The following is a 224,872-nucleotide window of genomic DNA, read 5'->3' as shown; positions in this document are numbered from 1 at the left end:
TCCGGTGTCACAGGCAGTACGCCGATATTCACCGCATGAGCGAGTTGGTTCAGATTGCTCGACAGGTGGGAGCGTCCGAGCAGAGCAAGGGCTTGCGCGAATGCCTCCTGATCCCGGATGGAGCCGCCTTTTGGCCGGTTTCGCTTTGCGGCCTTTCCGTCCAGCAGCTTGGCCTTGATGTATGACCCCAGCGGAGTGCCCGCAGCCTCAATAGCTAAGCGGGCACGGTCGGCCTCGCTCAGACGGATCGAGAAAGGGGCGGGCCGCTTTTGACGGGATGCCCTCGGGAGGCGGGGTGGTTTTTTAGACGGCAGAGCCTCGCCGGACGTTTTCGCGTCCAGGGCTTGCTGAATCAGGTTGGCGGATGTGTTGAAAACAGGCGTTACGGACATGGCGGCACCGGAGAATCCGAGGATTTCCGGTGCTCAAGGACGGCATTCCACTCTTCCAAAACTTCGAACAGCTGGTTCGAAGTTTCAGCGTCGAGGCGCGCCATTTTCATGCAAATGATCTGACATTCAAAGAGTGGTTCTATCCGCGCGTCGCTCCGCTCTCGTGGTGAGGTCGGCAATCCGGGGCCCGGGTTCCCGAACTGGGTGCGGCTTGGAAGAGCTGCATGAAGCGCCTTGACTCGTGGTGACAACTCCTTCACTTATGACACCGATGTCATGACATCGGTGTCATAAGAGCGCCGGCGGCATCTCGGTGGATCGATACGGCTGAACTGCAAGCGGATAGGTTTGGCCATCGATTCGACCGGAGGAGGAATGAAGTGGCTACGATATATGATGTCGCCAAGGCAGCGGGGGTCTCGCCCAAGACGGTGAGCCGGGTGATGAACGGCGATGCGCCGGTCAATCAGGCCACGCGCGAGGCGGTGGAAAAAGCCATGCTGGCGCTCAACTATGTGCCCTCGAGCGCGGCGCGCACAATGCGCTCGCAGCGCTCAGGCCTGATTGGCATGATCACCGGCGCCATCAGCACCACGCACCAGTTCGAAGATGCCGGCCTGCCTGAAATTTACCTGGTGCAAGGCGCCCAACGAATCATCGGCCAGTCGAACCGCACGCTGCTCATCGCCGATAGCGGCGGGCAGGCGGAACGCATCCCGACGCTGCTGCAGACGTTCCGCGAGCATCGCGTCGAAGGCATCCTCTATGTAGCCGAATATCACCGGGAAGTGACCTTGCCGGGCTCGATGCGCGACCTGCCGATTGTATTGGTCAACTGCTTCGACGCCGCCGACACACCCTGCGTCCTGCCCGATGACGAAGGCGGTCAATTTGCCCTGGTCGACGGGCTCATCCGGCGCGGCCATCAGCGCATCGCCTATCTGACCCTGCCCGAGCATCAGGCGGCCTGCGGCCTGCGGGTTTCCGGCTACCGACGGGCGCATGCCCAGAACGGTCTCGATGTCGATGAGCGGTTGATCCAGGTGGGCGCCTTGCCCAGCCCCACGCATGAATATGATCTGCTCTGGGACGCGCTCGACCGCATTCTCAAGGCCGATCCGACGGTCATTTGCTGCGCCAATGACAAGATGGCCATGCGGGTCTACGGCCTGCTGCGCGAACGCGGCGTCGCCATTCCCCAACAGATGTCGGTGGCCGGCTATGACGACTATCGCATGATCGCCGAACACCTGCATCCCGGCCTGACCAGTGCCGTCCTGCCCTATGCCGCCATGGGTGCGCGCGCTGCCGACAAGCTGCTGCGCCTCATCAGCGGCGCACCCAAACCCGGTGAGCCGAACCGCGAACTCGTCTCGGCTCCGGTGGCCTGGCGCGACAGCGTCCTGACCCGTGACGGCATTGTCACCCAACTGAACTCTAGGAGGAGAGAAACATGAAGTCCCTAAGCCTATTGGCCGCCAGCCTTGCCTTTGCCAGCGCCATGAGTAGCGCCGCCTTTGCGCAAACCACATTGACCATGTGGTATCACGGCGCCGGCAACGAGGTTGAATCCGACATCATCAACCAGATCATTTCCGATTTTAATGCCAGCCAGTCCGACTGGGTCGTGGAAATCGAGAGCTTTCCGCAGGCAGCTTACAATGACAGCGTCGTTGCTGGCGCCCTGGCGGGCAATCTTCCCGATATCCTGGATGTCGATGGTCCGGTGATGCCCAATTGGGCGTGGTCGGGCTATATGCAGCCGCTGCAGATCGACGAGGCCAAGATCGCCAATTACCTGCCCGGCACCAAGGGTGTGTGGAACGGCGAGCTCTATTCCATCGGCCTTTGGGATGCGGCGATCTCGCTGGTGACGCGTCAGTCCTATCTCGACGAACTGGGCCTGCGCACGCCCACGCTCGAGCAGCCCTGGACCGGCGAAGAATTCATGGATGCCCTCGCCAAGGCCAAGGCGTCCGGCAAGTTCGACTATGCGCTCGACCTGGGCACGGCTTGGACCGGCGAATGGTATCCCTATGCGTTCTCGCCATTCCTCCAGAGCTTCGGCGGTGACATTGTCGACCGCTCGACCTACACAACAGCCGAAGGCGTCCTGAACGGCGAGGCTGCCGTTGAGTTTGGTAACTGGTGGCAGGGCCTGTTTACCGATGGCTTTGCCCAGGCGACCCAGGACCCGGCCGACCGAGACAACGGCTTCAACAGTGGCAAATACGCTTTCTCCTGGAACGGCAACTGGGCCGCTCTGGGTACGCTGGATGCCTATGACGACGTGTTGTTCCTGCCGGCGCCCGATTTCGGCAACGGCCCCAAAATCGGCGCCGCTTCCTGGCAGTTCGGCGTTTCGGCCACCTCAGAGCACCCCGAAGGTGCTTCGGCCTTTATCGAATTTGCCCTCCAGGACAAATATCTGGCGGACTTCTCCAATGGCATCGGCTTGATCCCGGCAACCGCTTCGGCCGCGGCGCTCACCGAGAACTACAAGGATGGCGGGCCGCTTGCCGTGTTCTTCGATCTTTCCGAGGCCCAGGCGCTCGTCCGTCCGGTGACACCCGGTTATGTCGTTGCCGCCAAGGTCTTCGAAAAGGCCCTGGCTGACATTGCCAATGGCGCGGATGTCCAGGACACGCTGGACTCGGCGGTCGATGAGATCGACGCCGATATCGCCAAGAACGACAATTACGGCTTCTAGGATTCGCCCCCTAGAGACTCTGGATGGATCCCGGCGCAAGCCGGGGTCCCGCTCTGGAAAGGTTGATGGCTGATGGCTTCCAAATTCACACGCTCCAATTCGACCGGCTGGCTGATGGCCGGGCCGGCCACGGCGCTGATGGCACTGTTTATCGTGCTGCCCTTCATTTTCGCCATCGGCTTCAGCTTCACCAATCAGCGGCTGATTTCGCCCAATCCGACTCAGTTCGTCGGCTTTAGCAACTATTCGCAACTACTGGGCGTGGGCCTTTTGACCCTCGATCCCGAAAGGGACGATGCAGGCAATGTCGTGCGGGAGGCCGACGGCTCGCCCACCTATCCGGCCCTGCGCGGCTTCACTCGCAACAATGCCGACTATCCCCATCTCGACGGCATGCGGGAATGGTTCAGCGTGTCGCTGGGCGAAAGCCGCACCTATATACTGGCGCGCGACGTCGTCTTTATGAAGGCGGTGGTCAACACCGTCATCTTCGTCCTTGTCGTGGCCCCGCTTCAGGGTGGCCTAGCCTTGCTCCTGGCGCTGCTGATTAACCAGAAGCTGCGCGGCATCAATGTGTTCCGCGCCATTTATTTCATGCCGGTCGTGGTCTCGATCGTGGTGGTCTCGCTGCTCTGGCGCTTCATTTATGACGGGCAGAGCGGTCTTTTGAACAATTTGCTGGGCGCTCTCACGTTTGGCGCGTTCCCGCGCGTGGACTGGCTCGGCAATCCGAATACCGCGCTCGGCGCCATTATCGCCATGTCCATCTGGCAGGCCGTCGGCTTTCACATGGTCATCTGGCTTTCGGGCCTGCAGACCATCAGCCCCTCGCTCTACGAAGCTGCAGCTATCGAAGGCGCCAGCAAATGGCAGACCTTTCGATATGTGACCTGGCCCGGACTGCGCAATACGGCGGTACTCGTCCTGATCGTCATCACCATGCAGGCCTTTGCCCTGTTTGCGCAGATCGACGTGATGACCAGCGGCGGGCCGCTCGATTCGACGCAAACGATCGTGTTCCAGGCCGTGGAGCGCGGCTATGGCAAGCAGGATATCTCGGGCGGCTCGACCATCTCGGTGATCCTCTTTGTTTTCGTTCTCGCCATTTCGCTGCTGCAGCGCTGGCTCACCAGGGAGAAGAAGTGATGGCTCAGCTTTCCGCAGACAATCATGGGCTGCGCCTTGCGGTGCGCTACACGGTGCTTGGCCTGATCGCCCTGATCTTCGTGTTCCCGCTGGTGTTCATGCTGATGTCGAGCCTCAAGCCCGACGCGCAACTGCTCAGCGACACCCGCAGCCTGCGCGCCTTTTTGCCGGTGGGCGATATCTCGCTGGACAATTATTTCGACGCCTTCCGCCGCGCGCCCGTGGGGCTCTTCATTTTCAATTCGGTCATTGTCACCGGGGTTACGGTGGTCTTGACCCTATTCATCTGCTCGGCGGCTGCGTTCGCTTTCGTCTTTGTCGACTGGCGCGGACGAGATCTGGTGCTGACGCTGATCCTGGCGACCCTGATCGTGCCATTCGAGACGATCGCTATTCCGCTGCTGCTCATCGCTTCAAAGCTGCCCTGGCTGGGCTTTGACGGCCTGACCTTTGGATGGCTCAATTCCTATCAGGTCCAGATCATCCCCTTCGTGGCCGATGGGCTGACGATTTTCCTTTTCGTCCAATACTTCAAGGACTTGCCCGGCGAATTGATCGAGGCGGCGCGTGTCGAGGGCGCCAGCTGGTGGCAGGTATATCGACGTGTCGTCATGCCCCTGGCCGGGCCCGTTCTGGCGACGGCGGCGATCCTCAAATTCCTGGTCATGTACAATCAGTATCTCTGGCCGCTCATGGTGGTCCAGGAAGAGCGCTACCGGCCGGTCATGGTCGGCCTGCAATATTTCTTCCAGCTCAACCGCGCCTGGGGCGAGATCATGGCCTATCTGTCGCTGATCACCATCCCGGTGCTGGCCTTCTACCTTTTCCTGCAGCGCGCCTTCATCGCCTCGATCGCCTCCACCGGCGTCAAGGGCTGATGCGGCATCTCCTTTGAAAGACACGACAAGTGGTTATTGCCCTTAAAGACAAATGGATTTGGGACTTCTGGATTTATCGCGATGGCGATGACTACCACGCCTATTTCCTCCAGGCCGACAATACGCTCGCCCATCCGGACATGCGGCACCGCCATGTCACCCAGGGACACGCGGTCTCAAAAGACCTCGTCAACTGGACGCATCTGGGCACCACTTTTGCGCCGGCGGCGGCCCCAGCCTGGGACGACTGGACGACCTGGACCGGATCGACCCTGCGCGACGACACCGGGCTCTGGCACCTCTTCTATACCGGCACCGAACACGCCGAAGAGGGAATGAAGCAGCGCCTGGGTCATGCCACATCCACTGACGGACACAATTGGACGCGTGTGGGGAATGGGCTGGCGCTCGATCTTTCCAGCCCGGACTACGAGGAATATACGCCGGGCCACTGGCATGATCGGGCCTTCCGCGACCCATGGGTGATGAAAAACCCCAAAGGCGAAGGCTGGATCATGTATTTCGTCGCCCGTCGCCCGGGCGTGGCAGAACCCAATGCCGGCGGCACGATCGGCTTTGCTACTTCGCCTGACCTTTACACCTGGACCTTGCAGCCGCCCGTCTATGCGGGGGGCATGTTTGGCCAGATGGAAGTACCGCAGGTCTTCGAGGTCAGCGGCAAATGGTACATGCTGTTCTGCACCGATGGATCACACTGGTCGGAAGCCTATCAGCGCTTCAACACCGAGACACCTGTCCGGGGCACGCATTATCTGATGGCTGACGACCCCTTCGGTCCCTGGGAGGTCGTACCCGGCCCCTTCTTCGACGGCGCGCAGGGCAGCCGCTATGCCGGCAAGATCGTCGAGACCGACAAGGGCCTGGTTTTCATGGGCTTCCTCCATGACGCCCCGGACGGCGCGTTCATCGGCCAGGTCTCCGACCCGATTCCGGTCCGCATCGACGCGGATGGACTTCTGCACACCGAACTCGACAAGCTGCCCCCCGGCGCCAAGGTCTGATCTCAAACCCTCGCAAGGACACCAAAATGGCCAGCGTTTCCCTCAAGAATGTGCGCAAGAATTACGGCGCCGCCGATATTATCAAGGGCGTCGATATCGAGATCGCCGATGGTGAATTCTGCGTCTTTGTCGGCCCTTCGGGTTGTGGCAAATCGACCCTTTTGCGCATGATTGCCGGTCTGGAAGATATTTCCGGCGGCACGCTGAGTATTGGCGACCGGGTGGTCAACGACTTGCCGCCAAAGGATCGCAGCATCGCCATGGTGTTCCAGTCCTATGCCATTTTCCCGCATATGACCGTGCGGGAAAACCTGGCCTTCGGCCTGACCATCGCCAATGCACCAAAGGCGGAAAAAGACGCCAAGGTTTCTGAAGCAGCACGCATCCTGCAGATGGAACATCTGCTCGAACGCCGCCCCAGCCAGCTTTCGGGCGGGCAGCGTCAGCGCGTTGCCATAGGTCGCGCCATTGTGCGCAAGCCCGGCGTATTCCTATTCGACGAGCCGCTCTCCAATCTCGATGCCGCCCTGCGGGTGGACATGCGGATGGAACTGGCCAAGTTGCACAATGACCTCGGCGCGACCATGGTCTATGTGACCCATGATCAGGTCGAGGCCATGACCCTGGCCGACAAGATCGTGGTGCTCAATGCTGGCATTGTGCAGCAGGTCGGCTCGCCGCTCGAGCTCTATCACCGCCCGGCAAACAAGTTCGTTGCGGGGTTTATCGGCTCGCCGAAGATGAACTTCGTCGATGTCACAATCGAAGCGGTTGACGGCTCCTCCATGCGGCTTTCGGGACCTGCTTTTGAGGGGATGACCCTGCCCGCAACAGCGGCTCAGACCCGGATCGGTGAAAGCCTGACCCTGGGCGTACGCCCGCATGATCTGAGTGTGGCGGAGAACGGACCGCTGACCGGCAAGGTGACGCTGGTCGAGCATCTGGGTAACGAAACGCTGGTGAACCTGGCGCTTGGCAATGGACAGCCCCTTATCATCGCGCTGGGCGGCGATGCCGAATGCCAGGTCGGCCAGACCCTGACGGTTGGATTGCCCGCCAACAAGGCGCATCTGTTCAATGAGGCGGGCCTGCGCCTATTCGACTGACCATCCATTGCGGCGAGGCGTGTAGCCGCCTCAGGCGGGCTGGATCGTGCTCCTAGGACGCTCCCCGCCTTCGGAGAACTCTATTGATCATTGCCATTTGAGCGCTGTTGCCTATGGGCACTGCAACGGCCTGCTGGATATGGGCGAAGCTGTCTGCGAGGATGTGTGCGCCCGGAATTTTAGGGGCCTCCAGGGCCTCGCGGATGCCGGCCAGCGCTTGCCCCTCGCCACTCAAAAAGCGCTCTCGCGCTTCGTCCGGTGACGTAGCGAGCACAATTGGTCCCTTGGGGGCGAGCGCGGACAAGCGTGCCTGATAGGCCGCGCCTGTTGCGCATATGATCGTGTGATCGCCCTGCAGGACCTCGTCGCATGACCAGTGCTTGAGGCCGTCGCGCACCGCGAATGTCGCCTCGAGGCTGTGGTAGGGATCGCTGAAGGCAATTCGATCAGTGCGGGAGGGGTCTATTGCGAGAAAGGCGATATCCCAGCCGTTCGGCTCGGCCTGGAGGACGGATTGCGCATTGGGGTGCTCGATGAAGATCAGGGGCCTGTCCATCTCGGCGCCGATACGGTCTGCGATCTGGATAGAGGGCCCGGAATAGCCGTCGTCGGTCCGCTGCACGAGCGCGGTGTTGTTCATGTTCAGAGCCACCCGCAGGGCCGGCCGCGACGGTTCTCTCATGCCCTTCATGCCCAATCGGCACGTCGCGCGAGCGCGGATCGGCGCAAGAGACCCGTGTCGACGTCAACAGCGATGAACAGCGCGCCGGCCGCCCTGGCCTCGTGAAGAAAGGTCTGGTCCAGGGACAGAATGCCGGCCGGCATGCCCAGTTCACCCAGAAGGGCAATGCCATCGAGAATGGCCTTCCGCACCTCCGGGTGCGACGGCTGCCCGGGATAATCCAAACTGGCGGCCAGGTCGGCAGGGCCGAAAAACACCCCGTCTACGCCCGGCACCTGTGCGATCTCCTTGAGCCGTGACAAGGCTTCCCGGGTTTCGACCTGTACCAGAAGGCAGATTTCCTCGCTGGCGCGGGTGGCATAGTCGGCAACGGCACCATAGCGGGTGGCCCGGGTGATGCCGGCGACGCCCCGCATGCCATTGGGCGGATAGGTCACTGCCGCCACCGCGGCCCGGGCCTCTTCGGCGGACTGGATATAGGGAATGAGCAGGGTCTGCGCCCCGGCGTCGAGGAGTTTTTTGATCTCCACCGGGTCATTCCAACCTGGGCGCACCACAGGGCCGACCGGATAGGGGGCCACCGTGCGCAGGAAGCTGATGACCTCGTTGGGGCCAACAGTGGAATGTTCCGTGTCGAACACCATCCAGTCGTAGCCGCAACCGGCCAGAAGTTCGCTCACCGCCGGGTCCGACAGCGAATTCCAAATGCCAATCTGGACTTGTCCGGCGCGCAACGCGGCCTTGAAGGTGTTGCCAGGCAAATTCATTATCAAGTTCCAGGAGGTTGAGTTGAAGAGCGGGGGAAGGTCGCAGACGTCACTCGAACCGAACGCCCAAGGACCCCAGAGGACCATAGTCGGCGAAGATCACATCACCGGACGAAATATCGACCGGGCGGGTGAATGATCCTCCCAGCACGATGTCGCCCTTTTTCAGACCGCCGCCGAGCGGCGCCAGCTTATTCACCAACCAGGCCAGGCCCGCAGCGGGGTGGCCCATGACGGCAGCCGACACGCCCGATTCCTCGATCACCCCATTTTGCGACAGGGTTGCACCGACCCAGCGAATATCGACGTCGAAGGGACGAATGGTGCGCCCGCCCAATACGATAGCGCCGAAGGCGGCGTTGTCGGCAATGGTGTCCACGATCTGGCGCGGCACCTCGGTCCGGTAGTCGATGATCTCCAGAGCCGGTTGGACGAACTCGGTCGCCCGCAGCACGTCATGCACCTGGCATCCGGCCCCGGACAGGTCCTCGCCCATGATGAAGGCCAGTTCGACCTCCAGGCGTGGCTTGATGAACGTGCCGGCCTTGATCCGCGCGCCATCATGAAACAATGCGTCGTCCAGGATCACCCCATAGTCCGGCTCGGTGATCTTGGACGCCTGTTGCATGGCCCGGCTGGTCAGGCCGATCTTGCGCCCGATGATCTTGGCGCCCGCCGCGATGCGCGCATCGGCCCAGCGACGTTGTACGTCATAGGCGTCCTCGAGCGTCATGTCGGGCCAGGTTCTGGATGGCTGGGGGCAGACCTTGCGGGTCTGCTCGGCTTTCAGGATCGCATCGGCCGCATCCTGGCGCTGCTGTTCTGTCAACATCGTCTGCTCACTTGATCGGAGGAATGGGGAGGGTCGAAACGCCCGGCTCGAGTGTCAGCGTGTGCTCGAGTGTGTACCAATCCCCCACATCGCCATCGTCAGGATGGAGGCCGGTATGTTTTTCGAGCTTGCCAATCAGCGCCTGGGTAACCCCGAACTGGACATCGGAGGTCAGGTAGTCGGTCTCGTCGACATAGGTTTGGTTGACGAGCGTCTTGAACCCTTGTTTGTGCGCCAGGACATGGATGTGCGCCGGGCGGTAGGGATGGCGGTGCTGCGCAGCCAGAAGCATGCCGACGGTCGTCGTTGTCGGGATCGGGTAACCGATGGGCTTGACCGATTTGAACTGCACGATCCCGTCCGCGCCGGTGACGAATTTGCCACGCAGATTGTAGTCAGCCTGGCTCTCGTCCTGGTTCTCGTAAAGGCCGACGGGCGAAGCATGCCAGATGTCCACCTCCAGCCCTTCAATCGGGGTGCCTGACTGATCGAGGAAGGTGAAGGTGCCGTAGAGCCGGGGACCGGGCGTATCGGAGCGAAGAATGGAACCGCCATTTTCGGTCATAGGCTGGTTCATTCGCCAGAATGGCCCTAGCAGGGACTGGGTGGTTTCCGTCGTGCCGTTGTCCCCATTGTTGAGCAGGCAGACCAGGGACGACACACCGAGCGATCCGGCCATGAGCACGAATTCATTGTGCTTGTCGTTGCTCTGCTGCCCCATGGTGTTGAGGATCTTGGTGGCTTGCTGGAACTCGGTCTCGGTCAGACGGACCTCGCGGACGAAGCCGTGCAAATGCTTGACCAGGCTCACCATGATCTCGCGCAGGCGCGGATCGTCTGTCTGTTCCATGACCCTCAGCACGGCTGGCGTCAGTTCCTGCTGGTTGCGGATAATGGTCATCCTGGTCTTCCCTTTAAATCGCGGTGCGGGGGCCGGTGTTCTGGCGCTCTGTCATGGCGACCGGATAGAGGCGAGCTGGCAGATCCGGCGCACGCCGGCCACGTAGCCCTCAAGACCCAGGCCGGCGATGACGCCATCGGCGCGCAGCGACACATAGGAATGATGCCGAAAGGCCTCGCGCTTGTGCACCTGGCTGATATGGACCTCGATTACCGGAGGCTCATAGGTATTGAGCGCATCCAGAATCGCGATCGAGCTGTGTGTGTATCCGCCCGGGTTGAAGACGATCCCGGCGGTCGTCTCGCGCGCCTGGTGGATCCAGTCGATGAGCTGTCCCTCATGGTTGGACTGAAGCAGCCGCACGCCGAACCCTTCCGCACAGGCGGCGGAGCAGAGCCGTTCGACGTCTTCGAGCGTCTCATGCCCGTAAATCTGGGGCTGACGCTTGCCGAGCAGGTTCAGATTGGGGCCATTGAGGACAAGGATGGTCTTCATGCTCACTCCGGTGCCAACAGGGCCGAGGTTGCCGAAAAGATGGCCCGGGCCCGCTCGAGCGGCGGGCGTTTGTCGGTGGCCGAGGGCAGTTCGACGGAGATGACGGTCTCGGCCGGCAATGACTCAACAATGCCCGCAAGGTCCAACCCGCCTTCGCCCGGCACGAGACGCCCGCCACGGGCCTCGGCCAAAAAAGCCTCGATGCTGGAGGGGGCAGTGGCCGGTGCATCGCAGAGCTGGGCGGAAACGACGCGACCGGCCGGCATTTGCGCAATATCGGCGGGCGTTCCGCCGCAGCGCGAATGATGAAGCGTGTCGACCAGATAGGCGGCGCCGGAAACGCCCGATGCCTCGATCAGGTCGAGGCAGGCGCGCGGCGTATTGATCCCGCGCCAGGCCATGCATTCAAGGTCAAGACCGAGCCCGCGGTTGGCGGCCAGACCGCCTATCCTGGCGAAGGTCTCGGCAAGCCCGGGAAAGACATCTGCGCAGACGTTGACGCGCTTGCCGCCCAGCGCACTGGCGGCGTCCATTGCCGGAACCAGTGTCTCGGGCTCCAGCCCCTGGTCGATGACAACGGTTTCGATGTCGTAAAGTCCGATACCTTCGCCCTGCATGACGCGGGCAAGCTCGCGCAGGCCCGCCGCATCCGGCAGCCAGTGCAGCGCCCCGGCGGAGACCGGATGGAACCGCAGCCCGACGAAATCGAAGCCGGACCGGCGAGCGAGCCGAACCAACTCGGCCGGCGGCAGGTCCAGAAAGGTGAAATGCCCCAGACCCAGCGCGCGTTTCACAGTGGCGCTGCCGGCAGGTCAGCGGAGATAAGACGCCGCAGGTTGTTCGTAGAGCGCTCGATATGCTTGGCCAGCAGGGCCGCCGCATCGTCCGGGCGTCGTTCGACCGCGGCGTGGGCAATGGCGGTGTGCTCATCAATCACGTCTCGCTGGACCGCAACCGCCTTGAGGTAGATATGCCGATAGCGGTCGTTCATGCTGACGAGCGATTTGTACATCTTGATCAGGAGCGGCATGCCGCAGCGCTCGATCAGGGTGAAGTGGAAGGCATTATTGGCGGCCTCCCAATTGGCAAGACTAAGAGGATCGCCCGGGATCCGGTCGGTCTTGTTCAGGCGATAAAGGGCGCCCATGACGGCAGCTTCCCAATCCAGGCCGCCCTTCTCGATGGATTTGCGCAATGCATATGGCTCGAGCTCAAGACGCAAGGCGCAGACCTCGTCGAGATTGGCAACCGAGATCGGCGTCACCGTGTAGCCGCGTTGTGCCTCCGCTTCGATCAACCCTTCGGTGACCAGTCGCGTGACGGCCTCGCGCAGCGGAGATAGGCCCACATCCATCGAGGCCCGCAGCTTGTCCAGATTGAGCTTGCTGCCCGGGGCCAGGACGCCATGCAGGATGTCGTGGCGCAACTGCGCCTCGATCTGCCCCGCAATGGTGGGCTTGCCTGCTGATTTTGGGCCGAGAACCGGGATTGTCATAGCTGCGTCCTTATGGGGAGAAAATGCCCTGGGGGAAAAGCGATGTAAAGATGTAAAATCCACCATGCCAGAAAAAATCGATTTTTATTGATCTGGTCGATCGAGGGTGGTACCAAACCGATTGTCGGGTAGCCCATGCGGGAGCGAGGAGGGCGTGCCTGTAAAACTCGAGGGAGGAAAAGAATGTCTTTTACCATCACCCGCCGCGCGCTTCTGGCGGCGACCGCGGCACTTGCCATCTGCACCACCGGTACGCTTGCCCAGGACAAGATCCTGCTTCGGTTGTCCGGGGTGAACTCGGAAACCGATCAGCGCGCCATAGCAATGGTCAATGTGTTCGGTCCGGCCGTGGCCGACTTTGCGACTTTCGAACCGCACTGGAACGGCACCCTGTTCCAGCAAGGAACCGAGCTGGAGGCCATTGCGTCCGGCGACCTCGAGATGTCGATTACCTCGGCGCAGGAACTGGCCACCTTCTTTCCCGAATGGTCGGTTTTCGCCGCAGGCTATGTGCTGCAGAGTGCAGAGCATCAGGTCCGGGTTTTCAATGATCCGCTGATGGACCCCTTCAGGGAGAAGGTTGAAAACGAGCTTGGCGTTCGGCTGCTTGCGCCCATGTATCTGGGGCGTCGCCAGGTGAATCTGCGCCAACCCCGCTCGGAACTTGACGTGAAGACGCCCGCCGATCTGGCCGGTGTCAATCTGCGCATGCCTGGTACTGATGCCTGGCAGTTCCTTGGCCGTGCGCTGGGTGCGAACCCCACGCCAATGGCTTTCACGGAGGTCTATACCGCGCTGCAGACCGGCGCCGTTGACGGTCAGGACAACCCGCTGCCAACCGTGGTCGATGCCAAGTTCTATGAGGTCACCAAGCAGATTGCTCTGACCTCACATCTGGTGGACTGGAATTTCATCGCCATTTCGGCGGAAGTCTTTAACGGCATGACCGCCGAGCAGCAGGCCGCGGTCACCGCGGCCGCCATTGCCGCCGCCGACAGTGGCCGGGCGGCACAGCTTGCCAAGGAGGATGAGCTGGTGGCCTTCCTCGAAGACAAGGGCCTGGAGATCTATGAACCCGACGTCGCTGCGTTCCGCAGCGCGGTGCAATCGGCCTATCTGAACAGCGATTTTGCCGCTAGCTGGCCCGAAGGCGTCCTGGACGCAGTGAACGCGCTCGGCGACTGATCTGACGAAAAACGGTGCAGCGCGCTCGTGCGCTGCACCGCAGATTGGAGTTTCCAGCGCCCGCAGGTGCCTGGCGATGATCACCGTGTGACGCCGGCCGCGAAGTACAAAGCCTGACTCAGGAGGGCGCCGCAATGAAGGCCATGATCAGCACACTCCGCACTATGGCGGAGGGCGTCTCGGCACTGATGATGGCTGCCATTTTCTGCACCTTCATCCTGCAGATCATCGTGCGCTACGCCGTGGGCGCGCCATGGTTCGTTTCGACCTTCGGCAACGCCATCAATGCGTCCTATTTCGGCTGGACCCTCGAATTCATCCTGGTGCTCTGGCTCTGGACGATCTTCTGGGGAAACGCCTTCGTCGTCAGGGACCACGACCATGTCACTTTCGGCATCATATACGAGGCGGTCGGCCGCAAGACCCGCACCGCGCTGGCCATAATCGGTGCGTTGATCATCGCTGTGGCCCTTTGGTCTTCGATTGGACCGACATATGACAGGATGAAGCTGCTGTGGCTGAAGTCCTCGGCGACCCTGCCGGTCAAAATGATGCCGATCTACTCGATCTACTTCGTGTTTCTCGCCGCCGTCGGCCTTCGTTATCTCCTGCGCGCCTGGAACTGCGCCCGATACGGCGCCGACGGTGACCTCCAAGTGCGTCAATCCGAAGAGTCGATTCACGCGGAGAACAAGAAATGAGCCTCGAACTTGCCATCATGGTGGGATCGCTCTTCTTCCTGGCCGGAATTGGCGTGCCGATCGCCTATGCGATCATTGTGGCCTCCATGGCCTATATGCTGGCGACGGGCTCCTCCATAGGCATTGCTGGCAAGACCCTGACTGACGGCATCTATCAAAGCTTCCTGCTGCTGGCCGTGCCGCTCTTCATCGTGGCCGCGAACATCATGAATGCGGGGGCGATCTCGGATCGGCTGCTGAGCTTCTGCATTGCCACTGTCGGCCGTTTCAAGGGCGGTCTGGGCCATGTCAATGTGATGGCCTCGCTGATTTTTTCCGGCATGTCCGGATCGGCCGTGGCCGATGCGGCAGGGATCGGGAAGATCATCATCGACATGATGCGCAAGGAGGGCCGCTTTCCCCCGGGCTATGCTGCGGCGATCACCGCTGCCTCGGCCACAATCGGTCCGATCATTCCGCCCTCGATCCCGATGGTGCTCTACGCGCTCGTCTCCAATGCGTCTATCGGGGCGCTTTTCCTTGGCGGCATCCTGCCCGGACTGCTCATGGGCGCGGTGCTGATGGCCATGAATTTCTGGATCGCGCACCGCCGAGGTTTTGGCACGGAGGAGCCAGTGCCGCTGCGCGATCTGCCCAGGGCCACCGGTCGGGCCTTTCCTGCGCTATTGATGCCGGCCATCCTCCTTTACGGGATCTATGGCGGTGTCACGACGCCGACCGAGGCCGCGGCCGTCGCTGCGGCCTATGCGCTGGTGTTGTCGATTGTCTTCTATCGCTCGCTGAGCCTTAGGAGGTTGTATTCGATCCTGGTGGAAAGTTCGCGATCATCGGCGGCCGTCGGGATCGTCATCGGCGGCGCGTTGATCCTCAATTACATCGTGGCATCTGAAAATATTCCCGCAGCGCTGGCGGCCTATCTCGTCGAGGTCAACGTCTCGCCCCTGGCCTTCCTGCTGGCGGTGAATGTGCTGGTGCTGGTTCTGGGATGTCTGCTGGATGCCACGACGATCATTCTGGTTATCGTTCCACTGTTCATACCGACCTGTAACCTGCTCGGGATCGATCTGGTGCATTTCGGGGTGGTCATCGTCGTCAATTGCATGATCGGCCTGATCACACCGCCCTATGGCATCCTGCTATTCGTCATCAACGCGGTCACCGGCATTCCGCTGCGGGACATTATCCGCGAAGTGGTGCCGTTCCTGGTAGCTCTCGTGGCCGCTCTGTTGGCGATGATCCTGTTCCCCGACATCGTTCTCTTCCTTCCGCGCCTGGCGGGTTACGGGGGCTAGGTGCAAGGCAATGACAACAGGTGACACGTGATCTCGGGCAAGACCAAACTGATCGCTCATCTCGGGTACCCGACCGAATCTTTTCGGGCGCCCATGATCTACAACCCCTACTTCGAAAAGCACGGCATTGACGCGGTCGTGGTCCCGATGGGCTGCAAGTCCGAGGATTACGCCGCGTTCGTAAGGCTCGTCTTCCGGCTGTCGAATATTCACGGCGCCCTCGTGACGATGCCGCACAAGGTTACGACCATGGCGCTGCTGGACGAAGCATCCACGACTGCGCAAGTCGCGGGTGCCTGCAATGCCATTCGGCTTGGTCCCGATGGCAGGCTGGTTGGCGACATGTTCGACGGTGAGGGCTTTGTACGGGGCGTGCTGCGCAAAGGCAGGGCGTTGTCAGGAAAAAGGGCCCTGGTGGCCGGCTCGGGTGGCGTTGGATCGGCCATTGCGGCGTCTCTGGCCAGAGCCGGGGTCGCCGAACTGTCGCTGTTCGACGGCCACGAGCCTTCGATGCAGGGACTGGCCGCACGTCTGCGACGGGCCTATCCAGGCCTAATTGTGAGTACCGGCTCAAACGATCCGGCCGGCCATGACCTGGTGGTTAATGCGACACCTCTTGGCATGAAAGACGGAGATCCGCTGCCGATGGATGTGTCTCGCATCGATCCGTCGACCTTTGTCGGCGAGGTGGTGATGAAGACCGAGATCACTCCGTTTCTCGCCGCCGCGCGGGAGCGCGGGTGCAGTTTTCAGGTGGGAACCGACATGCTGTTCGAGCAAATTCCCGCCTATCTCGAATTTTTCGGCTTCCGCACGACGACGCCGGACGAACTGCGCGCCGTCGCCAAGATCGCCTACTGAAAGGTCAAGGCGAGCATCACCAGCCTTGCAATGCGCGTCCGCTCTTTTCGACCGTCGCCACGCAAAAGGACTTCCTGGCTGAGTGGAAAAGGCAGGGATATCAATCCTTTTCCGGCGCGGCATTGGAGGCCGTGTCGCCTCCGTGGGACCAGGTCAGTCCTCAAACGCAGCCCTCAACTGCACCAGGCCTTCGGCGATCTTTGGTGTCGCAATCGCGCCATAGCCGAGCACTAATCCGGCGCGGCAGCTTTGCCCGAGATGGAATGAGGATAGCCTATGTAGCTGCACACCGCGTTTGGCCGCCCTGGCGGCTATTTCGGACATCTGCTCGACGGTCGTGGATGGCGGTGCCAGGGCGGTCAGATGAAGGCCGGTGGTGGAGGGGATCAATTCGAGCAGACCGGCGAAATCCCGGGTGATCGCCGTTGCGATCATGCTGTGCCGTTCCCGGTAGACCGCGCTGACCTTGCGGATGTGAGCGGAAAAACCACCGCTTTCGATAAAGCGCGCCAGGGCAGCCTGCTCCAGTGTAGGCGAGTGCCAGTCGCTGACATATTTCGCGCGTTGAATGGCGTCTCGCAACGATGGCGGTGGCACGACGAAGCCGAGCCGCAGGGTGGGAAACATGGTCTTGGAGAACGATCCGACATAAATGACGCGCCCTGCCGTATCGAGCGTTTGCAAGGGTGGCAGGGGACGCCCCTCGAACCGGAACTCCCCGTCATAATCGTCCTCGATAATGGCGCTGCCATGCCGCTCGGCCCAACTGAGCAGCGCCTGTCTGCGGCCCAATGTCATGGTCACGGATAAAGGGTATTGGTGCGACGGCGTGACATAGACGGCCCTGGCATCGTCCGGCAGCGCCTCGACGACGATGCCATCCTGATCGACCGGCACGCCGATCACCTTGGCGCCATGGGCCTCTAATGCCCGTCGTGTCGCCTCATAGCCAGGGTCTTCGATGGCGATCTTGTCGCCGGGTGCCAGGAGTGTGCGCGCCAGGAGATCGATGGCTTGCTGGGTGCCGCCGGTTACGATGACATCGTCCTCAGAGGCGTCGACACCCCGCGAGACCCCGATATGCCGCGCGATAGCCGTCCTTAGCGCGAGATGCCCGGCGGGCTTCTCGTAGATGCCGGGAAGGGCGGATTCGTTCGATCGCAAAACTTTCGCGATCAGCCGCCGCCAGTTGAGGTGCGGAAAAAGCGAAACATCGGGAAGGCCGGTGCGGAAATCGTAGATCGCCGAGGCATCGAAGGCGGTGGGGAGGGGAATAGTCTCCCAGATCGGTCGGGGGCGAAGCGCGCCATGCGAGCGCTGACGCCTGGCGCCGGCGGCCTCCAGAGGGGCCCAGTCTTCGACAATGGTTCCCGCGCCCTGACGGGATTGAACGAATCCCTCGGCCGCCAGGTGCTCATAGGCCACGACCACGGTGGCTCTGGCCACCGCGAGTGTCCGGGCCAGTTCCCGCGTCGGAGGCAGCGTGTCGCCCGGGCGCAGCAGCCCTTCAAGAATGGCGCGCCGGATCTGCCGGTAGATTTCGCCGCTGAGATCGTCGCGCCCGACCAGGTCGATATGGAGCGTCATTGCCTTCAGACCTTAAATTGGACTGCTCTATTGCTGCATAATTGGTACTTTAGCCGATCCTCTGTCTCCAATAGCTATCGTCAGACAAATAGCCAATGAGGGAGGCGCACAATGGTCGCGGTTGAAAAGCTCAAAGCGCTGGAACCCTATGGCCTGGCGGCCCTGCGGATCATGTCGGGCCTGCTGTTCTTTCAGGGCGGAACGCAGAAGCTGTTCGGGTTCCCACCGCCACTTTACGACATGCCGATGGACGCGCTGATGATCGTGGCCGGCTTGCTGGAACTGATCGGCGGCGCCTTGATCACGGTCGGGCTGCTGACGCGGCCGGCGGCCTTTATCCTCTCGGGGATGATGGCGGTGGGCTATTTCATGGTGCATGCACCGCAGGGTTTTTTCCCGGCCAACAATATGGGCACACCCGCAATCCTGTTCTGCTTCGTCTTTCTCTATTTCGTCTTTTCGGGTCCCGGCACCTGGAGCCTAGACCGCTGGCGGGCCTTGTCCTGGCGCTGACTGAGCAAAATCGTGCCGCTCTGGCCCAATGCGCCGTTTTTCGTGTGTCTCAAACGACCGGCGGCAGCGCCTGGTTCGTATCAGCAGATCGGGGCGCGACAGGTCGAGATCCAATGACCCGACCGGCTTTTTATCTGGAGGTGAACCAGCAATGACCAAGGCGCTTTTCATATGGAGCGGCATTGCCGTTGTCGTGCTCGGCATGGCCGGCTTTGGCGGTTGGCTTTTCAGCCTTCCGCCGGCAAGTGCAGGCGCCGAGGCGCCAATGGTGCCGCAGGAGGAGGTGGAGGCCATGCTGTCGGCCCTGCGGCACGATGGCGACGAGCGCCCGCTGATTGCGATCATTGGGTTGAACGACGCCACCGAAACCACAGACTATTTGCTGCCAACAAGTATTCTTCGTCGTGCCGACATTGCCGAGGTGGTCATGCTCGCAACCGACGAGGGGGCGGTGCAGCTTTATCCCGCGCTTCGGGTTGAACCGGATCAGACCATTGCCGCGTTCGACGTCGAACATCCCGATGGCGCCGATTATGTCATCGTGCCGGCGATGAGCAGGGACGATGACCCAGCCGTACTCTCATGGCTGCAGGATCAATCCCACAAAGGCGCTCGGATCATTGGCGTGTGTGCCGGGGCCAAGGTGGTTGGCGCGGCCGGATTGCTCGATGGTCGCCGGGCAACCACGCACTGGTTTTATCTGCGCGATATGCTGAGGCGCAGCCCGAGCATTGATTATGTCGCCGATCGGCGCTTCGTTGCCGATGATGGCGTGGTGACCACGACGGGTATCACCGCTTCCATGCCGATGATGCTGACCCTGATTGAAGCCATTGCGGGGCGTGAACGGGCCGATGCGGTGGCTCGTGAGATCGGCGTGGAACGCTGGGATATGCGCCATTCGAGCGGCGCCTTCGGGCTGACCCGGCCGTTCGCGACCACCGTCCTTGCCAATTTGGCTGCGTTCTGGAATCGCGAGGTTCAGGGCATCGCCCTTGAGCCGGGCATGGACGAAGCTTCGCTCGCGCTGGTGGCGGATGCCTGGTCCCGGACCTATCGGTCGCATGCGGTCACATTTGCGCAATCATCATCCGCCATCACAACGGCGAATGGCGTGCGCGTTCTGCCGGACCGCGCGGAACGGGACTGGCCGGCGAACCACTTGGTATCGACGTTTCCCGAACAGCGCGTTGCCGACGCCCTGGACCGGACGCTCGCGGCCGTCGCCACCCGCTATGGCGAGCCCACGACGGATGTCGTCGCCATGCAGCTCGAATATCCCCGATGATCGCGCGTTTCAGGATCGGTCCCGAAACGGCAGGTGACTTTGCAGCATCATGGCTGCCGCATATGAGGCGCTCGCCGTTCAGATGGTCCGGCAATCCACTGAAAAAATTCCGCTCCGGATGTCGTAAGGCTGCGGCCCGGTTCGTCTTGGGAACAGAAGCAAAGGAAACCCAAATGAACAAGCATACGATTTTTTCCGTCATCGCCGCGGCGGCGTTGAGCCTTGCCGCATCAATCGTGACGCATGCCCAGGAGGCATCTGAGATGTTCCAGCTCCCGACTCCAACAGAATCCGGCTTCGCTGAGGTCAACGATGTCAAGGTCTGGTACCAGACCTATGGCGAAGGCGACCCGCTGATCCTGCTTCACGGCGGCCTTGGGACCGTCGAGATGTTCGGGCCCAATATCGCTTTGCTCGCCGAGAGCCGCAAAGTTATCGGCGTCGATCTCCAGGGCCATGGCGGCACCGGTCCTCTCGGCCGAGAAATGACCTTCGAGGCCATGGCGACCGATATAGCCGAGCTCATCAAGGCGCTCGGCTACGAGAAGGCCGACGTGTTTGGCTACTCCCTTGGCGGGGCCACCGCGATGCGGCTCGCCATCGATCATCCCGAGGTCGTCGACCACCTGGTCCTGCTCTCGGCCGCCTATGCTTTCGACAATTGGCACACCTACAATTTTGAGGGCATGCGCAGCATCAATGCCGATCCGGTGGCCACCGCCGAAAGCCTCATCGGGTCGCCGATGCACCAGGCCTATATCGCGAAAGCGCCGGGCGGTGCAGATAGCTGGGTCGACGCGGTCAAGGAAATCGCCACACTAGTCGGTGTCGACTACGACTTCTCGGCCGAGATCCCGGGCATCAAGGCGCCTACGCTGGTCATAGTCGCCGACTGGGATGCCGTCCGCATCAGCGCCGCGACCAAGCTCTACGAAATGCTCGGCGGCGGCGCGCAGGACGCCAACTGGGACCGCTCCGGGATGGGCCAAAACCATTTTGCGGTGATCCCCGACGCCACCCACTACGACATCATCAACACCACGGCGGCGAGCGAACTCGCCATTCCCTTCCTGGACAACTAGCGCAGGCAGAATAAGGCACGACTTCGGGCGGTTGCATGCTCTCGAGCATGCAACCGCCCGATCGCTGGAGTCCGCAACTGTTCGTGACGCACCCAGACCCCGGAGATATCAGATGGGCAAGGGAACGAATGCAGCGCATCATCCTCTGGTGACTTATGTGAACGATGTCGCCAGCGCGATGAAGCAGGCCAAGCTGGCCGCGAAGGGCAAGGGTGCATGGTGGCACCTTGGCGCAACAGGCGCTGCGCGCCGGCGTGCTGGATGAAATTCAGATCCACCAGATCCCGGTGCTGCGGGGAGCAGGGCGCAGGCTGTTCGACGGTCTGCCAGAGCGGATCGAGCTGGAGATCGTCCGAGTGATCGACACACCGGACGCCACACATATCCGCTATCGCGTGGTCAGGGACTAAGGAGGGAGGGGATTTTATGGGTTGTCCGGTGCCATTGCCGCAATAAACAGGGCCCGGTCTCGGGCAACGATCTCGGCCAGGAATTCGGAAACCAGCGCCACGCGGCGGATGGAGCGGAGGTCTTCGTGCAGCACGGTCCAATAGGAACGGGTCACTATGTGCTGCGGCAGGAGGGGGATGAGATCGCGATCGCGGCGGGCCATGAAGGCGTGCAGGATGCCGATGCCGGCACCGGCCCGAACGGCTTCAGTCTGACCCATGGCCGAGGACACCGCGATCCGTGAATGCCAGTCGCCGCTGAACAGGCCCGTATAGTCTAGCGATGCGGTATAGAGCAGGTCTTCGACATAGCCGACGAGGCGGTGGTGCTGCAGATCGTCGAGGCTTTTTGGCGCGCCATACCGGTCCAGATAGCTACGCGCGGCATAGAGCCCCAGGGAATAGTCGGTCAGCTTGCGCGCCACCAGCCGGCCTTCGCGGGGACGCTCCAGCGTCACGGCAATATCGGCTTCGCGCCGCGATAGCGAGAAGGCCCGTGGCACAGGCACCAGTTCGATGCGCATAGAGGGATGGCGCTCGGTCAGTTCGTGCAGGCGTGGCGCCAGAAAGGCCACGCCGAAGCCGTCCGGAGCGCCGATGCGGACCGTGCCTTCGATCCTGCTGTTTGCATCGGCCGATCCTGCCGCTGCAAGGCTGGCGCTTTCCATGGCCTCGGCGTGGACCAGAAACGTCTCGCCCTGCGCCGTCAGCTGGGTGCCGTTGGTGCGCCGCTGGAACAGCGTGCTCCCCAGCGCCTCTTCCAACGCCGTCAGCCGTCTCGCCACCGTCGCGTGGTTGAGGCCGAGGGCGCGGGAGGCCCCCAAGATCTGGCCGTTGCGGGCCACGGCGAGAAAGATACGAACATCGTCCCAGTTCAATGCGCTCTACTTTCTGCACAACAGATGCGCGACTGATCGCGTTGATGTGCGAAAAGCATAGTGACATTTTCCTTGCCGACCAAGGAGGAACTGCATGCGCACTATTGGACACTTCATCGACGGCGTCGAAACCACTGGCAGCTCGACCGAATTCCAGGATGTCTTCAACCCGGCGACCGGCGACGTCCAGGCGCGGGTGGCCCTGGCATCTTCGACAGATCTGGAGGCGGCCGTTGCCTCCGCCGCTGCCGCGCAGCCCAAATGGGCCGCGACCAATCCGCAGCGACGGGCGCGCGTGTTCTTCAACTTCGTAGCGCTCATCAACCAGAACATGCAGGAGCTGGCGGAACTGCTGAGCGCCGAACACGGCAAGACCATCGAGGATTCCAAGGGCGACATCCAGCGGGGGCTGGAAGTGTCGGAATTCGTCGCCGGTGCACCGCACCTGCTCAAAGGCGAGTTCACCGATGGGGCGGGGCCGGGGATCGACATGTATTCCATGCGTCAGCCTGTGGGTATTGGCGCCGGCATCACGCCGTTCAACTTTCCCGCCATGATCCCGCTCTGGATGCTGTCGCCGGCCATTGCCGCGGGCAATGCCTTCATCCTCAAGCCCTCCGAGCGCGATCCGTCCGTGCCGGTGCGCCTGGCCCAACTGGCCATCGAGGCCGGACTGCCCAGGGGCATCCTCAATGTCGTGCAAGGCGGCAAGCCTGTGGTGGATGGCATTCTGGCCCACGAAAAGATCGAGGCCATCAGCTTTGTCGGCTCCACCCCCATCGCCCGCTATGTCTATGGAACCGCCGCTGCCAACGGCAAGCGCGTGCAGGCCTTTGGTGGTGCCAAGAACCACATGATCATCATGCCCGATGCCGACATGGACAAGGCCGCCGATGCCTTGATGGGCGCCGGTTATGGTTCGGCCGGGGAACGCTGTATGGCCATTTCCGTGGCCGTCCCCGTTGGCGATGGTACAGCCGACCGCATCGTTGAGGCGCTCAAGCCCCGCATCGAAAAGCTCAAGCTTGGTCCGGCCAGCGACGCCGCATCAGAAATGGGACCGGTCATCACCAAAGCCAGCCAGGACCGCATCAAGCAGCTCATCTCCAAGGGCGTGGAGCAGGGCGCCGACCTTGTGGTCGATGGCCGCGGTTTCAGTCTGCAGGGTTATGAGAATGGCTATTTCGTCGGCCCGACCCTGTTCGATCGCGTGACGCCGGAAATGGACATCTACAAGGAAGAAATCTTCGGGCCGGTGCTGAGCGTGGTTCGCGCCGGCACCTATGATGACGCGATTGATCTGGTGATGGACAATCCCTACGGCAATGGCACGGCAATCTTCACCCGCGATGGCGACGCGGCGCGCGACTTTGCCGCGCGCATCAATGTCGGCATGGTCGGGGTCAATGTCCCGGTGCCGGTGCCGCTGGCCTATCACAGCTTCGGCGGCTGGAAGGCAAGCGCCTTTGGCGATCTCAACCAGCATGGTACGGATTCGATCAAGTTCTGGACCCGCACCAAGACCGTAACCGCACGCTGGCCCAGCGGCATCAAGGACGGCGCCGAATTCCAGATGCCGACGATGAAATAGAGCAATCGAAATCGGGGCCGCAGATGTGCGACCCCGATGTTTGCTTTCGGCACAAGCGGCCGTTTGCCAAGGTTTAGGCGGCGGACAGCCTGGCTTCCCTTTTGATCATGTCGGCGGCCTTTTCGGCAATCATCACCGTCGGGCTGGCAGTATTGCCTGAAACGATGGTCGGCATGATCGAAGCATCGACGATGCGCAGGCCATCCATGCCTCTGAGACGCAAATCGGGTGTCACCACGGCGCGGTCATCCACGCCCATTCTGCAGGTCCCGACCGGGTGGAAGATGGTGGTGGCGATATCGCCAATGCCCTGCAAAAGTTCAGCTTCGGTGTTCACCACTGGCCCGGGCAGGATTTCCTCTGGACGATAAGATTGCAGTGCCTTGGCGGTCATGATCTGCCGGGCCTGCTGCACCGAACGAACGGCAATGTCGCGATCGGCGGCGGTGGAAAGGTAGTTCGGCTGGATCAGCGGCTGGCGGGAGAGGTCCGTGCTCTCGATATGAACGCTGCCACGGCTCTGGGGACGAAGGTTGCACACCGAAATGGTGATCGCGGGGAAGGTGTGCAGCGGTTCGCCCAGCCGGTTCGTCGAGAGGGGCTGAACATGGTATTCCAGGTCCGGCGTGGCCATCGAAGGGTCGGATTTGGTGAACATGCCGAACTGGCTGGGCGCCATCGACAGCGGGCCGCTCTGGGTGAGGGCATATTGCAGCCCCATGCGCAGTTTGCCGAGGGGACTATGGAACAATGTGTTGAGCGTCTGCGCGCCGCTGACCCGGTAAACCATGCGGATCTGCAAATGGTCCTGCAGGTTTTCACCGACTCCCTGGCTTTCGAGGCGAACGCTGATGCCGTTCTTCTGCAGGATTTCGGGCCGGCCGATGCCGGAGAGTTCGAGCAGTTTGGGTGAGTTGATGGTGCCCGCGGCGAGCAACACTTCGCGACCCGCTCGCGCTTGAACGCTATCGCCGTCGTGACGATAGGTTACGCCGGCGACCCGGCCGTTTTTAACGATCAGCCGCTCTACTTCTGCTTGCGTGACAAGCCGTAGATTGGGGCGGCGGAGGGCGGGCCGGAGGAAGCCCTTGGCGGTGTTCCAGCGGCGGCCACCGGATTGATTGACCTCGAACAGGCCTGAGCCTTCATTGTCGCCATCGTTGAAGTCGGATCGCGGTTCGATGCCGAACTCGCTGGCGCCACGCTGCACCGCTTCCAGGATATCCCAGGAAAGGCGTTGCTGCGCCACCCGCCATTCGCCCCCGACCCCATGCATAGCGTTGGCCCCGGCATGGTGGTCCTCGGACTTGATGAAATAGGGAAGCACATCGTCCCAGCCCCAACCAGTATTTCCGGCCTGTCGCCAACCATCATAATCAGCGGCCTGGCCGCGCATATAGATCATGCCATTGACCGAGGTGCAGCCGCCAAGCACCTTGCCGCGTGGATAGACCAGGGACCGCCCGTTAAGGCCCGGTTCGGGCGCTGTCTTCATCATCCAGTCGGTGCGCGGATTGCCGATGCAATAGAGGTAGCCGACGGGGATGGTGACCCAGTGATAGTTGTCCTTGCCGCCTGCCTCGATCAGCAGGACGCGATTTCGTGGGTCCTCGGTGAGGCGGTTGGCGAGCACGCATCCGGCCGTGCCCGCTCCCACGACCACATAGTCATAGTCACCCTCAACCCGCATGCGGCCGCTCCGACAACAGGTCCTGCCAGATCTGGTCGCTTGCGGCGTTGAGTTTGCTCCAGATGGCATAGCGGCGGTCATAATGGGCAGCCATTGCAGGGTCGGGAACATAGGTCCGGACGGCGCGCGTCATGGCGGCAGCCGCCGCGATCTCATCCTGATAGAGGCCAATTCCCACGGCGGCCATCATGGCCGCACCCAAGGCGCCGGTCTCGCGGGCCTCGGCCACGGTCACCGGCACGCCCAGTCCGTCAGCGAAGATCTGTGGCCAATGTGCTGACCTCGAGCCACCGCCCGACAGCACTGCCTGGTCCATGCCCACGCCTGCATCTGCCAGCACCGAGACATGGCGCCGATGCTCGAACATCACGCCCTCATAAAGCGCCCGCAGCAGGTGGCCTTCGCCGTGCCAGCCGGCAAGGCCAAAAAAGCTGGCCCTGTAGTGCGAACCGAGGCGTCCGCCATAGAGAAAGGGCTGGAACAGCGGATCGTCATGGCGCGGGGTGACCGCGCCGACAAGGTCATTGACCACGCCGAAGGGATCAACGTGGTGTGCCCCGCGCTCGATCAGGGCCCGCACATACCATTCCAGGTTTGCCGCCGAGGTCGCGCTGTTCTCCATATTGGCAAAGCGGTTGGGGCCGTAGCCGGCGACCATGAAGACCCGTTCGTCCTTCACCGGTTCGTTCGAGAACACCTGGTTGATCGACCAGCTACCAGCAACCACCGAGGCCGATCCGGGCAGGGCCGCACCCGATCCCATGGCAGAAGCCACGACGTCAAAGAGCCCTGCGACCACTGGCGCGCCCTCGGCAAGTCCGGTCCGTGCAGCCGTTTGCGCCGTTATAGTGCCGACCACATCGCTGGGCTGGTAGAGGGGTGGCAGCATCCCCAATGCGTCTTCGAGACCATAGAGCCTCATCAGTTCGTCATCGTAGACGGCACCCGGCATGCGCAGGAGGCCGGCGCCCGACATGTCGGAAATCTCGCTCGCCAATTCTCCGGTCAGGTACCAGGTCAGTACATCCTTGGCGAATAGCAGCGTTCCGGCGCGCCCGTAGAGGTCCGGTCGGTTCTGCTTGAGCCAGGCCAAGAGGACCGGTGTCTGCGAAGGCCAGGGGCGTTGCAGACAGATCGCATGAAGTTCCGCGCCCGCGCGATGGTCCAGAACATTGGCCAGTTGCGCCGCCCGGCTGTCGAGGGACTGAATGCCCAGGAGTGGCTGCCGCTCCCGATCGAGCAGATAAAGTCCATTGCCGTGCCCGGCCGTCCCGACCGCCGCGACCTGGCGCGCGTCGATCCCGGCCCTGGCGATGCACTGGCTGATCGCCACCATGGCATTGTCCCAAAGCTCGGGCACCGAGCGTTCGACGATGCCTGCCGCTGGCGTATGGGTGGCGCCGTCGATGCCATGCGCCGCAACCTGCTTGCCGTCCAGGGTAAAAAGAACGGCCTTGATGACCGTGTTGCCGGCATCCAGACCCAGGAGATAGCGTGGGGCGTCAACCATTGTTGTATGTCTCCCAAGCTGCCTCTCCATCGACGCCATCATGGATAATGGCTATCAGCGCCGCAACGACCGCCCGCGGATTGGCGTGCTGGTAGATATTGCGCCCATAGACCATGCCCTTGGCGCCCTGGCGCATCAGCCGGGCGGACTTTTCGAGGACAGCCCTTAGGTCCTCCTTGCCGCCGCCGCGCACCAGCACCGGCACCCGCGCCGCCTCGACGACTCGATGGAAATCATCGGGATCGTCGGTGGGATCGGCCTTGATGATGTCAGCGCCCATTTCCGAAGCGAGACGCACGAGCGGCACGATCTTCTCCACATCGCCATCGACCTGGTAGCCGCCGCGCATGTCATTGGGCAGCATGACCAGAGGCTCGATCATCAGCGGCATGCCGTATTTGTGGCAATCGGCCCGCACGCGGCTGATATTGTCCACGCATTGGCGAAACAGTTCGGGTTCATCAGGCAGCATGAAGAGGTTGACCACGACGCAGGCCGCGTCCATTTCCAGCGCCCCGATGATCGGCTCGTCGCGGTTCTGCAGCATCGACCACATCACCCGGTGCCGCTGGGCGTTATAGGGGTTGCCCATGTCAATGCGCATCACCAGCGCCGGCTTGTCCTGTTCCGGACGCGACTGCAGCAGGTCGGCCTGTCCATAGGCCATCTGGATCGCATCGGGCCTGGCGGCGATCAAGGCATTCACCACCCCGGCCATGTCCTCCAGGCCAACAAGAAAGCTCGGCTCGTTGCAGACCCCATGGTCGATGGCGACATCGAGGCACCCTCCGTTGGTGAAAAGCCGGTTCATCCGGGCTTTGGTGCTTATGCGCATATTTGTCTCCCCGCTCAATTGCGCTGCGTCAGCATGTCTGCCGAGACGCCGTGATAGGTGTGAAGTTGATGGGTCAGGTCCGCGACCTGCTTCTGCCGTTCCGCCGGCGTCCAGCCCAGTTCAGCGGCCAGGACCGCGGCGAGCGCTTCCAGCCGCCTGGACGAAATCAGGCCTGTGATGGCCAAAGGCAGGCGCCGCAGCGCCAGATCGGCAAGGTGCACGACATGTTCGTGCTGGGCGAGATAGGCGATTTCCGCCGCGGTAACGTCCAGCCCCGTATCAAGGGGCACATCGTCTTCCCGCGTGCGGCAGAAGGACAGGACGGCGTCGGCCCGCGTGCCATAGAGACCCACCAGCCAGGTCGCCCGGTTAGCACCGATGCCATGTCGGGCAATGAGCTGCCGCTCCAGTGCCTCGGGCTCCTCCGGAAACCCCGCACCGCCGCCGATGGGCAGATCATAAGTATCGCGAACCCGCGCCTTCCCGAGGAAATCGAGCACAGCATCAGTAGTCTGCTCGGCAAAGGCGCGGAATGTCGTCCACTTGCCCCCGATCATGCAGAATTGCGGCACTGCCCCGTTGATCCGGCGGATCATATGGCCGCGCGATATGCGGCCCGTGAAGGCGTGGTCGCTCCGGGGCAGGGGGCGGATGCCGCTATAGGTATAAATGATCTGCTCGGCGTTGAACGGGATGGACGGAAACACCCCCCTCAGCGCATCGAGGATGTAGTCCCGTTCTTCGTCAGTGCAGTAAACCCGCTCGGCCTTCTCGACCCTTATGTCGGTGGACCCTGCCAGAACCTTGCCGAGATAGGGAAAGACCACGCAGACGCGCCCATCGCCATTCTCGAAGAAGATCATGTGCCCCTTAAGGGCCGCATGGAGTTCGGGATGGTCGAGCACGATATGCGAGCCCTTGGTGCCCGAGACGTACCGCTCGCCATCGATGCCCTGGCTGGAAAGGGCCGCCAGCGACTCGTCGAGCCAAGCCCCGGTGGCATTGACCAGTGCCTTGGCGGCAATGGGAAACTCCCGCCCCGTCAGGTGGTCCCGCACGGCGTAGCCGGTGTCGCGCCGAACCAGTTCGGCATAGTTGAGAGCAATACTGCCCGGCGCTTCGCGACCGCTGTCGAGCAGCAGTTCGATGGCCAGGCGCTCGGGATAGCTGATCCAGGCGTCAAAGAAGGTGGCCGAACCGCGCAGTTTTGGCGTCAGGCGCGGCCATAGCCGCAGCGTTTTGGTGGCGGACCGGAACTGGTGCGGTGGCAGACGGCGGCGCTTGCGCGTAATCCAGTCATACATCGAGAGTCCGGCCTTGAGCGCCAAGGCGCCGCGCCTTGCGGGTGGTGTGGAGAGGCCCAGAAAGCTCGCGGCGCCGTTCAGCAGCCCGGAAAAGGTAGAGGTGATGGGAACTGTTGTCGGCAGCGGCCGCACCATATGGGCAGCATTGGCGAGCAGGGCATCCCGCTCGCGCAGTGATTCCTTCACAAGCGAGAATTCGCCATTCTCAAGATAGCGCAGGCCACCATGGATCATGCGGGACGGAGCGGCGCTGCAGCCCGAGGAGTAGTCGTTGCGCTCGACCAGCAGCACCCGCATCCCTTGCAACGCCAGCTCCCTGAAGACGCCGATGCCGTTAATGCCGCCGCCGATGACGACCACGTCGAAAGCGGGATCGGCGCTGATCCGGTCGAAGCTGTCCTGGCGTGTTACTGACAATAGAAATCCTTCCGCTGTCTCGCGACAGCGCTGCTTGTGGTCTCGGCGATGTGGTTCTGGCCCTAGGTGTCGAGTGTTGAGAGATGTCTGGTCACGGCATCATCCATGGTCCGAACGTCCTGCTCACTCAGTCGTATCCGCGCCGCGGCGGCATTCTCGCGCGCCTGTTCGGGGGTTCGGGCGCCGCATAGGGCGAAGGTGATCCCCGGCCTTCGCACCGTCCAGGCAATGACCAGCTGGGAGAGCGTGGCATCATGCGCCTTTGCGATCGGCGCGATCTCCTCCATCAGTGCGGCCACCTTGATCCTGTTGGCGGTCGAAAAATGCGGATCGGTCCGGCGCTGGTCGTCCCCCTCGAACTGGCGATCCGGCCCCACCTTGCCGGTCAGCAGGCCGCGCGACAGCGACGAATAGCTGAGGATTGAGACGCCGTTCTCCTGGCACAGCGGCAGCAGGGTCCGTTCGAGGCCACGCTTGGCCATCGAATACTCTTCCTGGATGGCGTCGATCTGGCCCGCCGCGAGATAGGCCTTGAGATCGTCCTCAGACACATTGCTGGCGCCAATCGAGCCGATCTTGCCCTGCCGCTTCAGGTCCTCGAGCGCATCCATGGTCTCGGCAATTGGCGTGGTCGGGTCCTGCCAGTGGGTGATGTAATGATCAATATGGTCCGTCCCCAGCCGCCTCAGGCTCTGCTCCACTTCGTAGAAGATCGCGTCGCGTCCGAGATAGCGATGGACGGGCTTGCCGCCATAGTCGAAGAAATGGCGACCTTTGTCGGTATGCCAGACCAGACCGCATTTGGTGGCGATCACGACCTCGTCGCGGCGCCCCTTGATGGCGCGGCCGACCAATTCCTCGGCAAGGCCCTGGCCATAGGCCGGGGCCGTGTCGATCAGGCTCACACCCTCGTCAATCGCGGCCCGGATGGCGGCGATGGATTGGGTTTCGTCGGTTCCACCCCACATCCAGCCGCCGATCGCCCAGGTGCCCAGCCCCACCGGAGAGGCCTTGATCGCAGAGGTGCCGATGCGGCGATTGCTCATGTCATGCAACATGCGTCTGACCCTCCATCGCTTGCAGGACCTGAGATGCGGTTTCCTCATCGACAACCAGCGAGTTGAGAAAGCCGCCATTGAGCACGGCGCGGATTGGCAGGACCTTGTCCGAGCCGGCGGCGACACCGATGACCTTGCGGCAGTTGGAGAGCTCCCCGGGCGCAAGCGCGACCAGCCGCGAATTGAGCGAATAGTCGGCTATGGCGCCGCTCTCGTTGATAAGGTGGGCGAGAAATTCCGCCACCACGCCGCCCCGGATCAGCTTTTCCCGGTCGGCGGTAGAATCGGGGTGCAGGTCGTAATAGCTCGAACCGGCCGTTTGAATGGAGCCTACGCCCACCAGGGCGATAGCGGCCTGCCGCGCCAGATGAAGGGTTTCCTTGACCGAGGGCAGGTCCATGAGCATGTCGCGTTGTTCGACGCTTTCGGCAAACAGCGGGGCGTGCATCAGATGCGTCTGTCCACCGAGGCGTTCCGCCAGGCGCGAGGCCAAGTGGTTGACGTCAGTATGATATTTGCCCTGAACGCCGCCGGTCAGGGGCACGACGGTGATATCGAAACTGCGCTCGGGCTCGAGATTGTCGACCACCGCGCTCATGGCCTTGCCGCCGGTGATGGCGATAACGTCGCCGTCGCGCAGCGATTCCAGCAGCTGGTTGGCTGCAGCACGACCGACCTGCTTCAGCGTGGTGTCGAGATTGCCGGAAATTGTCGGCGTGACCACGGCATTGGTGAGTTGGGTCGCCTGCACCAGCAGGCGCTCGATCTCCATCAGCCGCTGGAAGGGCGACTCGATTTCGATCCGCACCATGCCCTGCTTGCGACCCTGGGCAATCAGCCGGTTCACCTTGGACGTCGACAGGTTCAGCATTTCGGCAATGTCGGATTGCTTGAGGCCTTCCAGGAAGTGCATCACCAGCACGGTGTGGATCTGACGCGCGGATTCGAACTCGCTATTGTCCGTCATTTCTTCGCCCAATCGCTTCAACATGGCCTCAGCCCCGCCGCTTGCTCAGATAGTGATCGATGGTCACCGCAGCCAGCAGGATGGAGCCCCGGATTATGTCCTGCCAGTAGACCGATACGTCCAGCAGGGCCAGTGAGCTTGACACCACTGAAAGCAGGATCGTCCCCAGAATTGCGCCCAGAATGGTGCCCGATCCGCCCGAGAGGCTAGCGCCACCGATCACCGCCGCGGCGATGACGTTGAGTTCCATGCCGATGCCGAATGTGGGTTGCGCCGAGCCGAAGCGCGCCATGTAGATCACGCCGGCCACACCGCAGAGGGCCGAACAGAGTGTGGTGGTGAGGAAGATCACCTTCTTGGTGCGGATGCCCGAATAGGCGGCGGCCTTCTCGTTGCTGCCTGTATAGAACACTTTCCGGAACATTGTGGTGCGGCGGAGCATGAAGTCGAAGGCGACGACCACCAGGATGAAGATGATGATGACCACGGGTATGACCCCAATCGAACCCTGGCCGATGAACTTGAACTCGGGCGGCAGGGTGAAGAGGCCGAGCGGCCGCCCACCGGTTCCGAGCAGACAGGCCCCTCGGGCAATCACCATGGCCGCCAGCGAGACGATGAAGTGGTGCAGGCCCACCTTGGTGACGAAAAAGCCCATGATGGCGCCGATGGCCGCGCAGGCAAGGATGGCGATCAATGACGCGGTCCAGGGGTCGACGCCATTGAGAAACAACAGGCCGGCAATCACCATTGCAAGGGCGGTGACCGAACCGACCGACAGGTCGATGCCGCCGGAGATCAAGAGGATCGTCATGCCGACCACGACAATGCCTTCGACTGCGAAGGCCATGGCCATGGCGCGCATGTTTTCCCAGGTGAGGAAATAGGGCGAGGCGAAGGACATCGCGGCAAACAAAGCCAGGATGATCAGGATCAGGCCGATCTCACGCATACCAGCGAGGCGGCGCCAACCTGGGGTCGGCACAGGTTCTTCCATCTGTTCGTCTTTGGCAGCCATATTGGTCTCGACCGTACTCATGAAGCCATCTCCTGGGGCAGATCGGCGCTGATGGATGCCAGATGCATGATGCGTTGTTCCGTCATGGTTTCGCCCGCGACCTCGCCGTTGACCCGCCCTTCGCGCACCACCAGGATACGGTCGCAGCAGCCGATCAATTCCGGCAACTCAGAGGAAATCACCACGATACCGACACCACTATTGGCGAGGTCCCGCAGGATCCGATGAATTTCGAGCTTTGCCCCCACATCAACCCCGCGGGTCGGTTCGTCGAGGAAAATGACCTTGGGGTTGACCGAGAGCAGTTTGGCAATCGCCACCTTCTGCTGGTTTCCACCCGATAGCGACGAGACAGGGTGTGAGAGACTGCCGTATCTGAGGTTGAGGCGGCGGCCCAGTTCACGCGCCAGCGTTGCCTCACGGCGGCTGTCGATCAGTCCGGCCCTGCTGATCTGTTCCAGCTTCAGCGCCGAAACATTTGCCTGGATGGGCAGATCGAGGAACAGGCCGTCTCCCTTCCTGTCCTCAGAAAGATAGACCATGCCAGCGTCAATGCTTTGCTGGTAGCGGCGCAACGGCAGCACATTGCCATTCAGGCGCACGTCGCCGGTGGCATGAGGATCAATCCGGCAGATACCCTTGACGATTTCACTGCGGCCGGCCCCGATCAGCCCGCCCAGCCCCAGGATTTCTCCGTGGTGGAGGGTGAAGCTGACATCCTGGAAGCGGCCAGGGCTCGAGAGTCCGTCGACCTGAAGGATGACCTCCCCATCGGTGGGAGTACCGACGGCCTTGGCCGGATAACGCGCATCGATCTCACGACCCACCATGGCGTTGACGACCTGGGTGGGCGTGGTTTCGGCAACATGATGCGTGACGATATATTGGCCGTCGCGGAAGACGGACACACGATCGCAATGGTCGAAAATCTCCGCCATGCGGTGGGAAATGTAGATGATGGCAATGCCGCGCGCGGCCAGGCGATGCATGATGGCAAAGAGCGCCTGGGCCTCGCGCTCAGTCAGCGCGGCGGTCGGCTCGTCGAGAATGAGAATGCGGCAGTCCAAAGTCAGGGCCTTGGCGATCTCGACCAGTTGCTGCTGGGAGATGGACAGGCCGGCGACGAGCGCGGACGGATCGATGTCACCCAGCTCCGACAGGATATCCCTGGCGCGCCGCCTGAGGCTGGCATAGTCCACCAGTGGAGCCCGGCTGACATTGGTGGATGCCATGAAGATGTTTTCGGCTACCGACACGTCCGGACAAAGCGCGATTTCCTGATGCACCTGGCCAATGCCCAGCCGTTGTGCCGCCGCCGGCGAGGCGATCCGCACCGCCTGATCGTCAATGCGGATCTCTCCGCTGTCTGGCTGCAATATGCCGTTGATGATGTTCATCAGCGTGGATTTGCCGGCGCCGTTCTCTCCGGCAAGCGCGTGGATCTCGCCGCGTCGCAGCTCGAAACTGGCGTCGCGCAGGGCTTGAATCGCCCCAAACGCCTTACTCAGCTTGCTCACCCTCAGGATGACGTCGGACATGGTGTTTCTCGCCTGGTCTGGAGCCCACGCCGGAATCCTTGTCACGGCGCAGGTCGTTTGCCGGAAAGCCGGATCGTCAGTTGGGATCGCGGCCGTCCATGTAGACGTTGAGATCGAAGGAGTCGGCATTGTCCTTGGTGATGACGGCAAAGCCATTGTCCACGAAGGGGATTTGCATGGGATTGTAGCCCGAGACCTTATAGTCGTTGAACGGATCGAACATGTCCGAATGGGCGGCGAGGAAAGTGGCCAGGAAGCCAACAAAGCCCTGAATGCCCTGGTTGGGATTGAGCGCCATATGGATATTGCCGGCGCGGATATGTTCCAGCGTCGTTGGCGTGATGTCGGCATGCATGATCAGCACGTCCGACTTGGCTTCCAAGACGGCTGCGACAGCGCCTTCGGCCGAGCCGGCCTCGGGAATCCACATGGCGTCGAGCTCTGGATTGGCCTGCAGGATGGAAGCCGTGGCGCGATAGGCGGCATTGCTGTCCTGATTGGTAGCCTGGCGCCCGACCAGTTCCATATTCGGATAGTTCTCCGCCATATAGTCGATGAAGGCGGTAACGCGCAGGTCGTGATTGCTCTGGCCCGGGTTTTCCAGCACCGCATATTCCCCGGTATCGCCGACCTGTTTGACGATCTCCTCGGCGGCGAACTTGGCTTCGGCCACATTGTCGGAGGTGATGTAGGCGGTGCGGTTCGAATTCGGCGAGTCCGCCGCGAAAGTCACCACTTCCACCCCGGATTCGATGGCTCGGTTGATCGGCTCGATGAAGGGATCGGACTGCATCGGGTGGAGCAGGATCCCTGCCGGCTTTTTCACCAGGTCCTGCTCGAAAGAGGCAATCTGCTTGGTGATGTCGTAGTCAGGCGTGCCCGAGAAGACCGTCTCGCAGCCCATTGCTTCGGCTGCCTGCTTAAAGCCCTGGTACACTGGTACCCAATAGGGATGCGCCGAGACCATCACGTTCATGATGTAGGTCTCGCCGGGCTCGCATTGGAACTGGCTCTGCGCCTGGGCGGATGGGATGCCGGCGGATGCGAGCGCGCCGGTCAGGACGGCGACAGCGCCGACCTTGAAGAACTTCGTCATAATCTCTCCTCCGATGAAACGAGATAGCATCCGGCCCTCCCGGCCTTGGAAAAAATCTCGTGCTGCGGTTTTTATTGCAACGCGATGCGGTGTAGCCCGGGCTGCTCCGTGAGTCAACGGAATTGAGGAAAATTCTATGATGTGAAATTTATTGCAAGTGTCCATCTGGACCGTCGCGGTGGTCGCGCCTATCCGGTGCCCGGAAGGGCAATAGGTCCGTGGTGTCTGTGTTAGCGCCGTTGCAACCCGTCGTGCCGCCGGACGTGTTGGGTCGCCAGTCGGTCAAAAAGCCAGCGGCGGGCAGAATGATGGGGTGCGCATGGGCAGGCCGGCCCAGGCTAAGCTATTGCAATAGCAGGCCGCTATTCATGAAGTAGCGCTCGAAGAGCGGTGTCGTGGCTGCGCCGATGGCGCGGGCATTGAAGCCGACAGCCGCCGCCTCCACCTTTGGTGCGATCAGGCCCCGCATATCCTGATTGACCAGATAGCGCCGCGTGCGCTCGACCAGTTCGTGCCTGACCGAGGGCGGAAAGGCGCCATCGATGAGGATTGCCTCGAAATCGATGACCGCGCAAACCGACAGGCTGGCTCGGGCCAGCTCCTGTGCGGTGCGGCCAAGCCATGGCTCGACAAAGCGCGAGAAACGATCCCAGTCCTGTGGCTGCTCCCAGAGGGCTGCGGGGTCGTGGCCATTTTCGGCCAGGCGCGTTTCGAGCAGGTGGATCGAGGCGGTGTCGATCAATTGCTGGCTTTCGCCCTGTGGCCCAAAGCTGCGCAGCGAACCCAGAGCCCCAGCATTGCCGCGGTGTCCCTGATAGACCGAGTGATTGAGCACGATACCGCCGCCAACAAAGGCACCAATAAAAAAATAGGCGTAGTCGCGAAATTCTTTGCCGCGCCCATAGATGTGCTCGGCCTGGCATCCAGCCGTGGCATCGTTGACAACGTACACCGGCAGACTGGTGAACCTGGCCACTTCGGCGGCGATGTCGATATTCTGCCAGGAGGCGGTGAACTGGTCTGGTGGCGCGCCCACCAGTTCGCTCCATTTCCACAATTCGAACGGCATGCCGACGCCGATCCCGCATATGCGGGCCCGCTCCGCTGGCGTGCAGTGTTGCTGGATTTCGGCGATTCCCCGCTCGAGAAAGGCGAAGATCGGCCCGGGCAGGGGATAGGGATAGGTCATCTGCAATTGATGCCGCACCGTGCCGCGGAAATCGGTGAGCAATAGCACCGCGCTGCGGCGCCCAATCTTGCAGCCGAAGGAAAACACGCCGCCCTCGGCCAGGCTCATGGGTACCGAGGGCTTGCCCACCTTGCCCTTGACCGGCGTTCCGCGGGCCAGCAGCCCCTCGGCCTCCATCTCGCGCAGGATGATCGACACCGTCTGCGGCGATAGATTTGCCAGGCGCGCCAGATCGCTGCCGGCCATCGGGCCATGGCGCTGCAACAGCGTCAGCAGCAGGCGCTCGTTATGGTCGCGAACCCCACTCTGGTTCACGCCGCGGCTGACGGTTCTGATGATCGGCTCTCCCATGGCGGGCACCATAGAGACAGCTTTTGAGAAGCGGAAGATGGTCCGGGCATAATAAATAAATAAATTAGATTTATATATTGACGGGCCGCCGGAATGCCGCCACGATAATGGCGTCAATCGTGCAAGGCCGAGGTCGAGCGGGGCGGAGGAGCCCCGTCAAAGCCGGCCGAAAGGGAGAGAGAATCTTGAAAAAGCTGCTTGTTGGCACAGCACTGTGCCTCGCCGCCATGACCGGTACCGCCATGGCCCAGGACGTTTCCGCCTGCCTTATTACCAAGACGGACACCAATCCCTTCTTCGTCAAGATGAAGGAAGGCGCTGAAGCCAAGGCTGCCGAGCTTGGGGTGACGCTGAAGTCGTTCGCCGGCAAGATCGACGGCGATCACGAGACGCAGGTCGCGGCCATCGAAACCTGCATTGCGGACGGCGCCAGCGGCATTTTGCTGACGGCTTCAGACACCTCGGCCATTGTGCAGTCGGTACAGAAGGCACGCGATGCCGGACTGGTTGTGATCGCGTTGGACACGCCGCTCAACCCGATCGATGCGGCTGACGCGACCTTCGCAACCGACAACTTCCTGGCCGGTGAACTGATCGGCAAATGGGCCGCCGGTAAGCTTGGCGCCGATGGCGTAGCCAATGCCAAGATTGCCATGCTCGACCTGGCTGTCAGCCAGCCCAGCGTGGACGTGCTGCGCGATCAGGGCTTCCTGACCGGCTTCGGCATTGACGTTGCCGACGGCAACAAATGGGGCGACGAGACCGATCCCCGCATCGTGGGTCACGACGTCACCGCAGGCAATGAGGAGGGCGGCCGCAAGGCCATGGAAAACCTTCTGGCCAAGGACCCCATGATCAATGTGGTCTATACCATCAACGAGCCTTCTGCGGCTGGTGCCTATGAGGCGCTTAAGTCCTTTGGTCGTGAAAACGACGTGCTGATCGTCTCGGTCGACGGCGGCTGCCCCGGCGTAGCCAATGTCAAGGATGGCGTGATCGGCGCTACCTCCCAGCAATATCCGCTGCAGATGGCAGCGCTGGGCGTGGAGGCGATCAAGGCCTGGGCCGACAGCGGTGCCAAGCCTGAACCGACCCCTGGCAAGGACTTCTTCGACACCGGCGTGAGCCTGGTGACCGATGAACCCGTCGATGGCGTCGAATCCATCGATAGCACCGAGGGTGCAGCCCTCTGCTGGGGCTAAGCTGAAATCTGAGATATGATCTGGCAGGGGTGGCCGTGGCCGCCTCTGCCAGGCCAATGGGATCCGGGGAGGAAATCCATGTCCAACCAGTCGGGGGCCGATAGCGGCCTCGCGCCCGGCGGCGACGCCGTTGCCAGTTTTGCCTATCAGCACACCCTGTTGTCGCGCGTGCAGCATGCGCTGCATTCCAATCCGGCACTGGTGCCGCTGATCGTGCTGATCCTGTCGATCCTGGTCTTCGGCGCGTTGCTCGGCTCGAAGTTTTTTTCGTCCTTCGCGCTGACGCTGATCCTGCAGCAGGTGGCTATTGTCGGCATTGTGGGGGCGGCGCAATCGCTGGTGATCCTCACCGCCGGTATCGACCTCTCGGTGGGTGCTATCATGGTTTTGAGCTCGGTCATTATGGGCCAGTTCACCTTCCGCCTCGGTCTGCCGCCTGCATTGGCCGTGGTCTGTGGATTGGCTGTCGGGACCTTTATCGGCTTTATTAATGGCTGGCTGATTGCGCGCATCAAGCTGCCCCCCTTCATCGTCACCCTGGGCATGTGGCAAATCGCGCTTGCCACCAATTTCCTCTATTCGGGCAATGAGACGATCCGCGCCCAGGAAATCGAAGTCAGCGCACCGCTGCTGCAGTTCTTCGGCCAGTCCTTTTCGGTGGGTGGCGCAGTGTTCACCTATGGGGTGATCTTCTTCATCCTGCTGGTTCTGGTGTTGGCCTATATATTGCGGCACACCGCCTGGGGCCGCCATGTTTACGCCGTTGGTGACGACCCCGACGCGGCTGAGCTCTCCGGCGTCAATTCGCGCAAGGTGCTCATTTCCGTCTATGCGCTGTCCGGGCTCATCTGTGCCTTTGCCGGCTGGGTGCTCATCGGCCGCATCGGCTCGGTTTCGCCCACTTCCGGCCAGTCGGCCAATATCGAATCCATCACCGCCGTGGTGATCGGTGGCATTTCGCTCTTTGGCGGGCGCGGCTCGATCCTCGGGATGTTCTTCGGGGCGCTGATCGTCGGCGTCTTCTCGCTGGGTCTTCGCCTGCTCGGGGCGGACGCCCAATGGACCTACCTCCTTATCGGCGCGCTCATCATCGGCGCTGTCGCCGTGGACCAGTGGATCAGAAAGGTTTCTGCCTGATGCAACCCGTTCTTTCCGCCCGCGCCCTCAACAAGCGCTATGGCCGCGTCACCGCCCTGGACAATTGCGATTTCGACCTGATGCCGGGGGAGATCCTGGCCGTCATCGGCGATAATGGCGCCGGCAAATCCTCGCTGATCAAGGCGCTTTCCGGGGCCATTCAGCCCGATAGCGGCGAGATATTCCTTGAGGGGCAGCAGGTGCATTTCTCCTCCCCCATCGACGCTCGCAATGCCGGGGTTGAAACGGTCTATCAGACCCTTGCCATGTCGCCGGCGCTCTCGATTGCCGACAATATGTTCATGGGCCGGGAAATCCGTAAATCGGGCTTTATGGGCCAGGTACTACGCCAGCTCGACCGGCCGACCATGGAGCGCATTGCGCGGGAAAAGTTGTCCGAACTCGGATTGATGACCATCCAGAACATCAACCAGGCGGTGGAAACGCTGTCCGGCGGCCAGCGTCAGGGCGTGGCAGTGGCTCGTGCGGCAGCTTTCGGCTCCAAGGTCATTATTCTGGACGAACCGACGGCAGCGCTGGGCGTCAAGGAGTCGCGGCGGGTGCTGGACCTTATCCAGGATGTGCGGGCGCGTGGTATTCCGATCATCCTGATCAGCCACAACATGCCGCATGTGTTCGAAGTGGCGAACCGCATCCACGTGCATCGACTGGGGCGACGCCTGTGCGTCATCGATCCCAAGGACTATACCATGTCCGATGCCGTGGCTTTTATGACCGGTGCAAAGGCGGCTCCTGGAAGCACCGCCAACGCCGCCTAGTCGGTCGCGCGGTCTGATCGGGCGATCAGGTGATGCATAAAGGGCTGCCCGGCGTTGTCAGGGCGAAAGCCAATAGGCCGGCGCCGATCAGGATTGCGCCGGCCAGTTTGCGGCCGGGGCCGGTGCGCCAGCCAGCGGCGCGATGGAGCGAGAGTGCCGAGATCATGACCGGGACTGTCGTGACCAGGCCAAAGACCAGCATCATGAGCATGGCTTGCTCGACCGAGCCAAGCAGCATAGCATTGAAGATAGCAATATAGACCAGGGGGCAGGGCGTGAGCCCCCAGAGGAGCCCGGAGACGAGGTCCAGTTCGGGGCCCGATTGGGAAAGAAAGAAGCGCGCCCGCGCCACCTGGTTGGCCATTGGCGCAAGGGCCCGATCCAGGCCGGCCACCGAAGGCACGAGGCCGGCAGTCGACAGGCCTATCCAGAGAACGATCGTGGCGGCAAGCCATTGCAGCGCCACATGGACGGCGCTGAGATCGAGCGCGCGATAGAGGCCTGCGCCGAAGGCGCCAAAGACCAGCCCCAGCATAATATAGGCCAGGACGCGGCCGACCTGCATCATGGCCAACCTCTGCCAGGCGGGACGCGTGGTGGCGTCAGGCCCGGCCGCTGTCAGTAGGGCGCAGCCGATTGCCCCGCACATGCCGGCGCAATGGAGTGCCGCGCCCACACCCAGGGCGGCGCCCCAGACTACAGCATCAGAGATCATTGCAGACCCGAATTGGGGCGCGTCGCGGGCGTTATGGGCGCCACTTGCCGCGTCGGGTCCGGTGACGCATCCGCCGAAGTTGCCTGTTTGCGATATTGGGCGAGAACCTGACAGAAGCCGGGCCTGGCGGCTGCCTGGTTTGGCGCCGACTGATGGCCAGGTTTGGATGGTGCCGGTTTCATTGCAGTTCCTCCAATGCTTGCGGGGACAGCATCGCAGCGGCACTGAACCGGTCCTTGATCCAAATCAAAGTCTGCCCCTGTGGCTGCGCATACTTAGCCTGACGGCAGGTCTGTGCCGGCTAGGCTTGGGGAAACGATGTGAACAAGGGATGGATTATTGGCCTTGGTGGCGGAACACTGGCTGCGGCGCTGCTTTCCGGGCTGGCCGTAGACGCACCATTTCGCCTGCATATGGGTATATTGACCCTGGTGCTAGGCCTGGCAACGCTGGTGGCCTTGCGATTGCCCAATCGTGCGGAAAGTGTCGCAGGCGAGGCCAGCTATATGGATGGCCCGGTCAGGGTCGGCTCGCTGCTGACCGTATTCTGGGGCGTTGTCGGCTTTCTGGTCGGGGTGGTGGTTGCGACGCAACTGGCGTTCCCCGAACTCAATTTCGGCCCATGGCTTACCTTTAGCCGACTGCGGCCGCTGCATACATCAGCGGTGGTTTTTGCATTCGGCGGCACTGCACTTCTGACCACAAGCTTCTATGTGGTCCAGCGCACCAGCCGGGCCCGCCTGTTTGGGGGCGATCTGGCCTGGTTCGTGTTCTGGGGCTACCAGCTTTTCATCGTTATGGCGGCGACCGGCTATCTGCTGGGCATCACGCAAGGCCGCGAATATGCCGAGCCGGAATGGTATGTCGATCTGTGGCTGACCGTGGTCTGGGTCGCGTATCTAATCCTGTTCCTGGGCACGCTCCTTAAACGCAAGGAGCCCCATATCTATGTGGCGAACTGGTTCTACCTGGCCTTCATCGTCACGGTGGCGATGCTGCATGTGGTCAACAATCTGGCGGTGCCGGTCTCGGTCTTCGGATCGCGGAGCTATTCGCTGTTCTCGGGCGTGCAGGATGCGCTGACCCAGTGGTGGTACGGCCACAATGCTGTGGGCTTTTTCCTCACCGCCGGCTTTCTGGGGATGATGTATTACTACATGCCCAAGCAGGCTGAGCGCCCGGTCTATTCATACCGGCTCTCGATCATCCACTTCTGGTCGCTGATCTTCCTCTATATCTGGGCCGGCCCGCACCACCTGCATTATACCGCGCTGCCCGACTGGGCGCAGACGCTGGGCATGGTGTTTTCGGTCATGCTCTGGATGCCGAGCTGGGGCGGCATGATCAATGGCCTGATGACCCTGCGCGGCGCCTGGGACAAGCTCCGGACCGATCCGATCATCCGCATGATGGTCATTGCGGTCGCCTTCTACGGCATGTCCACCTTCGAAGGCCCGGTCATGTCGATCAAGTCGGTCAACGGGCTCAGCCACTATACCGACTGGACCATCGGCCACGTGCATTCGGGTGCCCTGGGTTGGGTCGGCATGATCTCGTTCGGCGCCGTCTATTTCATGGTGCCGCGCCTTTGGGGTCGCGAGCGGCTCTATTCGCTGCGCATGGTCAATTGGCACTTCTGGCTGGCGACGCTGGGCATCGTGGTCTACGCGGCTGCCATGTGGGTCGCCGGCATCATGCAGGGCCTGATGTGGCGCGAATACGATAGCCAGGGGTTCCTGGTCTATTCCTTCGCCGAAACCGTGGCGGCCATGCACCCCTACTATGTCATGCGCCTGGGTGGCGGCCTGCTCTACCTGATCGGTGGCCTGGTCATGGCCTACAACGTCTTGATGACCGTCGCCGGCAGGGTGCGCACCGAGCGCCCCATGCCGAGCCCGGCCAACCTGCAGCCCGCTGAGTAAGGAGCTCACAATGTCCATTCTTGCCAAGCACGGCATTATCGAACGCAATGCTTCGCTGCTCCTGGTCGGTTCGCTCATCGTGGTGGCCATTGGCGGCATCGTGGAAATCGCGCCGCTGTTTTACTTCCAGAACACCATCGAAAAGGTCGATGGCATGCGGCCCTATTCGCCGCTCGAGCTGGCGGGGCGCGACATCTATATCCGCGAAGGCTGCTATACCTGTCACAGCCAGATGATCCGTCCGTTCCGCGACGAGGTCGAGCGCTACGGCCATTACTCGCTGGCGGCGGAGTCGATGTATGACCACCCGTTCCAGTGGGGGTCCAAGCGTACCGGCCCGGACCTAGCCCGTGTCGGTGGCCGCTATTCCAACGAGTGGCAGGTTCAGCATCTGAGCGACCCGCGCTCGGTCGTGCCTGAGTCGGTCATGCCGAGCTATTCATTCCTGTCGCTCACCACGCTCGATTATGGGACCATTACGGGTAAGTTGCAGGCCAATGCCACGGTCGGCGTGCCCTATACGCCCGAGATGATTGAGGCAGCCACCGCGGACCTGCTCGCCCAGGCCACGCCTGATGCGGACACGTCTGATCTGACAGCCCGTTATCCCAAGGCAGTGGTGGGTGATTTTGACGGTGATCCGAGCAGGGTCACGGAAATGGATGCCCTGGTCGCCTATCTGCAGATGCTCGGCACGCTGGTCGAATTCGACAGCTACGACGCCGAGGCCAATTTCCGTTGAGGATGTGACGATGGATTATGACGCTTTGCGGCACTTCGCCGACTCCTGGGGACTTGTCTACATGTTCGGAATTTTCCTGGCGGTCATCCTCTTCCTGCTTCGTCCCAGCGCCCGCCAGCGGGCGGTAGACGCAGCCCAGATTCCTCTGCGTGAGGGCGCCATGGAGATCGGCCATGACTGACAAGCACAACGAAAAGGAAATCGACGCCCTGACCGGCACCGAAACGACCGGGCATGAATGGGACGGTATCAAGGAGCTCAATACGCCCATGCCGCGCTGGTGGCTGTGGACCTTCTACGCCACGATTGCATTTTCGGTGGCTTATACGGTCCTGTTTCCTGCCTGGCCTTTGATATCGAGCGCCACCGGCGGCGTACTTGGCTATTCAAGCCGCGCCGACCTGCATCAGGATCTGAACAATGTGCAGGCGGCCAATCAGGAGGTGATCGATCGTATCGCTGCTTTGCCGCTGGATGAAATCCTGGCGGATGCGGAGCTGGTGCGGTTTGCCAATGCGGCGGGCGCCTCGGCGTTCAAGGTCAATTGCTCGCAGTGTCATGGCACGGGAGCGGCGGGTGCGGCGGGCTATCCAAACCTGAATGACGATTCCTGGATTTGGGGTGGCACAATCGAGGATATCCATACCACGATCGCCCATGGTGTCCGCTCGGCCACAGATCCCGATACCCGCTATAACCTGATGCCCAATTTCGGCACCGATGGCATGCTGGATAGCGCCCAAATTCACGACATGGTGGCCTATGTGGCGAACCTGTCGGGGATCGAGAGCGAGCCGGCCAGCGCCGATGCGCATCAATTGTTCCTCGATAATTGTGCCGGTTGCCATGGCGAGGATGCCAAGGGCATTGCCGAACTCGGCGCACCCGACCTGACCGATGCGATCTGGCTCTATGAGGGCTCTGTCGCTTCGATCGAGGCGCAGCTGACCAAGGCGCGCCATGGCATGATGCCCGCCTGGTCGGAAAAGCTGGACGATGTGACTATCAAGGAGCTGGCGGTTTACGTGCACGGTCTGGGCGGCGGTCAATAAGCGTCCGGCAGCGTTCCGCCCAATATATCGAAGGCCGTGGCGACCAGCCGCGGCCTTCGTTGATTCAGGTCAAATGTGCGCGAGCCAATCCGTGACAAGGTCGGCGCGACAGGAGCTCCATACTATGACGACCAGCGCCACCGATCCGGCACCAACCCGCATTGATGTCGAGGCGGTCAATTCGGCCAAGACGCGGCAATCGCTTTATGCGGCCAGGCGCAAAATCTTTCCCAAAAGGGCGGACGGCTTCTTCCGGCGTCTCAAATGGATCGTCATGGCGATTACGCTGACGATCTACTACGTAACACCCTGGCTGCGCTGGGATCGAGGGGACTATGCACCGGATCAGGCGGTACTGCTCGATCTGGCCAACCGCCGGTTCTACTTCTTCTTCATCGAGATATGGCCGCAGGAATTCTACTATGTCGCCGGTCTTCTGGTTATGGCGGGAGTGGGCCTGTTTCTCGTCACCTCGACCGTTGGGCGGGCCTGGTGCGGCTATACCTGTCCGCAAACGGTGTGGGTCGATCTTTTCCTTGTGGTCGAGCGGGCTATCGAGGGTGACCGCAATGCCCGCATCAAGCTCGAGGCGGCGCCCTGGTCATTCGACAAACTGGTCAAGCGGGTGTCCAAGCATGGCATCTGGCTGGCCATCGGGGTTCTGACAGGGGGCGCCTGGGTCTTCTACTTTGCCGATGCGCCGACGCTACTTGTCGACCTGGTGACATTGCAGGCGCCATTGGTGGCCTATGCGACTATCGCGATCCTCACCGCGACCACATATACATTCGGTGGGCTGATGCGCGAGCAGGTCTGCACCTATATGTGCCCCTGGCCCCGCATCCAGGCGGCGATGCTCGACGAGCATTCGCTGACCGTGACCTATAATGACTGGCGCGGCGAACCGCGCGGCAAGCATGCCAAGAAGACCGCTGCGGCCGGCCAGGCCGTTGGCGATTGCGTGGATTGCAATGCCTGCGTGGCTGTCTGTCCAATGGGGATCGATATTCGCGACGGGCAGCAACTCGAGTGCATTACCTGCGCGTTGTGCATCGATGCCTGCGACGACATCATGACCCGCCTCGGTCGGGATCGCGGGCTGATATCCTATACGACATTGAGCGATTACAATGCCAATATGAATGCCGCGACCGGACCGCAGGGTATCGACCCGACACGGGTCCGCAAGCCCGGAGGCGGCTGGGTCGAGACATTGCGCCACACCAATTGGCGCTCGGTCATCCGTCCGCGCACGCTGATCTATTTCGGTGTGTGGGCACTTGTCGGTCTGGCGATGCTGGTGGCCCTGTCCATGCGCAGCGAGCTTGGCCTGAACGTCTTGCACGACCGCAATCCGCTCTATGTCCTGTTGTCCGATGGCTCGATACAAAACGGCTATGACGTCAAGATTCTCAATATGACCAATGCGCCGCGGGAGGTGAGTTTCTCCATCGAGGGGCTGCCGGGCGCGACCATTACCTCGCCCAATCTGGCCGATGAGCCGACCGATATGCTCGACCTGATCGTTGAGCCCGACCTGGTCCTGCCGCTGCGCATCTATGTTCGCGCGCCCAAGGGCCAAACGGCTGGACAGACCGATTTCACCATGCTGGCCAAGGCCGCCGACGGCTCGGCCATCGCCACCGAACATGTGCGCTTCGAGGCTCCAGGACCCCTTCAATGAACACGACCGCCAAGCCATTCACGGGATGGCATATGCTGGCCATTATCTGCACCTTTTTCGGCGTGGTGATTGCCGTCAATGTGACCATGGCCGTCTCCTCCATGCGCACCTGGACAGGGCTGGTGGTTGCCAATTCCTACGTGGAAAGCCAGCGCTTCAACGAAAAGCAGCACAGGATTGCCGCGCAACGGGAGGCTGGATGGTCGGTCCAGACCCAATATAGGGACGGGCAGATTGTCTTTGCAGCCCGCCAGGCGGATGGAGCCGCGCTGACCCTTGAGGCGGTCTCGGCCTTTGTGCGCCGTCCTGTCGGCGGGCATGACGATGCCACTATCGCCCTGGTGCGGGAGGGCGGCGCCTATATTGGCGCGCATGAACTGGCCGCGGGCGTGTGGGACGTGATCATTACCACCGCGCCGACAGCGCTGGGCGCTATCGAGTATGAGTCCAGGATTGTCGTGGAATGACAGTCGAGGCCGCAGGTCCGCCGGCCGCGCATGGGCCGGAGCTTCTCTCCGATCTGGTGCGCCATAATGGCGAGGGCGAGCGGGAAATCTGCTTTGCGGTGCCGGATGCCTATTGTGCGGCCTGCATCCAATCGATTGAATCGGGCTTGGCGGCGGTGCCGGGGGTCACGGGGGCACGGGTCAATCTGACACGCCGCCAGGTCACCATTCGTCACGACGCGTCGACCGATCTCGAGGCCCTAGCGCCTGCCATTCTGCGCAGCGGCTATCGTACCTTTGCCATCGACCCTGCCGATCTTGCCGAGAAGGACCCCGTGCTCTCCGAACTGGTGCGCAGTTTGGCCGTGGCGGGGTTTGCCGCGGGCAATATCATGTTGTTCTCCGTGTCCGTATGGGCCGGGGCCGATCAGGCGACGCGCGACATGTTCCATTGGCTCTCGGCCCTATTGGCATTACCCGCCGTGGCCTATGCGGGGCGTCCATTCTTCCGGTCGGCCTGGTCGGCAGTGCGGGTGGGACGCGCCAATATGGACGTGCCGATTGCCATCGGCGTCATCGTTACGACGGCCCTCAGCCTTTATGAAACCGCGACGGGCGGTGCGCATGCCTTTTTCGATGCATCGACCATGCTGCTGTTCTTCCTTTTGGTTGGGCGCACACTGGACCATGTGATGCGGATGCGGGCTCGGAGCGCGGTGGAGGGACTGTCCCGGCTGCAACCACGCGCTGCGACACGTCTGCTCGAAGACGGCAGCCTGCAGGTGGTGCGGTTGGCACAGATCGAACCGGGCATGACCCTATTGCTGCGAGCCGGCGAAAGGGTGCCGGTGGATGGCCGGTTGTTGTTCGGACCGGTGCAGGTTGACCTTGCCATGGTCAGCGGAGAGTCGCAGCCGGCTGTGCTGGATGCCGGTGCGGTGCTGGTGGCGGGTGCCGCGGTGCTCGACGCCGCTGCGCGACTCGAGGTCCTACGGCCAGCTGCCGAGTCCTTCCTCAGCCGCATGGCCGAGATGATGCAGGCCTCCGAGGATGTGCGCACGCACTATCGTCGATTGGCAGACCGGGTGGCCAGACTTTACGCCCCGGTGGTTCACCTCACCGCCGCTGTGACGCTGGCTGGTTGGCTTTTGGCCGGCGCGGGCTGGCATCTGGCGCTGCTCAACGCCGTGTCGGTGCTGATCATTACCTGTCCTTGCGCGCTTGCCCTGGCCGTCCCGATTGTTCATGTGGTCGCCGCCAGCCGGCTGTTTGGCGCCGGCGTCCTGGTGCGTGACGGCGCAGCATTGGAAAAATTGAGCCGGGTGCGCATCGCTGCTTTCGACAAAACGGGCACGCTCACCGAAGGGCAGTTGCGGCTGATCCCGGACATGGCAATCGAGCCGGCCCTGCTGCGCCGGGCCGCCTGGCTGGCACAGGGCAGCAACCACCCATTGTGCCAGGCTCTGCTGGCGGCCAGCCCGGCGGAACAGCCAGCGCCGCAACGAAGCCGGGAAATCGCCGGCGCGGGGGTCGAGGCCTTACAGGACGGCGTCGTCTGGCGCCTCGGCAATGCTGCTTTTTGCGGCGCCGCGGACAATGGTCTCCATCCCGGCAGCCAGGTCTGGCTCAGCCGGAGCGGCGAGACGCTGGCCTGTTTTCGGTTTTCTGACCGGCCCCGAGCCGAGGCCAAGCAGGCGCTGGCGGCGCTGGCCGAGCAGGGGGTGGAAACCACCATGTTGTCCGGGGACCGGCCTTCGGCGGTGGAGGCGGTCGGGGCGGCAGTCGGGTTGACCTCATTCAGAGGCGGTTTGCAGCCTGCCGACAAGGTCGCGGCCATTCAGGCACTTCGGTCGCCCGAAGCGGCGGTTCTGATGGTCGGCGACGGTATCAACGATGCGCCAGCCATGCGGGCGGCCGATGTGTCCATGGCGCCCGGTAGCGCGGCTGACATTGGGCGGGCGGCAGCGGACCTAGTGATGACACGCAACCGCCTGACCGATGTGCCCTTCGCAATTGCCGTGGCGCGCAAAGCCGACCGGCTGGTCCGGCAGAATCTTGTCTTTTCGCTGGCCTATAATGTGGTTGTTTTGCCGCTGGCCATCGCTGGCCAGGTGTCGCCGTTGATCGCTGCGATAGCCATGTCCTCGTCGTCGCTGGTGGTGGTTCTCAATGCCATGCGGCTCAGATTTGGAATTTCGGAACCTTAGGAGCGTGCGATGTCCGGCCTCGCCATTCTCATTCCATGCGCTCTCGGTCTCGGCGCGCTCGCCCTGGCGGCCTTCTACTGGTCGCTCAGTTCCGGTCAGTTCGACGATATTGAAGGGGCGGGGCAAAGAATATTGCTGGACTCGCCAGGCCCGGACGTCGTTCGCCCCAAGATTGCCGCGGACACGACGCCTACGCCGCCGCGCGACGGCCTAGTGAAGTGAAGGGCCGGCCGGCTTGGTATCCTCGACCAAGGCCAGTAAATCCCGCTGACGGCCAATATGCCGCCTGATGCCTTCGAAGAAGGCCCGCAGCAGATAGCCCGTGGCATCGGTGGACAGGATCGGCCGGCCATGGGCAAAGGCCTTGAGGACTTCCTCCACCTCCATTGCCGCTTCGCTATCGACCTTGTGGGTTTGGTCGATGTCTTTGGCAATCCTATTGAATTCCGGACGGCGCGAGGCGCGCAAGAGGGGCAAGAGCAATCGCGTTTCGCAATCATGCATATGGATCAGCGCTGCGACGGTTTCGTCGGCTGCCTTTTCGCACTCGCCTGCCGCCACGCGGTCCGGCAAGGAATCGGCGATGGATTCCAGCGCATCACACGCCACGGTGATCCGTTCGTAACATGCCAATAGCGGTTTCAGGGTCGGGCCTTGGGGCATTTTTGTCTTGTGACCAAAAAGCGAGACATCGACACTAGCGCTTTGCCGGCCTTTTCATTTGAGATGGATCAAAGATTGACGAGAAGCGCATTTCGGGGGCGCTTCGGGTGCGGGCATATAGGCCCGGCCCTGTCGCCGCGCCCTGTGGGCGGAGAGACTTTTGTTGCTCGCCGGGCCTTTGGCACGCGATCGAAACTGGGTAATCTGGCCGAACCAACAGCCCCAGCGAGCGAGCCGTGAGCGACCCACAGACAGACCATGCTGCCCTGATTGGCCAAGCGCGCAAATTGCAGGCCATGCTGGAATCGGCGGTGGACGCCATTATTACCATCGACGGGGCGGGGATCATCACAACGGTCAATCCGGCGGCGGCGCGCCTGTTCGGCTACCCGCAGGATGCCTTTATCGGTCGGAATGTGCATTTCCTGATGCCCGAACCCTATCACTCGGCGCATGACGGCTATATCGCCAATTACCGCAATACCGGGGCCCGCAAGATCATCGGCATTGGCCGGGAGGTCACCGGCCGGCGCAGCGACGGCTCCACCTTTCCCATGCATCTGGCGGTCAGCGAATTCGAGATGGACGGGCGGGTCCATTTCACCGGCATCATTCACGACCTGTCGGGGCAGAAGGCAACCGAGCAGGCGCTGCGCCAGGCCCAGAAGATGGAAGCCATGGGGCAGTTGACCGGTGGCATCGCCCACGATTTCAACAATCTGCTGACGGTCATTATCGGCAATCTGGAAATGCTCGAGGCCAAACTGACCACGACGGCGCAGCGCGAACTGGCGACGGAGGCTCTTGAGGCGGCGGATCTCGGCTCTCGGCTTACTGCGCGCCTATTGGCCTTTGCCCGGCGCTCCCATCTTGAGCCGGAAGTGGTCAATCTCAACGATTTCGTGCTCGGTCTGACAGACATGCTGCACCGCACGATCGGGTCGACCATCTCCCTGTCCAACGCTTTGACGCCGCGCCTGTGGTCGACGCTGATCGATCCGTCCCAGGTCGAGAGCGCCATCGTCAACCTTGCGGTCAATGCGCGTGACGCCATGCCGGATGGCGGGCGGCTGATCATTGAGACGGGCAATGTGACAATCGACACCGCAATGTCGGAAGAGCTCGATGCGCTGGCTCCCGGCGACTATGTGAGATTGTCGGTGGCCGATACCGGGCTTGGCATGCCCAGATCTGTGCGCGAGCGCGCCTTCGAGCCCTTTTTTACGACCAAGGAGAAAGGGCGCGGCACGGGGCTGGGGCTATCGATGATCTATGGCTTTGCCAAGCAGTCGGGTGGGCATGCCAGCATTTACAGTGAGCCGGGGCGGGGGACGACGGTCAATATCTATCTGCCGCGCCACGGCGCTGTGGCGGTCCAGACTGAAGCGGTGGACGAAACCGGCGCAGGGGTCGCCGGCAAAACCATCCTTGTGGTCGAGGACGATCCCCGTGTGCGCAAGCTCACCGTCAATCGACTGGAGGCGCTGAACTATGCGACGCTCGTTGCGGCCGATGCGCAGGAAGCCCTGACGATCCTGGGCAGTGGGGCCGAGGTCGATCTGGTTTTCACCGACCTTGTCATGCCCGGCGGCATTTCGGGCTATGAGCTGGCGCGGCGGGTTGGGGTGGACTGGCCGGGGCTGCCGGTTCTTCTGACCTCGGGCTATGCCGACGAACTGGTGCGGCGCGATGCCGATGCCATTGCCGAGCTCAAAGTGCTGGGCAAACCTTATCGCCTGGCCGATCTGGCGCGGGCCATTGCGGAGGCGTTCGAAAAGTGAGTGCGATCAATCCAGGCTGTTCGGCGTAAACGTATAGCCGGCGCCGCGCACGGTCTTGATGAGCTTGGGATTGCGCGTGTTGGTCTCAATCAGTTTGCGCAGGCGTGCCACCTGATTGTCGATACTGCGGTCGTTGGGTGCCCAGTCGTGGCCCTTGAGCAGGTCCATGATCCGGTCGCGGCTGAGCACGGCATGGGCATGGCGCGCGAACAGCAGTAACAGGTCGAATTCGCCGCTGGTGAGTTCGATGGCCTGGCCGTCGGGCGCGGCAAGACTGCGCCGGGCCGGATCGAGCACGAAGCCGTCGAAGCGGATTGCCCCGGCATCGGCGGGCGTGGGCGCATTGCCGGCACTGCGGCGCAGAACACTCCGAATGCGGGCCAGCACCTCGCGCAGGTGGAACGGCTTGGCAATATAGTCGTCAGCGCCGAGTTCGAGACCGACAATGCGGTCGATCATATCGCCCTTGCCGGTGATCATGATGATGGGGACATCAGACTGCTGGCGGATGCGGCGGGCAATCGCGAGACCGTCTTCATGACCGAGATTGAGGTCCAGCGTGACCAGGTCGAGGCCGCTGCGCAGGGCCGCCTCGATACCCTCGCCACTTGATTCACTGACGCGATAGCCCTCGTCCTCTAGGCAGCGACGCAGCATGCGGCGGATTTGCGCGTCGTCATCGACAACAAGGATGTGGTGGCTCTGCATCAAACCGGGGCCGGTGTGCCGTTACAATCGATTACAATAATCGGATAGGCCGATTACCTGGTCATGGTCAATTCCGATCCGCCATAGCAGAGCGGAGCCGCAGCGATGTACGTGTTAGACCATAGTGTGCCTGGTTCGAAGGATGTCGAGCGGACATTTGCCGCCGGACCTGGACGCGTGATTGGCGCGACCACTGTTCTGTTTCATGAAGGCGACAGGGCGGACGCGCTATATGAGGTGGTCTCCGGCGTCTTCAGAGCCACCAAGGTCTTCCAGGATGGCCGCCGCCAGGTCGTCGCTTTTGCCTATCCCGGCGATGTTATCGGTTTCGGTCATGGCGATGCCTATCGCTTCGATTGCGATGCATTGACGCCCGCGCGGGTGCAAGTCACGGCGCGGGGAGAGATCGGCCGCGTCATGCGCAGCCGGCCCGAACTGGGTGAGAAGCTGTTGGCCATGGCCGCGGGTGAAGTGGCCAGCATGCACGAATTGTCGGTTCTGCTGTGCCGCAAATCGGCGGTGGAAAGGATCGCGGGCTTCCTGCTTTCGCTCGCGGGCCGCACCGGCAAGCTCGGCAATGAGCAACGTGTGAGCCTGCCCATGTGCCGCGCGGATATTGCGGACCATTTGGGGCTGACCATCGAGACTGTCAGCCGCAATCTGACCAAGCTCAAAGTGCGCAATATTATCGACCTGCCCGATCGCGGCAGCTTCATCCTTCGGGATCTGGACCGCCTGAGCGCCCTGGCGGAATGCGAGAGCGTGGTGCACTGAACCATTATGCCACGCGCCCGCCTTGCCATTGCGCATTTTGTCAGCGCCGAGTCCGCTGCGGATGTGCGCCGGGACCTGATCGCCCAAGGTGCCAGGGTCGAATTGTCCAGCGAGCGGGATGGGCCCCTTGGCGCCTATCGACTGGAAGTCTTCCTGCCCGCCACCGATGAGCGCCGATTTCTCAACGTTTTGCTGAGCAGCGATGCGTCGCGGGTCTATATCCACGACGCCGGCTGACTGGGCGGTTCGCCTAGACCGCAGCAGAGTGGCGGGCGGTTCCCGTGCCGAAATAAGCGTCGAAGCGGGCCGCGACGGCGCGAACAAAGGGCCGCCCCTTGTCGGTGACGACAAAGGCCCCGTCGCGCATTTCGGTTAGTCCGTCTGTATCGACCAAAGCGGTCGCGGCAGCCTCCCTCAGGAGTGCGGTCGCGGCGGCGCCAAAGCCAGCCAGGTCGCGCTCATCGATACGGAAATAGCAAAGCAGGCTCGCTATGGTGCGGGCACGCAGTTTGTCGGCGGGCGCCAGGGCGAAGCCCTTTGCGGTTGCGCCCGAACCTGAGCTGACGGCCTTGCTGTAGTCGGCGGTCGCCGTAATATTTTGCACATAGCCCTGCGGAAGCTGACCGATGGCCGAGGCGCCCAGACCGATCAATGCCTCGGCCGCGTCGTCGGTATAGCCCTGAAAATTGCGGCGTAGCCGGCCTTGCCGTGCCGCCACGGCAAGCGCGTCGCCGGGCAGGGCGAAGTGGTCGAAGCCGATCGGTTCCAGCCCAGCGGCCGCCAGCAATTCTGCGGCCAGGGCGGCCTGGCTGAAACGGGCGTGCCGGTCGGGCAGAGCGTCCTCAGGGATCATTTTCTGATGCGGCTTCATCCAGGGAACATGGGCATAGCCGAACAGGGCGACACGGTCGGGTCGCAGATCGAGGGCGGACGAGATTGTGCGGGCCAGGCCTTCCTCGGTCTGGAACGGAAGCCCATAAAGCAGATCGAGGTTGACCGAACCGACGCCGCGGGCGCGCATGGCATCGACGACGGTCTTGGTTTGCTCAAAACTTTGCAGGCGGTTTATCGCCCTTTGCACATGCGGGTCGAAATCCTGTACGCCCAGGCTGGCCCGAGTCAGGCCGAACTGGGCCATCGCATCATAGCGTCCCGCATCGAGATCGTTCGGATCGATCTCGATGCTGATCTCCGCATCCTCGGCGATGTTGAAGGCGCCGGAGAGCTTGGCCTTGAGGGTCAGCAAATCTTGTGGGGAAACGAGCGTGGGCGAGCCGCCGCCCAGGTGAATAGCCGTCACGCGACCGCGCCCGGCAAGCTTTGCGCCCACCCAATCGATTTCGTTATGCAGCGCCTCAAGATAGGCCGCTACCGGTTCATAGCGCAGGGTGTGCTTGGTATGGCAGCCACAGAACCAGCATAGTCGGTCGCAGTAGGGGATGTGCAGATAAAGCGAAATCGTTGCGTCGGGTGCCAGCGCGCCGAGCCAGCGCGCATAGGTGTCCGGCCCGATGCCGGCATGGAAATGCGGGGCCGTGGGATAGCTCGTATAGCGGGGCACAGGGGCGGAATAGCGATCAACCAGATCGCGGAGTTCGGGGTGCATGGCAGGCTCGTCTTGGCGTCAGTCCGGCCTCTGTAGCAGGGCGGGTGCGCGGGCAATTTGTTCGATATCAACTCAGCGGCGTATCGCGCAAAAATGGGTCAAAACCTCTAATGGGTTGGAATTGTTGTGTTTTTGGATTGGTTGACATTGAGATGGTTCATGGTAACGTTCCCACGAGCTGCCGATGAGAGCGGCGGGAGGAGAATTCGTGCGCAAGCGCCGGCCGACCATTATCGATGTTGCGGAACGTGCCGGGGTGTCCAAGAGCACGGCGGCGCGGGCGTTGACGCTGGGCGAGAATATCCTGCCCGAGACGCGCGAGCGGGTGCTGGCGGCGGCGCGGGCGGTCGGTTACGAGCGCAATCACCTGGCGGTGGGCATGCGCTCGGGGCGCTCGGGCATGCTGGGCCTGGTTATTCCCGATATCACCAATCCCTTCTGGGCCGATGTGGCGCGTGGCGCGCTGGACCGGGCCGCGGAAGCGGATGTATCGCTGCTGGTCTTTTCCTCGGACTGGGATCCGGCCAAGGAAGAAAACCATCTGCGGGCCCTGCGGCGTGCGCGGGTGGACGGCGCTATCGTCAATCCCGTCTCGGACGCGTTGGACGATCTGGATCGCTTCGGCCTGCCATTTGTGCTGATCGGCTCGAGTGCGGAGCGCTTTGCCGATGTATCCAGCGTCGGTTCGGATATCGCCCAGGCGGTCAAGCTGGGGCTGGATCACCTGGTTTCCAAGGGGCATCAGGCACCGACGCTGATTGTGGGGCCCAAGTCGCGCCTGGCGCGAACGCGCTTTCTCAACGCGGTGCAGCGCCACAGCATTGAGCGTGACGTGGACCCGGCGCAATTGGTGATCGAGGATGGCGAATATACGCTGGAGGGCGGGCGGCAGGCCATGTTGCGCGTGCTGGACAGGCCGCATGTCGGCCATGTCTGCGTTTTCGCGGCCAATGACATGATGGCGATCGGCGCCATGATGGCGGTGCGCGAACGCGGCCTGAATTGTCCGGACGATGTCTCCATTCTGGGGTTTGACGGCATTCCCTCGGGTGCTTTCACCTTTCCGGGTCTCACCACAATCGCCAAGCCTGGCCGGGATATCGGTGCGCGGGCGGTGGAGAGCCTGTTCGACGAAATCGAAGGACGGCCGGAACACGGCCGCGTCTATATGCCGTGCCGACTGATCGACCGCGATTCACTGGCCGATCTGTCGCGCAAGCCACGTCAGATGGCGGGGTAGGAGGAGTTGCAATGACGGAGCAGGACAGCGCCCGCATTGATGTATCAAGATATGGGAACGTTCCCAACGTCTCTGAGGCTGGTGCTGCCCTGCCACCACGCCAGGACCGCCTGAATGAACGGTTCCTGAACGGCGTGCGGCAGTGGTGGCCTTATTATGCGATGATGGCACCGGGGCTGCTGTTCTTCGTGATCTGGCACTATGTGCCGATCTGGGAGGCCAAGATGGCCTTCGAGCAGGTCCGGATCATTCCGCCCAATATCTGGGTGGGTTGGAAGAACTTCCAGACTCTGTTCTCCTCGCCCATTTTCTACCAGGTGCTGGCCAATACGCTGATCATTTCGGGGATGAAGATCATCTTCGTGTTCCCGGTGCCGATCATGGTGGCGCTGCTGCTCAACGAAATCCGCAGCGGCAAGCTGCGCGGCGCGATCCAGTCGGCGGTCTATCTGCCGCATTTCCTGAGCTGGGTGGTGATATCGGGCGTATTCATTGCGCTGCTTTCTCCCACCGATGGCGCGGTCAACCAGATCGGCCAGGCCATGGGCTTTACGCCGGTCAACTACATGACCAATACCGGCACGATCCGCTGGGTGCTGGTGGTGTCGGAAATCTGGCGCTCGGCGGGCTGGGACAGCCTGCTTTATCTCGCGGCCATCTTTGCCATCGACCCTCAGCTCTATGATGCGGCCGAAATGGACGGAGCCAATCGCTGGCAGAAAATCTGGTACGTGACCATTCCGGGCATCGTGCCGACCATTGCCACGCTCTTCATTCTCAATATGGGTATGTTCCTGTCGGCTGACCTCAACCAGGTCATCAATATGCAGAACGCGGTCAATGCCTCGACCATCGATATCATCGATACCTATGTGTATCGGCTGGGGCTTTCGACCGGCGAATATGCGCTGGCCACCGCTGCGGGCCTGTTCAAGGCGGTGATCGGCATGATCCTGGTGCTTGTGTCGCACCTGGTCAGCAAGCGGCTGACCGGCAAGGGGGTGTGGTGATGGCCATGCATACCCGCCGCACGCCGCTTGAGCGCATCGAATATATCATCATCGTCTCGACCCTATTGCTGCTGGTGGTGTTCACCCTGCAGCCGCTCCTCAACCTATTGGCGCTGTCGCTGTCGGCGCCAGAGAATGTCGCCGGGTTTTCGGGCCTGTCGATCCTTCCGGACGGGTTCTCGCCCGATGTGTGGATGCTGCTGTTGCAGCACCCCAATGTGCAGCGGGGCATTTTCAACTCGGTGTGGATGACGACAACCAGCGTAGTGATCGGGGTGTTCTTCACCGCGCTCATGGCCTGGGGCATGTCGCGGCCCGGCCTGCCGGGGCGGCGGATCATCTTCATTCTGGTGCTGGTGACCATCGTTTTCGAGCCCGGCATCATCCCCGATTATTTCCTGATGAAGCGGCTGGGCCTGCTCAATACGCCCTGGTCGGTGATTATGTATAAGGCGATCAGCGCCTGGTACCTGATCATTCTCATCCGCTTCTTTGAGGAAATTCCCAAGGAATTGCTGGAAGCGGCCGAGCTGGACGGCGCCAATCCGTTCCAGACCTTCTTCATGGTCGTGCTGCCGCTGGCCAAGCCGGCGCTGGCCACCATTGCGCTCTTTTATTTCGTGCTGCACTGGAACGAGTTTTTCCGGGCCATGATCTATCTGACAGACCAGAGCAAATGGCCGCTGCAGGTGGTGCTCCGGCAATTCGTGATCGAAGGCGACAAGGTCGCCATCGTCGGGGCGAATAATGTCAACAACAATCTGGGACTGGCACAGATCAATATCCGCGCCCTCAAGGCCGGCATGATCCTGATCACCATCGTGCCGATCCTGGCCATCTATCCGCTCATCCTCAAATTCTTCACCAAGGGCACCATGTCGGGGGCCGTGAAGGGATGAGGAAGGAACACAACATCCAGGAGCTTTCGCCTCCCTCCCCCTTTAGGGGAGAGATCGAGGGAGGGGGGCATCAGTGTCCCACGGAACTACCCCCTCCCCAGCTCTGCTACGGCCCTTTGGGCCGAGCGGCGCTACCCTCCCCTCAAGGGGGAGGGAGGGCAGGGGCCGCCAAATTCAACCAATTCCGCGCAAGCGGTGGGAAGCAAAACAAAAAACTTAGGAGGAGAATACCAATGACTTTGAAGAAACTGCTGCTGGCGACAACCGCCATGGCCATGCTGGGCGGGCTAGCCGCACCGGCGATGGCGCAGACGACGATCCGGTTGGTGAGCAAGGACCTGCTGACCACCAATCCTGATGACGTCAAGGAGATCGAGGCCATCGAGGCCGGGCTCAAGGCACAGGGCACCGATGTCGATATCCAGATCGTGGACATGCCCGGCTCGGGCTATGCCGATGCGCTGGGCGTGATGCTGCTTTCGGGAGACATTCCCGACATCATCTATTTCCAGGGCGGCGACCAGAAAATGGCCGAGCAGGGGATTCTCGAAGACCTCAATCCCTGGATCGAGGGGTCCGCGCATATCAAGGACGCGCTCTGGCCGCATAATGTGGAGCGCCTCGCGAACTATCCCTACCTGCTCTACATCTATCCGCCGCGGGCGCCCCAGCCGGTGATGCGCAGCGACTGGCTCGACGCGCTGGGCATGGAACCCCCGACTACGGTCGAGGAGTATGAGGCCCTGTTCCAGGCCATTCACGACGCCGATCTCGATGGTGACGGCACGACGGGGAATACGTTGGGCCTGACCGGCTATGGCAATACGGCGGAACTGGATTCAATATTCAACCAGGCCTTCGGCGTGACCGGCACCTGGATGAAGAATGCCGAGGGCCAGTGGGTCAATTCGCGCGTCACCGATGCGGAAAAGGCAAAGATCGAATTCTATGCCCGGCTGGCCGAAAAGGGCCTTTATGACAAGGAATTCGTCACCAATACCTGGGATGTGAAGGAAGACAAGTTCTATTCGGGCAAGGCCGGAGTGATCTTCGGCTCGTCGCCCGAAGTGATCGACATCTATACCGGCAAGATGCGCCAGGCCCATCCAGGCGAGGATATCAGCTTGACGCTGCTGCCCGCGCCCAAGGGGCCCGGCGGGCAGGGGCTGGCCGCCGTCGATGTGGCCAAGGAGGCGCGTGGTTTTGCCATTTCCTCGCTGTCGGAGAACAAGGAAACCGCGTTCAAGGTGCTCGACTTCATGGCTTCCACAGAGGGCCAGAATATCGACCGCATGGGCTTTGAAGGCACGCAATATACCAAGGACGCGGATGGCAAGGTGACTTTCACCGACCAGATTTCGACCTGGTATGCCCGCTTCTTCAACGCCGCCAACTGGCAGCCGCCGACCCCGCTGCTGGGCGACACCGCGCAGCAGGCGCTGGACAATCTCAAGAGCGATTTCACGCCCGACAATGCCTTTGTCTGGCCGGCCGACTATGCCGCCGATGTGGACGCCACCGAGCAGGTCTATCGCGCCTGGGTCGCCAAGTTCATCACCGGCGAGGCGGGCCTGGACCAGTGGGACCAGTTTGTTGCGGAGTACAATGCGGCGGGTGGCGAACGCATGGCCGAATACGCGCGCAGCGTGCTGGGCGAATAAGGAGGCGGGGGCCGATAGCCCCCACCGACCCACCCCTCCCCCTGAAAAGGGGGAGGGAGACGATCAACATCGGCTGGCGGAAGACGATGACAAATCACGAGAACACAATGACCCCATCTTTCCGATCCCGCATCCGAGCCATGGTCTATGGCGTGGCGCTGGGCGATGCCCTGGGCGCCCCCGTGGAAAAGCTTTCGGCCGAGGCCATTCGCAACCGCTACGGGCGCGTGGAGAGCCTAAAGACGCGCTGGCACAAGATGGACCTGCCGCCAGAGCAGCGGAACAATCGGGTGCGGGGCGACGGCATCGTCACCGACGACACGCTGATGACGCTGGCGCTTTGCGATGTCTATGCCGAAACCGGACGGCATCTGGACGCCTGGGACATGGCCGACGCCATGGTGCGCCAGATTGCCTGGGTTCCGCGGTGGATCCCCGAATTGCAGCGCGAGGCCATGCTGCTCGACCGGCTCTTCTACCCCGAGAAATGGATCTTCCAGCGGCACCAATTGAGCTCCTGCGATCCGCGCCAGGGCGGGATCGGCAATATGGTCAATTGCGGGGCGGCCATGTACGTGGCGCCGATCGGCGCCGTGAACGCGGCCAATCCGCGGGCTGCCTATGACGAGGCCATTGCCTTTGCCTCGGGGCATCAGGAAAGCTATGGGCTGGAGGCAGCCGGGGTGCTCGCCGCCGCCGTGGCTGCGGCCTTCGTGCCGGGGGCCGATATCGAAACGGTGGTCGAAACCGCCCTGGCGCTGGCCAAGGACGGAACCCGCAATGCCATTGCCGATATCTGCGCCATTGCCCGCGAGGCACGGGGCAAGGAGTGGGATCATGCGGCGATCGTTGCGGACTTTCACCAGGCTATAAGCCGCTATTCGCCCATGGGCGACGACGTCAACCACAGCGCCGAGAAGGCCGGGCGGCTGACCGATGCCTATCAACCTTCGCGCCTCAAGGCCATCGAGGAATTGCCGCTGGCGCTTGGCTTCTGCCTCATCAATGACGGCGATTTCCGCGCCTCGATTGCCGATGGCATCAATTCGGGCCGCGACACCGATTCCATCGGGGTCATGGCCGGCGCCATTCTGGGCGCCCTGCATGGCGAAGCGGTGATCGACAAGGCCGATCTCGACCGGCTCGACCATGCCAATCGGCTCGACCTCATGGCCTTGGCCGACACATTCGCGGCGGAGGCCGCCAGCATTATCTCCGGGGATCGCGCGGCCGCCGTGGCCCGGGATGCCGCCTATTCCCAACTCGACCTCGCATAAATATCCGAAAGTTGCCCATGCTGTCCGAAACCCAAATCCTTGAAAAAATCTATGCCGGCTTTATCGCCAAGGCCATCGGCGTGCGGCTGGGGGCGCCGGTCGAGCCGACCATCTGGAGCTATGAGCGCATCCGCGACACCTATGGCGAGGTGACCCAATATCTGCGCGATTTCAAGAATTTCGCTGCCGACGATGACACCAATGGGCCGGTCTATTTCATTCGCGCGCTGCGCGATTACGGGCTCGACTGCACCGCCGAGGATGTGGGCAAGACCTGGCTCAATTATGCGGCCGAAGAGCATGGCATGTATTGGTGGGGCGGGTTCGGGGTTTCGACCGAACACACGGCTTACAAGAACCTGCAGGCCGGCATTCCGGCGCCGCTTTCGGGCGCCATCGCCACCAATGGCACGACGGTGGCCGAGCAGATCGGCGGGCAGATCTTCATCGATAGCTGGGGCTGGGTGAATCCGGGCAACCCAAAGCGCGCGGCGGAAATGTCGGCCATGGCGGCGTCGGTGGCCCATGATGGCGACGGGCTCAACGGCGCGCGGTTCTGCGCGGCGGCTATTGCGGCGGCGTTCGAGGCCAAGAGCATCGACGAGATTATCGAGACAGCGCTGGCGACGATCGACGCCAAGTCCACCTATGCCAAAGTGTGCCGGGCGGTGATCGATTTCCACAAGGCCAATCCGGGCGATTGGCGCGCCTGCCGCGACATGCTGACTGCCGAGTGGGGCTATGACCGCTATCCCGGCGTCTGCCACATCATTCCCAATGCCGGGGTGACGATCATGTCGATCCTTTATGGCGAGGGCAGCCTGCCGCGTACGGCCGAGATCGCCACCATGGCGGGCTGGGACACGGACTGCAATGCGGGCAATGCGGCAGCGATTGTGGGGACCTTCCAGGGGCTGGACGCGAGCTGGGACAAATATCGCAAGCCGATCAACGATTTCCTGGTGGCATCGGGGATCGTGGGGTCGATCAATATTGTCGATATACCGAGCTTTGCGCGGGAACTGGCGGTGCTGGCGCTGCAGCTTGCGGGGCGTGAGGTGCCCAAGCTGTGGCTGGAGGATTTCACCCGGCGCGGGTTGCGCTTCGATTTCGACCTGCCCGGGTCCACCCATGGGTTCCGGACCGAGGGGTTCAACCAGATCAGCCTTCGGCATTCGGACGAGAGGCAGGTCGAGGGGTCGCGCGGGTCGCTGGAAATCCAGCTCGATCGGCTGGAGCGCGGGCAGGGCGGCCGGGTGTTCTGGAAGCCGTTCTATCGCCGTTCCGATTTTGACGACGAGCGCTACCGGCCGATGTTCTCGCCGGTGGTGGATGGGGGCCAGGTGGTGCGGTTCAAGCTGTGGCTCGATCCGTGGAACGGGGACGGCAATCTGCGGGTGGCGCCCTATGTGCGGCGCACGATGAGCGGGGCCATCGAGGAGACGGGCGCCTGGGATGTGCCCTCGAGCGAAGGCTGGCAGGATTATGAATTCGTGGTGCCCGAGGGTGTCGAGGCCATCGACGAGATCGGCATTAGCATCGAATATTTCGGGCGGCTGAAGTTTTTGGGCCGGTTGTTCCTGGCGGATCTTTCCGTGTCGGGGCCCGGGCATCTCGAAATCGATCCCAAGACCGAGGTGCAGGAATGGGGCGCGATTTCGCGCTTTACCTGGAACCGCGGGCACTGGACCAAGAGCGATGGGCGCATTCACGCGCATACGGCGAGTAATGCCGATATGTGGTCCGGGCATTATTACGCGCGGGACGTGGTGGTGAGCGCCGATATCGAGCCGCTGGCGGGGCAATCGCATCTGGTGACAGCGCGGGTCATGGGGACGGACCGGTTTTATGCCGGGGGTTTTCAGAATGGCGAGGCGGTCATTCTCAAGCACGATTTCGGGCAGACGGTGCTGGCGAGTGTGCCGTTCACGCCGGAGGCAGGCCGGATTTATCGGGTGGAGCTGGCGGTCGAGGGGGACAGGCTGGAGCTCTCCATAGATGGCAAGGTGGTCACCAGCGCGGCAGACGGGAGCTTTGCTCACGGGATGAGCGGGCTGCGGCTGGGATCTGTCGGGCGCATGGCGGTGGATCGCTTTGCGGTGCGAGAAAAATAGGAGGCAGGCATGCCCGAAATCGAGCTGGACAGGGTCAGCAAGAGCTATGGCGGGGTGACCGTTATTCGCGATCTCTCGCTTAGCATGGAGACCGGAGAGTTCGTGGTGCTGGTGGGGCCGTCAGGTTGCGGCAAATCCACCCTGCTGCGGATGATCGCCGGGCTTGAGGATATTTCGGGCGGTGAAATCCGGATCGGCGGCAAGGTCGTCAACAACATGCCGGCCAAGGAGCGAGACCTGGCCATGGTGTTCCAGTCCTATGCGCTTTATCCGCATATGAAGGTGGCCGACAATATGAGCTTTGCACTAAGGCTCGGCGGCGTGCCCAAGCCGGAGCGAGACAAGCGCGTGGCCGAGGCGGCGCGTATTCTGGGACTGGAAGACTTGCTCGACCGGCTGCCGAAGGCCCTTTCGGGCGGACAGCGGCAGCGGGTGGCCATGGGGCGGGCCATTGTGCGCAATCCGCGCGCCTTCCTGTTCGATGAGCCGCTCTCGAACCTGGATGCCAAGCTCAGGGTGCGCATGCGGGGCGAGATCAAGGCGCTGCATCAAAGGCTGGGCAAGACCACAATCTATGTGACGCATGACCAGACCGAGGCCATGACCATGGCCGATACGATCGTGGTGCTCAATGGCGGCAAGATCGAGCAGGCGGGAGCGCCGCTGGAGCTTTACAACAATCCGGCCAATCTGTTCGTGGCCGGTTTTATCGGCTCGCCGGAAATGAACCTGCTGCCGGTGACGGCGCTCGGACCGGATAAGGCGAGGGTGGCCCTGCCGGACGGAACCACGCTGCCGACGGCCAGGCCGCTGGGGCTCGCCGCTGGTACGGCACTGGTCTATGGCATAAGGCCGCAGCATATGGTGCTGGCGGAGGATGGGGTGCGGACCGAGGCCCTGGTCGTGGAGCCAACCGGCGAGGCACAGGAGGTGCGGGCCCGGATCGGCGAGACCGAACTCAGCGTCGTTATTCGCGACGCGGATCTCCTATCGCCTGGCCAGTCCATGGCGCTCGGGATCGATGCGGAGAAGGTGCTGCTGTTCGACAAGGCGAGTGGGGAAAGGCTGCGCCCGTGAGTCTTAAAAGACATCATTTCGATGCCGAAGCGACCGGACCCCTGGCAGGATTGCGCGTGGTCGACCTGTCGCGGCTGATGGCGGGCAATATGCTCAGCCTGCAATTGGGCGATTTCGGCGCCGATGTGATCAAGGTGGAGCCCCCCGAGGGCGATCCGCTGCGCGACTGGAAGGAGGATGGTTATTCTTTTTTCTGGAAGGCCTATGGCCGCAACAAGCGCTCGATCTGCCTCAATCTGCGTGAAAAGGCGCAGATGGATGTGCTTTGGGCGCTGATCGGGACGGCCGATGTGCTGATCGAAAATTACCGGCCCGGGACGCTCGAAAAGATGGGGCTGGCGCCCGACAAGCTGCTGGCGCGCAATCCAAAACTGGTCGTGGTGCGGATTTCCGGCTTCGGGCAGACCGGGCCCTATGCGCATCTGCCGGGCTTCGGGACGATTGTGGAAGCCATGAGCGGGTTTGCCGACCGCACCGGATTTCCGGATCGGGAACCGGTTCTGCCGCCGCTGGCCCTGGCCGACATGATTGCCGGTATCTATGGCGCATCGGCCACGATGACGGCGCTTTACGCGCGCGATGCGCGGGGCGGGGCGGGGCAGGTGATCGACCTGTCGCTACTCGAATCCATATTTTCCGTGCTTGGCCCGGAAGCGGGGATTTACGCCAAGACCGGACAGATCAAGCAAAGGGCCGGCAGCGCGTCCAATACGGCATCGCCGCGCAATGTCTATCGCTGCGCCGATGGCTCATATGTCGCCCTGTCGGGGTCGACCCAGGCTGTGGCGCGGCGCATTTTCGAGATCATCGGCCATGCCGAAATGAATGACGATCCCCGCTTTGCCACCAATTCGGACCGGGTGAAGCACCGGGACCTGGTCGATGGGGCGATATCGGCCTGGTTTGCAACGCGCAATCGGGCCGAGGCGCTGGCAGAAATGCGCGAGGCCGGGGCGACGGTTGGCCCGGTTTATAATATCGCGGACGCCCTCGATGACCCGCACTTTGTAGAACGCGAAATCGTGGTTGATCTCGATGACGAGGCCTTTGGCGGCATGCCCATGCATAATGTGGTGCCGCGCCTGTCGGCAACGCCGGGACAGTTCCGCCGACCGGCACCGGCTCTGGATGAGAATGGACCCGAGCTTCTGGCCGAACTCGGCTTTGATGCGCAATTCAGGCGGATCGCGTAATGCGATCCTGGCTCTATGTCCCTGCGGATCAGGAACGCTTTGTGGCCAAGGCGCATTTGCGGGGCGCCGATTGCGTGATCCTCGATCTCGAAGATGCAGTGACCGATGAGAACAAGGCGGCAGCCCGGGCGGGGCTGGCCGCCGCCGTAGAAAGTCTCAGGCAGGGGGCGGGCCGCGTTGCCGTCCGCATCAATGCGGGGGTGGCAGAGGATATCGAGGCGGCTATTGCGGCCGGTGTCGATTGGCTGGTTTGCCCCAAGGCCGATATGGCCGCGCTGGATGACTTGGCGGACAGGGTGCGCCTAGCGGGGGCGTCCGACCTGCCGGTGTTGGCGACGATCGAAGGCCCGGCGGCATTGCTGGATGCGGGGGCGATTGCGCGCCACGCCATAGTGCGGGCGCTCAATCTGGGCAGTGAAGACTTTGCGCTGGCGCTCAATGGCCAGCCCGACCGCGATGTGCTGATGCAACCCAAATTGATGGTGCATTATGCCGCCAAGGCGGCGGGCAAGCTTTCGCTGGGATTGCTGCGATCCATTGCCGACTATGCCGATCTCGACGGATTGGGCGAAGCGGCGCGGGAGGCGCGGCGGCACGGCTTTGATGGATCGACCTGTGTCCACCCCTCGGCCGTTGCCATTTTGAACGTCGCCTTCGCGCCCAGCGAGGCCGATCTCGTCTGGGCCCGGGCCGTGATGGCGACCAAGGGCACGGTGAGCCTCAATGGGCAGATGATCGACAAGCCGCTGCGCGAGCGGGCAGCGGCGATTTTGCGGGCGGCCGGGGACGATTGAACGTTTCACGTTCAGGTTGACGTGGTTCTAACGCTTCCCTCCCCCTTGAGGGGAGGGCAAGCAGAGCTTAGGTCCGTCAGGACCTTAGCGACGCTCGGGTGGGGGGCAGCGCCTCCAGTAAGCATCGACATCTGCAACACCTCCGGACACCCCCACCCTAGTTACGCTAGGCTGCTCCGCAGCCAGCTTCACTACCCTCCCCTCAAGGGGGAGGGTGATAAAGGGCCGATGGCCTCGCGCATATTCAAGCGCTCCATCTGAACAGTCCCCTGCGGGAGGGAGGCAAGGAGCCATGTCTCGAGCTGGGGGCGGCACGGCGTCAGGCGGTGAATCAGGGGTTCAAATGCTCAACCTGCCCCGGGGGCTGGTTCGACTGGCCCTCGGATCAAGTCCGAGGGCGGAATTGTGTGTTTTGGGGCGCCGGTTTCAATCAAATGCCCAGCCGGTCCTTGAGGGCGTACCACCACGACCCAAGCGTTGAATATTGCGCGCGGAACAGGCGGCCGCCGGGGAAGGGAATCCAGGGGAGGCTGGCAAAGGTGTCGAAGCGGGTCATGTCGCCGCGCACGGCTTCAGAAAGGATGCGCCCGAACAGATGCGAGCCAGTGACGCCATGGCCGGAATAGCCATGGGCGAAGTAGATATTGTTGCCCAGGCGCCCGAGCTGGGGGACGCGCGAGAAGGAGAGGGCAAAATTGCCGCTCCAGGCGTAGTCCACCTTCACGTCTTTGAGCTGCGGAAAGACCTTGTCCATATTGGGCCTGAGCTTGGCTTCGACATCGGCCGGGTCAGTGCCGCCATAGACTACGCCCCCGCCGAAGATCAGCCGGTGGTCGGCCGAGAGGCGGAAATAGTCGAGAATATAGCGCACATCCTCGACGCACATATCGGTGGGCAGCAGGGTCTTTGCGCGTTCTTCGCCCAGAGGCTCGGTGGCCATCATCTGCGTCGAAACGGGCATGACGCGGGCGGTCAATTCGGGCACGACATGGCCGAGATAGGCATTGCCGCAGATGAGCGCGGTTTTGGCGCGGACTTGGCCCTTGGCTGTGTGGACTGTGGCACCGGGCGCATCCTGTTCGACCCGGGTGACGGGGGAATGCTCGAAAATTGTGCCGCCAAGACTTTCAAAGGCAGCAGCTTCGCCAAGGGCCAGATTGAGCGGGTGCATATGGCCGCCCGAATGGTCGATCATGCCGCCTTGATAGACGGATGAGCCGATATGCTGGCGGATCTGGTTTTTGTCGAGCAGTTCATGGTCGTTCATGCCATGGGAGGCCCAGAGGTCCTTCTTGGCTTTGAGCTCTTCCATGTGCTTGGGGGTATAGGCGGCATAGATATTGCCGCGTTTGAGATCGCATTGAATGGAATAGCGGGCGACGCGGTCATAGATGATGCCGGCGCCCTCCTGGAGCAGGCCGCCAACGAAATTGGCCGTTTGCTGCCCATAGCGACGCTGGATGGTGCCAAGGCTGGCATTGAGACCATTGACCACCTGGCCGCCATTGCGCCCCGAAGCACCCCAGCCGACTTCGGCGCCCTCGACAACCACGACCTTGAAGCCGTGTTCGGCCAGACTGATCGCTGCTGAAAGCCCCGAATAGCCGGCGCCGACCACGCAGATATCGGCCTCGATGCTCGCTTCCAGTTTTACCGGCTGGCGGATGATATTGCGCGAGGCGGCGTAATAGCTGGGGGGATAGGCGCCATCGCCGGCATAGGACGGTTCAGCCATCAGATGGCCTCCAGATAGGCGGAGAATTCCAGATCGGTGACCTGGGAGGCAAAGCCCGCAATTTCCTGGCGCTTGCAGGCGACGAACATGGCGTGGAGTGAGGAATCGAAGATGCGCGGCACCATGTCCCCGTCTTCAAAGGCGTTGACCGCCGAGGCCCAGTCGGCGGGCAGTTTGGGCAGGCGCTCGGAATAGGCGCGACCCTTGAACGGCTTTGGCGGCTTGATCTGGTCTTCGATGCCGACAAGTGCGGCGCCGAGAATGCCGGCCAGGACCAGATAGGGATTGGCATCGGCGCCCGAGACGCGATGTTCGATGCGGCGGGCCTTGGGATTACCGCCGGGAATGCGCACGGCGGTGGTGCGGTTTTCGTAACCCCATGAGACGGCGCTGGGCGCATGGGTATCGGGCCGGAGGCGGCGATAGGAATTGAAATGGGGGGCAAAGAGCAGGGTAGTCTCTGCCATGCCGGCGAGGAGGCCCCCTACGGCATGGTGCATGACTTCCGACCCGCTTTCGGTGCCATCGTCAAAGACATTGTTGCCAGCCGAATCGTTGAGGCTGAAATGGACGTGGAAGCCATTGCCTGAGCGGGCGCCATAGGGCTTGGCCATGAAGGTGGCGACCAGATTGTGCTTGCGCGCGACGCCCTTGACGATGCGCTTGAACAGGACCGCGTCATCGGCGGCCTTGAGGCCATTGGTGTGCAGGAGATTGATCTCGAACTGGCCGATGCCGTTTTCGGCCACGGCGGTGTCGGCAGGGACGTTCTGCTGCTGGCATTGGAGATAGACGTCGCGGAAGAACTCGCCGAAATCCTCGAGCTCGTCGAGTGAGAGAATGGCGTCCGAATCCAGGCGCTTGCCGGTATAGGGCGAGATCGGCGGCTGGGCTGAATCGGGGTCGGGATCGACGAGATAGAATTCGAGCTCGGTGGCGACCACCGGCTCAAGCCCCATTTCGGCATAGCGGCGCAGGACATGGGCCAGGGCCTGGCGCGGATCGCCCAGGAAAGGCGTGCGCGCATCCTGAAACAGCCAGAGCGGGATCATGGCGCTGGGGCGGGTGGTCCAATTGATGGGCAGGGCGCCGCGTCCCGTGGGGCTGCAAATGCCGTCGGTATCGCCGGAGGAAAAGACCATCGGGTTGCCCACAATATCTTCGCCCCACACATCCACGCCGACGATGGAGAGCGGCATGCGGATGCCATTTTCGGCGACGCGGCGGGCCTGATCGATGGGAATGCGCTTGCCGCGCAGAATGCCGTTGAGATCGCACACGGCGGTGTGCAGGACTTCGATCTGAGGATTGTCCGCAAGCCAGGAGACAATATCTGCATTTGCGGTCGGATCGGAACTCATGCCTGTGCGTCGCCCTTTTTGTGTGACATAGCATCAGACTAGCAGGTGCTGACGCGTTGCGGGAAGCGGGTGCCTAAAGATTGCCGCGGCGCTGGCAAAATGGTGGACCGGAGGTATGGCATGAGCGGATTGGAGACGCGGCTGTTTATCGATGGTGCCTTCGTTGCGGGCGAAGGCGAGATCGAGACGGCGTTCGAGCCGGCCTTGGGCAGGCCCTTGGCCACAGTCGCTTCGGCCAGTGACAGCCAGATCGAGATGGCTGTTGGGGCCGCCGACCGCGCCTATCGGGACTGGTCAAAGCGCACGCCACGGGAGCGCAGCGCGGCACTTCTGGCCATTGCCGATGCCATCGAGGCGAGGGCCGAAAGGCTGGCCGATGTGGAGTCGCGCAATGCGGGCAAGCCGTTGCGCTTCGTCAAGGCGGGGGAACTGGCCAATGTGGCCGATGTGTTCCGCTTCTATGGCACGGCGGTGCGCAATATGCCGGCGCCGGCGGCGGGCAATTACCGGTCTTCGACCCGCACAAGCCTGGTGCGGCGCGACCCGATCGGGGTGATCGCGCAGATTGCGCCCTGGAATTATCCGCTGCTGATGGCGGCCTGGAAGATTGCGCCGGCCATTGCGGCGGGCAATGCCGTGGTGATCAAGCCTTCGGAGATGACGCCGCTGAGCCTATTGGCGCTCAGCGAGATATTTGCCGAGGTGCTGCCGCCAGGCGTGGTCAATGTGATCTGCGGCAATGGGCCGGATGTGGGCAATAGGTTGATCTCGCATGATCTGGTGCGGATGATTTCGCTGACCGGCGATGTGCGGACGGGCCGGGCCGTGTTGCAGGCGGCGGCGGGCAATAGCATCAAGCGCACGCATCTGGAACTGGGTGGCAAGGCGCCGGTGATTGTTTGCGCGGATGCCGATCTCGACAAGCTCGTCAAAACGCTGCGCGAGGCCAGCTTTTACAATGCCGGGCAGGATTGTACGGCGGCCTGCCGCATCTTTGTCCATCGCGACGTGGTTCAAAACCTGACCGACCGGCTGGAAGGGATGGTGGGGTCGCTGGTCTATGGGCGGCCGGAACGGGACGATGTGGAATTCGGGCCCGTGATCAGCCAGCGGCAATTGGAGCGGGTGGAGGGGTTCGTGTCGCGGGCCCGGAGCGCGGGCTACGATGTGATGCAGGGCGCGACGGCCGAGGGGGAGGGTTACTTCTTTTCGCCAACGCTGGTGGCGGCGCCAATCGAGGCAGAAATCGTGCAAAAGGAAGTGTTCGGGCCGGTGCTCAGCATTACGCCATTCGAGGATGACCAGCAGGCGGTCGATTGGGCCAATGCCTCGGAATATGGATTGGGATCGTCGGTCTGGTCGCGGGATGGGAGTAAGGCCATGGGCATTGCCAATGCGCTTGAATATGGGGTGACCTGGATCAATACCCATGGGGTCATGGCCACCGAAATGCCGCATGGCGGCATGAAAAATTCGGGCTATGGCTCGGACCTCTCGATGCAGTCGCTGATCGATTACACCCAGATCCGCCACATCATGATTGAATAGGGTCCGGCTGGCCGGACCCGAGGCGTTCAGTCGGCCTTGGCGACGAAGTCGCGGCCGGAAATGTGCGAGATGATCATGTAGCTCAAAACGCCCAGCCCGTAATAGGCCGAGGCCGAGGCCTCCTCGCGCGGAATGACGATCATCTGGTTTTCGCGGCAGGCATGCAGGAAATTGCAGAAGCCGGGCATGACCTCATTGAGATGACCGATCGCATCGTCCGGCGTTTCCAGAATATCGGTGCGATAGGTGACAAACAGGAAGTCGGCATCGAGCGCGGGAAGTTCTTCGGCGCTCATGCGGGCGAGATCGCCTTCGGGGATCTGATTGACCCGGTCGGGAAAGGTGAAGCCGGCATCGCGCAGGACCTTGCCGAGTGCGCCATAGGTGTGCCAGCTCAGGACCTCGCCATTGACGCCCTGGATGACATTGACCGAGATGTTCGCCGTATCGATCAGGCGTCTGATCTGGGCGACTTGACCCTCATAGCGGGTCTTGAGCACGGCCAGGCGATCCTCGGTTCCGGTGATTTCGGCCAGAATATCGTGCATGCCCAGATCGCCGCGCTTGGAATTGTCCAGGACCAGAGTAGGGGCGATGATATCGAGCTGCTCGACGGGTGCAGTCTGCCAGGGCGTGGTGAGGATAAGGTCCGGCTCAAGCGCCGAGATGGCCTCGACATCAGCCGGCAGATTGCCCACGAACTTGATGTCGGAATTGCCGAAGTCCACGCCGGTCAGCACGTCGCTGGAGCGGATGAACGGCTCTCCCTCTGCCGTGGTGCGTCCCTGGCTGCCGACCGGGCTGATACCCAACTCGAGTAGCGGTACGGTGATCGCGAGATCGTGCAGGGAGATGATGCGTAGCGGCTCGGCTGGGATGTCCACCGTTCGGCCAAGGTCGTCGGTGAAGGTGCGGGTATCCTGGGCAAGAACAGGCGCGGAAAGGGTGAAGGCAAGCGCACTCGCCGCCAGAAGATTGGAGAAGTTCATGTCTTGATCCTTGTGCGGCGCGACTATCGGGCGGGCGGCGTGGTCAGGGCGATCATGGAATAGGCCAGGGTACCAAGCGCGTTGTAGGATGTGACAAAGGTCTCGTCGCGCGGGATAGCGATGAGACGGCCATTCTGGCAGGCGGTGAGGAAGGCGCAGAAACCGGGCACGGCGGCTTCGAGCTGATCATAGGCATCCTGGGCGGTTTCGCCCTGTTCGGCGCGATAGGTCACGAGGATCAGATCGGCATCCATTTCGGGCAGCATTTCGGGGCTGTAGTCCTGATATTGACCAGAGGGTACGTCCCGAACCACCTCCGGCATGGCAAAGCCGGCATCGTCGAGCACGCGGCCCAGAGCGGCGAAGTGGCGATAGGAACGGACCTGGCCGTCGACAGCAGCAATCACATTGACCGAAATGGACGGGGTATCGACCACAGTCTTGAGCTGGGAAAGCTGCTGCTCATAGCGCGTCTTGAGCAGGTTCAGATTGGCCTGGGAGCCGGTGATTTCGGCGAGCCGGTCATAGAGCGCATATTTGTCCGAGAGACTGAAGTCGAGCAGGATGGCCGGCGCGATGCTGGCGTAAAGGTCGGGGTCCTGGTTGGTCGAGAGCACGATCAGGTCCGGTTCGAGGGCAGCAATGGCCTCGGGGTCAATCTCGGTGCCGGTGCCAAGGAAGGTGATGTCGGCGGTATCGAAATCGACGCCAGTCATCATTTTGGACGAGCGCATGAAGGGCTCGGTGCCCTCATCATTGGACCGGCCGTGGCTACCAATAGGCAGAATGCCCAGCTCGATCAGCGGCACCGAGAAGAACAGGTCATGCAGCGAGACAATGCGCTCCGGATGGGCCGGAATTTCCACGCTCCGCCCGGCGTCATCGATGAAAGTGCGGGTGTCTTGGGCGAAGGCGGGGAGGGCAAGGGCTGGCGAGGCCAGTATGGCAGCGAGGATCGCCGCGATAAGGGTGGGTCTGATCATTTGGGACGAGGCTCCGTATGGCTGGCCGCCGGATTGGCGGTGGGTTCAGGTGGGGCCTGAAAACGGGGATTAGGACGCAGTGCTGGTTTCGGGACCGATGCTATCGAGGCACCAGCGCAGGGTCATCTTGCCGCCGCCTTCGGCCACGGTGGCGCAATTGCCTTGGACCATGAAGTTCTGTGCATGGAGGTGAATGGAAAGGCGTTCGCCGCCGATCTCCGCGCCCAGAGTGAGCCGCGTGCCCTCCGAGATGTGGTCCGGAATTGTGCCGGACAAGGGCACGTCCGATAGTGTGCGACCGCGCTCGTCGGCCCAGCGCATGGCGGCCAGTTCGGCAATCTGGACCGGCTCGGGCTGGCCGGAACGGCCCTTATAGGACGGCAGATAGATTTCGCCGCGTTCGAGCGCGGCTAGAAAGGCCGGGGCAAGGCCCGCGCTCATGCGGCCATAGCGTTGGCGCTGCGGCATGACGAGCAGGGAAGCGGCAAAGCGGCAGCCGCCAATATGGGTGGCCTGGACGATGTTGAAACGCTTGGGATCGGCAATGGCGACAAGCGCTTTGTAGGTCGAAAAACCATGCCGCGCGCAACAGGCATCGCGCCGGCTATCGGTGCAGCAGATGATGGTGGGGCGGGTGTCGCGCTGCCCGGCAAAGAGCTGCCCGTCGACATATGCAGCGATGGCCTGGATCAGGTCGGCCTCATCGGCAAAATCGGCAAAGACATTTTCGGGCAGGGCATGAAGGGTGGGCAGGCTGCCCGGCGCTTCGACCTTGTCGACCAGTGCGACATGAAGGCCAGCCTGCGACGCCTCATGCAGCGCTCGAGTCAAAGCCGGCGACATGTCGACCGATTCCCAGCGCGGGGTGCGCCACTTGCCGCGCGGCCAGGCCAGCATGAGGACGCGCTGCGGCGCATCTCCAAGCCCCTCGAGCGGTTCGCCGCGCTCGCGGCAGACGTCGGTGCAGAAGACGTGGCTCATGGTGTCTATTCTTCGAAGGGCGTGTAGGCACGGGCCGCGACATGGCTTTCGACCAGTTCCAATGCCAGTTCGAGACCGGTCATGGTCGAGCCGAATGCGGGGCCGGGCAGAAGAATGAACTGACCGTTGCGGCAGGCCGTTAGCACCTGACACCAGCCGGGGGCGAATTTTTCATAGGCGGCGAAAATAGCCTCTGGCGTGGCATCGGGTTGCTGGCGGTAGAAGCCGAAGACGAAATCGGCATCGAGCTGCTGGATCAGCTCGGCGCTCCAGGACGCCTGATTTTCACCCAGCGCGGCGACAGCGGCGGGCTGGGCAAAGTCGAGATCGGACAGGACCTGCGAAATGGCGCCAAGACTCGTGCGATAGACCCAGAGCTCCTCGCCGGCGGGGAACATGAAGGTCATGGTTGCCGAGATGGAGGATGGGTCGCCGATATAGCTTTTTGTGCGCTCGACATTGTCGAGATAGCGCTGGTAGCGGGCTTCAAAATTGCCGGCCTTGCCGCTGAGATTGGCCAGGGTTTCCAAGGTCTTGATCAGGCCCAGGCTGCCATTGTCGATGACCAGGGTCGGGGCAATGGTCTGCAACTGCTCGACCACAGCCGGGTCGGTATAGGTGCCGCCGATGATGAGGTCGGGCTGCAGCGCAGCAATGGTCTCGATGTCGAGGGCGTTGAACGCACCGACATATTCGATATCGGTGTTGGCATAGTCGATGCCCAGCGTGTCCATGCCGCCGCGCATGAAAAAATTGCCATCGGCATCGGTGCGCCCGGCGCTGCCCACGACCGGTGCCCCCAATTCGTAGAGCGGCAGGGCGATGATCTGGTCATTGAGCGCGACAATGCGTTGCGGCACGACGGGAATGTCGAATGTGCCATTGGCGGCCGTGAAGGCGCGGGTTTCCTGAGCGAAGGTGGATGTTGCGAAAGCAAGGCCGAGGGCGCAGGCAAGGACGAGCTTTTTGAGCATTGGGTTTCTCCAAAATTAGCTGGATGAGGCCGGCTGGCTGCGAATGAGCAGCAGCACGAAGATCGGGACGCCGATCAGAGCGGTGAGGATGCCGGCCGGGACCTGGATGGGGGCGAAGGCGGCGCGGCCAACAAGGTCGGCCAGGGCGACCAACAGGGCGCCGAAAAGGGCCACCAGCACCAGGTGCAGGCCCATGCCCGCGGGCGCCAGTCGCCGGGCGGCATGGGGCGCGACGAGGCCGACAAAGCCGAGCGGGCCGACGACCGAGGTGGCAATGGCAGCAAGGCCGACGGCAATGGCCAATTGCACATTGCGGACCAGGGTGACCGGCGCGCCTAGGCCAATGGCGGTGATGCCGCCAAAGCGCAGCGCGCTCATGGAGCGGCTGAGTAGGAGCAAAAGGGGGAATAGCACGGCTGCCCAGCCTAGCAATGTCCAGACATCGCCCCAGCTTGCCGCATTGATCGAACCGGCCAGCCAGGCGAGCGCCGCCATGGCCCGGTCGATTTCGCCATAGGTGAGCAGGATTGAGGTGATCGAGGAGATGAAGGCGGAAAGGCCAATGCCCATCAGGACAAAACGGATGGTGCTGGGGCCGTGATGCGTCTGGGACAAGGTTCGTATGGCCATGGCCACCAGGATCGAGCCGGCAAAGGCGATCCAGGGGCGCCAGCCGCTACCCAGCTCAGGGAAGAGAATGGTGAGCGTGACCACGGCCAGCGCGGCGCCCTGGCTGACGCCGACCAGAGACGGATCGGCCAGACTATTGCGGGTAGCGTTTTGCAGCACGGCGCCGGAGAGGGCCATCATGGCGCCGACCAGGGCCGCGCAGAGCGTGCGGGGGAAGCGGAATTCCCAGATGACATTGTCGATGACGCGGCTGATGGTGATGCCGCGCAATGTCTCCCAGACCTCACCGAGGGCAACGCCATAGCTGCCTGTGGCCAGGCTTATTGCGGAGACCAGAAGCAGCGCCAGCAGCAGCAGGCCAGCTACGACGAGGCCGCGTAGCGGCAGGCGCAGGGCGATCAATTGGCGCGGTGTGCGCAGGACGAGTTGGCGGGGTGGGGCGACCGTGTTCATCAGCGAGCCCTCCGGCGCACCAGATGCACAAAGAGCGGGGCGCCAACGAGGGCGGTGATGATGCCGGTGGAAATTTCGCGCGGTGGAATGGCAATGCGGGCGACGATATCGACCGAGATCAGATAGGCGGCGCCCACAAGGGCCGAATAGGGCACGATCCAGCGATAGTCGGAGCCGACATAGAGGCGCACGACATGGGGAATAACGAGGCCGATAAAGCCGAGTGGACCGGCCAAGGCTACCGAGCAGGCCGTCAACACGACGACAACGGCGAGCAATTGGGCCTTGAGCCAACCCGTCTTGACCCCCAGCCCCTGAGCGACCTCGTCGCCCATGGCAAGTACGGTAACGCGGGGCGCGAGCAGGACGCCGGCGACAAAAGCGATCAGCATCCAGGGGCCGGTATACCAGAGCAGGGTGATGTCGCGGCCGGCCAACGAGCCGGTGAGCCAGACCCGGAGATTTTCGAATGTATCCTGATTGAGCAGGTGAATGATGGAAATGATGGTGCCCAAAAAGGCGCTGACGGCGGCGCCGGCCAGGGTCATGCTGAGCGGGGTGGCGCCGCCCGGGACCAGACGGGAGATGAAAAAGACGATGACGGCTGCGCCCAGGGCGCCGGACATGGCGATCCAGGGCATGGCCGCCAAGGCCGCGACGCCGAAAACGGTCTGGGCGAGAACGACGGCAAAGGCGGCGCCGGTGGTGAGGCCGAGAAGGCCCGGATCGGCGAGCGGATTGCGGGTGACGCCCTGCATCAAGGCTCCGGCCAGGGACAGGGCGGCACCCACGACAAGGGCAAGCACGGCACGGGGCAAGCGCAGATTTTGCACGATGACATGGTCGAAATTGGTGGGGTCGAAGCTGATCAACGCGTCAAAGACCGTGGTGACCGGCAAGGGCTTGGCACCGACGGCAATGTGAAAAAGAAAGGCGCCGGCCAGCATGGCGAGCAAAGGCAGGACACCGCTCCAGGCGCGTATCCTGTGCCGGACCGGCTCTGATGCCGTGATCTCGCTCATTGGGCGGCCTCGGGGACGCGGCGACGGCCACTGAAAGGGACGCAGACCAGTCGGCCGCTTGTGGGATCGCGCAGGACATTGGCGTCCAGATCGAAGACATGCTTGAGGCGCTCGGCGGTGAAGATGTCGCCCGGCTCTCCGGCGGCGACGATCCGGCCCTGCTTCATCATCACCAGATGATCGGCATAGGCGGCGGCCAGGCTCAATTCGTGCAGCACGATGACCAGGGTGCGGCCGCGCTCATGGGCGAGCCCGGTCAAGAGGTCCATCAGATCGACCTGCACCTTGAGATCGAGAAATGTGGTGGGTTCATCAAGCAGGATCAGCTCGGTTTCCTGCGCCAGCACCATGGCGACCCAGCAGCGCTGGCGCTGACCGCCCGAAAGCGTATCGACGGCGCGGTCGGCAAAATCAGTGATGCCGGCAGTGGCCATGGCGCCATCGACCGCGTCCTCGTCGGCCCGGGTCCATTGACGCAGCAGCGACTGATGCGGAAAGCGGCCCTGGGTCACCAGTTCGCGGACCGTCAGGCCCTCCGGAGCGATCGGACCCTGCGGCAGGAGGCCGAGTTTGGCGGCAACCGATCTGGTATTGAGGGTGTGGATGTCCTTGCCATCGAGCAGGACATGGCCCCGCGAGGGGGCAAGGATGCGGGCCATGGTCTTGAGCAGAGTGGATTTGCCACAACCGTTCGGCCCGATCAGGATGGTGACCTGGCTATCGGGAATGGCCAGGTCGACCGAACGGAGGACGGGAGTGTCGGCATAGCCGGCCTGGATATCGAGTGTTTCAAGCCGGCTCATGCGTCGACCTTCCCTTGAGCGTCAGCGGGTGGAGGCGAGGCCGTAAATGGCTTCGATATCGTCGAGCATGATGTGCGCGGCATAGATGCCGCCGGCTGAGTTCCAGATGATCTCGCTCACGCGCTGGGCCTTGCCGGCCTTCACGCCCTCAAGGCTCAGCCAGAGCGGATCGCTGAGCCAGTCCTCAAGATTTGCCGCAGCTTCTTGTTCGTTGAGATCGTTGGAGAAGTAGAAAATGCGGTCGCCGTCCATTTCCGGGATGCGTTCCTTGGTGACTTCCTCGGCGAATTCGTCCTTGTCCTGAGCGGCGGGGCGGGCAAAGCCGATCTGATCCAGGATCAGGCCGCCAAAAGTCTGCTTGTAGTAGATGCGGGTGCGGTTGGGCGAGAAGCGAACCAGGGAGATTTCGTCGTTCTTCGCATCACCCAAGGCATCGCCGATGGCGGCGGTGCGGCCGGCGAATTCAGCGAGGGCAGCTTCCCCTTCGGCGCTCCTGCCCAGAACGTCGGCGTAGAATTTGAGATTGTTCTGCCATTCATCGCCAATGGTCTCGCTCATCACGGTTGGGGCGATGGCGGAGAGCTGCTGGTAGATATTTTCCTGGCGCACCTTGGTTCCCAGGATCAGGTCGGGCTCAAGGGTTGCGAGGACTTCGAGATTGACGGCCAGCTCGGTGCCCAGAGCGACCGTGTCTGCGAGGGGCGCGGCGATGTGTTCATACCAGGGGTTGCCATGCCAGCTTTGCACCGCGCCGATGGGCGCGACGCCAAGATAGAGCAGGGCCTCGGTGCCCTCATTGGTCAGTACGACGATACGCTCGGGGCTGTCGGGCACGTCGGTGACGCCCATGGCATGGGTGATTTCGCGGGCGCTGAGCGGTGTGGCGAGGGTGAGGATGGCTGCAATGGCAGCCAATGAACGGGCAAGGTGACGCATGTTTCTCTGCTGGTTCGGGGGGAAGGTCCGGCCGGCTCAAGGCCGGCCGGAGGGCTGTCAGCGGGTGGAAGCGAGGCCGTAGACGGACTCGATGTCGTCGAGCAGGAGATTGCCGGCAATGATGCCGCCGGCGGTGTTCCAAACGGCGTCGGAGACCTCATGCACCTTGCCGGCCTTGACTACTTCGAGGTTCTGCCAGAGCGGGTCGGCGAGCCAATCCTCGGCCTGGGAATTGCCCTCGCCATTGCCGGTTTCGTAGGTGAAATAGAACAGGCGATCGCCCTCGAATTCGGGGATGCGCTCCTTGGTGATCTGCTCGGCGAATTCGGGCTTATCCTGGCTGGCGGGGCGGGTGAAGCCGAGTTCGTCCAGGATCAGGCCGGAAAAGCTATCCTTGAAATAGATGCGGGTCTGGCCGCCCATGAAGCGGGCGATGGAGATCTTTTCCTTGAGATTGTCGCCTAGCGCGCTGGACAGCGCCGCAATGCGGGCATCGAAGGCGTCGAGCGCGGCCTGACCTTCGGCGCCCTTGCCGGCAGCGTCGGTATAGAGCGCCATATTGATCTTCCAGTCGCCGCGCAGGCGCTCGGAAATCACGGTTGGGGCAATGGCGGAGAGCTGTTCGTAAATGGCCTCATGGCGCTGCTTGGTGCCCAGGATCAGGTCCGGCTGGAGGGCGACGAGCGCTTCGAGATTGACCGCCGATTCTTCGCCGACATTGGTAACATCCGTCATTTGGTCGGCAATGTGATCGTACCAGGGATTGCCCAGCCAGGACTTGGCCGCACCGACCGGGGTGATGCCGACGGCCAGCAGCGCTTCGGTGCCTTCATTGGTCAGGACGACGATGCGCTGGGGATGGTCGGGCACGTCGGTGACGCCCAGGGCGTGGGTGATTTCGCGAGCCTGGGCAGCCGAGGACATGGCCCCGGCAAGCACCGCTGCGACGAAAAGCATGTGACGAGGGGACATGATTGTGTTTCCTTAACTTGACAAAAAGGCTCTGAAATTGGATGGCTTCATCCATCAGAATTTAATCTGACTGTCAATATCATGTATTGGAGTTGCCGTGACGAGCCTGGCTGAGGTTGCATTGGGCAGGACGCAGGCCGCCAGCGCGCGCTGGCCGGTTTATGCCGCGCTGGTGTCGGTGCTGGCTGCAGCAATGCTAGCGAGCCTGACCCTTGGCTATAAGCTCTATGGGCTGGACCAGGTGTGGGCGGCGCTGTTTGTCAATGACGGTTCGGAAACCGCAACCGTGATTGCAGGGCTCAGATTGCCCCGAGCGGTCATCGCGCCCATGACCGGTGCGGCCCTGGGCATGGCCGGGGTGATGGTGCAGACCCTGTCGCGCAATCGCATCGCCTCGCCCGACACGCTGGGCCTCAATGCCGGGGCCTCGGTGGCGGTGGTCCTGGCCACGGTGGTTTTCGGCGTACAATCGCTGGTGGGTCTGTCGCTGGCAGCCGCATTCGGTGCCTTCCTCACCAGCATTATCGTTTTTGGCGTGGCCGCCGGGGCGGGTGGCTTGTCGCCGCTCAAGATCGTTCTGGTCGGGGTGACCTTTGCCAGCCTGGCCCATGCCGTGGTCGAAATCATTCTCACCAGCAATGAGGCGCAGTTGCAGCAATTGCTGTTCTGGCTTTCGGGTGCCTTTGTCGACCGGCCGATCAGCCTGTTTTTCAATGGCCTGCCGGTGGTGCTGGCGGGGGCCGGGCTGGCATTTGCGCTGCATGTGGCGCTCGATGCGTTACAGGCTGACGATGCGACGGCGGCTAGCCTGGGCGTGCCGCTGGTTGCCGTGCGAGGCCTGACTTTTGTGGCTGTCTCTCTGCTGACCGGGGCGGCAGTGTCCATGGCCGGGCCGGTGGCCTTTGTCGGTTTGGTCGTGCCGCATGTGGCGCGGCGGCTGGTGGGGCTGAGGCATCGCCACCAGTTGGCCGCCGCAGCGCTGGTTGGGGCCATCTATACGACGCTGGCCGATGTGGCGGCTCGCTTCGTGATCTATCCGGTGGAGGCGCCGGTGGGGGCCATTACCGCCGTGGTGGGCGCCGGGGCGTTGCTGGTGATCCTGATGCGGAGGCTGGCATGAGCATGGGCGCCTTGCCGTTGCGGCGCGGCACGCCCGGACCGGTGGCCCTCGCCGTCCTGGTCGTTTCCGCGGTTTTTGTCCTGCTGTTTCTTAGCGGCGTCGGCTTTGGCTCGACCTGGATACCGCTTGAAACAGTGGCCCATGTGCTGTTCGGCGGGGGCGAGCGTACCGACAGGCTGGTGGTGCTGCAATTGCGCCTGCCGCGTGTCGCGGCCGCGGCCATTGCGGGCGGTGCCATAGCCTTTGCCGGCTACCTGCTGCAGCGGATTACCCGCAATGAACTGGCCTCGCCGGGTGTTTTGGGGGTTGTCGACGGAGCGGCGCTGGGCGTGGTGTTGTTTCTTGCGATCTTTTCTGACGAGACCAATGCGCTCATGGTTTCTGTTGCCTGGCAGCCGCTGGCCGCCGCCATTGGCGCCATGACGGCCATCGGCCTGGTTTTTCTGCTTTCGGGACGGCAAGCCTCCTCGGCCATCAGGCTGATCCTGTTCGGCATTGCCATTGCGGCGGTCGCCAAGGCATTGACGACCATTTTCATGTTGATCGGGCCGATCTACCAGGCTGGACAGGCCGCGCGCTGGCTGGCCGGCGCGGTCAATACCATCAACTGGACCGAGGTGCAGATGATGGTCGCCATATTGGTACCGGTGGGTATCGTCGCGGCCATTGCCGCCCGGAATTTGCCGCCCGCGGATCTCGACGATGTTTCCTCGCGCAGTATCGGGCTCAACCTGCCGCGCTATCGTATCCTGATTTTTCTGCTGGCCGCCTTGCTGACGGCGGGGGCGGTGTCCTTTGCCGGCGGGGTCGGCTTTATCGGGCTGATTGCGCCCCACCTGGCGAGGCTTCTGGTCGGGCGGGCGCGGGCGGCGGGGATTGTAGTGTCGATCCTGCTCGGCGCGATTATCCTGGTGGGGGCGGACCTGCTGATCCGCGTTGCCTTCGCGCCGCTTGAAGTGCCCGCGGGGACCGTGACGGCCATTATCGGGGCGCCCTATTTTCTCTATCTGCTCATGCGCAAGGACAATGCCAATGGATGACCGGATGGCCAATCGCATCGAGGTCAAGGACCTGACCCTAGGCTATGGGTCTGAAACGGTGCTGGATGCATTGAGCCTGCCTATTCCGCTCGGCCAGATCACGGTGCTGGCCGGGCCCAATGGCTGCGGCAAATCCACATTGCTGCGGGCGATCCGCCGCCTGCATGCGCCGCAAGCGGGGCAGGTGCTGCTCGATGCGGAAGATATTTCCAAGCTCAATGGCAAGGCGCTGGGCCGGCGGATCGGTCTATTGGCGCAAAGTCCGAGCGCGCCGCAGGACATGAGCGTGGAAGAGCTGGTGCGGCTGGGCCGCTATCCGCACCAGGCGATGTTGCAACCCTGGAGCGCCGGGGACGACGCGGCGGTGGCGGCGGCCATGGAGGGAACGGGGGTCGCCCATATGCGGCATCGGCGCATCGGCTCGCTTTCCGGCGGGCAATTGCAGCGCGCCTGGATCGCCATGGTGCTGGCGCAGGAGACTGACGTTATTTGCCTGGATGAACCGGTCAACCATCTCGACATGGCACATCAGCTCGATTGTCTCGAACTGGTCACCAAGCTCAATCGCGAACAGGGACGCACCATCGTTCTGGTATTGCACGATCTCAACCTGGCGGCGCGCTATGCGGACCAGCTTGTGTTTGTCTCAGAGGGCAAGGTGCGCGAGCGTGGGGCCCCAGAGGCGATGATGCGGTCCGACCTGATCGCGGAGGTGTTCAACGTCACCGCCGAAATCATCACCGACCCGGTGCATCAGCGCCCGATCTGCATTCCCCACAAGCGGGGCTAGACTCTGTCAGTTTTGACGGAAACGAGAGGCTGGGTTGGGGGCCATCGGCGACCCACAAAACCACCCCCACCCTCGTTCCCTCCCCTCAAGGGGGAGGGAGGCGCAGGAACCGCCGATTCCGATCAGCGTTTTAGAGCCGATAAATCCGCCTGGCATTGCCATTGAGCAATTTGGCTTGTTCCTCGGCGCTGGCGCCCTTGATGATCTCGCGCGTTGCACCAACCCAGTCGGTCAGAGAACCGCCCAAGGTAACGACCGGGTGGTCCGATCCCCAGACGACGCGATCCCAGCCGAAGCTTTCGATAATGTGCTCGACATAGGGGCGGATAGCATCGAGGGTCCAGCCCTTGCCGGCATAGGCGATAATGCCGGACACCTTGGCCACGAGGTTGGGCCGCCGCGCGATTTCGGTGATGTATTCGCGCCAGGGCGAGAAATTGCCCACGGTGATATATTGCGCGCCGCAATGATCGAGGATGAAGGTCACATCAGGGCAGCGATCCACCAGAGACTGGCCGATGGGCAATTGATCGGGGCGGACGCAAAGATCGAAGGTCAGGCCATAAGCGGCAAGGCGGCCGACATTCTGCGCGAAATGCGGTGTCTGGCTCAAAGTGCCGGGCGCTTCGTGCAAAATGCGGCGCAGGCCGCGTATGCCCGGAATGGCGGCCAGGTTGTCCAATTGGCGTTCGAAGTCGAGGGTTTCGGGGCGGCAGGCGGCGACAGCGCCGGCAATGCCCTTCAGCCCCAGAACGAGGCGCGTTTCGGCCTCGATATCCTTTTCGTCGACATCGACCTCCATGTGCAGAGCCGCCTCGATGCCAAGGGGGCGGGCTTCGGCCCAGTAATCCTCAACATGCCAGGGCCGGTTGATGGCCGGTGCGCCCGATAGCCAGGGATAGGCGATGCGGTCGGGATAGATCAGGTGCAAATGAGTGTCGATAATCGGGATCATGGGTTTGGCCTGATTGAAGCGGGGCGTGTTCTCGAGTGCCGCATCGGGGCGGCGGGGTCAACGCCATAGACCGCGACGGGGCGTTTTCTAGCGCGGAAAGGTGCGCGATGCGTCGATGGAAGCGGGACGACCAGCGAGCGACAAGGTGCTTTCTCGTCGCGGAGCTGAGGCGATGACTTTGCCCGATTTGATGACGGCGAGGCGAGTGGCCTTCAAACGGATGGCTTCGATGGGGTCGGCGGCCTGCAGCAGCATCATATCGGCCTTGTTGCCGATGTCGATGCCGTAGCCGTCGAGATGCATGATTGCGGCGGGGCCCTTGGTCACAAGGTCAAAACAGGTGCGCATGGCCTGGCGGCTGGTCATTTGGCCTACATGGAGACCCATGGAAGCCACTTCGAGCATGTCGGCCTGACCCAGCGAATACCAGGGGTCCATGACGCAGTCATGGCCGAAGGCGCAGGTGATGCCATAGGTCAGCATTTCGGGGATGCGGGTCATGCCGCGGCGCTTGGGATAGGTGTCGTGGCGACCCTGGATGCCGATATTGATCAGCGGATTGGCGGTGGCGCTGACACCGGCCTCGGCCATGAGCGGCAGGAGTTTTGAGACGTAGTAATTGTCCATGGAGTGCATGGAAGTGAGGTGCGAACCATTGACCCGGCCATTGAGGCCAAGGCGCTGGGTTTCGTAGGCCAGGGCCTCGATATGGCGCGAGAGCGGATCGTCGGTTTCGTCGCAATGCAGATCCACCAGCAGGCCGCGGGTGGCGGCGATTTCGCAAAGGGCTTTCACGCTGGCGGCGCCATCGGCCATGGTGCGCTCGAAATGGGGAATGCCGCCGACCACATCGACACCCATGTCGAGGGCGCGATTGAGGAGGTCGATTGCGCCGGGATAGCGATAATAGCCGTCCTGGGGGAAGGCGACCAATTGCAGGTCGATATAGGGGGCGACTTGTTTTTTGACCTCGAGCAGGGCTTCAACGCCGAGTAGCCGTTCATCGCAGATATCGACATGGCTGCGGATGGCGAGGAGGCCCTGCGACACGGCGAGATCGCAATAGTCGAGCGCGCGTTGAATGACCGCGTCCTGTGTGAGCAGGGGCTTGAGCTCGCCCCAGATCTTTATGCCTTCGAGCAGAAGCCCGCTTTCATTATGGCGAGGGAGGCCGAGCGACAGCGTGGCATCCATATGGAAGTGGCAATCGACGAAAGGCGGGCTGACCAATTGCCCGGCGGCGTCGATGGTTTGACCTGCTTCGCCACCGAGATTGGGTTCGAGCGCGGCAATGCGGCCGTGCCGGATGCCGATATCCATGCCGGCGCGGCCGTCGGGCAGGGTGGCATTGGTCAGTTTGAGATCGAACATGGTCATTCCCCGCCGCGCCTGTGCGCCTGGCCCAGCTTAAAGCAAAAGGCGCGCTCTGTGGCGCGCCTCGGGATTATTTGCGAAAGGCCGGAATGACATGCCTGCCGTAATTGGCGATGATTTCTTCCTCGTCGCCGCTATCGAGATAGATGTTGAATTGGGTGACGCCCGCTGCCTCAAGATCATGCAGCTTTTTGATGTGGTCTTCGGGCTCGCCCAGGACGCAGAAACTCTCCACCACGTCGTCGGTGATGAAATCGAGATAGGGATTATCGGCCTGGCCATGCTTGGAATAATCGTAGCCACGGCGCTTTTCGATATAGGAGGTGAGGCTCGAAGGCACCTTGTCGCTGTCGGCGCCATATTTTTCGACAATATCGGCCACGTGATTGCCCACCATGGCGGGGAACCATTTCACATGCTCGATGGCGCGCTTCTTGTCGCCGAAATAGGCGGGGGCGGCGGCCATGGAGCGGAAGCCCGACATGTCCTTTCCAGCGGCCTGGCCGGCGTCGAGGCACTGGTCGGTGAACCATTTGCAAAGGCCCGGATCGGCGATCTGCAGCACGACGCCATCGGCATGTTCGCCGGCAGTTTTCAGGGCGAGCGGGCCGTAAGCGGCGATCCAGCTCGGCATTTCATGACCGACCGCCCAGGGAAATTTCACGGCGGCGGGAATTTCGCCATAGGTGACTTCCTCGCCGCGGACCATGGCCTTGGTCTTGTCGATGAATTCGGCAACGCGCTTCAAAGTAGCGGGCTTTTTGCCCATGACGCGCATGGACGAGTCGCCACGGCCAACGGCCAGGTCGAAGCGGCCACCGGACTGCTTGGAGAGCGAGCCGAAAATGGAGGCGGCGACCGACCAGTCGCGCACATCGGGATTGGTCACCAGCGGGCCGAAACGCATATCGCTGGTGTGTTCCATGCACATGGCAATGGCCGCGTAGCAATCGCGCCAGAGGATGTGGCTGTCATAGAACCAGCAATAGGAAAAACCGGCATATTCAGCGGCACGCACCAGATAGCGGGCGCGCTCATGCTCAATAAAACCCTTGAAGGTGATGCCGAATTCCATAATGTCCCTCTGCGCTCCCTAATGGTCAAATTTTGACCAGTCGATCAAATTTTTGAGTGCCTGAGGCACGATTGTCAATCGGGTATTTGTGGTGGGCCTGCGCCAATCGCCTCGTCATAGGCGATGAGTGATCGGCCGGACCGGCCATCGGGCACGAGGCGGGCGGAAACTCCATAGACGGCGCGCAGCAGATCGGGCGTCAGAATCTCCGCCGGGGCACCGGTGGCGGCCAGGCGCCCGGTGGCCAGAACCACGAGATGAGTGCAGAAGCGGGCCGCCAGATTGAGATCGTGCAGGGCGATCACAATGGTCATGCCTGCCTCAGCCTTGCGCTCCAGAAGCGAGAGCAATTGCAATTGGGCGCGGATGTCGAGATGGCTGGTGGGTTCGTCGAGCAGCAGGAGACGGGGCTGTTGGGCCAGGGCGCGGGCTACGTGAACGCGTTGCTGCTCGCCACCGGACAGGGTGGAAAAACGGCGGGTGGCGAAGCTCTCCATGCCGGTTTCGGACAGGGCGTTGGTGATGATGGCTTCGTCTTCCGGGCCGGGGGCGGCTTGCCAGGCGGGCTCGAAGGGGATGCGGCCAAGGGCAACGACATCGCGGACGGTCAGGCGTTCTTCGGTCGAGGCGGATTGCTCGACATAGGCCATGATGCGGGCGCGCTCGCGGCGCGGCATGTCGGAGAGGTCGATGCCGTCAAATGCGGCTTTACCCTCAGCAGAGACCAGACCCAAAAGGCCGGTGAGCAAGGTGGATTTGCCGGCGCCATTGGGGCCGATCAGACCCGTAATGCTACCGCTTGGTGCGCTGAAACCGACATTGGAGAGAATGGCTTTGCCAGCCTTTTTGACGGAAAGGCCCGCGACCGAAAGGCTCATGTAATCCTCCGGTAGCGCAGGAGCACATAGAGAAAGACTGGCGCGCCAATCAGCGCGGTGATGATGCCGACGGGCAATTCACGCGGGTCGAACAGGGTGCGGGCGGCGGTATCGGTCCAGAGCATGAAAATGGCGCCGGTCAGCATGGCGTGAGGGAGCAGGACCCGGTGTCCGGAGCCGACGGCGAGGCGCACGGCGTGGGGTACGACCAGCCCGACAAAACCGATAGCGCCGCCAATGGCCACCATGATGCCGGTGAGGAGGGCCGTTGCCGCGAGCAGCGTCCAACGCAGGCGCGGCACATTAATGCCCAGGCTGGCAGCCGCCGCGTCGCCGAAGGCGAAGGCATCCAACGCCCGGCCATTGGCCAGGATCAGCGGGGCGCACAGGAGAAGCGCCAATGTTACCAAACCGGCATCGGCCCAGAGCGAGCCCGAGAGCGAGCCCATGAGCCAGCTCAGGATTTCGCGATAGCTGTCGCCGGTGGCCGACCAGAAGATCAAGAAGGATGTCGCGGCGGAGGCCAATGCCGAGATGCAGATGCCGGTCAGGATGGCGCGGCTGGGGGTGGCGCCGCCCAGCAATTGCGCGATCAGAAGCGCAAAGGCCAGCGCGGCCAGGCTGCCGAAAAAAGCGCCAATGGGCATGAGCAAGCCAAATCCGAGCAGAAGAAAGGTGACGGCGCCCAGCGCCGCGCCCGAGGAGAGGCCAAGCAGATAGGGATCAGCGAGCGGATTGCGGGTCAAGGCCTGCATGACCGTGCCGCACAGCGCCAGGCCCGCGCCGACGCCAAGCGCGGTCAATATGCGGGGCAGGCGCAGCTCCCAGACAATCGCATCGCGCAGGCGGGACATGGGGCTTTCGGGCAGGAGGCCAAGATGGTGGGCGATGACCGACCAGACTTCGCCCGGCGTGATCTCGGCGGGACCGAAGGTCACTGCGATGATGGCGCTGAGGAGGAGGAGCACCAGGAGGGCGGGGAGGGTGAGGCGGGTCATGTGTGGATGCGGAATCGTTGAGCCCCTTGTGGTCTTCGATGTCGGCTTCACCTCTCCCCTGAGGGGAGAGGTCGCCCCATCGGGGCGGGTGAGGGGTTCAGAGTGCGTCTTGTTCAGCAGGTCCAAGGCCAACGCTGAACCCCTCACCCCACCCTCTCCCCTGAGGGGAGAGGGGGCGATGGAACCGGAGCCCGGCTTTACTCGAATGTCAGCCTTGCCAGTTGTGCGGCCATGTCGGCCGTTGCCGGGACATTGCGCACACCCGCCTCGGAGGCCGGGAAGGGTATGATCAGGTAACGTTTGTTGACCACAGCACCGAGCTCTTTGGTGATGGGGTTTTCCGCCAGAAGCGCCTTTTTCTGCTCGGCAGAGTTCCAGGCGGCATCGACCAGGACAATGACGTCGGGATTGGCGTCGACGATGGCTTCCCAACTGGCCGAGGTCCAGCCTTCATCGATATCTGCATAGATATTGGTGAGGCCAAGCGCCTCCATGACCATGGCCGGTGCATTGCTGCCGGCACCGACATAGGGCGTCTTGGTGCCGGAGGAATACCACAGGGCGGTCAGGCCGCGATCATCGGGAACGATGGTGTCGAGCACGGCCTGCTGCTCAGTGATGAGCTTGGTGGCTGCGTCTGCGACGTCGAAAATGTCGCCCATTTCGGCCATATCGGCAAAGAGCTGATCGAATGTGAGTTTGACCGGCTTGATGGAGCGGCAGGCTGCCGGGGCCACGTAGGTGGCGACGCCAAGGCCGGCCAAAGTGGGGCGTTCGCCGGCGCCGTCGGCGGCAAAGTTGCTCTCCCAGCCGCCATAAACAAAGTCCGGTTCGGTTTCGAGTACAACTTCCTGGCTGGGCAGTTTGTCCGAGAGGACCGGCATGCCGGCCCCGGCCATGGCCAGATGTGGCGGCAGGGGACCATCCTGAAAGCCGACGCCGACAATGTGGTCACCCAGGCCGAGGGAGAGCAGCAGTTCGGTGGCGGTGGATTTGATCGCGACGACGCGCTGGGGGGCACTTTCGAAGGTTACGGTTTGCCCGCAATTGTCGAGGGTCAGGGGATAGGTAGCGGCCTGTGTGGGGGCGGCCAAGAGGAAAAAGAGGGCCGAGAAGCTGCCGAAATGACGCATGAATTTAGTCCTGACTTTGTTTGTTTTTTGCCTTGAGCTCGGCCAGTGCAGCCTCATAGCCCAGGCGGTAGGCCTCGGCACTGCCGAAGCGGAACATGTCGTCGTCGCCGGTGCGCGCCAGGGTGCGGGCGCCGGGTGCGTCAAGATTGGTTACAAAACGGGCAAGGCCGCGGACGACGGCGACCGGAATACCGGTTGTCTTGCCTTTGACGAGATCGGCGGCACCGGCAATTTCGTCGGCGATGACAGCCTGGGTCACATGCAGTGGGCGGCCATTGGCATCATTCTCGCCGCGCAGGTCGTCGGTCAATTGCACGCCAGCAGCGCCGATGGCCATGTCGGTCTGGCCGATGCGCCAGGCGCGGCCGATGGTGTCGGTGACAATAATGCCCAGATCCACCCCGAAATGCTGACGGAGGCCGGTGCAGAGGGCCCGGGCCGAAGCGTCGGGGTCGGCGGGCAGGCGCAAAGCCGTGCCCTCGGGCACGTTCGACATGTCGATGCCGGCGGCGGCCATGACGAGGCCCTGACGGGTTTCGACAATGCGGAAGGTGCCGCCAGGATGCACGCGTTCGGCCACGACACGCACGGTGTCGGTGGCGATGGCCTTTTCGCGGTCGGCGGCGGGCACCTGCATGCCTTCGGCTTTGGAAACTATTTTGGAGGTGATGACGAGGATGTCGCCCGCTTTGAGGGCGGCGTCGGGGTCGGATCGGGTCTGGTCTTCGATGGCGGCGGCAATCAGGGCGACGAGGTCGTCACCGGGTTCGATTTCGGGAATGCCGGGAATGCCCCAGACGTAGTAGCGGGGGGTCATGGGGTCGGATCCTTCGCCTCCCTCCCCCTTGAGGGGAGGGATTGAGGGAGGGGGTGGTGCGGTTTTTCACAGATGGACCCCCACCCCAGCCCTCTCCTCAAGGGGGAGGGGGCGCAAGAGCCTGAACGTTGGAGCATAGCCAATGCCATCTATCCCACCAGTTTCCGTAGACGCGGGAGGATTTCTTTCGCGTAAAGAGCCAGAAACCGGCTCTGATCGGTGCCCGGTGCGTGGAAGACCAGATGGTCGAAACCATAGTCGATATAGGTTCTTATTTGCGCGACATGTTCGTCGGGATCGGAGGAGACGATCCAGCGTTTCGCCACCCGTTCTATGGGCAGGGCGTCGGCCAGGCGCTCCATTTCCTCGGGGTCTTTGACGGAGTGCTTTTCTTCGGCGGACAGAGAGAGGGCCGCCCAGTTGCGGGTATCGTTCAAGGCTCGCTCGGCGTCGGTATCGAAGGAGACCTTGACCTCGATCATGCGCTCAAACGGCTTGTCCTTGAGAGCACTTTCGGCGCGGCCGGCTTCCACATTGGGCAGAAGCTGATCGACATAGAGTTCGGCGCCCTTGCCCGAGGTGCAGATGAAACCATCGCCCGCGCGCCCGGCATATTTGGCGTTAAGCGGACCGCCTGCAGCGATATAGATCGGCACGGGCTCGGCGGGCTTGTCATAGATGGTGGCGCTGACGGTCTTGTAATAGTCGCCCTCGAAGGTGACGCGATCCTCGCGCCAAAGCTGGCGGATGAGGCGGACCGCTTCGCGCAGGCGCGCCGACCGTTCCTTGAGTTCGGGCCATTCAATACCGGTCGCCGGAACCTCGTTGAGACCTTCGCCCGTGCCGACGCCCAGAATGACGCGGCCAGGAAACATGGCGCCCATTGTGCCAAAGGCATGGGCAACCACGGTGGGGTGGAGCCGGAAAGTCGGGGTGAGTACCGAGGTACCCAGAACGATTTTTTCGGTGCGGGCCAGGACAGCGGACATCCAGCCCGGCGCGAAGGGCGCGTGACCATCAGTGTGCTTCCAGGGCTGAAAATGGTCGGAGACGAAAACGGAGTCGAAACCGGCCTGCTCGGCCTCGACGGCGAAACGCAATAGCGTATTCGGCGCAAATTGCTCGGCCGAGGCCTTGTATCCGAAGCGCATCGTCGTCCCTCCCGATCGCTGTCATCGATTTTTTGATCGTTTGGTCAAAAATGGTCGATAGTCAAGGTGCTTCATGCTAAAGCACCGCAGCGACAGATGATCAAGATTGGGATAGAGGCCTGTCCCGACAAATTGCCGGCGCCTGCCGGCCAAGAGAAGCGAATGAGACGATGAAAGTCATTTTTGATACCGATCCGGGCATCGACGATGCCATGGCGCTGCTTTACCTCAGCAAGCTGCCGGAAATCGATCTGCTCGGGATCACAACCGTGGTCGGCAATGCCGACATTGCCACGACCACGCGCAATGCCCTTTTTCTCAAAGAACGCTTCGGTCTTTCCGCCCCTGTGGTACAGGGCGCGGGCAAAACCCTGGACGGGGTGGAAAAGGCCGAGCCGGTTATCGTGCATGGCGTTAATGGGCTGGGCGAAATCGACATTCCCGAGGTCGATGGTGACGGGTTGGCGCCTGGCGAGGCCAGCCAGTTCATTATCGACATGCTCAAGGCCCATCCGGGCGAAGTGACCATTATCGCCGTGGGGCGGATGACCAATCTGGCGCTGGCCCTGAGGGCGGAGCCGGCCGTTGCCGGACTCGCCAAGCAGATCATCATCATGGGCGGCGCTTTTGGTTATGCGGGCCGGAGCGGCAATATCACCCCGGCGGCGGAAGCCAATATTCATGGCGACCCGGTGGCCGCTGACGAGATTTTTGCCGCCGACTGGCCGGTGGCCGTGGTCGGGCTCGATGTGACCCATGACATTATCCTGGACACAGACTATCTGGCGGCCCTGTCGCGTGATGTGGGCGAGAACGGCGCCTTGCTGGCGCAGATGTGCGAGCATTATGCGCGCTTCTACAAGGACGTGATGGGGCTTTCAGGCGTGGTCGGACACGATCTGCTGGCCGTGACTTATGCCCTGCATCCGGAATGGTTCGAGACACGCCGGGGGCCGGTTTTGGTGGTGCGGGACGGTATTGCCGTGGGGCAGACTATCCAGATGCCAGAGACGCGCAAGGGCGGCCATCCGCACTGGGCTGATCGACCGGTTCAGACGATCTGCATCGGCGTCGAGGCCGGCAAAGTCCTTGATCATTATCGGGAAACGGTGGGCCGGTAGCGCCTGTCATCGATAACAGGCGCGAGCCGGACATATTGGCCATTGTCCTGACAAAAGAAGTTTGCCTAGTGTTTTTCCCGATGGGGGAAAGACGGTGGCTGAGCGAGATAGGTCAGATGGTTTCGCCGACGGTTTCCAGCGCGGTTTCGCGCTGGATGATGCGGTGGCTTTTCGTCGGCTGATGCTGGACATTTACGGGAACCGCTGTGCGGTGACCGGAAAAGTGTTCGCTCAGGACGAGGCGGACACCGATCTCGAAGTGTTCCTGTTCCAGCCGCTCGTCCATGGCGGCAACATGTCGCCGAGCAATGCCATTGTCGTTGACACGGTGGTGGCGGGGCTGCTCGGCAAGGGGCATATTCTGGTCAGCGATGCCTATAAGGCCTATACGCTGCACCCTGAAATTGTTGGCATGCCGGTTGAGGCCGGCGACGAGCACGGCCGCAATATGGCGCTGCCCGAGAATGTTTCGCTTTGGCCGGCGCCAACAATGGTGAGCTACCACCGTAGCCTCTTCCGCGCACAGTGATCGGTGCGCAACCTGCGCCATGGGCTGGAAAAATCGGCGCGGTGAGGGCAGATTGCGCAAACTTCCATTCAAGTTTGCGGTCCTGATCATGCCCTTCCCCGAACTCACTCATCCCGCCATCGATGCTTATGAAAGCGCGGTGACCATGCCTGCTGATTTCGCGTCTTTCTGGCGCGAGACGTTGAAAGAGGCGCGGGCTGCTGGTGGCGCGGTCTCCATTGTGCCGGCCGACACGACCCTTAAAGTGATCGAGGTTTTCGATGTCACCTTTCCCGGCTTTGGCGGACATCCGGTCAAGGGTTGGCTGATGTTGCCCAAGGCGCGCGCCGGCCGGCTGCCGCTGCTGGTCCAATATGTGGGCTATGGTGGCGGGCGGGGTTTCCCGCATGAGGGACTGCATTGGGCCGCGTCCGGCTTTGCCTATTTCCGCATGGATACGCGCGGGCAGGGTTCGGGCTGGAGCACCGGGGCAACACCCGACCCGGTGGGGTCGACCAGCCAAATCCCCGGTGTGATGACCAAGGGCGTTCTCGATAAAAGCGACTACTATTACCGGCGCTTGTTCACCGATGGTGTGTGCGCCATCGATGCGCTGATTGACCAGGATTTTGTCGATCCGGACCGTGTCGCGGTTTGCGGTGGGTCGCAGGGCGGCGGTATTGCGCTGGCGGTGGCCGGCATCGACGAGCGCGTCAAGGCGGTGATGCCCGATGTGCCGTTTCTGTGCGATTTCCCGCGCGCGGTGCGCGTGGCCGGGCGCGACCCTTATGGCGAGATCGTGCGTTTTCTCGCCCAGCACCGGGACAAGACAGATGTTGTGTTCGAAACGCTGCGCTATTTCGATGGCGTCAATTTTGCCCGCCAGAGCAAGGCGGCGGCGCTGTTTTCGGTGGCGCTGATGGACGATATCTGCCCGCCCTCGACTGTCTACGGCGCCTATAAGGCCTTTGCCGGCGCGGACAAGACCATGCTCGAATATGAATTCAACAATCACGAAGGTGGCGGACCGTTCCAGGATCGCCAGCAGATGGTCTGGCTGACCAAGAGGTTCTTCTAGGCATCGCTTCCAGCTTTTTCCAATCGGGATGTCCTGGCGGTTGGCCGCCGCCGAATTTGATCAGGTGGAACCGGAACTTCGGTTGCGGCCCACCGTTGCATGGCCAGCGTCATCATTCCATTCCGAACTGGAGCTGAAGACAAATGGCTGACAAGCAATTGGACGACCTTTTCCTCGATACCCTCAAGGACATCTATTTCGCCGAAAAGCATATTCTGAAGGCGCTGCCCAAAATGGCCAAGGCGGCGGTGTCGCCTGATCTCAAGGCTGGCTTTGAACAGCACCAGGCGGAAACCGAAGGCCATGTCGAGCGGCTGGAGCAGGTATTTGAGCTGCTGGGTAAGACGCCTCGCGGCAAGACCTGCGATGCCATTCTGGGGATCGTCGAGGAGGGCAAGGAGATCATGGACGAGTTCAAGGGCAGCCAGGCCCTGGATGCCGGACTGGTCTCGGCCGCACAGGCCGTCGAGCACTATGAAATTGCGCGCTACGGCACCCTGGCGACCTGGGCCAAGCAGCTCGGCCATACCGAGGCGCTCGACCTGTTGCTGGAAACGCTCAAGGAAGAAGAAGCCACCGACGAGAAGCTGACCAAGCTGGCCAAGACGACGGTGAACTTGAAGGCCGCGGCTTAAAGGCTGCAGGTTCTCGATAATGACGACGGGCCCCAAAAGGGGCCCGTTTGTATTGGCATTGTGCCCGTTGAAGGGCTGGGCCCTACGACCGCAGGTCCTCCGGGCCTGAGTTGCTCAAAAAGCTCCCCTGGAGCTTTTTGACCGCGCGGAGCGCGAACGCAACTCAGTCTTTCGCACGCTCCACGTAGGAATTGTCTTCGGTGAGGATGACGATGCGGGTGCCGGTGTCAATATGGGGCGGGACCATGACGCGCAGGCCGTTACTGAGAACGGCGGGCTTGTAGGAGGAGGAGGCCGTCTGGCCCTTCACCACCGGTTCGGTCTCGACGATCTCGAAGGTCAGGCGCTGGGGCAGTTCCATGGAAAGCGCGACGCCTTCATGGGTCATCAGGTGCACCTTCATGCCGTCGGTCAGATAGGCCTTCTGGTCGCCGATGACGTCGTCAGAGACGGTGATCTGCTCGAAGCTGACGGGCTCCATAAAGTGGTGCCCCTCGGCGTCAGAATAGAGATAGTCATATTCGCGATCGTCGACATCGGCCTTTTCGACCATCTCCACGGTGCGCCAGCGGCCGATCACCTTCACGCCATCGGAGATGCGGCGCATATTGACGTTGGTCACCGAATTGCCTTTGCCGGGGTGAACGTTTTCGGCCGTCAGGATGACGTGGAGATTGCCGTCTTGCTCGACGACATTGCCTTTGCGCAGGGACGAGGCGATGACCTTGACCATATTTCTTCCTTGTTCGTATCGTTGGCGCGGGCTAGAGGCAGGACCTTCCGCGCGCCGGAATATGTATGTGTGGTGCGCCCGATACCCTATTCCGCGCCCTTTCGCCAGACCGGACGGCAAGAAACCCGACAATGACGGCAATTCAGACATCGCCCTGGTGGCATCCCGACCGTCACGCGGATCGTCGTCCGGCGCTGCTGGCGCGGGCGCACATCGAGGCGGCGGTGCGTGGCTGGCTGGCGGACCGTGACTTTCTGGTTGTCGATCCGCCCGGGCTGCAGCGCTCCCCGGGCAATGAGACGCATCTGCATGCCTTCGGCACCAGCATGATCGGCAATGACGGCGTGGGGCAGACGATGTACCTGCATACATCGCCCGAATTCACCATGAAGAAACTGCTGGCGGCGGGAGAAACCCGGATTGCGAGCCTTCAGCATGTGTGGCGCAACCGGGAGCGGAGCGCGTTGCATCATCCCGAATTCACCATGCTCGAATGGTATCGGGCAGGGGTGCCTTATGAGACGATCATCGCTGATACGCTGGCGATTATCCGGTTGGCGGCAGAGGTGACCGGGGTCGGGCAGTTCGCTTTCCGGGGCCGAACTTGCGACCCGCGTGCTGAGGCAGAGCGGATCAGTGTGGCCGAGGCATTCGAGCGCTATGCGGGTATTGATCTGCTCGCGACCATTGACGCGGACGGGGTGCCCGACGATGCGGCGCTAGCGGTGCAGATGGAGCGGGCCGGCATGACGCTGCCCGAAGACCGGAGATGGAGCTATCTCTTCACCCATGTGTTGGTCGAAAAGGTCGAACCGGAATTGGGCAATGGGCGGGTGACGGTGCTGGATCGCTATCCGGCCTCAGAGGCTGCATTGGCGCGGCGGGTGCCGGGGGACCGCCGCGTCGCGCAGCGGTTCGAGGTCTATGCCTCGGGTGTCGAGCTGGCCAATGGCTTTGGCGAATTGACCGATGCGGACGAGCAGCGGGTGCGGTTCGAAGCGGAAATGGAAGAGAAGCAGCGCATCTACGGCGAGCGCTATCCGGTGGACGAGGATTTCCTGGCGGCGCTCGGTGTCATGCCGGAGGCGAGCGGGGTGGCGCTTGGATTTGACCGGCTGATCATGCTGGCCACGGGGGCGCAGCGGATCGAGGCGGTGCTGTGGGCGCCGGTGGCCGAATGAGTGAGTATAGCACGATGCCCACCTCCCCCCCGAGGGGAGAGGTCGCCGCGAAGCGGGGGTCAGAGGCTTGGAAAGGGAATTTGCCCCATTTAGTCACTGAACCCCTCACCCCAACCCTCTCCGCCCAGGGGAGAGGGGGTAGGCTGGCGCAGCCGATCAAATCCGTCGGCGATCTTGAAGCTGCCGGTTTAATTCCAGCGCATTCCAATCTCACGCCGGTCGCCGAAAAATACGCCATCGGCATTACGCCCGCCGTGCTTGATCTCATTGATCCGACCGATCCGGACGATCCGATCGCGCGGCAGTTCGTGCCTCGGCCAGAGGAGCTGGTAACGATGGCGGACGAGCGCGCGGACCCAATTGGCGACCTCACCCATTCGCCGGTGGAAGGCATTGTGCATCGTTACCCGGACAGGGTGCTGCTCAAGGCCGTGCATGTCTGCCCGGTCTATTGCCGCTTCTGCTTCCGGCGCGAAATGGTGGGACCGCAAGGGTTGGGTACGCTGACAGGACCGCAATTGGATGCGGCCATCGCCTATATCGCGGCACACAGCGAGATCTGGGAGGTGATCCTGACCGGGGGCGATCCACTGGTGCTCTCGGCGCGGCGGTTGCGGGACCTGATGGAGCGGCTCAGGGGCATCGAGCATGTGAAAGTCGTGCGGTTTCACACGCGTGTGCCGGTGGTGGAGCCGGAGCGAATTGACGACGATATGGTTGCGGCCCTGACCGCGAGCGGCAAGGTGACTTATCTCGCGGTTCACGCCAACCATCCGCGGGAGCTGACAGCGACGGCCAGGGCCGGGTTCGAGCGCATGCTGGCGGGCGGCATTGCCTTGATCAGCCAGACCGTCTTGCTCAAGGGCGTCAATGACGATGTCGAGACGCTTGCCAGCCTGATGCGTGGCTTTGTCGAGAACCGCATTCGTCCCTATTACCTGCACCATCCAGACCTGGCGCCGGGCACTGGGCATTTCCGGGTGGAGATTGCCGAAGGGCAGCGGCTGGTTGCAGCGCTGCGGGGGCGTATTTCGGGCCTCTGCCAACCCACCTATGTGCTCGATATTCCCGGTGGCCATGGCAAGGCCGATATCGGCGCTTCGGCAATTGCCGGCACCGATGGCTGTTTCACCGTGCGCGATTGGCAGGGTGGCGAACATGCCTATCCGCCTGCAGAAGCGCCGTGATCGCCGGCCGACTGCTGGGGGCGGGGCGTCTGGCCGAGGTGTTGGAGGACGGCGCCTATGTCATCAAGCTCTATCGGCCCGGCGTCGGCCCTGAACAGGCGCAGCACGAAGCCAAGGTGCTCGATGCCCTGCGCGGTACGTCGCTGGTCGTGCCGGACAGCCTGGGGGTCTGCCGGGTGGAGGAGCGCTGGGGCCTCAGGATGAGCCGCCTGCCGGGCGCGGCACTGGGCTCGTTGATGAGCGAGGGTGACATGCCGGGGCTGGTGGCGATATTCGCCGGTCTGCACCGGGCTGTCCTTGCCAATACCGCCAGAGGTCTGCCGCCGATCAAACCGCGCCTGATGGATCGCATTGCACGCGCGCCGCATCTGGCGCCAGCAATGCGGGAACGGGTTCTGCAAAGGCTGGCGGCGCTGCCGGATGGAGACCGGCTTTGCCACGGGGATTTTCATCCGTTCAACATCATGGTTGACGGTGACAGGTCGGGCATTATCGATTGGCTGGACGCGACCCTCGGACCGGCGGCGGCTGATATTGCACGAAGCTATATGCTGGTTGCGCTGCACAGGCCTGCCCTGGCGGCGCTCTATCTTGAGGCCATGACCGAGGATGGCAAGATCAGTCGCCAGCAGGTGATGGACTGGTTGCCGGTGGTTGCTGGTGCGCGCCTTGCAGAGCAGGTGGATGGCGAAGCCGACCGGCTTCTTGCCTGGTGCGAACTGGCCTAGAGCATTTCACCGTTTCGTTGAAACGCTGAAACTGCTCTAAGTTCTTGTTTTATCGCGTTTCCGAACCGCAAAACCGTTGCCACTTTTGCTGGAAACGCTCTAATGGCCAGTCCGCGACGTAAGGGTGTCAATCGACGACGCGCGGGTCGACATCCTTGGCATAATCCACCCCGCCCACGGCAAAGCCGAATAGACGCATGAACTCTTCGCGATATTTGGGCAGGTCGGCCAGATCGGCCAGGTTCTCGGTATTGAGGACAGCCCAGCGCTTCTTGAGCTCGGCCTGCATGGCGTCGGACAATTCCCAGTCGTCGACGCGAATGCGGTTATCGTCGTCGAGCACGATGGTGCCCTGCAGCTTGTCGCGGAACAGGCGGTCGATCTGGTGGATCGGGCCTTCGCCCAGGCCCATTTCGTCCTCAACCTTGATCAATAGCGTACCATAGAGTGGCACCACCGGAATGGCGGAGCTGGCCTGGGTGACCACGGCCTTGAGCGCAACGACATGGGCGGCATTGTCGCCATGCCTGGCGCGGATGGCGGCGGCGGCGCGATCGAGATCGGCCTTGGCCTTGCCCAGAGTGCCCTTGTGGTAGATGGGCCAGGTCAGCTCGCTGCCGAGATAGGTATAGTTGAGCGAGGCGAAATTATCGGCGAGGACGCCGGCTTCGGAGAGGGCCGCGATCCAGAGCTCCCAGTCCTCGCCGCCCATGACCTTGACGGTGGCGGCGGCCTCCTCTTCGGTGGCCGGTTCGACCGTGACTTCGGAGACTTCGCCGGTGCCGGTATTGAGGGTTTTCGAGGTGACCTGCTGGCCATAGGGCTTGATGGCCGAGCGATAGGTGACGCCGTCCTTGGGGTCGGTGCGGACCGGGGAGGCCAGCGAGTAGACGATGAGGTCGACCTGGCCCAGGGTTTCCTTGATGGCCTCGACCGTCTCAACCTTCACCGCATCGGAAAAGGCGTCGCCCTCGATGGTCACGGCCTTGGCGCCGGCGGCGCGGGCACGATTTTCAAAGGCGCGATTATTGTACCAGCCAGCGGAGGCGGGCTTGGTTTCGCCCGGTTCGCGCTCGAAGGAGACACCGACCGTATCGGCGCCAGAGCCAAAGGTGGTGACGATGCGGGAGGCCAGGCCATAGCCGGTGGAGCAGCCGAGCACCAATACCCGCTTGCGGTCGGAGGGAATGGGCCCCTTGATCACGACATGGTCGATCTGGCGCTGCACATTGGTGGCGCAGCCAGTGGGATGGGCGGTGGTGCAGATGAAGCCGCGGATCTTGGGTTCGATGATCATGGGATTTGCTCCTCAGTTTGACCAAGGCAATAGCGGGAATGGAGTGTGAGGGCTAGGGGTGGGTTAGGACAACCCCCACCTTGAGCAGGGGGTTCTACCGCCTCAATCCACCTTGGCCGGACCAGCAGGAAATATCCCCGACATGACGACAAAGCCGGGCACGCGGCGGACACGGTCGGTCCAGCGGCGGAGCGCGGGATAGTCCTGGCGGGAAATGCCACCTTCTTCGGAGAGCATGACATAGGGGAAGCAGGCAATATCGGCCGTGGTCGGATGAGCGGGGGAACAGAGCCAGTTGCGGCCCTGGCGTTCGCCGAACCAGAGATGTTCGTCCATCAGCCGGAAGATGCGGTGGGCGCCCTTCTGGCATTTCTCGATGTCGAAATCATAATCATAGCCCAATGCCAGGCGGGCAGCAGAGCTGGTCGCGGTGATATCGTCGGCCACGGCATGCCAGCGGAGAATTTCAGCCATAATGGCGGGATCGTCGGGGAACCAGAGGCCCGAGGTGTCGTATTTTTTCGCCAGATAGGCGAGGATGGCGCCTGAATCGGACAAGACCAGATCGCCGTCCTTGAGAACAGGAAGCTGGCCAAAGGGGTTGAGCCGCAGGAACCAGTCGGCCTTATGCTCGCGGCCGGGGAAGAAATCCACCGGCACGATGTCATAGGGCAGGTTGAGGATGCTCATCAGCAGCCGCAGCTTGTAGCAATTGCCGGAGAGTTCGAAGTCGTAAAGGGTGATGGTCATTTCACGAGACTGTGGGTTCTGGCCACCCTCCCCCTTGAGGGGAGGGCCGGAGAGGGGGTGGTCGAGATCGGTGCAGGAGCCCAAGGACCCCCACCCCCCGCCCCTCCCCTCAAGGGGGAGGGGAGATGTAGGGCCGCCACATTAAGGTGAGTTGTGAGCATCATTAGATATCCAGCACCAGCCGTGCACTCTTTGCCCGGCTCACGCAGGTCATCATGCAGGTGTTGGAGGCTTTTTCGGTTTTGTTGAGATAGACATCCTGATGGTCGACCTCGCCCTCGATGACGGTGGTGAGGCAGGTGCCGCAGGCGCCCTGTTCGCAGGATGAGGGGACCGTGAGGCCCGCTTCGCGCATCACTTCGAGAATGGTCTTGCCGGCGGGGACGTGCAGCGTCATGGCCGACCGGGCCAGCTCGATGTCGAAGGCGGACGAAGAATCGATGACCTTGTCGTTCTGGAAATATTCGAAATGCACGGCGTCATCAGGCCAGCTAAGCGCAGTGGCCGTTTCCTGGACCATTTCGAGCATGGCGCCGGGCCCGCAGATATAGACGTGATTGGCGAATTGGTGCGGGCCGAGCACCTGGTTGACCGTGCCTTTGATGGCATCGCGACCGAGCCCGGAATGGACATGCACGGCGCCATGCAGGGCTGCGAGTTCGGATTTGAAAGCAGCGCTTTCGCCCGTGCGGGTGAAATAGTGCAGTTCGTAGGGCAGGCTCGACTTATCGAGGAAGCGCGCCATGGACAGGAGGGGCGTTATGCCAATGCCGCCGGCGATCAGCACGGTGCGCGTGGCATCGCGACGAAGCGGGAAATTATTGCGTGGCTCGGAAATGGCCAACACATCGCCTTCGCGCACGGTCTCGACCAAAATCTTGCTGCCGCCCTTGGACGCGCTTTCGGCCTTGATGCCAATGACATAGCTCGAGAGGTCGCCGGGGCCATTGGTGATCGAATATTGGCGCACCAGGCCATTGGGCAGGTGGACGTCAATATGGGCGCCGGGTTGGAAGGTGGGCAGGTGCTTGCCGTCGCGGTCGGCCAGTTCGAGGCCGATAACGCCCTCGGCGCTTTGCCATTTGCGCTTGACCACGACATTGAGCGTATTGCCGCGCGGGACAGCAATGTCGGGCATGGTGGCGAGGTCCGCAGAGAGCTTTTCGTAAAGCGGTTGCAGCGGCTCGGGCGCCGGCTTTTTGGCCGCGGCGCGTTCGAGGCGGTCGCGCAGCTTGCTCAGCAATTCGTTGTAATGGCGAAGGCTGGCCAGTTCGTCGGCGGGCTTTTGCGGCAAGAGACCGCGAATAACGGCGCGGCCGGCATCGACGGGCTGAACGAGATAGACCACGGCGCCCAGGTGCACGATCAGACCGGGCAGGAGATCGGCGGGCTGGTCATCGGGGGCGAGCCGGGAGAGCCCGGCCACGACATCCTCAGGCGCCGCATTGACCGGCATGGGCCTTAGGGCAAACCAGTTCTGACCCTCGGCACCGGAGAAGGGCGCAAAGGGCTTTTCGTCATTGGCAGCCGACCAGACGAGGCCGAAGGCTTCCTTGACTGGATATTTGCGGTTTTCGATGCGGCGGGCGGGCGCGTCGGCAGGATGGGCGGGGATATAGGTACAGCCGGCGGACTGATTGGCATAGCGCCAGCCATGATACTGGCATTTGAGCTCCTGGCCCTCATTGATGCCGATGGAGAGGCGCACGCCACGGTGGAGGCACCGGTTTTCCCAGACATTGACATTGCCATCGTCGGCCCGCCAGACGGCGAGTTCGCGGCCGAGCAACTGGCCCTGATAGACATGGCGGAAGGGCAGGTCCTCGCTTGAGGCGATGGGGTACCAATTGGGATCGGATAGGGAGAGGGGCATGTATCTCGTCCGTCAAAGCCGACAGCCGCGCCACGGCTGCAGATATTGTGGACTGGCTGCCGGGGGCCTTGGCGTACGAGGCGGCAGCCGAGCAATCAGCTCGCTTGGGGAATGACCCCATAGGTGATGCCCTTCTGGCTGAGCCAGCGGCGATAGGCGATGGCGCTCTTGTCGGCGCGGATCGGGGTTTCCGCACGTGGGTCAAGCGGCAGCTTCTTGGGATATTGGTTTTCGAGGATCGGCTTGTCCTGACCGAAAATGGTCTGCTGGAAGCGCCGGAGATCGGTGATGGTCGAGGTCGAGTCGATCATGGATTGCAGGAGGTGGGCGCGGCAGCGCTCCTCGGTCATGGGCTGAAGGAAGATGCCGATGACGTCGCGACGCGATTCGTCCTCGGGGCAGGACTTGTAGAGCACCGAGCAGAAGGGGTGCGGCACGCGATAGACATATTCCACCTCCATGGCATGGGTGGCCGATTTGGCGGCGCGGGGCTGCATGAAGCGGCATTTGGTAGCCAGGACCTCATCGCGCTCCTCGGAGACCTCGACGTCATATTCCTTGACCTCGGTATGGGGTTCGGAGCCGAGAATGTCGGTATGGACATAAGGGAAGTGACCCATATCGAGGAAGTTCTCGACGGCGCGCGGGGCCGAGACGTGGATGCCGATGGAGCCGCAACTCATGTTCACCCGGTCGGGCTCGGCAAATTCGGGAATGGGGAACAGGTCCTGGTTGGGTGTGCCAAGGCAGGTCCAGGTATAGCCATAGGCGGTGCGGACCGGCAGGCGTTCGAGCACTGTATCGGGATCGATCTCGTCGCCGCGCTCCTCATCGCTGCGCAGCCAGACGACCGGCTCGCCGTCATTGCCGCGCGTCAGCGCCAGTTTCGTATCGAGCAGGAGCGTTGTTTCGACAAGGCCGATGGGCAATTCATCGGTTGCGGCGACAACGTGCCAGAGATTGCGGGTGATCGGATCGGGTGCTTGGGGCATGGGCAGTCTCTACTTGGTCGGTCCAGCATAGCCCGCTGAGCGATGGGTGCCAGCACAAAGTTGCGGAATGGGTCATGCGGTGGAGGCATGACGGTAGACAGCAAAGACACCAAGACCTCATGGTGCCCCCTGTCGAGCCAATAGGCCGACTGGCCGGAGACTGCTGCTTTGCACCTCGGCCGTTCAGAACGAGATCTATAAGGATGACGCGCCGTGGACAGTGACGCCCCCCGATTTGCCGAAACGCTGCTTGCCGCACGCGTCAAGGCCAGGCTGGCCGAGGCGGGCGCGAGCGCGCCGTCGCGGGCGGCGGCGGTACAGGCGATGATGCACGCCTCCCGGCTGGGCATCGACAGCCACGGTGTGCGCCTGACCGGGCATTACTGCGCGATGCTGGACGGCGGGCGGCTGAACAAGGACCCGCAACTGGTTGTGGACAGGCGCGGCGCAGGCAGTGCCATGGTCGATGGCGACGATGGGCTGGGGCATTATGCGGCCTATAAGGCGGTCGAGGTGGGCATGGACCTGGCGCGGGAGGCCGGGATCGGCGCAGTGGGGATCAAGAATTCCTCGCATTACGGCGCGGCGGGTGCCTATGCCCTGGCGGGCGCCGAACAGGGATTTGTCACCTTTGCCACGACCAATACCGATTCCATGGTGGCCCTGTTCGACGGGGCGCAGAAGTTTCATGGCACCAATCCGCTGGCCTTTGCCGCGCCGGTGCCGGATAGCCGCCCCTGGTTGCTCGACATGGCGACATCGTCCATACCGCTCAATCGCGTGCTGCTGCACCGGTCCCTGAACGCCAGCCTGCCGGTCGGCGTTGCGGCGACCGAGGATGGTCAGCCAACCACCGACCCGCATGAGGCCGATATGCTCTTGCCGCTTGGCGGGGTCGATTATGGTTATAAGGGAGCGGGCCTGGCCGGGGTGGCGACACTATTTTCCGCGCTCCTGACCGGCACGACGCTCGACCCCGATTTCATCCCCATGTATGGCGGCGCCGATATTTCGAGCCCAAGGAATATGGGGCATTTCGTGATGGTCATCGATCCGGACAAATTTGCCGGCCGGGCGGTGTTCGCTTCGGCCATCACCACCTATCTCGGTGCCCTGCGCGGTTCGTCCGTGCGCGAAGGGGGCCGGGTGATGGCGCCGGGCGACCGGGAATGGGCGGAGATGGATCGACGCGATGCCCAGGGCATTCCCGTCGATCCCGATACGGTGGCTTTCCTCGCGCTCTAGATCATTTCTCGCGATAGATGTCGAAGGGGCCGATGGCCTGGGTGGTGGCCATCAACTGGATCTTGTTGACATTGACATGCTCGGGCAGCGAGGTCGCCCAGAAGACGGACTCGGCGATATCGTCGGCATTCATGGCCTTGGTGTCCGCATAGACATTGCCGGCCCGGTCCTCGTCGCCCTTGAAGCGAACCAGCGAAAATTCGGTTTCGGTCAGACCCGGCTCGATATCGGTGACGCGGATATTCTTGCCCTGCAGGTCCGAGCGGATGGAGAGGGCGAAATGCTTCACGAAGGCCTTGGAGGCGGCATAGACCGAGCCGCCGGGATAGGCGAATTCGCCGGCCACCGAACCCATGGTCACCACATGGCCGCCGCCCCGAGCGATCAGGCCCGGCAGCAGCAAGCGAATTGTATAGACCAGGCCCTTGATATTGGTGTCGATCATGGTCTCCCAGTCATGGAGGTCGGCCTCCTGGGCGGACTGCAAGCCCAAGGCCAGGCCGGCATTGGCCAGCACCACATTAATAGCGTCGAAGGGCGCAGGAATGGCGGCGATGGCGGCCTCGACAGCATTGCGATCACGCACGTCGAGCGGGATGATATGACATTTGTCGTGACCCAGTTCGTCGCGCAGGGCCAGAAGGCGATCCTCACGGCGGCCGGTCGCGATCACCTTGCCGCCGGCAGCCACATAGCGGCGGGCGGCGGCGGCGCCGAAGCCGGACGTGGCGCCGGTGATAAAAACGACAAAGCGGCTGGGATCGAGCAGCGGATACATAGGGGTCCTGAGGGGATGTGTTCACAGTGTGCGGCGCAGGGTGGACCGCGGGCCTGGCCTCGTCAACATGTCCAAAGTTTAATGCGCCTTGCTCAGAGCTAACGTGAATTTACCGGACTTTGGGCGTATGAAAACGGCATATTGCAATGATTGAGAGCTCCTGCGAGCCATGAAGCGATTTTTCCGATTTCTGCTTGTCCTTCTTGTTTTGGGTGGCGCTGCGGCGGGGGGCTGGTGGTATTTTCTGGGTCCGACACAGGCCAGCACCGCGCCTGACACCGTGTCCGTGGCGCGCGGCGATATCGAAACCACGGTTCTGGCATCAGGCGTATTGGAAGCGAGCGCGCTGGTCAGCGTGGGCGCCGAGGTTTCGGGCAGCATCAAGGCGGTTCATGTCGCCCTGGGCGATACTGTGGCGAAAGGCGAGTTGATCGCCGAGATCGACAGCCTCAATCAGGAAAATGCGGTCAAATCCGCGGAAGCGGCGCTGGCCGGCATCCGGGCGCAACGGCGCAATCAGGAAGCCACGCTGATCAAGGCCGAAGCGGCGCTGGCCCGGCAGCAGCAATTGAGCGCCAATAGCCTGGTCTCGCAGACCGACCTGGAAACCGCACAGGCCGCCGTGGAGCAGGCCAGCGCCCAGATCGACCAGCTTGACGCCCAGATCGCCCAGGCCGAACTGACGGTGGAATCGGCGGAGCTGGACCTGGCGCGCACCCAGATCGTGGCGCCGGCCGATGGGACGGTGGTGGCCCTGCTGGTGGAGGAGGGGCAAACGGTCAATGCCAATTCGACGACGCCGACCATCGCCAAAATCGCCAATCTCGACACCATGGTCATCAAGGCCGAAATTTCGGAAGCCGACGTGGTCAAGGTGACACCGGGCCAGAAAGTCTATTTCACCATATTGGGCGAGCCGGACCGACGCATCGAGGCCACATTGCGCGAGATCGAACCGGCACCAACATCGATTGCCGACGACACGAACAGTTCGGGCAATGCCGTCTACTACAATGGGCTGTTCGATGTGCCCAATCCCGATCATCGCCTGCGCATTTCGATGACAGCGTCGGTTACCATCATTCTGGCGGAAGCCCGCAATGTGCTGACGCTGCCCGCCAGCCTTGTGACCCGCAAGGCGCCGGATGGCAGCACAATGGTGCCGGTTTATGATCCGGCCACAGAAGAAATCCGCCCGACGCGGATCGAGGTCGGGCTCAACAACAATATCAGCGCTGAAATCATCTCCGGGCTCGAGGAAGGCGATCAGGTGGTCAATGGCACCGGCGCCCGGCTGACCACCACCCGCAGCGACGGTCCGGGTGGCTTTGGCGGGCCGATGCTGATGCGGCGCGGGGGCTAGGCGGGCGATGAACCGTCACGTCAGCGATCAGAACCGGCTTGGTGCAAAGCCAGTCGCGGCCGAGGCGCCGATTATTTCGATCGAAGGATTGGTGCGCCGCTTTCAGGCGGGCCCGGAATCGGTGGCTGTGCTCAGGGGCGTCGATCTCGAGATATATCGCGGCGAGATGGTCGCGATTATCGGGCAGTCCGGTTCAGGCAAGTCGACGCTGATGAATATTCTGGGGTGCCTGGATCGCGCCAGCGAGGGCCGCTATCGCTTTGCGGGCAAGGACGTCAGCTCCCTCGATGCCGACGAATTGGCAGCGCTGCGGCGCGAACATTTCGGCTTCATTTTCCAGCGCTATCAATTGCTGCCCGATCTCGACGCGGTGGAAAATGTTGAAGTGCCGGCGGTCTATGCCGGTGTCGATGCTGCGGCGCGGCGCGAGCGCGCCATTGCGCTTCTGACCCGTCTGGGCCTGGGCGAACGGCTGGATCACCGGCCCAACGCGCTTTCGGGCGGACAGCAGCAACGTGTCAGCGTGGCGCGGGCGCTGATGAATGGCGGCGAGGTTATTCTGGCCGACGAACCGACAGGTGCGCTGGATTCCCATTCGGGCAGGGAATTGATGGCCCTGCTCAAGGAATTGCACGCCGATGGTCATACGATCATCATCGTGACCCATGATCCGCAGATCGCGGCGCAGGCCGAACGCGTGATCGAAATTGCCGATGGCGAGATCATCGCCGACCGGCACAATGTCGAGCCCCGGCGGGTGGCCAGGACAGAGCCGGGCATAAAAACTGCCGCAAGCTGGCGGCGCGGGCTGGACAGCATGGGCGAAGCGCTGCGCATGGCGTTGCGGGCCATGGGCGCGCATAAGCTGCGGACGTTCCTAACCATGCTCGGCATCATTATCGGCATCGCTTCGGTGGTGGCGGTCGTGGCGCTGGGGCAGGGCAGCCAGCAGGCTGTGCTGGAAAACATTTCCTCGATCGGCACCAATACGATCAATGTCTATCCCGGCTCCGGCTATGGCGACATGCGCTCGGGGCGGGTGCGCACGCTGCGGGCTACGGATGCCGAGGCGCTGGCCAAACAGGCCTATGCCGATAGTGTCACTCCGCAGGTCTCCGCCAATGCCACCGCCCTTTATCGCAACTCGGCCAGCAATGCCTCTGTGACTGGGGTCGGCGCGGATTATTTCCAGGTCAATGGCCGCAGCTTTACCGCCGGCTCGGGCTTTGACGCCGACAGTATCGCCAATATGGCGCAGGAAGCGGTTATCGACCAGAATGCGGTGAACGCCATATTCGCTAATGGTGAGGATCCGCTGGGCGAGGTGATCATGCTGGGCAGGGTGCCGGTGCGGGTGATCGGGGTCGTCGAGACCAGCACGGGCTTTGGGCCGGGCGGCAATAATGCCAATGTCTATGTGCCCTATACTTCGGCAATGAGCCGCATTCTGGGCCAGGATTATCTCAATGCCATCGCCGTGCGCGTGGCCGATGACTATGACACCGGCCAGGCCGAGGCGGAGATCACCGAATTGCTGACGCGGCTGCATGGCGATACGCAGGACTTTTTCCTGCAAAATACCGATACTATCCGTGAGACCATCCAGTCCACATCGGCGACGCTGTCCATTCTCATTTCCACCATTGCCGTCATTTCCCTGGTGGTGGGCGGCATCGGGGTGATGAATATCATGCTGGTCTCAGTATCCGAGCGAACCAAGGAAATCGGTATCCGCATGGCGGTGGGGGCGCGGCGCAGCGACATCATGCGCCAGTTCCTCACCGAGGCGGTGCTGGTTTGCTTTGCCGGCGGCGCGGCTGGCGTGGCGCTGAGCTTTGCGCTGGGGCAGGGGCTGACGACCATCGTTTCGGGGGCGCGGCTGGCCTATTCGACCGAATCGATCGTGCTGGCGATCCTGTCGGCCAGTATTATCGGGGTGGTCTTCGGTTTCATGCCGGCCCGCTCGGCGGCGCGGCTCGACCCGGTCGAGGCGCTGGCCAGGGAATAGGAGTGGGGTGCCTGGGTGTCCCGCCACTGACATGATTGGCCCTGCGGGACGGTTCGAAGCGTGACCCATCGGCCACGGATCGCGGGTCAAAATCGAACAAATTCAATGCAAAGGGTATTCGTCTGCCGGTGGTGGCCCTAAACTTGCCATGAAATCTCCGCCTTTTTGGCCGGAGCATAAGAGGGCGGGGAAGGATTAACGCGATCTTTCCGTCCATGCGGTAATCATCGCTTCGGCCCGGTTTGGTAGAAGCGTAAAAGGGCGGGATAGAGCACTGCGAAGCGCGCGTCTGGTATCGAGTTTTGGCGCCTTGTGCATCGGTCTGGCCTTATCGGCCGGAGCGACGCTGCCGGCTGCCGGCTTTGAACTGTTCGGCATGAAATTCTTCGAGGACCAGTCCGAGATCGATGCCGAAGCGGTGATCGTCGATCCGCAGCCCTATATTGTCACCTTCACCTCCAGCGAGGGCGGCAATGTCGAGGCGGCATTGCGCAATGCGTCAGCCCTGTTAGCTGACGAGGCCGAGCCGGCCTCGGGCGCTGCAGGACTGATCGCCAAGGCGCGAGGGGACTATCGGCGGCTGCTGGCGGCGCTATATGGCGAGGGCTATTATGGCGGGGCGGTAAGCATCCGTATCGGTGGAAAAGAGGCGGCAAGCCTGGCGCCCGATACAAACCTGCCCGATCCGGTGGACGTTACAATAGCGGTGACGGCGGGCCCGCTGTTCCGCTTCGGCGATGTCTCGATCGTCAACCAGGCGCCGCCGACCGCCGATCCCTATGATCAGGTCGATCTGCCGGTGCTGCGCGGGTTCGGCGCGGGGGAAATCGCACGGTCGGCCGTGATCTTAAGGGCCGAGCAATTGGCGCTGAGGGCCTGGCGGCAGCAGGGCTATGCCAAGGCCAGGATCGTCTCGCGCGACGTTGTGGCCGATCATGCGACCAATACGGTTGCTGCAACCATCACGGTCGATCCGGGGCGCCTGGCGGCATTCGGGCCGGTGCGGGTGACCGGGACGGCCCGGATGAATCCGGATTTCGTGGCGCAGCAGACCGGCCTCGCTGTGGGGCAGGAATACGATCCGGACGATATCGAGCGTGCGCAGAAGCGGCTCGACCGGCTGGAGGTGTTCCGGGCCGCCCGTCTCGAAGCCGCCGAGAGCATCGGCAGTGACGGATTGCTGCCCTATGAGTTGATCGTGGAAGAATTGCCGGGGCGGCGCTTCGGTGCGGGCGCGACATTCTCCACCGTGGATGGGCTGGGGCTTGAGGGCTATCACCTCTGGCGCAATCTCTTCGGCCAGGCCGAAAGGCTGCGGCTCGATGCGCGGGTGGCCAGCATTGCCTGGCCGATCGATACGGCCCAGTTCGACTATTTTATCGGCGGCACCTTCACCAAGCCGGGATTTTATCATCCGGACGTGGATCTGGTGGCCTCGATTTCGGCGGAACGGACCATCTATCCAAAATATACGGAAACGTCGGCCGGTGGACGCATCGGACTGAGCTGGTTCTTTTCGGATGAGCTGACCTTTGAAGGTGGCGCCAGCTTCGAGGTGGCGCGGTTCGACGACACTTTCGGAACCCGCGACTTCCAGACAGCCGGGCTCTATGCGGGCGTGGTTTATGACGGGCGCGACAGCAGCGTCGATCCGACGGAGGGCTGGTACGCTTCGGCCAATGTCGAGCCCTTTTTCGACCTGCTCGGCGGCAATCCGGGTGGACGGCTGGTGGTCGAGGGGCGGACTTATTTCGGCTTTGGTGAGAACGACCCGTTCGTGCTGGCGGGGCGGCTCAAGGCTGGTGCGGTGGTCGGACCGGCCCTGGTCGATATTCCGCCTGACAAATTGTTCTTTGCCGGCGGTGGTGGCTCGGTGCGCGGCTATGCCTTCAAGTCCATCGGTGTCGATGATGGCATGGGCAATGTGACGGGCGGGCGCTACCTGCTCGAAGCCTCGCTCGAAGCACGCGCGAAGGTAACCGAGGATATCGGCGTGGTCGGTTTTCTCGATGGCGGCTATGTGGCGGCCGATACGTTCCCGGGCCTTGAGGACCTCAGGCTCGGCGCCGGGCTTGGCATCCGCTATTATACGGGTTTGGGACCCTTGCGTCTGGACGTGGCCGTGCCGCTCAACCGCAAGGCGGGCGATCCAGACTATGCCATTTATGCTGGCATCGGGCAGGCTTTCTGATGGCGGGTTTGTCTGAAAAGAACCGCCGCCGCTTCTTCATTGCCGCGCTGCTGCTGGCGCCGGCTGCCGTGCCGGTGGCCCTCGTGGCCCAGGACATGAACAATGAGGAGCAGAAGGACTGGCTGACCGGATTTGTCGAAGGCCAGCTCTCCACGCCCGAGCGGCAGATACGGCTCTCCAATATCGATGGTATTCTGGGTTCGGACGTATCGATCCGCGAGATTACTATTTCCGATGCCGAAGGGGTTTGGCTTCGGGTCAATAATGCCAGTCTCAACTGGAACCAGGCGGCTTTGTTCGGCGGGCGGCTCGAAGTCAACTCGCTGCGCGCGGAATCCATTGACTATATCCGCAACGCCATCCCGGTAGAGGGTGCGGTCGACCTGCCGCCGCCGGAAGCCGGATCACTGGAAATCCCGGAATTTCCCGTGGCCATCCAGATCGGCGAACTGGCCGTGCCGAGTGTTACCTTTGGCGAGGGTGTGTTCGGCCTGGGCTCGGAAATTTCTCTCAACGGATCGATGACGCTGGAAGGCGGTAATCTCGATGCCGTGCTCGATATCGCGCGGCTCGATGGTCCAGGCGGCACGCTGGACCTTGATGTCGTCTATCGGCGCGAGGGCAATACAATCGATCTGGGGCTGTCGCTGATGGAGCCGCCCAATGGCGTCCTGGCGAACCTGCTCAATATCCAGGACCGGCCGGCCATGACGCTGAGCCTTCAGGGCGAGGGGCCGGTGGCCGATCTCACCACGCAAATGCAATTGCTGGCCAATGACCAATTGGCATTGGCAGGCACTGCGGTCATCGCCCAGCGGGAGGACGGTTTTGCGATCAATGCCAATCTGGGTGGTCCGCTTTCCACCCTGATTGCCGAACCCTATCGGGCGTTTTTTGGTGCCGAGACGCGGCTGACGACGGAAGCGCTGGTGCGCAGCGCCGGTGGGCTGGATATTTCCAACCTGACGCTGAGTGGCGGGCAATTGGGCTTGACGGCCCGGGCCCGGACCACGGCGGACAATTTCCTCAGCTTGCTCGATCTCACCGCTACTATTGCCGATCCCGAGGGCGGCAAGGTTACGCTGCCGGTGCCGGGCAGCTCGACCCTTGTCCAGGGCGGACAAATCCGTGTGGCCTTCGGTACCGATGCCAGCGAAGAGTGGCAGGCGCGGTTCGATCTTGAGGGGTTCGAAACCGATGGTTTTGCCGCGCAGACATTCGGCCTCGGTGTTGGCGGGGTGGCGCGCAATCTCGAAGACACCAGCCGGCGCATGGTGACCTTCAACGGCGATGGCGCATTGTCGGGGATTTCGGCCGATCCGGGCGTGGAAGCGGCGCTGGGAAATTCGGTCGGGCTCGGGCTTGCCGGGCTCTGGAATGCGGGCGAGCCGATCGAATTGGCCGAACTGCGTGTGGCCGGGCAGGCGCTGACGGCCGCTATGGCCGGGAAGATCGACGGGACCGATTTCGACGGGCAGGTCCGGATCGCGGCCGGGAGCATTGCACCCTTTTCGGCGCTGGCCGGACGCTCGCTTTCGGGCGCGCTGGAGCTGACAGCTGACGGGCAGATATTCCCAGTTTCGGGTGGGTTCGACCTGGTTTTCGACGGTACGGGTACCGATTTGCGGGTCGATGACCCCACTGCTGACAAACTGCTGGCAGGGCGGGTCGACCTGTCCGGGCGGTTGGCGCGTACTGAGGCGGGCATAGACGCCGACAATTTCACCATTGCCAATGATCAGGTGCAGTTCCGGGCCGATGGCAGCTATGCCAGCGAGGTGTCCGATTTCAACGTCGCCCTGGATCTGGCCGATCTCGGCCTTGTCTCAGAGGAGGCCAGCGGTGCGTTGGCGGTGCGTGGCTCGGCGCGGTCCGCCGAGGCGGATGCACCTCTGGTGCTGGTGCTCGATGGCGAGGTGCCGAGCGGATCATTGGGTCGCTATGGGCTGCGCGATGCCAAACTGAGCGTGGCTGCGACAGTGCTCGAGGATGTGGTCAATGGCGATGTAACGGGCGTGGCTATGCTCGATGGTCATCGCGCCAGCCTGGAAACGCACTTTAAGACCGATGGAGACAGCCAGATTCTCTCCGGCATCGCGTTCGATATCGCCGGGACCCAGGTGTCGGGCGGCCTGACCCGGATGGTCGAAACGGGTCTCCTTGACGGACGGCTGGACGTTGCTGCGACGGATATCTCGCTGGCGGCGGCGCTGCTGCTGGCCGATGCGTCCGGCGCGATCAATGCTGCAATTGAGCTGACGCCGCAGAATGGCGAACAGGGCGCCGGCGTTAGCGCCAATGTCGCCAATCTGCGGATCAACGATATTGCCGTGGGCCGCGCCGATATTTCGGCGGGCATTTCGGACCTGTTCGGCGTTCCCGCGATCAATGGCACGGCCACGGCCAGCGCCATAACGGCCGGCGGAGTGGAGGTGGAAAGGCTTTCGGCCCGCGCGAGCCAGTCCGGCGAAACGACCAGCTTCGATGCGCAGGCGGGGCTGGCGACCGGCACCGATATCGATCTTACAGGGTCCTTAAGCCCGGTGAATGGAGGCTATCGGCTGGCGCTCGACCGCGCCAATCTGGAGCAGGGCGCGCTTGCGGCGCGGCTCGCCAATCCGGCTGTGTTGATGGTCGCGGGCGACAGTGTTGCGCTCGATGCCCTGCGCTTCAATGTCGGCTCTGGCAGCATCACAGCGACGGGAACGGCAGGCCAGTCACTGGAGATGGTGGTCGACATTGCCGAATTGCCGCTGTCCATCGCCAATGCGGTGGTGGCGGATCTCGGATTGTCCGGGACGCTCAACGGGCGGGCCACGGTTTCAGGCGCCGCTTCGGACCCGCAGGTTGTTTTCCAGGCCAGTGCCAACGCGGTTGGGGCGAGTGCCATCGCACCCTTTGGGATTGCGCCGCTGAGCCTTGCTGTCTCTGGCAGCTATGCGAACAATGTCGCAACGCTCGATAGTCTGAGCGCCAGCGGCAATAGCGGATTGTCGGTGCGGGGGGCGGGCCGCGTGCCACTGGCGGGGAATGGCGTGTCGCTCTCGCTTGACGGTTCGGCGCCATTGGCCCTGGCCAATAGATTTATGTCCGACCGGGGCGCGCGGCTGGCCGGCACGGCCAATTTCAATGCGCGGGTCGGTGGCAGCCTGACCAGCCCCCAATTTTCCGGCAATGTGGCGACGACCGGTGCCGAATATGTCGATCCCGAGCTTAATCTGCGCCTGACCGGCATTGCCGCCCGCGTGGCGCTTTCTGGCACCAGCGCCAATGTGGAAAGCCTCTCGGCCAATCTGGCGACAGGCGGCAGCGTGTCGGGATCGGGCAGCATAGGCCTGATCGGGGGCATGCCGGCTAATCTGTCCCTGCAGATCAATTCGGCACGCTATGCCGATGGCGATCTCTTTGTCGCTACGCTGTCGGGCGGGCTTACCCTGACCGGCAATCTCACCGGCGCGCCGCTATTGGCGGGCAATGTCTTTGTCGAGCAAGCCAATATCACCGTCCCCGAAAGCCTGGGCGGCGGGGCGCAGTTGATTGATGTCGAACACCGGCGCGCGCCTGACGCTGTGCAGCGGACGCTGGATCGGGCAAAAATCAATGATCGGACAGGTGTTGCCACGGCTGGTGGCGGGCCGCAATTGCAGCTCGATGTCAATGTCAACGCGCCAAACCAAATCTTTGTTCGCGGACGCGGCCTCGACGCCGAGGTGGGCGGTTCGGTGCGCCTGACGGGTCCCGTGACCAATGTGCGGCCGGTGGGGGCGTTCAATCTCATCCGCGGCCGTCTGTCGATCCTGGGCCAGCGTGTCGTCTTTGAAACCGGTACGGTGACATTGGTGGGTGACCTTAACCCGCAGCTCAATTTCGTGGCCCGGGCCGAGGGCGATGGGATCACGGTCTTCGTGACGCTGTCGGGCCGGGCTTCGGCGCCCGACATTACCTTCAGTTCCAACCCCGTCCTGCCGCAGGATGAGGTTCTGAGCCGGTTGATCTTCAAGCGTTCGATGGGAGAGCTGTCGCCGATCCAGCTTGCGCAACTGGCTGCCGCGGCGGCCGAACTGGTCGGGGGCGGTGGTGGTGGCGGTCTGGTGGAGAGCCTGCGCGGGGCCGCCGGTCTGGCCGATCTCGACGTGGTCACCGACGATGATGGCAATGTCGGCGTTCAGGCCGGAACCTATATCCAGGACAATGTCTATCTCGGGGTGACGGCAGGCGCCAATGGCCAGTCCAAGGTCAGTATCAATCTCGACGTGACCGAGGACCTCACCATCAAGGGATCAGCCGGGCAGGACGGCAATTCCAGCGTCGGGGTGTTCTTCGAGAAGGATTATTGAGGGCACCCCTTCTCTCCTTGTGGGAGACGGTTGGGGTGACGGGCTCGCGGGCAATGAGGCACGTTCGGGCCTCCTGTGCGTGGCCTACCCCCACCCTTGGTCCCTCCCCACAAGAGGGAGGGAGACGATGAACACCGACGCCGCAACCTGCGCCTCCCTCCCCTTGATGGGGAGGGACTGCGGGTGGGGTGACGCCTCGCCGGCAGGAGAATGACCCCCACCGGCGAGGTTTGGCCTGCCGAACCGCTATTGCCCCGCCCCGCCGGTCTTTTCCGCCTTGGCCTCATCCCACCACCAGAGCGAGGGGAAGCCCGACGAAAAGGCGGGGAGTTCTTCGGGGCGGCTGAAGCGGTCCCAGCGGGCCGAGCGCGTGGTGCGCAAGGTATAGCTGGGGATGACGAAATGCTTGGCCAGGAGCACGCGATCCAGCGCCTTGGTGACGGCTTCCTGCGTTTCGCGGTCATCAGCGACGATGAGCTTTTCGATGAGGGCGTCGACCGCCGGGTCGGCCACGCCGGCATAATTCTGTGCGCCCTGCTGATCGGCCGTGGATGAGCCGAAGAAAAAGCGCTGCTCATTGCCGGGCGAGAAGGACTGCACCCAGCCCGAATAGATCATGTCGTAGTCAAAGCTGCGGGCGCGGTTGATGAATTGAGGGCTATCCACGGTGCGGATGGTGGCGTTGATGCCGATCTGGGCGAGATTGGTGACCAGGTTTTGCGCTACGGGCTCGATGGTGGGGCCATTGAGCAGGATTTCCAAGGTGAAGGGCTGACCGCTGGGGGCGAGCATCTGCGTGCCCTCGAGCTTATAGCCAGCCTCGGCAAAGAGATTGACCGCCGTGCGCAGGTTCTCGCGTAGCCTGGTGGGATTGCCGCTGACCGGGTTGGCATAGGGCGTATTGAAGACCTTGGCGGGAATCTGATCGCGTATGCTTTCGAGAATTTCCAGCTCTTCGCCCTCTGGCAGGCCGGAAGACTTGAAGGGCAGTCCGAAAAAGAAGCTGTCTATGCGCTCATACTGGCCATAGAAAAGCGTGTTGCTCAGCTCTTCGAAATCGAAGGCATAGTTGAGCGCCTCGCGCACTTTGGGGTCAGCGAACTTGTCGCGCCTCAAATTCATGATGAAGCCGACCATGAGACCACTATCGGCATAATCCTGCGGGAACAGCTCCTTGACGACACGGCCTTCGGTGACGGCAGGGAAATCATAGGCGGTGGCCCAGCGACGCGCCTGGTTCTCGCTCCACCAGTCGAACTGGTCACCCTTGAAAGCCTCGAATTGCACGGTCAGGTCGAGGAAATATTCGATGCGGTATTCATCGAAATTGTTCTGCCCCACCTGGGTTGGATGATCGGCGCCCCAATAGTCTTCAACCCGCTCATAGGTGATAGACCGGCCGGCATCGAAACTGGCGAGGCGGTAGGGGCCGGAGCCGAGCGGTGGTTCCAGGGTGGATTGGGCGATATCGCGTGCCTCGCCCTCGGCATTAGTACCCTCCCACCAATGCTGGGGCAGGACCAGCAATTGACCCAGAATGAGCGGCAATTCGCGATTGTCGGTCTGGTCAAAGGTGAAGGTGACTTCACCCGGTGCGGTCACTTCGGCCGAGGTGATATTGGCATAATATTGGGCACGATCGGGATTGACCTCGATCAGTTTCTCATAGGTCCAGACGACGTCCTCGGCGGTCACCGGTTCGCCATCATGCCATTTGGCATCGGGGTCCATGCGGAAGGTGACTGCGCCATAATCGGGCGCGATCTTGAGCGCTTCGGCCAGGTGGACATAGTAGGTGTTTAACTCGTCCGCCGATGGGGTCATCAGGGTTTCGTAGAGCAGACCGATGCCGCCGGCCACTTCGCCCTTGGGCAGGATGGGGTTGAAGGTGTCGAAGCCGCCAAGACTTCCCAACCGCACCGTACCACCCTTGGGAGCATCGACATTGACATAGTCGAAATGGGTGTAGTCGAGCCCATATTTGGGCTCGCCCTCAAGCGTGAAGGCATTGGTCCAGACATCGGTGGGTGTTTGCGCCTGGGCCGGGGCGGCCAAGCCAAGGGCGAGAAGGCCCGTCAGGAGAAGCGAGGACAGCTTGAAGGGCAATGGCATGGCTTGGCTCCGCAGGAGTGGATTGGGCAAAGACTATTCGGTCGCGGGCGGTGTCGGCAATGCGCCCTCCGTCACAATCGGTGGCGCGGCCAGGTCGAAAGCGGCGGAGAGCAATTGGCGTGTATAGAGTTCGCGCGGCTGGGCGAAGATGTCTTCGGTCCGGCCCTGTTCGACCACGCGTCCGCTGCGCATGACGATCAATCGATGCGCGAGGGCCCTGACCACGCGCAGATCGTGGCTGATGAACAGATAGCTCAGTTGCCGGCGCTGCTGGATCGCTCGCAGGAGGTCGATGATCTGGGATTGGATGGACACATCCAGCGCCGAGGTCGGTTCATCGAGAACCAGGAAGTCGGGCTCGAGCACCAGCGCGCGGGCAATGGCAATGCGCTGGCGCTGGCCGCCGGAGAATTCGTGCGGATAGCGCGCGGCCGTCGCCACATCCAGACCGACTTCGTCCAGGGCTGCGCCGACCCGGTTTGTGCGCTCCTCGGTCGACAGGTCGGGCATATGAACCTTGAGCCCTTCCTCGACGATCTCGCCCACCGACATGCGCGGGCTGAGCGAACCGAACGGGTCCTGGAAGACGATCTGCATATGTTTGCGCAAGGGGCGCAATTGTCGCCAGGAGCGGGATTGCACGTCATTGCCGAGCAGGACAATGCGGCCCTTGGAGGGGATCAGGCGCAGCAGGGCATAGCCGAGCGAGGACTTGCCCGAGCCGCTCTCGCCCACCACGCCCAGGGTCTCGCCCTTGCGGATATCGAGATCGAGGCCGTCGACCGCGCGAATATGGCCCGTTGTGCGGCGCAACAGGCCCCGCTTGACGGGAAACCAGACCTTGAGGTCGCTGGCCGAGATGATGCTGGAGGCATCTTTGGGCAAGGGCGGAGGGCTGCCCGAGGGTGCGGCGGCCAGGAGGCGCTTGGTGTAGTCGTGCTGCGGGTTATCGAAGATGGTGTCCACGGCGCCGGTTTCGACGATCTTGCCCCGGGTCATCACGCAGACGCGGTCGGCTATGCGACGGACAATGGACAGGTCATGCGTGATGAAGAGCAGCGCCATGCCATTCTGTCGCTGCAGGCTTTTAAGCAGATCGAGTACCTGCGCCTGAACCGTCACATCGAGTGCGGTGGTCGGCTCATCGGCGATCAGCATTTTGGGATCATTGGCCAGGGCCATGGCGATCATGGCGCGCTGGCGCTGGCCGCCCGAGAGCTGGTGCGGAAAATCGTCCACCCGGCTTTGCGGGTCGGGAATGCCCACGGCGTCCAGCAGTTCGATGGTGCGGGCCCGGGCGGCATTGCGGCGCAGGCCCTGGTGGATTGCCAGGACCTCGCCGATCTGGCGGCCGATCGTATGGACCGGATTGAGCGAACTCATCGGCTCCTGGAAGATCATGCCGACACGATTGCCGCGAATGGCGCGCAGCGCCGCCGCGTCGGCGCGGGCCAAGTCGGTGCCGTCAAGCAGAATCTCCCCAGTCATCGTGGCAGCAGGTGGTTGCAGCCCCAATATCGATAGGGCGGTTACCGATTTGCCCGAGCCGCTCTCCCCGACCAAAGCGACTGTTTCGCCAGCCGCGAGATCAAATGAAACGCCGTCGACAGCTTGGGTGGCGCCAAAGCTGAGGGAGAGGTCGCGGACCGATAGCAGAGGGGCCGTCATCGGAACGTCTTTCTGGGATCAAAAGCGTCGCGGACCGCTTCGCCGATAAAGACCAGCAGGGTCATCATCGCCGCCACTGTGAAAAAGCCGGTCAGCGCCAGCCAGGGGGCGTCGAGGCTGGATTTGCCTTCCGCCAGCAGACGGCCGAGCGAGGGATAGGTCACCGGCAGGCCGAAGCCGAGAAAATCGAGCGAGGTCAGTGTCGCCACTGAGCCCGACAGGATGAACGGCATGAAGGTCAGCGTTGCCACCATGGCATTGGGCAGGAGGTGTCGCCACATGATGATGCGGTTGGATACGCCCAGGGCGCGCGCGGCGCTGACATATTCGAAATTGCGGGCGCGCAGGAATTCGGCGCGCACAATGCCCACCAGCGTGACCCAGGAAAATAGCAACAGGATGCCGAGCAGGACCCAGAAGCTGGGGGCAATCACCGAGGAGATGATCAGCAACAGGTAAAGCGAGGGTACCGAATTCCAGATTTCGATCAGGCGCTGGGAGACCAGGTCGATCCAGCCGCCGAAATAGCCCTGTATGGCACCAGCGCCCACACCGATGATCGAGGAGAGGATGGTCAGGACCAGGCCGAACAGGATCGAGATGCGGAAGCCATAGATCAGCCGGGCCAGGACATCGCGGCCGCCCCCATCTGTGCCCAGCCAATGGTAATTGCCGGGCACGCAGAGCGGGTCGGCCGTGCCTGCAGGATACCTTTGGCAGAGCTGTTCACGGGTCAATAGCCAAGAGGGAGGATTGGGCCCGGGAAAGGCGATATAGGTGTCCACAGTATTGTGGTTGAAACGGATGGGCGGCCAAAGCATCCAGCCATTGGCCTCGATCTCAGCGATATTGACCTCGTGCCGGTAATTGGTCAGCCCCAGAAAGCCGCCGAATTTGGACTCGGGATAGTCGACAAAGGCGGGGACCAGCAGTTCGCCCTTATACATCGCCAGGATAGGCCGATCATTGGCGACAAATTCAGCGCCAAGCGAGAGGATGAAGAAAAACAGGAAGACCCAGAGACTCCACCAGCCGCGCCGATTGGCGCGGAAATTGGCAAGCCGCCGCTGATTGAGCGCGGAAAGGCGAGGCGGCCTGGTTGGCGATGTCCCGGCGGCCAGTGTCATACGTCGCGACTTTCGAAATCGAGGCGCGGATCGACCCACATATAGGTCAGGTCCGAGATCAGCCCGATGACGAGCGCCATCAGGGAGAAAATATAGAGGGTGGCAAAGACCACCGGATAGTCGCGATTGACCACGGCCTCAAAGCCCAGCAGCCCCAAGCCGTCGAGCAGGAAGATGGTTTCGATCAGAAGCGAGCCGCCAAAGAACACACCGATAAAGGCGCCGGGAAAGCCGGCAATGATCAGCATCATGGCGTTGCGGAAGACGTGGCCATAGAGCACCTGATTTTCAGTCAGGCCCTTGGCGCGGGCGGTCACCACATATTGCTTGCCGATTTCGTCGAGGAAGGAGTTTTTGGTGAGCAATGTCGCGGTGGCGAAGGCACCCAGGCCCATGGCGGTGATGGGCAAGACCAGGTGCCAGAAATAGTCGAGCAGCTGCCGCCACCAGGGAAAGTGTTCCCAACCCGGCGAGGTCAGGCCACGGAGCGGGAAAAATTGCCAAAAGCTCCCGCTGGCAAAGAACACCACCAGCACAATGGCCACCAGAAAGCCGGGCACAGCGTAGCCGATGATGATGATGGTCGATGTCCAGACATCAAAGCGCGAGCCGTCGCGTACCGCCTTGGCAATGCCCAGGGGGATAGAGACCCCATAAGCGATTAGCGTCATCCACAGGCCCAGCGAGATCGAGACCGGCATTTTTTCGAGGATCAGATCGATCACTGAGATGTCGCGATAATAGCTCTCGCCGAAATCGAAGCGCAGATAATTGCCCAGCATGGAAAAGAAGCGTTCGAGCGGTGGCTTATCGAAACCGAACTGTTTTTCGATGCGGGCTACCAATTCGGGCGCCAGGCCCTGGCTGCCGCGATAGGCGCCGTTGCCCTGGCTGGGCTGGCCGGCAAAGTCACCGGCCTGATTGCCGGTGACGCGCTCGATTATGCCTGAATTCTGTCCGGAGAGATTGGCCAGGGCCTGCTCTACAGGGCCGCCCGGCGCGAACTGCGTGATGAGGAAACTGACGGCCATGATGCCGAAAACCGTCGGGATCATCAGCAAGAGACGGCGGATGATATAGGCGCCCATTCCTGCTCCGGCACTCCCCATGTCTTGCGCGGGCCGTCGTGCAAATCACCGATCGGCCGGAAATGTCCCAATGCAACATTTCGATGACGGCTTGGCAAGCCGGGCGGCGCCAACTGTGCGTGATCGGGCTCAAAGCCCTTGCGGGGACGGACAGGACTGGTCACGATCGGCCAGCCAAGGAGCGTTCGATGAAATTTGCCCCCATTATCCAGGTGAAGAACCAATCTGTCGCTCGTGTGATGATCGTGGCGTTGCGGGCGCATGGTTTTCACCCGCTGGAGCCGCGCGAGGGCGGTCTGCCGGGTGTTCCGAATCTTTTTGGGGCCGACGGGGTGGTTGTGGAGGTGCCCGAAGACGAGGTGGCCGATGCGACGGTTTTGGCGCAGGATTTGCTCAAGGACATGAGCTGAGCCAATGTGGTGGAGTAAATGTGACGATTGCACGGAAAACGGCCATATTGCTGTGCAATAGCGACAGAAGCGGGTCGGGCAATTGAACAGGGTGGAGGCTTTGGGTATAAGCCGCCACAAGTGTTAATGTGCATTAAGCCTTTGCGGCAGGAGTGATCAATGCAGGATTGGAAGCGCGGCGCTTCATCCGTTGTGGGCCTGGCAGCCCTCGCCCTTCTGGCGGCGGCCTGTTCCCCGTCCAGCCGGACCAATACGGCAAATCTCAATGTGGTGGGCCAGCCCCAGCAATTGCAGCCGGTGCAGAATTCCACCGTGCAGCAGACCACGCTGCCGGCAATTGGCGCAACCGGCACGCCGGCGCCAGGGCTTTCCGGCCAGCCGGTGCTGGGTGGCCAGACGAGCACGACAACCACGGTAGCCGGAACCGGCGCCGGGTCGATCACGACCGTTGGCACGCCGTTGGCCACGGGCATTTCGAGCGGACCGGAAGGCGCCTGGAACGTGGTCGCGGCCGGGCAGACCTGCCGTCTCAACCTGCCGCTTACCGCCAAGACCGGTACCAATTATTACCGCGCCTCGGCCCCCGGTTGCACTGTGCCGCAGATCGCTTCGGTTACCGGCTGGCAGCAGGTCGGCTCTCAGCTTCAGCTTTATGATGAAAACGGCAATATCGCCGCCTTCCTCGCCCCCTCGGGCGGCCGCTATATCGGCACCATGGGTGGCGGCCAGGCCGTTTCGATGTCTCGCTGAGTTTTTTAAGAGCCGGTCCGAAAGGGCCGGTTTTCTTTTGACCAAGGACGCCCGCTTCATCCACGGTTCCGCCCTCGGGCTTGACCCGAGGGCCATTCATAACGCAACGGATGTGGCGACTGGCCCCTGGGTCAGGCCCGAGGGTGGCTCCGGATTAATTCATGTCTTCAAGTATCTCCGCAAGAAGTGGTTCCGTCCTCAGTGCCTATCATGACCTGGTTGCTCGTGGCGCCCTGACGCCCGATCCGGCGCAGGTGGAGGCGGCGCGCGCGCTTGACCGGGTTCTGGCCGATCTCATGGCTCACAGGCCCAAGCGCCTGTTCGGCTTTTTCGAGAAGCGGCCGGCGGCTGTTCGCGGCCTCTATCTTCATGGTGAGGTAGGGCGGGGCAAAACCATGCTGATGGACCTCTTTCATGCGGCCGTGCCCTTTGGGGAAAAGCGACGGCTACATTTTCATGAGTTCATGGACGAGGTGCATGCCGGGATCGCGGCTTTCCGCAAGTCGGTGCGCGGCAAGGACGATGATGCCGACCCGGTCGAGGCGGTGGTCAGGCCGATCCTCAGATCAGGATTGCGGCTGTTGTGTCTCGACGAATTTCATGTTCATGACATCGCCAATGCGATGCTGCTCGACCGGCTGTTTTCAAAGCTGTTTGCCGGTGGTGTGACGCTGGTGGCGACGTCCAATGTGGCGCCGGACGGGCTCTATAAGGACGGGCTCAATCGCCAATTGTTCCTGCCCTTCATCGCGCTTTTGAAGGAAAAGACCGTGGTCGCCGATCTGCCGAGCGCGCAGGACTATCGGAGGCTCAAATTTGCCGGCCAGCATGTCTATGCCTTTGGTGCTGGACCGGACGTGCGCGAGGCGATGGACCAGATGTGGCTGCGCATTACCGGCGGCGAGCCGGGGGAGCCGGGTGTGGTGGAAAGCATCGGGCGGAAAATTCAGGTGCCGCTGATGGCCATGGGTGCGGCGCGGTTCGGCTTTGCCGATCTTTGCGAAAGGCCGCTCGGGACGCGCGACTTTGTGCGGATCGCGCATCAGTTCGATTCCATGGTGCTGGACGGTGTCCCCCAGATGGACCGGACCAAGTCGGATGCGGCCAAACGCTTTATCCTGCTGATCGATTCGCTCTATGACCGGGGCGTGAAACTGGCGGCGAGCTTTGCCGTGCCGCTGGAGGAATTAGGGGCCGACGACAAGACGGCGTTCGAATTCCAGCGCACATTATCGCGGCTGACCGAGATGCAGTCCGAGGACTATCTGGCCAAGGGTCTCAGAGATGCGGCGCCGGCAGAGGCGGAATAGCGATGGATCGGGTCATGATCATTGGCGGGCCCGGCTCTGGAAAGACTTTTTTGGCTCACGAACTGGGACGACTGACCGATCTGCCGGTCATCGCCGTCGATGATTTCGTGCATGACGAAGCCGGCGGAGTACGCGCCGCAGAGCGTATAGACACCGATTGCAGGGCGGCGGCGGACGGATCGCGCTGGATCATCGAGGGGGGCAATAGCCGCACCTATGACTATCGTGCCGCGCGGGCCGATTGTTTGATCCGGCTCAACCCTCCTTTGTGGCTGCGGCTGTGGCGTGTCTTGCGCCGGGACGGGTGGAACTGGCAGTTGCTTTTGTGGACTTGGCGCTATGATCGCGTCTTCGGACCACGTAACCAGAAGGTGATGGCAAAGGCCGAAGGCACAATCGCGGTGGTGGAACTGGACGGCCGGCAGGCAATTGAGGCCTTTCTCGCCACCAATGCCCAACGGGCATCGCCCCATCGCCCATCAGCATGAGCTAAAACCCATTTACGACGAAGGGTTCACTTGCCCCTCTGTCCTGACAGGGTTAATAGGTGCGCCAATTCAACGCAGTCCGGGATGAGGATTTATGGCGCGCAAGAAGATTGCCCTAATCGGTGCAGGTCAGATCGGCGGGACGCTGGCTCTGCTGTCGGCTCAGAAGGAACTCGGGGACGTCGTGCTGTTCGACGTGGTCGATGGTGTGGGGCCGGGCAAGGCGCTCGACATTGCCCAGTCGGCAGTGACCCAGTCCTTCGATGTGAAGATGAAGGGCACGTCCGAATACAAGGACATCGAGGGCGCCGATGTGGTGATCGTCACCGCCGGCGTGCCGCGCAAGCCCGGCATGAGCCGCGATGATCTCCTGGAAATTAACCTCAAGGTGATGGAGCAGGTGGGTGCGGGCATCTCCAAATATGCCCCCAATGCCTTCGTTATCTGCATCACCAATCCGCTGGACGCCATGGTCTGGGCGCTGCAGAAATTCTCGGGCCTGCCCGCCAATAAGGTGGTCGGCATGGCCGGCGTGCTCGATAGCTCGCGCTTCTGCCACTTTATCGCCGACGAGCTGGGCGTCTCCATCGAAGACGTCAACGCCTTCGTGCTGGGCGGTCATGGTGACACCATGGTGCCGCTCGCTCGCTACTCCACCGTTGCCGGCATTCCGCTCACTGATATCGTCAAGATGGGCTGGATGACCAAGGAAAAGCTCGACGAGATCATTCAGCGCACCCGCGATGGCGGCGCCGAGATCGTGGGTCTTTTGAAGACCGGTTCGGCTTTCTATGCCCCGGCCGCTTCGGCCATTGCCATGGCTGAGAGCTATCTCAAGGACAAGAAGCGCGTGCTGCCCTCGGCCGTGCAGCTCAATGGCGAATATGGCGTCAAGGGCACCTATGTCGGTGTGCCGGTCGTCATCGGTGCTGGTGGCGCTGAAAAGGTCGTCGAGATTGCGCTCAATTCTGCGGAGCAGAAAGCGTTCGACAAGTCGGTTGGCGCTGTGGAAGGCCTGATCCAGGCCTGTCAAAAGATCGCGCCGAAGCTGGCGTAAGGTTCCAAGCCGCTGGCCCTGCCAGCGGCTTTTGGCTTTCCGGCTCCAGAAATGCCGGATTTGATGTCTGCCCACCCAAGGGGAAAAGAATGAATATCCATGAACACCAGGCCAAGGCGCTGCTGAAGGACTATGGTGCGCCGGTTGCTGCGGGCGTTGCCATCTTCTCGGCCGATGAAGCCGAAGCCGCCGCCAAGTCGCTGCCCGGCCCGCTTTATGTGGTCAAGAGCCAGATCCATGCCGGCGGTCGCGGCAAGGGCAAGTTCAAGGAACTGGGTCCCGATGCCAAGGGCGGCGTGCGCCTGGCCAAGTCGGTCGAGGACGTCATCGCCAATGCCAAGGAAATGCTCGGCAATACCCTGGTGACCAAGCAGACCGGCCCGGCTGGCAAGCAGGTCAACCGCCTCTATATCGAGGACGGTGCCGATATTGCCCGCGAGCTTTACTGCTCGCTGCTGGTGGATCGCGCCACTTCGCGCGTCTCCTTCGTGGTTTCGACCGAGGGCGGCATGGATATCGAGGCCGTTGCCGAAGCGACCCCGGAAAAGATCATCACCGTTGCGATCGATCCGGTGGCCGGCGTGACCGAGGCCGATGTGGCCAAGATCAATTCCGCGCTTAAGCTTGAGGGTGATGCGGCTCAGGACGGCAAAAGCCTCTTCCCCATCCTCTACAAGGCCTTCACCGAAAAGGACATGAGCCTGCTTGAGGTGAACCCGCTGATCGTGATGGACAATGGCCATCTGCGCGTGCTCGACGCCAAGGTCTCCTTCGACAATAACGCCGCCTTCCGCCATGAAGAGCTGAAGCCGCTTCGCGACCTGACCGAAGAGGACGCCAAGGAAATCGAGGCGTCCAAATACGACCTCGCCTATGTGGCGCTGGACGGCAATATCGGTTGCATGGTCAATGGCGCGGGCCTGGCCATGTCGACCATGGACATTATCAAGCTCTATGGCGCCGAGCCGGCCAACTTCCTCGACGTTGGTGGTGGCGCCTCCAAGGAGAAGGTGACGGCGGCGTTCAAGATCATCACCGCCGATCCGGCCGTGAAGGGCATTCTGGTCAATATCTTTGGCGGCATCATGCGCTGCGACGTCATCGCCGAAGGCGTGATCGCGGCGGTCAAGGAAGTTGGCCTCAAGGTCCCGCTGGTGGTTCGCCTCGAAGGCACCCGCGTCAAGGAAGGCAAGGAAATCCTCGACAATTCCGGTCTCGACGTGATTTCCGCCGATGATCTGGACGATGCCGCCCAGAAGATCGTCAAGGCGGTGCAGGGCTAAGCCGATGCGCGCGAGCCTCGCACTCGTTCTGGCGCTGGGACTGGTTGCTCAACCGGCCCTGGCGCAGGGCAAGACCAAGGCGTCTGCGGCCGACGAGGCCGTGGCGGCGCTGGAGATGTGCGAGGCTTTTGCCAAGGGCGATGTGCTGGCGGTCGATGAGGCCATCGGCGCAGGCTGGGATGCCTACGAGGATGAGTCGGAGAGCCCGTTCATCCGGTCCTATTCGGCGGGGCGGGAAATGCCCGGCATTGGTTGGGGCGACATGTTCTCGCTGGTCGAGAGCTATCCGAACCGCGTGCTGGGCTATTGCCGCATCGATGTCGCCGAACCCAGAGGGCAGGGGGAGGCAGCCATCGAGGCCCTCGCCGCGCTTGAGGACTATGAGGGCGAGGTGACCAACGAAAATGGCGGCGCCTATGCCAGCCTGGTTGGTACCGGCGCCGATGACAGCCTGCTCATTGCCCATTGGGACCATGTGGGCTTTGTCATCCAATTGACCATCCTCACACCGAAACCCGCCACGAGCGAAGAGTAATCCGCCCCAGTCACGGGCATGAATTGGCGCTTAGCGCCCAGAGACGGAAGAGAAATAGATGTCCATTCTCGTCAACACAGACACCAAGGTTCTTGTGCAGGGGCTGACCGGCAAGACCGGCACCTTCCACACCGAACAGGCCCTGGCCTATTTCGGGACCAAGATGGTCGGCGGCACTCACCCGAAGAAGGGTGGGGAAATCTGGTCCTCGGGTGTCGACGGCACCGAATTGCCGATCTTTGCCTCGGTTGCCGAAGGCAAGGACAAGACCGGTGCCAATGCGTCCGTCATCTATGTGCCGCCCGCTGGCGCCGCTGTGGCCATCGAGGAAGCGATCGATGCCGAGATCGAATTGATCGTGTGCATCACCGAAGGCGTGCCGGTCATGGACATGGTCCGCGTCAAGGCCAAGCTCGAAAAGTCCAAGTCGCGCCTGATCGGGCCGAACTGCCCCGGCGTTCTGACCCCGGAAGAATGCAAGATCGGCATCATGCCCGGCTCGATCTTCTCCAAGGGCTCGGTCGGTATTGTTTCGCGCTCCGGCACGCTTACCTATGAAGCTGTGTTCCAAACCACCAATGAAGGCCTTGGCCAGACGACCGCTGTCGGTATCGGCGGCGACCCGGTCAAGGGCACCGAGTTCATCGACGTGCTGGAGATGTTCCTGGCCGATGAGGCGACCAAATCCATCATCATGATCGGCGAAATCGGCGGCTCGGCCGAAGAGGAAGCCGCCCAGTTCCTGATCGATGAAGCCAAGAAGGGCCGCAAGAAGCCGATGGCCGGTTTCATTGCGGGCCGCACCGCCCCTCCGGGCCGCACCATGGGCCATGCCGGTGCGGTGATTTCCGGCGGCAAGGGTGGCGCGGAAGAAAAGATCGCGGCCATGGAAGCGGCCGGGATCAAGGTTTCGGCTTCGCCGGCGCGCATCGGCGCGACGCTGGCGGACGTTCTGCGCGGTTAAATCGCGCGGGAAATATAGCCCCGCCCGGAAGGGCGGGTGCGATCATGCGACTAATGTCGGTCGCCCTTCGGTCAAGGTTCGGTGTTAGGCCGGACCTTGCGGTGTTTGGAACACAGATGAGTGAGCCGTGGCGCCTTGCGGGGCGCCGCAAGCCTTAACAAGATACAAAGGAAACGCGGTCAATATTCGGCCCACTTTTTGGATGACCGCATCTGACACCTGTATGGATATTCCATGCCGGTTCGTTGAGAAGGATGGCAGGGCGCAAGGCCTTGCGACAAAAGCGATGACACGACAGGAAAAGAACGACACGTTCTTGCTGACCTCGTTCCTCTATGGGGGGAACGCCGACTACATCGAACAACTCTATTCCCGCTTCAAAACCGATCCTTCCAGCGTCGATCCGACCTGGTCGAGCTTTTTCTCACGGCTCGATGATAGCCAGGCGGAGGCCAAGAAGAATGCCGATGGCCCGAGCTGGGGCCGCAAGGACTGGCCGCAGGCAGAAAGCGGCGACCTGATCAGCGCACTCGATGGTGATTGGGGCCAGGCCGCGCTCAAGGTCGAAAAGGCCGTGAGCAAAAAGGCGGCTGCCGAAGGCAAGCCGGCTCCGAGCGCTACCGATGTGCTGCAGGCGACGCGCGACTCGATCCGCGCCATCATGATGATCCGTGCCTATCGCATGCGCGGACACCTGCATGCCGATCTGGACCCTTTAAAGCTCAAGACCGACGAACCGGCGCCCGAGCTTGATCCGGCCAATTACGGCTTCACCGAAGCCGACTACAGCCGCAAGATCTTCATCGACAATGTTCTGGGGCTCGAATACGCCACCATCCCCGAGATGCTGGCCATTCTCAAGCGCACCTATTGCGGGACGCTGGGCATCGAGTTCATGCATATTTCCGATCCTGAAGCCAAGCAGTGGATTCAGGAGCGCATCGAAGGGCCGGACAAGGAAATCACCTTTACCCCCGAGGGCAAGAAGGCGATCCTTTCCAAGCTGGTCGAGGCCGAAGGCTTCGAGAAGTTCCTCGATGTCAAATATACCGGCACCAAGCGGTTTGGCCTGGATGGCGGTGAAGCCACCATTCCTGCGCTCGAGCAGATCATCAAGCGCGGCGGTGCGCTAGGCATCAAGGATATCGTTTTGGGCATGGCCCATCGCGGCCGCCTCAATGTGCTCACCCAGGTGATGCAGAAGCCGCATCGTGCCCTGTTCCACGAATTCAAGGGCGGCGCCTTCTACCCCGACGACGTCGAAGGCTCGGGCGATGTGAAGTACCATCTGGGTGCCTCGTCCGACCGCGATTTCGACGGCAACAAGGTCCACCTGTCGCTGACGGCCAACCCGTCCCACCTCGAAATCGTCGACCCGGTCGTGCTGGGCAAGTCGCGCGCCAAGCAGGACCAGCACATTGCGCCCGATGGCAAGCTCGTCAACATCGCCACCGACGGCAAGCCGGACCGTTCCATGGTGCTGCCGCTGCTGATCCATGGCGACGCCGCCTTTGCCGGCCAGGGCGTGATTGCCGAATGCCTTGGTCTCTCAGGCCTCAAGGGGCACCGGACCGGCGGGTCGATCCATTTCGTGATCAACAACCAGATCGGTTTCACCACGAGCCCGATGTATTCGCGCTCTTCGCCCTATCCCACCGACGTCGCCAAGATGATCGAGGCGCCGGTGCTGCATGTGAATGGCGATGATCCGGAAGCGGTGGTGTTCGCCGCCAAGGTGGCTGTCGAATTCCGGCAGAAATTCGGTCGTCCCGTGGTCATCGACATGTTCTGTTATCGTCGCTACGGCCACAATGAAGGCGACGAGCCCAGCTTCACCCAGCCGACCATGTATGCCAAGATCCGTGGCCACAAGACCACGCTTGAGCTTTATGCGGAAAAGCTGGTCGGCGAAGGTCTGCTGACCGAGGCCGATGTCGAAAAGCTCAAGACCGACTGGAAGGCTCATCTCGAAAACGAGTTCGAGTCCGGCCAGGACTACCGTCCCAACAAGGCCGACTGGCTCGATGGGCAGTGGAAGAGCTTTAAGCCGGCCGAGGATGAAGGCCCGCGCCGCGGTGAAACCGGTGTTGCCGTCGACAAGCTGGTCGAGATCGGCACCAAGCTGACGGTGGTGCCCGAGGACTTCAACGCCCACAAGACGGTCAAGCGCTTCATGGACAATCGCCTCAAGGCGATTGAGAGCGGCGAGGGGATCGACTGGGCAACCGCTGAGGCCTTGGCCTTCGGCACGCTGGTGACCGAAGGTCATCCCGTACGCCTTTCGGGCCAGGATTGTGAACGCGGCACGTTCAGCCAGCGCCATTCGGTGCTCAATGACCAGCAGGTCGAAGCCAGGACCTACACGCCGCTCAACAATCTCGACCCTGAACAGGCCCGCTACGAAGTCATCAATTCCATGCTGTCCGAAGAGGCGGTGCTGGGCTTTGAGTATGGCTATTCGCTGGCCGAGCCTAAGGCGCTGACCCTTTGGGAGGCCCAGTTCGGCGACTTCGTGAACGGTGCTCAGGTCGTGATCGACCAGTTCATCTCCTCGGGCGAGCGTAAATGGTTCCGCATGTCGGGCCTGGTGATGCTGCTGCCCCATGGCTATGAGGGTCAGGGTCCCGAGCACTCCTCGGCCCGCCCTGAGCGTTTCCTGCAGCTTTGTGCCGAAGACAATATGCAGGTCGCCAATTGCACGACGCCGGCCAACTATTTCCATGTACTGCGCCGTCAGCTCAAGCGCGACTTCCGCAAGCCGCTGATCCTGATGACGCCCAAGAGCCTGTTGCGCCATAAGCGTGCGGTGTCGGGCCTGGTGGAAATGGGTGCAGATAGCTGCTTCCACCGCCTGCTCTGGGACGATGCGGAAGCCCCCGGCGTGCCCAAGACCACCATCAAGCTGGCGTCGGATGACAAGATCCGTCGCGTCGTGCTGTGCACCGGCAAGGTCTATTATGACCTGCTCGAAGACCGCGAGAAGAAGGGCATCAATGATGTCTATCTGTTGCGCGTGGAGCAGCTTTATCCGTTCCCGGCCAAGGCTGTGCTGGACGAATTGAGCCGCTTCCCCAATGCTGACGTGGTCTGGTGCCAGGAAGAGCCGCGCAATATGGGTGCCTGGGCGTTCATCCAGCCCTATGTTGAATGGGTGTTTGACCAGATGGGCCGCGGCGGCGAGCGCGTGCGCTATGTCGGCCGTCCGGCGGCAGCTTCCCCGGCCACGGGCCTGATGCGGACGCATCTGGCACAGCTCCAGGCCTTCCTTGACGACGCGTTTGCGCAGTAACCCGATTTAGAAGGACAAACCAATGTCGACAGAAATCCGCGTCCCGACCCTGGGTGAAAGCGTCACCGAAGCCACGATCGGCCAGTGGTTCAAGAAGGTGGGCGATGCTGTTGCCGCCGACGAACCGGTGGTGGAGCTGGAAACCGACAAGGTGACCATCGAGGTGCCGGCACCGGCCGCCGGTACCCTTGAGGCCATTGCCGCCCAGCCGGGCGAAACGGTCGATGTTGGCGCCTTGCTCGGCGCCATCGCCGCGGGCTCGGGTGCTGCAGCATCGGCGCCCGCTGCGCCCCCGGCCGAGCCCAAGACCGATACGCCGGCCAATAACGCCGCCGGTCCCGAAGTGATCAAGGAAGAACCGGCAGCAAAGCCGGTGACCGCCACCGATCGCGCTCCGGCACCCTCGGCCCAGAAGATGATCAACGAGAAGGGCCTGGACGCTGACGCTATCTCCGGCTCAGGCAAGGCCGGTCAGGTGCTCAAGGAAGACGTATTGGCCGCCCTGGCAAAGCCAGCCTCCGCGCCGGCACCCGCCGCGGCCAAGGCAGCCGCTGCGCCGCGCGCGCCGGTTGCCGCGGATGATGCCGAGCGCGAAGAGCGGGTGAAAATGACCCGCCTGCGCCAGACCATTGCGCGGCGCTTGAAGGATGCGCAGAATACCGCTGCCATGCTGACCACCTTCAACGAGGTGGACATGAAGCCGGTCATGGACCTGCGCAATCAGTACAAGGAGCTCTTTGAAAAGAAGCACGGCGTCAAGCTTGGCTTTATGGGCTTCTTCACCAAGGCCGTGGTTCACGCGCTCAAAGAAATCCCGGCGGTCAATGCCGAGATCGATGGCGATGACCTGATCTACAAGCAATATGCCCATATCGGCGTGGCCGTGGGCACCGATAAGGGCCTGGTGGTTCCGGTGGTGCGCAATGCCGACCAGATGAGCATTGCCGAGATCGAGAAGGAAATCGGCAATCTGGGCAAGAAGGCCCGCGACGGCCAGCTCTCCATGGCCGACATGCAGGGCGGCACCTTCACCATTTCCAATGGTGGTGTTTATGGTTCGCTGATGTCGACGCCGATCCTCAACGCGCCCCAGTCGGGCATTCTGGGCATGCACAAGATCCAGGAACGTCCGGTCGTGGTCGGCGGGCAGATTGTCATCCGCCCGATGATGTACCTGGCGCTGAGCTATGATCACCGCATCGTGGACGGCAAGGAGGCCGTGACCTTCCTCGTTCGCGTCAAGGAGAGCCTGGAGGCGCCCGAGCGCCTGGTGCTCGACCTCTAATCCTCGCCACATTTATGCGTTTGAAAGGCCCGCTTCGGCGGGCCTTTTTCGTGTTCACCGATTGGTGTGTGGAGCGGCTACGGCCCGGTAAGGTTCCGTTAGGATTTGACCCGGATAGGGATAGTGGCGTGGGCGCGCATATTGGCGTTCAGGGAGTTGGTGTTGAGAACAGTATTGGCCGCATGGATGGCGTTGATCGCGGCTGCGACGCCGGGTTGGGCGCAGGAGCAGTCCGAAGCCGACGTGGCTCTGGTCGGCGAATTGATGGCGTTTCACGGCTCCAAGGCCATTGTCGAGGTGATGACTACCCATTGCTATGAGACCACCGGCCTCGACAACGCCTATAAGGACGCGGCCGCGAACTGGTATCTGCGCAATGTCGGCTATCTCGATCTGGCCGACCGGGTTATCGCCCGGCTCGGCGGAGGCACCGAAGGGCAGCAGAAAGCGGCCGAAACCTATGGTGGCAGCCAGATTATGACGGCCTACAACCAGGCACCCGACAAGGATGTTTTCTGCCGGGCCTTTCTCGAACAGATCGAGAGCGAAGCGCTCGATATCGACCGGCAATTGCCCGACATTCTCAAGCGCGCGCAGGATATATCGGCGTCCTGATGGCGACCTTTCGGTCCTCCCTTCAAAAGGCCTTGCCGATTGGGCAGGGGGACTTGTGACGTGCTCCGTTGCCCCATGGGGCGGGCTGGTGTAACCGTTAGCGCGATATTTTGCGGCGGTGGCACCGATGGACTTTCCCTGGTTCGAATTTCTCGGCCTGATGCTGGCCTTCGGCATCAATGCCGTCATTCCGGGTGCCGATTTTGCCATGGTGCTGCGCCAAGCCGTGGCGCATGGACGGCGCGAGGCGCTCTTCACCTCTGCGGGCATTGCCACCTCGATCCTGGTCCATGGCACCTACACACTGCTGGGCGTTGGTGTGATCGTGGGACAGTCGCTGCTGCTGTTCAACATTCTGAAATGGGCGGGTGCGGCCTATCTGGTCTGGCTCGCCATAGCCGCGCTTCGTAGTCCGCCACCGCAACCACCGCAGGTGTCCGACAACGCTGCCGCGCGTAAAGGCGACATGGCCGCTTTCGCGCTGGGCTTCCTGACCAATCTGCTCAATCCCAAGGCGGTGCTGTTTTTCCTGGCGCTGTTCACTTCACTGGTGTCGGTGCATACCGGTGGCCAGATCAAGGTGGTCTATGTGGGCAGCATGAGCATCATGCTTTTTGCCTGGTTTGCATTGGTCTCGATCTTCTTTACGACCCCTTCGGTGCGGCAGGCCTTTTTCCGGTTCGGCCGGTGGTTTAATCGGGTGACCGGCATTACATTCCTGGCGTTGGCTGTGCGCGTCGCATTGGCACAGCAACGCTGACCAACTCTGTTGAGGCTTTAGGACAATGGCAGACCAATTCGACCTTACCATCATCGGCTCGGGCCCGGGCGGCTATGTCTGCGCGATCCGCGCGGCGCAGCTGGGCATGAAGGTGGCTGTGGTGGAAAAATGGGCGACCCTTGGCGGCACCTGCCTCAACATTGGCTGTATCCCCTCAAAAGCGCTGTTGCATGCTTCGGAACTGTTTGAAGAGGCCGGGCACGGTTTCAAGGCGCTGGGCATCGATATTCCCGCCCCGCAGCTCAATCTCAAGCAGATGATGACCCACCGGTCTGAAACCGTGGCGTCCAATGTCGGTGGGGTCGATTATCTGTTCAAGAAGAACAAGATCACCGTGTTCCGCGGCATCGGGTCAATCCCGGCTGCGGGCAAGGTGCTGGTGACGCCACAGACCGGCGCGCAGACCGAAATCGCCACCAAGAATATCGTTATTGCCAGCGGTTCGGTTTCGGCCAATCTGCCGGGCATCGAAATCGACGAAAAGCGGATCGTCACCTCGACGGGCGCGCTGACGCTGGAACAGGTTCCCAACAAGCTCGTCGTTATCGGCGCGGGCGTGATCGGGCTGGAACTGGGCTCGGTCTGGATGCGGCTTGGTGCCCAGGTGACCGTGGTGGAATATCTCGATCGCATCCTGCCCGGCATGGATAGCGAAGTGGCCCGGCAATTCCAGCGTATGCTGCAAAAGCAAGGCATGGAGTTCAAGCTGTCGAGCAAGGTTGCTGGCATCGATAAGCAGGAAGACGGCTCGCTCAAGGTCAAGGTGGAAGCGGCCAAGGGCGGCGAGGCCGAGGAGCTCGACGCCGATGTGGCGCTGGTCGCCATCGGCCGCAAGCCGTTCACCGAAGGGCTGGGTCTCGATATTGCAGGCGTGGCGCTGGACGAGCGCGGCCGGGTGCGTGTGGACGGCCACTTCAAGAGCTCGGTGGATGGCATCTATGCCATCGGCGACGTGATTGCCGGCCCGATGCTGGCGCATAAGGCTGAGGACGAGGGCATTGCCGTCGCTGAAATCCTGGCCGGTCAGGCCGGCCATGTGAACTATGCCGGCATCCCGGCTGTGGTCTATACCAATCCCGAAGTGGCTTCGGTGGGTAAGACCGAGGACGAGCTCAAGGCCGAAGGCGTCAATTACAAGATCGGCAAATTCCCCTTCACCGCCAATGGCCGCGCCAAGGCGATGCTGGCCACGCAGGGCTTTGTGAAGATCCTTGCCGATGTCGAGACCGATCGGGTGCTGGGCGCGCATATCGTGGGCAAGAATGCTGGCGAGATGATCCATGAGCTGGTGACGCTGATGGAATTCTCCGGCGCCTCAGAAGATCTGGCGCGGACCACTCATGCGCACCCGACCCTGAGCGAAGCCATTCGCGAGGCCGCGCTGTCGCTCGGCGACGGTGCCATCCACATCTAGTCGCGGACCGTTCTGCGAACGGCCCTTTGCCATATAGAGCAACCTCCCGGAGCCTCGGCTCCGGGAGGTTTTTTGTGGCCGAGAAGGTACCTTGTGAAAAGTCATCATACAACGTTCCAAAAGTTGTATGTTGACTGATTGATCGGGGACGCATAGCGTCATCCTGCACGCGGTCCTGCTGTCCTATCTTCTTTCTGGAGGCGGCGCAGGATCGATGGAGGGGAGTGTTCCGAATCCGGTTCGGATATGGCCGGATTCCCGGTCGCGCAGCTCGTGGTGCGGCATAGAAACGAAACTGGTATGGAAGATGTGTTGACACGGATTTTCATCTTCCATACAAGATTGACGTCAGGCACGCGGACGTTGGAACATGCGACTGCGGGTCTTGGGATCAGGGGAGAATATCTCGTCCGTGCATCTGCGGCATCGGTGGCAGCGGCGTTCGGGCCGGCCCATCCCTTGCCAGTAACTCATTGGGAGGACAACTATGTTTCATCTGCCTAAGATGGCGGCTGCTGCCGTCGTCGCGTCTACACTTATGGTTTCGGCGGCCAGCGCCCAGACGGTGCTGCGCTCGTCCGATACGCATCCGGACGGCTATCCGACTGTCGAGGCGGTCAAGAAGTTCGGCGAATTGCTGAGCGAAAAAACCGACGGCCGCTATTCGGTGGAAGTGTTCCACTCGGCCCAGCTCGGTCAGGAAGCCGACACGATCGAGCAGACCCAGTTCGGCGTCATCGATCTCAACCGAATCTCCATCGGCGCCTTCGGCACCCAGGTGCCTGAAGCGACCGTCACGCAGCTGCCCTATATCTTCCGCTCCGCCGAGCATTTCCACAATGTGCTCGACGGTCCGATCGGCGAGGAAATCCTGGCCGCCTTCGACGCCGTGGATGTGGTCGCGCTGGCTTACTACGATGGCGGCGCCCGCTCGTTCTACAACAGCCAGAAGCCGATCAATTCGCCTGCTGACATGGAAGGCCTCAAATTCCGTGTCATGGGCTCGGACATTTTCGTGGACATGGTCGGCGCCTTGGGCGGCAATGCCACCCCGATGCCCTATGGCGAAGTTTATTCGAGCATCCAGACCGGCGTGATCGACGGCGCCGAGAACAACTATCCCAGCTATGACACCGCCGGCCACGCCGAAGTCGCCCAGTTCTATTCGCTGGACGAGCACCTGATGGTGCCCGAAGTGCTGGTCGTCTCCAAGATCGTCTGGGACGGTCTGAGCGCCGAAGACCAGGCCGCCATGCGCGAGGCCGCCAAGGAATCAGTGGCCTATCAGCGTGAGCTCTGGACCGCCAAGGAAGTCGAATCCAAGGCCAAGGTTGAGGCCCTGGGCGTGACCATCAATGAGGTCGACAAGCAGCCCTTCATCGATGCGATGAAGCCGGTCTACGAAAAATATGTGACCGATCCCAAGCTGCAGGATCTGGTCGCCCGCATTCAGGCCACTGAGGGCTGATGCGATTTTCCGGGCCGGCTTGCGGCCGGCCCGGGCTCTTATCTGGGAGAATGAGCCGATGAAAAACGGGCTCCTGGCAGCTAGCCGCGTGTTTGGCGCGATATCGACTGCCGCTCTTTGGCTTGCGGGAACAGGCCTGGTCGTCATGACCATCGTTGTCGCCTATCAGGTTTTCATGCGCTATGTGATCAATGCCTCGCCGCCATGGACGGAAGGCGCCTCGATCATGATCATGAGCTGGTTCATTTTCCTGGGCGCCGCGGTCGGCGTGCGCGAGAAGTTCCATATGGGCTTCGATGTGCTGCTCTATGCGCTGCCCAATAGTGCCAAGCCCTGGCTGCGCGGTATCAGCGACATTGCCATTTTTGCCTTCGCTTTCGGCATGGTCTGGTATGGGCTGGAACTGGCCATTCGGGGCTGGGGCGTACGCATCCCCGTGCTCGGCCTGCCGCAGACCTTCACCTATCTTCCCATCGTGGTGTCCGGCGTTCTGATCTGCCTGTTCATTGCCGAGCGCATGGCTTTGAGGCTTGCCGGTGAACCGGTCGATGCCGAAACCACCGAACACGCCGTCAACGAGGCCTAGGCAAAATGGAATACTGGATTCTCTTCGGCACGTTTGGCCTGCTCATGGTGGTGGGCACGCCTATCGCCTTTTCCCTCGGCATTGCCAGCTTTGCCACCATCGTCTATCTGGGCCGGCCGCCTGTGGTGGTGTTCCAGCAGCTCAATTCGGGCGTCTCGCCCTTTACGCTCCTGGCCATTCCGTTCTTCATCTTCGCCGGCGACCTGATGATGCGCGGCGGCATTGCGGCGCGGATCATCGCCTTTGCCGGGGCGGTCGTGGGCCATATCCGGGGCGGATTGGGCCAGGTCAATGTGGTGGCCTCCACCCTTTTCGGTGGAATCTCGGGCTCGGCTGTTGCCGAGGCGGCCGCGGTGGGCGGCATCATGATCCCGCAGATGAAGGCCCGTGGCTATGGTGCCGATTATGCAGTCAATGTCACCTCAATGGCGGCGCTGATTGCGCTGCTGCTGCCGCCCAGCCACAATATGATCATCTATTCGCTGTCCGGTGGCGGCCGTATCTCGATTGCCGATCTGTTCACCGCCGGCGTCATTCCGGGCCTGCTGCTGGCCCTGGCGCTGATGTTCACCGCCTATGTGGTTGCGCGCCGCCGCGGCTATCCGACCGAGCCGTTTCCGGGGTTCAGCAAGGCCCTGCAATATTTCCTGATTTCCATCCCGGGCCTGTTGCTCATTGCCATTATCTTCGGCGGTGTGCGCTCGGGCATCTTCACGGCCACGGAAAGCTCGTGCATTGCGGTGATCTACGCGTTCCTGGTGACGCTGCTGGTCTATCGCACGATGAACTGGTCCAATTTCGTCCATTGCGTGACTGGCGCGGTGCGGACCACAGCCATGGTGCTGTTCATCATCGGCGCGGCCGCCTCGTTCGGCTGGTTGATGGCCTATCTCAAGGTGGCGCCAATCCTGACCGAGTTTGTCGGCCAGCTCACGTCCGACCCGCTGATGGTGCTGCTGCTGATCAATGTGCTCCTGCTGATATTGGGCACCTTTATGGATATGGGGCCGCTGATCATCATCACCACTCCCATTTTCCTGCCCATGGTCACCAGCTTCGGCGTCGACCCGGTGCATTTCGGGGTGATCATGATCCTCAATCTGGGCATTGGCCTTAATACGCCGCCGCTGGGACCGGTGCAGTTCGTGGCTGCCGCCGTGGGCAAGATCTCGATCTGGGCTGCCATGCGCAGCGTCTGGCCGTTCTATCTGGCGGGCATTCTGGTGCTGGCACTGGTCACCTATATTCCCGCCTTGTCGCTGTGGCTGCCGGGCGTGTTTCGGTGATGCCATGTCCGTGACTGGTTTTTCCCTTCCCAACCGCAAGCCAAAACTGGCTGAAATGGTCGTCGATGCGCTGCGCAAGCGCATCGGCGCGGGGGAATTCGGCCCGGGCGAAAAGCTGCCGACCGAGAGCCAGTTGACCACCACATTCGGGGTCAGCCGCACGGTGGTGCGCGAGGCGATTGCCGCGCTTGCCGCCGATGGCATGGTGCAGCCGCGCCAGGGTGCCGGCGTCTTCGTGATGGCGCAGGCGAGTTCGACGTTCAGCACCATTGCGGGCGAGGGCTCGAACAAGATTTCCGTCGCACTCAATGTGCTCGAAGTGCGCATGGGGATTGAAATCGAATCTGCCGGTCTTGCGGCAGAGCGGCATAGTGCCAGCCAGGTGGCCGCCATTCACGAGGCGTGGAATGAATTCGGCCGGCTCCTGGCCGAGGGCAATCCCACCGGCAAAACGGATTTCGCCTTTCACCGGGCCATCGCTGCGGCCACCAATAATCCCTTCTATCTTGAAGTGCTCGATGCGCTGGGCAGCCGTACCATACCTTGCGATGTCGCTTCGCCATGGGGGACCGAAAGCGTGTTGACCCATGATTATCAGGCGGGATTGCACGAAGAACACCGGCGCATTTTGAACGCGATTGCGGCCCGCAACGCCGATGGCGCGCGCGAAGCCATGCGCGATCACCTTTCGCGTAGCCAGGAGCGGTATCGGGCCCGCCTGGCGGAACAAAGCCTCAAAAAGTAGGACATTTTCATGAGTACCGATTTCGACATTCGCTTTGCTATCGACCCTTCCGCGGCCGCGGCCATGGGCACGGACGAATTGCGGGAGAATTTCCTGATCGACGACCTGTTTGCCGCCGGCGAGGTGCGCTGGACCTATACCCATTATGACCGCATGGCGGTGGGTGGGGCCGTTCCCAATGGTGGCGCGCTCAAACTCGATGCCATCAAGCCGACCGGCACGGCCAATTTCCTCGACCGGCGGGAGATGATTGCGGTCAATATCGGTGAGGCGGGCACGATTTCTGCCGATGGGGCCGATCATGCCGTTGGGCCGCGCGACATGCTCTATATCGGCATGGGCGCAAAGGATGTGCTTTTTGCCGGCGAGGGCGCCAAGTTCTATCTGCTGAGCGCGCCAGCGCATGCCAGCTATCGAACGACGCTGCTGCAAAAGAGCAATGCCAAGCGGCTGGATCTGGGCAGCAATGAAACCGCCAATGAGCGTTCGATCTTCCAATATGTGAATGCGGACAGTGTCAAAACCTGCCAGCTCGTGGTGGGGCTGACCCAGTTTGCGCCGGGTTCGGTGTGGAACACCATGCCCGCCCATGTGCATGACCGCCGCATGGAGGCCTATCTCTATTTCGATCTCAAGCCGGACGCCTTCGTGGTGCACCTAATGGGTGAGCCGGATGAGAGCCGCCACCTGATTGTGCGCAACGAGCAGGCGATCCTCTCCCCGCCATGGTCGATCCATTGCGGTGCGGGCACCGGCGCCTATACCTTCATCTGGGCCATGGCCGGTGACAATGTCGACTACACCGATGTCGAGAAAGTCGAAATGACGGATCTGCGCTGATGGATCTCAGCGCTTTTTCCCTTGCGGGCAAGACCGTGATGGTCACCGGCGCCAATACCGGCATCGGTCAGGGCATTGCCCTCAGCATCGGTCGGGCCGGCGGCAAGGTCATCGGAGTGGGCCGCTCGCCCATGGATGAGACCGTCGCTCAAATGGCCACTATTGGCGCCGAGCTGATCGCCGTGCAGGCCGATCTCGGCTCGACCCGCGATGCGCAGGTCATGTTCGACGCGGTCTGGGACAAGCACGGCCCAATCGACGGGCTGGTCAACAATGCCGGCATTATCAAGCGGGTGGATGCGCTGGACTTTACCGAGGACGATTGGGACTCGGTGATGGATATCAACCTCAAGACGATGTTTTTCCTTAGCCAGTCCCTGGGGCGGAAGGCCATTGGGGCGGAACGCAATGCCCGGATCGTCAACGTTGCCTCCATGCTGAGTTTTCAGGGCGGCATTCGCGTCGCCAGCTATACGGCGTCAAAAAGTGGGGTGCTGGGCATTACCCGCTTGCTCGCCAATGAATGGGCCGCCAGGGGCATCAATGTGAATGCGGTGGCACCAGGCTATATCGAAACCAATAATACAGAGGCCCTGCGTAACGATCCGAACCGGTCGGCGTCCATTTTGGGGCGCATTCCGGCGGGCCGCTGGGGCGTGCCTTCCGATATTGGTGATGCGGCGGTGTTCCTGCTCGCCCCGGCTTCCAACTACATGCATGGCGCCGTCATTCCGGTCGATGGCGGCTGGCTGGCGAGGTAATCAAAATGACTGAACAGATGTTTTTTGCGCAGCCCGATGCCACCGGGTGGACCGAACTGGCCCCCGGCAATACAAGACGGGTGCTGATCCATACTCCGGAGCTGATGCAGGTCGAATTCGGCTTTGAGAAGGGCGCTGTCGGTGCGCCGCATAGCCACCCGCACATCCAGGTCAGCTATGTTATCGAGGGCAGCTTCGAGGTCACGATCGACGGCAAGACCGAAGTGGTCGGACAGGGCGGTAGCTTCATTGTGCCATCGGGCCTGGTTCATGGTGTCGTGGCGCTGGAGAAGGGCCGCCTGGTGGATGTGTTTACGCCCATGCGGCAGGATTTCATCTAGCCGATCTCATCCAGCATCGATGCATAGGCTCCCTCGTGCCGTCCCGCCCAATTGGCCATGCCCGGCTTGGTCAGGCGACCGCGGCAGGGTGGGATAAAGCTATAAATCGAGCGCGCCGGGTCTTGGCGCCATTGCAGGTTGAAGGCCGCGAATTTGGGAAAAAACTCCATGTCGGAATAGGGCAGGTGATCATGTACCCACCAGGCCATGGCCTCCCAATCGCCGGTTCGCTCGTAATAGGGAATGAAGCGGTTGACGACGATGCAGGCGGTGGCGCCCATGCGTCCCTGTTCATCGCGCCGATCCCAGATATGGCCGGCAAAATTCTTCTCATTGGTCGAGCAGTTGAGCTTATGGGCGTTGCCGAAGCCATTGACCTGGGGTGAGCGATAGGCTGAGCGGACCGAAAGACGCCCGAAACGTGCTTGAAGCGGCTCGAGCAGGTCCTCGCACAGGCGCCGTCCCGCCATAATGGCTAGATCGGGGTCGTCCGGCAGGTTGGGAAAGCCATTGATGGCGGCAATCTCGGAATAGAGAAAATCGCGCATGAAGAAGCTGTCGCTCAAGCGGACGCGGCCGAATGCTTCAAGGGCTTGGACAGTGCGAGGTTGGCGCATGGGGCTTGCCTGGGGTAGAGGCGACGGGTCAATCCTGATGGGCTAAGCTCGTCCGGGCAACCCGGTTTCGACGCATCGGAGAAAATGCGCCATGCTGCTCATCGCCTTTTACATCGCCATAACAGTGGAGGCCATGACGGCGGCCCTGGCAGCGGGACGGCGCAATATGGATTGGTTCGGGGTATGTCTGATCGCGTGTGTGACCGCATTGGGTGGGGGCACCCTGCGTGACATTTTGCTCGATCACTACCCGCTGATCTGGGTGAAAAACCCCTATGTTCTGTTGCTGGTTTGCGGGGCGGCGCTGCTGACAATTCCGCTGGCGCGGCTGGTGGATCGGCTGAAATGGCCGTTTCTGCTGCTCGATGCGCTGGGCCTGGTGGTCTTTACCGTTATTGGCTGCAATATCGGCATTGAAGCGGGTGTGCATCCCATCATCGTTATTGTCGCCGGCATGGTCACGGGGACGGCCGGCGGCGTGTTGCGCGATGTGTTGTGCAACGATATCCCACTGATCTTTCAGGGCGAGCTTTATGCGACGGTCTCGCTGGTGACCGGGACGATCTATTATCTGGGCCTTGTCAACGAGATGCCGGGCGACCTGATGGTGCTGGTCGGCATTGCCAGCGGCTTTACGCTGCGCGTTCTGGCTTTGGTGCTAAAGTGGGAAATGCCCAAATTCGTCTATGATAGGAATATGCGCAAATGAGACCAGCTCGAATTGTGCTTTCGCGGCGGGCGGGTTTTGACCTGCAGGCGACCTCCCAGGCGCTCAACGGATTACCGGCCCAATCTGTCGCGCGGCCGGGGCCCTGGGGCAATCCCTTCACCATTGCCGCCGTGATGGCGGAGACCGGCCTTGGCAAGGATGCGGCGCAGGCCGAGGCCGTGGCGCGCCATGCGCGTTGGATGGCGGGTGAAATCGACGCGGATCGCCCGCGTCCGTCACACGCCGATATTCGACACGCGCTGGGCGGCAAAAACCTGGCTTGCTGGTGCCGGGCGGGCACCCCATGCCACGTCGATACGCTCATCGCGCTGGCCAATGATTGAGGCTTCCGAAGCAGGTCCAGATGTGGCATTGAACTTCCATACAAGAGAGGAGTTTTGACTTGCGACAGACGTGGCGGTGGTTCGGCCCCAAGGACCTCACCAGCATAGACGATATTACCCAGGCCGGCGCCGCGGGCGTCGTGAGTGCGCTGCACCATGTGCCCAATGGTGTGGTCTGGACCCAAGAGGAAATCGCCAAGCGTCACAGCGAGATTGCCACCCGCAAGGACGGGTCGGCGTCGGGCCTGACCTGGGATGTGGTGGAAAGCCTGCCGGTCAGCGAGGATATCAAGAAGCAGAAGGGCGACTGGCGCGAGCATATCGCCAATTACAAGATTTCGATGAAGCATCTGGCAGAGAGCGGCATCGAGACCATTTGCTACAATTTCATGCCGGTATTGGATTGGACACGCACGGATCTCAGGTGGACGGTGCCCAATGGCGGCTCCTGCATGCGCTTCGATATCAATGATTTCGCGGCGTTCGACATTCATATCCTCAAGCGCCCGGGGGCGGCGGTCGATTTCACCAATGCCATTGCCGATGAAGCGGCACGGCGTTTCGTCGCCATGAGCGAGGACGACAAGACGCAGCTGGCCCGCAATGTCACCATGGGTCTGCCGGGTTCGACCGAATCCATGACACTGACTGACGTGCAGGCCCATCTTGACGAATATGGCGCGATCAGCCGCGAGCAGTTGCGCGAGCATTTCGTCAATTTCCTCGAAGAGGTGGTGCCGGTGGCCGAAGATCTCGGCCTCAGGCTCTGCTGCCACCCTGACGACCCGCCATTCGCACTTCTGGGCCTGCCGCGTATCATGTCGACCGAGGCGGACTACAGGTACATTCTCGACGCCGTTGACAGCCCCGCCAATGGCATGACGCTGTGTTCCGGTTCGCTGGGGGCGCGGCCGGACAATGACCTGCCCGGCATGATGGAGCGCTTCGGCCCCAAGGTGCATTTCCTGCACCTGCGCAATGTGAAACGCGATGGCCAAGACATTGCCGGATCGTTCTATGAGGCGGAGCATCTAGGCGGCGACACCGATATGGTGGCTCTAATCGCCGCTATTCTGACCGAGGAGCGCCGCCGCAAGGCCGAGGGGCGCAGGGATTGGGAAATCCCCATGCGCCCGGACCATGGCCAGGATATTCTTGACGACCTGGGTCGACGCTCCCAGCCGGGCTATCCCACCATTGGCCGTATGAAGGGGCTCGCCGAACTGCGCGGTGTCATGACTGCGCTTGAGCATGCGCAATGGGGATTGACGGGGCGCTGAGCGTGGGGTGAATACTTGTCGGCAATAACGCGAAGCTGAACCCCTCAACTGGCCCGCCGCGGTCTGACTAACTGGACGTCAGTCCTCAAGCAGATAGCCGCCGGCGCGCATGGGCAGGATTTCGGTGCCCACGATTTTGGCCACAGAGGCCCCGGCCACGACATATTTGGCGCTGGCGCGGGAGAGGATGAACCCATCTGTTCCTGCGTGCAGCGGTGTGCGGGCCAGGAAGGCATCCGGGCCATCCATGGCGATGATGTCGACCACGATGTCACCCTTTTTGACCCGGTCGCCGAGGGCAACGCGGTAGGCCAATAGGCCCGGCCGGTCGGCCCGCAGCACTTCTGTAGCCTCGAAAGGAGTGGGGCCGGGGGCGGGTGTGGCTGGCTCGGGCGTGGCAACGATCAGGTCGCGGCCGGCGAAGAAATCGAACAGCCCTTGCGCATCTTCACGGCCAATAGCGTCGTGAGTGTCCGCCTGGCCGCGATATTCCAGCGTCGCGGTTTCGGCGCCCATGGGTATGGGAAGGTCTGGATTGGCGCGCTGGGCCTTGCGGTAGAGATTGGGCAGCACCTCGTCGAAGGAGCCACCGCCACTGTCTTCGGCGGTCAGGGTTGCGGCCGCCTGCATGCGATCGGCCAGGTCCTGCAGGCCGGGCATGAGGTCGGGCGAGGTGAAGATGTGTTTCAGGCTCTCATCGTCGCAGTGCAGGTCGAGCATGATATCTGCGTCATGGGCGGATTTGAGGATCAGCAGGCGGAGCCGCTGTGCCGCCGTGGCCGGTTGCTGCTGGTCGATCCATGCCCCCACGGCGCCGCGAATGGTTCGCAGGTTCTCGGCCGGATCGCCGGTCAGCTTTCCCGCAATATCCCCGGCAATCGCCGGGTAGAGATCAGGCCAGCGGCGATTGAAATTGACGCCGGTCTCAAGATCATAGCGGCCGATATGGCGGCGCAATAGGCGGGTCGCCAGGCCCAGCGGGTTGACCGAAGGAAAGACGACAAAGCGCGCGTTGAGCTTTGCGGCGGCATCGGCATCGCGCAGCATGGGCAGCAGGTGATGCAGCGCCATGGTGCCCGGCTGTTCGTCGGCGTGAAGCGCGGCCTGCAGATGCACTTTGGTCGGGGCATCTTCGGGCCCGGCGGTGTACCAGTAAAGTGTGGTCGTCTGGCCCGGAGCGTCCCCGGTGAGCACGCTCGAATGCTGCTGGAAAGTCATTGTCTTAGCGGAACCATTTAGGGACGTAGCGCAGGCCGGGCTGCGGTGGCAGATGGCGCATCAGCCGCTGATAGACCAGCCCGAACAGGAAGAAAACCACCAGCGAGACCGCGAGAAAATAGAGTGCCGCCACGGAAAAATGCAGGAAGGCATTATAATCGCGCTCGAACAGGGTCTTGGCGGTGATCATCAGGTCGGCCTGCGGCCCGATCACGGGCAGGGCGAAATAGATGAGGGCCGTGCAGTGGAAGAGAAAAATGACTTCATTGGTATAGGCCGGCCAGGCGAGACGGATGAGGTTGGGCCAGACCACCCGACGGAATTGCTGGCTGCGGCTCATGCCATAGGCCCTGGCGGCCTCCACGGCGCCGCGCGGCACGGCCCGCAGCGCCCCATAGAAGATCTCGGCCGTGTAGGCAGCGGTGTTGAGCACCAGCACGAGCGGCCCCACGAAAAGCGGGTGCAGGACAAAGCCGGAAATACCCAGAGGCCGCCAGACGCTGATATTGAGCGACAGCGCCAGAGAATAGAACATAAAAAGCTGGATGAAGAGCGGTGAGCCGCGGAAAGCGTAGATATAGCCACGCGACAACCGGTTGATCAGCGGGTTGGACGAGGCCTTGCCCAGCGCCAGAAAGACGGCGAAGACGAAGCCGAGCGGGATCGAGGCCGCGGCGAAATAGATGTTGAACATCACCGCCGGGGCCATGATGGCCAGATCGTTGAAGAACCCCTGCATCAGGCCGGTACCTCGGAAAGAATGCCGCGCCCGGCGCGGCGCATGATGGCCTCGAAGGCGCGCTCGGACAGCCAGGTCACCAGGATATAGAAAACGAAAAGCACCAGGTAATAGCGCCAGCGCCAGTCGTCATGGACCAGGCCGACTGCGGGCAGGAAATTGGGTGCTCCGAGACGATCGGCCCAAAGCACGATATCGGCGATCTGCAGCAGCGAGAGCAGCGAGGTCGCCTTGATGATCAACATCCAGACATTGGAGAGGCCGGGTAGGGCGTAGACCCACATCTGCCGGATGTGGACACGCCAGAGCACCTGGCTTGCGCTCATGCCATAGGCGCGCGCCGCCTCGAGCTGTCCGGCCGGTACGGCGCGCATGGCGCCGTGAATGACATTGGTGGCAAAGGCGCCATAGACGAGGCCGAGCGAGACGCTGGCTAATAGCAGATATTCGGTCGTGCCCAGGAACCAGTTGGCATCCCGGCAAGGCGGCCACAGCGCGGTCTGGGCCGCGATGGCTTCGGGTGAACAGACCTGGGTTGCGACCAACCACTCCACGCCCTGCTCGAAGGCGAGCGGGAAAAACAGGAAGAACAGCACATCGGGCACGCCGCGGACGATGGACGAATAGATCGAGCCGATCAGGCGCAGTACAAAGAAGCGCGAATTCTTGAGCGTTGCGCCGGTCAGCCCGAAGACCACCGCCAACGCGCCGCCGAGAAGGGCGGCATAGACCGTGAACTGAAAGCTGGCATACCAGGTCAGGTGCTTGCCATTAGTGATGTAGCTGAGCCAGTAGGTCAGGTCTTCGATCATGCCGCCAGTCCGCGGTTGCGCCTCCCCCGGTGGAACCGGGAGAGGCCGGATAGGTCAGAAATTATTCGGCGAAGTAGGGGCCCTTGCCGTCGAACCACTGCGCGATCAGCGCGTCGACGGTGCCGTCTGCCTTGAGCGTGGCCAAAGCGGCGTCGATCTTGCCCTTGAGTTCACCGTCTTCCTTGCGGATACCAGCGCCCACGCCCGAACCGATCATGACGTCTTCGCCGACAAACTCGATGGCGCCATTGGAGGCGTCAACCACTGGCTCGAGATAGGCGCCATCGGCCAGGATGGTGTCGAGATTGCCCGCGGCAAGGTCGGCCATGGCCTGGTCGGCAGTGGAGAACGCGACAATGGTATTAGCGCCGCCCAGATTTTCTTCGGCATAGGCCGCCTGGATGGTGCCGCCCTGCACGCCGACGCGGGCGCCCGAGAGCATGGCAAAATCGAGGTTGGCGCCAGCGGTGGCGACAAATTTGGACGGGTCGGGCGGGAAGTAGTTGTCCGAGAAGTCGATGGTCTCGAGGCGCTCCTCAGTGATCGACATGCCGGCCATGATCAGGTCGTAATTGCCCGCGAGCAGGTTCGGGATGATGGAATCCCAGTCATTGATGACCCATTGGCAGGAGAGGCCGGCGGTCTCGCAGATGGCATTGCCCAGATCGATCTCGAAGCCGGCTGGTTCGCCCGCGTCATTGAGGAAGTTCCAGGGGGCGTAAGCGCCTTCGGTAGCAATGCGCACAGTGTCCTGCGCCAAGGCAGGGGTGCCCAGCGCCAGAACAGCGGCGGCTGCCAACATCATCTTCTTCATGGTCGTTCTCCGTATGATTGTTCGTCTAGTGGTGGCGCCCGGTTTTCCGGGTCGTTTTCCATGCGTGTCAGCTATGGCTGGCGGCATTGAGAAATTGCTTCAGGCGGGCCGATTTGGTGGCGCCGAAGACCTCTTCGGGCGACCCCTCCTCCTCAATGAGGCCCCGATGCAGGAAGATCACGCGGTCCGAAACCGAGCGGGCAAATTCCATGTCATGAGTGACCAACACCATGGTGCGGCCTTCGTCGGCCAACAGCTTGATGACGCGCAACACCTCGACTTCCAGTTCGGGGTCGAGTGCGGAGGTGGGTTCGTCAAACAGCATGACGCGGGGATTGATGCAAAGCGCCCGGGCAATGGCGGCCCGCTGCTGCTGGCCACCGGACAATTGGGCGGGATAGGCATCGGCCTTGGCGCCGATCCCAACCTTTTCCAGCATGGCGCGGGCCTCGGCCTCGACCTCGGGCCGGGCGCGCTTCTGCACGATCAGTGGCGCTTCCATGACGTTTTCCAGCACCGTCATATGCGCCCAGAGATTGAAGGACTGGAACACCATGCCTAATTCGGAGCGGATGCGGCGGATCTGGTGCTCGTCGCCAATGCTGCGGCCCTGGCCATTGCCCTTGAGGCTGATCATCTCGCCGTCGATCAGGACGTCGCCGCTATCGGGAATTTCGAGCATGTTGATGCAGCGCAGCAGCGTGGACTTGCCTGATCCGGACGACCCGATGAGTGAGACGACCTGCCCCTCGCGCGCGGTAAAGGAAATGCCCTTGAGCACTTCCAGGGCTCCAAAGGACTTGTGAAGGTCGCGCAGTTCTACAACCGGCGATGGCTCCGCTTTTGCGGGCGCTGCCTGCTTCATGCTCACCATTGGTCCGTAACGGACGCTTCCTGACTGGCGACTGCCTTATTATTTCGCTGGCAATCTTGACCGTCTGGTAGAAAACCAGAAGCTTGTGAGATAGCAAGCGAAAAAGCGGGATTTACCCGCATCCGCGCGAGGTTGTGGGCCGCATGTTCTTTGTTGTTTCCAAACTGTTCTGGCTGGTCGCGCAGCCGGTCAGCATCCTGTTTCTGCTTGTTCTGGCCGGCCTGGTGCTGCTGGTCTTGCGCCGCCGCAGGAGTGCCATTGCCGCCCTGGTGCTGGCGCTGACACTGACGGGGCTGATTGGCTATACAAGCCTGGGCTACGTCGCTATCGGACCGCTGGAGAACCGGTTTGCCGTGCCGGCAACGCCACCCGATAACGTTGGCGCCATTATCATGCTCGGTGGCGCGACCGATTCCCATGTCAGCGCCTTTCGCCAGACCGTTGCTTTCAATAGCGCCGGCGAGCGGTTGACCACGACGCTCTGGTTGGCGCGTCGCTACCCCAACGCCAAGATCGTGCTTTCTGGCGGGGGGGGCTCACTTAGCCCAGAAGCGGAAAGCGAGGCCGAAACCGCCCGGCGCTTTTTTGTGGAACAGGGTGTGGACGAGACCCGCCTGATCCTTGAGGCGCATTCGCGCAATACGATCGAGAATGCTGCCTTTACCCGGGACATTCTGGAGCAAGGCGCTGGCCAGACCGTTCTGGTCACCTCCGCTTTTCATATGCCCCGGTCCGTCGGATTATTCCGGATGCAAGGCATTGATGTGGTTCCCTGGCCCACCGACTTCCGAAGCACGGGGTCGGAAATGTTCGGGCTAGACCTCGCCGATCCGGTCGAAAATCTCGTGACGACTTCGACCGCGATGCGGGAGTGGATTGGCCTCACCGTCTATTGGGCGACCGGGCAGATCGGGACCTGGTTTCCCGCACCTTGAATAAACAAGAGCGGCGCCGTTTGGGGTGCCGCTCTTATGTCGTGCTCTGCGTTTCTGTTTAGGTCCGGCGGAAGAGGCCCACCACCAGCGAGACAACCAGAAACGCCAGGAATAGGAAGAACAGAATCTGCGCAATGCCCGCGGATGCCCCGGCGATGCCGCCAAAGCCAAGAACGCCAGCAATGAGTGCGATGACGAGAAAAACAAGCGCATAGTACAACATGACAAACTCCAAGTTTGGAAACTTGTCTATTAAACGCCTGGTCAGGGAAGCCAGTTCCAAAGTGCAAGAAAAAGGCCGGCTTGCGCCGACCTTTAATTTTTGAACCTTTTGAACGATCAGGCCGCAGCTCTTGATCCTTCGTCAAAGAACAGGGCCTGGCTGATCAGCGCCTTGACCATGTCGGGGTTGAACGGCTTGGTAACCAGGAAAGTGGGTTCGGGACGCTCTCCGGTGAGCAGACGCTCCGGGAAGGCGGTGATAAAAATAACAGGCACCGAATGGGTGTTGAGAATATCGTTGACCGCGTCGATGCCGGAACTGCCGTCGGCAAGCTGAATGTCGGCCAGGATCATGCGCGGCCTGGTCTTGTCGAACAGGTTGACCGCCTCCTTATGGGTACGGGCAATGCTGACCACTTTGTGCCCCAGGCTCTGGACCATCTGTTCGATGTCCATGGCGATCAGGGGCTCATCCTCGATGATCATGATCTCGGTGGCGACCTGGCGGGAGATTTCGGTCGAGGCTTCGTCGAGCAGGCCGGCGAATTCTTCCTCGCTCATCGACAGAATCTCGGCGCCCTGGGCGTGACTGAACCCTTCGACCGCCACAAGCAGGAAGGCCTGGCGCGGCAGCGGGGCGAGGTTGGCCAGATTGGCGGCGGCGCGCTGTTCCCAGGCGAAGCCTGAAGCGGGCTGGGGCACGTTCACGGCAGTCGAGGAGAATAGTGCGGAGAACAGTTTATAAAGCGCAATGCGGTCTGTGCTGGCCTCGGGGAATAGGGAGATGTCGGCAATCAGAGCTTCAAGGGTGGCGGCGACATAGGCATCGCCGGAGGTCTGCGAACCTGTAACGGCGCGAGAAAAACGCCGCAGATAGGGCAGATGCGGTGCGATCCGCGTGGACAAGGACATAGACGAAAACTCCCGGGTGACGCTTGTTGTTCTTTACCTCACGAAGGCCCAAAACGTGTTGGGTCAAAGAAAGTTCCAATTGGGCGGGAACTTTTCTCCTGGCTCGCGCATTGGGGCCACGGTACAGCGCGGAAAATTAAGACTGATCGGTCGAATACGGAATGAAAAAGGATAATCTGGTGACCCAGCAACGTGTGCGCATGCAGGCGGGGCGGGCCGATGATGGGCTCGGTCCGACCTCGGATATCGGGTCGCGGCTCCGCGCCCTTTATGGCGCAGTTCAGGACGAAGGCGTGCCTGATCAGCTCCTGGATCTGCTCGAAAAGCTCGATAGCGCGGAAAAGGCTCAGAGTGACAAGTCTGCCGATCGCGGTGGAGAGTAATCGCATGAGCGCCGAGGGAACCTCGTTCAAACGCGAGATGCTCGCGACCTTGCCCAGCCTGCGCGCCTTTGCCGTATCGCTGACCGGCAAGCACGACAAAGCCGACGACCTGGTGCAGGACACCGTGATGAAGGCCTGGGCCAAGCAGTCCAGCTTCGAAATGGGCACCAATATCAAGGCGTGGCTCTTCACCATTCTGCGCAATGAGTTCTATAGCCAGATGCGTAAGCGTGGGCGCGAGGTGCAGGACACCGATGGCGCCTTCACCGAACGGCTGTCCGTGCACCCATCCCAATATGGATCGATGGATCTGGAGGACTTCAAAGCGGCGCTGACCAAGCTTCCCGATGACCAGCGCGAAGCGATCATCCTGATTGGGGCTTCGGGCTTTTCCTATGAAGAAGCGGCGTCGATCTGCGATTGTGCCGTGGGCACGATGAAGAGCCGGGTGAGCCGGGCGCGCACCCGCCTGACCGAACTGCTCAAGATCAGCGGCGAGTCCGATTATGGTCCGGACGCTGTGTCTGCGCAGGTGACGTCCGGCAATCATAGCTTCTGATCGAGACGGGACCGGATGGTCTGGGCCAGATCGGCGTCAGGCAGCGGCTTGATGAGAATGGGTATGCCGGGCAGTTCTGGCAAACCATCGACCAGTCGGCTATCGGCGCTGAGCCCGATGACGGTTACCCCATGCCGCACCAGTTGCAGCGCAAATTCGATCAGGCCGGGCTTGTCGACTTCGATCTCGACGATCGCCAGGGCGAGGATCGACCAGTCCTCCAGCAGGGCGGCGGCCTCGTCAGGGCTCTTGGCCAGAACGACCTCCGACAAGCCCAGGGTCTGGAGGGTATTCTGGATGCCCAGGGCGATGATGAATTCGGTCTCGACGATGAGTATCGCCCCATTACTCGACATTGCTGCGCTTTCCGATGGTGAAGGCCACTGATCGCCCCCAGGGGCAGTTCTGTCATTTAACTTTGACATGCGGGGAACGCGCGCTGAGGCTGCTGCGTTTGGTTTCCAAAAGCTAAAGCGTCAGGCATTTCAATTGAGTCTTGTTCTCCCTTCATCGGGTCGCAGAGTGTCCTGTGAACAATGCCCGTTGCGCGGCCTCCCTGTGTTCCGCGACTTCTCGCCTGGCGAACTCGCATTCGTTTCCAGCTTCAAAGCGGGGGAAATGACCGCGGAGGCAGGCACCACCATTCTGAGCGAAGGCGCGCATAGCGCCCATCTTTTCACCTTGCTGTCAGGTTGGGCATTTCGGTTCAAAATGCTCGATGACGGGCGCCGGCAGATTCTCAACTACATCCTGCCCGGCGATCTGGTTGGCCTGCAGGGCTCGGTGATCGGTGAAATGGAGCACTCGGTGGAGGCCCTTTCCCCGCTGGTCCTATGCGTCTTTCAGCGCGACCAGCTTGACGAACTTTTCCGCAATCATCCCGGACTGGGCTTCGACGTGACCTGGCTGGCCGCGCGCGAGGAGCGCATGCTGGACGATCATCTGCTGAGCCTGGGCCGACGCACCGCCCTGGAGCGCGCGGCCTATCTCCTGGCCTTTCTTCATGAACGGGCCGTTTCGGTCGGGTTAAATGGAGGGCGGGTCACCATTCCGCTGACCCAGCAGCATGTCGCTGATACATTGGGACTGTCCATCGTTCACACGAACAAGACCTTGCGCAAGCTTTCGAACAAGGGTCTCATCCACTGGCAAGGACGGAGTTGCGAGGTACTTGATGCAGTGGAACTGGCACGCATCGCGGGCTGGGAGGGGCCGGGCGAAAGCATGCGCCCGTTGATCTAGCAGTGATGGCCTCAATGCTGCCACCGCCTAAGGTCAATGCTCCACCGGCATCTATCTGTGCCAGCAATGGGGGCGGGCAATGAGCGATCTGGTTGGCCGGTCAAAAATCGCCGATGGACCGCGGCTTTCGCGGCGGGGAACGAGGCGTCTCGCCGTGTGGGTGTCGCTTGGTCTGGTTTGCCTGGCGGCTTTTGCCGCATTGATGCTGATGCAGGGCATCGACCGGCAGCTCAATGACATCACCAAGACCTATGCCGTTCGCAATGCCGCGCGGGAATTGACCCATGCGCTCAGCCAGGCCGAAGCCAGCCAGCGCGGCTTTCTGCTGACGGCCGATCCGCAATTTCTGGAACCCTATCGTGAAGCCGTATCCAGCCTGGACCGCCGTGTCGCAGCGTTGATGGAGATGACGGCGGACGATAGCGGCCAGGCGGCGCGAGTGGCGAGCATTACCGGCGATATCACCAGCAAGATGGCCGAGATGAACCGCACCGTGGAACTGGTAGCGACGCGCCGCAATGCGGAAGCGCAGACCCTGACCGAAACGGGCATGGGCGCGCGGCTGATGGCTGAGGTCAGCAAGACGCTGGAAGATTTCATTGCCGAGGAAGATGCCAAGCTGACCAGCCGCAATGCCCAGATCGACCAGACCCGGACCGGGCTGGTTGGCGCGCTGATCGCGGCTCTGACGGCGGCGGCCATTCTGGCCTATGCCCTGCTGATGCGCAGCCAGAGGCAGGTCAGTGCCCTGGCGCAACGGCATCTGGGCCTGGTCAGCCAGAACGAGGCGCTTGAGGCGGAGATTGCCGAGCGCACCCGCGATATCGAGGAGGCGCGCGCGCATGCCGAGCGCGAAAGGGAGCGCGTCGAGGCGCTGCTTCAGGATACCAATCATCGTATCGGCAATTCGCTGGCCACCGTGTCTTCGCTCCTGGCCCTGCAGGTCATGCGGACGCAGTCCGACGACGTCCGCAATGCGCTGGAAGCGGCGCGGTCACGCGTTCATGCGGTGGCTTCAGCCCATCGCCGGCTGCGGCTTGGCGACGACTTGGAAACGGCCAGTGCGGACGAATTTCTCGCAGCCGTTCTCGAGGACATAGCCGAAACCCAGATCGATAGCGGCCGTGTCCTCGTGCGCAGCGAGCTTGCGCCAATAGAGGTGGGCGCCCGCGATGCCACCACGCTGGGCATTCTTGTCGGCGAATTGGTGACCAATGCGCTCAAACATGCCTTTCCAGGTGACCGCCGCGGCGAAATCCTCGTGACGCTGGCGCGCACCGAAGACGATGTTCCCGCGCTTTCGGTCAAAGACAATGGGGTGGGGATTGCCCCGGACGGGGAGATGGGTGAAACCGGGCTGGGATCGGTGATCGTGCGGCAGCTATCGAGCCAGTTTGGCGGAGAGCCCGAATATCGCGCAGTCGAAAGCGGGGGCCTGGAAGTCACGGTCCTGCTGCCGGAACTGGGTAGTGCGGCACCGGCCCGGGATGACGAAGTTTGAAGTTCCGCGCGATTCTGAACCGGGATGGCGGTACGCTCAGAACAATGGATCTCGACACATTCTGCGCCCGCGCGGAGAAGGTGTTCGCCGACCATGGGCATAGGCTTGAATGCCATGTCGTGGCGGGCAAGGACGTTGAGCGGGAGCTGCGCTTGGCGGCCGATGATCCGGATGCCGAGGCAATGATCGCCGGCGGCGGCGATGGCACCATTTCGGCTGCTGCTGCTGTCGCCTATCGTAGCGGCAAGGCATTGGGCGTATTGCCCGCGGGGACCATGAACCTGTTTGCACGCGCTCTGGGCATGCCGCTCGATCTCGATGGCGCGCTCAGGGCCATAGCGCGGGGCAGCGTGGAACGCGTGGACATCGCCACGGCCAACGGTCGGCCTTTCGTCCATCAGTTTGGCGTCGGCATCCACGCCCGCCTGGTCCGCATCCGCAATGGCATGGCCTATAGCAGCCGGTTGGGCAAGATGCTGGCCAGTTTGCGGGCGATCTTTGCCTCGGCCGTCAACCCACCGCGTTTTGATGTGGAGTTGCACACCAGCAAAGGCGACCGGCAGATGGCCGCAATGGGTGTGGTCGTGTCGAACAATCCGCTCGATGAGAGTCCCGTGCCGGTGGCTCAGATACTCAATTCGGGGCGGTTGGGGGTCTATATCGCCCAGAGCGTGACGACCCGGGAATTGCTGAACCTGGTGCTCGATGTCATGACCGGGCGCTGGCGCGCCAACCCGGCGGTCAGCGAAACCGAAGTGCGCGATCTGGTCCTGCGCTTTCCCAAGCGCAAGAAGGGGACGCATGCGGTAATCGACGGGGAGTTGATCGACCTGGCCTCCAGCGTGACGCTGCAAATTCACCCGCTGGCTTTGCCGGTAATCCGGCCTAATGTTACCGAGACGGTCGGGCGCGCGTGACGCGCAGCCGCATCAGTCTTCTTTTTCATTGTCGCGCAATAGCGCGAAAGCGGCGATGGCCGCCGCGGGCAAACCCCATCGCACCAGCGTGGGCGACTTCGATAGAAGCGGCAACGCGACAAGAGCGGCACTGGAGAGCAGTGCGCCGGTTTCAGCGGAACGCCGCCGCTGCGCAAACTTTCGCTGGCGGCGGCGGCTGGCAATAAATGCACCAATATAGATCGCCAGTGCGAGTGCCAGAAAACCGCCGGCCAGAATGAGGGCGGCCACTATGGCACCGGCCCGTTCGGCCAAAGCCATATAACCAGCGGCAATAAGGAAGCCGGAGGCCACCGCGCTGAATAGGACGATCAGCCCATAGACCAGCAGGTTGGACTTCGCCTTTGCCAGCATTTCTTCAAGTTCCAGCCCAAGCAGGGACGCGAGCTGCGCGAGCACGGTCATGATGCCTAGTGCCGGGTGAGCAAGGCGAAGAGGAAGCCGATCCCGGCGGCGGCGACCACGGCCGTAAGGGGCTTGTCGCGAATGGTATCTTTGAGCTGCTTTTCCGTTTCGCCCATCTGGTCCTGCGCCTGGCTCAGCATTTGCTGGCCGCGCTCCCGCAGATGCTGGACTTCGCTGGTGGCCAGGGAACGCGCTTCGCCGACCTTCTCGCCGGTCAGCTTGCTCAGGGTCTCGGAAATCGCCTTGAGGTCGTGTTGCAGTTGGACGACCTGGCTCTCGAGCTGCTGTTCACGGGTTTCGGCCTTGGTGGCGCTGCGGCCATTGCCGGATTTGCGGCGGGTGGGGGCCATGTCTGAGGTCGTAGCCATTGGACACTCCTTGTTGTCTTGTCGATGTAACGCGGTGCGTGCGTGCGAGTTCCGGGGGCGATGGCACGAAAAAATGTCCCGACAGGCACTTGGGCTTGCCGGGACGAAAGGCGCGGGCCGAAAAGGGGGGCGGCCATCGGCCCGCAAAGGGCACAATCCTTTTCAGAGGAAACCAGAGGGACCTGGCGTGCCCGTTTGGGAATTGGGACGGCTAAATTCTGCCCATCAGCATCAGGACCAACACCACAACCAGGATGACGCCGAGAATGCCTGAGGGGAAATAGCCGAAGCCACGTGAATATCCCCAGGTCGGCAGCGCGCCGATCAGCAAAAGAACAAGAATGATAAGAAGTATCGTACCCATGGAACCCTCCTGGAACTATTGTTGGCTGGCTTGCCGTCTTGACCCTAGAGCAGGGCAACCAGCAGCGCGGTGGCAGTGGCCAGGATCAGGGAGGCGGGAAGAAGGGCCATGGCGATTTCACCGAAATGCGGGTGATGGCTCAGGGCGTCGTCGCTCCAGACCGCTGCGGCTGGCCGCCGGGTCGTTTCAAACGTTCTGAACTTTGCCTGGCTCATGCTCGTTCTCCTGCGGTCCGGATTGGCCGGACCTTTCCTGGCAGGCCGTCCGGCCCGCGTGCCAAGAGAACGAGGCGAAGATGATTTTGGTTCCGTTGCGGGTCTTATTCGATGCGCAGCACGTCCACCGATTGCTTGGTTTCGTGCGAGCCGTGGGTACGCAGCACGCCGACAATGGGTGAAATATCGGAATAGTCGCGGCCATGGCCGATCGAGATATGGTCGGGCCCGGCAATCATGGCATTGGTGGGGTCGAATTCGACCCAGCCCAGATGCTGGCCACACCAGGCTCGCACCCAGGCATGCATGGCATCGGCGCCCTCGAGACGCGGCTGACCCTGGGGCGGATTGGTGCGCAGGAAACCCGACACGTAACCAGCCGGAATGCCGACGCCGCGCAGCCCGGCAATCATGACATGGGCAAAGTCCTGGCAGACGCCCTTGCGCAAGGCAAAGGCCTCGGCCGGACGTGTCTCCACATCGGTGGCCTTGGGGTCGTATTCGAAATCCTTGTGGATCGCCATGCAAAGCGCGGTGGCGACGGCAAGCGTGGTCTGCTCGCCTGCAGTCACCTCGCGTACATAATTGGTAATGGCCGGAACGATCTGCACGCGGGACGAGGCCGCCAGAAAATGCTGCGGGCTGGTGGGTGCAACAGACCAATATTGCCCGACCTCGCGGGCCAGTTGATCGAGTCGCGGCGAGAGATCGGCCGGCGGGGTCAGGTCCTCGACCTGCACCCGGGCGGTCAGGCGCACGGTCAGTTTGTCATGCGGCTCGGTCATGGTGATGGCGGTGACCGAATTGCCAAAAAAGTCGAGAAAGCCGCTCTGCCGTGCCGGCGCCGGGTCGACGTTCAGCGATGAGGCGATGACGCGCTGCAGGCCAGGCACATTGGCGGGCGCGACGCGAATGTGGTGGCGGCCGCCATGCACGGGCGAGTCATAATCATATTCAAGCGTCAGGCGGATATCGTAGAGCATCTGTCCCGGCCTCAGGTGAAATAGGCCGCAGCCACCAGGCTGGACAGCATGCCGATATCGCGGGCCAATTGTTCCAGGCGCTCCGGCGTCATGCTGCCGGCTTCGGCAATCACCAGATCGGTATGAATTTGCAGGGCCAGCTTGGCTGTGGGCGAAAGCTGTTCGTCATCAATGCCGCCGGGCAGGGCTTCGACCTGGTGCCGCAATTCAGCCAATTGGAACAGCACGGAGCGAGGGTTGAGCGGGTCGAGCACCAATAGGTCGATCGCGCTCTGGGCGCCCGCAGTCACCGAATAGCGCCGCCGGTGCGACATGACGCTGTCGCCGATTTCGAGCAGCATTTCCACCGAACCGTCGGGCGCGTCGGGGGCCGTCAGCCAACCGGTGATGCGGGCGATCTGAATTGCCCGCTCCAGGCGTCGTCCCAGTTCGAGGAAGCGCCAGCCGGCGAAGCGGTACATGTTTTCATGCACAAGGCCGGAAAAGCCCGCCAGCTTGCGCAGCAGTACGGTCATGGCGCGGGTTGCGTCGTCGCCCACCGCGATCCGGCGGGCAAAGCGCTGGGCGGTTTTCTGCAGATCGTTGAGGGCCAGCCAGCCATCGGGCGAGAAACGGTCGCGGATTTGACCAGCGCTGTGCACGGCGCTGTCGATCGAAGCCAGGAGGCCCTGCGGCATGGCCTCATTGGCATCGACATCGACGGTTTCGAGGAAGGCGGCGCCATGGGTCAGGATGGGCAGGTCCGGCTTGGACAATTCGGCCAGCCGCGCATTATAGGCGCGCAGAATGCGCACGGTGGCCTCGCAGCGTTCGGCATAGCGGCCGAGCCAGATCAGATTATCCGCGGCGCGGCTGGGCAGGCTGCCGGGCGAGTTGCGCACCAGCTTTTCACCCTCTTTGGGCAATAGCGAAACCTGCTCGACCGGCTGCGAGGAGAGCACCCAGACGTCCGCCGCCTGGCCGCCGCGCTGCATGGCCAAGGCCGTCGTGTCGGTGGTGGAGCCGACACGGGCAAAGCCGCCCGGCATGATGGTCCAGCCATTATCGGTTCGGGCTGCATAGACGCGCAGGGTAATGGGGCGGGGCTCCAGCTTGCCTTCGATATAGACCGGGGCCGTGGACAGGCGCACCGGCTCCTGACCCACATAGGCCCCACCCTCAAGCGCAATCCGGGTCTTGAGATCGGCCTTCTGCTCCGCCGTCATGCTGGCGCCAAGGGCGGTGCCGCGCAGATCGTCGAAGGGCAATTGATTGGAAAAGGCCGGGCCGATCATCAGGCTATCGAAATTGTCGAGCACATATTCGCGCTCGGCGCCCTGGCCGCACCACCAGGTGGCGATTTCGGGCAGTTCGAGCCCGGTGCCCAAGAGGTGTTTGCAGAGGCGCGGCATGAAGGCGGCCAGCGCCCGCGTCTCCAAAATGCCGGTCCCGAGGGCATTGATCATGGAGATCGAGCCTGAGCGCAGGGCCTCGACCATGCCGGGCGTGCCGATGTGGCTGTCATAGCGTAATTCGAGCGGGTCGGCGAAACTGGCGTCGAGGCGCCGCCAGAGCACGCTGACAGGTTTGAGGCCGGCAACGGTGCGCACCATGACCTGGCCGTCCTCGACCACCAGGTCCTCTCCTTCGAGCAGCATCAGCCCGAGATAACGAGCGATATAGGCATGTTCGAAATAGGTTTCGTTGAGCTGGCCGGGCGTCAGAATGCCCACGCGTCCGCCATCTCGCCGCGCCTGGGCAAAGAGCGTGTCGCGGAAGCCGCGGAAGAAGCCGGCCAGGCGATTGATATTAAGCGAGGCATAGATTTCGGAAAGTGCACGCGTGGTGGCGACGCGGTTCTCAAGTGCAAAACCGGCGCCTGAGGGTGCCTGGGTGCGATCACCCAGCACCCACCAGGCCCCATCGGGGCCACGCCCCAATTCGAAGGCGCAGAAATGCAGGTAGTGGCCGCTGACCGGATGGACGCCGACCAGGGGCCGCAGGAATTCGGCGTTCTGGGCGATGAGTTCGGGCGGGAGCAAGCCTTCCTGCACCAGAGTGTTGTTGCCATAGATATCGGCGACGATGCGTTCGAGCAGTTCGGCGCGCTGCGTCAGCCCGCTTGAGATCTGCACCCAATCGGCTTCGTCGATCAGTAGCGGAATATGGGCCAGCGGCCATGCGCGCTCCTTGCCCTCGGCGCCATCATATTTGCGATAGAAGACACCGGCATCGCGCAGATATTGGTCGGCGCGTTCAAAGCGGGCGGCCAGTTCGGTCGGGCCCAGGGCGTCGAAGGCCGACATGAGTTTGTCCCAGCCAGGCCGAACGGCGCCGGACGGGTCAATCATCTCGTCCGGCACGCCTGGGAGAAGCCGATAGTCAGCGATGATGCTGGGTCCGGCGGGAGGCTTGCCGCGGCTCTGCTGATTCCGCGAAGTCATGGATTACGTGAACCGTGGCGGACGCCTGAGGTCAAGCGTCAGCGGAAATTCGTCCGCAGGCTTTTCAGGGCGCAGCACATAGCCACCGGGGGTGTAATTGTGCGGCACGAAGCGGGCGAGCCGCCGCGCCTCAGCCTCATTCCCATTGACCGGGAAGGTTTCGTAATTACGGCCACCGGGATGGGCGACATGATAGGTGCAGCCGCCAATGGGGCGCCCGGTCCAGTTGTCATAGATATCGAAGATCAGTGGTGCGTGGACGCGAATGGTGGGGTGCATGCCCGAGGCTGGTTGCCAGGCCTTGAAGCGAACACCGGCAACCGCTTTACCGCTCACGCCCGACGCAGTCAGCGGCACGGGACGCTGATTGCAGGTGACGGTGTAGCGTTTGGGATTGTCGGTTTCGAGCCCGACTTCGAGCCGCTCGACCGAGGAATCGACAAAGCGCACCGTGCCGCCAATGGCGCCCTGTTCGCCCATGACATGCCAGGGCTCCAGCGCCTGTCGCAGTTCCAGTTTCACGCCGTCCGCCTCGACCTCGCCACAGAAGGGGAAGCGGAATTCGCGCTGGGCGGTGAACCATTCCGGTTCTAACTCAAAGCCATGTTCGCGCAGGTCTGCGAGGATGGAGAGGAAGTCCCGCCAGACGAATGAGGAGAGCATGAAGCGGTCGTGCAGGGTGGTGCCCCAGCGGGTGAAGTCACCGGAGAGCGGATTGGTCCAGTAGCGCGCGATTAGCGCCCTGATCAGCAATTGCTGGGCCAGCGACATGCGCGCATTGGGCGGCATTTCAAAGCCGCGGAACTCGACCAGGCCCAGCCGCCCGGTCGGACCATCGGGGGAATAGAGCTTGTCGATGCAGATTTCAGCGCGGTGGGTATTGCCGGTGACGTCGACCAGCAGATTGCGGAACAGGCGATCAGTCAGCCAGGGCAGGGGGGCTTCGCCTTGTCCCGGCGCGGGCACCTGGGCCAGCGCGATTTCAAGTTCATAGAGGCTATCGTGCCGGGCCTCGTCGAGCCGCGGCGCCTGGCTGGTGGGGCCGATAAAGAGGCCTGAGAAAAGATAGCTCATCGAGGGGTGGCGCTGCCAATGCAGCACCAGCGATTTCAAGAGGTCCGGCCGACGCAGGAACGGGCTGTCATGCGGCGTGGCTCCGCCGACCACGACATGATTGCCCCCGCCGGTGCCGACATGCTTGCCATCGATCATGAACTTGTCGGCGCCCAGGCGGCACTGGCGCGCCTCCTCGTAGACGGCCTCCGTGGTGGCCACGCAATCATCCCAGCTTGACGCGGGATGGATGTTGACCTCGATGACGCCGGGATCTGGCGCGACGCGGATAACATTGAGCCTCGGGTCCTGCGGCGGTGCATAGCCTTCGAGATGGATCGGCTGGCCGATCTGCTTGGCTGCGGCTTCAGCGGCTGCGATCAGTTCGAGAAAGTCCTCCAGTGCCTCCACCGGGGGCAAGAAGACGCAGAGGCGGTGCTCGCGCACTTCGGCGGTGACGGCGGTGCGCACCTCGCCCTCGATCTCGCTGATCACCTGTTCGGTGATGTCCTGCTGCTCGGTCGCCGCAGTAAAGCCGGCAGCGGCCTGGGCGCGCGGATCGGTTTCAAGCCCGGTCTTGCTGCGCGCCAGGATTTCTTCGGGATCGGGCAGGGGGCCGCGCGGCGCGCCCGGATCCATAGGCACCACATGCGGAAAGTCCGTGGCCTTCAAATGCTTGAGCGAACTCAAGGGCAAGCGATAGCCGGCCGGGCTGTCGCCGGGCGCCAGGAACAGCTTGCCGCGCCGCGTCTTCCATTTTTCCGTCAGCCATGGGCTGGAGGCCTTGGCGTTCCAGCGCTGCACGGGCAGCACATAGCCGGTGGGATTGGTCAGGCCGCGCTCGAACACTTTGGCAATGCGCGAGCGCGCCTCAGGATCGGCCAGTTCGGAATTGGCGGGGTCGACATTGGTCGGCAGATTGGCTTCCTTGAGCAGCCATTCGCCGGGGTCTTCATAGGCCTCGTCGATGGTCTCGCCGGTCAGTCCGAGATTGCGCGCAAAAGCATCGAGGAATTTCCGCGCATCCTCATGCGTGGCGTTGGTCCTGACACCTTCCCGGGCGATCAGGCTTTCGTCCTGCCAGACCGGCTTGCCGTCGACGCGCCAATAGAGCGAGAAGGTCCAGCGCGGCAGGGTTTCCCCCGGATACCACTTGCCCTGGCCATGGTGCAGCATGCCATTGGGGGCAAAGCGCTGGCGCAGGCGGCGGATCAGTTCATCGGCCAGGCGCCGCTTGGTGGGACCGACTGCGCCGGCATTCCACTCATCGGCTTCGAAATCATCGATGGACACAAAGGTCGGCTCGCCCCCCATGGTGAGGCGCACATCCTGCTCGATGAGTTTTTCGTCGACCTTTTTGCCCAGTGCGTTGAGCCGGTCCCAGCTTTCGTCCGAAAACGGCTTGGTGATGCGCGGGTGCTCGGCAACGCGTGTCACCTGCATGTCGAAGGCGAAATCGACTTCCGCATAGGAGGCGAAGCCCGAAATCGGCGCGGCATTGCGGTAATGCGGTGTCGCCGCGAGCGGCACATGGCTTTCGCCGGTCAGCAGGCCAGAGGTGGGATCAAGGCCAATCCAGCCTGCGCCCGGGAGGTAGACTTCGCACCAGGCGTGAAGATCGGTGAAATCGTGGTCCGTGCCTGCCGGTCCGTCGAGCGAAACCAGATCGGGCTTGAGCTGGATCAGGTAGCCGGAGACAAAGCGCGCAGCGAGACCGAGATGGCGCAGGATGTTGACCAGTAACCAGCTCGAATCCCGGCACGACCCCTTGCCATTGCCAAGCGTCTCCTCGGGTGTCCAGACGCCGGGCTCAAGGCGGACAATATAGTTCACCACGCTTTGCAGATGTGCATTGAGTTCGGTGACGAAAGTGACGGTGTTTTTCGGGCTCTTGTCGAGCCCATCGAGGAATTTCTGCAGCAGCGGCCCTGCCGGCTCGGGCTTCATATAGATCGTCAGATCGTCGCGCAAATCCTCGGGATATTGGAAAGGCCAGGTCTCGCCGCTTTCCTCGACGAAGAAGTCGAAGGGATTATAGACCGTCATATCGGCGACCAGATCGACCTCGATCTTGAGCTCGGTCACAGACTCGGGAAAGACGAAACGCGTCAGGAAATTGCCATAGGGGTCCTGCTGCACATTGACGAAATGCAGCTCGGGGGTCACCCGCAGCGAGTGGCTGAGCACTTTGGTGCGTGAATGGGGCGCAGGCTGCAAGCGGATGATCTGCGGCTGCAGAACGACAGGCCGGTCATATTTGTAATGGGTCAGGTGATAGATGGCGGCTTTGATCGACATGCAGCTTTGTCGCTCGCTTTCAGGCCACGGATTTCGACTTCCCGATAAAGAGCTTAGCGGGGATCGTGGGGCTTGGATAGCGGGCAGAGCGTTGCTTTTCGCGCCGTTCGATCAGCGGGCGAGGACATGCGGATTGAGCTTGCCGGCCCGCATAAGGTGCTGAAGCGCATAGCTGACCGACAATGCGTCATCGAGCGCGTCGTGGCCGCGCAGGGGCGGGTGCTCGATACCATAATAGTTCGAGTGTTCATTGCTCGGCGTTCTGGCAAGGTCGTCAACGGGCATGCCTGCGGCCAGCAGCAATTTGACTGCGTTGTCGAACCGCGTTGCCGGAATGGGGGGAGCGATCCCGGCGACAAAGCAGCTGATGGCCAGCATGTTCAGTTCGTCCTTACCCCAGGACCAGCAAAGATCTCCGCTTGAGAACTGGTCGAATGCCAAGAGAGCCTCTTGGAGAGGGATACCCTTGTCATCGATGTCCGCGTCCGCAATGCCGGTCAACTTCGTGAAGAATTGATCGATAACATAGCGATTACCGAAGCGGTCCACGGGTCTGACATAGGCCCGAAACGTGCCTAGGATCGGGATATCTCCTTCAAGGCCGAGTCGAACGGCTCCGATTTGAGCGACAATAGGATCGGGGTCGTGAGCGGCACACCAAAATCGGCGCTGGGAGCCTTCGAGGCAAAGAAACTCGCAGTCGAAAATCACCGCTGACGCCATGGAACCCTCCGAACCGTTTGGCATTCACTCCAACCCGTCGATCACCTGACGCTGGCGGGTCATCTCAAGGAAAATACGGTAGTCGCGGTCAAACTGCGTCCGGGCCGCCGGATCGGGCGCCCGCGAGGTGCCGCCCTGCTGCATGGCAAGACAGGCCCGATCAAGACTTGGATAAAGGCCTGCCGCATTGGCGGCGACCATGGCCATGCCCAATAGGGTCGCGTCGGGCGTCGATGGTTCGACCACGGTGCAGCCGGTGGCGTCGGCATAAAGCTCCATCAGCAGCGGATTGCGCGTGTGGCCGCCGGTAATGTGCAAGGTGTCGATGGCGTAGCCCTTGGTATTGAGCGTATCCAGGATATGCCGCACACCGAGAGCAATGGACACGCAGGTGCGCCAATAAAGCCGGCAGAGGCTATCGAAATCGCTGTCCAGCGTCAGGCCGGAAATGACCCCCAAGGCCGATGGATCGCCCAGGGGCGAGCGATTGCCGTGAAAATCGGGCAGGACATGCAGCCGCTTGGCGAGGGATAGCCCCTCGGTCTGCCGCAATTCCATGACGCGTTCGCAGATGGCCAGATGCTTGTCCCGTGTCGGTTCGCCACCCGCACCATGCCAGCGGATGAGATGGTCGAGCAGGGCGCCGGTCGCCGATTGCCCGCCCTCATTGAGCCAGACGCCCGGCAGCACGGCGCCATAATAGGGGCCCCATACCCCCGTTGTAGGCCGATCTTCGGCCGAGAGTGCCATGACGCAGCTCGATGTGCCGGCGATCAGCGCAAGGTGCCGGTCAATGGAGCCGACATCGGCGGTGAAGGCCCCCAGAACCCCCAGCGCTCCGGCATGGGCATCGATGAGACCGGCGCCGACATGGCACTGCGTTGTGAGCCCAAGCTGCTCGGCCGCGGCGGCTGTCAGGGCGCCTAGATCAGCGCCAACGGGGCTGGCGATTTGGGGAAGCGCAGCCTTGTCGATGAGGTCGTCCAGCCCTACGCGGGCCAGAAAATCGTGCCGCCATTTCTGTTCCGAATGGCCGAGATAGGTCCATTTGCAAGTCAGGGTCGATTGCGAACGGGCCAGAGACCCGGTGGCTTTCCAGGACAGGAAATCTGCCAGATCGAACATCTGCCCGGCCCGGGCCCAGCTTTGCGGCAGGTGCCGCTTGAGCCACATCAGCTTGGGCACTTCCATTTCTGGAGACATGACGCCGCCGGCATAGTGCAGCACTTCATGGCCGGTGCGGGTGCATTCATCGGCTTCGGCCAGGGCGCGGTGGTCGAGCCAGACAATCGTGTCCCAGCGGTCTTCGCCGTCGCGCGAGACGGTGACCGGAGCGCCTTTCGCGTCGCGCACGACGAGCGAGCAAGTGGCATCAAAGCCGATGCCTGCAACATCTTCTGGCGCCGCCCCGGCCTCGGCCATTGCTATGCGCACAGCCGTGCAGACGGCGGCCCAAACGTCTTCGCTGTCATGTTCAGCGAAATTGGCGTCGGTGCGTCGCATCAATATGGGGTGTTCGTGACGGCCAAGCAGGCGTCCATCGCGCGTGAAAATGCCCGCCCGGGCGCTGCCGGTCCCGACATCCACTCCCACCAGGAGGTTTTGCGACACGCCGCCCTCTCTTTTTCGGTCCGCGCGGACCTTAGCGGATGGTTCGGAAGGGGGCTAGAGGCGGCTGCATGTTCCCGGCCTTCGCGATTGAAACGGCATGAAGACCGGGAAGTTGCGGCCTTAGAGCTGGTCGGCCAGATAGGCATCGAGCGTGCGGGTTGTGCCCTGCATCCACAGGGAATGGAGCGCCTTGGTGAACGCTTCGATGAAGTCGGGCGCCTTGGCCAGATCGCCATAGATGTCGCCCATTTCGAGCCAGGCCTTGGGATTGTCCCTGGCCTTGTGCGCCTGGGCTGTGAGCCGGTCCCAGCTCGGGTCATTGGGGGCGATGGCCGCGCCGCTTTCCGAGGTTCCATAGCAATAGCGGCACCACAGCGCGGAGACGAGCGCCAGCCCCATCACCGGCAGGCCGTGGCGAATGCGATCGAGCGCGGTGGGAATGATGAATTTGGGCTGGCGGTTCGAGCCATCCAGCGCCAGTCGGCGGACCGTGTCGCCGATTTTGGGATTGGCGAAACGCCTTTCGCACAGGGCAAAATAGGCATTGAGGTCGGTATTGGGCACTGGCGGCACGACGGGGATGATTTCGTCGGCCTCCACCTTTTTGAGGAAGGCAGCGACCAGCGGGTGTTCCATGGCCTCATGCACGAAATGAATGTCGAGCAGACCGGCGGGATAAGCAATGGTGGCATGGCCGCCATTGAGAATGCGGATCTTCATATGCTCATAGGGCGCGACATCAGGCACGAATTGCACGCCGACCTTTTCGAGGGCCGGGCGGCCGGCCGGAAAATTGTCCTCCAGCACCCATTGCTTGAAACTCTCGCAGAACACGGGCCAGGCATCGTCGATTCCGAACTGGTCGGCCAGCAGCTTTCTTTCGCGGTCCGAGGTCGCGGGCGTGATCCGGTCCACCATGCCATTGGGGAAGGCGACCGATGACGTGACCCAGTCTGCCAGTGCCGGATCGATTAGCGCGGCCAGGCCCGCAACGGCGTTTTCGGTGACATGGCCATTGCCTGGAATATTGTCGCAACTCATCACGGTGAAGGGCGCAAGTCCGGCAGCGCGGCGTTTGACAAGACCCGCAAGGATCAGCCCAAACGCGGTTTTCGGTGTGTCGAAATGAGCGGCGTCCCAGACAATATCGGGATGGGTCGGATCGAATGTCTGGCTGGCCGGGTCGATATAATAGCCGCCCTCGGTGATGGTCAGCGAAACAATGCGGATGGAGGGATCGGCAAGCCTGGCGATGACCTCCGCGCTGTTGCCGGGCTGGATATAGTCGATCATGGCGCCGGTGACATGGGCGGCGCTGGAGGAGGCCTCCTGCTCCACCACGGTGGTCAGCCAGTCCTGTGCCATCAGCTTTTGCCGCATGGCTTCATCGGCCTCGCGTACGCCAGCCCCGATCAGCGCCCAATCGTGTCCCTCGCCCAGATTGAACAGGGCGTCGAGATAGACCGCCTGATGTGCGCGATGGAAATTGCCGACGCCGAAATGGACAATGCCGGCGCTGAGATCGGCGCGGGTGTATTTTGGTGTCGCAACGCCGGTGAGCGCGGGCAGGGTGGCGAGGGAAAGTTTGGTGGTCATGTATCAATGCTCGGTGCCGGTGCGTGTGGCTCCCTCCGCACTTGAGGGGGAGGGTTGGGGTGGGGGGTGATGCAGTGAGCGTTGAGGCCAGTATGCGTCGGACGGTCGACCCCCTCCCCAGCTTTGCCAAGGCCTTTCAGGCGCGGCGTCGCTACCCTCCCCTCAAGGGGGAGGGCGGGCACAACTGATGCTGGGGTGATGTGCATGATCAGAGCGCCAGGCCCGCCGCATCGAAGCGGTAGATGCGGTCGGGGTCGGGCGTCAGGAAGACCTTGTCGCCATGGCTGAAGGTCTGGTCACCATCGGTGCGGACGGTGAGCAGGCCGAAATTGCTTTCGACATGGAGGAAGGTGTCCGAGCCGAGCTGTTCGGCCACGCTGACCGTGCCGGCCCATTGTCCGGCGCCTGCCGCGGTCGAGAGTGTAAAATGCTCGGGGCGCACGCCGATGGAATGAGCCTTGTGTTTTTCGGCTTCCGGTCCGTCGATGAAGTTCATCTTGGGCGAACCGATAAAGCCGGCAACGAAGCGGTTGGCGGGTTTTTTGTAGAGTTCGAGCGGCGAGCCGAACTGTTCCACATTGCCCGCGTTCAGCACCACGATGCGGTCGGCCATGGTCATGGCTTCCACCTGGTCATGGGTCACATAGATCATCGTGGTCTTGAGCTGCTGATGCAGCTCGGTGATTTCGAGCCGCATATTGACGCGCAGCGCCGCGTCCAAGTTCGAGAGCGGTTCGTCGAAAAGGAACGCCTTGGGTTCGCGCACAATCGCGCGGCCAATCGCGACACGCTGGCGCTGGCCACCCGAGAGCGCCCGCGGGCGGCGGTCGAGATAGGAGCCGAGGTTCAGCGTGCGCGCCGCATATTCGACCTTCTGGTCGATCACGGCCTGCGGCGTCTTGGCCATCTTCAATGGGAAGGCGATGTTGTCGCGCACGCTCATATGCGGATAGAGCGCATAGGACTGGAACACCATGGCGAGGCCGCGTCGCGCAGGCGGTGCGCCGGTGACATCCTCGCCGTCGAGCTTGATATGGCCAGAAGTGGTGTCCTCGAGCCCGGCGATCAGGCGCAGCAGGGTGGACTTGCCGCAGCCCGAGGGGCCGACAAAGACGACGAATTCGCCGTCTTTGATCTCCAATGAAATGTCCGGGATGATTTCGACTTCACCGAAGGACTTGTTGACGTGTTCGAGCGTGATGGAACCCATTTTCTTACAGTCCTTATTTGACGGCGCCGAAGGTGAGGCCACGGACGAGTTGCTTCTGGCTGAACCAGCCCAGCAGCAGGATTGGTGCGATGGCGAGCAGGGATGCGGCCGAGAGCTTGGCCAGGAACAGGCCCTGCGGCGATGAGAACGACGAGATGAAGGCGGTCAGCGTGCCGGCGCGGCCCGAGGTCAGGGTGATGGTCCAGAAGGCTTCGTTCCAGGCGAGGATCACGTTGAGCAGAAGGGTCGAGGCAATGCCGGGCACTGCCATGGGCACGAGCACGTGGACGATCTCGTTCCAGAGCTCGGCGCCATCCATGCGGGCCGCTTCCAGGATATCGACCGGGATTTCCTTGAAATAGGTATAGAGCATCCAGATGATGATCGGCAGGTTGATCAGCGTCATGATGATGGTCAGGCCATGCACGGTATCGAGCAGGCGCAGGTCACGGAAGATCAGGTAGATCGGAATAAGAACGCCCACCGCCGGCATCATCTTGGTGGAGAGCATCCACATCAGAATGTCCTTGGTACGCTTGGTCGGCGCAAAGGCCATCGACCATGCCGCCGGAATGGCGATGACAAGGCCCAGAAGCGTCGAGCCGACCGAGACTACAATCGAGTTCCAGGCGTGCTTGATGTAATCCGAACGGTCCTGCACATCGCCGAAATTGTCGAGTGTGAAGGTTTGCGGCAGGAAGGTCGGCGGGGCGGCGATGGCCTCGGCCTCGGTCTTGAACGCCGTGACTATGGTCCACAGGATGGGCGAGAACAGCAGCAGGGCGACTGCCCATGCGAGTACTGTGAAGCCGATTTTGGTCTGGACGGATGCGCTGCGGGCCATGATACTTCTCCTTACGCGTCCAGGTTCTTGCCGACGGCGCGCATCAGGAAGATGGCGACGATATTGGCGATGATGACGGCGACCACGCCACCGGCCGAACCGGCGCCGATGTCGTTGGAAAGGATGCCGGTGCGGAACACCAGGAAGGCGATGTTGGTCGATGCATAGCCAGGCCCGCCGCCGGTGGTGACGCGGATTTCCGCAAAGATACCGAGCAGGAAGATGGTCTGGATGAGGATGACGATGGTGATTGCCCGCGCCATATGCGGCAGGATGATATAGCGGAAGCGATTGACCGCATTGGCGCCATCCATCTCGGCGGCCTCGCGCTGCTCTTCGGACAGCGATTGCAAGGCCGTCAGCAGGATGAGCGTGGCAAAGGGCAGCCATTGCCAGGCCACGATCACGATTACCGAGAACAGCGGATATTGCGCGAACCAGTCGACCGGCTGCAGACCCAGCGCCTTATAAAGGTGCCCGAGCATGCCATAGCCGGGATGCATGAAGCCGTTCTTCCAGATCAGCGCGGCCACCGGCGGCATGACGAAGAAGGGGGAAATCACCAGGATGCGCAAAATGCCCTGCCCCCAGATCGGCTGGTCGAGCAAAAGCGCAAGGAACGTGCCGCCGATGACGGTGATCAGCAGTACTCCGCCGACCAGCAGCAATGTATTGACCAGAGCCTGGGTAAAGCTGGGATCGCCGATCACATAGATGTAGTTCCCCCAGCCGGCAAAGCCAGTCATCATCGGGTTGATCAGGCTATAGTTCTGGAACGAAAACCACAGCGTCATTGCCAGGGGCACGGCCATCCAGATGAGCAGCACGATGACGGCGGGTGCCATCATCGTACGGGCGAGGGTTCGGGTTTGTCTGGTTGCCATTCGTGGTGGTCTCCTTGCCGGTGCCCTGATGGACCGATCTCTCCACATTCACCATGCCGTCCTCGGACTTGATCCGAGGGCCATTCTTAACCCGCACCGGACCGATGGTGGCCCTCGGGTCAAGCCCGAGGGCGAGTCTGCCGTTGTGGTACTCAGCGCCGGCCATTCGCGCATGGCGCTCACGGCCTTTCACCTAAATTCGCCCCACCGGAGCGAATTTGCCTCACGCCCCCCATCGAAGCTGCCAAAATCCGCCCGGCCGATTGAGGGAATGATCGGTCGGGCGGTCGTCGTCGGGAGGAGGCCTATTTGATATAGCCGGCGCGGGTCATGTCGCGGGTGGTGGCGTCCTGGGCCTGAGCCAGGGCGTCATCGGCCGACATCTGCCCGGCCAGCGCTGCCGAGAAGAGCTGACCCACATTGGTCGCGATACCGGCAAATTCCGGAATAGCCACGAATTGCACGCCGACATAGGGCACCGGCTCGACGGTCGGATGGGTCGGATCGGCTGCATAGATCGAGCCCAGGGTCATGTCGGCGAAAGGTGCCGCGGCCTGGTAATCCGGGTTCTCATAAAGCGAGATGCGCGTGCCCGGAGGCACATTGGCCCAACCTTCCTCCGCCGCAACCATTTCGAGATAGTCCTTGGAGGTTGCCCAGCCGATGAACTGCTCGGCGGCATCGGCATTCTGCGAGCTTGCCGGGATGGCCAGCGACCAGGCCCAGAGCCAGTTGCCGCGCTTGCCCAACCCGGTGTCCGGCGCCAGGGCGAAACCGACCTTGTCGGCGACCGTCGAGTCATCGGGGTTGGTCACGAAGGAGGCCGCCACGGTGGCGTCGATCCACATGCCGCATTTGCCCTGCTGGAACAGGGTCAGGTTCTCGTTGAACCCGTTCGATGATGCACCGGACGGACCAGCATCGGCCATTAGCGAGAGATAGGTGTCCAGCGTTGCCTTCCATTCCGGCTGATCGAACTGCGGCATCCAGTTTTCATCGAACCAGCGGGCGCCGAAGGAGTTGGACATGGCGGTTAGGAACGCCATGTTCTCGCCCCAGCCGGCCTTGCCACGCAGGCAGATGCCGTTGATGTCATTGGCACGGTCGGTCATGGCGCGGGCGGCTTCGCCGATGAATTCCCAGGTTGGGGCCTCCGGCATTTCCAGCCCGGCTTTTTCCATCAGATCGGTGCGATACATGATGAAGGAGCTCTCGCCATAGAAGGGCGCTGCATAGAGCTTGCCATCGACCGACAGACCGTCCCGGATCGGCGGCAGCAGGTCATCGACATCATAATCGGCATCGGCCGCCAGGCCATCGAGCGGCTTCAGCCAGCCCTGCTTGGCCCAGATCGGGGCCTCATAGGTGCCGATGGTCATGATGTCATATTGGCCGCCATTGGTGGCGATGTCGGTGGTGACGTTCTGGCGGAGCGTGTTCTCTTCCAGAACCACCCAATTGAGCTCGATACCGGTTTCCGCCGTGAAGGCGTCGGACAGGCCCTGCATGCGGATCATGTCGCCATTGTTCACAGTGGCAATGGTGAGCGTCTGCGCAGAAGCGGTGCCGACGAGTGCGAGCGAAAATAGGCCCGCGAGAAGCGGTGTCAGTTTCATCAAAATCCTCCCAGATGCGAAGCGAGCATTTGCTTCGACGATGAGCAAATGTTCATCAACCGAGCGAGGGAGTCAAGCGGCGTTTTTGCTTGTGATCATGCGGCACGTGCGTCAGAGAGATTGGAGTTGCGCGTTTTACGCCGTAGTGCGTTCTGGGCGCATGTCATTTGGCGTAGCGAATGCCCGGTAGTCTGCCGCAGTGACCTTGGCCGGAACGCCAGGGCGGGTCATTGAGTCGGACTTGCGCTGCCGTCGCCTCTGTTCGCTCAATGTTGAGGGGCGATAGAGCCGCGTCGGCCCCAATGTGAAAGGGTCTAGGATTTTTGCGATAGGGCCGCCAGCAGCCCGGCCAGCTGCTCGGCCTGACCATCGTCAAGCTTGCTGCCCAGATGCTGCTGCAGCGCTTTTGCATATATGATCCACATATGCGCCTGCATGGCACGGCCGGCTTGTGTGATGATGACCCAGCGTCCCCGGCCGTCCTCAGCGAACACTTCGCGCTTGACCAGACCTGCCTTGTCCATCCGGTCGAGCAGCCTGGAAAGATTATGCTGCGCCAATAGGGTGCGTTCCTCGATTTCGAAGGGCCGCAAGCGGCCGTCCGTGGCCCGCGACAGTTCGAGCAACACATCATACCAGCCCAGTGGCGGCAGATCGGCCACCTTCAAATCCTGTTCGATCGCGGCAAGGACGATCCGCTGGGCACGCATGAGCCGTATCCAGGCCCGGGTGACGGCCAGGGATGGTTGCGGGGTTTCAGTCTCTGCGTGATCGGACATAGATGCAGTTACATGCATATTGACCGGGAAGGCAAGCGGCCATATAGATGCAACTGCATATATTTACGGAACGGAGACTTTCCATGACTCAAGAGCGGCTAACGGACTATGGGGTCACGCTGCTGCGCGTCAGCCTGGGCGTGATGTATCTGGCCCATTCCATTGGGCTAAAGCTGTTGACCTTCGGCCTTGCCGGCACGGCAGGCTATTTTGAATCGATCGGTCTGCCTGGCTGGCTGGCCTATATCACCTTCGCGGCGGAAGCGGTTGGTGGCGCGATGCTGGTTCTGGGCATCTATGCGCGTTGGGTGGCCGTGATCCTGATCCCGGCGCTGGCCGGCGCGATCATCTGGGCCCATGGCGGCAACGGCTGGGTCTTCAACGCGCCGAATGGCGGTTGGGAATATCCGCTCTACCTCATCATCCTGTCTGTCGCCCAATTCCTATTCGGTGACGGCCGCTACGCGTTGCGCCCTTCGCCCGCCTTTCGCTGAGCCGCCCAAGGAGATTTCATCATGTCCGATACGAAACTGACCCTTATCAGCCATCATCTCTGCCCCTATGTGCAGCGGGCCGCCATCGCTCTTTCCGAAAAAGGTGTGCCGTTCGAGCGCCGCTATATCGATCTGGCGGCAAAGCCGGATTGGTTTACGGCCATTTCGCCGCTCGGCAAGGTGCCGCTGCTGATCGTCAGGCAGGACGATGGCGCGGATGCCGTGTTGTTTGAGAGCGCCGCCATCTGCGAATATCTCGAAGACACGCAGCCCGGCGCCGCTCTTCATCCTGCCGATCCGCTGACGCGGGCGCAGCATCGGGGCTGGATAGAATTCGGTTCGTCCATCCTGTCCGACCTCTGGGGCTTCGAGACGGCAAAGGACGCTCTAAACTATGAGGCCAAGCGCAAGGCGCTGCTCGGCAAGTTCGGTCGCGTCGAGGCCGAGCTCGGCGACGGGCCGTTCTTTGCCGGCGCCGCGTTCAGCCTGGTCGATGCGGTTTTTGCGCCCATCTTCCGCTATTTCGACGTGTTCGACGCTATTGCGCCATCCGGGGTATTCGAGGGCCTGCCGCGCGTGACCGCGTGGCGAAAGGCTCTTTCTGCCCGCCAGAGCGTGCGCGAGGCGGTCACCGGTGACTATGGCGAGCGGCTCAAGGTCTTTCTCGACAACCATGATGCATGGTTGCTGAAAGCCAATGCCTGACGGAACCGCCGGATGCGGGAAATACAAGGCCGCCCGGAGACCAGGCGCTGGGACAGAATGGTGGCGAAACGGTTTTTGGAGCATCCCCACCCAACCTCCCCCTGAAACAGGGGCTTCGATCCGTGCCGAAGGCCAAATAGCGCCAGTGGCGCTATTTGAGGCGAGAGGGCCATGAGCGCTATGCGCGAATGGCAAGCGTTCCCGGGAAGGCGTTCGTTTCAGTTTTTAGTTTCAGGGACGGCAGCCGTCTCGGGACTCCGCTCTTTTCTCGTGACCACGAGGCCGGGCGGCGCGTCAACACGTCGTCGGAAAGGGACTTTGCGCCATGGGCATGGAGTCAGGCCAGCAGCAATTCGGCTGTTCGCTCATCGGTGATCAGGCCATTGACGAGACGCCGGGTCAGCGCGGCGCGAATGGCGGCGGCTTTGGCCGGGCCCATGGCCAGGGCGATGACGCGGCCCTGTTCGCGGCTGGGGATGGGTGCCGATGCCACCCGATCATTGGTCAGTCCCTCGATCAGCCGGCCCTCGGCATCGAAGACCCAGCCGCAAATCTCCCCAATAGCCCCGGCTTTCAGCAGGGCCTTGTGTTCGGCTTCGCTGATGAAGCCATCCAGCAGCAGGGGCGCATCGGATCCCAGATGGCCGATACCGACAAAGGTGATATTGGCGCGCGCGGCCAGATCCAGGGTCGAGGCGATCATGGGCTGGCTGTGGAGCATTTCCCGCTCCCTGGCCGAGGAAGCGATGACGGGCAGGGGCATGGGAAAGCTGCGCGCCTTGACCGTGTCGGCCACGTTGAAAATCACGTTATAGAAGGCGGCCGAGCCATCGGGCGCGATATTGCCGGTCAGCGAGACAACCGTGTGATGGGGACAATCCATGGGTTGGAGCTGTTCGATAGCCGCTTTCAGGGTCCGGCCTGTACCGATGGCGATGATCACCGGGTCGGGGCTACGCAGACAGCGTTCGATTTCGGCAGCGCCGGCCTCTGCCACCCCAATCGTTGTCGAATTGCTGGCGGCATCGGACGGCACCACTTCGCACTGGTCCAGGCCATAGCGGCTCTTCAGGCGTTCGGCCAGGTCCAGGCAATGGCCGATGGGGTGGTCGAGACGCACCTTGATCAGTCCCTCGCTCACAGACAGCGACACGAGACGCTGCGCCGACTGGCGCGAAATTCCCATCTTGCTGGCGATTTCTTCCTGCGTATTGCCGGCGACATAGTAGAGCCAGCCGGCCCGTGCGGCATCGTCCAGCCGGGTCGCAGAATTGTCGTTTCGCGCAGCCATGGTTCCCCATCCCTTATCGTTTCCGCGATTATTCCGATGCCGCGCCCAGTCGCAAGGGGTTATGACAAGGTCCATGCGGCCAGTTCAACACAGCGCGCACAAACAATGGGATGCCGAATGGATCGGCATCCTCTGGGCGTTTGGACTATCGGTGGCTTGGTGCCGCTTGGCTCTTCGGAATTCTCTGGCCGTGCACAGTGCCCTTGTTCAGAAACCAGGCATGGTCGAATATCGTCAGGTCGAGCGGGTTGGGCAGCCGAATATCGTCAAGGTCTGGCATTGGTGCTTCTGCCATCTCGAAGGCACGATCTACCTGGCAGATAAAGGCGATGACGAGCCCGCGGGTGCGGGCAAATTGGGCCAAAGCGGTAACCTGTTGTTGCAGCGCCGGCGTCGATCTCTTCTGGTCGAGCAATTGCAGATAGTCGATAACAGCCAAAGTGCCGCGGGGCGCGGTGTCGAGCGTTTGCATGACGTAGTCGGCGCAAATGTCGTCAGAGCAGTCGATGACGAGTTGGGCGGCGAACTGAGTGGGGGCCACGTTGATGGCATCGAGCTTCGTGCGCACCTCTGCAGGGGTACAGTCGAGCGAGAAGAAATAGGCCTTCTGGTCCGGCCCAGCAGCTGCCGTCGCCATCTGCAGGGCCAGAAGCGTTTTTCCCTGGCGAGGCCGCGCGGCGATCAGCACGAGATCGCCGGGTTGCAGCTGGTTGCCGATGGTGCTCGGGTCGGTGACCTCTTCTCCGCTTTGCGAACTCAGCAGGCTCCAGCTCACAAAGCCTTCTGCCGCGGCAATCTGGTCAAGCGCTGCGTGCAGAGGAATGCCGTGGTCGCGGGCCTTCAGTCTGGCGGCGCGTTTGGGGCGGTAAATGGGTGCGGAAAGTCGCATGGTCTTGCTCCAGTCGTTACTGGCTCAGGCAATCCCTCCTTATGCCGTCGCACGACGGGGCTGATACTTTGGCAGTCAATCCGGCAGGTCAGCTGCTTTCCCGGTGGAGGGGGGAGGCGTGGATCGCGCCTGACCGCATGCTAGCTGATTCCGACCCGCCGCGGCGAGTGGGTTGACGGGGTGTTCTTATTGTAACTAAAGGAGTTACATATTAGCGCCGGAGCCTGCCATGACATCGCCGATCAGTGCCATCAATGCCTATGCCGAGGGCGCCTTCAAGCAGGTGCCGGGCCTGGCCGGGCTGCATCGGATGACCGAGTTGCTGCTGGCCGAGCGCGTGCCCGAGGCGGGGCGCGTTCTGGTGCTTGGCGCCGGCGGGGGTGTGGAATTGCACAATCTGGCGGCCACACATCCCGGCTGGCGTCTTGATGGTGTCGACCCCTCCGACAGCATGCTCGAAGCGGCCCATCTGGCGACGGCAGCGTTTGGCGACCGCGTAGCGCTGCACAAGGGCACAATCAAGGACGCGCCCGAGGGGCCGTACGATGGCGCGACCTCATTGCTGGTCTTTCACTTCGTGCCACTGGCTGAACGCCTTGAAACCCTTCGGGGCCTCCATCGTCGCCTGAAGCCGGGCGCGCCCCTGGTCCTGGCCCATATGAGCTTTGTGCAGGACAGAAAAGCCGTGATCTCTGGATGAAGCGACACGCGGGTTTTGCCATTTCCAACGGCGTCGACCCGGCCCACGCCGAAAGCGGGCGGCAGGCCATGTTGGATCGTCTGTACCTGCTCGCGCCGAAGGCCGAGGAGGCCATGCTGGCCGAGGCCGGCTTCACTGACATCAGTCTGTTCTTTGCCGGCTTCGATTTTCGTGGCTGGGTGACCTATGCCTAGAGCGGTTTGCCCTCGTTATCGACAAGGCCGTACTGCTGGTAGAGGCCCATCTCGTCGCCAGCGATGAAGGCAAAAATCTTCGGTCCGTCATCGGTCCTCTGGGCAAGGTAGGTGACGTCGAAGTCGATGGTGAGATCGGATCCATCCTTCCGGCGATAGCCGGAGGTGTAGAAGACCCGGACGCTGTCGTGATTGTAAGCAATCTCGGTCACGTCGACGCGCCGCACCTGCATGCTCGTCGTGCCGATTGCCTTGTAGAACTGATAGCCCTGCTTGAGCGTCTGCACAAAACCCCGGTCATTCTTGCCGACGTTGATGCCCCCCGATGTCGCCGGGGCCATGATATCATCGGCAAAGAAGGAACGGATGAGATCGGCCTCGACATGGTCGCCGAGTGATTGCTCATAGGCCTCGGCATATCGACGAAAGTGGGCAAGGTAGTCGGGCTGGGTTGGCATGGGGACACCTTCTGTCTTGACAGGAAGGGTGCGGGCGTCGTGAGGGTTCCCGCTCAGCTCTCTATCTCAGCATCCTTGTGGGCGCCCCATTCGGCCCAGGAGCCGTCATAGACGGCAACGTCCCGGGCACCGGCTTGTTCAAGGGCAAGCGCCAGGGTGACCGCGGTTATACCCGAGCCACACGAGGCAATGAGTGGCTTTTGCAGGTCGACGCCGCGATCGGCAAAGATGGTGCGCAATTCGTCGGGCGCTTTGAGCTTGCCGCCTTCGGTAAGCAGGCTCACCGGCACGTTGAGGCTGGCCGGGATATGACCCGATTTGAGACCCTTGCGCGGTTCGGGCACTTCACCGTGAAAGCGCGGCGCGGGACGCGCATCGACCACCTGCGCGGCGTGGCTGCGCAAATTGGCCGAGACGGTTTCGAAATCGACCGCGGCATCGGTGTCAAATCTGGCGTCGAAACTGACTTTCTGGCGTGGCACCAGACCGATTTGCGTGGGGCGCTTTTCCGCACGCCATTTGGGGCCGCCGCCTTCGAGCATGAAAACCTTGGTTGCGCCGAAGCTGCGAAAAGTCCACCAGACGCGTGGGGCGCTGAAAAGCCCGACCTCGTCATAGACGACAATGGTCATGTCCTCGCTGATGCCCAATGCGCCGACGGCTCGGGCGAAATCGGCCGGACTGGGCAGCATATGCGGCAGGTCTGTGGTGGTGTCGGCAATGCCGTCGATATCGAAGAACACGGCGCCGGGAATGTGACCCGCGAGATATTCGGCTTGGGCATTGCGCGCTGCGTTCGGCAGGTGCCAACTGGCATCGACGACAGCCACGTCCGGGTCGTCCAGGTGATCGGCGAGCCAGGCGGTCGTGACGAAAGGCGAAGGCATTGGCAACTCCGGACGCGTGATGGATGTAGTGATAGCGCTGCGCCGCCGAACGCGACAAGCACTAATCGGTTACCACAGCAGACGGGCAATGTGGCAGAATCAAGAGGTCCCGCGCGGCGGCCGACGGGGGTGGCGCGTGGCGCGACGACGGTCAGCGCTTTGGTGCCGGGCCCGAACTTTCGCGCAAAACCAGTTCCACGGGCCAGAGTTCATGGACGTCCGCCGGCGGCTTGCCGGCCAGAATCTGTGTGATCAGCTCGGCTATGCGTGTCCCCGCCTGGCGGATGGACGACCGCGTCGTGGACATGGTGGGATACATGTTGTCGGCATTGAGATAGGGGAAGACGTCGTCATGGGCGATCATGGAAACGTCGGTGCCCAGCTGCAGCCCTGCCTGGCGGATGGCCCGGAAGACGCCGAGGGCGGTCATCATCGAACCGGCCAGGAAAGCGGTCGGCCGGGGCCGCAATTCGAGCATGGCCTGGGCCATGCGGAAGGCGATTTCGTCGGTGAAGGCGGAATTGCCCAGGAGCGCGGGATCGACCGGCACGTCGCGCGCTGTCAGGGCGGCGTGATAACCGATCTCCCGGTGTTCGGCAAAGGTGCGACCCTTGACGCCGTTCAGCAGGGCGATGCGCTTGTGACCCAGATCGAGCAGGTGGCTGGTGGCGCGCTCCAGGGCGCTGGTATTGTCAATGTCGAGCCAGGCCACGGGCTGGCCGATATTGGTCCGGCCATGAAGCACGAAGGGAACCTTGAGCTCCATCAGCAATTCGGCTCGCTCGTCGCTGATGGTGGGCGAATGGAGGATGACGGCATCCACCTTCTGGCTGGCCGCCAGGCGGCGATAGGCCGCCAGCTCTTCCTGGTGGCTGGCAACGGTGGACACCAGCATGTCGATTTCCTGGGACGCCATATAGCTGCCGACGCCAGAGAGAAACTCGGACATATGCGGCCCCAGTTCATCGGCGCCGCGCAATACCAGGCCGACCGCACCGGCGCGACCGGTGGCCAGGCGCAGGGCGCTGGCATTGGGTCTATAGCCCAACAGGTTGGCTGCCTCGGCCACGCGCCGGCGTGTGGCTTCATTGACTTCCGGATAGCCGTTGAGCGCACGGCTGACCGTGGTTTGCGACAGGCCGAGATGCTCGGCGAGGTCCTTCAATCTCATTGCGGCGTTACGGCCCGTAAGGTTTGACGCTCCGGTCGATAGTCCGCTGCAAAGGCGAAAAGCCGGTCGTTTCAGCCATTAGGGCAGACATGTCCCCTTGAATAGAGGGGTTATGCCATTCTCCTCCCAAACCTATTCAAAGCGATTTCAAATTTTGAAGCAAGCCCATGCAATCGTTTCAGGCAAATGAGGTGCGTACATCACTCTCTGTTTGACAATTTTCGGCGAGAGAAATGCTCCCATCTTTTCAACACTTTGATTTTGCAGTTAAAATTACTCCGTCTGCGGAAAAGTTCAAGAAATCACCTCCTGCGGCGCTTGACAGTTTTTCGGGGCTCTGGTTCCTTATCTTCCAAAGCGCTTTAAATCTGAACGGCAAAATCGGTTCAGCGGGTGCTTTTGTAGGGGAGGAGAATTGGCCTGGCGCCTTGGCGCAGGGTCAGTTCGGTATGACCTCCCCATGACATGTCTTTTCGGGAGGATTTCCAATGAAATTGAAAACGCTGCTCGTTTCCATGATGGCAAGCGTGACGCTGGTGGCCGGTGCGGCCCAGGCGGCCGAACTTTCCATTGTGTCGGGCGACACCGGCAATGGCCTTGCCTTCCTGCGCAGCCAGCTGGACAAGTTCGAAGCCGAAACCGGCCACACGGTGACCGTGGTCCCGATGCCCTCTTCGACGACCGACCAGTTCGGCCAGTATCGTCTGTGGCTTGCCGCGGGCAATACCGATATCGACGTTTACCAGACCGACGTGATCTGGGCGCCGCAGCTCGCCGATCAGTTCCTGGACCTGACAGAGGCTGCCGCCGATGTCGTTGATCAGCACTTCCCCTCGATCATCGAGTCGCAGACCGTGGATGGCAAGCTCGTCGCCCTGCCGGCCTTCACCGATGCCCCGGCACTCTACTACCGCACGGATCTTCTGGAAAAATACGGCAAGACGCCGCCGACCACCTGGGCCGAGATGGAGGCAACCGCCAAGGAGATCATGGATGCCGAGCGTGCCGCCGGCAATTCGGAAATGTGGGGCTTCGTGTTCCAGGGCAATGCCTATGAAGGCCTGACCTGTGATGCCCTGGAATGGGTCATGTCCAATGGCGGCGGCCAGATCGTTGAGGCCGATGGCACCATTTCGATCAATAATCCGCAGGCCGCGGCGGCTATCGATCGCGCTGCCGGCTGGATCGGCACCATCTCGCCGGAAGGCAATCTGGCCTATCAGGAAGAAGAAAGCCGTGGCGTGTGGCAGCTTGGCAATGCCGTGTTCCACCGCAACTGGCCCTACGCCTACTCGCTCGGCAATGGCGCCGACTCGCCGATCGCCGGCAAGTTCGACGTGGTGCCGCTGCCCAAGGGTGATGGTCCCGATGCCCGCTCCGCCGCAACGCTGGGCGGCTGGAACGTTGCCGTTTCCAAATATTCGCCCGATCCGGAGGCTGCCATCGAACTGGCTCTCTTCCTGAGCTCGGCGGAAGTGCAGAAGGAACGCGCGATCAATCAGTCGAACCTGCCCACTATCATCTCGCTCTATGACGATGCTGATGTTGCGGCGGCTCAGCCGATCATCCCGGCCTGGAAGGATATTTTCCTGAACGCGGTGCCGCGTCCCTCCGCTCCGACCAAGACCGATTACAACGAGGTCTCCTCGCTGTTCTGGAGCGCCGTGCACGACACCTTGTCGGGCAATGGCACTGCTGCGGAAAACCTCGAAGTACTCGAGGCGGACCTCCAAGACCTCAAGGGCGACGCCTGGTAAGTCCTCCCGGCGGCCTTGGCCGGGCGGGCGGTTGGGAAACCCGCCGCCCTCCCGGCGACTTCTGATAGATTGGGGAGGAGAAGAGTATGGCGACCGACGCCATGGCGCCGATAGCGGCGGCGAATACAACCAAGATCAAATCGGAGCTTTTGCAGCAACGTGTGCGTGCCGCGCGCTGGTTCCTGGTTCCGATGCTGGTCGCCCTGGCGATCGTGGCCGGGTGGCCGCTGGTGCGCTCGATATGGTTCTCCTTCACCGATGCGACGCTCAATGACCTTTACGGGGCCGAGTGGGTCGGCTTTGGCAATTACCTGCGCTGGCAGGTGCTGGAAAGCGGCACGGTGCGCTATCGCGGCGTGTTGGCCGATCCGGACTGGTGGAACGCGGTCTGGAATACGGTGCGCTTCGCCTTCTGGTCCGTGCTTTGGGAAACCGTGCTGGGCATGATCGTGGCGCTGGTGCTCAATGCCGAATTCCGCGGACGGGGCATTGTGCGCGCCGCTATCCTGATCCCCTGGGCCATTCCCACCATTGTTTCGGCCCGCATGTGGGGCTGGATGCTCAACGATCAGTTCGGCATCATCAATGATCTGGGCATGAAGCTGGGGCTGCTGGCTTCACCGGTCGCCTGGACCGCTTCGGCCGATACCGCAATGACCGCAGTGCTGATCGTGGATATCTGGAAGACCACGCCCTTCATGGCGCTGCTGATCCTGGCGGGCCTGCAGATGATCCCCAAGGACATCTATGAGGCGGCCGAGATCGACGGCGTGCATCCGGTCAAGCAGTTCTTCCGCATCACCCTGCCGCTGGTGCGGCCGGCGCTGATGGTGGCGATCATCTTCCGCGTGCTCGACGCGCTGCGCATTTTCGACCTGATCTATGTGCTGACGCCCAATTCGCGCGCCACCAAGACCATGTCCGTGCTGGCTCAGGAAAACCTGTTTCAGTTCAACAATTTCGCTGAAGGATCGACGCAGTCGACCCTGCTGTTCCTGCTCATCGCCATCTTCACCATCCTGTATATCTGGCTGGGCAAGGTCAATTTCGAAGGGGGAGACCGCTGATGGACACGACCTTCGACTATTGGAAGCTGACCAAGACGGTGCTGTTCTACGCGCTGGTGGTGTTTATCGTGGTGGTGTCGGTATTCCCGTTCTACTACGCCATCCTGACCAGCCTCAAATCGGGCACGGATTTGTTCCGGGTCACCTATTGGCCTACCTCGCTCAGCCTTGACAATTTCCGGCAGGTTTTCACCCAGGGTGCGTTCCCGCGCAATCTGCTTAACTCGGTCTTCGTGGCCTCTGTCACAGTTGTGCTGGCCCTATTCCTGGCCATTACGGCCTCGTTCGCCCTGAGCCGGGTGCGGTTCCGCGGCCGTAGCCTGTTGCTGATGACGATCCTGGCGGTCTCCATGTTCCCGCAGATCGCGGTATTGGCCGGTCTGTTCGAGGTGATACGGTTCCTGCGCATCTACAATACGCCCTGGGCGCTGATCTTTGCCTATACGATCTTCACGCTGCCCTTCACGGTATGGGTGCTCACGACCTTCATGCGCGACCTGCCGATCGAGATCGAGGAGGCGGCCATTGTAGATGGGGCATCGCCCTGGGTTATCATCACCCAGGTATTCATGCCGCTGATGTGGCCGGCGCTGGTGACCACGGGCCTTCTGGCCTTCATTGCGGCCTGGAACGAGTTTCTGTTCGCACTGACCTTTACAGTGTCCAATGAGACCCGCACCGTGCCGGTGGCCATCGCGCTGCTGTCGGGCGGTTCGCAATACGAAATTCCCTGGGGCATCATCATGGCCGCCTCGGTGGTGGTGACCGTGCCGCTGGTGGCCCTGGTTCTGGTGTTTCAGCGCAAGATCGTGTCCGGCCTCACCGCTGGCGGCGTCAAGGGATAAGGAGAAGCCAAAATGGCATCAATCGAACTACGCAATATCCGCAAGTCCTTTGGCGCAGTGAACGTCATCAAGGGTGTCGACCTGGAAGTGCGCAAGGGTGAATTCATGGTTTTTGTCGGCCCTTCGGGCTGCGGCAAATCCACCCTATTGCGCCTGATTTCGGGCCTTGAGGACATTACCTCGGGCGAGATGTTGTTTGACGGCAAGGTGGTCAATGCCTTGACCCCGTCCAAGCGCGGCATTGCCATGGTGTTCCAGTCCTATGCGCTTTATCCGCATATGACGGTCTATGAGAACATGGCCTTCGGCCTGAAGCTCGAGAAGGGCCACAGTAAGGACGAAATTCGCCAGCGCGTTGAGAAGGCCGCGGATCTCCTCCAAATCCGGCAATATCTCGACCGCCTGCCCAAGCAGCTCTCGGGCGGCCAGCGCCAGCGCGTCGCCATTGGCCGGGCCATCACCCGCGATCCCAAAGTGTTCCTGTTCGATGAACCCTTGTCGAACCTGGATGCGGCGCTGCGCGTGGCGACCCGTATCGAGATTGCCAAGCTGCATGAGGGCATGCACGACGTCACCATGATCTATGTGACCCATGATCAGGTGGAGGCCATGACGCTGGCCGACCGCATCTGCGTGTTGCGCGACGGCCTGGTCGAGCAGGTCGGCACGCCTATGGAGCTTTATGAAAAGCCCGACAGCATCTTTGTGGCCGGCTTTATCGGTTCGCCCAAGATGAACTTCCTGACCGGCGAAAAGGCCGCGGCCTTCAACTGTACCACGCTGGGCATTCGCGGCGAGCACATGCAGGTCAAGCCGGACGGCATCTGGGAGGGCGAGGTCATCCACACCGAAAATCTTGGGGCGGATACCTATGTCTATCTCGATATGGGGCAGGAAGAGCCCATCGTCGTCCGTCTGGAGGGGGCTCTGCAGCATCCCAGCGGTTCAAAGCTGCGTGTGTCCCCTATGGAAGACAAGATTCATCGCTTCGATGAGGCGGAAAAGCCCATCCGATAAACGAAAACGCAATAGGTGGCGGTGGTTTGGCCGTTGCCTTTCCGACACCGTGTCCTCCCGCGGGAACCTCAGTTGAGCAAACAGGGGTTCCCGATTTTGCGGGAATGACGCAAAACCAAGAACGCCCGGCGCCTCCCATGCCGGGATATTGATATTAGGAGACCGTCATGCCGATCCGTACCCTGGTCTGGGGCGAGAATGTTCACGAGCAGAAGAACAAGGTCGTCGCCGAAAATTACCCCAATGGCATGCACAACCAGATTGCCGCCCTTCTGCGCCAGGACGCCAATCTGGAGGTAAAGACCACCACGCTTCAGGAACCCGAACATGGTTGTACGGAAGAGGCGCTGGCCAATACCGATGTTTTGCTCTGGTGGGGCCATGCGGCGCATGACAAGGTCGACGATGCGGTGGTCAAGCGTGTCATGGAGCATGTCTGGCAGGGCATGGGCCTGATCGTTCTGCATTCGGGCCACCATTCCAAGGTGTTCAGGGGCCTGATGGGATCGCCGGCCAATCTGCATTGGCGCGAAGCTGGCGAGCGCGAACGGCTCTGGGTCGTCAATCCCGGCCATCCGATCGCCAAGGGCCTTCCGGCCTATTTCGAGCTCGAATATGAAGAAATGTATGGCGAGCCCTTCACTGTGCCCGAGCCGCTCGAAACCGTGTTCGTTTCCTGGTTCCAGGGTGGTGAAGTGTTCCGCTCGGGCCTGACCTATCGCCGCGGCGCGGGCAATATCTTTTATTTCCGCCCCGGCCACGAAACCTATCCGACCTATCACGATACCAATGTGGGTCAGGTGCTGCGCAATGCGGTGAACTGGGCCTATCAGGGCGAGCGACACGCTCATCTGATGAAGGCGCCGAACACGCCTGTTGGCGAGGCGATCGAAAAGATTGAAGAGCGCGGCGCCAAGCTGAGCGCCGCCGATCATGCCGGCGAGGTCAAGAGCTAGTCACCGGGAAAGGTCCTGGCCGGGGGATGATATCCCTTATGGCTAAACCGGGGTCCCCGCCACGGCGGGGACAGGCCGGTGTGAAATCAACAGTCGAACGGTCGCTTTCGGCGGCCAAGGAATAGAAATATGCGTATCCTCATCCTGGGTACCGGCGGCATGGCCAATACGCATGCCAAGAGTTTTGCCAATATCGAGGGGGTTACCCTTGCCGGCGGCGTCGACGTCGATCCGTCGCGGGTGGAGGCCTTTTGCGCGGCGCACAATATCGAACGCGGCTTTGGCTCGCTGGATGCGGCGCTGGCCTGGGGCGAGTTCGACGCTGTCGCCAATGTGACGCCGGATAGTGTGCACTATCCCACCACCATGGCGGCGCTGGCGGCGGGCAAGCATGTGTTCTGCGAAAAGCCGCTGGCGACCGACCATACTCGCGCCATGGAAATGACCGAGACGGCCGAGCGGCTGGGCCTGGTCAACATGGTCAACCTGACCTATCGCAATGTCGCCCAATTGCAGAAGGCGCGCGAAATCGTGCAGTCCGGCCAGGTCGGGACCGTCAAGCATTTCGAGGCGAGCTATCTCCAGAGCTGGCTGGTATCGCGCGCATGGGGGGATTGGCGCACGGAGAGCCAATGGCTGTGGCGCCTGTCGAAAAAGCACGGTTCCAATGGCGTTCTGGGCGACATTGGCGTCCATATCCTGGATTTCGCCGCGTATGGCGCAGGGAGCGATTTCTCGAAAGTGTTTTGCCGTCTGGAAACCTTCGACAAGGCGCCGGGCAACAAGATCGGAGAATATGACCTGGACGCCAATGACAGTTTCGCCATGACCGCGCAGCTTGAAAATGGCGCGCTGGGCGTTGTCCATGCCTCGCGCTGGGCCACCGGCCATTTCAACGAATTGCGGTTGCGCGTCTATGGCGAGCTGGGCTCGCTGGAAGTGCAGCACCGCCACGACTGGTCTAAGCTCTATGCTTGCCTGGGGCAGGACGCTGAAACCGGCACCTGGACCGAAATCGAGGTCGATCCGGTACCGACCAATTACGAGCGCTTTGTTGAGGCGTGCCGCAAGGGCCAAAATCTGGAGCCCAGCTTCCGCCATGCCACCAATATCCAGAAAGTGCTGGATTTGGCCACCGTGACTGATCGCGAGCGGGCAGAGCACACCGTCTGAAAGTAAAAAAAGGCCCCGGCATTTGCCGGGGCCTTTCAGTTCCAATCACGCGATCGATTATGCGCGGTCGTCGACATAGACGATGACGGCGCCATCGGCCTTGGTCTTGAGGCTGACAACATCCTCGACCGCATAGCCTTCAGCTTCCAGCTCGGCCATGATGGCGGCATTGTCCGAAATGCGCGCATGCAGGCCAGCCTGCGCCTCGGCATTGGCCGTCAGCTCATTGTCGAGAGCAGCGGCTTCAGTTTCGGCATTGCCCTTAAGCGAGGAGATGGTGACGATGGTGATGTCCGTCTCCTCGGTAATGGCGCTCAGGTCGAGATCGGCATTGGCCTTGATCGAGGTCATGACCGAACCATAGGTGTCGTCCGCCGCGTCAGCCGAGGCATTTGCGTTAGCGTTCGCATTGGCACCGACACCCGCGTCCACATTGACGCCGCCTTCCGAAGCGTCGAGGCCGGCATCGACACCTGCGTCGACACCCGCATCTGCGCCTGCATCAGCCTGGGCGGTCAGAATGTCCGAACTTACGCCAAACCCGGCGCCGGCCTTCAGGTCGAGCGACGAATTGGCGGCGATGGCCGGCAGGGCGCTCGAGGCAAAAAGGGCGGCGATGGTGGTCGCAATGATGGTCTTCTTCATAGTCAGAACTCCATTTGTGGGATGTGCCCCCCACTTGAACAGCCCCACAACGACCCATCACCGCGATGGTTGCGCCCCTATCGATCACGATGCCCGATCAAATTTGCGGGCCACCTTGCAACCTGTTGGGAAAATACCAAATTCCCGATCAACAAAGGAGATTGGGCATGGGCATCATCTGGGCCATCATCATCGGGTTCCTCGCTGGGTTGATTGCCAAATGGATCACGCCGGGCGACCACAAGCCGCGCGGGTTTATTCTGACCACCGTATTGGGCATTGTCGGCTCGGTGCTGGCGACCTGGCTGGGGCAGCAGGTCGGTTGGTACGGGCCCAATGACGGTGCCAACTTTATCGGTGCCATTGTGGGCGCGGTCATTATCCTTCTGGCCTGGGGCCAGTTGGCGCGCCGGGCCTGACACGAGGATAAAAAGAAGGCCCCGACAGGATTGTGGGGCCTTCGTCATTTGGTGCTGGTAGCGCTTACTGGATGCCGAACATGGCCTTGGCGGCCTCTTCGGCAGCGTCGCCGGCCTGCTTGACCTGCTCGTCGCTGAGACCGGCGGACTTCGCGGCAGCCTCGGCCTGTTCGCGGGCATCCGCGACCGCCTGCAATTTCTCGGCGTCGGTCAGCTCAAGCTGTTCGACCTGGTCCTGCATGGACTGCATGGCGTCCTGAACGGTGGTGTCGGTGCCAGGAATGACGGCATCGGCAGGCACTTCGATCGTCATTGCCGGCGCTTCGGGTTCCGGCTCATTGTCGACAACAGGCGTCGGTTCGGGCGCCGGCGCAGGGGTCGGTGCTGCCTGTTCCACAGGTGCCGCCGCTTCTGCCGGTTGTTCAGGTGCATCGCCGCAGGCGGTCAGGGTCAGGCAGGCGGCGAGGGAGGCGGCGATCACAAACGGTTTCATCTGAAAACTTTCATCGTCAAGGGTTTAGGTGTCTTCACGAGACCGTGATCGGGTGCAGGGGGATATTGGCCAAGTTTGGGCGAAACCGGCGCAAAACCAAGGCAATTGCGAGTGTCCATAGAAAAGGGGCGCACAAGCGCCCCTTTGTTGGCTTACTGATCGGGAACTCTACTTCACTATGGTGATGCGGCCATCGGTGAAGGGAGTGTATTCGCCGCCCTGCTTGGCGATGTAGTCCGCCAAGACCTGTTCGAGTGGCGGGCCGAAGTCATAGGCATTGTCGCCCTCGGCAAAGGTGCCGTATCCGTCGCCGCCGCCCCGCATGTAATTGTTGGTGACGATGGTGAACGTGGCGTCCTCATCGATCGGTTCCCAGCTATCGCCGGAGCCGACCATCACGTCGCTGATGCGTTCGCCGGCTGGCTTGGTCAGGTCGGCGGTATATTTGAGGCCCGCGACCTGCGGGAAGCGACCGGCACCGTTTTCAACGTCGCTGACGCCGTTTTCGAGCGCCTCGATAACGTCCGCGCCCGAGATGTCGACGGTGGCCAAGGTGTTCGAGAAGGGCAGCACGGTAACGACTTCACCCATGGTGATGTCGCCCGCATCGATGGAGGCGCGCAGGCCGCCGCCGTTCTGGATGGCGATCTTGACGCCCTGATCGGCGACGCGGTCGAGCATGGCCTCGGCCACCAGATTGCCCATCGAGCATTCCATGGCGCGGCAGACGTCGCGCGATCCTTCGATTGCCTCGGTTGCCGTGCCGATGACTTCGCCCATGGCTTCCTCGATCGGGGCAGCCAACGCCGACAACTGGGTTTTGAAGTCCTCGTCGCCGGTGACCGATGCGTCGATCAGATAGGGCTCGCCTTCGGCCTTGATGACATTGCCTTCGTCATCCCAGGTGATGGCGATATCGCCCAGATGCTTGCCATATTGGTTGGCCTGCACCACCGGGACCTCGATCCCTTCGGGATTGGTGACCATGGTGGGGTAGGGCCCCACGGCCTTTTCATCGGTATTGGACAGCAGCGTATGGCTGTGGCCGCCCACGATCACGTCGACAAGCGGCAGGGCGGCGGCGACTTCCATATCCTGATTGTAGCCGATGTGGCTGAGCAGGATGATCTTGTTGATGCCGGCCGCATCTAGCGCCTCGGAGGCACCGCGGACATATTGGATGATGTTGGTGAATTCGACGTCGTCGCCGGGCGAGGAGATTTCCGGCGTGTCTTCGGTGGTAGCACCGATGATTCCGATCTTCTCGCCGCCAACATCCACGACAATCGAACCATTGATCTTGCCGCGCAGGTTCTCATCGCGGGTCACGTCGAAATTGCCGCCGATAATGGGGAAATCGGCCGCCTCGATGAATTTCATGAATTCTTCGGGGCCGTCATCGAATTCGTGATTGCCGGTCGCGACCACGTCGAAGCCCATCTGGTTGAAGAAGTCGGAGACGACCTTGGACTTGTAGGTGGTGTAGTAGAGCGAGCCCTGGAAGTTGTCGCCGGCTGAGAGCAGCAGAGAATTGCCCGTTTCATACTTGGCGCGGGTATCGTCGATGATGGTCTTGAGGCGGGCTATGCCGCCGAAACATTCGCCCGCGGCGTCGGTCTCGGCATCGCAATTGGAGTCTGTGCCGGTGATCGGGTCGAAGCGGGAGTGGAAGTCGTTGATATGCAGAATATTGAGCGTGAATTCGGCATGTGCGGCCGTGGCGAAGCCGGCGCAGAGCGTGAGCGCGGTTGCACCCAGAAGCAGTTTCTTCATCCCTGATGTCCCTTTTTGCTTATTGCGGTCGACATAGCATCTGCCTAGTCAGCCCGACGCCTTATGGGCTGCCAGCAGCGTCATAAAACAACTAATCAGGTAATTGTGACAGTGGAAAGTGGACCTTTTGGTCAAATTTTTAACCGCCCCGTCCACACGAAATATTCGGCTTGAACGTAAACACGCCTGCAACGGTTTATGTGTATGGGTCGTTGCCAATGATGATGCCCGCCCGAAAGCCCCTGCGATGAGCCTTGCCCTTGAAAGCCTGATGCGGGTCTATCCGGATCGTCCTGATGGACGGGTGGCGGGCGGCGGCATCGTGCCCTTCGTGCTGATCGGGGGAAGCGGGGCGCTGGGCTTTATCCTGTCGAGCAGCGCCTTGATTGCCGCCCTGCCGATGGTCGAGGCCTGGGTGATCAGCGTGCTGTGCTATGCCGCTTTCATCGTGCCTATCTACCTTCTGCATCGGCGGTTTACCTTTGGCGCTACGGCAGCGCATGGCCAGGCCTTGCCGCGCTATGTTGCGGTGCAAATGCTGGCACTGGCTTTGGCGGCGGTGTTCAGTTTTCTGTTTCACGGGACATTGGGCCTGCCCAGCCTGCCCGCTGCCATTCTGGTCAATCTCCTGACGGCGGGCGTGAATTACATGGTCCTCAAAAGCTGGGCCTTTGCCGCGTCGCGGCGGCTCGCGGCCGCTGCTGCCTGAGGCGGCAGGCCTTTTCCATCCTGGCGGGTGATGCCGCTATCGGCAGGGGCCGGACACATCAATCGCGCGGACGGGCTTTCAATACCGGCTCAGTCGGGTATTCTCCGCGCCGTTTGATTTGCAGGAGGAATGCTCATGCGCAGTGCTTTGATTGTTTATGGCGGCTGGGAAGGTCACGACCCGGAGGAATGCGCCACCATATATCGCCGCTGGCTGCATGAGGATGGCTATTCGGTGCGGACTGCCACCGAAACCAGCGCTTTTGCGGATCCCTCGATTGCCGATCTGTCGCTGATCATCCCCATCTTCACCATGAGCAAGATTGCCAAGGAAGAGGTCGAGAACCTCACCAAGGCCGTGCGTGGCGGCGTGGGGTTGGCCGGGCACCATGGCGGGATGAGCGATGCCTTCCGCGATTCGGTGGACTACCAATTCATGGTCGGCGGCCAATGGGTGGCCCATCCGGGCGACATCATCGACTATACCGTGGATGTGACCAAGCCGGACGATCCGATCATGGCGGGCATCAAGCCGAGCTTCTCCTATCGGTCCGAGCAATATTACATGCATGTCGATCCGATGATCGAAGTGCTGGCGACCACGACCTTCAGCGGCGAGCACGCGCCCTGGATCAAGGGCGCCGTGATGCCGGTGGTCTGGAAACACCGCTATGGCCAGGGCCGGGTCTTCCACATGACACTGGGCCATCAGGCCAAGGAATTCGAGAATACCAATATGGCCACGATCATGCGTCGCGGCCTGAACTGGGCGGCCAGGGACGAATAGTCCGGCCGCCTACCAGCGAAGTGCAAACCGCCCGATGATCGCGCCAATGAGCGCGGTCAGGGCGATACCCAATGAATACCAGACCGCCATGAACATCATGCTGGTTTCCCCGCAATAGAAGGCATAGGCGGCGGCGCCGAAGCCGCCGGCCAGCAGGCCCGCGGCAAGGCCTGCCAGCATGGGCGAGGCCGGTGCGAAACGGCGCATGGCGCTCAGAAGCACGCCCAGAAGCGGCGCGGCCGTCAGAATGATGAGCCAGGGGCAGGCCAGGGCCGTGCCGCCCATCAGGACCGGCATGGCCCAATCCGACTGCATCCAGTCCCAGGTGCCGGCCACAAGCGCCAGCAATACCAGCGCGCCGGCCGCCAGCAGGGGCCAGCGCAGGAGCCTGTCGGGGCGCGACAGAACGGGCACTGCGACGAGGCCCAGGGCGCCCAGGCCAATGGTATAGGCCAGCTTGCTCCAAAACATGGAACTGCCCCATGCGCCGCCGAACGGCCGCCCGACCATGAGGTCAAGCACGAGCGGCCCCATCAATATCGAGCCGATAAGTCCGATTGCCACGGCCAGCCACAGCCACCGCTCCAGGGCGCGCGGCGGTGTTGGCGCAAGATCGGCGGAGAGACGTTCGATCAGGTCGTCGGTCACTTGGTCCCTCCCGCAAATTTATTCATGAGGGACTTGATGCCGCGATGAATGGAGACTTTCGCCGCCGTTTCGCTGATGCCGTGGCGCGCGGCGGCTTCGGCGACACTGGCGCCTTCAATGCGTGTCTGGCGAATGAGATCGGCGGTCCGCTCCGGCACTTCGGTCAAAACGGCCTCGACGTCACGGCGGTCTGCGGCATTGGCGCTGTCGTCGACGGCGAAAATAGGCGCGTCGTCGTCGAGCGGCACAGTGGGGCGAATGGCATGGCGGCGGACATGGTCGACGAATTTATGATGCGCAACGGCGTGCAGCCAGGCCGTGAAGGGACGGTTGCGGTCATAGGTCGATCGTTTCGTGTGCAAGGCCAGTAGTGTTTCCTGCACGAGGTCCTCCGCGTGCGAAGCATGGGACGGGCTCAGGCGGCGGGCAAACCAGGGCCGCAAATAACGCGTGAGCTCGGCCAGCAATCGGCGATAGGCGGCTGCGTCGCCGTCGAGTGCGGCGAGCATCAACTCGCGCATCCGTTTCTCGGTCGCATCCGCCTGCATTGGTTCTCCATTCGCACCGGTTGAACAGGAGGTTACACGCTGCGAGCAAAAAAGCGAGCGCTGAACACGGCTGCGTGATCGGGTAACCTCCACGGTCTGCCGACGAATGATGAGCGATAAGCATGCCGCATGCAAAGATACCAGGCTTGCCGTAAACTCGATGTGATGGTGAGCGTGATTGCGACGGGATAACGTTACTGCAAGCACGGGGCGGCTTGGAGCGTTTCGAGCAAAAGTGGCAACGGTTTTGCGGTTCGGAAGCGCGACAATACAATAGCTTGGAGCAATTTCAGCGTTTCGGCGAAATGGCGAAATGCTCCAGGTGCTGGAAAAGGGGAGAGACGATGTCAGAGGAAAAGGGCCTACCGGTTACCAAGGGGCCGCTGGTCTATCGGCAATCGATCTGGACCCGGGTGACACATTGGGTCTGGGCGATCTGCCTGTTTTTTCTGCTGCTTTCGGGCCTGCAGATATTCAATGCGCATCCCAATCTCTATATCGGGCAACAATCCGGCTTCGAGTTCGATAACGCGATCCTCAGGATCGGGGCCGTCAATACGCCGGAAGGGCCGCGTGGCCGCACGACACTTTTCGGGCGGGAGTTCGATACGACGGGCGTACTTGGCATGAGCGGGCCTGCGGCCAATCCCAGCTTTGTCGGCTTTCCCGGAGCGGTGACAATTCCGTCTTTCCGGGATCTGGCGACGGGGCGGGTTGTTCATTTCTTCTTCGGGTGGATATTCGTCGCAGCGCTGTTCGTGTGGTTCCTGGCTTCGTTTGTGAACGGCCATTTGCGGCGGGATATTCTGCCCAGAAGCACTGATATCACCGGATTGCCCCGCGATGCATTGGAGCATGCGCGGCTCCGCCTCCATCATGGCCGCAGCTATACGCCGCTACAGAAACTGAGCTATTTCGTTGTGTTCTTTGTGCTGTTTCCGCTGATCATCCTGACCGGATTGACCATGAGCCCGGGCATGGATGCGGCCTGGCCGTGGCTACTCGATATTTTCGGGGGGCGACAGACTGCGCGCACCATCCATTTCACGGTCATGGCGCTGCTGGTGCTGTTCTTTATCGTCCATATCGTCATGGTGCTGCTGGCCGGACCGCTCAATGAGCTGCGTTCCATGATCACCGGCTGGTATCGCGCCAGTCCCGGCACGCCACACGAACAGGGAGACAAGCCATGAGCGGTCTGATCGTCAATCGCCGCAAGTTCCTGATCGGGTCGGCGGCCCTGGGCTCGTCATTGGCGCTTTCAGGCTGCAACCAATTCGACTTCCTCGGTCAGCGCGGTAATCCGGTGCGCCAGGCGCTCGAGCAGGCCAATGTCCTGACCTATTCCGCACAAAGGGCGCTGATTGGCGATCAGGTGCTGGCGCGTGAATATGCGGAAAGCGAAATCCGCCAGGGCCAGCGGCCAAACGGCTCCACCGACCCGACCACGCCCGAATATATGTTCCTGCGCCAGGCGAATTTCGAACCCTATCGGCTGACCATCAAGGGCATGGTCGAGAAGGAAGTCAGCTTCTCGCTGGCCGAATTGCGCAATATGCCGGTCCGGACGCAGATCACGCGGCATGATTGCGTCGAAGGCTGGAGCTGCATTGCCAAATGGACCGGCACGCCGCTTGGGCCGGTGCTGGACCAGGCCGGGGTGAAGCCGGGCGCGCGCTATTGCGTCTATCACTGCTACGACAATATCCAGCGCAGCATATCGGGCGACATTCTCTACTATACCAGCTCGGACCTGGTGGATGCCTATCACCCGCAGACGATCCTGTCCTATGGCCTCAATGATGCGGTCCTGCCGGTCAGCAATGGTGCGCCGGTGCGCCTGAGGATCGAGCGGACGCTTGGCTACAAGCAGCCCAAATACCTCCACACCATCGAACTGGTTGATGATCTGTCGCCCTTCGGTCGCGGCAAGGGCGGCTATTGGGAGGACAATGGTTATGACTGGTATGGCGGGATTTAGCAAAAACCCCCACCCTTGATCCCTCCCCACAAGGGGGAGGGAGACGATGAACACCGACGCTTCGGCCCTGCGCCTCCCTCCCCTTGATGGGCTTCGACTTGTCCCGAAGGGCAAATCTCTCCGGTGGAGAGATTTGAGAGGAGAAGGAATGAGGGTGGGGTGACAGAGGTCCATCCACCCGCACCCCTCCCATGCGTGCCCTTGGCTTGCTATTTTCACGCTTCTCCCCCATATGTGCGTCACGTCGCGGCAGAATAGCTGCTGATGGACTTCTCTTCTTACTCACGCGGTGAGCGGCGAAGTCAGCCCGGATACCCCAATAGCGCGGTCCGGGTTTGAGCCAGCACCCGCGCGATATTCCCTATCGCCCGATTGCATTTGAATTGACCAGCGCCCGCATGCTGCGCGGCGTTTCCGCGCGATTTCGCGCATGATGAAAGACAAGAGTTTGAACGATTTCACCTCGCTCGGCCTGCCCGCCCAGATCACCGACAGCCTGGCGGCCGGCGGTTTCACCGAGCCCACCAAAATTCAGGCCCAGGCCATTCCCAAACTGCTCGAAGGGCGGGACATGCTGGGTATTGCCCAGACCGGTTCGGGCAAAACAGCCGCCTTTGGCCTGCCCATCCTGGCCGGCATTCTGGGCCTTACTGGTCGTCCGCGCCCGACGACCACGCGCGCGCTGATCCTGGCGCCGACGCGCGAACTGGCCGTGCAGATCGACGAGAATATCCGCAAATTTGCCGGCTCCAAGATGAAGCTCGACACCGTGCTCGTTCTGGGCGGTGTGTCGCGCTACCACCAGGTGCAGAAGATCGCCAAAGGCGTCGACGTCGTCGTCGCTACGCCGGGCCGTCTCAAAGACCTTCTGGACGACAACAAGATCCGTCTCAATGAAACGCGCTGGCTGGTGCTGGACGAGGCCGACCGCATGCTCGATATGGGCTTTATTGCCCCGGTGCGCGCCATCGCCAAGGCCATCGGCCTCAGGCGTCAGACCATGCTGTTCTCCGCCACCATGGCGGCAGAGGTCGAAGATCTGGCCAAATCGCTGCTCAAGGAGCCCATCAAGGTCGAAGCGGCGCCGCAGGGTTCCACTGTGGTCAAGATTGACCAGCGCGTGATCATGTCGGGCTCCAAAGCCAAGCGTGGCGTGCTCAACGATCTGCTGGGCGACGAGAAGGAAGGCATGGAGCGCGTCATCGTCTTTGCCCGCACCAAGCATGGGGCCGACCGCGTGGCCAAGAACCTGGCTATTGACGGTCATGAAGCGGCGGCCATTCATGGCAATAAGAGCCAGAATGCCCGGCAAGCGGCGCTCAAGGGCTTTGCCAGTGGCAATGTGCGTATTCTGGTTGCGACCGATATCGCCGCGCGTGGCATCGACGTGCAGGGCATTACCCATGTGGTCAATTATGACCTGCCGGACGACGCTGAAAACTATGTGCACCGCATCGGCCGCACCGGCCGCAATGGCGCCTCGGGTATTGCCATCACCTTGTGTGACGGCACTGAGAAATCCAAGCTGCGCGACGTGGAGCGGTTGATTCGCCGGACTTTGCCGGTTTCGGGCGATGTGAACCTGGTCGAAGAAGCGCCAGTGCAGCGCCAGCCGCGCAATACTGCCGGTGCGCCAGGCGGCGCGCGCAGCGCCCGCAATCCCAAGGCCAAGAGCCAGCGCAAGTTCAATACGCCGCGGCCCGGTGGCGAGCGCACCAAATCGGCCGATGGCAAGCCGCAGGCAGTACGTCCGGCCGATGGCAAACCGGCAGGCGCCAAGAGCGGCAAGCCGCGCTGGAACAAGAGCCAGCGCGATGCCGGGCGGGCGCGGCGCGCATCGGCCAACGCATAAAACCGACAAATCGGTTACAAACAGTGGGCGGCCTTCGGGTCGCCCACTGTTTTTTGAGGGGAGGATTGCCATGACACATATCGCCATTGTTGGACCGGGGGCCATTGGCGGCACTCTTGCGGCATGGTTGGCTCAGGATCCCGATCTGTCGGTCTCGGTCTGCGCCCGCTCTCCACTTTCCGATCTCATGGTTGAAACGCCGCAGGGTACGATCCGTGCTACGCCGGAGGTGTTCACCGATCCGTCGCAGGCGCGTCCCGTCGATTGGGTCGTGATTGCGACCAAGACCTATAGCGCCGACGCAACTGGCCCCTGGCTCGAGGCTCTGTGCGGTCCGGATACCCGCGTCGCCATCGTCCAGAACGGCGTTGAGCACGCGCGCCTGTTCGAGCATCTGGTGCCGGCGGAACGTTTGGTGCCGGTGATGATCAATCTGCCCGCCTCGCGCAGCGCACCTGGCCGCATTGTGCAAAGCCGTCACGGCATTATCGCGGTGCCGGCGGGGCAGAATGGCGAGGATTTCGCCGCCTTGTTTGCCCAGACAGAAATCGAGGCGGCAGCGCATGAGGACTTCCTGTCCCAGCTCTGGGTCAAGCTGTGTGGCAATTGTGCAGCCATTGTCCCGGCGCTGACGCTGCGGGCGACGGGCCCGGTATGGTCGAGTGACATGGAAGCGGTCGTCCGCGCCCTCGCCGAAGAATGCGCTGTGGTCGGTCGCGCCGAAGGGGCGCAGGTGCCGCAATCGGTGGTTGAAACAACCATCGAAAACATGCGGACCATGAAGGAAGGGGCAATCGCCGGCTCCATTCATGCTGACCGACTGGCCGGCAATCCCATGGAGATCGATGCGCGCAATGGTGTCATCGTCCGCCTGGGCGAAAAACACGGCATTGCCACGCCGGCCAACCGGATGCTGGTTACGCTGCTGGCGGCGTCTGGGACGCCATGGCTTCCGGGAGACTAGCCGGTTGGGTCGAAGATGCCAGGTAGAGCACGTCCCGCGTCGCACTTGGCTTGGCTGAGGCGTTCTGGGTCAGGTGGTCGAGGAAGCCAACCGCCCAATCATCGACATTGTGCTTTTGCGCAGATGCCATCAGCGCCGTCCAGCGTTCCTTGCGCTCGTCGAGCGGCATATCGAGCGCCATGCGCAGAGCCTCGGCGGTCTCGTCGGTGTCAAACGGGTTGACCAGCAGCGCCTCGGGGAAGATCTCGGCCGCCCCGGCGAAGCGCGACAGCACCAGTACACCGGGATCGTCCGGATCCTGGGCGCCAATGAATTCGTGCGCGACCAGGTTCATGCCGTCGCGCAGCGGGGTGACCAGACCAACCCGCGCCATGCGGTAGAGGCCGGCAAGGCTCGGCTGGCCATAGGCACGCTTCACATAGGTCAATGGCTGCCAGTCCGGCTCGGCAAAATGCCCCATGACGCGGCCGCAAATGGCATCGAGCGTGTCGCTGGTTTCCTGATATTCCCTGATGCTGTCGCGCGAGGGCGGTGCAACCTGCAGCATATGTACCGAACGGCGCAGCCTGGAATTGTGGGCCAGTAGCTTTTCATAGGCTTCGACGCGCTGCGGCAGGCCTTTGGAATAGTCCAGCCGGTCAACGCCCAATATGAGCCGCTGCTCGCCCAGAACCCGCCGCATGCGATGCACCATTTTGGTGGCTGCCGGGCTGACGGCGAGCTTTGCGAAGGCGCCGGGGTCGGACCCGATGGGGAAGGCTTCGACCTCGGTGCGGCTGAAGTCGATGGCCTGCACCTTGTGGCCGCCAAAGGTGGATGGTGCCTGATGCTCGGCAAATTCGGTAAAGGCCGCCACGTCGCGCTTGGCCTGCATGCCGACCAGATCGTAGCGCGAAAGATCGCGCATCAGTTCTTCATGGTGCGGAATGGCATAGAGCGCGTCGGTCGTGGGGAAGGGGATATGAAGGTAGAAGCCGATACGGTTGCGCGCGCCAAGCTGGCGCAATTCGGAGGCCAGCGGGATCAGATGATAATCGTGGACCCAGACGACATCGTCGGGCTTGAGCAATGGCAGCAGGGCGCGCGCGAATTGCTGGTTCACCCGGCGATAGCCCTCGTACCAGTGACTTTCTATGGTCGCCAGGTCGAGGCGAAGGTGAAAGCTGGGCCAGAGGATGGAATTGGAGAAGCCGGCATAATAGGCGTGATGATCGTCACGGGTAAGATCGATCTGGGCAATCTCCAGGCCATCGATAGTCTCGAAACGGGCTTCGGTGCTGGGTCGATCCGTCAGCTTGCCCGACCAGCCGAACCAGAAGCCCTCCCGTTCGCTCAGTACCTTGCGCAGCGCGACGGCGAGGCCGCCGGCGGCGGGTCCCTTGCCGGGCGTGCGGTTCGATACAATGACGATGCGGCTCATGTGACTGGTGCCTCTTTGACTGATTGATGATGGAGCCGGTCCATCCGGACCGGCGGAACGCAACCTAGTGGGCGGTCGTGTCCGCTACGATTGGTCTGTCCTGGCCGGCTTCATTCCTGGCGGAGGGTTGCGTGGCCATTTCGGCCAGGCCCTGCAGCAATGCGTGGACCGAGGCGACGTCGGCAATCCGCATGCGGGCGACCGTCGCGCCCGGCCCGAGCTTGATGCCGATGCCGCCCAGTTCCTGGGCTACGCGGAATGCGTCTTCGTCCGTCTTGTCGTCGCCGATGAAAATCGGGATGCGCCCGGCAAAGGGCTCTTCCTGCATGAAGGCGCGCAGGGCACTACCCTTGTCATAAGCGGCGGGGCGGGCCTCGATGACCATCTTGCCCGGTACCAGGGTGAAATCGGGGTGATCGGCAATGGCCTCCTGCATGGCCAGAAGACATTCTTCTTCCAGATGCGGGACCTGCCGGAAGTGCAACGCAACCGCGCCGTCCTTGGGCTCAACTATCAGGCCGGGATTTGCAACCAGCAGTGGCGCCAGCCTTTCCGCGATGGTGTCGGCGGCGCTGCTGATATGGGCGTCAATTTCCAGCAATGTGCCGTCCGCCCGCCGGCGCTGGGCGCCATGGGCGCCAGCCACCGGGAGGTGAAGGGGCGAGAGGAAACGATCGATATCGGCGATCTCGCGACCGGTGATCACGGCAAAGGCGTGGCCCAGATCCCGCGCCGTCCGATCGAGCTGTTCGGTCAGCGTGGGCGAAACTTCGACGGCATCAGGCGTTTCGGCGATTTCAACGAGGGTTCCGTCGAAATCGGTGAAAATGGCGAGCAGCGGTGCTGCGCCGCCGGACTGTGCAATCGGTTCGGACATGGCCACACCCTTTGGTTGCATTGATGGACACGGGTTGCAACGCGGCGGGGGGCAAAAAGTTCGCGTCTCATGGCTGGTATGCGCCGGACGGGATTTATGAACGTCACATTAATGGTGCATTGGTCCAGCGTTCAAAGCGGCGTGTTTAGAAAGGACAAAGGCGGTGCGGGCGATCCGGACTGCCGCAGATAAAATGAGGGTCCTTCACATCATGTCACAGCTGTTGCTTACCGCGCTGTTCGCCTTGTCGATCAGCTTTCTCACCTTTGCCGCCTCCTTTGCAGAGGCGCCGCGCAGCGAATATCTTCCGGCATCGGCGCTGGTCCAGCGCTAGGCGAGGGGAATGCCCTTCTTGCCTTTGCTCTTCTGATATTTGCCGGAGAGGTCCGCATATAGCGCGTTGAGGTCGTCAATGCGCGCCAAAAGGGCTTCGCGGCCGGACCGATCCAAGCCTGCGATCATGTCCTGCAGGCCATGACTGGTCCAGAATTCATTACGACGATTATAGAGGTCGCGGCCGGGCGGCACTGCGCTGGTTCCCGGATCGGGCACGGCATAGACGGCCTTCAGGATCTGGATATCGTAGGGAATGGCGAAGCTGTCGCGACTGTCCTGGTGGCTGAACAGATAATAGAAATTGTCAAAGCCCGACCAGGTGATCCCCGAAAGGCAGAGCGAACAGGGTTCGTGGGTGGCCAGAAACAGGCAGTCCCTGGTGGCCGGCCGCCGGTCTTCGGGTAGCTCGAAGAAACGCTTGATGGCGTGCATTTCGCCATGCCACAGGGGGTTCTCGACCTCATTATTGGTTTCGGCCACCACCACCGAGAGATCGGATTTGCGCAATATGGCGGCACCAAAAAGCTTGTTGCCGCGCGCCACGCCCTTGGCGGTCGCCGGGGCAATGTCCTTTTCGATGACATCGAGAAGGCGCGAGATCAGTTCGGCAGTTTCCAACCTCGTCTACTCCGTCGCACGCACCAGGCCGATGAGGGGAATGCCGGCGGCATCGAGCAGCCGCAGGCCGTGCTTGTCGAGCTCAAAGGATGCCACGGCCGTCAGTGCAGCAAAATAGGCGGTTTCCTGATCCATGATATCGACCGCGCAGGCCATGCGTGTCGCGGCGGCCGGGCCGAAGCTGAGGGCCTCGCCGTCCACGCTGGCTTCGGTGAAATAGTTGTTGCAGCCGCCAAAGCCCCCGGCGCGATGGTCGGCGGCAATGGACAAGGTCGGGCGGCGCTGGCCGATGGCCGGCTGCCCGCCAATGCTGGTGACCGTCCAGACCGCGCTGAATAGTTCCGCCGGTGCGGCCGGGGTGGCAGGCGGGGGCGGCGGCGGCGGTGCGCGGAACAAGAGGACGTCTACCGGAGCCGGCTGGCCGATTTTTACCGGCGCCGGATGCTCGGTCCGAAACAGGACCACGCCGCCGCTGCTGATTTCTGCAGCAAGGCCATAGGTGCCACCGGAATGGTCGATCTGCGAATGCACGTTGAGCGCGAAGCCAAGGGGTACCTGACCCCGGGCGGGTATGCTGGCGGAGGCGCCGACAACGGGTGCCATCGTTGCCATGTCGATCAGGGTGACCCTGAGCCAGGCATTGTCCGGCAGCGCCATGCGTTCGCGATAGGTCGCGGTGCCGCTGATGGTCGTTGTGGCCAAAGCGGGCGCCGACATGAGTAGCAACAGCGCAACGAGCGCCCGGGTGAGCCTAAAAATGTGCATTTCCGCCTCCGTCCCTTAGCGGCAAGTTACAGCATGCCGACCGTGCTTGCGAGACAAGAGGCGGTTCAGGGTTACCGCGTCACCCGGCGGCGACAATCCAGGGCGTCGCGAAATGGTGCTCTTCAAGATTATTGCCCTCGCCGCCCCGGTCGACGACGAGATAGGCGCTATTGCGTTCAAGCGGGGTCAGCACACCGTGCCAGGTATTGCGCGCCAGATTGACGCCCTGGCCAGGTTCGGGCCGAAAGGCTCTTGGTTTTGCTGGTTCACCACCATTGTCTTCGGCCACAATCACGAGCCAGGGTGCGTCCGAGAGCGGGTAAAAGGCCTGGCTGCCCAGCGGATGGCGTTCAACCATTTTGAGTGTCAGGGGCAGGGCATAGGGCAGGCCATCAAAAATCGAGATCAGCGGACGGGCAAGGGGGCCGGCCAGTTCTATCTTTGCCAGATCGTGGTAGCGCTCGGTCATGCCGGCATTGATCGGATAATGGTGCGCATGGGCGCGCTCGATCACCTGGCCGAAAGGGGTGAAAGCCTCGGCGGTGAGCGGCTCGATATGAATGGCGCGGCTCTGGTCCATGCTCAGAACGGCAATTTGGCGTGGCGGTTGACGTCCTTGTAGAGCAGGTAGCGGAAGCGCTCTGGCCCCGCATAGCACGCCTGAGGGCAGAAGGCGCGCAGCCACATGAAGTCCCCCGCTTCGACCTCGACCCAATCCCGGTTGAGCCGATAGGCCGCCTTGCCTTCAAGCACATAGAGCCCGTGCTCCATGACATGGGTTTCCTCGAAGGGAATGACGGCGCCGGGTTCGAGCGTGACGATATTGACATGCATGTCGTGCCGCACATCCGTAGGGTCCACGAAGCGGGTCGTGCCCCAGGTGTTTTTGGTGTCCGGCATCCAGATAATGGGCTCGTCCTGCTCATTGGCGACAAAGGGCTGCGGCACCTCAACGCCGTCGACCCGCTCATAGCGCTTACGTACCCAATGGAAGCGGGCCGGCTCGGTGGATGTGTTGACCAGGCTCCAGGCACAGCCCGGCGGCAGAAAAGCATAACCCCCCTCCTTGAGCACATGGCTCTTGCCCTCAATGATGAGGCTCACCTGGCCGGCCACGACGAAGAGGACCCCCTCGGCCTCGGAGTTCTCTTCGGGCCGTTCGCTGCCGCCGCCGGGGAACACTTCGACGATATATTGCGAGAAGGTCTCAGCGAAACCGCTGAGGGGCCGGGCGATGATCCAGAGCCGGGTATCGCGCCAATGCGGCAGATAGGAGGTGACGATGTCGCGCATCACGCCGCGCGGGATGAAGGCATAGGCCTCCGTGAAAGTGGCGCGGCCGGTATGCAGGTCCATCTGGCGAGGCAGGCCGGCAATTGGCGAGGCATAGCTGGTCATGGTGGTCTCCGGTCAGGCGGTGCGGCGCAGGTCGGTGAGGATGGTGCCGGCCGCCAGCACTTCGGCCTCGTGATCCGGTTCCCGCCAGATTTCGGCAATGCCAGCTTCGTACCATTCCACCATCGGCGGCAGCGCCCGCAAGCGGGCCGCATAGGCATCGGGCACGGTGCCAAGCGACAGGCCATAGGTCTGCAGGCGCAAGGCCACGGGCGCGTAGAAAGCGTCCGCGGCGGTAAACCGGTCACCGGTCAGGAATGGTCCGCCAAAACGTTCAATGCCCGTTGACCAGATTTCGGCAATCCGAGCCAGCTCGCGGTCGAGGGCGGGAGACCGTCGGTGCAGTTGGACGCGCAATCCGCAATTCATGGTGCAGACATTGCGCAGTTCGGCAAAGCCGGAATGCATCTCGGCCGCCACCGAGCGGGCATAGGCGCGTGCCGCCCGATCGTCCGGCCACAATTGGGGATGCGCCTCTGCCATATGCTCCACGATGGCCAGGGAATCCCACACCTGGATATCGCCATCCACCAGCAATGGTACGCGGCCAGTGGGTGAAAAAGCGCGAAACTTGTCATGGCTACCGTGGTCGACGAAAGGCTGCAGTTCCTCCTCAAAGGGGATGCCAGCCATGCGAAGCGCCAGCCATGGCCGCAGCGACCAGGACGAATAGTTCTTGTTGCCGATGATCAGCTTGAGCATAGAAAAGATCTCCTGGCTCAAGGGAGTAGCGCGGGGCGGGGTTGCGTCGCAAGCCGTTAGGCGTCGACGCTGTGCTTGAGCCGGCTCAGCATGGAAGCGGCATAGGCCGCATAGGGACCGATCCAGCGTTCCTGGATGGCATGGACGGGCAGGGCGTCCAGATGGTTCCAACGCTCGCGCCCGCGGCGCTCTGCAACCACCAGACCTGCCTCTTCCAGCACCCTCAGATGCTGCATGACCGTACAGCGGTCGAGATCGGGGAACAGGTCGCACAGCACGCCCGTGGTGCGCGATTCCGTTTTGAGAAAATCGAGAATCCGCCGGCGCACCCGGTGTCCCAGGGCCTTGAAAACCAGGTCATCTGCGTCGTCATTTGACATGTTATAGAATTATAACATATGGTGTGCGATGTCAAGGCGAGGAGTAGTGCTATGGCGTATGAATTCACGGTTCGCGGCCGCATTTCCAGGCCGGTCCACGAGGTGTTCGAGGCGGTGGCAGACCCAAAGGAGCTATCGGCCTATTTCACCACCGGCGGGGCCAAAGGGCGCCTGGAGACCGGCGCCGTTGTGACGTGGGATTTTCACGATTTTCCTGGAGCGTTTCCCGTGCATGTGGTCGAGGTGGTCAAAGACAAGAAGATCGTTCTCACCTGGGATGCGCCGCCCGACGACGATCCGGCCGGCACTTACCAGACCACGGTAACCATGGGCTTTGAGGGCCTGGAAGACGGGCGAACGCTGGTCTCGATCCATGAAACAGGCTGGCGCGAGAATGCGGCGGGACAGAAGGCGTCCTACGGAAACTGCGAAGGCTGGACCGGCATGCTGTGTGCCATGCGCATGTGGGTGGAGCATGGCATCAATCTGCGCGAGGGCTTCTACAAGTAAGCGGCCGGATTGAGGGCGGAGCCAGTGCTTCCTTCAGAGCATTTTGAGGATTTTCATGACCAATATCGTTGCAGTCGCCGACTACACTTTTTCCACCCTTTCGCCCCAGCAGGTCTACAATACCTGGCTTGATCCCAGGCTTGTTCGAAGATGGATGAGCCGCAACATGGGGGCCAAGTTCGACGATTACGAAGTTACCGACGTCGAGATCGATCCCGTGGTCGGCGGCCGCTTCTTCTTCGGGGGCAAGCAGGGTGGGGAGCAGTCCGACGCCTGGGGTTATTAGCGTGAGCTCGTTCCGGGACGCCGCATCGTCTTCACCTGGTTTGTCGATGAGAGCGAGGAGAAAGAAGACAACTCTACCGTCATGCTGGACCTCGAAGCCTCTGGCTCGGGTACGCGCGTCCGGATGTCGCACGAAATGGACGAGCAGTGGGAGCCCTACGCGGCCCAGACTGCGGAAGCCTGGCGCGGCATGCTTGCTGCAATCGACAAGACCCTAAGCTGAACCGGCTGCTTCCAGGGCAAACTGTTCGTTAAGGTTACGCAATCTTCAACACTTGGCGCTATCCTTTGAGGATCATGCGTCAAGTGTTGTTGAGTATCGGCGTTCCCCCGCACCATTGGGTGCAGCACAACCTGCCCTGGCTGGCCGTGCTGGCACTGGTCTTTGGTTTTGAGCGGGACGACGCGACCGTCGACGAGCCGCGCCGCGAGCGCTAGGGCAAGACGGCCTTCAATCTTAGCAGGGCGATGCGCTCGACCTGAGCGCAGGCGGTGGAGAATTCTGCTTCCGCGCTATTGGCGATGCGGGTTTCAAAATTCTCCAGGATCGTCGCCTTGGTGTGGTCGCGCACGGCGATGATGAAGGGGAAACCGAATTTCTCGACATAGGCGGTATTGAGCGCAGTGAACTTTTCGCGTTCACCGTCCGTCAGGGCGTCGAGACCGGCTGAGGCCTGTTCGGCCGTGGACTCAGCGGTGAGGCGCTTGGCGGCGGCCAGTTTGCCGGCCAGGTCCGGGTGGGCGCGCAGCACAGCAAGACGCTCTTCGGGCGTGGCCATGCGGAACTGGCTGCGCAGGGCAAAGTGCAGACCGATGGCTGTGTCATTGGCCGGTCCCATTTCGGCTTCCCATGCTCGCTCGGCAATCCATGGAGAATGCTCGAAAATCGAGCCGTAGCGGGCCACGAAATCGGCTTTGTCGAGCTCGCTGGGCAAGACCTCGGGCGCGATATAGGGGTGCTCCTTGGCCCAGTGCTGGGCCATTTCCAGCCGCGTCGGCACCCAGACCTTATCGAAGCCCCTGATGTAGTCGATGAATTTCTTGAGGCCCTGATAACGGCCCGGCTGGCCGACCAGGCGGCAATGAAGGCCAATGGACATCATTTTGGGCGCGCCGGCCCGACCTTCGGCATAGAGACAGTCGAAACTATCCTTGAGGAAGGTGAAATATTCTTCGCCATTGTCAAAGCCGGGGGCCGTGACGAAGCGCATGTCGTTGGCGCTCAGCGTATAGGGAATGATGAGCTGCGGCTTGCCGGCGATCACCTTCCAATAGGGCAGGTCGTCGTCATAGGTATCCGAGATATAGGCAAAGCCGCCCGCTTCGGCCACCAGGTCGACCGTGTTGAGGCTGGAGCGGCCCGTATACCAGCCGAGCGGGCGCGACCCGGTGGCAATGGTATGCAGGCGGATGGCCTCGGCGATCTGGGTGCGCTCTTCGTCGGGCGGCATGTCCTTGTGCTGCACCCATTTATAGCCATGGCTGGCAATTTCCCAGCCGGCTTCCTGCATGGCGGCGAGCTGGGCCGGGGCGCGCATCAGCGCGGTGGCGACGCCATAGATGGTGACGGGCAGATTGGCCTCGGTGAACAGGCGATGCAGGCGCCAGAAGCCGGCGCGGGCGCCGTATTCATACATGCTTTCCACATTGGCATGGCGCTGATTGGGCCAGGGCGCAGCGCCCAGCACATCGACCAGAAAGGCCTCGGAGGCGCCGTCTCCATGCAGAATGTTATTCTCCCCGCCCTCTTCGTAATTGAGCACGAATTGCACCGCCACATGGGCGCCGCCGGGCCAATTGGCGTGAGGCGGGGTCTGGCCGTAGCCGTGCATGTCGCGGGGATATCGGTTCATGGGAAGGTCTCTACAACGTCAGGTGGGAGACCTAATGGTAAGCAGAAGCGCCGCCCTTGCGCTAGCCAGGAGCGACGCTTGGCAGGCCTGAAATCTGTCAGCCGACTGTTTCGGCGACGGTTTCGAGCTTTTCCAGGAACTGTTTCCAGCCGGCATGAGCGCCACCATAGGCCTGTTTCTGCTCGGGGCGGAAGCCGGATTGCTCGACCCGCAAATGGGTGCCGGTGGCTGTTGGGGTCAGCGTATAGGTCACCACGCTTTTAAGGGCATAGAGTGGGTCGTCATTGTCGTGGTCCCAGGCATAGGACAGCGAGCGCTCCGGTTCGATGGCCAGCACTTCGCAGTCCAATACGCCGCCCCATTCGCCGCGCAGCTTGAACTTGTGTCCCACCTCGGCCTTGAAGTCGTTGTTCATGAGCCATTCCGAGATCAGGTGCGATTGCGTGAGGGCCCGCCATATCTTGGCGGCAGGCTGGGGGATTTCGCGTTCAACGACAACGGAACGGGTCTGGGCAGCTACGGTCATATGCTTGGTCCTTATCCTCTGGCCTTGCCGGCCGGCTTTTTGAGTTTGGCTTCGCCATTGGCGGCGGCGGCGGCCTTGATCAGGTCCTTGAATGCGGTCCCATCGATGGCCTCGCCCTCAAAGAAATCGATGGCACGGCGCACATTGCCCTCCATGCTCGAATTGAACAGGTGGTCCGGATCGTCGAGCGACGCGCCTTTGGGGAAGGTGGTTTTGACGGCGGCCTTATAGACCTCGCCGGTGCACAGGATGCCATTGTGCGACCAGACCGGCTTGCCCCACTTCCATTCCTCCTCCACGTCAGGCAGCGCCTCGTGGATGAGCTTGCGCAATTGGGCGAGCTTTTCGCCGCGCCAGTCAGGCAGGTCGGCAATGCGCCTGTCGATCAATTCGGTGGGTGTGGCGCCGGTCGCCAGGTCCGCTGCACTGTTCTTGGAAAATGTCATGGGTCCAGGTCCTCACATTTTTTCGCCCGGCAGGGCGCTGGCCTGCCTGATCCAGTCGGCGAATTGTTCTTCGTCGATATCATCGTGCTCGTATATGTCGAGATAGCGCACCGCGGCCTGTTTGGAGGTGCCGGGTGGCTTGGGGTCGAGCTGGGTGCCGTTGTGAAAGGCCACCTTCACGTATTTGGTCATGCAGTGATAGCTGACAAAATAGACGTCCTTTTCCAGTCCATAGAAGGGCGTGTTCCATTTGACCGCCTTGCTGACACCGGGCACTTCGCGCGTAATGATCGCATCGAGTGTCTGGCCGACCCCGCGCTGCCAGCCGGGCATGGCGGCAATGTAGCGCTGCACCACCTCATCACCATAGCCCTTGGCAATTTGCGGATTGCCGCCGGCCAGCCGGACGATGCCGTCCGGGCCGGGCGTTAAAGGCGGGCGCTTTGCCCGGCCCTCAGGCATGGTCTACAGCGGCGCGGCGGCGCGCGACATAGGGCTGGAAGAACATGAACAGGCCCGAAAACAGCAGCAGGAACAGCGGCAGGAGCGGGGAATAGGTGACGAGCGGTGGCACGTCGGCCTGGCCCAGCATGCCGATGGCGACGAAATTGGCGATGACTGTCAGCGTGAAGACAATCGAGGTCCAGCGATGGAAGCTGCGAATGAAGCGCGAAAAGGTCATTGGTCTATCCTTGTGAGCAAATTTTCGAGGACATCGAGCCGCGCCTCCCAGAAGCTGGTCATTTCCCGGGTCCAGTCCATGAGGGGGCCGAGAGCCTCGACGCGAGCGGTGTAGTGCGTTTGCCTTCCGGCGTGCCGGTCTTTCACCAGCCCCGCCTGCTTGAGCACGGCCAGGTGTTTGGAGACGGTCGGCTGGGCCACGCCGGCATTATTGGTCAGCGTGCCGACTGTCTGTTCGCCCTGTTTGCAGAGCTGTTCAAAAATGGCCCGTCTGGTTGGGTCGGCCAGTGACCGGAACAGCGCATCCTGAAGGTCGTTCATATCAATTCATTCATGATTGGCTATGAATTCAATTCATAGCTGATCGTGAATGAATGTCAAGCGCGCTGGTGATTAAATCGCACCTGGTAGCGAGATGGTCTCGAAAAACGCCTTGGCATGCTCAAAGAAGATGGCCGGGGCGAGATGCAGCGCGCTGCCGGAACGCACCAGAATGCCGAAGCGATTGGTGGGCAGGCCGCTATCGTGCAATGGGCGAAAAACCAGACGTCCGGAGGCGACCTCGTTCTGGGCGCCGATAGGCGTCATGATCGACGCATAGTGTCCGCCCAGCGCCAGTTCGACCAATAGGCGGATCGAATTCACCTCCACCATTGGCGGGGTGATGCTGGCCGAGGTTTTGAGGAAGGGCTCGATCACTTCCCGAATCGAAATTTCCGGCTTGCCGACGGCCAGGGGATGTTCGAGGCATTGCGCCATGGTGAGTGCCTTTGCCTCTGCCAGCGGATGATCGGGCGTCATCACGGCGCCGATGGAGACGTCGCGGCGGAAAGCGACATCGACCTGCCGCGGCGGTTTGGCAATGAAGCCGAAGCCGATATCGATCCGCTCGTCGACGAGGCGTTCAACCACTTCGGCGGATGGGATGATGGAAACATCCAGTGTCAGGCGGGGATAGCGCTTGCCGAAATCGGTGAGAAGCCTGGGCAGGAACGAGAGGCCAACGCTTTCCGCTGCCGCGATCCGCACCGAACCGGCCCTGACGCCGCGCAACAGTTCGATTTCGGAAACCGCCGCCTCCATCGGGGCGACCAGCCTGCGTGAATGCCGGAACAGGATTTCGCCGGCCGGCGAGAGGCGCAGACGCCGCTTTTCGCGCAGAAACAGGGCAATACCCAGCGCGTCCTCCAATTGGGCGACCTGACGCGTGACGGCGGAGGAAGCGACATCGAGGCGGCGGGCGGCCTCGCGGATGGACAGATGCGTGGCGACAGCGTTGAAATAGAGGAGCGACGGCTGGTGAAAGACACGGGCCAGGAGACCCGCCGAAAGGGCGTGTTCGCGCGGGCGTTCGGGGGGCGTATGTGGGTCCATCTGGCTGATCCATTGTTGCCATATCGGCAGCATAATGCTCCCAATTTGAGAGTATCAAGAGCAAGTGTCCGTGCTATTGTGCCTGTTGGGAACGAATACGGAGCAGCAAGAATGGGCGGAGCCCTGACCACCCATGTCCTGGACACCATGCATGGCAAGCCGGCGCGCGGCATGCGGCTGGAATTGCACTATGTTCATGGCGATCACACCCATCACCTGCTCGACAGCTATACCAATGAGGACGGAAGGGTGGATCGGCCGCTTTTAAGCGAAGAATTCCAGCTTGGCGAATATGAGATCCGCTTCCATGTGGGGCAGTATTTCGAGCGCATCGGCGTCGAGCTTGAAACGCCGTTTCTCGACGTGGTCCCGATCCGTTTCACCATTTCCGAGGATAAGCACTATCACGTGCCACTTCTGGTCAGTCCTTTCGCCTATTCGACGTATCGGGGGAGCTGAGCCATGGTCGAGGTCAGCAATGCCATCCGCTTCCTCCTCAATGGCAAGGAGATCACACTCACTGATGTCGCGCCTGACCTGACCCTGCTTGACTGGCTGCGCCTTGAGCGCCGTCTTCGCGGCTCCAAGGAGGGGTGTGCCGAGGGCGATTGCGGGGCCTGCACGGTGCTTGTCGGACGGCTCGTGGATGATGAAATCATCTATGACTCAGTCACCGCCTGCATTCGCTTCGTCGGCAGTCTGCATGGCACGCACATCGTCACTGTCGAACATCTGCGCGGTGAGAATGGCAATCTGCACCCCGTACAGCAGGCCATGGTCGATCATCATGGGTCGCAATGCGGCTTCTGCACGCCCGGCATCGTGATGAGCCTTTATGGCCTGTGGATGCGCAATCCCGATCCATCGCGCGCAGTGATCGAAAAGGCGCTGCAGGGCAATCTTTGTCGCTGCACGGGCTATGCCCCGATCATTCGGGCGGCAGAGTCCATGTCCAGCTACGGCAAGCCGCAGGGCGATCCGCTCTGGGTTGAGCGCATTACTGTCAGGGACACGCTCAAGGCCATGCAGGACGGGCGACGTGTCGAAATCGGCGGTGGCGACCAGCGGATCATCATCCCAGCCTCGCTCGATGATTTCGCCGCCGTTTATGAAGCCAATCCCGATGCGCGGATTGTGGCCGGGTCCACCGATGTGGGCCTGTGGGTCACCAAGTTCATGCGCAAGATCGGGCCGGTCATTTTCATTGGTCACTTGCAGGAATTGAGGCGCATCGCCGACAATGACAGCGAGGTACGCTTCTATGCCGGCGTATCATATTCCGACGCGCAATCGGTGATCGCTGCCAGCTTCCCCGAACTGGCCGAACTCTGGGATCGTATTGCCGGTGAGCAGATCCGCAATATGGGAACGATCGGGGGCAATATCGCCAATGGCTCGCCCATCGGCGACACGCCGCCGCCCTTTATTGCACTGGGTGCCAAACTCGATCTTAGGCGCGGCGAACACCGCCGCGAAATCAAGCTCGAGGATTATTTCCTGGCCTATGGCAAGCAGGACCGGCAACCGGGTGAGTTCGTGGAGAGCGTGACGATCCCGCTGCTGCCAGCAGGCGAGAAATTCGCCACCTACAAGATATCCAAACGCCGCGAGGAAGACATTTCGGCGCTGTGTGGCTCTTTCCGCATCTTCGTCAACGATGCCGGCACGGTGGGCATGGCGCGCATCGCTTTTGGCGGCATGGCGGCAACGCCCAAGCGGGCCAAGGCTGTGGAAGCCGCTCTGGTCGGTCAGCCCTGGACCATGGAAACCGTCGAAGCGGCGATTAGCAAGTTCGCCGAAGATTTTCAGCCGATCAGCGACATGCGCGCCTCGGCGCAATACCGCCTGCTGACGGCGCAGAACCTGCTCAAGCGGTTCTACCTCGACACCACGGGGCAGGGCGAACGGCTCAGCAGGAAGGTGGCGTGATGAACAAGCAGGCCGACATTTCCCTTGCCACGCTCCACAAGCCCTCGCGTCATGACAGCGGTCCCAAGCATGTCACCGGCACGGCCGAATATATCGACGACATGGTCGAACCGGTCGGCACCATGCATGCCTATCTGGGACTTTCCACCCGGCCGCATGCCGAGATCGTCAGAATGGATTTCGCGGAGGTGCTGAAGGCACCCGGCGTGATCGGCGTTTTGACCAATGATGATGTTCCGGGCGAACTCGATATCAGTTCGGCCCATGTGCATGACGAACCGCTATTTGCGGATGGCGAAGTGCATTTCTGGGGGCAGCCGATTTTTGCGGTGGTTGCGGAAACGCGCGACCAGGCGCGTCGCGCCGCCCATTTGGCCAAAGTTGAGTACAAGGACCTTCCCTTCTTTACCGATGTGCGCTCGGCGCAGGCAGCTGGCGGCAAGCAAGTCACCAAGCCGCTGAAGCTGGAGCGGGGCGAGGTCGAGGCGGGGCTTGCGGCGTCTCCCAAGCGGGTCAAGGGCGCCATCACCATTGGCGGGCAAGATCACTTCTATCTCGAAGGCCAGATTGCTTTGGCCGTGCCCGGCGAGGATGAGGACGTCACCGTTCATTCCTCGACGCAGCACCCGAGCGAAGTGCAGTTGATCGTCGCGCACGCTCTGGGCATTCGGCAAAATGCCGTAACAGTCAATGTCCGGCGCATGGGCGGTGGTTTTGGCGGCAAGGAAACCCAGGGCAATCTTTTTGCCGTGGTCGCCGCTCTGGCGGCCAAGAAATGGAACCGCGCCTGCAAGATCAGGCCGGATCGCGACGACGACATGAGCGCCACCGGCAAGCGCCACGACTTCGTGGTCGACTATGATGTCGGCTATGACGAGGACGGCAAAATTCTGGCGGTCGATGCCGTCTATGGCGCGCGCGGCGGCTTTTCGGCCGACCTTACGGGGCCGGTTTCAGATCGGGCGCTGTTTCACTGCGACAATGCCTATTGGTATCCGGCAGTGCGCGCGGTCAGCCAGCCGCTTTATACCAATACCGTCTCCAATACGGCCTTTCGCGGCTTTGGTGGCCCGCAGGGCATGGTGGCTTGCGAGCGCTGGGTGGAAGATATCGCCTATGCACTGGGCAAGGACCCGCTTGATATCCGCAAGGCCAATTTCTACGGCACCGATACGAATAATGTGACGCCCTATCACCAGGTGGTGGCGGACAACATCATCCATCGTGTGGTCGACGAGCTGGAAGCGTCCTCGGACTATCAGGCGCGACGGCAGGCCATAATTGCCTTCAACAAGACCAGCACTGTCCTCAAGAAGGGCATTGCGCTGACGCCGGTCAAGTTCGGCATTTCCTTCACCGCCACCTGGTACAATCAGGCTGGCGCCCTGGTGCATGTCTATAAGGATGGCTCGATCCATCTGAGCCATGGCGGCACCGAGATGGGGCAGGGGCTTTATATCAAGGTGGCCCAGGTCGTGGCCGAGGCGTTCGGGGTCAATCTCGACACGGTCAAAATTATGGCCACCTCGACCGGCAAGGTGCCGAACACCTCGGCAACTGCCGCATCCTCTGGTTCAGACCTCAATGGCATGGCGGCCTGGGATGCCTGTGAACAGATCAAGGCCCGCATGCTGACCCATGCAGCCAAGCTCTACGACGCTGATGAAGCTGATTGTCGCTGGGTCAGTGGCGGTCTCGATGTCGGCAGAAAGCATGTGCCTTTCGCCGAGCTTGCTGCCTCGGCCTATATGAACCGGGTACAGCTTTCGGCGGCTGGCTTTTACAAGACCCCCAAAATCCATTGGGATCGCGCCACCGGGCGCGGCCATCCCTTCTATTATTTCGCCTATGGCGCCTCGGTCAGCGAAGTCACCATCGATACGCTCACGGGCGAATATGGTGTCGACCGCGTCGATATCCTGCACGATGTCGGCAAGTCGCTGAACCCGGCAGTCGATCTGGGCCAGATCGAGGGCGGGTTCATTCAGGGCATGGGCTGGCTGACCACCGAGGAATTGGTCTGGGACGACAAGGGGCAGCTTCGCACCCATGCGCCGTCCACCTATAAAATTCCTCTCGCTTCGGATGTGCCGCCGGTCTTCAATGTCAAAATTGCCGAATGGTCGGTCAATCGCGAGCCGACCATTGGCCGCTCCAAGGCCGTGGGCGAGCCGCCTTTCATGCTGGCCATCAGCGTTGTGGAGGCGCTGGGTATGGCCGTGGCCAGCGTGGCCGATTACGCCCAAGCGCCCCAACTCGATACCCCTGTCACACCCGAGCGGGTCTTGATGGGGGTGGAGCGGATGAAGGGGGGTAGCGCCTGACATGATGACCCCTGCCGCGCTCGAAGGTTTTTTCGCTGCCAATCCCGACGCGATTGCGTGCGAACTGACTTCGGTGCGCGGTTCCTCGCCGCGCAGTCAGGGTACGTTCATGATCGTGGGCCAGGCCTCGATTTTGGGGACCATCGGGGGCGGCGCACTCGAATATATGGTCATCGACCATGCCCGCCGATTGATCGCTGAAGGGCGGGCCGCAGAGGCGATGGATGTGCCCTTGGGCCCGGAAATCGGGCAGTGCTGCGGCGGGCGGGTGATGGTGACCTTGCGCTATGCGGACGATAGTGTTCGGCAAGAGATTGCTGAGCGTCTGGACGCAGAAAAGCGAGCAGAACCAAATATTTACATCTTCGGTGCTGGTCATGTGGGCCGTGTTTTGGCCCAAATTCTCAGCCTTCTCCCGGTCAGGATCGAGGTGATCGATACCAGGCAGGACGAGCTTGACGCCCTGCCGCCAGGCATTCCCAATCGTCGTGTCGCCATGCCCGAGGCGGTGGTACGCGTGGCGCCTCCGGGCAGCACCTATGTCATCCTGACCCACGACCACGCTCTGGATTTTCTCATCGCCAATGAAGCCTTGGCGCGTCCGGACAGTCCTTATATCGGTATGGTGGGGTCGCGAACCAAGCGAGCGAAGTTCTCCAGTTGGTATCTGGAGCAGGGTGGCGAACGGCAGTCTCTGGACCGTTTGATTTTACCTATTGGCGCGCAAGGGCTTGGGGATAAAAGGCCTTCGGTTATCGCGGCACTGGCGGCGGCCGAAATTATGGTCCACATTAGGGCCCGGGAAGTTTCTGTCGGGCCGGTGTCCGCCCCTGGCAAAGAGGGGGTGGTGAGTGGATTCTGATATGCCCAACCGGCTCGAATTGAGCGGCATCACCAAGCAGTTTCCAGGCGTATTGGCCAATGACAATGTGTCATTCGTGGTCAAGCCAGGCGAAATCCATGCTCTGCTGGGCGAAAATGGGGCGGGCAAGTCCACTCTGGTCAAGATGATCTACGGGATCATGCAGCCTGATAGCGGGGAAATCCGCTGGAATGGCGAACCGGTGGTCGTTCCCAATCCCAAGGCCGCTCGCAGGCTGGGCATCGGCATGGTGTTCCAGCATTTCTCGCTGTTCGAGGCTCTGACGGTACTGGAAAATATCGCGCTGGGAATGGATGCCAAAATCCCCACACGCGAATTGGAAGCGCGGATCGGCGAAGTCATGCGGACCTATGGTCTGCTGCTCGATCCGCATCGCACGGTGGCGACCTTGTCGGTGGGCGAGCGACAGCGCATTGAAATTGTGCGTGCCTTGCTGCTGAACCCCAAGCTTTTGATCATGGACGAGCCGACTTCGGTGCTGACGCCGCAGGAGGTGGACCAGCTCTTTACAGTGCTGCGGCAATTGGCGGCCGAGGGATGCTCGATCCTTTATATTTCGCATAAGCTCCATGAAATCAAAGCCTTGTGCGACACGGCGACGATCCTGCGCGGCGGCAAGCTGGTCGATACATGCGACCCCAAACAGGAGACCAGCCGCTCTATGGCCGAAAAGATGATCGGTACGGGCCTGAAGGATATCGTCAAGCCGGCGGGCCGCACTTTTGGTGAGCCAAAGCTTGTCGTCAATCGGCTGACAACGCATAAGGCCGGACATTTCGACGTTCCAGTCGACAACGTCACCTTCACGGTACGTGCCGGTGAAATCCTCGGCATTGCGGGCGTCGCAGGCAATGGCCAGAACGCGTTGCTCAATGCGCTTTCGGGTGAAATCAAAGGCGTGGAGCGCGATGCCATCACCATCGATGGATTGGGCATTGGGCTGATGGACACGACCGAACGTCGCCGCCATGGACTATGTGCCGTGCCCGAAGAGCGCAATGGCCACGCCGCGGTGGGCGACTTCACGCTTAGCGACAATTCAGTGCTGACGGCGCGCGACCGGCTCGGCATGGTGGTCATGGGCCTTATCAATTCGGGCGCCGCCAAGACCTATACGGGCAAGGTGATCGCCGATTTCGCCGTCAAAGCACTGGGCCCGGCCGCGACGGCGGGATCGCTCTCGGGCGGAAATCTGCAAAAATACATTATGGGGCGGGAAATCCTGCAAAAGCCGACGGTTCTGGTGGTCAGCCAGCCGACCTGGGGCGTGGATGCCGGGGCGGCTGCCGCCATCCACCAGGCCTTGGTCGATCTGGCCGCGGCAGGGTCCGCCATTGTGGTCATCAGCCAGGATCTCGATGAGTTGCGGGCGCTGGCCGATACGCTGGCCGTGATCAATCTGGGGCAGTTGAGCGAAGCCAGACCGGTTGCCGATTTCAGTGTCGATGAAATCGGCCTGCTTATGGGCGGCGTTCATGGGGCGGAGGCGGCATGACGCAATATCGCCTGGAAAAGCGACGCGAGCCCTCCCGCTTCATGCTTTATGCAACGCCGGTCGCGGCCGTTGCGCTGACCATGATCATCGGCGCGATCATCTTTTCCGCCATTGGCTATAATGGCATCGGGGCGGTTCGGGAAATCTTCCTGACGCCTCTGACCAATTCCTTCAAATGGCAGGATCTCGGGGTCAAGGCAGCGCCACTGATCATTATCGGGGTGGGCCTGTCCATCGCCTATCGCGCCAATGTCTGGAATATCGGCGCTGAGGGCCAATATATCATGGGAGGGTTGGCGGCGACCTGGGTGGCGCTGGCCAGCCATGGCGCTGGCGGCTGGTGGACCTTGCCGGTGATGATGCTGGCTGGCATTGTCGGCGGCGCGGCCTATGCGGCCATTCCGGCCCTGTTGCGCACCCGGCTCAACGTCAATGAAATCCTCACCTCGCTGATGCTGACCTATGCTTCGGTGCAGCTGATCTATTATCTGGTGCGGGCGCCCTGGAAGGACCCCATGGGCATGGGCTTTCCGCAGACGCGGCGCTTTGCCAGCGAAGCACTCCTGCCCAATATTATTCCAGGGACGATCGTTCATGCGGGCGTGCCCATCGCCATCATTGTGGCGCTGGTGGCCTGGTTCATTATGTCCCGCTCGGTCTTCGGCTATCAGATGCGGGTGGTTGGCGCTGCCCCGCATGCGGCCCGCTATGGCGGCTTCTCGGAAAACAAGACCATCTGGCTCGCGCTGCTGGTCAGCGGTGCGCTGGCGGGCCTTGCTGGCATGCTTGAAGTGGCCGGCCCCTTCCAGCGCATGGTGCCCGGTTTTCCCACCAATTACGGCTTTACCGCCATTATCGTGGCCTTCCTTGGGCGTCTCAATCCACTGGGTGTGATCTTCGCCGGTATCGTCATGGCCATCACTTTTGTCGGCGGCGAGGTGGCGCAGACCACGATTGGCCTGCCCAATGCGGCGACCGGTGTATTCCAGGCCATGATGCTGTTCTTCCTGCTCGCAGGTGACATTCTGGTGCGCTACCGCCTAAAGCGGGTGATTCCACAGGCGGAGAGACCCGCATGACGCTCGGATTGGCCATTGCGATCATCGTCACTGTGGTCGGGGCGTCGACGCCCATTCTGATCGCCGCTCTGGGCGAACTTGTGGTGGAAAAATCCGGCGTGCTCAATCTGGGTGTGGAAGGCATGATGCTGGTCGGCGCCATTGCCGGCTTCGTCATCGTCTTCACCACCGGCAATCACTATCTCGCCATTTTGCTGGCTGCGGCTGCGGGCGTAGCCGCATCGATGATCTTTGCGTTTCTGACGCTTAGTCTCTCGGCCAACCAGACGGCGACGGGGCTCGCCCTCACCATTTTCGGTACCGGGTTTTCCGCCCTGGCCGGCCAGGGCTATTCGGCCCGGCCAGTGACCTTGCTCGGACCGCTCTTTCCCGCAGAATTGGCGACCCATCCTGTCGGCCGGGTGCTCTTTGGCTATTCGGCGCTGGTCTATTTCTCGCTGATCATGGTCTTTGTGGTCTGGTGGTTCCTGAAAAAGACACGGGCCGGCCTGATCCTGCGGGCCGTGGGAGAGAATGATCAATCCGCTCATTCCATCGGCTATTCCGTTATCGGTGTGCGCTATGCCGCCGTCGCCTTTGGCGGCGCCATGGCGGGCATTGCCGGGGCCTGCTTCCCGCTGCTTTTGACCCCGCAATGGGCCGAGCGCATGACCGCCGGACGCGGCTGGATCGCGGTTGCGTTGGTGGTCTTTGCCAGTTGGAAACCATTCCGCTTGCTTGCGGGCGCCTATCTTTTTGGCCTGGTGATGACCATGGAACTCTATGCCAAGGCTGGCGGCGGGCCGCTCTCGGCCATTCCTGCCGAACTCTGGGCGGCCATGCCCTATCTTGCCACGGTCGTGGTGCTGGTGCTGATATCGATCCGGCGCGACGCCTCTTCCAACGCACCGGCCTGTCTCAGCAGGCCGTTCCTGCCCAGCAATTGAGGTGGCGCGAAACGACCGCCTCGATGAACACATGACGTCCTACAGGAGAGAACACATGACCCTAAACCGTCGTAATCTGCTCAAAATCGGTGGCGCCGCCGCAGCGCTGCCGCTTCTGGGCTCGAAGGCCTTTGCCCAGACCGAACCGCTCAAGGTCGGCTTTGTGCTGGTTGGCACCATCAATGACAATGGCTGGAACTACGGCCATAACCAGGGTCGCCTTTATCTCGAGGAGCAGCTGGGCGATGCTGTCGAGACCGTTTATGTCGAGAACGTGCCGGAAGGCCCGGACTGCGAGCGTGTGCTGCGCGAGCTGGCCCAGCAGGGCTGCAAGCTGATCTTCGCCACCAGCTTCGGTTTCGGCGACTCGGTGATCAAGGTGGCCGAGCAGTTCCCCGACATCGTCTTCGAGCATGCCACCGGCTATATGCGTTCGGCGAATGTGGGCACCTATAATGCGCGCTTCCATGAAGGCCGTGCGGTCTGCGGTACCGTCGCCGGGCACATGTCCAAGACGGGCAAGGCTGGCTATATCGGTTCCTTCCCGATCCCCGAAGTGGTCATGGGCATCAATGCCTTCGTGCTCGCCGCACGCAAGGTGAACCCCGACTTCACCATCACCCCGGTCTATATCTCGACCTGGAACGATCCGGCCAAGGAAGCCGACGCGGCCCGCGCCATGATCGACCAGGGCATTGACGTCATCGCCCAGCACACCGATGGTCCGGCAGCCCTGCAGGTCGCCGAGGAGCGTGGCATTGTGGGCGGCTTCGGCCAAGGTGCCGATATGAGCGCCTTTGCGCCCAATGCCCAGTTGACCTCGATCATCGACAATTGGGGTCCGCACTATGCCAAGACCGCTCAGGCCGTGATCGATGGCACCTGGGAAAGCAAGGATAGCTGGCCTGGCCTCGCCGAAGGCGAGGTCGAGATCGGCGCCTATGGTCCGACCGTTCCAGAAGACGTTGTCGCTGCCGCCGAGGCTATCAAGCAGGGCCAGATCGATGGTTCCTTCAACATCTTCACCGGCCCGATCAACGATCACACCGGCGCTGAAAAGGTGCCCGCGGGCGTGACCCTGACCGATGCCGAGCTGCTCAGCATGGACTGGTATGTCGAAGGCGTCATTCCGCCGGCTTGATCGGGTTTGATGGCTTAAATTGAGGGGGCGGGTTTCGGCCCGCCCCTTTTCACGAGTTTGGCTCTGACGAGGAGCGAGAGTCGACGGGACGGAGACTAAAATGGGCGATCTGGCCATATTTTACGAATGGGCGATGTTTGCGGCGCGCTGGCTGCATGTTGTGACAGCCATCGCCTGGATTGGCTCGTCCTTCTATTTCATCGCGCTTGATCTGGGCCTGAGGAAGACCCCGAGCCTGCCACCGCTGGCCCATGGCGAGGAATGGCAGGTGCATGGCGGCGGGTTCTACCACATCCAGAAATATCTGGTGGCGCCTGAATTCCTGCCCGAGCACCTGACCTGGTTCAAGTGGGAGAGCTACGCGACCTGGTTTTCGGGCGCGATCCTGCTTGTCCTGCTCTACTATGTCGGCGCGGATCTGTTTCTGGTGGATCGCAATGTGCTCGATGTACCCAACTGGGTGGCGATCCTGATTTCGGCAGGCTCGATCGTGTTGGGCTGGTTGCTCTACGATATGCTGTGCAAGTCGCCCATCGGGCAGTCCACCACCGGATTGATGCTGGTGCTCTTCGCAATCCTCGTGGCCATGAGCTGGGGTTATACGCAGCTGTTCACCGGCCGCGCCGCCATGCTGCATATGGGCATTTTCACCGCCACCATCATGACCACCAATGTGGCGGCGATCATCATCCCCAACCAGAAGATTGTGGTGGGGGATCTGAAGGCCGGGCGGGTGCCGGACGCCAAATATGGCAAAATCGCCAAGCAGCGCAGCCTGCATAACAACTACCTGACGCTGCCCGTCATCTTCTTCATGCTGTCGAACCACTATCCGCTGGCCTTTGCCACGCAGTGGAACTGGATCATCGCCTCGCTGATCTTTCTGGTCGGCGTGGTCGTGCGGCACTATTTCAACACGCGCCATGCGCGCAAGGGCAATCCGCATTGGACCTGGGCCATTGCCGTCATTCTCATGCTGATCATCGCCTGGTTGTCGACCGGCCCTAAATTGCCGAACCCCGACGATGGGACGCTGGTGACGGCAACGGGTCAGCGCTTCATGGCGACAGAGCATTTCGCTTCGGCAAGCCTGACTGTGCAAACGCGCTGTGCCATGTGCCACACGGCCGAGCCGGTCTGGGAAGGCGTTTATGAAGCGCCCAAGAATGTCATTCTCGATAATGACATCGCTATTGCCAATCGCGCGCATCAGATTGCCATGCAGGCTGGCTGGAGCCATGCCATGCCACCGGGCAATATCACTGAAATGACCGATGAAGAGCGGGCCCTGTTGGTCGAATGGTATCGCGAAGGGTCGGGCTCATGAGCCGGACCATATTGCGGGGTCGGGTTCTGAGCTTTCACAGGGCGCCTCAAGCTATCGATGACAGCCAAAGCTATTTCTATCTCGAAGACGGCGCGGTCGGTTTAGAAGACGGGATTATCGTTTCGGTCGGCGATTTTGCTGCCACCGATACGGCGGGAGCGGTGGTGATCGACCATCGGCCGCACCTGATCACGCCAGGCTTTATCGATCTGCATTTGCACTATGTGCAGAGCCAGATGATGGCCGCCTATGCCGGTTCGCTGCTCGAGTGGCTCAATACCTATACATTTATCGAGGAGCAGAAGTTCTCCCAGCAGGGCCACGCCGATGCCGTCGCGGTGGATTTCTACGATGCGCTGATCCGGCATGGCACGACCACGGCCGTGGCCTATTGCTCGAGCCATCCACGGTCGGTGGACGCCTTTTTTGCCGAGGCACAAAGGCGCAATATGCTGATGGTGGGCGGCAAGGTGATGATGGATCGCAATGCGCCCGAAGGGCTCTGCGACACGGCGCGGTCGGGCTATGACGACACCAAGGCGCTGATCGCGCGCTGGCATGGCCGGGGAAGGGCGCTCTACGCTATTTCTCCGCGCTTTGCCATTACCTCGACGCCCGAGCAGATGGACGCTGCGCGGGCTTTGGTTGCCGAATTTCCGGACTGCTATGTGCAGACGCATTTGAGCGAGAACGACGCCGAGATCACCTATTCCATGGAGCTCTATCCGGGTTCTCCCGACTATACCGGCATCTATGAAGACTACGGATTGCTGGGACCCAAGACCCTGCTTGGCCATTGCATCCATCTCAATCATCGCGAAACGGCCGTTCTGGCCGAAACCGGGGCGGTGGCCGTCTTCTGCCCGACGTCCAATCTGTTCCTGGGTTCGGGCCTGTTTGATCGGGACCGGCTGATTGGGCACGGGGTACGCGTGGGCGTGGCGACCGATATTGGCGGGGGCACCAGCGTTTCCATGCTGCGCACGCTCGACGAGGGCTATAAGGTGTTGCAATTGCGCGGGCAGCGGCTCAATCCGCTGGCCTCCTTCCATATGGCGACGCGTGGCAATGCCGAAGCGCTGGGGCTGGAAGGTACTATCGGCTCAATCGCGCCTGGCATGGCAGCTGACCTGATTGTCCTTGATGCCGGCGCCACCCCGACCATGCGGATGCGGCAGGCGACGATGAGCACGTTGGCCGAGGAATTGTTCCTGCTCCAGACCATGGGCGACGATCGTGCCATTGCCGAAGTCTATGTCGCTGGCGCAAGGGCGAAGTCGACTTTAGGCGGGTTGTGAGCGCGCATGGGCTGCTCTAAGGCTTAGTCGTCCAAAGTTCAGGACGCGATCACCGAACTTCGTCATTGCCCGGCCTGACCGGGCAGTCCAGCGATGTGGCGCCTTCCCAAAGGCTACCCGGTCAGGCCGGGCGACGACAGCCTGTCGTGATTGCGTGCAATGAGAGATGTTGAGGATCGCCATGACTGATTATCTGACCAAATCCGGCTTGTCCGTGCACAAGCTGCTTGTCGACTTTGTCGAAAAAGAAGCGCTTCCGGGCCTGGCGGTATCAGCGGATCAGTTCTGGGACGGGCTGGCGCATCTGGTACGCGAACATATGCCCACCAATGCGAGACTCCTGGCCAAGCGCGACGATATCCAGGCCAGGATCGACGAATGGCATCGCAAATATGGTCCGGTGGCCAATAATGCGCAGGGCTATGAATTCTTCCTCAAGGAAATCGGCTACCTCGTCGAGGAGCCGGCCGATTTTACTATTGAGACCGAAAGTCTGGATCCGGAAATTTCCAGTGTGTGCGGGCCACAACTGGTGGTGCCGGTCTCCAATGCCCGCTATGCGCTCAATGCGGCCAATGCCCGGTGGGGCAGCCTCTACGATGCGCTTTACGGCACCGATGCGATCAGCCGCGACGGCGATCTGGCGCCGGGCCAGGCCTATAATCCGGCGCGCGGCGCGGCTGTGGTGGCCCGGGCGGCCCAGTTCCTCGATGAGGCCTTTCCGCTGACCACCGGCAGCCATGCCGATGTGACCGCCTATGTGGTGGCCGAGCAGGGTGGGCCGGCCAATCTGGTCATCGATACCAAATCGGGTCCGGCGACGTTGAAGAACGGTGCTGCCTTTGTGGGTTATGAGGGGGCCGGCGAAAAGGCCGAAATCGTGCTCCGGCATAACGGGCTGCATGCGGTGCTGGTCATCGACCGGTCGAGCGCTATCGGCAGCACCCATGCCGCCGGGCTCAGCGATGTCATTGTCGAGGCAGCACTGACGACCATTCAAGACTGCGAGGATTCGGTGGCGGCGGTAGATGCCGAGGACAAGGTCGGGGTCTATCGCAATTGGCTGGGGCTGATGCAGGGCAATCTCGAAGATACGTTCGAGAAGGGCGGCAAGACCATTACCCGCAAGCTCAAGGCGGACCGCATCTATAAAGGCGCCGACGGCAAGGAACTCGTGCTCAAAGGCCGCTCGCTGCTCCTGGTGCGCAATGTGGGGCATTTGATGACCACGGACGCGGTGCTGCTTGATGGCAAGCCGGTTGGCGAAGGGCTGATGGATGCGGCGGTGACCGCACTTTGCGCCATGCATGACAAGGGCAATAATTCGCGCAATGGCTCGATCTATGTGGTCAAGCCCAAGATGCATGGACCCGAGGAAGTGGCTTTTGCCTGCGCCATCTTCGCGTCGGTCGAGAACGTCCTGGGGCTGAAGTTCAATACGATCAAGATCGGCATCATGGACGAGGAGCGCCGAACCTCGGCCAATCTCAAGGCCGCAATCTACGAGGCGCGGCAACGCGTGTTCTTCATCAATACCGGGTTCCTCGACCGCACGGGCGATGAAATCCACACCTCGATGGAAGCCGGCGCCGTATTGCGCAAGGACGAGATCAAGTCCGAAAAGTGGATCAATTCCTATGAGGACCGCAATGTGCTGATCGGCCTAGCTTGCGGTTTTTCCGGCAAGGCACAGATCGGCAAGGGCATGTGGGCGCGGCCCGACGATATGGCGGCCATGATGGACGCGAAAATCGGCCACCCCAGTGCTGGGGCCAATACGGCCTGGGTGCCGTCGCCGACGGCCGCGACCTTGCATGCCCTCCATTATCACCAGGTCGATGTGTTCGAGGCGCAAAAGCGCCGGCACAATCAGGCCCTGCCGAGCCTCTCTGAGCTGTTCTCCATGCCGGTGCAGGCGCCCTATTCGCTCAGCCGCGAGGAGATTACTCGCGAACTCGAAAACAATGCCCAGGGCATTCTGGGCTATGTGGTGCGCTGGGTGCAGCAGGGCGTGGGCTGTTCCAAAGTGCCCGACATCAACAATGTCGGCCTGATGGAAGACCGCGCCACTTGTCGAATTTCAAGCCAGGCGGTGGCCAACTGGCTCCGGCATGGCCTGGTCAGCAGAGACGAGGTGACCTCGGTTTTCGAGCGCATGGCGAGCGTCGTGGACGAACAGAATGCCGGCGATCCGCTCTATCGGCCCATGGCCGAGAACTTCCAATCTGTCGCTTTCCAGGCGGCGCTGGACTTGGCGCTGCACGGTGCCGACCAACCCAGTGGTTATACCGAGCCCCTGCTGCATGCCGCAAGGCGCAAGGTCAAGGCGCGGGACGCGCACTGATCCATGCGCCGCCATTCGGCCATAGGCCGAATGGCCTTCTCACCTAAATTCGCGCCGCAGGCGCGAATTTGCCTGCGGCCGGTTCAAAGCCCGCCATCTGGCGGGCCCTTTTGGTATTATTCGCAGGTGAAGCTTTCGTGGTTGGCTTCATCGCCGCCCGCATAGCGGGCAATCTGCGGATAGGGGCAGAGTTTGCGGGTGATGCCGATCATGTCCGGGATATATTCGTTGTCCGGTGTGACCTCGGCGACCAATGCGCCAGGTTGATTACCGTTCTCCACCCAATCGACCAGCGCCGAGAAGGCGTCGAATTTATCGGTTGCTGGGCTGCCTGACCCGTGACCCATTCCGGGCACGGTATAGAGCCTGGCGAAATCCTCGGCATTGCCGCCATTGTTGGCATCGAGCTTTTCGTACCAATTGATGGTGTCCATCACCGAAAAAACCGGGTCGCTGATGCCGTGGAAGACGATCAGCTTGCCGCCAGCGCCGCGGAACTCGGCCAGTTTCGGACTGTCGACATCGGTTGGCGTCATGAACGCGACCGGTGACTCGGTAAAGGTCGCGTCGGCCGCCGAAACGGTGACGTCTGTGTCGAAATCGTAATCGAGCAGGAATTGTAGGAGCGAATTGGGGTCGCCGGCGACCTCATTCGGCGGATTGGAAAAGATCATGGCCAGCGAGGAAGCGCCCATGGTGGCGATCAGCGGGAGATGGTCCCAAGGCGGAATGGGACTTTCCAGCTTCCAGAAGCGCCAGTCTCCCGTGGCAATGCCGCGGTCCCAGGCCCAGTTTGAGTAAAGGGCTTCGCCCTTGGAATTGGTGGGCCCGGCATGGATGCGTTGCAGCGCCTCGATTTGAGCCGGGCTGAGGCATAGATTGGTTGCGCCTGCGGCGCAGGTGAGGCTGGTGATGTCGAAGACCGTCTGGCAGGCGGGGCTGTCGGCGATGATGCCGTCCTCGAGGCCGTCAAGGCCGTCACAGGCCGCGATCACAGCCTCGCCGACCAGTTGCAGGTCCTCCGGCGCGAAGGCTTTGCGCACGTCGCCATTGATGGCGTGGAAGCTTTGAATGTCCCAGGCGTGCTGGACTGCCGCGCGCGGCAGGTTGAAGCCGGGGAAACCAGCGAGAATGCCGTCAAACGCATCCGGGGAGCGGGTCGCCTGCACCATGGCATGACGTCCGCCATTGGAGCCGCCGACGCCATAGCTATAGGCGATCGCCTGGCCGTAATAGTCTTCCACCAATTTGACCGCGGCAGGGTTGAGCTTCATCACGGCGCCATAGCCATAATCGCTGCGCGCCTCAGGATCGAAGCCGAACACGGCGCCACCGGCTAGGCCGGCTTCCGGATGCGCGGCGCCATCGTGGCCGGCATCACTGGAAACGACGGCATAGCCGCGCGCCAGGGCGGTATCCGACGGGTCGCCATTGAGCAGATTGCCTGTTGCGGGAACGACGGTGCCGTCATTGCCACCGTTGAACTGGTGTACGAAGCGGCCATTCCAGTCGTCCGGCAAGCGCAGCTCGAAACTGATCTTGTAGGTGTTGCCGTCTATGCCGGTGCGTTCGCCAACATGTCCCTGCACCAGACAGTGTGGCACCGGCGAAT

General features: G+C 61.9%; 218 protein-coding genes and 1 pseudogene (2 of these 219 running past the window's edge). 116 read left to right on the top strand and 103 right to left on the bottom strand.

The annotated features are described in order from the left end of the window. On the bottom strand, positions 1-392 hold the 5' portion of the coding sequence (locus tag V8Z65_RS13810; protein ID WP_338720733.1) for a hypothetical protein. Its footprint begins 94 nt before the window's first position; only the first 392 of its 486 coding nucleotides appear in the window; the start codon lies at positions 390-392; the stop codon falls past the left edge of the window. 380 nt (positions 393-772) lie between these two features. Between V8Z65_RS13810 and V8Z65_RS13805 the strand changes: the two genes are divergently transcribed. From V8Z65_RS13805 to ugpC (V8Z65_RS13780), 6 genes are all read left to right on the top strand, one after another. Then, the gene (locus V8Z65_RS13805) at positions 773-1,849 is read left to right on the top strand and encodes a LacI family DNA-binding transcriptional regulator (protein WP_338720732.1); all 1,077 of its coding nucleotides are present in this window, start codon (positions 773-775) and stop codon (positions 1,847-1,849) included. Then, positions 1,846-3,102: an extracellular solute-binding protein gene (locus V8Z65_RS13800; protein WP_338720731.1), complete on the top strand. Its 1,257-nt coding sequence runs from the start codon at positions 1,846-1,848 to the stop codon at positions 3,100-3,102. Before V8Z65_RS13805 ends, V8Z65_RS13800 begins: the two co-directional genes overlap by 4 nt. A 72-nt stretch (positions 3,103-3,174) precedes the next feature. After that, positions 3,175-4,248, top strand: a complete 1,074-nt coding sequence (locus V8Z65_RS13795) for a sugar ABC transporter permease (protein ID WP_338720730.1) — start codon at positions 3,175-3,177, stop codon at positions 4,246-4,248. Next, entirely contained in the window at positions 4,248-5,126 is an 879-nt protein-coding gene (locus tag V8Z65_RS13790) for a carbohydrate ABC transporter permease (protein ID WP_338720729.1), read from the top strand. The genes V8Z65_RS13795 and V8Z65_RS13790 overlap by 1 nt, the downstream gene beginning before the upstream one ends. Before the next feature lie 29 nt (positions 5,127-5,155). Beyond that, positions 5,156-6,148, top strand: a complete 993-nt coding sequence (locus V8Z65_RS13785; protein WP_338720728.1) for a hypothetical protein — start codon at positions 5,156-5,158, stop codon at positions 6,146-6,148. A 26-nt stretch (positions 6,149-6,174) separates the two neighbouring features. Then, entirely contained in the window at positions 6,175-7,254 is a 1,080-nt protein-coding gene (ugpC, locus tag V8Z65_RS13780; protein ID WP_338720727.1) for a sn-glycerol-3-phosphate ABC transporter ATP-binding protein UgpC, read from the top strand. 52 nt (positions 7,255-7,306) lie between these two features. Here the strand turns inward: ugpC (V8Z65_RS13780) and V8Z65_RS13775 are convergent, their stop codons facing one another. From V8Z65_RS13775 to V8Z65_RS13745, 7 genes are read right to left on the bottom strand one after another with little or no spacing between them, the layout of a single operon-like run. After that, entirely contained in the window at positions 7,307-7,936 is a 630-nt protein-coding gene (locus V8Z65_RS13775; RefSeq protein WP_338724028.1) for a transporter substrate-binding domain-containing protein, read from the bottom strand. 5 nt (positions 7,937-7,941) lie between these two features. Further along, positions 7,942-8,703, bottom strand: coding sequence for an aldolase/citrate lyase family protein (locus V8Z65_RS13770; protein WP_338720726.1), 762 nt, complete (start codon positions 8,701-8,703; stop codon positions 7,942-7,944). 49 nt (positions 8,704-8,752) lie between these two features. Then, entirely contained in the window at positions 8,753-9,535 is a 783-nt protein-coding gene (gene hpaH / locus V8Z65_RS13765) for a 2-oxo-hept-4-ene-1,7-dioate hydratase (protein WP_338720725.1), read from the bottom strand. 7 nt (positions 9,536-9,542) lie between these two features. Then, positions 9,543-10,436 carry a dioxygenase gene (locus V8Z65_RS13760; RefSeq protein WP_338720724.1) on the bottom strand — a complete coding sequence of 298 codons (894 nt, stop codon included), beginning with the start codon at positions 10,434-10,436 and terminating at the stop codon, positions 9,543-9,545. A gap of 51 nt (positions 10,437-10,487) precedes the next feature. Continuing rightward, positions 10,488-10,931 (bottom strand): type II 3-dehydroquinate dehydratase, encoded by a 444-nt coding sequence (gene aroQ / locus V8Z65_RS13755; RefSeq protein ID WP_338720723.1) that lies wholly within the window; start codon positions 10,929-10,931, stop codon positions 10,488-10,490. Positions 10,932-10,933: 2 nt separating this feature from the next. Beyond that, positions 10,934-11,725 (bottom strand): TIM barrel protein, encoded by a 792-nt coding sequence (locus V8Z65_RS13750; RefSeq protein ID WP_338720722.1) that lies wholly within the window; start codon positions 11,723-11,725, stop codon positions 10,934-10,936. Next, positions 11,722-12,426 (bottom strand): GntR family transcriptional regulator, encoded by a 705-nt coding sequence (locus tag V8Z65_RS13745; RefSeq protein WP_338720721.1) that lies wholly within the window; start codon positions 12,424-12,426, stop codon positions 11,722-11,724. The genes V8Z65_RS13750 and V8Z65_RS13745 overlap by 4 nt, the downstream gene beginning before the upstream one ends. A 183-nt stretch (positions 12,427-12,609) precedes the next feature. Here V8Z65_RS13745 and dctP point away from each other — a divergent pair, with 183 nt between their 5' ends. The 4 genes from dctP to V8Z65_RS13725 all read left to right on the top strand — a co-directional run bounded on the left by dctP (position 12,610) and on the right by V8Z65_RS13725 (position 16,465). Further along, positions 12,610-13,611: a TRAP transporter substrate-binding protein DctP gene (gene dctP / locus V8Z65_RS13740; RefSeq protein WP_338720720.1), complete on the top strand. Its 1,002-nt coding sequence runs from the start codon at positions 12,610-12,612 to the stop codon at positions 13,609-13,611. Between the two features lie 134 nt (positions 13,612-13,745). Continuing rightward, positions 13,746-14,312, top strand: coding sequence for a TRAP transporter small permease subunit (locus tag V8Z65_RS13735; RefSeq protein WP_338720719.1), 567 nt, complete (start codon positions 13,746-13,748; stop codon positions 14,310-14,312). Continuing rightward, positions 14,309-15,604, top strand: coding sequence for a TRAP transporter large permease (locus V8Z65_RS13730; protein WP_338720717.1), 1,296 nt, complete (start codon positions 14,309-14,311; stop codon positions 15,602-15,604). The genes V8Z65_RS13735 and V8Z65_RS13730 overlap by 4 nt, the downstream gene beginning before the upstream one ends. 27 nt (positions 15,605-15,631) lie before the next feature. Next, positions 15,632-16,465, top strand: coding sequence for a shikimate dehydrogenase (locus V8Z65_RS13725; protein WP_338720716.1), 834 nt, complete (start codon positions 15,632-15,634; stop codon positions 16,463-16,465). 153 nt (positions 16,466-16,618) lie between these two features. Here the strand turns inward: V8Z65_RS13725 and V8Z65_RS13720 are convergent, their stop codons facing one another. Beyond that, positions 16,619-18,052, bottom strand: a complete 1,434-nt coding sequence (locus V8Z65_RS13720; protein ID WP_338720715.1) for a PLP-dependent aminotransferase family protein — start codon at positions 18,050-18,052, stop codon at positions 16,619-16,621. 111 nt (positions 18,053-18,163) lie between these two features. On the opposite strand from V8Z65_RS13720, the gene V8Z65_RS13715 reads away from it, so the two are divergent. The 4 genes from V8Z65_RS13715 (at position 18,164) to V8Z65_RS13700 (ending at position 21,345) form a co-directional block, all read left to right on the top strand. After that, complete coding sequence (locus tag V8Z65_RS13715) at positions 18,164-18,565, top strand: DoxX family protein (protein WP_338720714.1); 402 nt, start codon at positions 18,164-18,166, stop codon at positions 18,563-18,565. A gap of 151 nt (positions 18,566-18,716) precedes the next feature. Next, on the top strand, positions 18,717-19,853 hold the full coding sequence (locus tag V8Z65_RS13710) for a DJ-1/PfpI family protein (RefSeq protein ID WP_338720713.1): 1,137 nt from the start codon (positions 18,717-18,719) through the stop codon (positions 19,851-19,853). Further along, positions 19,850-20,935 carry an alpha/beta hydrolase gene (locus tag V8Z65_RS13705; protein WP_338720712.1) on the top strand — a complete coding sequence of 362 codons (1,086 nt, stop codon included), beginning with the start codon at positions 19,850-19,852 and terminating at the stop codon, positions 20,933-20,935. The genes V8Z65_RS13710 and V8Z65_RS13705 overlap by 4 nt, the downstream gene beginning before the upstream one ends. Before the next feature lie 227 nt (positions 20,936-21,162). Beyond that, complete coding sequence (locus V8Z65_RS13700; protein WP_338720711.1) at positions 21,163-21,345, top strand: dihydrofolate reductase family protein; 183 nt, start codon at positions 21,163-21,165, stop codon at positions 21,343-21,345. Between the two features lie 14 nt (positions 21,346-21,359). Here V8Z65_RS13700 and V8Z65_RS13695 read toward each other — a convergent pair whose 3' ends face one another. After that, positions 21,360-22,262, bottom strand: a complete 903-nt coding sequence (locus tag V8Z65_RS13695; RefSeq protein WP_338720710.1) for a LysR family transcriptional regulator — start codon at positions 22,260-22,262, stop codon at positions 21,360-21,362. A gap of 94 nt (positions 22,263-22,356) precedes the next feature. Between V8Z65_RS13695 and V8Z65_RS13690 the strand changes: the two genes are divergently transcribed. Then, positions 22,357-23,853, top strand: a complete 1,497-nt coding sequence (locus tag V8Z65_RS13690) for a CoA-acylating methylmalonate-semialdehyde dehydrogenase (protein ID WP_338720709.1) — start codon at positions 22,357-22,359, stop codon at positions 23,851-23,853. A 73-nt stretch (positions 23,854-23,926) separates the two neighbouring features. Here the strand turns inward: V8Z65_RS13690 and V8Z65_RS13685 are convergent, their stop codons facing one another. The 10 genes from V8Z65_RS13685 to V8Z65_RS13640 form a co-directional block, all read right to left on the bottom strand. Next, positions 23,927-25,543, bottom strand: coding sequence for a GMC family oxidoreductase (locus tag V8Z65_RS13685; protein WP_338720708.1), 1,617 nt, complete (start codon positions 25,541-25,543; stop codon positions 23,927-23,929). Further along, entirely contained in the window at positions 25,533-27,053 is a 1,521-nt protein-coding gene (locus V8Z65_RS13680; protein WP_338720707.1) for an FGGY-family carbohydrate kinase, read from the bottom strand. Before V8Z65_RS13680 ends, V8Z65_RS13685 begins: the two co-directional genes overlap by 11 nt. After that, positions 27,046-27,888, bottom strand: a complete 843-nt coding sequence (locus V8Z65_RS13675) for a class I fructose-bisphosphate aldolase (RefSeq protein ID WP_338720706.1) — start codon at positions 27,886-27,888, stop codon at positions 27,046-27,048. The genes V8Z65_RS13680 and V8Z65_RS13675 overlap by 8 nt, the downstream gene beginning before the upstream one ends. A 14-nt stretch (positions 27,889-27,902) precedes the next feature. Further along, positions 27,903-29,609: a glycerol-3-phosphate dehydrogenase/oxidase gene (locus V8Z65_RS13670; protein WP_338720705.1), complete on the bottom strand. Its 1,707-nt coding sequence runs from the start codon at positions 29,607-29,609 to the stop codon at positions 27,903-27,905. A gap of 62 nt (positions 29,610-29,671) precedes the next feature. Next, the gene (locus tag V8Z65_RS13665) at positions 29,672-30,655 is read right to left on the bottom strand and encodes an aldo/keto reductase (protein ID WP_338720704.1); all 984 of its coding nucleotides are present in this window, start codon (positions 30,653-30,655) and stop codon (positions 29,672-29,674) included. A 1-nt stretch (position 30,656) separates the two neighbouring features. Next, positions 30,657-31,658 (bottom strand): sugar-binding transcriptional regulator, encoded by a 1,002-nt coding sequence (locus tag V8Z65_RS13660; protein ID WP_338720703.1) that lies wholly within the window; start codon positions 31,656-31,658, stop codon positions 30,657-30,659. Positions 31,659-31,662: 4 nt separating this feature from the next. Next, positions 31,663-32,631, bottom strand: a complete 969-nt coding sequence (locus V8Z65_RS13655; RefSeq protein ID WP_338724026.1) for an ABC transporter permease — start codon at positions 32,629-32,631, stop codon at positions 31,663-31,665. A 38-nt stretch (positions 32,632-32,669) separates the two neighbouring features. Then, positions 32,670-34,190 carry a sugar ABC transporter ATP-binding protein gene (locus tag V8Z65_RS13650; RefSeq protein ID WP_338720702.1) on the bottom strand — a complete coding sequence of 507 codons (1,521 nt, stop codon included), beginning with the start codon at positions 34,188-34,190 and terminating at the stop codon, positions 32,670-32,672. Positions 34,191-34,266: 76 nt separating this feature from the next. Beyond that, a complete protein-coding gene (locus V8Z65_RS13645; protein ID WP_338720701.1) occupies positions 34,267-35,286 on the bottom strand; it encodes a substrate-binding domain-containing protein in 1,020 nt (339 codons plus the stop codon). A 343-nt stretch (positions 35,287-35,629) separates the two neighbouring features. Then, positions 35,630-36,826 carry an ROK family transcriptional regulator gene (locus tag V8Z65_RS13640; protein WP_338720700.1) on the bottom strand — a complete coding sequence of 399 codons (1,197 nt, stop codon included), beginning with the start codon at positions 36,824-36,826 and terminating at the stop codon, positions 35,630-35,632. 227 nt (positions 36,827-37,053) lie between these two features. On the opposite strand from V8Z65_RS13640, the gene V8Z65_RS13635 reads away from it, so the two are divergent. From V8Z65_RS13635 to V8Z65_RS13625, 3 genes are all read left to right on the top strand, one after another. Next, a complete protein-coding gene (locus V8Z65_RS13635; protein ID WP_338724024.1) occupies positions 37,054-38,028 on the top strand; it encodes a sugar ABC transporter substrate-binding protein in 975 nt (324 codons plus the stop codon). Between the two features lie 78 nt (positions 38,029-38,106). After that, a complete protein-coding gene (locus tag V8Z65_RS13630; RefSeq protein WP_338720699.1) occupies positions 38,107-39,165 on the top strand; it encodes an ABC transporter permease in 1,059 nt (352 codons plus the stop codon). Then, positions 39,165-39,944, top strand: coding sequence for an ATP-binding cassette domain-containing protein (locus V8Z65_RS13625; protein ID WP_338720698.1), 780 nt, complete (start codon positions 39,165-39,167; stop codon positions 39,942-39,944). Before V8Z65_RS13630 ends, V8Z65_RS13625 begins: the two co-directional genes overlap by 1 nt. Before the next feature lie 25 nt (positions 39,945-39,969). Here the strand turns inward: V8Z65_RS13625 and V8Z65_RS13620 are convergent, their stop codons facing one another. Further along, positions 39,970-40,659: a sulfite exporter TauE/SafE family protein gene (locus tag V8Z65_RS13620; RefSeq protein ID WP_338720697.1), complete on the bottom strand. Its 690-nt coding sequence runs from the start codon at positions 40,657-40,659 to the stop codon at positions 39,970-39,972. Positions 40,660-40,979: 320 nt separating this feature from the next. Between V8Z65_RS13620 and ccoN the strand changes: the two genes are divergently transcribed. From ccoN to ccoS, 8 genes are all read left to right on the top strand, one after another. Continuing rightward, positions 40,980-42,581, top strand: coding sequence for a cytochrome-c oxidase, cbb3-type subunit I (gene ccoN, locus V8Z65_RS13615; protein ID WP_338720696.1), 1,602 nt, complete (start codon positions 40,980-40,982; stop codon positions 42,579-42,581). A gap of 10 nt (positions 42,582-42,591) precedes the next feature. Beyond that, positions 42,592-43,323, top strand: coding sequence for a cytochrome-c oxidase, cbb3-type subunit II (ccoO, locus tag V8Z65_RS13610; RefSeq protein ID WP_338720695.1), 732 nt, complete (start codon positions 42,592-42,594; stop codon positions 43,321-43,323). Between the two features lie 10 nt (positions 43,324-43,333). Further along, positions 43,334-43,504 (top strand): cbb3-type cytochrome c oxidase subunit 3, encoded by a 171-nt coding sequence (locus V8Z65_RS13605; protein ID WP_338720694.1) that lies wholly within the window; start codon positions 43,334-43,336, stop codon positions 43,502-43,504. Further along, positions 43,497-44,375 (top strand): cytochrome-c oxidase, cbb3-type subunit III, encoded by an 879-nt coding sequence (gene ccoP, locus V8Z65_RS13600; protein WP_338720693.1) that lies wholly within the window; start codon positions 43,497-43,499, stop codon positions 44,373-44,375. The genes V8Z65_RS13605 and ccoP overlap by 8 nt, the downstream gene beginning before the upstream one ends. A gap of 124 nt (positions 44,376-44,499) precedes the next feature. Continuing rightward, positions 44,500-46,059: a cytochrome c oxidase accessory protein CcoG gene (ccoG, locus tag V8Z65_RS13595; protein ID WP_338720692.1), complete on the top strand. Its 1,560-nt coding sequence runs from the start codon at positions 44,500-44,502 to the stop codon at positions 46,057-46,059. After that, positions 46,056-46,526, top strand: coding sequence for a FixH family protein (locus tag V8Z65_RS13590; RefSeq protein ID WP_338720691.1), 471 nt, complete (start codon positions 46,056-46,058; stop codon positions 46,524-46,526). The genes ccoG and V8Z65_RS13590 overlap by 4 nt, the downstream gene beginning before the upstream one ends. Further along, entirely contained in the window at positions 46,523-48,712 is a 2,190-nt protein-coding gene (locus tag V8Z65_RS13585) for a heavy metal translocating P-type ATPase (RefSeq protein ID WP_338720690.1), read from the top strand. The genes V8Z65_RS13590 and V8Z65_RS13585 overlap by 4 nt, the downstream gene beginning before the upstream one ends. A 9-nt stretch (positions 48,713-48,721) precedes the next feature. Beyond that, the gene (gene ccoS, locus V8Z65_RS13580; RefSeq protein ID WP_338720689.1) at positions 48,722-48,934 is read left to right on the top strand and encodes a cbb3-type cytochrome oxidase assembly protein CcoS; all 213 of its coding nucleotides are present in this window, start codon (positions 48,722-48,724) and stop codon (positions 48,932-48,934) included. On the opposite strand, the gene V8Z65_RS13575 is transcribed toward ccoS, so the two are convergent. Next, entirely contained in the window at positions 48,923-49,375 is a 453-nt protein-coding gene (locus V8Z65_RS13575; RefSeq protein WP_338720688.1) for a hemerythrin domain-containing protein, read from the bottom strand. The two genes, ccoS and V8Z65_RS13575, sit on opposite strands and share 12 nt — an antisense overlap. A 236-nt stretch (positions 49,376-49,611) precedes the next feature. Here V8Z65_RS13575 and V8Z65_RS13570 point away from each other — a divergent pair, with 236 nt between their 5' ends. Further along, positions 49,612-51,156, top strand: a complete 1,545-nt coding sequence (locus tag V8Z65_RS13570) for a PAS domain S-box protein (protein WP_338720687.1) — start codon at positions 49,612-49,614, stop codon at positions 51,154-51,156. A gap of 6 nt (positions 51,157-51,162) precedes the next feature. On the opposite strand, the gene V8Z65_RS13565 is transcribed toward V8Z65_RS13570, so the two are convergent. Beyond that, on the bottom strand, positions 51,163-51,864 hold the full coding sequence (locus V8Z65_RS13565) for a response regulator (protein WP_338720686.1): 702 nt from the start codon (positions 51,862-51,864) through the stop codon (positions 51,163-51,165). Between the two features lie 126 nt (positions 51,865-51,990). On the opposite strand from V8Z65_RS13565, the gene V8Z65_RS13560 reads away from it, so the two are divergent. Continuing rightward, positions 51,991-52,638 carry a helix-turn-helix domain-containing protein gene (locus V8Z65_RS13560; RefSeq protein WP_338720685.1) on the top strand — a complete coding sequence of 216 codons (648 nt, stop codon included), beginning with the start codon at positions 51,991-51,993 and terminating at the stop codon, positions 52,636-52,638. 6 nt (positions 52,639-52,644) lie between these two features. After that, complete coding sequence (locus V8Z65_RS13555; RefSeq protein WP_338720684.1) at positions 52,645-52,875, top strand: hypothetical protein; 231 nt, start codon at positions 52,645-52,647, stop codon at positions 52,873-52,875. Positions 52,876-52,888: 13 nt separating this feature from the next. Here V8Z65_RS13555 and hemN read toward each other — a convergent pair whose 3' ends face one another. Beyond that, a complete protein-coding gene (gene hemN / locus V8Z65_RS13550; protein ID WP_338720683.1) occupies positions 52,889-54,244 on the bottom strand; it encodes an oxygen-independent coproporphyrinogen III oxidase in 1,356 nt (451 codons plus the stop codon). Between the two features lie 208 nt (positions 54,245-54,452). Between hemN and V8Z65_RS13545 the strand changes: the two genes are divergently transcribed. From V8Z65_RS13545 to V8Z65_RS13505, 9 genes are all read left to right on the top strand, one after another. Next, a complete protein-coding gene (locus V8Z65_RS13545; RefSeq protein WP_338720682.1) occupies positions 54,453-55,484 on the top strand; it encodes a LacI family DNA-binding transcriptional regulator in 1,032 nt (343 codons plus the stop codon). A gap of 11 nt (positions 55,485-55,495) precedes the next feature. Continuing rightward, on the top strand, positions 55,496-56,494 hold the full coding sequence (locus V8Z65_RS13540; RefSeq protein WP_338720681.1) for an ABC transporter permease subunit: 999 nt from the start codon (positions 55,496-55,498) through the stop codon (positions 56,492-56,494). Beyond that, positions 56,494-57,393, top strand: a complete 900-nt coding sequence (locus V8Z65_RS13535; protein WP_338720680.1) for a carbohydrate ABC transporter permease — start codon at positions 56,494-56,496, stop codon at positions 57,391-57,393. Before V8Z65_RS13540 ends, V8Z65_RS13535 begins: the two co-directional genes overlap by 1 nt. Before the next feature lie 233 nt (positions 57,394-57,626). Further along, positions 57,627-59,054, top strand: a complete 1,428-nt coding sequence (locus V8Z65_RS13530; protein ID WP_338720679.1) for an extracellular solute-binding protein — start codon at positions 57,627-57,629, stop codon at positions 59,052-59,054. 107 nt (positions 59,055-59,161) lie between these two features. Then, positions 59,162-60,331, top strand: a complete 1,170-nt coding sequence (locus V8Z65_RS13525) for an ADP-ribosylglycohydrolase family protein (RefSeq protein ID WP_338720678.1) — start codon at positions 59,162-59,164, stop codon at positions 60,329-60,331. A 17-nt stretch (positions 60,332-60,348) separates the two neighbouring features. Beyond that, the gene (locus tag V8Z65_RS13520) at positions 60,349-62,445 is read left to right on the top strand and encodes an ADP-ribosylglycohydrolase family protein (RefSeq protein ID WP_338720677.1); all 2,097 of its coding nucleotides are present in this window, start codon (positions 60,349-60,351) and stop codon (positions 62,443-62,445) included. Between the two features lie 9 nt (positions 62,446-62,454). Continuing rightward, positions 62,455-63,522 carry a sn-glycerol-3-phosphate ABC transporter ATP-binding protein UgpC gene (gene ugpC / locus V8Z65_RS13515; protein ID WP_338720676.1) on the top strand — a complete coding sequence of 356 codons (1,068 nt, stop codon included), beginning with the start codon at positions 62,455-62,457 and terminating at the stop codon, positions 63,520-63,522. Next, the gene (locus V8Z65_RS13510) at positions 63,519-64,715 is read left to right on the top strand and encodes a CoA transferase (protein ID WP_338720675.1); all 1,197 of its coding nucleotides are present in this window, start codon (positions 63,519-63,521) and stop codon (positions 64,713-64,715) included. The genes ugpC (V8Z65_RS13515) and V8Z65_RS13510 overlap by 4 nt, the downstream gene beginning before the upstream one ends. Beyond that, the gene (locus V8Z65_RS13505; protein ID WP_338720674.1) at positions 64,715-65,509 is read left to right on the top strand and encodes an aldolase/citrate lyase family protein; all 795 of its coding nucleotides are present in this window, start codon (positions 64,715-64,717) and stop codon (positions 65,507-65,509) included. Before V8Z65_RS13510 ends, V8Z65_RS13505 begins: the two co-directional genes overlap by 1 nt. Before the next feature lie 430 nt (positions 65,510-65,939). Here the strand turns inward: V8Z65_RS13505 and V8Z65_RS13500 are convergent, their stop codons facing one another. Both V8Z65_RS13500 and V8Z65_RS13495 read right to left on the bottom strand, forming a co-directional pair. Further along, a complete protein-coding gene (locus tag V8Z65_RS13500; protein WP_338720673.1) occupies positions 65,940-67,244 on the bottom strand; it encodes an FAD-binding oxidoreductase in 1,305 nt (434 codons plus the stop codon). Continuing rightward, positions 67,244-68,605 (bottom strand): glutamine synthetase family protein, encoded by a 1,362-nt coding sequence (locus V8Z65_RS13495; protein WP_338720672.1) that lies wholly within the window; start codon positions 68,603-68,605, stop codon positions 67,244-67,246. The genes V8Z65_RS13500 and V8Z65_RS13495 overlap by 1 nt, the downstream gene beginning before the upstream one ends. Before the next feature lie 120 nt (positions 68,606-68,725). On the opposite strand from V8Z65_RS13495, the gene V8Z65_RS13490 reads away from it, so the two are divergent. Then, the gene (locus V8Z65_RS13490) at positions 68,726-70,153 is read left to right on the top strand and encodes an aminobutyraldehyde dehydrogenase (RefSeq protein ID WP_338720671.1); all 1,428 of its coding nucleotides are present in this window, start codon (positions 68,726-68,728) and stop codon (positions 70,151-70,153) included. Between the two features lie 26 nt (positions 70,154-70,179). On the opposite strand, the gene V8Z65_RS13485 is transcribed toward V8Z65_RS13490, so the two are convergent. The 9 genes from V8Z65_RS13485 to V8Z65_RS13445 all read right to left on the bottom strand — a co-directional run bounded on the left by V8Z65_RS13485 (position 70,180) and on the right by V8Z65_RS13445 (position 78,896). Continuing rightward, positions 70,180-71,142, bottom strand: a complete 963-nt coding sequence (locus V8Z65_RS13485; RefSeq protein WP_338720670.1) for an ABC transporter substrate-binding protein — start codon at positions 71,140-71,142, stop codon at positions 70,180-70,182. 23 nt (positions 71,143-71,165) lie between these two features. Then, a complete protein-coding gene (locus tag V8Z65_RS13480; RefSeq protein ID WP_338720669.1) occupies positions 71,166-72,125 on the bottom strand; it encodes an ABC transporter substrate-binding protein in 960 nt (319 codons plus the stop codon). A gap of 69 nt (positions 72,126-72,194) precedes the next feature. Continuing rightward, entirely contained in the window at positions 72,195-73,106 is a 912-nt protein-coding gene (locus V8Z65_RS13475) for a sucrase ferredoxin (RefSeq protein WP_338720668.1), read from the bottom strand. Between the two features lie 5 nt (positions 73,107-73,111). Next, positions 73,112-74,080 carry an ABC transporter substrate-binding protein gene (locus V8Z65_RS13470; RefSeq protein WP_338720667.1) on the bottom strand — a complete coding sequence of 323 codons (969 nt, stop codon included), beginning with the start codon at positions 74,078-74,080 and terminating at the stop codon, positions 73,112-73,114. Between the two features lie 15 nt (positions 74,081-74,095). Continuing rightward, entirely contained in the window at positions 74,096-75,163 is a 1,068-nt protein-coding gene (locus V8Z65_RS13465; RefSeq protein WP_338720666.1) for an iron ABC transporter permease, read from the bottom strand. Further along, a complete protein-coding gene (locus V8Z65_RS13460; protein ID WP_338720665.1) occupies positions 75,163-76,185 on the bottom strand; it encodes an iron ABC transporter permease in 1,023 nt (340 codons plus the stop codon). Before V8Z65_RS13460 ends, V8Z65_RS13465 begins: the two co-directional genes overlap by 1 nt. Then, entirely contained in the window at positions 76,182-76,988 is an 807-nt protein-coding gene (locus tag V8Z65_RS13455) for an ABC transporter ATP-binding protein (protein WP_338720664.1), read from the bottom strand. The genes V8Z65_RS13460 and V8Z65_RS13455 overlap by 4 nt, the downstream gene beginning before the upstream one ends. 21 nt (positions 76,989-77,009) lie before the next feature. After that, positions 77,010-77,924, bottom strand: coding sequence for an iron-siderophore ABC transporter substrate-binding protein (locus V8Z65_RS13450; protein ID WP_338720663.1), 915 nt, complete (start codon positions 77,922-77,924; stop codon positions 77,010-77,012). Between the two features lie 57 nt (positions 77,925-77,981). Further along, positions 77,982-78,896, bottom strand: coding sequence for an iron-siderophore ABC transporter substrate-binding protein (locus tag V8Z65_RS13445; RefSeq protein WP_338720662.1), 915 nt, complete (start codon positions 78,894-78,896; stop codon positions 77,982-77,984). Between the two features lie 97 nt (positions 78,897-78,993). Here V8Z65_RS13445 and V8Z65_RS13440 point away from each other — a divergent pair, with 97 nt between their 5' ends. The 3 genes from V8Z65_RS13440 to V8Z65_RS13430 are packed head-to-tail and all read left to right on the top strand — an operon-like array spanning position 78,994 to position 81,846. Beyond that, on the top strand, positions 78,994-80,016 hold the full coding sequence (locus V8Z65_RS13440; RefSeq protein WP_338720661.1) for an iron ABC transporter permease: 1,023 nt from the start codon (positions 78,994-78,996) through the stop codon (positions 80,014-80,016). Further along, a complete protein-coding gene (locus V8Z65_RS13435) occupies positions 80,013-81,056 on the top strand; it encodes an iron ABC transporter permease (protein WP_338720660.1) in 1,044 nt (347 codons plus the stop codon). The genes V8Z65_RS13440 and V8Z65_RS13435 overlap by 4 nt, the downstream gene beginning before the upstream one ends. Next, on the top strand, positions 81,049-81,846 hold the full coding sequence (locus V8Z65_RS13430) for an ABC transporter ATP-binding protein (RefSeq protein ID WP_338720659.1): 798 nt from the start codon (positions 81,049-81,051) through the stop codon (positions 81,844-81,846). The genes V8Z65_RS13435 and V8Z65_RS13430 overlap by 8 nt, the downstream gene beginning before the upstream one ends. Before the next feature lie 130 nt (positions 81,847-81,976). Here the strand turns inward: V8Z65_RS13430 and V8Z65_RS13425 are convergent, their stop codons facing one another. From V8Z65_RS13425 to fgd, 8 genes are all read right to left on the bottom strand, one after another. Continuing rightward, positions 81,977-82,801, bottom strand: coding sequence for an amidohydrolase (locus tag V8Z65_RS13425; RefSeq protein WP_338720658.1), 825 nt, complete (start codon positions 82,799-82,801; stop codon positions 81,977-81,979). A gap of 87 nt (positions 82,802-82,888) precedes the next feature. Further along, positions 82,889-84,178 (bottom strand): amidohydrolase family protein, encoded by a 1,290-nt coding sequence (locus V8Z65_RS13420; protein WP_338720657.1) that lies wholly within the window; start codon positions 84,176-84,178, stop codon positions 82,889-82,891. A gap of 67 nt (positions 84,179-84,245) precedes the next feature. Then, the gene (locus V8Z65_RS13415; RefSeq protein ID WP_338720656.1) at positions 84,246-85,250 is read right to left on the bottom strand and encodes a TIGR03842 family LLM class F420-dependent oxidoreductase; all 1,005 of its coding nucleotides are present in this window, start codon (positions 85,248-85,250) and stop codon (positions 84,246-84,248) included. A gap of 74 nt (positions 85,251-85,324) precedes the next feature. Next, positions 85,325-86,128: an ABC transporter ATP-binding protein gene (locus tag V8Z65_RS13410; protein WP_338720655.1), complete on the bottom strand. Its 804-nt coding sequence runs from the start codon at positions 86,126-86,128 to the stop codon at positions 85,325-85,327. Continuing rightward, positions 86,125-87,126 carry an iron chelate uptake ABC transporter family permease subunit gene (locus V8Z65_RS13405; protein WP_338720654.1) on the bottom strand — a complete coding sequence of 334 codons (1,002 nt, stop codon included), beginning with the start codon at positions 87,124-87,126 and terminating at the stop codon, positions 86,125-86,127. The genes V8Z65_RS13410 and V8Z65_RS13405 overlap by 4 nt, the downstream gene beginning before the upstream one ends. 197 nt (positions 87,127-87,323) lie before the next feature. Then, positions 87,324-88,259: a putative F420-0 ABC transporter substrate-binding protein gene (locus V8Z65_RS13400; protein ID WP_338720653.1), complete on the bottom strand. Its 936-nt coding sequence runs from the start codon at positions 88,257-88,259 to the stop codon at positions 87,324-87,326. 4 nt (positions 88,260-88,263) lie between these two features. Next, positions 88,264-89,076 (bottom strand): coenzyme F420-0:L-glutamate ligase, encoded by an 813-nt coding sequence (gene cofE / locus V8Z65_RS13395; protein WP_338720652.1) that lies wholly within the window; start codon positions 89,074-89,076, stop codon positions 88,264-88,266. A gap of 149 nt (positions 89,077-89,225) precedes the next feature. Further along, positions 89,226-90,227, bottom strand: a complete 1,002-nt coding sequence (fgd, locus tag V8Z65_RS13390) for a glucose-6-phosphate dehydrogenase (coenzyme-F420) (RefSeq protein ID WP_338720651.1) — start codon at positions 90,225-90,227, stop codon at positions 89,226-89,228. Positions 90,228-90,397: 170 nt separating this feature from the next. On the opposite strand from fgd, the gene V8Z65_RS13385 reads away from it, so the two are divergent. From V8Z65_RS13385 to V8Z65_RS13370, 4 genes are all read left to right on the top strand, one after another. Then, positions 90,398-91,348, top strand: coding sequence for a nucleoside hydrolase (locus V8Z65_RS13385; RefSeq protein WP_338720650.1), 951 nt, complete (start codon positions 90,398-90,400; stop codon positions 91,346-91,348). 94 nt (positions 91,349-91,442) lie between these two features. Beyond that, positions 91,443-91,877: a hypothetical protein gene (locus V8Z65_RS13380; protein WP_338720649.1), complete on the top strand. Its 435-nt coding sequence runs from the start codon at positions 91,443-91,445 to the stop codon at positions 91,875-91,877. 52 nt (positions 91,878-91,929) lie between these two features. Continuing rightward, positions 91,930-92,934, top strand: a complete 1,005-nt coding sequence (locus V8Z65_RS13375; RefSeq protein ID WP_338720648.1) for an acetylxylan esterase — start codon at positions 91,930-91,932, stop codon at positions 92,932-92,934. Between the two features lie 143 nt (positions 92,935-93,077). Continuing rightward, positions 93,078-93,569, top strand: coding sequence for a ferritin-like domain-containing protein (locus tag V8Z65_RS13370; RefSeq protein WP_338720647.1), 492 nt, complete (start codon positions 93,078-93,080; stop codon positions 93,567-93,569). A gap of 163 nt (positions 93,570-93,732) precedes the next feature. Here V8Z65_RS13370 and efp read toward each other — a convergent pair whose 3' ends face one another. Continuing rightward, positions 93,733-94,302 carry an elongation factor P gene (gene efp, locus V8Z65_RS13365; protein WP_338720646.1) on the bottom strand — a complete coding sequence of 190 codons (570 nt, stop codon included), beginning with the start codon at positions 94,300-94,302 and terminating at the stop codon, positions 93,733-93,735. A 131-nt stretch (positions 94,303-94,433) separates the two neighbouring features. Between efp and epmA the strand changes: the two genes are divergently transcribed. From epmA to V8Z65_RS13350, 3 genes are all read left to right on the top strand, one after another. Further along, positions 94,434-95,483 (top strand): EF-P lysine aminoacylase EpmA, encoded by a 1,050-nt coding sequence (gene epmA / locus V8Z65_RS13360; RefSeq protein WP_338720645.1) that lies wholly within the window; start codon positions 94,434-94,436, stop codon positions 95,481-95,483. 143 nt (positions 95,484-95,626) lie between these two features. Then, positions 95,627-96,670, top strand: a complete 1,044-nt coding sequence (locus V8Z65_RS13355) for a lysine-2,3-aminomutase-like protein (RefSeq protein ID WP_338724023.1) — start codon at positions 95,627-95,629, stop codon at positions 96,668-96,670. After that, on the top strand, positions 96,667-97,398 hold the full coding sequence (locus V8Z65_RS13350; protein ID WP_338720644.1) for an aminoglycoside phosphotransferase family protein: 732 nt from the start codon (positions 96,667-96,669) through the stop codon (positions 97,396-97,398). Before V8Z65_RS13355 ends, V8Z65_RS13350 begins: the two co-directional genes overlap by 4 nt. Before the next feature lie 127 nt (positions 97,399-97,525). Here the strand turns inward: V8Z65_RS13350 and fabV are convergent, their stop codons facing one another. From fabV to V8Z65_RS13330, 4 genes are all read right to left on the bottom strand, one after another. After that, positions 97,526-98,695, bottom strand: a complete 1,170-nt coding sequence (gene fabV, locus V8Z65_RS13345; RefSeq protein ID WP_338720643.1) for an enoyl-ACP reductase FabV — start codon at positions 98,693-98,695, stop codon at positions 97,526-97,528. Between the two features lie 102 nt (positions 98,696-98,797). Continuing rightward, positions 98,798-99,445, bottom strand: a complete 648-nt coding sequence (locus V8Z65_RS13340; RefSeq protein WP_338720642.1) for a glutathione S-transferase family protein — start codon at positions 99,443-99,445, stop codon at positions 98,798-98,800. A gap of 163 nt (positions 99,446-99,608) precedes the next feature. Continuing rightward, positions 99,609-101,318 carry a Rieske 2Fe-2S domain-containing protein gene (locus V8Z65_RS13335; RefSeq protein ID WP_338720641.1) on the bottom strand — a complete coding sequence of 570 codons (1,710 nt, stop codon included), beginning with the start codon at positions 101,316-101,318 and terminating at the stop codon, positions 99,609-99,611. A 95-nt stretch (positions 101,319-101,413) separates the two neighbouring features. Beyond that, complete coding sequence (locus V8Z65_RS13330; protein WP_338720640.1) at positions 101,414-102,310, bottom strand: aromatic ring-hydroxylating dioxygenase subunit alpha; 897 nt, start codon at positions 102,308-102,310, stop codon at positions 101,414-101,416. Positions 102,311-102,523: 213 nt separating this feature from the next. Between V8Z65_RS13330 and V8Z65_RS13325 the strand changes: the two genes are divergently transcribed. Continuing rightward, positions 102,524-103,555, top strand: a complete 1,032-nt coding sequence (locus V8Z65_RS13325) for an Ldh family oxidoreductase (protein WP_338720639.1) — start codon at positions 102,524-102,526, stop codon at positions 103,553-103,555. 1 nt (position 103,556) lies between these two features. Here V8Z65_RS13325 and V8Z65_RS13320 read toward each other — a convergent pair whose 3' ends face one another. Beyond that, a complete protein-coding gene (locus tag V8Z65_RS13320) occupies positions 103,557-104,333 on the bottom strand; it encodes an SDR family NAD(P)-dependent oxidoreductase (protein WP_338720638.1) in 777 nt (258 codons plus the stop codon). A gap of 169 nt (positions 104,334-104,502) precedes the next feature. On the opposite strand from V8Z65_RS13320, the gene V8Z65_RS13315 reads away from it, so the two are divergent. From V8Z65_RS13315 to V8Z65_RS13300, 4 genes are all read left to right on the top strand, one after another. Next, entirely contained in the window at positions 104,503-105,696 is a 1,194-nt protein-coding gene (locus V8Z65_RS13315) for an efflux RND transporter periplasmic adaptor subunit (RefSeq protein ID WP_338720637.1), read from the top strand. Between the two features lie 7 nt (positions 105,697-105,703). Next, positions 105,704-107,704, top strand: coding sequence for a MacB family efflux pump subunit (locus V8Z65_RS13310; RefSeq protein WP_338720636.1), 2,001 nt, complete (start codon positions 105,704-105,706; stop codon positions 107,702-107,704). A 376-nt stretch (positions 107,705-108,080) separates the two neighbouring features. Next, entirely contained in the window at positions 108,081-109,895 is a 1,815-nt protein-coding gene (locus V8Z65_RS13305) for an autotransporter assembly complex family protein (protein WP_338720635.1), read from the top strand. Next, the gene (locus V8Z65_RS13300) at positions 109,895-114,232 is read left to right on the top strand and encodes a translocation/assembly module TamB domain-containing protein (RefSeq protein WP_338720634.1); all 4,338 of its coding nucleotides are present in this window, start codon (positions 109,895-109,897) and stop codon (positions 114,230-114,232) included. The genes V8Z65_RS13305 and V8Z65_RS13300 overlap by 1 nt, the downstream gene beginning before the upstream one ends. A 246-nt stretch (positions 114,233-114,478) precedes the next feature. Here the strand turns inward: V8Z65_RS13300 and V8Z65_RS13295 are convergent, their stop codons facing one another. The 4 genes from V8Z65_RS13295 to V8Z65_RS13280 are packed head-to-tail and all read right to left on the bottom strand — an operon-like array spanning position 114,479 to position 120,227. Next, positions 114,479-116,344, bottom strand: a complete 1,866-nt coding sequence (locus V8Z65_RS13295; protein ID WP_338720633.1) for an extracellular solute-binding protein — start codon at positions 116,342-116,344, stop codon at positions 114,479-114,481. A gap of 33 nt (positions 116,345-116,377) precedes the next feature. Beyond that, positions 116,378-118,012: an ABC transporter ATP-binding protein gene (locus tag V8Z65_RS13290; protein ID WP_338720632.1), complete on the bottom strand. Its 1,635-nt coding sequence runs from the start codon at positions 118,010-118,012 to the stop codon at positions 116,378-116,380. Then, complete coding sequence (locus V8Z65_RS13285) at positions 118,009-119,139, bottom strand: ABC transporter permease (RefSeq protein WP_338720631.1); 1,131 nt, start codon at positions 119,137-119,139, stop codon at positions 118,009-118,011. The genes V8Z65_RS13290 and V8Z65_RS13285 overlap by 4 nt, the downstream gene beginning before the upstream one ends. Continuing rightward, positions 119,136-120,227 carry a microcin C ABC transporter permease YejB gene (locus V8Z65_RS13280; protein WP_338720630.1) on the bottom strand — a complete coding sequence of 364 codons (1,092 nt, stop codon included), beginning with the start codon at positions 120,225-120,227 and terminating at the stop codon, positions 119,136-119,138. The genes V8Z65_RS13285 and V8Z65_RS13280 overlap by 4 nt, the downstream gene beginning before the upstream one ends. 38 nt (positions 120,228-120,265) lie before the next feature. Between V8Z65_RS13280 and V8Z65_RS13275 the strand changes: the two genes are divergently transcribed. The 20 genes from V8Z65_RS13275 (at position 120,266) to V8Z65_RS13180 (ending at position 140,435) form a co-directional block, all read left to right on the top strand. Then, positions 120,266-120,637 (top strand): hypothetical protein, encoded by a 372-nt coding sequence (locus tag V8Z65_RS13275; protein ID WP_338720629.1) that lies wholly within the window; start codon positions 120,266-120,268, stop codon positions 120,635-120,637. A 159-nt stretch (positions 120,638-120,796) separates the two neighbouring features. Beyond that, a complete protein-coding gene (locus tag V8Z65_RS13270; RefSeq protein ID WP_338720628.1) occupies positions 120,797-121,387 on the top strand; it encodes an AprI/Inh family metalloprotease inhibitor in 591 nt (196 codons plus the stop codon). 161 nt (positions 121,388-121,548) lie between these two features. Beyond that, on the top strand, positions 121,549-122,697 hold the full coding sequence (gene zapE, locus V8Z65_RS13265; RefSeq protein WP_338720627.1) for a cell division protein ZapE: 1,149 nt from the start codon (positions 121,549-121,551) through the stop codon (positions 122,695-122,697). Positions 122,698-122,747: 50 nt separating this feature from the next. Further along, positions 122,748-123,185, top strand: coding sequence for a hypothetical protein (locus tag V8Z65_RS13260; RefSeq protein ID WP_338720626.1), 438 nt, complete (start codon positions 122,748-122,750; stop codon positions 123,183-123,185). Positions 123,186-123,279: 94 nt separating this feature from the next. Beyond that, entirely contained in the window at positions 123,280-124,242 is a 963-nt protein-coding gene (gene mdh, locus V8Z65_RS13255) for a malate dehydrogenase (protein WP_338720625.1), read from the top strand. A gap of 89 nt (positions 124,243-124,331) precedes the next feature. Next, on the top strand, positions 124,332-125,525 hold the full coding sequence (gene sucC, locus V8Z65_RS13250; RefSeq protein ID WP_338720624.1) for an ADP-forming succinate--CoA ligase subunit beta: 1,194 nt from the start codon (positions 124,332-124,334) through the stop codon (positions 125,523-125,525). A 4-nt stretch (positions 125,526-125,529) separates the two neighbouring features. After that, complete coding sequence (locus tag V8Z65_RS13245) at positions 125,530-126,060, top strand: hypothetical protein (RefSeq protein WP_338720623.1); 531 nt, start codon at positions 125,530-125,532, stop codon at positions 126,058-126,060. 58 nt (positions 126,061-126,118) lie between these two features. Further along, positions 126,119-127,024 (top strand): succinate--CoA ligase subunit alpha, encoded by a 906-nt coding sequence (gene sucD / locus V8Z65_RS13240; protein ID WP_338720622.1) that lies wholly within the window; start codon positions 126,119-126,121, stop codon positions 127,022-127,024. A gap of 286 nt (positions 127,025-127,310) precedes the next feature. Further along, positions 127,311-130,313, top strand: coding sequence for a 2-oxoglutarate dehydrogenase E1 component (locus tag V8Z65_RS13235; protein ID WP_338720621.1), 3,003 nt, complete (start codon positions 127,311-127,313; stop codon positions 130,311-130,313). 22 nt (positions 130,314-130,335) lie between these two features. Next, a complete protein-coding gene (odhB, locus tag V8Z65_RS13230; protein WP_338720620.1) occupies positions 130,336-131,598 on the top strand; it encodes a 2-oxoglutarate dehydrogenase complex dihydrolipoyllysine-residue succinyltransferase in 1,263 nt (420 codons plus the stop codon). Positions 131,599-131,760: 162 nt separating this feature from the next. Continuing rightward, entirely contained in the window at positions 131,761-132,213 is a 453-nt protein-coding gene (locus V8Z65_RS13225; RefSeq protein ID WP_338720619.1) for a hypothetical protein, read from the top strand. Between the two features lie 127 nt (positions 132,214-132,340). Further along, entirely contained in the window at positions 132,341-132,973 is a 633-nt protein-coding gene (locus V8Z65_RS13220; protein WP_338720618.1) for a LysE family transporter, read from the top strand. A 25-nt stretch (positions 132,974-132,998) separates the two neighbouring features. After that, positions 132,999-134,408, top strand: a complete 1,410-nt coding sequence (lpdA, locus tag V8Z65_RS13215) for a dihydrolipoyl dehydrogenase (protein WP_338720617.1) — start codon at positions 132,999-133,001, stop codon at positions 134,406-134,408. Positions 134,409-134,895: 487 nt separating this feature from the next. Then, positions 134,896-135,876 carry a TRAP transporter substrate-binding protein gene (locus V8Z65_RS13210; protein ID WP_338720615.1) on the top strand — a complete coding sequence of 327 codons (981 nt, stop codon included), beginning with the start codon at positions 134,896-134,898 and terminating at the stop codon, positions 135,874-135,876. Positions 135,877-135,934: 58 nt separating this feature from the next. Then, positions 135,935-136,462, top strand: coding sequence for a TRAP transporter small permease (locus V8Z65_RS13205; protein WP_338720614.1), 528 nt, complete (start codon positions 135,935-135,937; stop codon positions 136,460-136,462). Positions 136,463-136,467: 5 nt separating this feature from the next. After that, the gene (locus V8Z65_RS13200) at positions 136,468-137,748 is read left to right on the top strand and encodes a TRAP transporter large permease (protein WP_338720613.1); all 1,281 of its coding nucleotides are present in this window, start codon (positions 136,468-136,470) and stop codon (positions 137,746-137,748) included. 4 nt (positions 137,749-137,752) lie between these two features. Continuing rightward, on the top strand, positions 137,753-138,493 hold the full coding sequence (locus V8Z65_RS13195; RefSeq protein ID WP_338720612.1) for a FadR/GntR family transcriptional regulator: 741 nt from the start codon (positions 137,753-137,755) through the stop codon (positions 138,491-138,493). A gap of 9 nt (positions 138,494-138,502) precedes the next feature. After that, on the top strand, positions 138,503-139,333 hold the full coding sequence (kduI, locus tag V8Z65_RS13190; protein ID WP_338720611.1) for a 5-dehydro-4-deoxy-D-glucuronate isomerase: 831 nt from the start codon (positions 138,503-138,505) through the stop codon (positions 139,331-139,333). Next, positions 139,333-140,094, top strand: coding sequence for a 2-dehydro-3-deoxy-D-gluconate 5-dehydrogenase KduD (kduD, locus tag V8Z65_RS13185; protein ID WP_338720610.1), 762 nt, complete (start codon positions 139,333-139,335; stop codon positions 140,092-140,094). The genes kduI and kduD overlap by 1 nt, the downstream gene beginning before the upstream one ends. A 5-nt stretch (positions 140,095-140,099) precedes the next feature. Further along, the gene (locus tag V8Z65_RS13180) at positions 140,100-140,435 is read left to right on the top strand and encodes a cupin domain-containing protein (protein WP_338720609.1); all 336 of its coding nucleotides are present in this window, start codon (positions 140,100-140,102) and stop codon (positions 140,433-140,435) included. Here V8Z65_RS13180 and V8Z65_RS13175 read toward each other — a convergent pair. Further along, positions 140,432-141,052, bottom strand: a complete 621-nt coding sequence (locus V8Z65_RS13175; protein ID WP_338720608.1) for a hypothetical protein — start codon at positions 141,050-141,052, stop codon at positions 140,432-140,434. The genes V8Z65_RS13180 and V8Z65_RS13175 overlap by 4 nt on opposite strands. A 91-nt stretch (positions 141,053-141,143) precedes the next feature. Here V8Z65_RS13175 and V8Z65_RS13170 point away from each other — a divergent pair, with 91 nt between their 5' ends. From V8Z65_RS13170 to uxuA, 3 genes are read left to right on the top strand one after another with little or no spacing between them, the layout of a single operon-like run. Continuing rightward, a complete protein-coding gene (locus V8Z65_RS13170) occupies positions 141,144-141,761 on the top strand; it encodes a trimeric intracellular cation channel family protein (RefSeq protein ID WP_338720607.1) in 618 nt (205 codons plus the stop codon). Continuing rightward, positions 141,758-142,105, top strand: a complete 348-nt coding sequence (locus V8Z65_RS13165; RefSeq protein ID WP_338720606.1) for a DUF4326 domain-containing protein — start codon at positions 141,758-141,760, stop codon at positions 142,103-142,105. Before V8Z65_RS13170 ends, V8Z65_RS13165 begins: the two co-directional genes overlap by 4 nt. A gap of 59 nt (positions 142,106-142,164) precedes the next feature. Then, the gene (uxuA, locus tag V8Z65_RS13160; protein ID WP_338720605.1) at positions 142,165-143,385 is read left to right on the top strand and encodes a mannonate dehydratase; all 1,221 of its coding nucleotides are present in this window, start codon (positions 142,165-142,167) and stop codon (positions 143,383-143,385) included. Between the two features lie 78 nt (positions 143,386-143,463). Here the strand turns inward: uxuA and V8Z65_RS13155 are convergent, their stop codons facing one another. From V8Z65_RS13155 to V8Z65_RS13135, 5 genes are all read right to left on the bottom strand, one after another. Next, a complete protein-coding gene (locus V8Z65_RS13155; protein WP_338720604.1) occupies positions 143,464-144,603 on the bottom strand; it encodes a succinylglutamate desuccinylase/aspartoacylase family protein in 1,140 nt (379 codons plus the stop codon). Positions 144,604-144,607: 4 nt separating this feature from the next. Beyond that, the gene (locus V8Z65_RS13150; RefSeq protein WP_338720603.1) at positions 144,608-145,342 is read right to left on the bottom strand and encodes an ABC transporter permease subunit; all 735 of its coding nucleotides are present in this window, start codon (positions 145,340-145,342) and stop codon (positions 144,608-144,610) included. Further along, complete coding sequence (locus V8Z65_RS13145; RefSeq protein WP_338720602.1) at positions 145,342-146,154, bottom strand: ABC transporter permease subunit; 813 nt, start codon at positions 146,152-146,154, stop codon at positions 145,342-145,344. Before V8Z65_RS13145 ends, V8Z65_RS13150 begins: the two co-directional genes overlap by 1 nt. A gap of 61 nt (positions 146,155-146,215) precedes the next feature. Further along, positions 146,216-146,968 (bottom strand): transporter substrate-binding domain-containing protein, encoded by a 753-nt coding sequence (locus V8Z65_RS13140; protein WP_338720601.1) that lies wholly within the window; start codon positions 146,966-146,968, stop codon positions 146,216-146,218. 67 nt (positions 146,969-147,035) lie between these two features. Further along, positions 147,036-147,833 (bottom strand): amino acid ABC transporter ATP-binding protein, encoded by a 798-nt coding sequence (locus V8Z65_RS13135; protein WP_338720600.1) that lies wholly within the window; start codon positions 147,831-147,833, stop codon positions 147,036-147,038. A 152-nt stretch (positions 147,834-147,985) separates the two neighbouring features. On the opposite strand from V8Z65_RS13135, the gene V8Z65_RS13130 reads away from it, so the two are divergent. Beyond that, on the top strand, positions 147,986-148,777 hold the full coding sequence (locus tag V8Z65_RS13130) for a YdcF family protein (RefSeq protein ID WP_338720599.1): 792 nt from the start codon (positions 147,986-147,988) through the stop codon (positions 148,775-148,777). A gap of 58 nt (positions 148,778-148,835) precedes the next feature. Here V8Z65_RS13130 and V8Z65_RS13125 read toward each other — a convergent pair whose 3' ends face one another. Together V8Z65_RS13125 and V8Z65_RS13120 are read right to left on the bottom strand one after the other, a co-directional pair. Further along, positions 148,836-149,000: a DUF1328 domain-containing protein gene (locus tag V8Z65_RS13125; protein WP_338720598.1), complete on the bottom strand. Its 165-nt coding sequence runs from the start codon at positions 148,998-149,000 to the stop codon at positions 148,836-148,838. Between the two features lie 116 nt (positions 149,001-149,116). After that, positions 149,117-149,911, bottom strand: a complete 795-nt coding sequence (locus V8Z65_RS13120; RefSeq protein ID WP_338720597.1) for a response regulator — start codon at positions 149,909-149,911, stop codon at positions 149,117-149,119. A 161-nt stretch (positions 149,912-150,072) separates the two neighbouring features. Between V8Z65_RS13120 and V8Z65_RS13115 the strand changes: the two genes are divergently transcribed. Beyond that, positions 150,073-150,294 (top strand): NepR family anti-sigma factor, encoded by a 222-nt coding sequence (locus tag V8Z65_RS13115; RefSeq protein ID WP_338720596.1) that lies wholly within the window; start codon positions 150,073-150,075, stop codon positions 150,292-150,294. Between the two features lie 4 nt (positions 150,295-150,298). Next, complete coding sequence (locus tag V8Z65_RS13110) at positions 150,299-150,853, top strand: RNA polymerase sigma factor (protein WP_338720595.1); 555 nt, start codon at positions 150,299-150,301, stop codon at positions 150,851-150,853. On the opposite strand, the gene V8Z65_RS13105 is transcribed toward V8Z65_RS13110, so the two are convergent. Next, complete coding sequence (locus tag V8Z65_RS13105; RefSeq protein ID WP_338720594.1) at positions 150,841-151,209, bottom strand: hypothetical protein; 369 nt, start codon at positions 151,207-151,209, stop codon at positions 150,841-150,843. The genes V8Z65_RS13110 and V8Z65_RS13105 overlap by 13 nt on opposite strands. A 133-nt stretch (positions 151,210-151,342) precedes the next feature. Between V8Z65_RS13105 and V8Z65_RS13100 the strand changes: the two genes are divergently transcribed. From V8Z65_RS13100 to V8Z65_RS13090, 3 genes are all read left to right on the top strand, one after another. Next, on the top strand, positions 151,343-152,095 hold the full coding sequence (locus V8Z65_RS13100; RefSeq protein WP_338720593.1) for a Crp/Fnr family transcriptional regulator: 753 nt from the start codon (positions 151,343-151,345) through the stop codon (positions 152,093-152,095). A gap of 79 nt (positions 152,096-152,174) precedes the next feature. Continuing rightward, entirely contained in the window at positions 152,175-153,596 is a 1,422-nt protein-coding gene (locus V8Z65_RS13095; protein ID WP_338720592.1) for a CHASE3 domain-containing protein, read from the top strand. Next, positions 153,593-154,513, top strand: coding sequence for a diacylglycerol kinase family protein (locus V8Z65_RS13090; RefSeq protein ID WP_338720591.1), 921 nt, complete (start codon positions 153,593-153,595; stop codon positions 154,511-154,513). The genes V8Z65_RS13095 and V8Z65_RS13090 overlap by 4 nt, the downstream gene beginning before the upstream one ends. Positions 154,514-154,525: 12 nt before the next feature. Here the strand turns inward: V8Z65_RS13090 and V8Z65_RS13085 are convergent, their stop codons facing one another. The 15 genes from V8Z65_RS13085 to V8Z65_RS13015 form a co-directional block, all read right to left on the bottom strand. Then, positions 154,526-154,957, bottom strand: a complete 432-nt coding sequence (locus tag V8Z65_RS13085; protein ID WP_338720590.1) for a hypothetical protein — start codon at positions 154,955-154,957, stop codon at positions 154,526-154,528. A 5-nt stretch (positions 154,958-154,962) separates the two neighbouring features. Beyond that, positions 154,963-155,325: a hypothetical protein gene (locus V8Z65_RS13080; protein WP_338720589.1), complete on the bottom strand. Its 363-nt coding sequence runs from the start codon at positions 155,323-155,325 to the stop codon at positions 154,963-154,965. A 211-nt stretch (positions 155,326-155,536) separates the two neighbouring features. Continuing rightward, positions 155,537-155,689, bottom strand: a complete 153-nt coding sequence (locus V8Z65_RS13075; protein ID WP_338720588.1) for a DUF3309 family protein — start codon at positions 155,687-155,689, stop codon at positions 155,537-155,539. A gap of 44 nt (positions 155,690-155,733) precedes the next feature. Next, positions 155,734-155,904, bottom strand: a complete 171-nt coding sequence (locus V8Z65_RS13070) for a hypothetical protein (protein ID WP_338720587.1) — start codon at positions 155,902-155,904, stop codon at positions 155,734-155,736. Between the two features lie 104 nt (positions 155,905-156,008). Then, positions 156,009-156,887, bottom strand: coding sequence for a transglutaminase family protein (locus V8Z65_RS13065; protein WP_338720586.1), 879 nt, complete (start codon positions 156,885-156,887; stop codon positions 156,009-156,011). Positions 156,888-156,898: 11 nt separating this feature from the next. Next, positions 156,899-159,310: a circularly permuted type 2 ATP-grasp protein gene (locus tag V8Z65_RS13060; RefSeq protein WP_338720585.1), complete on the bottom strand. Its 2,412-nt coding sequence runs from the start codon at positions 159,308-159,310 to the stop codon at positions 156,899-156,901. A gap of 3 nt (positions 159,311-159,313) precedes the next feature. Beyond that, positions 159,314-162,661 carry a transglutaminase family protein gene (locus V8Z65_RS13055; protein ID WP_338720584.1) on the bottom strand — a complete coding sequence of 1,116 codons (3,348 nt, stop codon included), beginning with the start codon at positions 162,659-162,661 and terminating at the stop codon, positions 159,314-159,316. 111 nt (positions 162,662-162,772) lie between these two features. After that, positions 162,773-163,384: a 3'-5' exonuclease gene (locus V8Z65_RS13050; RefSeq protein WP_338720583.1), complete on the bottom strand. Its 612-nt coding sequence runs from the start codon at positions 163,382-163,384 to the stop codon at positions 162,773-162,775. Positions 163,385-163,408: 24 nt separating this feature from the next. Then, on the bottom strand, positions 163,409-164,995 hold the full coding sequence (locus tag V8Z65_RS13045; RefSeq protein WP_338720582.1) for an FGGY-family carbohydrate kinase: 1,587 nt from the start codon (positions 164,993-164,995) through the stop codon (positions 163,409-163,411). A 120-nt stretch (positions 164,996-165,115) separates the two neighbouring features. After that, positions 165,116-166,591 (bottom strand): mannitol dehydrogenase family protein, encoded by a 1,476-nt coding sequence (locus V8Z65_RS13040; RefSeq protein ID WP_338720581.1) that lies wholly within the window; start codon positions 166,589-166,591, stop codon positions 165,116-165,118. A 208-nt stretch (positions 166,592-166,799) separates the two neighbouring features. Continuing rightward, on the bottom strand, positions 166,800-167,801 hold the full coding sequence (locus V8Z65_RS13035; protein WP_338720580.1) for an ABC transporter ATP-binding protein: 1,002 nt from the start codon (positions 167,799-167,801) through the stop codon (positions 166,800-166,802). 13 nt (positions 167,802-167,814) lie between these two features. Continuing rightward, positions 167,815-168,645 carry a carbohydrate ABC transporter permease gene (locus V8Z65_RS13030; RefSeq protein WP_338720578.1) on the bottom strand — a complete coding sequence of 277 codons (831 nt, stop codon included), beginning with the start codon at positions 168,643-168,645 and terminating at the stop codon, positions 167,815-167,817. A gap of 11 nt (positions 168,646-168,656) precedes the next feature. After that, the gene (locus tag V8Z65_RS13025; RefSeq protein ID WP_338720577.1) at positions 168,657-169,529 is read right to left on the bottom strand and encodes a sugar ABC transporter permease; all 873 of its coding nucleotides are present in this window, start codon (positions 169,527-169,529) and stop codon (positions 168,657-168,659) included. A 305-nt stretch (positions 169,530-169,834) separates the two neighbouring features. Further along, the gene (locus tag V8Z65_RS13020) at positions 169,835-171,145 is read right to left on the bottom strand and encodes a sugar ABC transporter substrate-binding protein (RefSeq protein ID WP_338720576.1); all 1,311 of its coding nucleotides are present in this window, start codon (positions 171,143-171,145) and stop codon (positions 169,835-169,837) included. Positions 171,146-171,459: 314 nt separating this feature from the next. Then, positions 171,460-171,924, bottom strand: a complete 465-nt coding sequence (locus V8Z65_RS13015; protein WP_338720575.1) for a helix-turn-helix domain-containing protein — start codon at positions 171,922-171,924, stop codon at positions 171,460-171,462. A gap of 83 nt (positions 171,925-172,007) precedes the next feature. On the opposite strand from V8Z65_RS13015, the gene V8Z65_RS13010 reads away from it, so the two are divergent. Continuing rightward, a complete protein-coding gene (locus V8Z65_RS13010) occupies positions 172,008-172,418 on the top strand; it encodes a DoxX family protein (protein WP_338720574.1) in 411 nt (136 codons plus the stop codon). Positions 172,419-172,439: 21 nt separating this feature from the next. After that, positions 172,440-173,123 carry a glutathione S-transferase family protein gene (locus tag V8Z65_RS13005; RefSeq protein ID WP_338720573.1) on the top strand — a complete coding sequence of 228 codons (684 nt, stop codon included), beginning with the start codon at positions 172,440-172,442 and terminating at the stop codon, positions 173,121-173,123. Between the two features lie 337 nt (positions 173,124-173,460). Here V8Z65_RS13005 and V8Z65_RS13000 read toward each other — a convergent pair whose 3' ends face one another. Together V8Z65_RS13000 and V8Z65_RS12995 are read right to left on the bottom strand one after the other, a co-directional pair. Then, the gene (locus tag V8Z65_RS13000; protein WP_338720572.1) at positions 173,461-174,414 is read right to left on the bottom strand and encodes a sugar-binding transcriptional regulator; all 954 of its coding nucleotides are present in this window, start codon (positions 174,412-174,414) and stop codon (positions 173,461-173,463) included. Between the two features lie 145 nt (positions 174,415-174,559). Next, positions 174,560-175,303: a DNA helicase gene (locus tag V8Z65_RS12995; RefSeq protein WP_338720571.1), complete on the bottom strand. Its 744-nt coding sequence runs from the start codon at positions 175,301-175,303 to the stop codon at positions 174,560-174,562. Positions 175,304-175,532: 229 nt separating this feature from the next. Here V8Z65_RS12995 and V8Z65_RS12990 point away from each other — a divergent pair, with 229 nt between their 5' ends. Together V8Z65_RS12990 and V8Z65_RS12985 are read left to right on the top strand one after the other, a co-directional pair. After that, the gene (locus tag V8Z65_RS12990) at positions 175,533-176,003 is read left to right on the top strand and encodes a class I SAM-dependent methyltransferase (protein WP_338720570.1); all 471 of its coding nucleotides are present in this window, start codon (positions 175,533-175,535) and stop codon (positions 176,001-176,003) included. Further along, positions 176,000-176,197, top strand: coding sequence for a hypothetical protein (locus tag V8Z65_RS12985; protein WP_338720569.1), 198 nt, complete (start codon positions 176,000-176,002; stop codon positions 176,195-176,197). The genes V8Z65_RS12990 and V8Z65_RS12985 overlap by 4 nt, the downstream gene beginning before the upstream one ends. Here V8Z65_RS12985 and V8Z65_RS12980 read toward each other — a convergent pair. The 3 genes from V8Z65_RS12980 to V8Z65_RS12970 all read right to left on the bottom strand — a co-directional run bounded on the left by V8Z65_RS12980 (position 176,194) and on the right by V8Z65_RS12970 (position 178,713). Continuing rightward, complete coding sequence (locus V8Z65_RS12980; RefSeq protein WP_338720568.1) at positions 176,194-176,655, bottom strand: nuclear transport factor 2 family protein; 462 nt, start codon at positions 176,653-176,655, stop codon at positions 176,194-176,196. The two genes, V8Z65_RS12985 and V8Z65_RS12980, sit on opposite strands and share 4 nt — an antisense overlap. Before the next feature lie 53 nt (positions 176,656-176,708). Further along, complete coding sequence (gene sseA, locus V8Z65_RS12975) at positions 176,709-177,542, bottom strand: 3-mercaptopyruvate sulfurtransferase (protein ID WP_338720567.1); 834 nt, start codon at positions 177,540-177,542, stop codon at positions 176,709-176,711. A 151-nt stretch (positions 177,543-177,693) separates the two neighbouring features. Next, positions 177,694-178,713, bottom strand: a complete 1,020-nt coding sequence (locus tag V8Z65_RS12970) for a substrate-binding domain-containing protein (RefSeq protein WP_338720566.1) — start codon at positions 178,711-178,713, stop codon at positions 177,694-177,696. A 233-nt stretch (positions 178,714-178,946) separates the two neighbouring features. Here V8Z65_RS12970 and V8Z65_RS12965 point away from each other — a divergent pair, with 233 nt between their 5' ends. The 7 genes from V8Z65_RS12965 to V8Z65_RS12935 all read left to right on the top strand — a co-directional run bounded on the left by V8Z65_RS12965 (position 178,947) and on the right by V8Z65_RS12935 (position 185,528). After that, positions 178,947-179,177 carry a hypothetical protein gene (locus tag V8Z65_RS12965; protein ID WP_338720565.1) on the top strand — a complete coding sequence of 77 codons (231 nt, stop codon included), beginning with the start codon at positions 178,947-178,949 and terminating at the stop codon, positions 179,175-179,177. Between the two features lie 24 nt (positions 179,178-179,201). Then, on the top strand, positions 179,202-180,470 hold the full coding sequence (locus V8Z65_RS12960) for an ABC transporter substrate-binding protein (protein ID WP_338720564.1): 1,269 nt from the start codon (positions 179,202-179,204) through the stop codon (positions 180,468-180,470). 86 nt (positions 180,471-180,556) lie between these two features. Then, positions 180,557-181,537 (top strand): sugar ABC transporter permease, encoded by a 981-nt coding sequence (locus tag V8Z65_RS12955; RefSeq protein ID WP_338720563.1) that lies wholly within the window; start codon positions 180,557-180,559, stop codon positions 181,535-181,537. Further along, positions 181,537-182,382, top strand: a complete 846-nt coding sequence (locus V8Z65_RS12950; protein ID WP_338720562.1) for a carbohydrate ABC transporter permease — start codon at positions 181,537-181,539, stop codon at positions 182,380-182,382. The genes V8Z65_RS12955 and V8Z65_RS12950 overlap by 1 nt, the downstream gene beginning before the upstream one ends. A gap of 12 nt (positions 182,383-182,394) precedes the next feature. Beyond that, positions 182,395-183,399 carry an ABC transporter ATP-binding protein gene (locus V8Z65_RS12945; protein WP_338720561.1) on the top strand — a complete coding sequence of 335 codons (1,005 nt, stop codon included), beginning with the start codon at positions 182,395-182,397 and terminating at the stop codon, positions 183,397-183,399. A gap of 167 nt (positions 183,400-183,566) precedes the next feature. Beyond that, on the top strand, positions 183,567-184,355 hold the full coding sequence (locus V8Z65_RS12940; RefSeq protein WP_338720560.1) for a ThuA domain-containing protein: 789 nt from the start codon (positions 183,567-183,569) through the stop codon (positions 184,353-184,355). Positions 184,356-184,484: 129 nt separating this feature from the next. Continuing rightward, positions 184,485-185,528, top strand: a complete 1,044-nt coding sequence (locus tag V8Z65_RS12935) for a Gfo/Idh/MocA family oxidoreductase (RefSeq protein ID WP_338720559.1) — start codon at positions 184,485-184,487, stop codon at positions 185,526-185,528. Positions 185,529-185,585: 57 nt separating this feature from the next. Here the strand turns inward: V8Z65_RS12935 and V8Z65_RS12930 are convergent, their stop codons facing one another. Beyond that, a complete protein-coding gene (locus V8Z65_RS12930; RefSeq protein ID WP_338720558.1) occupies positions 185,586-186,173 on the bottom strand; it encodes a hypothetical protein in 588 nt (195 codons plus the stop codon). A 167-nt stretch (positions 186,174-186,340) separates the two neighbouring features. On the opposite strand from V8Z65_RS12930, the gene V8Z65_RS12925 reads away from it, so the two are divergent. After that, entirely contained in the window at positions 186,341-186,592 is a 252-nt protein-coding gene (locus tag V8Z65_RS12925) for a GlsB/YeaQ/YmgE family stress response membrane protein (protein WP_338720557.1), read from the top strand. 64 nt (positions 186,593-186,656) lie between these two features. On the opposite strand, the gene V8Z65_RS12920 is transcribed toward V8Z65_RS12925, so the two are convergent. Beyond that, a complete protein-coding gene (locus V8Z65_RS12920; protein WP_338720556.1) occupies positions 186,657-187,085 on the bottom strand; it encodes a hypothetical protein in 429 nt (142 codons plus the stop codon). Positions 187,086-187,253: 168 nt separating this feature from the next. Continuing rightward, positions 187,254-188,858: a 5'-nucleotidase C-terminal domain-containing protein gene (locus V8Z65_RS12915; protein WP_338720555.1), complete on the bottom strand. Its 1,605-nt coding sequence runs from the start codon at positions 188,856-188,858 to the stop codon at positions 187,254-187,256. 247 nt (positions 188,859-189,105) lie between these two features. Here V8Z65_RS12915 and V8Z65_RS12910 point away from each other — a divergent pair, with 247 nt between their 5' ends. Continuing rightward, positions 189,106-189,567 carry a GtrA family protein gene (locus V8Z65_RS12910; RefSeq protein ID WP_338720554.1) on the top strand — a complete coding sequence of 154 codons (462 nt, stop codon included), beginning with the start codon at positions 189,106-189,108 and terminating at the stop codon, positions 189,565-189,567. A 135-nt stretch (positions 189,568-189,702) separates the two neighbouring features. Next, positions 189,703-190,353 carry a ThuA domain-containing protein gene (locus V8Z65_RS12905; protein ID WP_338720553.1) on the top strand — a complete coding sequence of 217 codons (651 nt, stop codon included), beginning with the start codon at positions 189,703-189,705 and terminating at the stop codon, positions 190,351-190,353. Positions 190,354-190,362: 9 nt separating this feature from the next. Here the strand turns inward: V8Z65_RS12905 and V8Z65_RS12900 are convergent, their stop codons facing one another. Together V8Z65_RS12900 and V8Z65_RS12895 are read right to left on the bottom strand one after the other, a co-directional pair. Next, positions 190,363-191,001, bottom strand: a complete 639-nt coding sequence (locus V8Z65_RS12900; RefSeq protein WP_338720552.1) for a DUF1109 domain-containing protein — start codon at positions 190,999-191,001, stop codon at positions 190,363-190,365. After that, a complete protein-coding gene (locus V8Z65_RS12895) occupies positions 190,998-191,522 on the bottom strand; it encodes a sigma-70 family RNA polymerase sigma factor (protein WP_338724022.1) in 525 nt (174 codons plus the stop codon). Before V8Z65_RS12895 ends, V8Z65_RS12900 begins: the two co-directional genes overlap by 4 nt. Positions 191,523-191,893: 371 nt before the next feature. On the opposite strand from V8Z65_RS12895, the gene V8Z65_RS12890 reads away from it, so the two are divergent. The 4 genes from V8Z65_RS12890 (at position 191,894) to V8Z65_RS12875 (ending at position 196,346) form a co-directional block, all read left to right on the top strand. Next, entirely contained in the window at positions 191,894-192,742 is an 849-nt protein-coding gene (locus V8Z65_RS12890) for a cytochrome b/b6 domain-containing protein (protein ID WP_338720551.1), read from the top strand. Then, positions 192,739-193,530, top strand: a complete 792-nt coding sequence (locus V8Z65_RS12885; protein WP_338720550.1) for a molybdopterin-dependent oxidoreductase — start codon at positions 192,739-192,741, stop codon at positions 193,528-193,530. Before V8Z65_RS12890 ends, V8Z65_RS12885 begins: the two co-directional genes overlap by 4 nt. Positions 193,531-193,978: 448 nt before the next feature. Next, positions 193,979-195,382, top strand: a complete 1,404-nt coding sequence (locus V8Z65_RS12880; RefSeq protein WP_338720549.1) for a DEAD/DEAH box helicase — start codon at positions 193,979-193,981, stop codon at positions 195,380-195,382. Between the two features lie 70 nt (positions 195,383-195,452). Beyond that, positions 195,453-196,346: a 2-dehydropantoate 2-reductase gene (locus V8Z65_RS12875; protein WP_338720548.1), complete on the top strand. Its 894-nt coding sequence runs from the start codon at positions 195,453-195,455 to the stop codon at positions 196,344-196,346. On the opposite strand, the gene V8Z65_RS12870 is transcribed toward V8Z65_RS12875, so the two are convergent. Together V8Z65_RS12870 and otsB are read right to left on the bottom strand one after the other, a co-directional pair. After that, complete coding sequence (locus tag V8Z65_RS12870) at positions 196,300-197,766, bottom strand: trehalose-6-phosphate synthase (protein WP_338720547.1); 1,467 nt, start codon at positions 197,764-197,766, stop codon at positions 196,300-196,302. The genes V8Z65_RS12875 and V8Z65_RS12870 overlap by 47 nt on opposite strands. A gap of 64 nt (positions 197,767-197,830) precedes the next feature. Then, on the bottom strand, positions 197,831-198,643 hold the full coding sequence (gene otsB / locus V8Z65_RS12865) for a trehalose-phosphatase (protein WP_338720546.1): 813 nt from the start codon (positions 198,641-198,643) through the stop codon (positions 197,831-197,833). Positions 198,644-198,854: 211 nt separating this feature from the next. Between otsB and V8Z65_RS12860 the strand changes: the two genes are divergently transcribed. Then, positions 198,855-198,977, top strand: a complete 123-nt coding sequence (locus V8Z65_RS12860; RefSeq protein ID WP_338720545.1) for a hypothetical protein — start codon at positions 198,855-198,857, stop codon at positions 198,975-198,977. Here the strand turns inward: V8Z65_RS12860 and V8Z65_RS12855 are convergent. The 6 genes from V8Z65_RS12855 to V8Z65_RS12830 form a co-directional block, all read right to left on the bottom strand. Further along, entirely contained in the window at positions 198,974-199,597 is a 624-nt protein-coding gene (locus tag V8Z65_RS12855; RefSeq protein WP_338720544.1) for a nucleoside deaminase, read from the bottom strand. The genes V8Z65_RS12860 and V8Z65_RS12855 overlap by 4 nt on opposite strands. Before the next feature lie 6 nt (positions 199,598-199,603). Continuing rightward, positions 199,604-200,362 carry an META domain-containing protein gene (locus tag V8Z65_RS12850; RefSeq protein ID WP_338720543.1) on the bottom strand — a complete coding sequence of 253 codons (759 nt, stop codon included), beginning with the start codon at positions 200,360-200,362 and terminating at the stop codon, positions 199,604-199,606. A 79-nt stretch (positions 200,363-200,441) separates the two neighbouring features. Next, entirely contained in the window at positions 200,442-200,942 is a 501-nt protein-coding gene (locus V8Z65_RS12845; RefSeq protein ID WP_338720542.1) for an ureidoglycolate lyase, read from the bottom strand. Positions 200,943-200,944: 2 nt separating this feature from the next. After that, positions 200,945-201,760 carry a bifunctional allantoicase/(S)-ureidoglycine aminohydrolase gene (locus tag V8Z65_RS12840; protein ID WP_338720541.1) on the bottom strand — a complete coding sequence of 272 codons (816 nt, stop codon included), beginning with the start codon at positions 201,758-201,760 and terminating at the stop codon, positions 200,945-200,947. Between the two features lie 12 nt (positions 201,761-201,772). Next, positions 201,773-202,459, bottom strand: coding sequence for a glutathione S-transferase family protein (locus V8Z65_RS12835; protein ID WP_338720540.1), 687 nt, complete (start codon positions 202,457-202,459; stop codon positions 201,773-201,775). 56 nt (positions 202,460-202,515) lie between these two features. Then, the gene (locus tag V8Z65_RS12830; protein WP_338720539.1) at positions 202,516-202,839 is read right to left on the bottom strand and encodes a helix-turn-helix domain-containing protein; all 324 of its coding nucleotides are present in this window, start codon (positions 202,837-202,839) and stop codon (positions 202,516-202,518) included. 51 nt (positions 202,840-202,890) lie between these two features. Between V8Z65_RS12830 and V8Z65_RS12825 the strand changes: the two genes are divergently transcribed. From V8Z65_RS12825 to V8Z65_RS12815, 3 genes and pseudogenes are all read left to right on the top strand, one after another. Further along, entirely contained in the window at positions 202,891-203,349 is a 459-nt protein-coding gene (locus tag V8Z65_RS12825; RefSeq protein ID WP_338720538.1) for an SRPBCC domain-containing protein, read from the top strand. Positions 203,350-203,404: 55 nt separating this feature from the next. Further along, a pseudogene (locus tag V8Z65_RS12820) lies at positions 203,405-203,857 on the top strand (SRPBCC family protein). Between the two features lie 74 nt (positions 203,858-203,931). Beyond that, positions 203,932-204,072, top strand: a complete 141-nt coding sequence (locus V8Z65_RS12815; RefSeq protein WP_338720537.1) for a hypothetical protein — start codon at positions 203,932-203,934, stop codon at positions 204,070-204,072. Here V8Z65_RS12815 and puuE read toward each other — a convergent pair. The 7 genes from puuE to V8Z65_RS12780 form a co-directional block, all read right to left on the bottom strand. After that, entirely contained in the window at positions 204,069-205,487 is a 1,419-nt protein-coding gene (gene puuE / locus V8Z65_RS12810) for an allantoinase PuuE (protein ID WP_338720536.1), read from the bottom strand. The two genes, V8Z65_RS12815 and puuE, sit on opposite strands and share 4 nt — an antisense overlap. Positions 205,488-205,584: 97 nt before the next feature. Continuing rightward, a complete protein-coding gene (locus tag V8Z65_RS12805; protein ID WP_338720535.1) occupies positions 205,585-206,013 on the bottom strand; it encodes an SRPBCC domain-containing protein in 429 nt (142 codons plus the stop codon). Between the two features lie 11 nt (positions 206,014-206,024). Next, positions 206,025-206,459, bottom strand: a complete 435-nt coding sequence (locus V8Z65_RS12800; RefSeq protein WP_338720534.1) for a DUF1801 domain-containing protein — start codon at positions 206,457-206,459, stop codon at positions 206,025-206,027. Positions 206,460-206,471: 12 nt separating this feature from the next. Beyond that, positions 206,472-206,921, bottom strand: a complete 450-nt coding sequence (locus V8Z65_RS12795) for a DUF1801 domain-containing protein (RefSeq protein WP_338720533.1) — start codon at positions 206,919-206,921, stop codon at positions 206,472-206,474. Then, positions 206,914-207,141, bottom strand: a complete 228-nt coding sequence (locus tag V8Z65_RS12790) for a hypothetical protein (RefSeq protein ID WP_338720532.1) — start codon at positions 207,139-207,141, stop codon at positions 206,914-206,916. The genes V8Z65_RS12795 and V8Z65_RS12790 overlap by 8 nt, the downstream gene beginning before the upstream one ends. Beyond that, entirely contained in the window at positions 207,138-207,461 is a 324-nt protein-coding gene (locus V8Z65_RS12785) for a metalloregulator ArsR/SmtB family transcription factor (protein ID WP_338720531.1), read from the bottom strand. The genes V8Z65_RS12790 and V8Z65_RS12785 overlap by 4 nt, the downstream gene beginning before the upstream one ends. A 72-nt stretch (positions 207,462-207,533) precedes the next feature. Beyond that, positions 207,534-208,514, bottom strand: a complete 981-nt coding sequence (locus V8Z65_RS12780) for a LysR family transcriptional regulator (protein WP_338720530.1) — start codon at positions 208,512-208,514, stop codon at positions 207,534-207,536. Between the two features lie 111 nt (positions 208,515-208,625). Here V8Z65_RS12780 and uraH point away from each other — a divergent pair, with 111 nt between their 5' ends. The 11 genes from uraH (at position 208,626) to V8Z65_RS12725 (ending at position 223,260) form a co-directional block, all read left to right on the top strand. Next, entirely contained in the window at positions 208,626-208,973 is a 348-nt protein-coding gene (uraH, locus tag V8Z65_RS12775; RefSeq protein ID WP_338720529.1) for a hydroxyisourate hydrolase, read from the top strand. Between the two features lie 3 nt (positions 208,974-208,976). After that, a complete protein-coding gene (gene xdhA / locus V8Z65_RS12770; protein ID WP_338720528.1) occupies positions 208,977-210,443 on the top strand; it encodes a xanthine dehydrogenase small subunit in 1,467 nt (488 codons plus the stop codon). Further along, positions 210,443-212,767, top strand: coding sequence for a xanthine dehydrogenase molybdopterin binding subunit (xdhB, locus tag V8Z65_RS12765; RefSeq protein ID WP_338720527.1), 2,325 nt, complete (start codon positions 210,443-210,445; stop codon positions 212,765-212,767). Before xdhA ends, xdhB begins: the two co-directional genes overlap by 1 nt. A gap of 4 nt (positions 212,768-212,771) precedes the next feature. After that, on the top strand, positions 212,772-213,629 hold the full coding sequence (xdhC, locus tag V8Z65_RS12760; RefSeq protein WP_338720526.1) for a xanthine dehydrogenase accessory protein XdhC: 858 nt from the start codon (positions 212,772-212,774) through the stop codon (positions 213,627-213,629). 1 nt (position 213,630) lies between these two features. Continuing rightward, the gene (locus V8Z65_RS12755; protein WP_338724021.1) at positions 213,631-215,145 is read left to right on the top strand and encodes an ABC transporter ATP-binding protein; all 1,515 of its coding nucleotides are present in this window, start codon (positions 213,631-213,633) and stop codon (positions 215,143-215,145) included. Beyond that, complete coding sequence (locus V8Z65_RS12750) at positions 215,142-216,224, top strand: ABC transporter permease (RefSeq protein WP_338720525.1); 1,083 nt, start codon at positions 215,142-215,144, stop codon at positions 216,222-216,224. The genes V8Z65_RS12755 and V8Z65_RS12750 overlap by 4 nt, the downstream gene beginning before the upstream one ends. Beyond that, positions 216,221-217,150 (top strand): ABC transporter permease, encoded by a 930-nt coding sequence (locus tag V8Z65_RS12745; protein ID WP_338720524.1) that lies wholly within the window; start codon positions 216,221-216,223, stop codon positions 217,148-217,150. The genes V8Z65_RS12750 and V8Z65_RS12745 overlap by 4 nt, the downstream gene beginning before the upstream one ends. A 55-nt stretch (positions 217,151-217,205) precedes the next feature. Then, positions 217,206-218,291, top strand: coding sequence for a BMP family ABC transporter substrate-binding protein (locus V8Z65_RS12740; protein WP_338720523.1), 1,086 nt, complete (start codon positions 217,206-217,208; stop codon positions 218,289-218,291). A gap of 100 nt (positions 218,292-218,391) precedes the next feature. Continuing rightward, the gene (locus V8Z65_RS12735; RefSeq protein WP_338720522.1) at positions 218,392-219,618 is read left to right on the top strand and encodes a urate hydroxylase PuuD; all 1,227 of its coding nucleotides are present in this window, start codon (positions 218,392-218,394) and stop codon (positions 219,616-219,618) included. Then, positions 219,615-220,916, top strand: a complete 1,302-nt coding sequence (gene guaD / locus V8Z65_RS12730; RefSeq protein WP_338720521.1) for a guanine deaminase — start codon at positions 219,615-219,617, stop codon at positions 220,914-220,916. Before V8Z65_RS12735 ends, guaD begins: the two co-directional genes overlap by 4 nt. Before the next feature lie 181 nt (positions 220,917-221,097). Further along, positions 221,098-223,260 carry a malate synthase G gene (locus V8Z65_RS12725; RefSeq protein WP_338720520.1) on the top strand — a complete coding sequence of 721 codons (2,163 nt, stop codon included), beginning with the start codon at positions 221,098-221,100 and terminating at the stop codon, positions 223,258-223,260. A gap of 116 nt (positions 223,261-223,376) precedes the next feature. On the opposite strand, the gene V8Z65_RS12720 is transcribed toward V8Z65_RS12725, so the two are convergent. Next, a protein-coding gene (locus tag V8Z65_RS12720) for a tannase/feruloyl esterase family alpha/beta hydrolase (protein ID WP_338720519.1) crosses the window boundary here: on the bottom strand, positions 223,377-224,872 show its 3' portion. Its footprint extends 169 nt past the window's final position; 1,496 of the gene's 1,665 nt are visible here — the last part of the coding sequence; its start codon lies beyond the right edge, outside the window; its stop codon occupies positions 223,377-223,379.

Source organism: Devosia sp. XK-2 (genome assembly GCF_037113415.1).
Taxonomy (GTDB): domain Bacteria; phylum Pseudomonadota; class Alphaproteobacteria; order Rhizobiales; family Devosiaceae; genus Devosia.
Note: the sequence above shows the minus strand (reverse complement) of the source record. Positions and strands in the feature narration are given on the sequence as shown.

What these genes read in the sequence shown, in the direction of transcription:
- V8Z65_RS13800 (WP_338720731.1), top strand. Translation starts at nt 1,846, where the DNA reads ATGAAGTCCCTAAGCCTATTGGCCGCCAGCCTTGCCTTTGCCAGCGCC.
- V8Z65_RS13795 (WP_338720730.1), top strand. Translation starts at nt 3,175, where the DNA reads ATGGCTTCCAAATTCACACGCTCCAATTCGACCGGCTGGCTGATGGCC.
- V8Z65_RS13790 (WP_338720729.1), top strand. Translation starts at nt 4,248, where the DNA reads ATGGCTCAGCTTTCCGCAGACAATCATGGGCTGCGCCTTGCGGTGCGC.
- ugpC (WP_338720727.1), top strand. Translation starts at nt 6,175, where the DNA reads ATGGCCAGCGTTTCCCTCAAGAATGTGCGCAAGAATTACGGCGCCGCC.
- V8Z65_RS13775 (WP_338724028.1), bottom strand. Translation starts at nt 7,936, where the DNA reads ATGAGAGAACCGTCGCGGCCGGCCCTGCGGGTGGCTCTGAACATGAAC.
- V8Z65_RS13770 (WP_338720726.1), bottom strand. Translation starts at nt 8,703, where the DNA reads ATGAATTTGCCTGGCAACACCTTCAAGGCCGCGTTGCGCGCCGGACAA.
- hpaH (WP_338720725.1), bottom strand. Translation starts at nt 9,535, where the DNA reads ATGTTGACAGAACAGCAGCGCCAGGATGCGGCCGATGCGATCCTGAAA.
- V8Z65_RS13760 (WP_338720724.1), bottom strand. Translation starts at nt 10,436, where the DNA reads ATGACCATTATCCGCAACCAGCAGGAACTGACGCCAGCCGTGCTGAGG.
- aroQ (WP_338720723.1), bottom strand. Translation starts at nt 10,931, where the DNA reads ATGAAGACCATCCTTGTCCTCAATGGCCCCAATCTGAACCTGCTCGGC.
- V8Z65_RS13745 (WP_338720721.1), bottom strand. Translation starts at nt 12,426, where the DNA reads ATGACAATCCCGGTTCTCGGCCCAAAATCAGCAGGCAAGCCCACCATT.
- dctP (WP_338720720.1), top strand. Translation starts at nt 12,610, where the DNA reads ATGTCTTTTACCATCACCCGCCGCGCGCTTCTGGCGGCGACCGCGGCA.
- V8Z65_RS13735 (WP_338720719.1), top strand. Translation starts at nt 13,746, where the DNA reads ATGAAGGCCATGATCAGCACACTCCGCACTATGGCGGAGGGCGTCTCG.
- V8Z65_RS13730 (WP_338720717.1), top strand. Translation starts at nt 14,309, where the DNA reads ATGAGCCTCGAACTTGCCATCATGGTGGGATCGCTCTTCTTCCTGGCC.
- V8Z65_RS13720 (WP_338720715.1), bottom strand. Translation starts at nt 18,052, where the DNA reads ATGACGCTCCATATCGACCTGGTCGGGCGCGACGATCTCAGCGGCGAA.
- V8Z65_RS13715 (WP_338720714.1), top strand. Translation starts at nt 18,164, where the DNA reads ATGGTCGCGGTTGAAAAGCTCAAAGCGCTGGAACCCTATGGCCTGGCG.
- V8Z65_RS13710 (WP_338720713.1), top strand. Translation starts at nt 18,717, where the DNA reads ATGACCAAGGCGCTTTTCATATGGAGCGGCATTGCCGTTGTCGTGCTC.
- V8Z65_RS13705 (WP_338720712.1), top strand. Translation starts at nt 19,850, where the DNA reads ATGATCGCGCGTTTCAGGATCGGTCCCGAAACGGCAGGTGACTTTGCA.
- V8Z65_RS13690 (WP_338720709.1), top strand. Translation starts at nt 22,357, where the DNA reads ATGCGCACTATTGGACACTTCATCGACGGCGTCGAAACCACTGGCAGC.
- V8Z65_RS13685 (WP_338720708.1), bottom strand. Translation starts at nt 25,543, where the DNA reads ATGCGGGTTGAGGGTGACTATGACTATGTGGTCGTGGGAGCGGGCACG.
- V8Z65_RS13680 (WP_338720707.1), bottom strand. Translation starts at nt 27,053, where the DNA reads ATGGTTGACGCCCCACGCTATCTCCTGGGTCTGGATGCCGGCAACACG.
- V8Z65_RS13675 (WP_338720706.1), bottom strand. Translation starts at nt 27,888, where the DNA reads ATGCGCATAAGCACCAAAGCCCGGATGAACCGGCTTTTCACCAACGGA.
- V8Z65_RS13665 (WP_338720704.1), bottom strand. Translation starts at nt 30,655, where the DNA reads ATGAGCAATCGCCGCATCGGCACCTCTGCGATCAAGGCCTCTCCGGTG.
- V8Z65_RS13660 (WP_338720703.1), bottom strand. Translation starts at nt 31,658, where the DNA reads ATGTTGAAGCGATTGGGCGAAGAAATGACGGACAATAGCGAGTTCGAA.
- V8Z65_RS13655 (WP_338724026.1), bottom strand. Translation starts at nt 32,631, where the DNA reads ATGGAAGAACCTGTGCCGACCCCAGGTTGGCGCCGCCTCGCTGGTATG.
- V8Z65_RS13650 (WP_338720702.1), bottom strand. Translation starts at nt 34,190, where the DNA reads ATGTCCGACGTCATCCTGAGGGTGAGCAAGCTGAGTAAGGCGTTTGGG.
- V8Z65_RS13645 (WP_338720701.1), bottom strand. Translation starts at nt 35,286, where the DNA reads ATGACGAAGTTCTTCAAGGTCGGCGCTGTCGCCGTCCTGACCGGCGCG.
- V8Z65_RS13640 (WP_338720700.1), bottom strand. Translation starts at nt 36,826, where the DNA reads ATGGGAGAGCCGATCATCAGAACCGTCAGCCGCGGCGTGAACCAGAGT.
- V8Z65_RS13635 (WP_338724024.1), top strand. Translation starts at nt 37,054, where the DNA reads ATGACCGGTACCGCCATGGCCCAGGACGTTTCCGCCTGCCTTATTACC.
- V8Z65_RS13630 (WP_338720699.1), top strand. Translation starts at nt 38,107, where the DNA reads ATGTCCAACCAGTCGGGGGCCGATAGCGGCCTCGCGCCCGGCGGCGAC.
- V8Z65_RS13625 (WP_338720698.1), top strand. Translation starts at nt 39,165, where the DNA reads ATGCAACCCGTTCTTTCCGCCCGCGCCCTCAACAAGCGCTATGGCCGC.
- V8Z65_RS13620 (WP_338720697.1), bottom strand. Translation starts at nt 40,659, where the DNA reads ATGATCTCTGATGCTGTAGTCTGGGGCGCCGCCCTGGGTGTGGGCGCG.
- ccoO (WP_338720695.1), top strand. Translation starts at nt 42,592, where the DNA reads ATGTCCATTCTTGCCAAGCACGGCATTATCGAACGCAATGCTTCGCTG.
- V8Z65_RS13605 (WP_338720694.1), top strand. Translation starts at nt 43,334, where the DNA reads ATGGATTATGACGCTTTGCGGCACTTCGCCGACTCCTGGGGACTTGTC.
- ccoP (WP_338720693.1), top strand. Translation starts at nt 43,497, where the DNA reads ATGACTGACAAGCACAACGAAAAGGAAATCGACGCCCTGACCGGCACC.
- ccoG (WP_338720692.1), top strand. Translation starts at nt 44,500, where the DNA reads ATGACGACCAGCGCCACCGATCCGGCACCAACCCGCATTGATGTCGAG.
- V8Z65_RS13590 (WP_338720691.1), top strand. Translation starts at nt 46,056, where the DNA reads ATGAACACGACCGCCAAGCCATTCACGGGATGGCATATGCTGGCCATT.
- V8Z65_RS13585 (WP_338720690.1), top strand. Translation starts at nt 46,523, where the DNA reads ATGACAGTCGAGGCCGCAGGTCCGCCGGCCGCGCATGGGCCGGAGCTT.
- ccoS (WP_338720689.1), top strand. Translation starts at nt 48,722, where the DNA reads ATGTCCGGCCTCGCCATTCTCATTCCATGCGCTCTCGGTCTCGGCGCG.
- V8Z65_RS13575 (WP_338720688.1), bottom strand. Translation starts at nt 49,375, where the DNA reads ATGCCCCAAGGCCCGACCCTGAAACCGCTATTGGCATGTTACGAACGG.
- V8Z65_RS13565 (WP_338720686.1), bottom strand. Translation starts at nt 51,864, where the DNA reads ATGCAGAGCCACCACATCCTTGTTGTCGATGACGACGCGCAAATCCGC.
- V8Z65_RS13555 (WP_338720684.1), top strand. Translation starts at nt 52,645, where the DNA reads ATGCCACGCGCCCGCCTTGCCATTGCGCATTTTGTCAGCGCCGAGTCC.
- hemN (WP_338720683.1), bottom strand. Translation starts at nt 54,244, where the DNA reads ATGCACCCCGAACTCCGCGATCTGGTTGATCGCTATTCCGCCCCTGTG.
- V8Z65_RS13540 (WP_338720681.1), top strand. Translation starts at nt 55,496, where the DNA reads ATGACGGAGCAGGACAGCGCCCGCATTGATGTATCAAGATATGGGAAC.
- V8Z65_RS13535 (WP_338720680.1), top strand. Translation starts at nt 56,494, where the DNA reads ATGGCCATGCATACCCGCCGCACGCCGCTTGAGCGCATCGAATATATC.
- V8Z65_RS13530 (WP_338720679.1), top strand. Translation starts at nt 57,627, where the DNA reads ATGACTTTGAAGAAACTGCTGCTGGCGACAACCGCCATGGCCATGCTG.
- V8Z65_RS13525 (WP_338720678.1), top strand. Translation starts at nt 59,162, where the DNA reads ATGACCCCATCTTTCCGATCCCGCATCCGAGCCATGGTCTATGGCGTG.
- V8Z65_RS13520 (WP_338720677.1), top strand. Translation starts at nt 60,349, where the DNA reads ATGCTGTCCGAAACCCAAATCCTTGAAAAAATCTATGCCGGCTTTATC.
- ugpC (WP_338720676.1), top strand. Translation starts at nt 62,455, where the DNA reads ATGCCCGAAATCGAGCTGGACAGGGTCAGCAAGAGCTATGGCGGGGTG.
- V8Z65_RS13505 (WP_338720674.1), top strand. Translation starts at nt 64,715, where the DNA reads ATGCGATCCTGGCTCTATGTCCCTGCGGATCAGGAACGCTTTGTGGCC.
- V8Z65_RS13500 (WP_338720673.1), bottom strand. Translation starts at nt 67,244, where the DNA reads ATGGCTGAACCGTCCTATGCCGGCGATGGCGCCTATCCCCCCAGCTAT.
- V8Z65_RS13495 (WP_338720672.1), bottom strand. Translation starts at nt 68,605, where the DNA reads ATGAGTTCCGATCCGACCGCAAATGCAGATATTGTCTCCTGGCTTGCG.
- V8Z65_RS13490 (WP_338720671.1), top strand. Translation starts at nt 68,726, where the DNA reads ATGAGCGGATTGGAGACGCGGCTGTTTATCGATGGTGCCTTCGTTGCG.
- V8Z65_RS13485 (WP_338720670.1), bottom strand. Translation starts at nt 71,142, where the DNA reads ATGAACTTCTCCAATCTTCTGGCGGCGAGTGCGCTTGCCTTCACCCTT.
- V8Z65_RS13480 (WP_338720669.1), bottom strand. Translation starts at nt 72,125, where the DNA reads ATGATCAGACCCACCCTTATCGCGGCGATCCTCGCTGCCATACTGGCC.
- V8Z65_RS13475 (WP_338720668.1), bottom strand. Translation starts at nt 73,106, where the DNA reads ATGAGCCACGTCTTCTGCACCGACGTCTGCCGCGAGCGCGGCGAACCG.
- V8Z65_RS13470 (WP_338720667.1), bottom strand. Translation starts at nt 74,080, where the DNA reads ATGCTCAAAAAGCTCGTCCTTGCCTGCGCCCTCGGCCTTGCTTTCGCA.
- V8Z65_RS13465 (WP_338720666.1), bottom strand. Translation starts at nt 75,163, where the DNA reads ATGAACACGGTCGCCCCACCCCGCCAACTCGTCCTGCGCACACCGCGC.
- V8Z65_RS13460 (WP_338720665.1), bottom strand. Translation starts at nt 76,185, where the DNA reads ATGAGCGAGATCACGGCATCAGAGCCGGTCCGGCACAGGATACGCGCC.
- V8Z65_RS13455 (WP_338720664.1), bottom strand. Translation starts at nt 76,988, where the DNA reads ATGAGCCGGCTTGAAACACTCGATATCCAGGCCGGCTATGCCGACACT.
- V8Z65_RS13450 (WP_338720663.1), bottom strand. Translation starts at nt 77,924, where the DNA reads ATGCGTCACCTTGCCCGTTCATTGGCTGCCATTGCAGCCATCCTCACC.
- V8Z65_RS13445 (WP_338720662.1), bottom strand. Translation starts at nt 78,896, where the DNA reads ATGTCCCCTCGTCACATGCTTTTCGTCGCAGCGGTGCTTGCCGGGGCC.
- V8Z65_RS13435 (WP_338720660.1), top strand. Translation starts at nt 80,013, where the DNA reads ATGAGCATGGGCGCCTTGCCGTTGCGGCGCGGCACGCCCGGACCGGTG.
- V8Z65_RS13430 (WP_338720659.1), top strand. Translation starts at nt 81,049, where the DNA reads ATGGATGACCGGATGGCCAATCGCATCGAGGTCAAGGACCTGACCCTA.
- V8Z65_RS13425 (WP_338720658.1), bottom strand. Translation starts at nt 82,801, where the DNA reads ATGATCCCGATTATCGACACTCATTTGCACCTGATCTATCCCGACCGC.
- V8Z65_RS13420 (WP_338720657.1), bottom strand. Translation starts at nt 84,178, where the DNA reads ATGACCATGTTCGATCTCAAACTGACCAATGCCACCCTGCCCGACGGC.
- V8Z65_RS13415 (WP_338720656.1), bottom strand. Translation starts at nt 85,250, where the DNA reads ATGGAATTCGGCATCACCTTCAAGGGTTTTATTGAGCATGAGCGCGCC.
- V8Z65_RS13410 (WP_338720655.1), bottom strand. Translation starts at nt 86,128, where the DNA reads ATGAGCCTTTCGGTCGCGGGCCTTTCCGTCAAAAAGGCTGGCAAAGCC.
- V8Z65_RS13405 (WP_338720654.1), bottom strand. Translation starts at nt 87,126, where the DNA reads ATGACCCGCCTCACCCTCCCCGCCCTCCTGGTGCTCCTCCTCCTCAGC.
- V8Z65_RS13400 (WP_338720653.1), bottom strand. Translation starts at nt 88,259, where the DNA reads ATGCGTCATTTCGGCAGCTTCTCGGCCCTCTTTTTCCTCTTGGCCGCC.
- cofE (WP_338720652.1), bottom strand. Translation starts at nt 89,076, where the DNA reads ATGACCCCCCGCTACTACGTCTGGGGCATTCCCGGCATTCCCGAAATC.
- fgd (WP_338720651.1), bottom strand. Translation starts at nt 90,227, where the DNA reads ATGCGCTTCGGATACAAGGCCTCGGCCGAGCAATTTGCGCCGAATACG.
- V8Z65_RS13385 (WP_338720650.1), top strand. Translation starts at nt 90,398, where the DNA reads ATGAAAGTCATTTTTGATACCGATCCGGGCATCGACGATGCCATGGCG.
- V8Z65_RS13370 (WP_338720647.1), top strand. Translation starts at nt 93,078, where the DNA reads ATGGCTGACAAGCAATTGGACGACCTTTTCCTCGATACCCTCAAGGAC.
- efp (WP_338720646.1), bottom strand. Translation starts at nt 94,302, where the DNA reads ATGGTCAAGGTCATCGCCTCGTCCCTGCGCAAAGGCAATGTCGTCGAG.
- epmA (WP_338720645.1), top strand. Translation starts at nt 94,434, where the DNA reads ATGACGGCAATTCAGACATCGCCCTGGTGGCATCCCGACCGTCACGCG.
- fabV (WP_338720643.1), bottom strand. Translation starts at nt 98,695, where the DNA reads ATGATCATCGAACCCAAGATCCGCGGCTTCATCTGCACCACCGCCCAT.
- V8Z65_RS13340 (WP_338720642.1), bottom strand. Translation starts at nt 99,445, where the DNA reads ATGACCATCACCCTTTACGACTTCGAACTCTCCGGCAATTGCTACAAG.
- V8Z65_RS13335 (WP_338720641.1), bottom strand. Translation starts at nt 101,318, where the DNA reads ATGCCCCTCTCCCTATCCGATCCCAATTGGTACCCCATCGCCTCAAGC.
- V8Z65_RS13330 (WP_338720640.1), bottom strand. Translation starts at nt 102,310, where the DNA reads ATGCCCCAAGCACCCGATCCGATCACCCGCAATCTCTGGCACGTTGTC.
- V8Z65_RS13320 (WP_338720638.1), bottom strand. Translation starts at nt 104,333, where the DNA reads ATGTATCCGCTGCTCGATCCCAGCCGCTTTGTCGTTTTTATCACCGGC.
- V8Z65_RS13315 (WP_338720637.1), top strand. Translation starts at nt 104,503, where the DNA reads ATGAAGCGATTTTTCCGATTTCTGCTTGTCCTTCTTGTTTTGGGTGGC.
- V8Z65_RS13310 (WP_338720636.1), top strand. Translation starts at nt 105,704, where the DNA reads ATGAACCGTCACGTCAGCGATCAGAACCGGCTTGGTGCAAAGCCAGTC.
- V8Z65_RS13305 (WP_338720635.1), top strand. Translation starts at nt 108,081, where the DNA reads ATGAAATTCTTCGAGGACCAGTCCGAGATCGATGCCGAAGCGGTGATC.
- V8Z65_RS13300 (WP_338720634.1), top strand. Translation starts at nt 109,895, where the DNA reads ATGGCGGGTTTGTCTGAAAAGAACCGCCGCCGCTTCTTCATTGCCGCG.
- V8Z65_RS13295 (WP_338720633.1), bottom strand. Translation starts at nt 116,344, where the DNA reads ATGCCATTGCCCTTCAAGCTGTCCTCGCTTCTCCTGACGGGCCTTCTC.
- V8Z65_RS13290 (WP_338720632.1), bottom strand. Translation starts at nt 118,012, where the DNA reads ATGACGGCCCCTCTGCTATCGGTCCGCGACCTCTCCCTCAGCTTTGGC.
- V8Z65_RS13285 (WP_338720631.1), bottom strand. Translation starts at nt 119,139, where the DNA reads ATGACACTGGCCGCCGGGACATCGCCAACCAGGCCGCCTCGCCTTTCC.
- V8Z65_RS13280 (WP_338720630.1), bottom strand. Translation starts at nt 120,227, where the DNA reads ATGGGCGCCTATATCATCCGCCGTCTCTTGCTGATGATCCCGACGGTT.
- V8Z65_RS13270 (WP_338720628.1), top strand. Translation starts at nt 120,797, where the DNA reads ATGCAGGATTGGAAGCGCGGCGCTTCATCCGTTGTGGGCCTGGCAGCC.
- zapE (WP_338720627.1), top strand. Translation starts at nt 121,549, where the DNA reads ATGTCTTCAAGTATCTCCGCAAGAAGTGGTTCCGTCCTCAGTGCCTAT.
- mdh (WP_338720625.1), top strand. Translation starts at nt 123,280, where the DNA reads ATGGCGCGCAAGAAGATTGCCCTAATCGGTGCAGGTCAGATCGGCGGG.
- sucC (WP_338720624.1), top strand. Translation starts at nt 124,332, where the DNA reads ATGAATATCCATGAACACCAGGCCAAGGCGCTGCTGAAGGACTATGGT.
- V8Z65_RS13245 (WP_338720623.1), top strand. Translation starts at nt 125,530, where the DNA reads ATGCGCGCGAGCCTCGCACTCGTTCTGGCGCTGGGACTGGTTGCTCAA.
- sucD (WP_338720622.1), top strand. Translation starts at nt 126,119, where the DNA reads ATGTCCATTCTCGTCAACACAGACACCAAGGTTCTTGTGCAGGGGCTG.
- V8Z65_RS13235 (WP_338720621.1), top strand. Translation starts at nt 127,311, where the DNA reads ATGACACGACAGGAAAAGAACGACACGTTCTTGCTGACCTCGTTCCTC.
- odhB (WP_338720620.1), top strand. Translation starts at nt 130,336, where the DNA reads ATGTCGACAGAAATCCGCGTCCCGACCCTGGGTGAAAGCGTCACCGAA.
- V8Z65_RS13220 (WP_338720618.1), top strand. Translation starts at nt 132,341, where the DNA reads ATGGACTTTCCCTGGTTCGAATTTCTCGGCCTGATGCTGGCCTTCGGC.
- lpdA (WP_338720617.1), top strand. Translation starts at nt 132,999, where the DNA reads ATGGCAGACCAATTCGACCTTACCATCATCGGCTCGGGCCCGGGCGGC.
- V8Z65_RS13210 (WP_338720615.1), top strand. Translation starts at nt 134,896, where the DNA reads ATGTTTCATCTGCCTAAGATGGCGGCTGCTGCCGTCGTCGCGTCTACA.
- V8Z65_RS13205 (WP_338720614.1), top strand. Translation starts at nt 135,935, where the DNA reads ATGAAAAACGGGCTCCTGGCAGCTAGCCGCGTGTTTGGCGCGATATCG.
- V8Z65_RS13200 (WP_338720613.1), top strand. Translation starts at nt 136,468, where the DNA reads ATGGAATACTGGATTCTCTTCGGCACGTTTGGCCTGCTCATGGTGGTG.
- V8Z65_RS13195 (WP_338720612.1), top strand. Translation starts at nt 137,753, where the DNA reads ATGTCCGTGACTGGTTTTTCCCTTCCCAACCGCAAGCCAAAACTGGCT.
- kduI (WP_338720611.1), top strand. Translation starts at nt 138,503, where the DNA reads ATGAGTACCGATTTCGACATTCGCTTTGCTATCGACCCTTCCGCGGCC.
- kduD (WP_338720610.1), top strand. Translation starts at nt 139,333, where the DNA reads ATGGATCTCAGCGCTTTTTCCCTTGCGGGCAAGACCGTGATGGTCACC.
- V8Z65_RS13180 (WP_338720609.1), top strand. Translation starts at nt 140,100, where the DNA reads ATGACTGAACAGATGTTTTTTGCGCAGCCCGATGCCACCGGGTGGACC.
- V8Z65_RS13175 (WP_338720608.1), bottom strand. Translation starts at nt 141,052, where the DNA reads ATGCGCCAACCTCGCACTGTCCAAGCCCTTGAAGCATTCGGCCGCGTC.
- V8Z65_RS13170 (WP_338720607.1), top strand. Translation starts at nt 141,144, where the DNA reads ATGCTGCTCATCGCCTTTTACATCGCCATAACAGTGGAGGCCATGACG.
- V8Z65_RS13165 (WP_338720606.1), top strand. Translation starts at nt 141,758, where the DNA reads ATGAGACCAGCTCGAATTGTGCTTTCGCGGCGGGCGGGTTTTGACCTG.
- V8Z65_RS13155 (WP_338720604.1), bottom strand. Translation starts at nt 144,603, where the DNA reads ATGACTTTCCAGCAGCATTCGAGCGTGCTCACCGGGGACGCTCCGGGC.
- V8Z65_RS13150 (WP_338720603.1), bottom strand. Translation starts at nt 145,342, where the DNA reads ATGCAGGGGTTCTTCAACGATCTGGCCATCATGGCCCCGGCGGTGATG.
- V8Z65_RS13145 (WP_338720602.1), bottom strand. Translation starts at nt 146,154, where the DNA reads ATGATCGAAGACCTGACCTACTGGCTCAGCTACATCACTAATGGCAAG.
- V8Z65_RS13140 (WP_338720601.1), bottom strand. Translation starts at nt 146,968, where the DNA reads ATGAAGAAGATGATGTTGGCAGCCGCCGCTGTTCTGGCGCTGGGCACC.
- V8Z65_RS13135 (WP_338720600.1), bottom strand. Translation starts at nt 147,833, where the DNA reads ATGAAGCAGGCAGCGCCCGCAAAAGCGGAGCCATCGCCGGTTGTAGAA.
- V8Z65_RS13130 (WP_338720599.1), top strand. Translation starts at nt 147,986, where the DNA reads ATGTTCTTTGTTGTTTCCAAACTGTTCTGGCTGGTCGCGCAGCCGGTC.
- V8Z65_RS13125 (WP_338720598.1), bottom strand. Translation starts at nt 149,000, where the DNA reads ATGTTGTACTATGCGCTTGTTTTTCTCGTCATCGCACTCATTGCTGGC.
- V8Z65_RS13120 (WP_338720597.1), bottom strand. Translation starts at nt 149,911, where the DNA reads ATGTCCTTGTCCACGCGGATCGCACCGCATCTGCCCTATCTGCGGCGT.
- V8Z65_RS13115 (WP_338720596.1), top strand. Translation starts at nt 150,073, where the DNA reads ATGAAAAAGGATAATCTGGTGACCCAGCAACGTGTGCGCATGCAGGCG.
- V8Z65_RS13110 (WP_338720595.1), top strand. Translation starts at nt 150,299, where the DNA reads ATGAGCGCCGAGGGAACCTCGTTCAAACGCGAGATGCTCGCGACCTTG.
- V8Z65_RS13105 (WP_338720594.1), bottom strand. Translation starts at nt 151,209, where the DNA reads ATGTCGAGTAATGGGGCGATACTCATCGTCGAGACCGAATTCATCATC.
- V8Z65_RS13095 (WP_338720592.1), top strand. Translation starts at nt 152,175, where the DNA reads ATGAGCGATCTGGTTGGCCGGTCAAAAATCGCCGATGGACCGCGGCTT.
- V8Z65_RS13085 (WP_338720590.1), bottom strand. Translation starts at nt 154,957, where the DNA reads ATGACCGTGCTCGCGCAGCTCGCGTCCCTGCTTGGGCTGGAACTTGAA.
- V8Z65_RS13080 (WP_338720589.1), bottom strand. Translation starts at nt 155,325, where the DNA reads ATGGCTACGACCTCAGACATGGCCCCCACCCGCCGCAAATCCGGCAAT.
- V8Z65_RS13075 (WP_338720588.1), bottom strand. Translation starts at nt 155,689, where the DNA reads ATGGGTACGATACTTCTTATCATTCTTGTTCTTTTGCTGATCGGCGCG.
- V8Z65_RS13070 (WP_338720587.1), bottom strand. Translation starts at nt 155,904, where the DNA reads ATGAGCCAGGCAAAGTTCAGAACGTTTGAAACGACCCGGCGGCCAGCC.
- V8Z65_RS13065 (WP_338720586.1), bottom strand. Translation starts at nt 156,887, where the DNA reads ATGCTCTACGATATCCGCCTGACGCTTGAATATGATTATGACTCGCCC.
- V8Z65_RS13060 (WP_338720585.1), bottom strand. Translation starts at nt 159,310, where the DNA reads ATGACTTCGCGGAATCAGCAGAGCCGCGGCAAGCCTCCCGCCGGACCC.
- V8Z65_RS13055 (WP_338720584.1), bottom strand. Translation starts at nt 162,661, where the DNA reads ATGTCGATCAAAGCCGCCATCTATCACCTGACCCATTACAAATATGAC.
- V8Z65_RS13050 (WP_338720583.1), bottom strand. Translation starts at nt 163,384, where the DNA reads ATGGCGTCAGCGGTGATTTTCGACTGCGAGTTTCTTTGCCTCGAAGGC.
- V8Z65_RS13040 (WP_338720581.1), bottom strand. Translation starts at nt 166,591, where the DNA reads ATGACCACCAAACTTTCCCTCGCCACCCTGCCCGCGCTCACCGGCGTT.
- V8Z65_RS13035 (WP_338720580.1), bottom strand. Translation starts at nt 167,801, where the DNA reads ATGGGTTCCATCACGCTCGAACACGTCAACAAGTCCTTCGGTGAAGTC.
- V8Z65_RS13030 (WP_338720578.1), bottom strand. Translation starts at nt 168,645, where the DNA reads ATGGCCCGCAGCGCATCCGTCCAGACCAAAATCGGCTTCACAGTACTC.
- V8Z65_RS13025 (WP_338720577.1), bottom strand. Translation starts at nt 169,529, where the DNA reads ATGGCAACCAGACAAACCCGAACCCTCGCCCGTACGATGATGGCACCC.
- V8Z65_RS13020 (WP_338720576.1), bottom strand. Translation starts at nt 171,145, where the DNA reads ATGAAACTGACACCGCTTCTCGCGGGCCTATTTTCGCTCGCACTCGTC.
- V8Z65_RS13015 (WP_338720575.1), bottom strand. Translation starts at nt 171,924, where the DNA reads ATGTCCGATCACGCAGAGACTGAAACCCCGCAACCATCCCTGGCCGTC.
- V8Z65_RS13010 (WP_338720574.1), top strand. Translation starts at nt 172,008, where the DNA reads ATGACTCAAGAGCGGCTAACGGACTATGGGGTCACGCTGCTGCGCGTC.
- V8Z65_RS13005 (WP_338720573.1), top strand. Translation starts at nt 172,440, where the DNA reads ATGTCCGATACGAAACTGACCCTTATCAGCCATCATCTCTGCCCCTAT.
- V8Z65_RS13000 (WP_338720572.1), bottom strand. Translation starts at nt 174,414, where the DNA reads ATGGCTGCGCGAAACGACAATTCTGCGACCCGGCTGGACGATGCCGCA.
- V8Z65_RS12995 (WP_338720571.1), bottom strand. Translation starts at nt 175,303, where the DNA reads ATGCGACTTTCCGCACCCATTTACCGCCCCAAACGCGCCGCCAGACTG.
- V8Z65_RS12990 (WP_338720570.1), top strand. Translation starts at nt 175,533, where the DNA reads ATGACATCGCCGATCAGTGCCATCAATGCCTATGCCGAGGGCGCCTTC.
- V8Z65_RS12985 (WP_338720569.1), top strand. Translation starts at nt 176,000, where the DNA reads ATGAAGCGACACGCGGGTTTTGCCATTTCCAACGGCGTCGACCCGGCC.
- V8Z65_RS12980 (WP_338720568.1), bottom strand. Translation starts at nt 176,655, where the DNA reads ATGCCAACCCAGCCCGACTACCTTGCCCACTTTCGTCGATATGCCGAG.
- sseA (WP_338720567.1), bottom strand. Translation starts at nt 177,542, where the DNA reads ATGCCTTCGCCTTTCGTCACGACCGCCTGGCTCGCCGATCACCTGGAC.
- V8Z65_RS12970 (WP_338720566.1), bottom strand. Translation starts at nt 178,713, where the DNA reads ATGAGATTGAAGGACCTCGCCGAGCATCTCGGCCTGTCGCAAACCACG.
- V8Z65_RS12965 (WP_338720565.1), top strand. Translation starts at nt 178,947, where the DNA reads ATGCTCCCATCTTTTCAACACTTTGATTTTGCAGTTAAAATTACTCCG.
- V8Z65_RS12960 (WP_338720564.1), top strand. Translation starts at nt 179,202, where the DNA reads ATGAAATTGAAAACGCTGCTCGTTTCCATGATGGCAAGCGTGACGCTG.
- V8Z65_RS12955 (WP_338720563.1), top strand. Translation starts at nt 180,557, where the DNA reads ATGGCGACCGACGCCATGGCGCCGATAGCGGCGGCGAATACAACCAAG.
- V8Z65_RS12950 (WP_338720562.1), top strand. Translation starts at nt 181,537, where the DNA reads ATGGACACGACCTTCGACTATTGGAAGCTGACCAAGACGGTGCTGTTC.
- V8Z65_RS12945 (WP_338720561.1), top strand. Translation starts at nt 182,395, where the DNA reads ATGGCATCAATCGAACTACGCAATATCCGCAAGTCCTTTGGCGCAGTG.
- V8Z65_RS12940 (WP_338720560.1), top strand. Translation starts at nt 183,567, where the DNA reads ATGCCGATCCGTACCCTGGTCTGGGGCGAGAATGTTCACGAGCAGAAG.
- V8Z65_RS12935 (WP_338720559.1), top strand. Translation starts at nt 184,485, where the DNA reads ATGCGTATCCTCATCCTGGGTACCGGCGGCATGGCCAATACGCATGCC.
- V8Z65_RS12930 (WP_338720558.1), bottom strand. Translation starts at nt 186,173, where the DNA reads ATGAAGAAGACCATCATTGCGACCACCATCGCCGCCCTTTTTGCCTCG.
- V8Z65_RS12925 (WP_338720557.1), top strand. Translation starts at nt 186,341, where the DNA reads ATGGGCATCATCTGGGCCATCATCATCGGGTTCCTCGCTGGGTTGATT.
- V8Z65_RS12920 (WP_338720556.1), bottom strand. Translation starts at nt 187,085, where the DNA reads ATGAAACCGTTTGTGATCGCCGCCTCCCTCGCCGCCTGCCTGACCCTG.
- V8Z65_RS12915 (WP_338720555.1), bottom strand. Translation starts at nt 188,858, where the DNA reads ATGAAGAAACTGCTTCTGGGTGCAACCGCGCTCACGCTCTGCGCCGGC.
- V8Z65_RS12910 (WP_338720554.1), top strand. Translation starts at nt 189,106, where the DNA reads ATGAGCCTTGCCCTTGAAAGCCTGATGCGGGTCTATCCGGATCGTCCT.
- V8Z65_RS12905 (WP_338720553.1), top strand. Translation starts at nt 189,703, where the DNA reads ATGCGCAGTGCTTTGATTGTTTATGGCGGCTGGGAAGGTCACGACCCG.
- V8Z65_RS12895 (WP_338724022.1), bottom strand. Translation starts at nt 191,522, where the DNA reads ATGCGCGAGTTGATGCTCGCCGCACTCGACGGCGACGCAGCCGCCTAT.
- V8Z65_RS12890 (WP_338720551.1), top strand. Translation starts at nt 191,894, where the DNA reads ATGTCAGAGGAAAAGGGCCTACCGGTTACCAAGGGGCCGCTGGTCTAT.
- V8Z65_RS12885 (WP_338720550.1), top strand. Translation starts at nt 192,739, where the DNA reads ATGAGCGGTCTGATCGTCAATCGCCGCAAGTTCCTGATCGGGTCGGCG.
- V8Z65_RS12875 (WP_338720548.1), top strand. Translation starts at nt 195,453, where the DNA reads ATGACACATATCGCCATTGTTGGACCGGGGGCCATTGGCGGCACTCTT.
- V8Z65_RS12870 (WP_338720547.1), bottom strand. Translation starts at nt 197,766, where the DNA reads ATGAGCCGCATCGTCATTGTATCGAACCGCACGCCCGGCAAGGGACCC.
- otsB (WP_338720546.1), bottom strand. Translation starts at nt 198,643, where the DNA reads ATGTCCGAACCGATTGCACAGTCCGGCGGCGCAGCACCGCTGCTCGCC.
- V8Z65_RS12860 (WP_338720545.1), top strand. Translation starts at nt 198,855, where the DNA reads ATGTCACAGCTGTTGCTTACCGCGCTGTTCGCCTTGTCGATCAGCTTT.
- V8Z65_RS12850 (WP_338720543.1), bottom strand. Translation starts at nt 200,362, where the DNA reads ATGCACATTTTTAGGCTCACCCGGGCGCTCGTTGCGCTGTTGCTACTC.
- V8Z65_RS12845 (WP_338720542.1), bottom strand. Translation starts at nt 200,942, where the DNA reads ATGGACCAGAGCCGCGCCATTCATATCGAGCCGCTCACCGCCGAGGCT.
- V8Z65_RS12840 (WP_338720541.1), bottom strand. Translation starts at nt 201,760, where the DNA reads ATGACCAGCTATGCCTCGCCAATTGCCGGCCTGCCTCGCCAGATGGAC.
- V8Z65_RS12835 (WP_338720540.1), bottom strand. Translation starts at nt 202,459, where the DNA reads ATGCTCAAGCTGATCATCGGCAACAAGAACTATTCGTCCTGGTCGCTG.
- V8Z65_RS12830 (WP_338720539.1), bottom strand. Translation starts at nt 202,839, where the DNA reads ATGTCAAATGACGACGCAGATGACCTGGTTTTCAAGGCCCTGGGACAC.
- V8Z65_RS12825 (WP_338720538.1), top strand. Translation starts at nt 202,891, where the DNA reads ATGGCGTATGAATTCACGGTTCGCGGCCGCATTTCCAGGCCGGTCCAC.
- V8Z65_RS12815 (WP_338720537.1), top strand. Translation starts at nt 203,932, where the DNA reads ATGCGTCAAGTGTTGTTGAGTATCGGCGTTCCCCCGCACCATTGGGTG.
- puuE (WP_338720536.1), bottom strand. Translation starts at nt 205,487, where the DNA reads ATGAACCGATATCCCCGCGACATGCACGGCTACGGCCAGACCCCGCCT.
- V8Z65_RS12805 (WP_338720535.1), bottom strand. Translation starts at nt 206,013, where the DNA reads ATGACCGTAGCTGCCCAGACCCGTTCCGTTGTCGTTGAACGCGAAATC.
- V8Z65_RS12800 (WP_338720534.1), bottom strand. Translation starts at nt 206,459, where the DNA reads ATGACATTTTCCAAGAACAGTGCAGCGGACCTGGCGACCGGCGCCACA.
- V8Z65_RS12795 (WP_338720533.1), bottom strand. Translation starts at nt 206,921, where the DNA reads ATGCCTGAGGGCCGGGCAAAGCGCCCGCCTTTAACGCCCGGCCCGGAC.
- V8Z65_RS12790 (WP_338720532.1), bottom strand. Translation starts at nt 207,141, where the DNA reads ATGACCTTTTCGCGCTTCATTCGCAGCTTCCATCGCTGGACCTCGATT.
- V8Z65_RS12785 (WP_338720531.1), bottom strand. Translation starts at nt 207,461, where the DNA reads ATGAACGACCTTCAGGATGCGCTGTTCCGGTCACTGGCCGACCCAACC.
- V8Z65_RS12780 (WP_338720530.1), bottom strand. Translation starts at nt 208,514, where the DNA reads ATGGACCCACATACGCCCCCCGAACGCCCGCGCGAACACGCCCTTTCG.
- uraH (WP_338720529.1), top strand. Translation starts at nt 208,626, where the DNA reads ATGGGCGGAGCCCTGACCACCCATGTCCTGGACACCATGCATGGCAAG.
- xdhA (WP_338720528.1), top strand. Translation starts at nt 208,977, where the DNA reads ATGGTCGAGGTCAGCAATGCCATCCGCTTCCTCCTCAATGGCAAGGAG.
- xdhB (WP_338720527.1), top strand. Translation starts at nt 210,443, where the DNA reads ATGAACAAGCAGGCCGACATTTCCCTTGCCACGCTCCACAAGCCCTCG.
- xdhC (WP_338720526.1), top strand. Translation starts at nt 212,772, where the DNA reads ATGACCCCTGCCGCGCTCGAAGGTTTTTTCGCTGCCAATCCCGACGCG.
- V8Z65_RS12755 (WP_338724021.1), top strand. Translation starts at nt 213,631, where the DNA reads ATGCCCAACCGGCTCGAATTGAGCGGCATCACCAAGCAGTTTCCAGGC.
- V8Z65_RS12750 (WP_338720525.1), top strand. Translation starts at nt 215,142, where the DNA reads ATGACGCAATATCGCCTGGAAAAGCGACGCGAGCCCTCCCGCTTCATG.
- V8Z65_RS12745 (WP_338720524.1), top strand. Translation starts at nt 216,221, where the DNA reads ATGACGCTCGGATTGGCCATTGCGATCATCGTCACTGTGGTCGGGGCG.
- V8Z65_RS12740 (WP_338720523.1), top strand. Translation starts at nt 217,206, where the DNA reads ATGACCCTAAACCGTCGTAATCTGCTCAAAATCGGTGGCGCCGCCGCA.
- V8Z65_RS12735 (WP_338720522.1), top strand. Translation starts at nt 218,392, where the DNA reads ATGGGCGATCTGGCCATATTTTACGAATGGGCGATGTTTGCGGCGCGC.
- guaD (WP_338720521.1), top strand. Translation starts at nt 219,615, where the DNA reads ATGAGCCGGACCATATTGCGGGGTCGGGTTCTGAGCTTTCACAGGGCG.
- V8Z65_RS12725 (WP_338720520.1), top strand. Translation starts at nt 221,098, where the DNA reads ATGACTGATTATCTGACCAAATCCGGCTTGTCCGTGCACAAGCTGCTT.